Source organism: Streptosporangium canum, assembly GCF_900113865.1.
GTDB classification, from domain to species: Bacteria; Actinomycetota; Actinomycetes; order Streptosporangiales; family Streptosporangiaceae; genus Streptosporangium; species Streptosporangium canum.
Map to the genome: position 1 here is coordinate 227,922 of NZ_FOQY01000003.1, position 230,686 is coordinate 458,607.

At 71.4% G+C, this 230,686-nt stretch carries 203 protein-coding genes and 1 tRNA gene (2 of these 204 only partly in view); 101 read left to right on the plus strand and 103 right to left on the minus strand.

The genetic code is table 11. From position 1 onward, the window contains the following. Positions 1–187 carry the 5' end (the start) of an acetyl-CoA C-acetyltransferase gene (locus tag BM085_RS05700; protein WP_093885962.1) on the minus strand. It extends 1,001 nt beyond the left edge of the window, so the window shows 187 of its 1,188 coding nt (coding positions 1–187); it begins with the start codon at positions 185–187; the stop codon falls past the left edge of the window. 84 nt (positions 188–271) lie between these two features. On the opposite strand from BM085_RS05700, the gene mce reads away from it, so the two are divergent. From mce to BM085_RS05715, 3 genes are all read left to right on the plus strand, one after another. Beyond that, the gene (mce, locus tag BM085_RS05705) at positions 272–694 is read left to right on the plus strand and encodes a methylmalonyl-CoA epimerase (RefSeq protein ID WP_093886154.1); all 423 of its coding nucleotides are present in this window, start codon (positions 272–274) and stop codon (positions 692–694) included. 197 nt (positions 695–891) lie between these two features. Then, positions 892–2,178: a DivIVA domain-containing protein gene (locus BM085_RS05710; protein WP_093885963.1), complete on the plus strand. Its 1,287-nt coding sequence runs from the start codon at positions 892–894 to the stop codon at positions 2,176–2,178. 307 nt (positions 2,179–2,485) lie between these two features. Beyond that, the gene (locus BM085_RS05715) at positions 2,486–3,622 is read left to right on the plus strand and encodes an AI-2E family transporter (protein WP_245789143.1); all 1,137 of its coding nucleotides are present in this window, start codon (positions 2,486–2,488) and stop codon (positions 3,620–3,622) included. Here BM085_RS05715 and BM085_RS05720 read toward each other — a convergent pair. The 4 genes from BM085_RS05720 to BM085_RS05735 form a co-directional block, all read right to left on the minus strand. After that, positions 3,582–4,373 carry an alpha/beta fold hydrolase gene (locus BM085_RS05720; RefSeq protein WP_093886155.1) on the minus strand — a complete coding sequence of 264 codons (792 nt, stop codon included), beginning with the start codon at positions 4,371–4,373 and terminating at the stop codon, positions 3,582–3,584. The genes BM085_RS05715 and BM085_RS05720 overlap by 41 nt on opposite strands. A gap of 177 nt (positions 4,374–4,550) precedes the next feature. Then, on the minus strand, positions 4,551–5,264 hold the full coding sequence (locus BM085_RS05725) for an alpha/beta hydrolase (protein WP_093885965.1): 714 nt from the start codon (positions 5,262–5,264) through the stop codon (positions 4,551–4,553). A gap of 70 nt (positions 5,265–5,334) precedes the next feature. Further along, the gene (locus BM085_RS05730) at positions 5,335–5,634 is read right to left on the minus strand and encodes an ATP/GTP-binding protein (RefSeq protein WP_341351761.1); all 300 of its coding nucleotides are present in this window, start codon (positions 5,632–5,634) and stop codon (positions 5,335–5,337) included. Positions 5,635–5,654: 20 nt separating this feature from the next. Beyond that, on the minus strand, positions 5,655–7,124 hold the full coding sequence (locus BM085_RS05735; RefSeq protein ID WP_093885966.1) for a 3-hydroxyacyl-CoA dehydrogenase family protein: 1,470 nt from the start codon (positions 7,122–7,124) through the stop codon (positions 5,655–5,657). An 87-nt stretch (positions 7,125–7,211) separates the two neighbouring features. Here BM085_RS05735 and nucS point away from each other — a divergent pair, with 87 nt between their 5' ends. From nucS to BM085_RS05770, 7 genes are all read left to right on the plus strand, one after another. Beyond that, on the plus strand, positions 7,212–7,871 hold the full coding sequence (gene nucS, locus BM085_RS05740) for an endonuclease NucS (RefSeq protein WP_093885967.1): 660 nt from the start codon (positions 7,212–7,214) through the stop codon (positions 7,869–7,871). Between the two features lie 292 nt (positions 7,872–8,163). Beyond that, positions 8,164–9,006, plus strand: coding sequence for an ABC transporter ATP-binding protein (locus tag BM085_RS05745; protein ID WP_093885968.1), 843 nt, complete (start codon positions 8,164–8,166; stop codon positions 9,004–9,006). Positions 9,007–9,153: 147 nt separating this feature from the next. Further along, positions 9,154–9,996, plus strand: coding sequence for an ABC transporter permease (locus BM085_RS05750; protein WP_093886156.1), 843 nt, complete (start codon positions 9,154–9,156; stop codon positions 9,994–9,996). A gap of 5 nt (positions 9,997–10,001) precedes the next feature. Then, on the plus strand, positions 10,002–11,186 hold the full coding sequence (locus BM085_RS05755; RefSeq protein ID WP_177244966.1) for a sensor histidine kinase: 1,185 nt from the start codon (positions 10,002–10,004) through the stop codon (positions 11,184–11,186). Between the two features lie 3 nt (positions 11,187–11,189). Continuing rightward, entirely contained in the window at positions 11,190–11,813 is a 624-nt protein-coding gene (locus BM085_RS05760; RefSeq protein WP_086578514.1) for a response regulator, read from the plus strand. Between the two features lie 137 nt (positions 11,814–11,950). Next, positions 11,951–12,751 (plus strand): aldehyde dehydrogenase family protein, encoded by an 801-nt coding sequence (locus tag BM085_RS05765; RefSeq protein WP_093885970.1) that lies wholly within the window; start codon positions 11,951–11,953, stop codon positions 12,749–12,751. Between the two features lie 147 nt (positions 12,752–12,898). Continuing rightward, positions 12,899–13,480 carry a TetR/AcrR family transcriptional regulator gene (locus BM085_RS05770; protein WP_245789144.1) on the plus strand — a complete coding sequence of 194 codons (582 nt, stop codon included), beginning with the start codon at positions 12,899–12,901 and terminating at the stop codon, positions 13,478–13,480. Between the two features lie 123 nt (positions 13,481–13,603). On the opposite strand, the gene BM085_RS05775 is transcribed toward BM085_RS05770, so the two are convergent. The 6 genes from BM085_RS05775 to BM085_RS05800 form a co-directional block, all read right to left on the minus strand. Next, positions 13,604–13,921, minus strand: coding sequence for an STAS domain-containing protein (locus BM085_RS05775; protein WP_093885972.1), 318 nt, complete (start codon positions 13,919–13,921; stop codon positions 13,604–13,606). A gap of 192 nt (positions 13,922–14,113) precedes the next feature. Then, positions 14,114–14,707, minus strand: a complete 594-nt coding sequence (locus BM085_RS05780) for a response regulator transcription factor (protein WP_093885973.1) — start codon at positions 14,705–14,707, stop codon at positions 14,114–14,116. Continuing rightward, positions 14,704–15,930 (minus strand): sensor histidine kinase, encoded by a 1,227-nt coding sequence (locus BM085_RS05785; RefSeq protein ID WP_143120814.1) that lies wholly within the window; start codon positions 15,928–15,930, stop codon positions 14,704–14,706. The genes BM085_RS05780 and BM085_RS05785 overlap by 4 nt, the downstream gene beginning before the upstream one ends. Positions 15,931–16,000: 70 nt before the next feature. Continuing rightward, positions 16,001–16,798, minus strand: a complete 798-nt coding sequence (locus BM085_RS05790; RefSeq protein WP_093885975.1) for an ABC transporter permease — start codon at positions 16,796–16,798, stop codon at positions 16,001–16,003. Positions 16,799–16,879: 81 nt separating this feature from the next. Next, complete coding sequence (locus BM085_RS05795; RefSeq protein WP_093885976.1) at positions 16,880–17,941, minus strand: ABC transporter ATP-binding protein; 1,062 nt, start codon at positions 17,939–17,941, stop codon at positions 16,880–16,882. A gap of 117 nt (positions 17,942–18,058) precedes the next feature. Then, positions 18,059–21,214, minus strand: coding sequence for a S41 family peptidase (locus tag BM085_RS05800; RefSeq protein ID WP_093885977.1), 3,156 nt, complete (start codon positions 21,212–21,214; stop codon positions 18,059–18,061). Between the two features lie 66 nt (positions 21,215–21,280). Between BM085_RS05800 and BM085_RS05805 the strand changes: the two genes are divergently transcribed. Together BM085_RS05805 and BM085_RS05810 are read left to right on the plus strand one after the other, a co-directional pair. Beyond that, a complete protein-coding gene (locus BM085_RS05805) occupies positions 21,281–21,871 on the plus strand; it encodes a cob(I)yrinic acid a,c-diamide adenosyltransferase (protein WP_093885978.1) in 591 nt (196 codons plus the stop codon). A gap of 34 nt (positions 21,872–21,905) precedes the next feature. Next, complete coding sequence (locus tag BM085_RS05810) at positions 21,906–22,460, plus strand: flavoprotein (protein WP_093885979.1); 555 nt, start codon at positions 21,906–21,908, stop codon at positions 22,458–22,460. Between the two features lie 33 nt (positions 22,461–22,493). On the opposite strand, the gene BM085_RS05815 is transcribed toward BM085_RS05810, so the two are convergent. The 16 genes from BM085_RS05815 to BM085_RS05890 form a co-directional block, all read right to left on the minus strand. Continuing rightward, positions 22,494–22,904 (minus strand): DUF2550 domain-containing protein, encoded by a 411-nt coding sequence (locus tag BM085_RS05815; protein ID WP_093885980.1) that lies wholly within the window; start codon positions 22,902–22,904, stop codon positions 22,494–22,496. Positions 22,905–22,945: 41 nt separating this feature from the next. Further along, the gene (locus BM085_RS05820; RefSeq protein ID WP_093885981.1) at positions 22,946–23,353 is read right to left on the minus strand and encodes a F0F1 ATP synthase subunit epsilon; all 408 of its coding nucleotides are present in this window, start codon (positions 23,351–23,353) and stop codon (positions 22,946–22,948) included. A 65-nt stretch (positions 23,354–23,418) separates the two neighbouring features. Beyond that, positions 23,419–24,846, minus strand: coding sequence for a F0F1 ATP synthase subunit beta (gene atpD / locus BM085_RS05825; protein WP_093885982.1), 1,428 nt, complete (start codon positions 24,844–24,846; stop codon positions 23,419–23,421). A 1-nt stretch (position 24,847) separates the two neighbouring features. After that, a complete protein-coding gene (locus BM085_RS05830; RefSeq protein WP_086570273.1) occupies positions 24,848–25,747 on the minus strand; it encodes a F0F1 ATP synthase subunit gamma in 900 nt (299 codons plus the stop codon). Between the two features lie 3 nt (positions 25,748–25,750). After that, complete coding sequence (gene atpA / locus BM085_RS05835) at positions 25,751–27,400, minus strand: F0F1 ATP synthase subunit alpha (RefSeq protein ID WP_086570271.1); 1,650 nt, start codon at positions 27,398–27,400, stop codon at positions 25,751–25,753. A gap of 23 nt (positions 27,401–27,423) precedes the next feature. Further along, on the minus strand, positions 27,424–28,236 hold the full coding sequence (locus tag BM085_RS05840; protein ID WP_218158625.1) for a F0F1 ATP synthase subunit delta: 813 nt from the start codon (positions 28,234–28,236) through the stop codon (positions 27,424–27,426). Next, on the minus strand, positions 28,236–28,784 hold the full coding sequence (locus BM085_RS05845) for a F0F1 ATP synthase subunit B (protein ID WP_093885983.1): 549 nt from the start codon (positions 28,782–28,784) through the stop codon (positions 28,236–28,238). Before BM085_RS05845 ends, BM085_RS05840 begins: the two co-directional genes overlap by 1 nt. Before the next feature lie 31 nt (positions 28,785–28,815). Further along, positions 28,816–29,049 carry an ATP synthase F0 subunit C gene (gene atpE, locus BM085_RS05850; protein WP_012888402.1) on the minus strand — a complete coding sequence of 78 codons (234 nt, stop codon included), beginning with the start codon at positions 29,047–29,049 and terminating at the stop codon, positions 28,816–28,818. Positions 29,050–29,113: 64 nt separating this feature from the next. Next, a complete protein-coding gene (gene atpB / locus BM085_RS05855; protein WP_093885984.1) occupies positions 29,114–29,905 on the minus strand; it encodes a F0F1 ATP synthase subunit A in 792 nt (263 codons plus the stop codon). A gap of 67 nt (positions 29,906–29,972) precedes the next feature. Continuing rightward, positions 29,973–30,188, minus strand: a complete 216-nt coding sequence (locus BM085_RS05860) for an AtpZ/AtpI family protein (protein WP_043655021.1) — start codon at positions 30,186–30,188, stop codon at positions 29,973–29,975. 88 nt (positions 30,189–30,276) lie between these two features. After that, positions 30,277–30,693 (minus strand): Cg1360 family ATP-synthase-associated protein, encoded by a 417-nt coding sequence (locus BM085_RS05865; protein ID WP_012888399.1) that lies wholly within the window; start codon positions 30,691–30,693, stop codon positions 30,277–30,279. Positions 30,694–30,845: 152 nt separating this feature from the next. Continuing rightward, positions 30,846–32,141: a glycosyltransferase family 4 protein gene (locus BM085_RS05870; RefSeq protein ID WP_177244967.1), complete on the minus strand. Its 1,296-nt coding sequence runs from the start codon at positions 32,139–32,141 to the stop codon at positions 30,846–30,848. 57 nt (positions 32,142–32,198) lie between these two features. After that, on the minus strand, positions 32,199–33,464 hold the full coding sequence (locus tag BM085_RS05875) for a serine hydroxymethyltransferase (protein WP_093885986.1): 1,266 nt from the start codon (positions 33,462–33,464) through the stop codon (positions 32,199–32,201). Positions 33,465–33,541: 77 nt separating this feature from the next. Continuing rightward, positions 33,542–33,922: a hypothetical protein gene (locus BM085_RS05880; protein ID WP_093885987.1), complete on the minus strand. Its 381-nt coding sequence runs from the start codon at positions 33,920–33,922 to the stop codon at positions 33,542–33,544. A 16-nt stretch (positions 33,923–33,938) separates the two neighbouring features. Then, a complete protein-coding gene (locus BM085_RS44205; protein WP_093885988.1) occupies positions 33,939–35,561 on the minus strand; it encodes a hypothetical protein in 1,623 nt (540 codons plus the stop codon). Positions 35,562–35,685: 124 nt separating this feature from the next. Next, entirely contained in the window at positions 35,686–36,570 is an 885-nt protein-coding gene (locus BM085_RS05890; RefSeq protein WP_177244968.1) for a glycosyltransferase family 2 protein, read from the minus strand. Positions 36,571–36,627: 57 nt separating this feature from the next. Here BM085_RS05890 and BM085_RS05895 point away from each other — a divergent pair, with 57 nt between their 5' ends. Together BM085_RS05895 and BM085_RS05900 are read left to right on the plus strand one after the other, a co-directional pair. Next, entirely contained in the window at positions 36,628–37,386 is a 759-nt protein-coding gene (locus BM085_RS05895) for a polysaccharide deacetylase family protein (protein ID WP_177244969.1), read from the plus strand. A 10-nt stretch (positions 37,387–37,396) separates the two neighbouring features. Next, positions 37,397–37,960, plus strand: a complete 564-nt coding sequence (locus BM085_RS05900) for an arsenate reductase/protein-tyrosine-phosphatase family protein (protein ID WP_093885990.1) — start codon at positions 37,397–37,399, stop codon at positions 37,958–37,960. On the opposite strand, the gene BM085_RS42720 is transcribed toward BM085_RS05900, so the two are convergent. Genes BM085_RS42720 through BM085_RS05920 form a run of 5 tightly spaced genes read right to left on the minus strand, consistent with a single transcriptional unit; the run spans position 37,923 to position 44,065 of the window. Continuing rightward, on the minus strand, positions 37,923–39,389 hold the full coding sequence (locus BM085_RS42720; protein ID WP_177244970.1) for a tyrosine-protein kinase domain-containing protein: 1,467 nt from the start codon (positions 39,387–39,389) through the stop codon (positions 37,923–37,925). The two genes, BM085_RS05900 and BM085_RS42720, sit on opposite strands and share 38 nt — an antisense overlap. Beyond that, complete coding sequence (locus tag BM085_RS44210) at positions 39,386–40,642, minus strand: MATE family efflux transporter (RefSeq protein WP_177244971.1); 1,257 nt, start codon at positions 40,640–40,642, stop codon at positions 39,386–39,388. The genes BM085_RS42720 and BM085_RS44210 overlap by 4 nt, the downstream gene beginning before the upstream one ends. Continuing rightward, positions 40,639–41,925, minus strand: a complete 1,287-nt coding sequence (locus BM085_RS42725) for an O-antigen polymerase (protein ID WP_143120817.1) — start codon at positions 41,923–41,925, stop codon at positions 40,639–40,641. The genes BM085_RS44210 and BM085_RS42725 overlap by 4 nt, the downstream gene beginning before the upstream one ends. Then, entirely contained in the window at positions 41,922–42,983 is a 1,062-nt protein-coding gene (locus BM085_RS05915; protein ID WP_093885991.1) for a glycosyltransferase family 4 protein, read from the minus strand. Before BM085_RS05915 ends, BM085_RS42725 begins: the two co-directional genes overlap by 4 nt. Further along, on the minus strand, positions 42,980–44,065 hold the full coding sequence (locus BM085_RS05920; protein WP_177244972.1) for a glycosyltransferase: 1,086 nt from the start codon (positions 44,063–44,065) through the stop codon (positions 42,980–42,982). The genes BM085_RS05915 and BM085_RS05920 overlap by 4 nt, the downstream gene beginning before the upstream one ends. Before the next feature lie 119 nt (positions 44,066–44,184). Between BM085_RS05920 and BM085_RS05925 the strand changes: the two genes are divergently transcribed. After that, complete coding sequence (locus BM085_RS05925; protein WP_093885993.1) at positions 44,185–45,195, plus strand: LCP family protein; 1,011 nt, start codon at positions 44,185–44,187, stop codon at positions 45,193–45,195. Positions 45,196–45,219: 24 nt separating this feature from the next. Here BM085_RS05925 and BM085_RS05930 read toward each other — a convergent pair whose 3' ends face one another. The 7 genes from BM085_RS05930 to rpmE all read right to left on the minus strand — a co-directional run bounded on the left by BM085_RS05930 (position 45,220) and on the right by rpmE (position 52,529). Further along, complete coding sequence (locus BM085_RS05930) at positions 45,220–46,578, minus strand: sugar transferase (protein WP_245789145.1); 1,359 nt, start codon at positions 46,576–46,578, stop codon at positions 45,220–45,222. 175 nt (positions 46,579–46,753) lie between these two features. Further along, positions 46,754–48,205: a hypothetical protein gene (locus BM085_RS05935; protein WP_143120818.1), complete on the minus strand. Its 1,452-nt coding sequence runs from the start codon at positions 48,203–48,205 to the stop codon at positions 46,754–46,756. Positions 48,206–48,312: 107 nt separating this feature from the next. Continuing rightward, positions 48,313–49,530: a carboxylate--amine ligase gene (locus BM085_RS05940; protein ID WP_093885996.1), complete on the minus strand. Its 1,218-nt coding sequence runs from the start codon at positions 49,528–49,530 to the stop codon at positions 48,313–48,315. Between the two features lie 2 nt (positions 49,531–49,532). Next, on the minus strand, positions 49,533–50,198 hold the full coding sequence (locus BM085_RS05945) for an L-threonylcarbamoyladenylate synthase (RefSeq protein ID WP_093885997.1): 666 nt from the start codon (positions 50,196–50,198) through the stop codon (positions 49,533–49,535). An 87-nt stretch (positions 50,199–50,285) separates the two neighbouring features. Next, on the minus strand, positions 50,286–51,140 hold the full coding sequence (prmC, locus tag BM085_RS05950) for a peptide chain release factor N(5)-glutamine methyltransferase (protein ID WP_093885998.1): 855 nt from the start codon (positions 51,138–51,140) through the stop codon (positions 50,286–50,288). Between the two features lie 9 nt (positions 51,141–51,149). Next, positions 51,150–52,202 carry a peptide chain release factor 1 gene (prfA, locus tag BM085_RS05955; RefSeq protein ID WP_218158626.1) on the minus strand — a complete coding sequence of 351 codons (1,053 nt, stop codon included), beginning with the start codon at positions 52,200–52,202 and terminating at the stop codon, positions 51,150–51,152. 108 nt (positions 52,203–52,310) lie between these two features. After that, a complete protein-coding gene (rpmE, locus tag BM085_RS05960) occupies positions 52,311–52,529 on the minus strand; it encodes a 50S ribosomal protein L31 (RefSeq protein ID WP_031159150.1) in 219 nt (72 codons plus the stop codon). Positions 52,530–52,813: 284 nt separating this feature from the next. Between rpmE and BM085_RS05965 the strand changes: the two genes are divergently transcribed. After that, complete coding sequence (locus BM085_RS05965) at positions 52,814–53,923, plus strand: hypothetical protein (RefSeq protein ID WP_143120819.1); 1,110 nt, start codon at positions 52,814–52,816, stop codon at positions 53,921–53,923. 134 nt (positions 53,924–54,057) lie between these two features. On the opposite strand, the gene BM085_RS05970 is transcribed toward BM085_RS05965, so the two are convergent. The 5 genes from BM085_RS05970 to thrC form a co-directional block, all read right to left on the minus strand. After that, on the minus strand, positions 54,058–54,702 hold the full coding sequence (locus tag BM085_RS05970; RefSeq protein WP_093886000.1) for a response regulator transcription factor: 645 nt from the start codon (positions 54,700–54,702) through the stop codon (positions 54,058–54,060). 11 nt (positions 54,703–54,713) lie between these two features. Continuing rightward, entirely contained in the window at positions 54,714–56,033 is a 1,320-nt protein-coding gene (locus BM085_RS05975) for a sensor histidine kinase (RefSeq protein ID WP_093886001.1), read from the minus strand. Positions 56,034–56,240: 207 nt separating this feature from the next. Continuing rightward, the gene (gene rho / locus BM085_RS05980) at positions 56,241–58,355 is read right to left on the minus strand and encodes a transcription termination factor Rho (RefSeq protein WP_093886002.1); all 2,115 of its coding nucleotides are present in this window, start codon (positions 58,353–58,355) and stop codon (positions 56,241–56,243) included. A 464-nt stretch (positions 58,356–58,819) separates the two neighbouring features. Further along, positions 58,820–59,821 carry a homoserine kinase gene (locus BM085_RS05985; protein WP_093886003.1) on the minus strand — a complete coding sequence of 334 codons (1,002 nt, stop codon included), beginning with the start codon at positions 59,819–59,821 and terminating at the stop codon, positions 58,820–58,822. A 139-nt stretch (positions 59,822–59,960) separates the two neighbouring features. After that, complete coding sequence (gene thrC / locus BM085_RS05990; protein ID WP_031159160.1) at positions 59,961–61,019, minus strand: threonine synthase; 1,059 nt, start codon at positions 61,017–61,019, stop codon at positions 59,961–59,963. Positions 61,020–61,231: 212 nt separating this feature from the next. On the opposite strand from thrC, the gene BM085_RS05995 reads away from it, so the two are divergent. Beyond that, positions 61,232–62,851 (plus strand): glycosyltransferase family 2 protein, encoded by a 1,620-nt coding sequence (locus BM085_RS05995; RefSeq protein ID WP_093886004.1) that lies wholly within the window; start codon positions 61,232–61,234, stop codon positions 62,849–62,851. A gap of 6 nt (positions 62,852–62,857) precedes the next feature. Here BM085_RS05995 and BM085_RS06000 read toward each other — a convergent pair whose 3' ends face one another. After that, entirely contained in the window at positions 62,858–64,183 is a 1,326-nt protein-coding gene (locus BM085_RS06000; protein ID WP_093886005.1) for an MFS transporter, read from the minus strand. Between the two features lie 94 nt (positions 64,184–64,277). On the opposite strand from BM085_RS06000, the gene BM085_RS06005 reads away from it, so the two are divergent. After that, entirely contained in the window at positions 64,278–65,075 is a 798-nt protein-coding gene (locus tag BM085_RS06005; protein WP_093886006.1) for an SAM-dependent methyltransferase, read from the plus strand. Between the two features lie 60 nt (positions 65,076–65,135). On the opposite strand, the gene BM085_RS06010 is transcribed toward BM085_RS06005, so the two are convergent. Together BM085_RS06010 and BM085_RS06015 are read right to left on the minus strand one after the other, a co-directional pair. After that, positions 65,136–66,857: a glycosyltransferase family 2 protein gene (locus BM085_RS06010; RefSeq protein ID WP_093886007.1), complete on the minus strand. Its 1,722-nt coding sequence runs from the start codon at positions 66,855–66,857 to the stop codon at positions 65,136–65,138. Continuing rightward, complete coding sequence (locus BM085_RS06015) at positions 66,854–67,975, minus strand: glycosyltransferase (protein WP_093886008.1); 1,122 nt, start codon at positions 67,973–67,975, stop codon at positions 66,854–66,856. The genes BM085_RS06010 and BM085_RS06015 overlap by 4 nt, the downstream gene beginning before the upstream one ends. Positions 67,976–68,188: 213 nt before the next feature. On the opposite strand from BM085_RS06015, the gene BM085_RS06020 reads away from it, so the two are divergent. The 4 genes from BM085_RS06020 to BM085_RS42735 are packed head-to-tail and all read left to right on the plus strand — an operon-like array spanning position 68,189 to position 73,975. Further along, the gene (locus tag BM085_RS06020; protein WP_143120820.1) at positions 68,189–68,671 is read left to right on the plus strand and encodes a hypothetical protein; all 483 of its coding nucleotides are present in this window, start codon (positions 68,189–68,191) and stop codon (positions 68,669–68,671) included. Next, positions 68,668–70,353, plus strand: coding sequence for a glycosyltransferase (locus BM085_RS45175; RefSeq protein ID WP_093886010.1), 1,686 nt, complete (start codon positions 68,668–68,670; stop codon positions 70,351–70,353). The genes BM085_RS06020 and BM085_RS45175 overlap by 4 nt, the downstream gene beginning before the upstream one ends. Next, entirely contained in the window at positions 70,353–72,275 is a 1,923-nt protein-coding gene (locus BM085_RS06030; protein WP_093886011.1) for a glycosyltransferase family 2 protein, read from the plus strand. Before BM085_RS45175 ends, BM085_RS06030 begins: the two co-directional genes overlap by 1 nt. Beyond that, a complete protein-coding gene (locus BM085_RS42735) occupies positions 72,272–73,975 on the plus strand; it encodes a glycosyltransferase family 2 protein (protein WP_177244973.1) in 1,704 nt (567 codons plus the stop codon). Before BM085_RS06030 ends, BM085_RS42735 begins: the two co-directional genes overlap by 4 nt. 6 nt (positions 73,976–73,981) lie before the next feature. On the opposite strand, the gene BM085_RS06045 is transcribed toward BM085_RS42735, so the two are convergent. The 5 genes from BM085_RS06045 to BM085_RS06065 form a co-directional block, all read right to left on the minus strand. Beyond that, the gene (locus BM085_RS06045) at positions 73,982–74,791 is read right to left on the minus strand and encodes a polysaccharide deacetylase family protein (protein WP_177244974.1); all 810 of its coding nucleotides are present in this window, start codon (positions 74,789–74,791) and stop codon (positions 73,982–73,984) included. Between the two features lie 168 nt (positions 74,792–74,959). Beyond that, positions 74,960–76,252 carry a homoserine dehydrogenase gene (locus tag BM085_RS06050; RefSeq protein ID WP_086570217.1) on the minus strand — a complete coding sequence of 431 codons (1,293 nt, stop codon included), beginning with the start codon at positions 76,250–76,252 and terminating at the stop codon, positions 74,960–74,962. A gap of 121 nt (positions 76,253–76,373) precedes the next feature. Next, entirely contained in the window at positions 76,374–77,756 is a 1,383-nt protein-coding gene (lysA, locus tag BM085_RS06055) for a diaminopimelate decarboxylase (RefSeq protein WP_093886014.1), read from the minus strand. 191 nt (positions 77,757–77,947) lie between these two features. After that, positions 77,948–78,604 (minus strand): DALR anticodon-binding domain-containing protein, encoded by a 657-nt coding sequence (locus tag BM085_RS06060; protein ID WP_093886015.1) that lies wholly within the window; start codon positions 78,602–78,604, stop codon positions 77,948–77,950. 10 nt (positions 78,605–78,614) lie between these two features. Then, a complete protein-coding gene (locus BM085_RS06065) occupies positions 78,615–80,561 on the minus strand; it encodes a glycosyltransferase (RefSeq protein ID WP_093886016.1) in 1,947 nt (648 codons plus the stop codon). A gap of 71 nt (positions 80,562–80,632) precedes the next feature. Between BM085_RS06065 and BM085_RS06070 the strand changes: the two genes are divergently transcribed. Beyond that, positions 80,633–82,291, plus strand: a complete 1,659-nt coding sequence (locus tag BM085_RS06070; protein WP_093886017.1) for an asparagine synthetase B family protein — start codon at positions 80,633–80,635, stop codon at positions 82,289–82,291. 541 nt (positions 82,292–82,832) lie between these two features. Then, positions 82,833–84,521 carry a maltose alpha-D-glucosyltransferase gene (gene treS, locus BM085_RS06075; protein ID WP_031159185.1) on the plus strand — a complete coding sequence of 563 codons (1,689 nt, stop codon included), beginning with the start codon at positions 82,833–82,835 and terminating at the stop codon, positions 84,519–84,521. 319 nt (positions 84,522–84,840) lie between these two features. On the opposite strand, the gene BM085_RS06080 is transcribed toward treS, so the two are convergent. From BM085_RS06080 to BM085_RS06090, 3 genes are all read right to left on the minus strand, one after another. After that, a complete protein-coding gene (locus tag BM085_RS06080; RefSeq protein WP_093886018.1) occupies positions 84,841–87,120 on the minus strand; it encodes an ABC transporter permease in 2,280 nt (759 codons plus the stop codon). Between the two features lie 71 nt (positions 87,121–87,191). Next, positions 87,192–87,944, minus strand: a complete 753-nt coding sequence (locus tag BM085_RS06085; protein ID WP_031159188.1) for an ABC transporter ATP-binding protein — start codon at positions 87,942–87,944, stop codon at positions 87,192–87,194. Continuing rightward, a complete protein-coding gene (locus tag BM085_RS06090) occupies positions 87,941–88,447 on the minus strand; it encodes a PadR family transcriptional regulator (RefSeq protein ID WP_093886019.1) in 507 nt (168 codons plus the stop codon). Before BM085_RS06090 ends, BM085_RS06085 begins: the two co-directional genes overlap by 4 nt. A 132-nt stretch (positions 88,448–88,579) precedes the next feature. Between BM085_RS06090 and BM085_RS06095 the strand changes: the two genes are divergently transcribed. From BM085_RS06095 to BM085_RS06120, 6 genes are all read left to right on the plus strand, one after another. After that, positions 88,580–89,836 (plus strand): ABC transporter substrate-binding protein, encoded by a 1,257-nt coding sequence (locus tag BM085_RS06095; protein ID WP_093886020.1) that lies wholly within the window; start codon positions 88,580–88,582, stop codon positions 89,834–89,836. 210 nt (positions 89,837–90,046) lie between these two features. Further along, positions 90,047–91,375 (plus strand): ABC transporter substrate-binding protein, encoded by a 1,329-nt coding sequence (locus tag BM085_RS06100; RefSeq protein WP_093886161.1) that lies wholly within the window; start codon positions 90,047–90,049, stop codon positions 91,373–91,375. A 12-nt stretch (positions 91,376–91,387) separates the two neighbouring features. Beyond that, positions 91,388–92,881: an ABC transporter permease subunit gene (locus BM085_RS06105; protein WP_093886021.1), complete on the plus strand. Its 1,494-nt coding sequence runs from the start codon at positions 91,388–91,390 to the stop codon at positions 92,879–92,881. Next, positions 92,878–93,753: a carbohydrate ABC transporter permease gene (locus BM085_RS06110; protein ID WP_093886022.1), complete on the plus strand. Its 876-nt coding sequence runs from the start codon at positions 92,878–92,880 to the stop codon at positions 93,751–93,753. Before BM085_RS06105 ends, BM085_RS06110 begins: the two co-directional genes overlap by 4 nt. 78 nt (positions 93,754–93,831) lie before the next feature. Beyond that, positions 93,832–94,509: a uracil-DNA glycosylase gene (locus tag BM085_RS06115; RefSeq protein ID WP_093886023.1), complete on the plus strand. Its 678-nt coding sequence runs from the start codon at positions 93,832–93,834 to the stop codon at positions 94,507–94,509. Between the two features lie 37 nt (positions 94,510–94,546). Further along, a complete protein-coding gene (locus tag BM085_RS06120) occupies positions 94,547–94,894 on the plus strand; it encodes a hypothetical protein (RefSeq protein ID WP_093886024.1) in 348 nt (115 codons plus the stop codon). A 2-nt stretch (positions 94,895–94,896) separates the two neighbouring features. Here BM085_RS06120 and BM085_RS06125 read toward each other — a convergent pair whose 3' ends face one another. Both BM085_RS06125 and BM085_RS06130 read right to left on the minus strand, forming a co-directional pair. Beyond that, complete coding sequence (locus BM085_RS06125) at positions 94,897–95,298, minus strand: VOC family protein (RefSeq protein WP_177244975.1); 402 nt, start codon at positions 95,296–95,298, stop codon at positions 94,897–94,899. 89 nt (positions 95,299–95,387) lie between these two features. Continuing rightward, the gene (locus BM085_RS06130) at positions 95,388–96,344 is read right to left on the minus strand and encodes a hypothetical protein (protein WP_143120822.1); all 957 of its coding nucleotides are present in this window, start codon (positions 96,342–96,344) and stop codon (positions 95,388–95,390) included. Positions 96,345–96,515: 171 nt separating this feature from the next. Here BM085_RS06130 and BM085_RS06135 point away from each other — a divergent pair, with 171 nt between their 5' ends. Then, entirely contained in the window at positions 96,516–97,400 is an 885-nt protein-coding gene (locus BM085_RS06135) for a DUF2268 domain-containing putative Zn-dependent protease (RefSeq protein ID WP_093886027.1), read from the plus strand. Positions 97,401–97,410: 10 nt separating this feature from the next. Beyond that, a complete protein-coding gene (locus tag BM085_RS06140) occupies positions 97,411–98,169 on the plus strand; it encodes a MerR family transcriptional regulator (protein ID WP_093886028.1) in 759 nt (252 codons plus the stop codon). A 76-nt stretch (positions 98,170–98,245) separates the two neighbouring features. On the opposite strand, the gene BM085_RS06145 is transcribed toward BM085_RS06140, so the two are convergent. Further along, positions 98,246–99,523: a cryptochrome/photolyase family protein gene (locus tag BM085_RS06145; protein WP_093886029.1), complete on the minus strand. Its 1,278-nt coding sequence runs from the start codon at positions 99,521–99,523 to the stop codon at positions 98,246–98,248. A gap of 208 nt (positions 99,524–99,731) precedes the next feature. On the opposite strand from BM085_RS06145, the gene BM085_RS06150 reads away from it, so the two are divergent. From BM085_RS06150 to BM085_RS06160, 3 genes are all read left to right on the plus strand, one after another. Beyond that, positions 99,732–100,769 carry a MerR family transcriptional regulator gene (locus BM085_RS06150; protein ID WP_093886030.1) on the plus strand — a complete coding sequence of 346 codons (1,038 nt, stop codon included), beginning with the start codon at positions 99,732–99,734 and terminating at the stop codon, positions 100,767–100,769. A 172-nt stretch (positions 100,770–100,941) separates the two neighbouring features. Then, entirely contained in the window at positions 100,942–101,466 is a 525-nt protein-coding gene (locus BM085_RS06155; RefSeq protein WP_093886031.1) for an RNA polymerase sigma factor, read from the plus strand. After that, positions 101,463–102,428 (plus strand): YbgA family protein, encoded by a 966-nt coding sequence (locus BM085_RS06160; RefSeq protein WP_093886032.1) that lies wholly within the window; start codon positions 101,463–101,465, stop codon positions 102,426–102,428. The genes BM085_RS06155 and BM085_RS06160 overlap by 4 nt, the downstream gene beginning before the upstream one ends. A gap of 141 nt (positions 102,429–102,569) precedes the next feature. Here BM085_RS06160 and treZ read toward each other — a convergent pair whose 3' ends face one another. Genes treZ through glgX form a run of 3 tightly spaced genes read right to left on the minus strand, consistent with a single transcriptional unit; the run spans position 102,570 to position 108,564 of the window. Then, positions 102,570–104,279 carry a malto-oligosyltrehalose trehalohydrolase gene (gene treZ / locus BM085_RS06165; RefSeq protein ID WP_093886033.1) on the minus strand — a complete coding sequence of 570 codons (1,710 nt, stop codon included), beginning with the start codon at positions 104,277–104,279 and terminating at the stop codon, positions 102,570–102,572. A gap of 3 nt (positions 104,280–104,282) precedes the next feature. Then, positions 104,283–106,466 carry a malto-oligosyltrehalose synthase gene (gene treY, locus BM085_RS06170; RefSeq protein ID WP_093886034.1) on the minus strand — a complete coding sequence of 728 codons (2,184 nt, stop codon included), beginning with the start codon at positions 106,464–106,466 and terminating at the stop codon, positions 104,283–104,285. Beyond that, a complete protein-coding gene (gene glgX, locus BM085_RS06175) occupies positions 106,459–108,564 on the minus strand; it encodes a glycogen debranching protein GlgX (protein ID WP_177244976.1) in 2,106 nt (701 codons plus the stop codon). The genes treY and glgX overlap by 8 nt, the downstream gene beginning before the upstream one ends. Positions 108,565–109,042: 478 nt before the next feature. Here glgX and BM085_RS06180 point away from each other — a divergent pair, with 478 nt between their 5' ends. Together BM085_RS06180 and BM085_RS06185 are read left to right on the plus strand one after the other, a co-directional pair. Then, complete coding sequence (locus BM085_RS06180) at positions 109,043–109,846, plus strand: winged helix-turn-helix domain-containing protein (protein WP_245789147.1); 804 nt, start codon at positions 109,043–109,045, stop codon at positions 109,844–109,846. Between the two features lie 276 nt (positions 109,847–110,122). Beyond that, on the plus strand, positions 110,123–110,689 hold the full coding sequence (locus tag BM085_RS06185) for a peptidase inhibitor family I36 protein (RefSeq protein ID WP_177244977.1): 567 nt from the start codon (positions 110,123–110,125) through the stop codon (positions 110,687–110,689). Between the two features lie 115 nt (positions 110,690–110,804). On the opposite strand, the gene BM085_RS46720 is transcribed toward BM085_RS06185, so the two are convergent. Both BM085_RS46720 and BM085_RS06195 read right to left on the minus strand, forming a co-directional pair. Further along, the gene (locus BM085_RS46720; protein ID WP_093886037.1) at positions 110,805–114,020 is read right to left on the minus strand and encodes an ATP-binding protein; all 3,216 of its coding nucleotides are present in this window, start codon (positions 114,018–114,020) and stop codon (positions 110,805–110,807) included. Positions 114,021–114,140: 120 nt separating this feature from the next. Continuing rightward, positions 114,141–114,446, minus strand: a complete 306-nt coding sequence (locus tag BM085_RS06195; protein WP_093886038.1) for a hypothetical protein — start codon at positions 114,444–114,446, stop codon at positions 114,141–114,143. Between the two features lie 235 nt (positions 114,447–114,681). On the opposite strand from BM085_RS06195, the gene BM085_RS06200 reads away from it, so the two are divergent. The 5 genes from BM085_RS06200 (at position 114,682) to BM085_RS06220 (ending at position 117,531) form a co-directional block, all read left to right on the plus strand. Continuing rightward, positions 114,682–115,533, plus strand: coding sequence for a helix-turn-helix domain-containing protein (locus tag BM085_RS06200; protein WP_093886039.1), 852 nt, complete (start codon positions 114,682–114,684; stop codon positions 115,531–115,533). 58 nt (positions 115,534–115,591) lie between these two features. Next, entirely contained in the window at positions 115,592–115,804 is a 213-nt protein-coding gene (locus tag BM085_RS06205) for a DUF397 domain-containing protein (RefSeq protein ID WP_093886040.1), read from the plus strand. Between the two features lie 235 nt (positions 115,805–116,039). Further along, entirely contained in the window at positions 116,040–116,240 is a 201-nt protein-coding gene (locus BM085_RS06210) for a DUF397 domain-containing protein (protein WP_086570584.1), read from the plus strand. A 52-nt stretch (positions 116,241–116,292) separates the two neighbouring features. Then, positions 116,293–116,721: a large conductance mechanosensitive channel protein MscL gene (gene mscL, locus BM085_RS06215; RefSeq protein ID WP_093886041.1), complete on the plus strand. Its 429-nt coding sequence runs from the start codon at positions 116,293–116,295 to the stop codon at positions 116,719–116,721. Positions 116,722–116,922: 201 nt separating this feature from the next. Then, positions 116,923–117,531, plus strand: a complete 609-nt coding sequence (locus BM085_RS06220) for a hypothetical protein (protein ID WP_093886042.1) — start codon at positions 116,923–116,925, stop codon at positions 117,529–117,531. 138 nt (positions 117,532–117,669) lie between these two features. Here the strand turns inward: BM085_RS06220 and BM085_RS06225 are convergent, their stop codons facing one another. Next, positions 117,670–118,650, minus strand: a complete 981-nt coding sequence (locus BM085_RS06225) for a Gfo/Idh/MocA family protein (protein ID WP_245789148.1) — start codon at positions 118,648–118,650, stop codon at positions 117,670–117,672. Between the two features lie 79 nt (positions 118,651–118,729). Next, positions 118,730–120,313 carry a peptide chain release factor 3 gene (locus tag BM085_RS06230; RefSeq protein WP_031159239.1) on the minus strand — a complete coding sequence of 528 codons (1,584 nt, stop codon included), beginning with the start codon at positions 120,311–120,313 and terminating at the stop codon, positions 118,730–118,732. Positions 120,314–120,539: 226 nt separating this feature from the next. Here BM085_RS06230 and BM085_RS06235 point away from each other — a divergent pair, with 226 nt between their 5' ends. Continuing rightward, a complete protein-coding gene (locus BM085_RS06235; RefSeq protein WP_037933196.1) occupies positions 120,540–121,301 on the plus strand; it encodes a PP2C family protein-serine/threonine phosphatase in 762 nt (253 codons plus the stop codon). A gap of 250 nt (positions 121,302–121,551) precedes the next feature. On the opposite strand, the gene BM085_RS06240 is transcribed toward BM085_RS06235, so the two are convergent. After that, entirely contained in the window at positions 121,552–122,013 is a 462-nt protein-coding gene (locus tag BM085_RS06240; protein WP_093886044.1) for a MarR family winged helix-turn-helix transcriptional regulator, read from the minus strand. 110 nt (positions 122,014–122,123) lie between these two features. Between BM085_RS06240 and BM085_RS06245 the strand changes: the two genes are divergently transcribed. The 6 genes from BM085_RS06245 to BM085_RS06270 all read left to right on the plus strand — a co-directional run bounded on the left by BM085_RS06245 (position 122,124) and on the right by BM085_RS06270 (position 132,513). Continuing rightward, entirely contained in the window at positions 122,124–122,969 is an 846-nt protein-coding gene (locus BM085_RS06245; RefSeq protein WP_093886045.1) for an alpha/beta hydrolase, read from the plus strand. Further along, entirely contained in the window at positions 122,966–123,307 is a 342-nt protein-coding gene (locus BM085_RS06250) for a hypothetical protein (RefSeq protein WP_143120824.1), read from the plus strand. Before BM085_RS06245 ends, BM085_RS06250 begins: the two co-directional genes overlap by 4 nt. A gap of 370 nt (positions 123,308–123,677) precedes the next feature. Beyond that, positions 123,678–124,226: a hypothetical protein gene (locus BM085_RS06255; RefSeq protein ID WP_245789149.1), complete on the plus strand. Its 549-nt coding sequence runs from the start codon at positions 123,678–123,680 to the stop codon at positions 124,224–124,226. A 12-nt stretch (positions 124,227–124,238) separates the two neighbouring features. Beyond that, on the plus strand, positions 124,239–126,413 hold the full coding sequence (locus tag BM085_RS06260) for an SPFH domain-containing protein (RefSeq protein ID WP_093886048.1): 2,175 nt from the start codon (positions 124,239–124,241) through the stop codon (positions 126,411–126,413). An 8-nt stretch (positions 126,414–126,421) separates the two neighbouring features. Further along, positions 126,422–131,575, plus strand: coding sequence for a DNA repair ATPase (locus BM085_RS06265; RefSeq protein ID WP_245789150.1), 5,154 nt, complete (start codon positions 126,422–126,424; stop codon positions 131,573–131,575). Continuing rightward, positions 131,572–132,513 (plus strand): phosphoribosylaminoimidazolesuccinocarboxamide synthase, encoded by a 942-nt coding sequence (locus tag BM085_RS06270; protein WP_281249822.1) that lies wholly within the window; start codon positions 131,572–131,574, stop codon positions 132,511–132,513. The genes BM085_RS06265 and BM085_RS06270 overlap by 4 nt, the downstream gene beginning before the upstream one ends. A gap of 137 nt (positions 132,514–132,650) precedes the next feature. Here the strand turns inward: BM085_RS06270 and BM085_RS06275 are convergent, their stop codons facing one another. Then, a complete protein-coding gene (locus BM085_RS06275) occupies positions 132,651–133,448 on the minus strand; it encodes a PP2C family protein-serine/threonine phosphatase (protein WP_093886050.1) in 798 nt (265 codons plus the stop codon). A gap of 84 nt (positions 133,449–133,532) precedes the next feature. Between BM085_RS06275 and BM085_RS06280 the strand changes: the two genes are divergently transcribed. The 3 genes from BM085_RS06280 (at position 133,533) to BM085_RS06290 (ending at position 137,291) form a co-directional block, all read left to right on the plus strand. After that, positions 133,533–135,443, plus strand: a complete 1,911-nt coding sequence (locus BM085_RS06280; RefSeq protein WP_093886051.1) for an N-6 DNA methylase — start codon at positions 133,533–133,535, stop codon at positions 135,441–135,443. Between the two features lie 27 nt (positions 135,444–135,470). Continuing rightward, positions 135,471–136,364: a serine/threonine-protein kinase gene (locus tag BM085_RS06285; RefSeq protein WP_093886052.1), complete on the plus strand. Its 894-nt coding sequence runs from the start codon at positions 135,471–135,473 to the stop codon at positions 136,362–136,364. A 132-nt stretch (positions 136,365–136,496) separates the two neighbouring features. Then, positions 136,497–137,291: an MBL fold metallo-hydrolase gene (locus BM085_RS06290; RefSeq protein WP_245789151.1), complete on the plus strand. Its 795-nt coding sequence runs from the start codon at positions 136,497–136,499 to the stop codon at positions 137,289–137,291. Positions 137,292–137,336: 45 nt separating this feature from the next. Here the strand turns inward: BM085_RS06290 and BM085_RS06295 are convergent, their stop codons facing one another. Further along, the gene (locus BM085_RS06295) at positions 137,337–138,470 is read right to left on the minus strand and encodes a globin domain-containing protein (protein ID WP_093886054.1); all 1,134 of its coding nucleotides are present in this window, start codon (positions 138,468–138,470) and stop codon (positions 137,337–137,339) included. Between the two features lie 4 nt (positions 138,471–138,474). Further along, complete coding sequence (locus BM085_RS06300) at positions 138,475–139,149, minus strand: pyridoxamine 5'-phosphate oxidase family protein (protein ID WP_093886055.1); 675 nt, start codon at positions 139,147–139,149, stop codon at positions 138,475–138,477. Between the two features lie 350 nt (positions 139,150–139,499). On the opposite strand from BM085_RS06300, the gene BM085_RS06305 reads away from it, so the two are divergent. Beyond that, on the plus strand, positions 139,500–139,757 hold the full coding sequence (locus tag BM085_RS06305) for a cupin domain-containing protein (protein ID WP_245789152.1): 258 nt from the start codon (positions 139,500–139,502) through the stop codon (positions 139,755–139,757). Here the strand turns inward: BM085_RS06305 and BM085_RS06310 are convergent. From BM085_RS06310 to BM085_RS06320, 3 genes are read right to left on the minus strand one after another with little or no spacing between them, the layout of a single operon-like run. Next, a complete protein-coding gene (locus tag BM085_RS06310) occupies positions 139,711–140,505 on the minus strand; it encodes an ABC transporter permease (protein ID WP_093886056.1) in 795 nt (264 codons plus the stop codon). The genes BM085_RS06305 and BM085_RS06310 overlap by 47 nt on opposite strands. Positions 140,506–140,522: 17 nt before the next feature. Further along, positions 140,523–141,446 (minus strand): ABC transporter permease, encoded by a 924-nt coding sequence (locus tag BM085_RS06315; RefSeq protein WP_093886057.1) that lies wholly within the window; start codon positions 141,444–141,446, stop codon positions 140,523–140,525. Then, positions 141,443–143,053 (minus strand): ABC transporter substrate-binding protein, encoded by a 1,611-nt coding sequence (locus BM085_RS06320; protein WP_143120825.1) that lies wholly within the window; start codon positions 143,051–143,053, stop codon positions 141,443–141,445. Before BM085_RS06320 ends, BM085_RS06315 begins: the two co-directional genes overlap by 4 nt. A 480-nt stretch (positions 143,054–143,533) precedes the next feature. On the opposite strand from BM085_RS06320, the gene BM085_RS06325 reads away from it, so the two are divergent. From BM085_RS06325 to BM085_RS06340, 4 genes are all read left to right on the plus strand, one after another. Next, positions 143,534–144,226 (plus strand): HAD family hydrolase, encoded by a 693-nt coding sequence (locus tag BM085_RS06325; RefSeq protein WP_093886059.1) that lies wholly within the window; start codon positions 143,534–143,536, stop codon positions 144,224–144,226. Between the two features lie 89 nt (positions 144,227–144,315). Then, entirely contained in the window at positions 144,316–144,795 is a 480-nt protein-coding gene (locus BM085_RS06330; protein WP_093886060.1) for an NUDIX domain-containing protein, read from the plus strand. Between the two features lie 631 nt (positions 144,796–145,426). Beyond that, positions 145,427–146,533, plus strand: a complete 1,107-nt coding sequence (locus BM085_RS06335) for an ATP-binding cassette domain-containing protein (RefSeq protein ID WP_093886061.1) — start codon at positions 145,427–145,429, stop codon at positions 146,531–146,533. Further along, positions 146,530–147,360: an ABC transporter permease gene (locus BM085_RS06340; RefSeq protein ID WP_093886062.1), complete on the plus strand. Its 831-nt coding sequence runs from the start codon at positions 146,530–146,532 to the stop codon at positions 147,358–147,360. The genes BM085_RS06335 and BM085_RS06340 overlap by 4 nt, the downstream gene beginning before the upstream one ends. 193 nt (positions 147,361–147,553) lie before the next feature. Here the strand turns inward: BM085_RS06340 and BM085_RS06345 are convergent, their stop codons facing one another. The 4 genes from BM085_RS06345 to BM085_RS06360 form a co-directional block, all read right to left on the minus strand. Next, positions 147,554–148,216: a DNA alkylation repair protein gene (locus BM085_RS06345; protein WP_093886163.1), complete on the minus strand. Its 663-nt coding sequence runs from the start codon at positions 148,214–148,216 to the stop codon at positions 147,554–147,556. A gap of 135 nt (positions 148,217–148,351) precedes the next feature. Further along, positions 148,352–149,080: a DUF998 domain-containing protein gene (locus tag BM085_RS06350; protein WP_093886063.1), complete on the minus strand. Its 729-nt coding sequence runs from the start codon at positions 149,078–149,080 to the stop codon at positions 148,352–148,354. Then, positions 149,080–149,343: an SRPBCC family protein gene (locus BM085_RS06355; protein ID WP_218158627.1), complete on the minus strand. Its 264-nt coding sequence runs from the start codon at positions 149,341–149,343 to the stop codon at positions 149,080–149,082. The genes BM085_RS06350 and BM085_RS06355 overlap by 1 nt, the downstream gene beginning before the upstream one ends. Next, positions 149,340–149,747 (minus strand): ArsR/SmtB family transcription factor, encoded by a 408-nt coding sequence (locus BM085_RS06360; RefSeq protein WP_093886064.1) that lies wholly within the window; start codon positions 149,745–149,747, stop codon positions 149,340–149,342. The genes BM085_RS06355 and BM085_RS06360 overlap by 4 nt, the downstream gene beginning before the upstream one ends. 290 nt (positions 149,748–150,037) lie before the next feature. Here BM085_RS06360 and BM085_RS06365 point away from each other — a divergent pair, with 290 nt between their 5' ends. The 3 genes from BM085_RS06365 to BM085_RS06375 all read left to right on the plus strand — a co-directional run bounded on the left by BM085_RS06365 (position 150,038) and on the right by BM085_RS06375 (position 154,144). After that, positions 150,038–150,610: a TetR/AcrR family transcriptional regulator gene (locus BM085_RS06365; RefSeq protein WP_093886065.1), complete on the plus strand. Its 573-nt coding sequence runs from the start codon at positions 150,038–150,040 to the stop codon at positions 150,608–150,610. Continuing rightward, positions 150,594–151,733, plus strand: coding sequence for an alpha/beta hydrolase family protein (locus tag BM085_RS06370; RefSeq protein ID WP_093886066.1), 1,140 nt, complete (start codon positions 150,594–150,596; stop codon positions 151,731–151,733). The genes BM085_RS06365 and BM085_RS06370 overlap by 17 nt, the downstream gene beginning before the upstream one ends. Positions 151,734–152,017: 284 nt before the next feature. Further along, the gene (locus BM085_RS06375; protein ID WP_177244978.1) at positions 152,018–154,144 is read left to right on the plus strand and encodes an NACHT domain-containing protein; all 2,127 of its coding nucleotides are present in this window, start codon (positions 152,018–152,020) and stop codon (positions 154,142–154,144) included. A gap of 149 nt (positions 154,145–154,293) precedes the next feature. Here BM085_RS06375 and BM085_RS06380 read toward each other — a convergent pair. The 3 genes from BM085_RS06380 to BM085_RS06390 form a co-directional block, all read right to left on the minus strand. After that, positions 154,294–154,365, minus strand: a tRNA-Arg gene (locus tag BM085_RS06380). Positions 154,366–154,446: 81 nt separating this feature from the next. After that, on the minus strand, positions 154,447–154,833 hold the full coding sequence (locus BM085_RS45735; RefSeq protein WP_093886068.1) for a C40 family peptidase: 387 nt from the start codon (positions 154,831–154,833) through the stop codon (positions 154,447–154,449). A gap of 966 nt (positions 154,834–155,799) precedes the next feature. Further along, positions 155,800–156,036 (minus strand): hypothetical protein, encoded by a 237-nt coding sequence (locus BM085_RS06390; RefSeq protein ID WP_093886069.1) that lies wholly within the window; start codon positions 156,034–156,036, stop codon positions 155,800–155,802. A 539-nt stretch (positions 156,037–156,575) separates the two neighbouring features. Between BM085_RS06390 and BM085_RS06395 the strand changes: the two genes are divergently transcribed. Beyond that, positions 156,576–156,965 carry a response regulator transcription factor gene (locus BM085_RS06395; RefSeq protein WP_231509385.1) on the plus strand — a complete coding sequence of 130 codons (390 nt, stop codon included), beginning with the start codon at positions 156,576–156,578 and terminating at the stop codon, positions 156,963–156,965. Here the strand turns inward: BM085_RS06395 and BM085_RS46725 are convergent. Beyond that, a complete protein-coding gene (locus BM085_RS46725; protein WP_342742865.1) occupies positions 156,962–159,736 on the minus strand; it encodes a helix-turn-helix transcriptional regulator in 2,775 nt (924 codons plus the stop codon). The genes BM085_RS06395 and BM085_RS46725 overlap by 4 nt on opposite strands. An 81-nt stretch (positions 159,737–159,817) precedes the next feature. Between BM085_RS46725 and BM085_RS06405 the strand changes: the two genes are divergently transcribed. Continuing rightward, positions 159,818–160,438, plus strand: coding sequence for a LysE family translocator (locus BM085_RS06405; RefSeq protein ID WP_093886071.1), 621 nt, complete (start codon positions 159,818–159,820; stop codon positions 160,436–160,438). Here the strand turns inward: BM085_RS06405 and BM085_RS06410 are convergent. After that, on the minus strand, positions 160,390–160,668 hold the full coding sequence (locus BM085_RS06410; RefSeq protein ID WP_177244979.1) for a hypothetical protein: 279 nt from the start codon (positions 160,666–160,668) through the stop codon (positions 160,390–160,392). The two genes, BM085_RS06405 and BM085_RS06410, sit on opposite strands and share 49 nt — an antisense overlap. 8 nt (positions 160,669–160,676) lie before the next feature. On the opposite strand from BM085_RS06410, the gene BM085_RS06415 reads away from it, so the two are divergent. Then, the gene (locus tag BM085_RS06415) at positions 160,677–160,898 is read left to right on the plus strand and encodes a TetR-like C-terminal domain-containing protein (RefSeq protein WP_245789153.1); all 222 of its coding nucleotides are present in this window, start codon (positions 160,677–160,679) and stop codon (positions 160,896–160,898) included. A 55-nt stretch (positions 160,899–160,953) separates the two neighbouring features. Here BM085_RS06415 and BM085_RS06420 read toward each other — a convergent pair whose 3' ends face one another. From BM085_RS06420 to BM085_RS06435, 4 genes are read right to left on the minus strand one after another with little or no spacing between them, the layout of a single operon-like run. Beyond that, a complete protein-coding gene (locus tag BM085_RS06420; RefSeq protein WP_093886072.1) occupies positions 160,954–162,165 on the minus strand; it encodes a hypothetical protein in 1,212 nt (403 codons plus the stop codon). A gap of 31 nt (positions 162,166–162,196) precedes the next feature. Then, entirely contained in the window at positions 162,197–162,583 is a 387-nt protein-coding gene (locus BM085_RS06425; RefSeq protein WP_093886073.1) for a Rid family detoxifying hydrolase, read from the minus strand. 48 nt (positions 162,584–162,631) lie between these two features. Further along, positions 162,632–163,741, minus strand: a complete 1,110-nt coding sequence (locus BM085_RS06430) for an alanine racemase (protein ID WP_093886074.1) — start codon at positions 163,739–163,741, stop codon at positions 162,632–162,634. Between the two features lie 37 nt (positions 163,742–163,778). Further along, positions 163,779–165,302, minus strand: a complete 1,524-nt coding sequence (locus BM085_RS06435) for an N-acyl-D-amino-acid deacylase family protein (RefSeq protein WP_093886075.1) — start codon at positions 165,300–165,302, stop codon at positions 163,779–163,781. A 251-nt stretch (positions 165,303–165,553) separates the two neighbouring features. Here BM085_RS06435 and BM085_RS06440 point away from each other — a divergent pair, with 251 nt between their 5' ends. Beyond that, positions 165,554–167,266 carry a glycosyl hydrolase family 8 gene (locus BM085_RS06440; RefSeq protein ID WP_093886076.1) on the plus strand — a complete coding sequence of 571 codons (1,713 nt, stop codon included), beginning with the start codon at positions 165,554–165,556 and terminating at the stop codon, positions 167,264–167,266. A 48-nt stretch (positions 167,267–167,314) separates the two neighbouring features. On the opposite strand, the gene BM085_RS06445 is transcribed toward BM085_RS06440, so the two are convergent. The 3 genes from BM085_RS06445 to BM085_RS06455 form a co-directional block, all read right to left on the minus strand. Next, complete coding sequence (locus BM085_RS06445; RefSeq protein ID WP_093886077.1) at positions 167,315–170,722, minus strand: DUF4153 domain-containing protein; 3,408 nt, start codon at positions 170,720–170,722, stop codon at positions 167,315–167,317. A gap of 33 nt (positions 170,723–170,755) precedes the next feature. Further along, positions 170,756–171,445 carry a response regulator transcription factor gene (locus tag BM085_RS06450; protein WP_177244980.1) on the minus strand — a complete coding sequence of 230 codons (690 nt, stop codon included), beginning with the start codon at positions 171,443–171,445 and terminating at the stop codon, positions 170,756–170,758. Positions 171,446–171,628: 183 nt separating this feature from the next. Further along, positions 171,629–172,570: a GNAT family N-acetyltransferase gene (locus BM085_RS06455; RefSeq protein WP_093886079.1), complete on the minus strand. Its 942-nt coding sequence runs from the start codon at positions 172,568–172,570 to the stop codon at positions 171,629–171,631. Between the two features lie 177 nt (positions 172,571–172,747). On the opposite strand from BM085_RS06455, the gene BM085_RS06460 reads away from it, so the two are divergent. From BM085_RS06460 to BM085_RS06480, 5 genes are all read left to right on the plus strand, one after another. After that, complete coding sequence (locus BM085_RS06460; protein ID WP_093886080.1) at positions 172,748–173,596, plus strand: arylamine N-acetyltransferase family protein; 849 nt, start codon at positions 172,748–172,750, stop codon at positions 173,594–173,596. Positions 173,597–174,217: 621 nt separating this feature from the next. Continuing rightward, entirely contained in the window at positions 174,218–175,816 is a 1,599-nt protein-coding gene (locus BM085_RS06465) for a serine/threonine-protein kinase (protein WP_143120826.1), read from the plus strand. Next, positions 175,813–177,588 carry a protein kinase family protein gene (locus tag BM085_RS06470; RefSeq protein ID WP_143120827.1) on the plus strand — a complete coding sequence of 592 codons (1,776 nt, stop codon included), beginning with the start codon at positions 175,813–175,815 and terminating at the stop codon, positions 177,586–177,588. Before BM085_RS06465 ends, BM085_RS06470 begins: the two co-directional genes overlap by 4 nt. Further along, the gene (locus BM085_RS06475) at positions 177,581–179,095 is read left to right on the plus strand and encodes a serine/threonine-protein kinase (protein ID WP_093886083.1); all 1,515 of its coding nucleotides are present in this window, start codon (positions 177,581–177,583) and stop codon (positions 179,093–179,095) included. The genes BM085_RS06470 and BM085_RS06475 overlap by 8 nt, the downstream gene beginning before the upstream one ends. 39 nt (positions 179,096–179,134) lie before the next feature. Next, positions 179,135–180,478: a serine/threonine-protein kinase gene (locus tag BM085_RS06480; protein WP_143120828.1), complete on the plus strand. Its 1,344-nt coding sequence runs from the start codon at positions 179,135–179,137 to the stop codon at positions 180,476–180,478. A 16-nt stretch (positions 180,479–180,494) separates the two neighbouring features. Here BM085_RS06480 and BM085_RS06485 read toward each other — a convergent pair whose 3' ends face one another. After that, a complete protein-coding gene (locus BM085_RS06485; protein ID WP_093886085.1) occupies positions 180,495–181,856 on the minus strand; it encodes an MFS transporter in 1,362 nt (453 codons plus the stop codon). Positions 181,857–181,979: 123 nt separating this feature from the next. On the opposite strand from BM085_RS06485, the gene BM085_RS06490 reads away from it, so the two are divergent. Continuing rightward, entirely contained in the window at positions 181,980–182,639 is a 660-nt protein-coding gene (locus tag BM085_RS06490) for a response regulator transcription factor (protein WP_093886164.1), read from the plus strand. 1 nt (position 182,640) lies between these two features. Next, a complete protein-coding gene (locus BM085_RS06495) occupies positions 182,641–184,035 on the plus strand; it encodes a sensor histidine kinase (protein WP_093886086.1) in 1,395 nt (464 codons plus the stop codon). Here the strand turns inward: BM085_RS06495 and BM085_RS06500 are convergent. Both BM085_RS06500 and BM085_RS06505 read right to left on the minus strand, forming a co-directional pair. After that, complete coding sequence (locus tag BM085_RS06500; RefSeq protein WP_093886087.1) at positions 184,014–184,970, minus strand: TAXI family TRAP transporter solute-binding subunit; 957 nt, start codon at positions 184,968–184,970, stop codon at positions 184,014–184,016. The two genes, BM085_RS06495 and BM085_RS06500, sit on opposite strands and share 22 nt — an antisense overlap. Before the next feature lie 39 nt (positions 184,971–185,009). Continuing rightward, a complete protein-coding gene (locus BM085_RS06505) occupies positions 185,010–185,966 on the minus strand; it encodes a winged helix-turn-helix transcriptional regulator (RefSeq protein ID WP_177244981.1) in 957 nt (318 codons plus the stop codon). A gap of 302 nt (positions 185,967–186,268) precedes the next feature. Between BM085_RS06505 and BM085_RS06510 the strand changes: the two genes are divergently transcribed. Continuing rightward, entirely contained in the window at positions 186,269–186,460 is a 192-nt protein-coding gene (locus tag BM085_RS06510) for a hypothetical protein (protein ID WP_012888270.1), read from the plus strand. Between the two features lie 172 nt (positions 186,461–186,632). Here the strand turns inward: BM085_RS06510 and BM085_RS06515 are convergent, their stop codons facing one another. Beyond that, complete coding sequence (locus tag BM085_RS06515; protein WP_245789154.1) at positions 186,633–186,956, minus strand: DUF3817 domain-containing protein; 324 nt, start codon at positions 186,954–186,956, stop codon at positions 186,633–186,635. Positions 186,957–186,999: 43 nt separating this feature from the next. Then, a complete protein-coding gene (locus tag BM085_RS06520; protein ID WP_093886089.1) occupies positions 187,000–187,758 on the minus strand; it encodes an SURF1 family protein in 759 nt (252 codons plus the stop codon). Positions 187,759–187,902: 144 nt separating this feature from the next. Here BM085_RS06520 and BM085_RS44225 point away from each other — a divergent pair, with 144 nt between their 5' ends. The 4 genes from BM085_RS44225 to BM085_RS06535 all read left to right on the plus strand — a co-directional run bounded on the left by BM085_RS44225 (position 187,903) and on the right by BM085_RS06535 (position 192,470). Next, positions 187,903–188,070, plus strand: coding sequence for a hypothetical protein (locus BM085_RS44225; protein WP_177244982.1), 168 nt, complete (start codon positions 187,903–187,905; stop codon positions 188,068–188,070). 266 nt (positions 188,071–188,336) lie between these two features. Then, positions 188,337–189,794, plus strand: coding sequence for a flavin-containing monooxygenase (locus BM085_RS06525; RefSeq protein WP_177244983.1), 1,458 nt, complete (start codon positions 188,337–188,339; stop codon positions 189,792–189,794). A 101-nt stretch (positions 189,795–189,895) separates the two neighbouring features. Beyond that, a complete protein-coding gene (locus BM085_RS06530; protein ID WP_245789155.1) occupies positions 189,896–191,104 on the plus strand; it encodes an inorganic phosphate transporter in 1,209 nt (402 codons plus the stop codon). 124 nt (positions 191,105–191,228) lie between these two features. Beyond that, on the plus strand, positions 191,229–192,470 hold the full coding sequence (locus tag BM085_RS06535) for a phosphotransferase family protein (RefSeq protein WP_093886092.1): 1,242 nt from the start codon (positions 191,229–191,231) through the stop codon (positions 192,468–192,470). 25 nt (positions 192,471–192,495) lie between these two features. Here the strand turns inward: BM085_RS06535 and BM085_RS06540 are convergent, their stop codons facing one another. Continuing rightward, on the minus strand, positions 192,496–194,268 hold the full coding sequence (locus BM085_RS06540) for a gamma-glutamyltransferase family protein (RefSeq protein WP_093886093.1): 1,773 nt from the start codon (positions 194,266–194,268) through the stop codon (positions 192,496–192,498). A 130-nt stretch (positions 194,269–194,398) separates the two neighbouring features. On the opposite strand from BM085_RS06540, the gene BM085_RS06545 reads away from it, so the two are divergent. Next, positions 194,399–195,511, plus strand: coding sequence for a sensor histidine kinase (locus BM085_RS06545; protein WP_093886094.1), 1,113 nt, complete (start codon positions 194,399–194,401; stop codon positions 195,509–195,511). Beyond that, positions 195,508–196,155, plus strand: coding sequence for a response regulator transcription factor (locus BM085_RS06550; protein ID WP_093886095.1), 648 nt, complete (start codon positions 195,508–195,510; stop codon positions 196,153–196,155). Before BM085_RS06545 ends, BM085_RS06550 begins: the two co-directional genes overlap by 4 nt. Before the next feature lie 149 nt (positions 196,156–196,304). Here the strand turns inward: BM085_RS06550 and ald are convergent, their stop codons facing one another. Both ald and BM085_RS06560 read right to left on the minus strand, forming a co-directional pair. Continuing rightward, positions 196,305–197,420 (minus strand): alanine dehydrogenase, encoded by a 1,116-nt coding sequence (ald, locus tag BM085_RS06555; RefSeq protein ID WP_093886096.1) that lies wholly within the window; start codon positions 197,418–197,420, stop codon positions 196,305–196,307. A gap of 91 nt (positions 197,421–197,511) precedes the next feature. Continuing rightward, the gene (locus tag BM085_RS06560; protein WP_031162372.1) at positions 197,512–198,906 is read right to left on the minus strand and encodes an aspartate aminotransferase family protein; all 1,395 of its coding nucleotides are present in this window, start codon (positions 198,904–198,906) and stop codon (positions 197,512–197,514) included. A 281-nt stretch (positions 198,907–199,187) separates the two neighbouring features. Between BM085_RS06560 and BM085_RS06565 the strand changes: the two genes are divergently transcribed. The 10 genes from BM085_RS06565 to BM085_RS06610 all read left to right on the plus strand — a co-directional run bounded on the left by BM085_RS06565 (position 199,188) and on the right by BM085_RS06610 (position 210,824). Next, positions 199,188–200,534, plus strand: a complete 1,347-nt coding sequence (locus BM085_RS06565; RefSeq protein ID WP_093886097.1) for a M20/M25/M40 family metallo-hydrolase — start codon at positions 199,188–199,190, stop codon at positions 200,532–200,534. A gap of 323 nt (positions 200,535–200,857) precedes the next feature. Further along, positions 200,858–201,622: an ABC transporter ATP-binding protein gene (locus BM085_RS06570; RefSeq protein ID WP_177244984.1), complete on the plus strand. Its 765-nt coding sequence runs from the start codon at positions 200,858–200,860 to the stop codon at positions 201,620–201,622. Beyond that, complete coding sequence (locus BM085_RS06575; protein ID WP_093886099.1) at positions 201,619–203,898, plus strand: YhgE/Pip domain-containing protein; 2,280 nt, start codon at positions 201,619–201,621, stop codon at positions 203,896–203,898. The genes BM085_RS06570 and BM085_RS06575 overlap by 4 nt, the downstream gene beginning before the upstream one ends. Positions 203,899–203,912: 14 nt before the next feature. Then, the gene (locus BM085_RS06580) at positions 203,913–204,572 is read left to right on the plus strand and encodes a TetR/AcrR family transcriptional regulator (protein WP_093886100.1); all 660 of its coding nucleotides are present in this window, start codon (positions 203,913–203,915) and stop codon (positions 204,570–204,572) included. Between the two features lie 223 nt (positions 204,573–204,795). After that, on the plus strand, positions 204,796–206,580 hold the full coding sequence (locus BM085_RS06585) for a substrate-binding and VWA domain-containing protein (RefSeq protein ID WP_093886101.1): 1,785 nt from the start codon (positions 204,796–204,798) through the stop codon (positions 206,578–206,580). Between the two features lie 60 nt (positions 206,581–206,640). After that, complete coding sequence (locus BM085_RS06590; protein ID WP_245789156.1) at positions 206,641–208,470, plus strand: substrate-binding and VWA domain-containing protein; 1,830 nt, start codon at positions 206,641–206,643, stop codon at positions 208,468–208,470. After that, positions 208,470–209,204, plus strand: coding sequence for a hypothetical protein (locus BM085_RS06595; RefSeq protein WP_093886103.1), 735 nt, complete (start codon positions 208,470–208,472; stop codon positions 209,202–209,204). Before BM085_RS06590 ends, BM085_RS06595 begins: the two co-directional genes overlap by 1 nt. Before the next feature lie 10 nt (positions 209,205–209,214). Next, on the plus strand, positions 209,215–209,961 hold the full coding sequence (locus BM085_RS06600) for a PspA/IM30 family protein (protein ID WP_093886104.1): 747 nt from the start codon (positions 209,215–209,217) through the stop codon (positions 209,959–209,961). Between the two features lie 189 nt (positions 209,962–210,150). After that, positions 210,151–210,393 carry a ribbon-helix-helix domain-containing protein gene (locus BM085_RS06605; RefSeq protein WP_093886105.1) on the plus strand — a complete coding sequence of 81 codons (243 nt, stop codon included), beginning with the start codon at positions 210,151–210,153 and terminating at the stop codon, positions 210,391–210,393. Beyond that, positions 210,390–210,824 (plus strand): PIN domain-containing protein, encoded by a 435-nt coding sequence (locus BM085_RS06610; RefSeq protein WP_093886106.1) that lies wholly within the window; start codon positions 210,390–210,392, stop codon positions 210,822–210,824. Before BM085_RS06605 ends, BM085_RS06610 begins: the two co-directional genes overlap by 4 nt. A 17-nt stretch (positions 210,825–210,841) precedes the next feature. Here the strand turns inward: BM085_RS06610 and BM085_RS06615 are convergent, their stop codons facing one another. Continuing rightward, positions 210,842–211,366, minus strand: coding sequence for a cysteine dioxygenase family protein (locus tag BM085_RS06615; RefSeq protein ID WP_245789157.1), 525 nt, complete (start codon positions 211,364–211,366; stop codon positions 210,842–210,844). 74 nt (positions 211,367–211,440) lie between these two features. Here BM085_RS06615 and BM085_RS06620 point away from each other — a divergent pair, with 74 nt between their 5' ends. The 4 genes from BM085_RS06620 to BM085_RS06635 all read left to right on the plus strand — a co-directional run bounded on the left by BM085_RS06620 (position 211,441) and on the right by BM085_RS06635 (position 215,444). Next, the gene (locus tag BM085_RS06620) at positions 211,441–212,307 is read left to right on the plus strand and encodes a LysR family transcriptional regulator (protein ID WP_093886107.1); all 867 of its coding nucleotides are present in this window, start codon (positions 211,441–211,443) and stop codon (positions 212,305–212,307) included. 214 nt (positions 212,308–212,521) lie between these two features. Continuing rightward, positions 212,522–213,253: an ABC transporter ATP-binding protein gene (locus tag BM085_RS06625; protein WP_093886108.1), complete on the plus strand. Its 732-nt coding sequence runs from the start codon at positions 212,522–212,524 to the stop codon at positions 213,251–213,253. Continuing rightward, positions 213,250–214,740, plus strand: a complete 1,491-nt coding sequence (locus BM085_RS06630) for a DUF6297 family protein (RefSeq protein ID WP_093886109.1) — start codon at positions 213,250–213,252, stop codon at positions 214,738–214,740. Before BM085_RS06625 ends, BM085_RS06630 begins: the two co-directional genes overlap by 4 nt. Before the next feature lie 56 nt (positions 214,741–214,796). Next, the gene (locus BM085_RS06635) at positions 214,797–215,444 is read left to right on the plus strand and encodes a LysE family translocator (protein WP_093886110.1); all 648 of its coding nucleotides are present in this window, start codon (positions 214,797–214,799) and stop codon (positions 215,442–215,444) included. 101 nt (positions 215,445–215,545) lie between these two features. On the opposite strand, the gene BM085_RS06640 is transcribed toward BM085_RS06635, so the two are convergent. Further along, the gene (locus BM085_RS06640; RefSeq protein ID WP_093886111.1) at positions 215,546–216,499 is read right to left on the minus strand and encodes an aldose epimerase family protein; all 954 of its coding nucleotides are present in this window, start codon (positions 216,497–216,499) and stop codon (positions 215,546–215,548) included. Further along, positions 216,496–217,467 carry a LacI family DNA-binding transcriptional regulator gene (locus tag BM085_RS06645; RefSeq protein ID WP_093886112.1) on the minus strand — a complete coding sequence of 324 codons (972 nt, stop codon included), beginning with the start codon at positions 217,465–217,467 and terminating at the stop codon, positions 216,496–216,498. The genes BM085_RS06640 and BM085_RS06645 overlap by 4 nt, the downstream gene beginning before the upstream one ends. A 261-nt stretch (positions 217,468–217,728) precedes the next feature. Here BM085_RS06645 and BM085_RS06650 point away from each other — a divergent pair, with 261 nt between their 5' ends. From BM085_RS06650 to BM085_RS42745, 8 genes are all read left to right on the plus strand, one after another. Beyond that, a complete protein-coding gene (locus BM085_RS06650; protein ID WP_093886113.1) occupies positions 217,729–218,643 on the plus strand; it encodes a carbohydrate ABC transporter permease in 915 nt (304 codons plus the stop codon). Further along, entirely contained in the window at positions 218,640–219,521 is an 882-nt protein-coding gene (locus tag BM085_RS06655; RefSeq protein WP_093886114.1) for a carbohydrate ABC transporter permease, read from the plus strand. The genes BM085_RS06650 and BM085_RS06655 overlap by 4 nt, the downstream gene beginning before the upstream one ends. A gap of 7 nt (positions 219,522–219,528) precedes the next feature. Beyond that, positions 219,529–220,410 (plus strand): NAD-dependent epimerase/dehydratase family protein, encoded by an 882-nt coding sequence (locus BM085_RS06660; RefSeq protein ID WP_093886115.1) that lies wholly within the window; start codon positions 219,529–219,531, stop codon positions 220,408–220,410. A gap of 4 nt (positions 220,411–220,414) precedes the next feature. After that, positions 220,415–221,290 carry a 5-dehydro-4-deoxyglucarate dehydratase gene (locus BM085_RS06665; RefSeq protein WP_093886116.1) on the plus strand — a complete coding sequence of 292 codons (876 nt, stop codon included), beginning with the start codon at positions 220,415–220,417 and terminating at the stop codon, positions 221,288–221,290. A 32-nt stretch (positions 221,291–221,322) separates the two neighbouring features. Continuing rightward, on the plus strand, positions 221,323–222,378 hold the full coding sequence (locus BM085_RS06670) for a mandelate racemase/muconate lactonizing enzyme family protein (RefSeq protein ID WP_093886117.1): 1,056 nt from the start codon (positions 221,323–221,325) through the stop codon (positions 222,376–222,378). Then, complete coding sequence (locus BM085_RS47155; protein WP_093886118.1) at positions 222,378–224,516, plus strand: DUF6807 family protein; 2,139 nt, start codon at positions 222,378–222,380, stop codon at positions 224,514–224,516. Before BM085_RS06670 ends, BM085_RS47155 begins: the two co-directional genes overlap by 1 nt. Positions 224,517–224,687: 171 nt before the next feature. After that, positions 224,688–226,004, plus strand: a complete 1,317-nt coding sequence (locus tag BM085_RS06685) for an ABC transporter substrate-binding protein (RefSeq protein ID WP_093886120.1) — start codon at positions 224,688–224,690, stop codon at positions 226,002–226,004. A 170-nt stretch (positions 226,005–226,174) separates the two neighbouring features. Beyond that, on the plus strand, positions 226,175–226,759 hold the full coding sequence (locus BM085_RS42745) for a hypothetical protein (RefSeq protein WP_143120829.1): 585 nt from the start codon (positions 226,175–226,177) through the stop codon (positions 226,757–226,759). A gap of 216 nt (positions 226,760–226,975) precedes the next feature. Here BM085_RS42745 and BM085_RS44230 read toward each other — a convergent pair whose 3' ends face one another. Together BM085_RS44230 and BM085_RS06700 are read right to left on the minus strand one after the other, a co-directional pair. Then, complete coding sequence (locus tag BM085_RS44230) at positions 226,976–227,266, minus strand: DUF1622 domain-containing protein (protein WP_177244985.1); 291 nt, start codon at positions 227,264–227,266, stop codon at positions 226,976–226,978. Then, positions 227,259–227,651 (minus strand): DUF1622 domain-containing protein, encoded by a 393-nt coding sequence (locus BM085_RS06700; protein WP_093886123.1) that lies wholly within the window; start codon positions 227,649–227,651, stop codon positions 227,259–227,261. The genes BM085_RS44230 and BM085_RS06700 overlap by 8 nt, the downstream gene beginning before the upstream one ends. Positions 227,652–227,767: 116 nt before the next feature. Between BM085_RS06700 and BM085_RS06705 the strand changes: the two genes are divergently transcribed. Then, positions 227,768–228,232 carry a S41 family peptidase gene (locus tag BM085_RS06705; protein WP_245789158.1) on the plus strand — a complete coding sequence of 155 codons (465 nt, stop codon included), beginning with the start codon at positions 227,768–227,770 and terminating at the stop codon, positions 228,230–228,232. 135 nt (positions 228,233–228,367) lie between these two features. On the opposite strand, the gene BM085_RS06710 is transcribed toward BM085_RS06705, so the two are convergent. Together BM085_RS06710 and BM085_RS06715 are read right to left on the minus strand one after the other, a co-directional pair. Further along, entirely contained in the window at positions 228,368–229,822 is a 1,455-nt protein-coding gene (locus BM085_RS06710; protein ID WP_093886124.1) for an aldehyde dehydrogenase (NADP(+)), read from the minus strand. 451 nt (positions 229,823–230,273) lie between these two features. Next, positions 230,274–230,686 carry the 3' portion of a YdeI/OmpD-associated family protein gene (locus BM085_RS06715; protein ID WP_218158629.1) on the minus strand. It continues 235 nt past the right edge of the window, so only the last 413 of its 648 coding nucleotides appear in the window; the start codon falls outside the window, past its right edge; its stop codon occupies positions 230,274–230,276.

Below are 230,686 nucleotides of genomic sequence, written 5' to 3' on the forward strand. Positions count from 1 at the left end.
GTCCCGCTCCGGCCTGGAGGACCTGGCCCATGATCACGTACTGCACGGCCTCGGGAGCGACGCCGGAGCGCTCCAGCGCGGCCTTGATGGCGATGCCGCCGAGCTCGACGGCCGACAGGCCGGCCAGCGAGCCGAGCAACCGGCCGATGGGGGTGCGAGCTCCGGCGACGATGACGGAACCAGACATAAAAGGGGCCTCCCTGGCGGGACTTGGGACGACTTTGCCACCATACCCATGAGCACCCGAGCAACCGCCATGGAGGCCGACCCTATGTTCATGCGCATCGACCATGTGGGAATCGCCTGCCACGACCTTGAGGAGAAGATCGCGCTCTTCGAGCGGACCTTCGAGCTCACCGTGGTGGCACGTGAGATCAACGAGGAGCAGGGCGTCAAGGAGGCGATGCTGCACATCGCCGACGGCGACGGCGGCGGTTCCTACATCCAGCTCCTCGAACCGCTCGGCCCCGACACGCCGGTCGGTAAGTTCCTCGCCAAGCGCGGGGAGGGGGTCCACCATGTCGCGTTCGGCGTCCCGGATGTGACCGAGGCCATGAGAGAAATTGGGAGCAAGGGCGTCAGACTGCTCGACGAGAAGCCTCGGCACGGCTCGATGGGGTCCTCCATCGCCTTCTTGCATCCCAAGGATGTGGGGGGAATGCTGACCGAGCTCGTTCAAGCCCAAGAGCACTGACCGAGCCTTGTGTCAAATGCAAGAAAGGTTCATACGTAACAAGTCACGCAGAAAGTCGGAGGAGACCTCCAACACGGCAACTCCAGAGTACGCTGGCCTACCACCGGACGTGGATCCCGCCACGGCTCCCGCCTCGGATGTCCGAAATCCCCCGTCCGGCCCGTGTAGCCGTCTCGACAACCCAGGATCGAGCCTCCATGCAGTCCGACATCGACGCACAACTCAACAACTTCTTTGAAGACGCCCCCGCTCGGGAATTCGACGTGGTGCTCCGTGGCTATGACCGGCACCAGGTCCATGACCATCTGAAGCAGGTCGACAACGAGTTGCGCCAGTCTCGCGAACAGGTTCAGGGCCTGCAGCGAGACCTGTCCGACTCCCAGCGTCAGCTGCAGGAGCAGGAGCGTCCGACATACTCCGGCCTTGGTGCGCGGATCGAGCAACTGCTCCGTCTCGCCGAGGAGCAGGCCACCGAGCTGGTCCAGGCCGCCCGGTCCGAGGCGAACGAGATCAAGGCCGCGTCCAAGGTCGACGCCGCCGACCTGCGCGCCGCCGCGGAGAACGAGGCGGCCGAGAAGCGCGCCCTCGCCACCCGCGAGGCCGACGACATGCGCACCACCGCCGAGCGCGAGGCCGAGGAGATCCGTTCGACCGCCCGCCGCGAGGCCGACGAGCTGACCGCCACCACCGAGCGCGAGGTCGCCAAACTGCGGGCCACCGCCGACCACGAGGTGGCCGAGAAGCGCGCGGACGCCGAGCGCGAGATCGCCAAGCTGCGCACCACCACCGAGCGCGAGGTCGCCCAGCTCCGCGCCTCGACCAAGCGCGAGCGCGACGAGGTTCTCACCACCGCCAAGCGTCAGGCGGACGAGATGCGCGCCCAGGCCCAGCGGGTCCTGGAGGAGTCCGAGGCCAAGCGCGCCCAGGACGAGGCCGAGTTCGAGATCCAGCTCGCCGCCCGCCGCGAGGAGGCCGAGCGCCAGGAGGCCGAGCGCCACGCCACCGCGCAGGCCAACACGCAGAAGCTGGTCTCCGAGGCCGAGCAGCGCGCGGCCACCGCCGAGCAGCGCGCCACCAAGGCCACCCAGCAGGCCGAGCAGACCCGGCGCGAGGCTGACACCCACGCCAAGCAGCTGCTCGCCAACGCGCGCAAGAACGCCGACCAGCTCGTCTCCGAGGCGAAGTCGAGCGCCGAGTCGATCGTCAGCGACGCCAAGACCGAGTCCGAGCGGACCCGCTCCGTCGCCCAGCGTCAGGTCGACGAGCTGACCCGCCAGCGCGACAGCATCACCAGCCACCTCGCGCAGCTGCGCCAGCTGCTCGGCGGCGCGCCGCTCCCGGCCTCCGAGCCGGAGCCCGCGATCGCCGCGGCCCCGGCCAAGCCGGCCATTCCCGCCGCCAACGGCAGCGAGAAGCCCGCTCCGGCCCCCGCCCCGGCCAAGGCCGAGACCAAGGACGACGACGCGGAGTGGTGGCAGGAGTAGGCGCCGCTGAATCGGGGCGCTGACGACGGCTACGGGAGAGCCTGGTGACCTTGGCGGTCGCTAGGCTCTCCTCTGTGTTCTCCCCGTTCCGCGGGGCTGTCCGCACCCCCCCGGAGCGCGGCTTCGCGCGCTCTCAGAGCTAGGAGCAACCGTGCCCGAAGCGTCCCAGACAGCCGACGTCTCCACGGCGCCCGCCCCGGGATCCCACCCCGCTCCGGACGCTGACCCCCGGTCCTCCGGGACCGCGGATGGGCCGCCCGGAGCCGTGAACGGACCGTCCGAAACCGTGAACGGGCCGCCGGGAGCCGTGAACGGGCCGTCCGGCGCCGCGGGCGGGCTCCCCGGGGCCGTGGGCGGGCCCCGCGTCTCTCCGGAGGCCCTGGACGAGCATGCGGCGCCGTACGGCAGGCCGGGCAAGCCGCTGGCCAAGAACCCCTTCCTGATCGGCCTGACCGCCGGAATGGGTCTGCTCACCGCGTGGGCGCTGGCCCAGGCCCTGGTCACCTCGCGCAGCGTGATCGTGCTGGTCGTGGTGGCGATGTTCCTCGCCCTGGGACTGAACCCGGCCGTCGAGGCGTTGCAGCGGCGCAGGCTGGCGCGGCGCTGGGCGATCTCGATCGTCTTCGGCGCGGTGATCCTGTTCTTCGTGCTCTTCGGGCTGGCGATCGTCCCGCCGGTGAGCCAGGAAGCGGCCTCGTTCATCAGCGCGGTCCCCGGCTACACCCAGGAACTGCTCTCCAACCCCACCCTCAAGGAGCTGGACAGCGACTACCAGATCCTGACCAGGATCGGCGACTACATCACCAGCGGCGGCCTCGCCCAGACCGTGGCGGGAGGCCTGGTCGGCGCGGGCGCGGTGGTGTTCAACGCGTTCTTCTCCGGGGTCACGCTGCTGGTGCTGACGCTGTACTTCCTCGGCTCGCTGCCCTCGATAAAGGACTATCTCTTCCGGCTCGTGCCGAGCAGCCGCAGGGAGCGGGCCCAGGGGCTCGGCGACGAGATCATCAGCGGCATCGGCGGCTACGTGGCCGGCAACCTGCTGATCTCGGTGATCGCCGGCGTGGTCACCTGGGTGTTCCTGGCCTTCGCGGGCGTCGAGTACGCGCTGGCGCTCGCCCTGGTGGTGGCGGTCACCGACCTGATCCCGCTGGTCGGCGCGACGATCGGCGCGGTGCTGGTGAGCGGGGTGGCACTGCTCCAGTCGGTGACCCTCGGCATCGTCTGCGCGATCTTCTTCCTGGTCTACCAGCAGGTGGAGAACTACCTGGTCTATCCGCGTGTGATGAAGCGCTCGGTGGACGTGGCCCCGGCGGTCACCGTCATCGCCGCGCTGTTCGGCGGTGCGCTGCTCGGCATCGTCGGAGCACTGCTGGCCATCCCGGTGGCCGCGGCGATCGCACTGATCATCCGCGAGGTGGTGATCCCCCGGCAAGCTCGTCTATGAAGCCCGCCACCGCGCGGTTGAACGCCTCGGGCTGTTCGATCGCACTCAGGTGACCCGCCTTCTCGATCACGGCCAGCCGCCCGTCCGGCACGGCCCCGACCATCGTCTCGGCGTCGGCGGGCGGGGTGAGCAGGTCCTCCTCCCCCACGATCACGAGCGCGGGCACCTTGAGCCCGCGCAGGGTGTCGAAGGAGTCGGGGCGGCCCGCCATGGCCCGCTGGGCCCAGGCCACGGCCTTGGGCGGGGCCGACTGGACCAGCCCGCGCACCCGGCCGAACACCATCGCCCTGCGCTGCACGGTGGTCACCCCGATCAGCGACGGAAGCACCTCCTCCACCAGGATCGAGGTGCCGTCGTCGAGGACGGCTGCGGCGATGCGCTCGCGGTTCGTCCTGGCCGCCTCGGGATCGGCGGCCGCCTTGGTGTCGGCGAGGATCACCCCCAGCACCCGGTCGGGGTGCCGGCGGCACAGGGCCATCGTCACGTAGCCGCCCATGGACAGGCCGCCGACGACGGCCCGGTCGACGCCCTCGTGATCGAGCAGGCGGACGACGTCGTCGGCCATCACGTCGAGGGAGGGCTCGTCGTCGCCCAGCACCGAGCCGCCGAAGCCGCGCAGATCGGGGGTGATGACCTTGCAGACGGCGCCCAGGCCCTCGCGCTGGGCCAGCCACATGGCCGATGACAGGGGGAACGCGTGGAGGAGGACGACCGGAAGTCCCTCGCCCGCCGATCGCGTGTACAGGTCCACGCAGTCCACCGTAATCGCGGATTTCCGATCTGGCACCCCTTGATTCACCACAGGTTGTGATGCCGCGCTGACTCCGCCGTCAAGGCTCCCTCCGGCCCCGGCCAGGGTTGCGCGAACGGCCCTGGACAGGGCCCTGTGGGCGGGCCCCGGCCGGGGCTCCGCGGACGCCCCGGGGCTCTACGGGCCGGCGATCTCCGTGGGGAGCGGCGAGGCGGCCGGGTTCACCCGCCGGACGATCTCGTCGAGGACGATCCGCACGTACGGCTCGCCGACCCACAGGTGCTTGGCCCCGTCCACCCCGACGACCTCCGCCTGGGGGACCCGGGCGAAGCGCTCGCGGGCCTTCTCCGGCTGGAGGTAGTCGTCGAACTCGGGGACCAGCGCGGTCAGCGGCCGGCCGAACTCCGCCCACGCGTCGAGGTCGGCGTCGGTGGCCCGGTGCAGCGGCGGGGAGAGGAGGACGGCGCCCTCCACGAGCGGGTCGTGCCCCCACTTGAGCGCGAGCTCGGTGCCGAAGGACCAGCCGATCAGCCAGGCCCGGGGCAGGTCGTGGAACTCGGCGTACTCCAGCGCGGCGGCGACGTCGAAGCGTTCGTCCAGCCCCCCGCCGAAGGCCCCCTGGGAAGTGCCCCGCTCGGAGGTCGTGCCGCGCGTGTTGAAGCGCAGCACGGCGAGGTCCGCCAGCGCGGGCAGCCGGTTGGCGGCCTTCTTGTAGACGTGGCTGTCCATCATGCCGCCGTGCGTGGGCAGCGGGTGCAGGCAGATCAGCGTGGCCACCGGGGGCCTGTCCGCCGGCAGGGCCAGCTCGCCGACGAGCGTCAGCCCGTCGCCGGTCTGCAACTCGATCGGTTCCCTGCGCGCGGGCAGCACCGTAGAGGCCCGGATCTCCATCTTTTCCCCACTCCGTCTCGTGAGCGGGCGCCGGTGGACCGGATCTCCGGGAGGCGCCGCGCGGTCGTTGTCAGTATCGGGTCCGGCCGGGACCGCGCTTGACCCGGTTGCGCCAGCACGCGGTGTGCCAGTGCCTGCGCTCGTTCTCCCCGCCCGTCCAGGCCGGCCAGCTCACCAGGTGCGGCAGGCCGGCCCTGATCTCCTGGTCGCAGCCCGGGCACCGGTAGACCTTGTCCGCTCCGGAACCGGTGACCCGGCGCACGTGCCAGTCGCCGTCGGGCCACTCCTCGACCTGGTCGACCCCGGGCACGGACCCGCCGACCGGGCGGGCGGAGGAACCCCGGTTGCCGCCCCGGTCGAACGGGCTCATCCTGCGGGCTTTACGGGGGCTCATGGCAGGTCGCGGATGCTCCGCACCCCGGCCGTGACGAGCTGGTCGAGCAGCGGCGCGGGGGCGAAGGACGGCTCGCGGTACTCGGCGTAGAGCGCGCGCAGCCCGTCGCGGACGGTCTCCAGCCCCAGCTCGTCGAGCATCTCGAAGGGCCCGGAGGGGTAGCCGCAGCCCAGCTTCATGGCCGAGTCGATGTCCTCGATGGCCGCGTAGCCGGAGTCGTACATCCGCACGGCGTCGTTCAGATACGGGTAGAGGAGCGCGTCCACCACGAACTCGGCCCGGTCCTTGCACCGCACCGGGGTCCGGCCGACGATCCGCACCAGGCCCTCCACGGCGCGTGCGGCCTCGGACGAGGTGAGCGCCGTGGAGGCGACCTCGGCGATCCTGTCTCCGACCAGGTGCAGGCCGACCAGGCGCTCGGGGCGCGGAAGCCCTGCGGCCAGCTCGATCACGGGATTGCGGGACAGCGCGACGACCACGTCGGCGGCCTCGGCGGAGGCGGTCTTGAAACCGGCGTCGGCGAGCTTGGCGGCGAGCTCCTCCGCCCCCTCCCCCAGCACCGCCACCGAGCCCACCGAGGGTTTGGCCGTCGGCGGCGGCCCACCGGGCTCCTCCTCCCGGTGGAAGCCGCCACCGGTCTTGCGGCCGAGCAGACCGGCGGTGACCAGCTCGCGCAGGATCGGCGCGGGAGCGTGGCGGCGGTCGCGGCTCTCCTGGAACAGCACGCACAGCACCTCGTAGGAGGTGTCCAGGCCGATCAGGTCGAGCAGGGTGAAGGGGCCCATCGGCAGCCCGACGCCGAGCTTCATCGCGGCGTCGATGTCGTCACGGGCGGCCAGGCCGTTCTCCAGCAGGACGGCGGCGTGGTTGAGATAGGTCAGCAGCAACCGGTTGACCACGAACCCGGCGCGGTCGCCGACGCTCACCGGGGTCTTGCCGAGCCGGCGCGCGAGGGCGGCCACCTCCTCCGCCAGGCCGTCCTCGGTGGTCACCGTGTGGATCACCTCGACCAGCTTCATGACCGGCGCGGGGTTGAAGAAGTGCATGCCGACGACCTGGCCGGGCCGGGCGGTGGTGGCCGCGATCTCGGTGACGGAGAGCGAGGAGGTGTTGGTCGCGAGGACCGCGGACGGCTTGCAGATCCGGTCCAGGTCGGTGAAGAGGGCCCGTTTGAAATCCATGACCTCGGGGATGGCCTCGATCACCAGGTCGGCGTCGGCGAGGTCCTCCAGGGAGGTGGTGAAGGTCACCCTGCCGAGGATCTCCGCGCGCTCGGCCTCGGTCAGGCGGCCCTTGGCCAGAGCCCTGCCCGTGGAGCCCTCCAGGTGGCCGCGGCCTCGCTCCAGCGCCGCCGGGTCGGCCTCCACGCCGGTCACCCCGAGCCCCGCCCGGGCGAACACCTCGGCGATCCCCGCGCCCATCGTGCCGAGCCCGACCACTCCGACCTTCTCAAAGCTGCGCGTCATGCCGCCCAGTGTCCCAGAGGTGCCTGCCCCATCCCAAAACCGGCTTGGGCCCTCGGCACCCGGACCGCACCGGTAGGGTTGGCGCTCATGCGGCTGGTCATCGCGCGATGCAGCGTGGATTATCTGGGAAAGCTCACTGCGCATCTTCCGATGGCGCCCCGACTCATTCTCATCAAAGCGGACAATTCGGTCTCCATTCACGCGGACGACCGGGCTTTCAAACCGCTCAACTGGATGAACCCGCCGTGCAAGCTCCGCGAGGAGGAGGGCACCTGGACGGTGACCCACGGCAAGACCGGTGAGAAGCTCGTGCTCACCATGGAGGAGATCATCCACGACTCCAGCCACGAGCTGGGCGTGGACCCCGGTCTGATCAAGGACGGCGTCGAGGCTCACCTGCAGGAGCTGCTCGCCGAGCACATCACCACGCTGGGCGCGGGCTGGACGCTGGTCCGCCGCGAATACATGACGGCGATCGGCCCGGTGGACATCCTCTGCCGCGACCACGCGGGGGCGAACGTGGCCGTGGAGCTCAAGCGCCGCGCGGGCATCGACGCGGTGGAGCAGCTCACCCGTTACCTGGAACTGATGAACCGCGATCCCCTGCTCGCCCCCGTCACCGGCATCCTGGCCGCCCAGGCCATCGTGCCGCAGGCCAGGACCCTGGCAGAGGACCGCGGCATCCGCTGCGTGACCCTGGACTACGACGAGCTGCGGGGCATCGAGCGCAACGACACCCTGTTCTGACAGCTCCGGCGCCCCGTACGGCGGGCGTCCGTACGGCGGGCCCACCCGGCCTCCCTCGCCGCAGGCGGCCCGGGTCCGCGGAGAACACGCTCCACCAGCGTGCCCACCCCTCGCCGTCACGCCCCTCACCTGTCCCCCGGCCACGCCCCCGGACGACCCGGCCGCGTTCCCCGGATGCCCCGGCCCCCGGCCGTGTCCACCGGACGACGTGCCCCCTGTCCTCCGAACGGAGGACAGGGGGTTCCACCGGTCGTTGGTGCCCCGGGAGCCGTGGCGGCGCGACGATTGAGCCATGAGAACAGCGGTGACGGTGCGGGGCCTGACCAAACGCTACGGCGACGTGCAGGCGGTCGGGGGCATCGACCTCGACATCCACGCGGGCGAGGTGTTCGCGATCCTCGGCCCGAACGGCGCCGGGAAGTCCACCACGGTGGAGATCATGGAGGGTTACCGGACCCGGGACGCCGGAGAGGTCAGCGTCCTGGGCGCCGACCCGGGCAGGCCGACCCGGGAGTGGCGCTCCCGGATCGGCGTGGTGCTGCAGACGTCCAACGACGTGGCCGAGGTGACGGTGCGGGAGACCGTGCGGCACTTCGCGGGCTACTACCCCAACCCCAAGGACCCGGACGAGGTGATCGAGCAGGTCGGCCTGTCGGACAAGGCCGGCAAGCGGATCCGCCAGCTCTCCGGCGGCCAGCGGCGCCGGGTGGACGTGGCGCTGGGGATGATCGGCGGTCCGGAGCTGCTCTTCCTCGACGAGCCGACCACCGGGTTCGACCCCGAGGCGCGCCGGCAGTTCTGGGACCTGATCCAGGGCCTGGCACACCAGGGGACCACGATCGTGCTGACCACCCACTACCTGGACGAGGCCGAGGCGCTGGCCGACCGGGTGGCCGTGGTGGCGGGGGGCCTCATCGTGGCCGAGGGCGAGCCCAAGACCCTGGGCGGCCGTGCCACCGCCAAGGCCAAGGTGAGCTGGTCCGACGAGGGCGAGCACCACACGCTGGAGACCGACACCCCGACCAGGACCGTGCTTGAGCTGACCCACCGCTTCGACGGCGAGGTGCCCGAACTGACCGTGACCCGTCCTTCCCTGGAGGACGTCTACCTCCAGCTCATCGAGCCTCCCGCCTGACCGCCGCGGATCCGCCCTCCCCGGACGGCGCCCACCCCGGCCCATCGCGCCGCCGCCCGGCCGCCTCCCTCGCCCCGGAGCCGACCGTCCGTCGCCCTCCCGACGGCGCCCGCCAACCCCCATCGATCCCCCGAGGTGATCACCCCCATGACGCAGACCACCGCCCGAACCTCCGCTCCGGCGCCGGCCGCCAAGCAGCCGTCCGCGATACGGCTGGGGCTGTCGCGGGCGGCCTTCGAGACCAAGATGTTCTTCCGGGAGAAGGACGCGGTCATCTTCACCTTCGCCTTCCCGATCGTCCTGCTGGTGATCTTCGGTTCGATCTTCGCGGACGATCTGGAGGGGACCGGGCTGAACGTCTCCCAGCTCTACGTGGCCGGGCTGATCGGCTCGGCGGCGATGACGGGTTTCCAGAACCTCGGCATCGGCATCGCGGTGGACCGTGACGACGGCACGCTCAAGCGGCTGCTGGGCACGCCGCTGCCGCGCACGTCCTACTTCATCGGCAAGGCACTCAACACCCTGGTCGTCTCCTTCTTCCAGGTCGTGATCCTGCTGGCCATCGGGGTCACGCTGTTCGGCCTGAAGTTGCCCTCCGAGGTCTCGGCGTGGCTGACCTTCGTCTGGGTGTTCGTGCTCGGCGTGATCGGCTCGTCTCTGCTCGGCATCGCGGTCAGCAGCCTGCCCCGGTCCGGCAAGAGCGCCAGTGCGGTGATCGCCATGCCGTTCGTGGTGCTGCAGTTCATCTCGGGGGTGTTCATCCCCGTCTCCCAGCTTCCGGCCTGGCTGGCGAACATCGCGTCGTTCTTCCCGCTCAAGTGGATGTGCCAGGGTTTCCGCTCGGTCTTCCTGGGCGACGCCGGTGCCACACTGGAGCTCACGAAATCGTATGAACTCGACCGGGTCGCCCTGATCCTGGGAGCCTGGGTCGTCGGAGGACTGGTGCTGTGCCTGGTGACGTTCCGCTGGAAGAGCCGCCGCGACGGATGAGGGCGGTGATCTGGTCCGGACGGAGCACCGACCCGTCCGGGCCGCACGTCTGGCACTCGCTGCGCGGCTGGGAGGCGCTCCTCGCCGTCGCGACGCTCGTGCCCGTGGCGTTCATCGTGCCAGGCGACCTCCCCGTCACGGAGAAGATCCTCTTCGCCGGGCTCATGGCCGCGATCCTCCCCGTCTACTTCCTGTTCGGCCGGTCGGCGATCCTGACCGAGGACCGGCGGCGGGGCGCGGTCTACCTCGCCGTCCTGGTCGTCCTGTTCACTCCGGCGGCGTTCATCGAGTCCTCGGCGGCGTTCGCCCTCTTCGGCCTCTGCCCGCAGTGCTTCATGGTCTTTCCGGCCAAGCCGGCGGTCGGGGTGGTGATCGCGCTGAACGCCGGTCCGGTCGTCCGCTTCCTGGTCGAGAACCAGGGCGACACGTTCAACTTCCTGAGCGTCAGCACCATCGTGATCTTCTTCTCCGCCGTGTTCGGCATCTGGATGGAGCGGATCATGCGGCAGAGCGAGGAGCGGGCGGTCCTCATCGCGGAGCTGGAGGCCCAGCGGGCCGAGGTGTCCAGGCTCTCGGCCGAGCGCGGGGCCCTGGCCGAGCGCGAACGCCTCGCCGGGGAGATCCACGACACCCTGGCCCAGGGCTTCACCAGCATCATCATGCTGATCCAGGCCGCCGAGGCCCAGTCCGACCCGGCCCGCCACCTGTCGCTGGCCGTACAGACGGCGCGCGAGAACCTGGCCGAGGCCCGCGCGCTGATAGCCGCGCTCAGCCCGGCGCCGCTGGACGGCTCCACCCTGGACGAGGCGCTGGTGCGGCTGGCCGACCGGCTCAGGGAGGAGACGGGGATCGCCACCGCCTTCTCCCTCCACGGGGAGTCGCGCCCGCTGCCGCCGCCCACCGAGGTGGTGCTCCTCCGGGCGGCCCAGGAGGCTCTGGCCAACGTGCGCAAGCACGCGGCCGCCGGCCGGGTGGAGGTCTCGGCGTCCTACGGCCCGGAGACGGTGGCGCTGGAGGTCCGCGACGACGGGCGCGGTTTCGATCCCGCCGCCGCCGAGGGGTACGGCCTGCGCGGCATGCGTGCCCGGGTGGAGCAGGTGGGCGGCACCTTGACGTTGACCAGCTCGCCGGCGGGAGGTACGACCCTTGAGGCCGTCCTCCCCTCCGAGCAGCCCGACCGGGGAGCGTGACACGTGCTGCGTCTGATGATCGTCGATGACCATCCGGTGGTCCGCGAGGGGTTGCGGGGGATGCTGGAGGCCGATCCCGGGATCACGGTGGTGGGCGAGGCGGCGTCGGGGGACGAGGCGGTCGCGCGGGCCGGGGAGCTGCGGCCCGACGTGATCCTGATGGACCTGCGCATGCCGGACGGAGACGGGGTGAGCGCCACCGGGCGCATCCTCTCCGAGCGGCCGGAGAGCCGGGTGATCGTGCTGACCACCTACGAGACCGATCAGGACATCGTGCGGGCGGTCGAGGCGGGGGCCGCCGGATACCTGCTGAAGGACACCTCCAGAGCCGACCTGCTGGCCGCGATCGTCTCCGCGGCGCGGGGCGAGACCGTGCTGTCGCCGTCGGTGGCGACCCGGCTGGTCACCCGGATGCGGGCCCCGGTGACCGAGTCCCTGTCGCCGCGTGAGGCCGAGGTGCTCTCCCTGGTGGCCCGGGGGCTGACCAACGCGCAGATCGGCAAGGCGCTGTTCATCAGCGAGACCACCGTCAAGACCCACCTGCTGCGCGTCTTCGGCAAGCTCGGCGTCTCCGACCGCACCGCCGCCGTGACCACGGCGCTGGACCGGGGACTCCTCACCCGGTAAGTGATGGTTTACCGGACAACGGTCCCGGACTATCGTGGGCGGACCGCGCCCGTTCGGCCCGCCGCCCCCGCGGGAGCCGCCGCGGACGCCATGCCCTCCGCCCTCGGGCATCCGCCACGGCACAGCAGGAGGCCATCATGACCACGGCGACCGGCCGGCTCACCTTCGACTCCCTCGATCCGGCCACGGGCGCCGTCGTCGGCACCCACCCGATCCAGGACGCGGCGGCCGTGCGCGCGGCCGTGACGGAGGCCGGGACCGCCGCCGTCTGGTGGGCCGGACTGGGGTGGGCCGAGCGCAGGCGGCGGCTTCTCGACTACAAGGCCGTCATCACACGGAACCTCGCCAGGATCGCCGCCGCCGTCCACGACGAGACCGGCAAGCCGGAGGCCGCCGCGGACGCCGCCCTGTGGGGCGCGCTGTCCAACGCGGGCCAGACCTGCGTCGGAGTGGAGCGCGTCTACGCGGTGGACGCGGTCTACGACGACTTCATGGGGGAGCTGACCCGGCGGGCCCGGAAGGTCAGGGCCGGGGAGGACTACGGCCCGATCACCATGCCGGCCCAGCTCGACGTCATCCGGCGGCACATCCGGGACGCGGTCGCGGGCGGCAGGGCCGTCCTCGGCGGCCCCGAGTCGGTCCGCGCGCCCTTCGTAGACGTGGAGCTCGCGCGCCGGATGCGCGGCGGGATGACCGCGATCAATTCGATCATCTCCTTCGCCGCGGTCCCCTCGCTGCCGTTCGGCGGGGTGGGCGACTCCGGCTTCGGCCGCATCCACGGCGCGGACGGGCTGCGGGAGTTCTCCCGCCCCAAGGCCGTCTCGCGGCAGCGCTTCACACTGCCCGGAATGAACCTCACCTCATTCACTCGCGGCCAGAAGGAACTTGACCGACTAGTCAGGCTTGTCACCTTCTTGCATGGAAGACGGAAGCGATAGCACACTTACTCTTCCGCAAAAAGGATCTTGCACCCATAATGGTGGATTCTGGGGGCCAGGATCATGAGGTGGAAGTGATAAAGCGAGTATTTGTCAAGTCCGCATTAACGGCGGAGGCTTGACATGAATGGACGATCATACAGAGGAATGTCAGCGGAGGAGCGGCTGGCGGAGCGCCGGGAGCGCTTGATCACTGCGGCGTACACGCTCTACTCCGACCCCGGTTTCCCGGAGACCACGATCGAGAAGCTGTGCGCCGCGGCCCGCATCTCCAATCGTGCCTTCTACGAGTGTTTCTCCGGCCGGAACGAGTTACTGCAGGCGGTGCACGACAGGTGTGTGCAGGAGACGCTGCTGTCGGTGTCGAAGTCCATCGAGCAGGCCCCGGACACGCTGCTCAGCCGGGTCGAGGCGGGCATCGCCGGATACATCGGCTTCGTCACCGAGGACAGGCGCCGTGCCCGGATCATGCACCTGGAGGTGCGCCGGGCGGGCGACTGCCTCACCAGGTCGCGGCAGCAGGCGGTGGCGGCCTTCAGCCAGATCATCGCGGCCAACGTCTTCGACCTGCCGGGGGCGGCCAAGGCCAACCAGCGCCTGCTGGCGCTGGGCATGATCGGCGCCATCCAGGAACTGCTCATCGAGTGGGTGCTGGCCGACGACCCGCCCGCGGTCGATCACCTGATCAGCACCGCCGTGCACATCTTCTACCGGTCTTTCGTCACGTGAGCCCCGCCGGGACTTTCGTGACGTGACCTCCGCCGGGCGAGCCGGGCGGGGAGAGCGCCCGCGATCGCCCTCGGACCCGAGCGGTTCCGCGGCGCGGTGGAGCACTGACGCGCGTGACCGGGGTCAGGCCACCGCGGCCATGGAGAGTTCGACGGTGAGCACCCGGTTGAGCCGGGTCACCGCCAGCACACGCATGACGCGAGGCGGAACCCCGCGCAGGATGAGACGGCGTTGCGCGGCCAGCGCGCGGCGGTGCGTGCCCACCAGCACGCCGAGACCGGTGGCGTCGATCATCTCCAGTCCGGAGAGATCCACGATCAGATCGCCGTGGCCGGAGTCGACCGCGTCATGCAGTCGCGGACGCACTCCGGCGACGGTGCCCACGTCGAGCCGGTTGCCGACACTGACCATCTGGGCTCCGGGGTTTCCAGTGGCGCGCATGCCTCCTCCTCAGACCGGACCGCGGGATGGACGCGACCGGACGTAATCTCCGTGCGGCGCCGCGCCAGGCGGGCACGCAATGCATTTACCGATGACATGACGCGGGGAAAGGCGCGGATCTCACGCACTCCCGGATCCACGTCCGCTGCCACCATGTGTTCCCCTTGCCCCAACGCAGAGAAAAAACTCTGTTTAGAGCCAACCTTTTTCCTGGGCGGCGTGGATGGCGGTGATCCGGTTACTGGCGCCCAGCTTGGTGATGGCGCTGGACAGGTAGTTGCGCACGGTGCCCTCGGTGAGGTGCAGCGACACCGCGATCTCCCCGACCGACGCGCCCCGCGAGGCCAGGGTCAGGGCGGCGCGCTCACGCTCGGTGAGCGGGCTCTCCCCCGCCATCATCGCCGAGGCCGCCATCTCCGGGTCCAGATAGCGTCCGCCGGAGTTTACCTTACGGATCGCCGTCGCCAGTTCGTCGGAGGAGGCGTCCTTGGGGATGAAGCCGCGCACCCCCGCCGCGAGCGCCCTTCGCAGGTATCCGGGACGCCCGAAACTGCTCAGCATCAGCACCGCGTGGCCGGGCAGCGTCTCGGCCACGGTCAGCCCGTCCATCCCGGGCATCTCGATGTCCAGCACGATCACATCGGGCCGGTGATCCCATACGGCCTGCGCCACCAGGTCGCCCCTGGCGACCTGGGCCACCACCTCGATGTCCGGCTCCAGGCCGAGCAGCGTGGCGATCGCCCCGCGGATGAGATGCTCGTCGTCGGCCAGCAGCACCCGGATCATCTGACTCCCTCCAGCGGGACCGTCGCCCGCAACCTGAACTCTCCCGCACCGCCGGCCCCGGCGGCGACGGCGCCGCCCGCGGCGGCCACCCGCTCCGACAGCCCGATGAGGCCGGTGCCGCCGCGCCCGTCCAGCCCGGTCACACCGTCGTTGACCATCTCCAGCGCGGCCACGCCGTCGCGGAGCGCGATCGTGATCCGGCACCGGGTCGCCGAGCTGTGCCGCAGCACGTTGGTGGTGCCCTCGCGGACCACCCAGGCCAGCAGCGTGCCCAGCTCCTCGGGCACCGGCTCCCCGGGGGTCTCCAGCGTGCAGCGGATGCCGTCGGCCTCCAGCACCGCGGTCATGCTGCGCAGTTCGGCGTCGAGGTCGACCGTCCGATAGCCGCGCACCGCCGAGCGGATCTCCTTCAGCGTCTCCCGTGCCAGCCCCCGGACCTCCTCCATCTCCCCGGCGGCCCGCTCGGCGTCCACCTTCGACAGCTTGACGGCCACCTCGCTCTTGACCGCGATCGCGGACAGGCTGTGCCCGACCAGGTCGTGCAGGTCACGCGAGAAGCGGAGCCGCTCCTCGGTGACTGCCAGCCGGGCCTGGGCCTCCTTGCCCTCCTCCGCCAGCCTGACGACCTCCCAGAACCAGAGCTGCAACCGGTTCGCGCAGGGCAGCGCCAGGGTGGCCCCGATGAAGGCGCCGGTGAGGGCTCCGGTGAGGGTGGCCGAATCCTCGCCCGGCTGCGGCGCGGCCAGCGCGCGTCCGATGATCGAACCGGAGCCGTCGTCGGACGGGGCGAGAAGCAGGGCGACCGCGGCGGCGCCAAGGCCGGCGAAGAACGTGCCCGTCCTGCTCAGCAGCAGCGCCGCGCCCGCCGCCCAGGCCGGCGCGATCAGCCCCCAGGTCCACAGCTGGTGCTCCTGGGTCAGCAGCAGGACGACCGCGAGCACGGCCGAGGCCACGATCTCACGGTTGGCCGAGGTCCCCGCGACGGCCGCCTTCACCATCCTCATGTAGAGGACGCTGAAGGCGACCAGCCCCAGCAGCCCGAGGACGAGGACGAGGAGGCCCGCCCCCCTGTCCTCGGCGATCCCGCCGGGGGCGCCGAACCGGTCCTCGCCGAGCCCGCCGACGACGCCGAGCCAGACCAGTAACAGGCCGGTGACCAGCGACCAGACGGTCAACCGGCGGAGCCGCTCGACGGCGGTGCGCTTCCTGCGCCGGGGGAACACGCGGAGGACGGAGCGCCTGAAGCGCCCCGTCCCACTTTCATCAGCTTTTATTGACATTTCGTGATGAACGTTATCCGTGCCGGGGCTCCCACCGGAACAGCCACCTGGCCAGCAGGGCCGCCACCGCGACCCAGGCCAGCAGGATCCCGAGCGAGGGCAGCGCGGCCACCCACTGCCCGGCCATGCCCAGCGCCGCACCGCTCCCGGAGACGTGGTCGGCGCCGAGGAAGGCCGTACGCATGATCTCCACGACCGGCGTCACCGGGAGCAGGTTGGAGACCACCCCCAGCGGGCCGGGCAGCACGTCGGCGGGGTAGGCCACCGGCGCGCCGATCATCATGACCATGATCACCGGCAGGACCGTGATCTGGGCCAGCTCGGCGTTGGGCGTGATCCCGGAGAAGGCGGCGGCCAGCAGGCCGAACAGCGCGACCCCCAGGACGGCCACGACCAGCAGCAGCGGCACGTTGGCCGGCATGACCCCGTCGGTCCGGTGCATCCAGATCGCCAGCAGCACCACCTGGCCGAGGAAGAGCGCGAGCGCGCCGAGAGCGGCGCCGCCGAGGACCGCCGGCCCGGACGGCTGGCCCCCGCGCAGCCGCTTGAGCACCAGCTCCTCACGCCGGGCCGTGAAGGAGTTGACCAGGTTGATGAAGACCGCGAACCCCAGCATCAGGCCGGGCACCCCGGTCAGCACGAAAAGCTCCCCGGACACCCCGGCGATGTCCGCGCCTGTCTGGGTCTGGGTGAACATCCAGGCCATCAGGAGCGGCAGCAGCAGCACGTTGAACATCACTGTGGTGTTCCTGGCCACCAGCGTCAGGTCGAGCCTCGCCAGCCGTACGGCGTGCAGAACGTCGGTCCTCATATCACTCACCACTCCTCATCCACTCCGTCCGCCCCATGACCACGCGCTCCCCGCCGGCGGCCGCGCCGGCACCGCTCCTTCTCATCGCCGCTCTCCCACCACGCGCATGAAGGCGTCCTCCAGGGTCCCCCGGCGTACGGCGAGCCGCTCCAGGACCTCGCCGTGCTCGTCGGCCCAGGCCAGCAGCGGCCGGAGCGCGGCGTGCGCGCGGGTCTCGGGCTGTCCGCCGGCGATGGCGTAGACGACCTCGGTGCCGCCGTCGGCGTAGGTCAGCGTGGGGGTGACGCCGTCCGGGGCGGGCAGGTCGCCGAAGGACCAGGTGGTGCCGGGGAGCCGGAAGGCGATGGTGTCGCCGGAGCCGGCCACCACCTCCTCGACCGTCCCGTAGGTGTGGATGAGGCCCTCATGCATGATGGCCAGCCTGCTGGCGAGGCGCTCGGCCTCCTCCAGGTAGTGCGTGGTGAGCAGCACCGTGGTGCCGCCGGCCCGCAGGTCCTCGATCACCTGCCAGGTGGTACGGCGGGCCTCGGGGTCCATCCCGGTGGTCGGCTCGTCCAGGAAGAGCACCTCCGGCCGCGAGAGCACCGCGAGCGCGAGGTCGAGCCTGCGCTTCTGGCCGCCGGAGAGCTGCCGGACCTTGGTCCTGGCCTTGCTCTCCAGGCCGACCAGCTCCAGCGCCCCCATGGTCGCCCGGCCCACGCCCCGGACCCGGCCGAACAGGGTGAGGCTCCCGGGCAGCTCGGTGCCGCCGGACAGTGTGACCGGACGGCCGGCGTCCTCGCTCAGCCCCCTCCACAGGTCCACGGTCTCGGCCACGGTGAGGTCGCCGAGGAAACCCCCCTCCTGCAGCATGATCCCGACGCGGGGCCGCAGCTCGCGGTGCTGCCTGACCGGATCGAGGCCGAGCACCCGGACCGTGCCGTCGGTGGCGGGGGCGAAGCCCTCCAGGACCTCCATCGTGGTGGTCTTGCCCGCGCCGTTGGTGCCGAGCAGGGCGAACAGCTCGCCCCTCGGGACGGTGAAGGAGATGCCGCGTACGGCCTCGAAGTCGCCGTACTTCTGCCGGAGACCGCCGACCTCGATCACGTTCCCGAGGCCGGCGGTCCCGGTGCCGGTCGCGTCCGCAAGCTGTGGTGTTCTCATGCGGACAATCCTCGCCTTACGGCGTTTTAGCAGGTAGTCGCCGATATCACCGACGTGCTACGGATCTTTCAGGTCAGCGGGATGACGCTTTCAGCTCCATGGGATGACAAATGTCACCTACGGGCGGGGCGGCAGTGCCGGGCGGCGGCGGGAGGGGCGGGTGGCGGGGTCGGGCGGGGACGCCGCGGGCCGCTCGTCGAGTGCGGCCAGCGCGAGCCGTACCGCCTCCTCGATCTGCGGGTCCCGGCCGGCGGCCCAGTCATCGGGGGTGATGTCCACCTCGACGTCCGGATCGACGCCGTAGTTCTCCACGCCCCAGCCGAGCCCCTCGAACCAGAACGAGTACCGGGGCACCGTGATGTGCGACCCGTCGACCAGGCGGTGACCGCCCTCGATGCCGATGACGCCGCCCCAGGTGCGGGTGCCGACCACCGGCCCGAGCTTGTGGATCTTGAATGCGGCGGTGACGATGTCGCCGTCGGATCCGGCGTCCTGGTCGGTGACCGCGACCAGCGGGCCGCGCGGAGCGTCCTCCGGGTAGGTGATCGGCGTCATGCCCCGGGGCAGGTCCCAGGCGATGACCCGGCGGATCAGCTTCTCGATGACGAGCTCGGAGGTGTGGCCGCCCCGGTTGCCCCGGACGTCCACGACGAGCGCCTCGAAGGTCATCTCCCTGCGCAGGTCGCGGTGGAACTGCGCCCAGCCCTCGGCGACCATGTCCGGGATGTGCAGGTAGCCGACCCGGCCGCCGCCGAGCTCGCGGACATGCGCCCGGCGCCCGGCCACCCAGTCCTGGTAACGCAGGCGGCGATCGTCGCGGAGCGGTGTGACGACCACCCTCCGCCCGCCGCCCAGGGTCAGCTCGACCGCCTTGTCCGCCGCGCCGACCAGCAGCGAGGCCGGGCCCTGCGGCGGCACCGGGCGGCCGTCGACCGCCAGCAGCGTCTCCCCCGGCTGGATCCCCGCTCCGGGCACGGCCAGCGGCGAGCGGGCGTGCACGTCGGAGGACTCGCCGGGCAGCACCCGGTCCACCTGCCAGCGGCCGTCGCCGTTCCAGGACAGGTCGGCGCCGAGCAGGCCGACCGAGTCGGACGCGGGGTGCCCCCAGGGGGCGGCGTCGACGTAGGCGTGCGAGCTGCCCAGTTCCCCGAGCACCTCCCAGAGCAGGTCGGCGAAGTCGTCGGCGGTCGCGACGCGCTCCACCAGCGGCCGGTACTCCTCCAGCACGGCGTCCCAATCGACGTCCGCCATGTCCTCGACCCAGAAGTCGGCCCGCATCCGGCGGCCCATCTGGGTGTAGGCGTGCCGCCGCTGGGCCTGCGGGTCGGCGGTGACGCGGATCCGCGACAGGTCGACGGCCGCGTCGTCCCCGCCGTTCTTGCCCGTCACCGGACGGACGGTGAGCGCGCCCTTGTCACGGACGACGAGCTGGGTGCCGTCACCGCTCACCCAGTACCGGTCGAGCTTGTCGACCACTTCCTCGCACTTGCGCTTGACCAGGTCGTAACGGTCCAGCGCGGGCTGGGGAGGCTCGCCCCCCACCTGGTCACGGTCCTCGCCGAGCTCCCCGGCCAGCGGCTCGCGCAGCCAGACGAACCCGCCCTTGACCGCGCGGAGCGCCGAGTAGCGCCCCTCGGGCACCGGCACCTGCACGACCCTGGCGGCGATGCCGTCCAGGTCGACGGTTATCGCGGCGTCGTCCTTGCGCTTCTTCTTGTCGTCGTCGTCGGGTTCGCCGACGGCCCGGCCGTCGGAGCTGGGCGCGAACGGCGACGGGGTCGCCGCGGCCAGCGGTACCAGGTAGGGGCGGTAGCCGAACGGGAAGGACATGTCGAAGGAGTGCGCGTCGTAGACCGGGTCGAAGCCGCGCCGCGACAGGAACGCCAGATAGTCCCCGGCGAAGGCGGGCGAGACGTCCACGAACCGGCCGTCGGTGACGTCGGTGACGACCCGGTCCACCACCCTGGCCAGCCGGATCCGGCGCAGCGGCGTGGCCTCCGGGTGCGACCAGGCCAGCCAGGCGGAGTCGGGTGACCAGGCCAGTCCCTCGATCTCACCGTTGGCGGCGGCGAGCTCGGTGACCTCGCCGGAGGCCACGTCCACCAGGAGCAGCCGCCCGTCCCTGGCGGCCACCGCGATCGCGTTCCCGTCGGGCGCGACGGCCAGGTCACCGACCTCGCCGAGCTTGCCCGCGGCGATCCTGCGGCTCTCCCCGCCACTGGCCGGCCCGATCTCCAGGCCCTGCCGCTCCCCGTCGTCGAAGACCCACACCACCCGGTCCGTACCGAGGATGCGGGGTTTCCCCGCCGACAGGCCGGTGCTGAGCTGCCGCGCCGGGCCGTCCCGGTGGGTGATCCAGTGCACCGAGCCCTGGATCTCCACCGCACTGGCCCGCCCGGTCGCGTCCACGGCCAGATCGTGCAGCCTGCGGCCCGCGTTGACCTGGTACGGCTGCCGCCCCCGCAGCGGGGAGCCGAGCGTGACGTCGAGCTTGCGGGTCTCGGCGTCGAGGTCGTCCAGCAGGTAGAGGTCACCGGCGTTCTGGTAGACGATCCGGGTCCCGTCGGTGGTGGCGTGCCGGGCGTAGAAGACGTCGTGGTCGGTGTGCCGGCGCAGGCCGGTGCCGTCCAGCGCGCAGGAGTAGAGGTTGCCGACCCCCTCGTGGTCGGAGAGGAAGACCAGGCGCCCGCCGACGAGCATCGGGCTGGCGAAGTGGCCGTTCACCTCCGCCAGGAGCCGGGTGAAGTCGCCTCCCGCCCGCTGGACCCACAGGCGCCCCGCCGTACCGCCCCGGTAGCGCTTCCAGGTGCCCGGATCACGGGCGAGGGAGGCCGTGAGCAGCGCCACCGCGTCGCCGGTGACCGACAGATCGGTGACGGGACCGTACGGCAGCCGCTCGACCCGGCCGTCGCCCAGGGCGTAGGCCCAGCTCCGCGAGGCGAACGGCTGGCCGGTCGCGCTGATCGCGAGCACCCTGCCGTCCGGCGTCCAGCCGCGCGTGCGGGTCCGGCGGTCGCCCCAGTAGGTCAGCCGCTCGGCGGAGCCGGATTCCAGGTCGGCCAGGAACACCTCCGGGGCACCGTCGCGGACGCTGGTCCAGGCGACCTTCGTGGCGTCCGGGGACAGGTGGGGGTGGCCGGCGGGCGCCCGGTCCGAGGAGAGGCGCCAGGCCCGTCCTCCGGCCGCGGGAGCCGCCCAGACGTCGTCGTCGGCGACGAACGTCAGCGTCTCGCGGGAGATGTGAGGGAATCGCAGGTAAAAACCAGAAGCCATCGGTAAATCATATTGTCCACTATCGGGGCAATCTTGATGATTTTCCTGACCGATACGCTGGGCCACATGACGAGAGCTGACAGGGACGAGCCGGTGGTGCTCTCCAAGATCTACACGCGGACCGGTGACGACGGCACGACCGCGCTCGGCGACATGAGCCGCACCCGCAAGACCGACTCCCGCCTGGCCGCGTACGCGGACGTGGAGGAGGCCAACGCGGCGATCGGCGTGGCCCTGGCCATGGGTTCCCTCGACGAGGACATCGCCGCGGTCCTCGTCCGGATCCAGAACGAGCTGTTCGACGTGGGCGCCGACCTGTGCACCCCGGTGGTGGAGGCCCCCGAGTTCCCGCCGCTGCGCGTCGAGCCCTCCTACGTCGAGTGGCTGGAGGCGCGGTGCGACGAGTTCAACGGGCGGCTCAAGCCGCTGCGCAGCTTCATCCTGCCGGGCGGCACCCCGGCCGTCGCCCAGCTCCACGTGGCCAGGACGGTGACCCGGCGGGCCGAACGGACCACCTGGTCGGCCCTGGAGGCGCACGACGACGTCAACCCGCTGACCGCGAAGTATCTCAACCGGCTGAGCGACCTGATGTTCATCCTCTGCCGGGTCGCCGCCCACGGCGACGAGATCCTCTGGAAGCCCGGCGGCACCCGCTAGCCCGGGAGACTCCCCCAGAAACGCGAGGCCCCACATGGTCGACGGAAACCCGGTGCTGTACGTGATCGCGTGCGGCGGACGTCCCGCGGGCGAGCTGGCCGGCTTCGTCACGCACGCGCAGGCCGGAGGCTGGACGGTGTGCGTGGTCACGACACCGTCGGGGACGAAGTTCGTCGACGCCGCCCGGCTCGCCGAACTCACCGGCCACCCGGTCAGGAGCGACTACAAGCGGCCGGAGGAACCCGACGTCCTGCCGCCCGCCGACGCCATGGCGGTCGTCCCCGCGACGTTCAACACGACCAACAAGTGGGCGGCGGGCATCAGCGACACCCTGGCGCTCGGCCTGCTCAACGAGGCCCTCGGCCTCGGGCTGCCGATCGTGTCCGCCCCCTGGCCGAACGCGGCCCTGGCGCGCCACCCCGCTTTCGCCGGCAGCGTCGCCACCCTGCGGAAGTGGGGGGTGAAGGTCATCCTCGATCTCGACCGGCTTCCCGCGCCGGACTCCGTCGCTCCGGAGTCCGGCGTGTTCCCCTGGGACGACCTCCGCGAGGAGCTGGGGAACATCCGCCGCTCCCTGGGCCGGCAGTGAGGACGGAGGGGAACGCGTGGTCCGCCGGGAAGGTCAGGAGACGTCGAGATAGGCGCCGGGCGGGGCGGACTCCAGCCAGGCGACGAAACCCGTAAGGGCGCGATATCCCATGGCGAGCTCGAAAGCGCTCTGCCCGTTCCGGCACTCCAGCGCCGTCATGCCCTCGATGAACCCGTAGAACTCGCCGGACCCGATTCTGCGACGTCCGGAAACCACAAGGCCGCGCCTCACGATCACGTGGCGCGGCCTTGGAAGCAGACCTATGAGTGGAATCCAGTTGAGCTGGCCGTCGGCGTAGCGGGCTACCCCCACACGCCAGCCCCGTTCCCTCGACGTCGGGCGCAGGCAACACAGCACCGAGCCCCGGGAACGGGTCAGGATCAGCACGCGGGAGGCAAGGAGGGCGACGAGAAGCGCCACCACGATGAGTACGTCCAGCACCATGCCTGCCGCCCCCAAAAAGCCGTACCGCTCAGAAGCAGAATTTATCCGACTTCCTCGCCGGCCGCGCGCAACCGGGCCCTGGCACGCTTGGCCGCGAGGGCGGCGTCCGCGTCCTCCTGGTTGGCCTCGATCGAGGCCTGCGCGCGCTGAAGCGCGTCCTTCGCCGCGGCGACGTCGACCTCGGAGCCGAGCTCGGCCATTTCGGCCAGGATCGACACCTCGTCATCGGCCACCGAGAGGAACCCTCCGTGGACCGCGGCGATGAGGTCGCTCTCGCCACCTCCACGCTTGACCGTCAGCACGCCGCCCTCGACGAGAACACCGAGCACGGGCGCATGCTTAGGCATGATACCGATCTCGCCGTCGATGGTCTTGGCAATCACCATGTCGGCCTCGCCGGACCAGATCTCACGCTCCGGCGAGACGACGCCTACTCGCAGCTTCGCCACGTTCTCTCCAGTTCCTTTCGAACCAGGCACCGGTACGGCTCATGCCGTACCGGTGCCGAAGGCGACTAGCGGGCGAGGTCCTTGGCCTTGGCGATGGCCTGCTCGATGCCACCGACCATGAAGAACGCCTGCTCGGGCAGGTGGTCGTACTCGCCGGCGCACAGACCCTTGAACGAGGCGATCGTCTCGTCCAGCGGCACGAACTCACCCGGCTGGCCGGTGAACGCCTCGGCGGCGTACATCGGGTGGGAGAGGAAGCGCTCGATACGGCGGGCCCGCTGGACGGTGACCTTGTCCTCTTCGGACAGCTCGTCGATACCGAGGATCGCGATGATGTCCTGCAGTTCCTTGTACTTCTGCAGGATCCGCTTGGTCTCCTGGGCGACGCGGTAGTGCTCCTCGCCCAGGATGAGCGGGTCGAGGATCCGCGAGGTGGAGTCGAGCGGGTCCACCGCGGGGTAGATGCCCTTCTCCGAGATCGGCCGGGACAGCACGGTCTGCGCGTCGAGGTGCGCGAACGCGTTGTGCGGGGCCGGGTCGGTGATGTCGTCCGCGGGGACGTAGATCGCCTGCATCGAGGTGATCGAGTGACCGCGGGTCGAGGTGATGCGCTCCTGGAGGACACCCATCTCGTCGGCCAGGGTCGGCTGGTAACCCACCGCGGACGGCATGCGGCCGAGCAGGGTGGAGACCTCGGAACCGGCCTGGGTGAACCGGAAGATGTTGTCGATGAACAGAAGCACGTCCTGCTTCTGCACGTCACGGAAGTATTCCGCCATGGTGAGGGCGGAGAGCGCGACGCGCAGACGCGTGCCCGGCGGCTCGTCCATCTGGCCGAAGACGAGCGCGGTGTCCTTGAGGACGCCGGCCTCGTCCATCTCCAGCCAGAGGTCGTTGCCCTCACGGGTACGCTCGCCGACGCCCGCGAACACCGAGGTGCCCGAGAACTTCAGCGCGACCCGGCGGATCATCTCCTGGATCAGAACGGTCTTGCCGACACCGGCGCCACCGAACAGACCGATCTTCCCACCCTTGACGTACGGGGTGAGCAGGTCGATGACCTTGATGCCGGTGGGCAGCATCTCGGTGCGCGACTCAAGGGTGTCGAAGGCGGGCGACGGGCGGTGGATGCCCCAGCGCTCCTCGATCTTGAGCGACGCGGTCGGCACGTCCAGCGACTCGCCAAGGGTGCTCCACACGTGGCCCTTGACGACGTCGCCGACCGGGACGGAGATGGCGGCGCCGCTGTCGGCCACCGCCGCACCGCGGGTCAGGCCATCGGTGGGCTGCATGGAGATGGCGCGGACCAGGTTGTCACCCAGGTGCTGGGCGACCTCCAGGGTCAGGGTCTTGGTCTCCTCGCCGAGGGTGACGTCGACCGTCAGCGCGTTGTAGATATCGGGCATCGCCTCGACGGGGAACTCCACGTCGACGACGGGACCGGTGACCCGCGCGACGCGGCCCACGCCGGTCTCAACAGTCTGTGCAGTCATTTCACTCTTTCCCCGCTGCGGCGTCAGCCAGCGCGTTCGCGCCACCGACGATCTCGCTGATTTCCTGGGTGATCTCGGCCTGGCGAGCCTGGTTCATCTGCATGGTGAACACGCGGATCAGCTCGTTGGCGTTGTCGGTCGCCGACTTCATGGCCCGGCGGCGCGAAGCGTGCTCCGAGGCTGCCGACTGGAGCAGCGCGCTGAAGATGCGCGACTCCACATAGCGCGGCAGCAGTGAGTCGAGCACGGCGCCGGCGCTGGGCTCGAACTCGAAGTACGGCAGCGGCGTGTCCGGCTTCTCGGAGGTCTCCTCGACCTCCAGCGGCAGGATGCGCTTCACCGTTACCTCTTGGGTGAGCATGGACACGAACTCGGTGGAGACGATGTGGATCTCGTCCACGCCGTCCTCGGCCGAGAACGTCTGGATCAGCGTGTCCGCGATCTCCTTGGCGTTGGAGTAGGAGGGGCTGTCGGAGAACCCGTCCCACTGCCCGCCCATCTCGCGGCCACGGAAGGTGTGCCAGGTGATGCCCTTACGGCCCACCACGAAGGGGACGGGCTCGATGCCCTTCCCCCGCAGCAGGGAGCCGAGGGCCTCGGCCTCACGCAGGATGTTCGCGTTGAAGCCGCCGCAGAACCCGCGGTCGCTGGTGACGATGAGCACGGCCGCCTTGCTGGGCCGCTCCTTGGCCACGGTCAGCGGATGGTCGACGCTGCTGGTGTTGCTGACGACGCCCGTGACGGCGCGAGTGATCTCGCGCTCGTACGGCACGGCCGCCTGCATCCGCTGCTGCGCCTTCACGATGCGCGACGAAGCGATGAGCTCCTGGGCACGCGTGATCTTCGCCGTGGACCTGACCGACTTGATCCGCCGCCGCAGCAGTCTTAGCTGGGCACCCATCGGCTACTTCTTCTCAGCCGTACGGACGTGCTTGGTGATCTTCTCCTGGCCGACCTCACCGGCGGCGAGCGCCGCGACCGGCTCCTCGTTGACCAGCAGCTCGCCCGAAGAGGTCTCGAAGGACTTCTTGAACTCGGTGATGGCGTCCTTGAGAGCGGTGACCGTGTCGTCCGACAGCTCCTTCGTCTCGCGGATGCTGTCGAAGATGCCCTTGCTCTCGCGCGAGAGGTAGTCGTGGAAGTCCGCCTCGAAGCGGCGGATGTCCTCGACCGGGACGTCGTCGAGCTCACCGGTGGTGCCCGCCCAGACCGACACGACCTGCTTCTCGACCGGGAGCGGGCTGTACTGGGCCTGCTTGAGCAGCTCGACCAGGCGCTGGCCGCGCTCCAGCTGGGCACGGGAGGCCGCGTCCAGGTCGGAGGCGAAGGAGGCGAAGGCCTCCAGGTCACGGAACTGCGACAGCGACAGGCGCAGCGTGCCGGCGACCTTCCGCATCGCCTTGACCTGCGCGGAGCCGCCGACTCGGGAGACGGAGACACCGACGTTGATGGCCGGACGCACACCCGAGTTGAACAGGTCGGTCTCGAGGAAGCACTGGCCGTCGGTGATGGAGATGACGTTGGTCGGGATGAACGCCGAGACGTCGTTGCCCTTCGTCTCGATGATCGGCAGACCGGTCATCGAGCCCGAGCCCATGTCCTTGGAGAGCTTCGCACAGCGCTCCAGGAGACGGGAGTGCAAGTAGAAGACGTCACCGGGGAAGGCCTCACGGCCCGGCGGGCGGCGCAGCAGCAGCGAGACGGCGCGGTAGGCGTCGGCCTGCTTGGTCAGGTCGTCGAAGACGATGAGGACGTGCTTGCCCTGGTACATCCAGTGCTGGCCGATGGCCGAACCGGTATAGGGGGCGAGGTACTTGTAACCGGCCGGGTCGGACGCCGGGGCGGCGACGATGGTGGTGTACTCCATCGCGCCCGCCTCCTCAAGGCGGCCCTTGACCTGGGCGATCGTGGAGCCCTTCTGACCGACCGCGACGTAGACGCAGCGAACCTGCTTGTCGGGGTCGCCGGAGAGCCAGTTCTCCCGCTGGTTGAGGATGGTGTCCACGGCGATGGCGGTCTTGCCGGTGCCACGGTCACCGATGATCAGCTGGCGCTGGCCGCGGCCGATCGGCGTCATGGCGTCGACCGCCTTGAGGCCGGTCTGCAGCGGCTCCTTCACCGGCTGGCGCTGGACCACGGACGGGGCCTGGAGCTCAAGGGCGCGCAGGCCCTCGGACTCGATGGCGCCCTTGCCGTCCATCGGAACGCCCAGCGGGTCGACCACACGGCCGAGGAAGGCGTCGCCGACCGGCACGGACAGGACCTCGCCCGTCCGGCGGACCGACTGGCCCTCTTCGATCTTGCTGAAGTCGCCCAGAACAACGACACCGATCTCCCGGACGTCCAGGTTCAGTGCCAGGCCACGCGTGCCGTCCTCGAACTCAAGCAGCTCGTTCGCCATCGCCGAGGGAAGGCCGGAGACATGGGCGATACCGTCGCCGCAGTCGACGACGGTCCCGATCTCCTCGCGCGCGGCGCCTTCCGGCTCGTACGCCTGGACGAAGCGCTCAAGCGCGTCCCGGATCTCGTCCGGCCGGATCGTAAGCTCCGCCATCTCTCTTCAGTCTCCCTATTCGCCTAGCCGGCCAACCGGCGGCGGACTTCTTCGATTCGTCCCGCGATGGTGGTGTCGATGAGGTCGTCCCCGATGTGAACCGAGAACCCTCCGAGCACTCGCGGATCCACCTCGACGTTCAGATGAACGTCGCGGCCATACGAGGTGCGCAGCCACGTGGCGAGACGCCGCTTCTGCTCCTCGGAGAGCTCGACAGCGCTGCGCACCACCGCGACGAGACGCTGCCGCTGGGCGGCGACCAGGTAGCCGAACTCTTCCAGTCCTCTGTCCAGGCTACGTCCTCGCGGATGCACCACGAGCTGCGAGATCAGACGGAGGGTGGTGGGGGCGACCTTGCCGGCGAGCAGGGAGCCGAGCAGCTCCTGCTTGGCCTGCGCGGGAACGCCGGGGGCGGTCAGGGTCCGGTGCAGCTCCAGGTTCGAGGCGACGATGCGCCCGAACCGGAACAGCTCGTCCTCGACGTCGTCGAGCCTGCTCGCCGCCTCGGCCTCGGCCGCGGCGGCGATCACGCCGAGCCGTTCGAGCGCGTCGGCCAGGTCGCCCGAGCGCGCCCACTTGGCGGAGACGGCCGCGATGACCGTCTCCAGTGCGGCACCGCTGACCTTGCCCTCCAGCAGGACCCGTACGGCTTGCGCCTTCTGGGCCGCCGGGCGGGCGGGGTCGGACAGGTTGCGGCGGAGCCCGTGCTCACGGTCGAACAGGTCGGCGACCGCGAAGAGCTCGTCGGCCAGCGAGCCGAGGTCCGCGCTTCCCGCCACGGCGTTGAAGCGCTCTTCGACCTCGGCCAGCGAAGCCCTGCTCAGACCTCTCAGCATCAGCGGACCGCCGCGCTGCTCGACTCGAGCTCCTCAAGGAACCGGTCGACGGTGCGGCGCTGACGCGCCTCGTCCTCCAGGGACTCACCGACGATGCGGCTGGCCAGATCGGTCGACAGACGGCCGATCTCGGAGCGGAGCTGGGCGAACGCCTGCTGGCGGTCGGCCTCGATCTGGATGTGCGCGGCCTCGACGAGACGACGGGCCTCGGCCTGCGCCTCCTCACGGAGCTCGGCCTTGATCTGAGCGCCCTGCTCACGAGCCTCTTCACGCAGGCGCGAAGCCTCGTGACGAGCCTCGGCGAGCTGGTCCTTGTACTGCTTGAGCAGCGCCTGGGCCTCGGCCTGCGCGTCCTGCGCCTTCTGGATCCCGCCTTCGATGGCCTCGGTCCGCTCGACCAGGGTCTTCTGGATGCGCGGGGTGAGGATCTTACCGACGACGACGAGGACGACGAGGAACGCGAAGACGCCGACGACCAGCTCGTAGGTGTGTGGGATGAGGGGGTTGCCCCCCCCTTCCGCTGCCAGGAGTGAAGCTGCCTGAATCATGTGTGCAGCCTTCCGTCAGGTTTGGTGCGTCTTAGCGGAACATGAACGGCGCGACGAGGCCGATCAGGGCCAGGGCCTCGGTCAGAACGAAGCCGAGCAGCATGTTCTGGCGGATCAGGCCGTAGGCCTCAGGCTGGCGGGCGATCGCCTGCACACCCTGACCGAAGATGATGCCGACGCCGATGCCGGGGCCGATGGCGGCGAGACCGTAGCCGATCGAGCCGAGAGCGTTGAGGGAGCCGGTGACCTCAGCGAGGACGGACATTCCTGTATTCCTTTACGGTCGGCCGGTGGGACGTCCCACCGGTCTGGACTATTCGAGGTTGGTCTTAGTGCTCGGCGTGGAGCGAGTTGCCGATGTACATCGCGGCGAGCATGGAGAAGAGGAACGCCTGCAGGAACTGGATGAACATCTCGAAGCCGGTCATGGCGATCGTCATGAGGACGCCGACCACGCCGAGCGGGGCACCCAGCGGCGTGAGCTTCTCGAAGAGGAACCAGAAGCCGACCATGCTGAAGAACGCGAGGATGATGTGGCCGGCGAACATGTTGGCGAACAGTCGGACCGCGTGGGTGAAGGGCGCGATGATCATGTTCGAGAGGAACTCGATCGGGGCCAGCAGCACGTAGATCGGCTTGGGCAGCCCCGGCGGGAACATCATGTTCTTGAAATAACCGACTGGTCCCTGGTGCTTGACGCCCAGGTAGACCTTGAGGACGTAGATGCTGACCGCCAGCACGATCGGGAAGGCGATGTGCGAGGCCACCGGGAACTGCAGGACGGGGACGACCCCCATCAGGTTCCAGATCCAGACCAGGAAGAAGATGCTGAGCAGCAGGCCCATCCACCGGTCGGCGTCCTTGCCGAGGAACGGCCGGGCGACCTGGTCGCGGACGAACATGTAGCCCATCTCGGCGACGTTCTGCACGCCCCGGGGCACGATCTTCGGATTGGCGAATGCGGACCAGCAGAAGACCACGACGATGAGCGTGCTCAGAAGCGCCAGCAGCACGGGCTTCGTGAACCAGTCGACGCCTGGAATGATCGGGGGGAGGTCGAAGAGTTCGAGGCCCGGAGGCGTGAACTCGTCCCCGGAAGCGAGGAGCGTCAGCGTGCTCACGCGGCGTTCCCTTCAGCGTGGTAGTGGATCGAAATGGCTTCGTCAGCGAAGCGACCGCCGCCGAAGGCTAGCGACCGTACTTCCGGTAGACCAGGTAGACGGCGAGAGAGACTCCGAGGATCAATCCGATCGGGGTGAAAGCGATCACGCCCGTCCATTTGGACAGCAACCATCCGGCACCGCCGTACAGAATCATCCCGGAGAGGAGATAGCTGGGGATCGACCAAGCGGCGCTGGCAAAGTCGCGGCCGTCGTCCTCGGGCCGGATTTTCTTCTCGCTCATCGCGGGCATGACGATAGCAGCCGCGGTGCGGACTAGTCATATCGGGCCCGGTCACACACGCGAGCGAGATACTACGCCTCATCGGGTATCACCCGGACCCGGGGGTCTTGCCATCGGGGTCGACATAGAGCATTTTGAGCTTCATGAACCCGCGCATCTCGCCGATGGTCCAGGCGACGGTGCACACGACGGCACCCCAGCCGAACGCCTTGGGCTCGAACGCGGTGGCGTTCTCGAACGCCTTCAACAGGGCCATGACTATGAGGATTTTCACCGCGTAGGTCACGACCGCGGCGGTCATCATCGCCATCGGCGAGACCCGGCCGGCGTAGGAGATCGCGACGATGCCGAGGGTGAAGAAGACACAGACGACCAGTGCCCCGATCGCCGCGCCCAGCGCCCCCTTGCCTCCGGCCACGAGGGCGGCGACGACGACCACGACAAGCCCCACCAGCAGCGTGGGTATCGCAGCCCCCTTCAGGAGGCGCACGTCGTTGGCCTGCATCGGCACTCCAAGTAACTGTTATCAAGCGAGCGATTGCTACCTTGCAGGGCTCATCCTGTTGAGCGGCTGCTAGTGAAAGCTATCACAAGCTCACGGAAGAGCGCCTTTACCTGCCGTTTCAAGTAAACGATCAAGAGGTTTCCGGCAGGTGTTCAGCGCGGCGTCTCAGGGGCTGAGAAACCCGGAGTCGGAGCGGTAAGTGACAGGTCAGGGAGCACGGAGAGCACCGCCGTGTCGTCGTCGGCCGCCACCGACCGGGGGCCGGGCGTCTCCGGAGGGAGCGGGCGGCTCTGCCCCTGGACCGGCCCGCCGCCGGGGCGGACGTGACGCCCGCCGGCGCCTGCCCCGCCGCCCCCGCTTTTGCGCGCGCGCCAGCTCGGCAGCGCCATCATCACCAGCACGCCCACGGCCAGCAGCACGGTGAGCGGGAACAGCACGAGCGGGACGCCCTCGACGGACATCGCCACGACCGTGAAGGCGAACAGGAACGTCCAGGTGTACATGATCAGCACGCTGCGCCGGTGCGAGTGACCGATGTCCAGCAGCCGGTGGTGCAGATGCCCCCGGTCGGGGGAGAACGGCGACAGGCCGTTGGAGGTGCGCCGGATCACCGCCATGATGAGGTCGAGCAGCGGCAGCACCAGGATGGCGACCGGCACCAGCATCGGCAGGATCACCGGGAAGCGGTTGATGCTGGTCGAGTCGAGGGGCGTGATGGTGATCATCGTGGACGCGAGGACCAGGCCGATCAGCATCGCCCCGGTGTCGCCCATGAAGATCTTCGCCGGGTGGAAGTTGTGCGGCAGGAAGCCCAGGCACATGCCGATGAGCACCGAGGCGATCGCCGCCGTGACGTTGATGCTGGTGTCGCCGTAGTCCTTGGACAGCACGATGGAGTAGGTCCAGGTCGCCATGGCGGCGATGCCGACGATCCCGCCCGCCAGGCCGTCCAGCCCGTCGACGAAGTTCACCGCATTGATCATGACGACCACGACCAGGATCGTGAGCAGTGGACTCAGCGTGGAGTCGAGGATGATCTGCCCGCCCAGCGCGGTGGGGAACGGCAGCCACGGCAGGCTGACGTCGAAGGCGACGAGGACACCCGCGGCGCCGATCTGCCCGGCGAGTTTGATGAGGGCGTCCATCCCCCACCAGTCGTCCAGGAAGCCGGTCAGGGTGATCAGGCCGCCCGCGGCGATCAGCGCGATCACGGTCTTGCCCTCGGCCAGCCTGCCCCCGGCGTACGGTAACTGGCTGGCGATCAGCAGGCCGGCGACGAGCCCGCCGTACATCGCCAGACCGCCGAGTCTGGGCGTCGGGGTGGTGTGCACGTCGCGGTCACGGACCTCTGGCATCGCACCGATGCGGATGGCGAACACGCGGACCAGCGGGACCAGGAGGTAGGTCACCGCTGCCGCCACCAGCGCCATGAGTAGATATTCGCGCACAGACCTAGTTTCGCGGATAGTCCGGCCAGCTGTGACCGGAAAACGACACAGAACAGCTCATAGTTCGCTGGGATAAATCTGATGGATCTCGGTGAGCGCCGTCACCCGCGCCCTGATCTCTCCCACTGCGTCAGGGTTGCGGATGACCTGTGCCACCATCGAGGCCACCTCCTTCATCTGCTCGGTCCCCATTCCCTGTGTCGTGACGCAGGGGGTGCCGACCCGGATGCCGGACGTCACCGTGGGCGGCTCGGGGTCGTAGGGGATGGTGTTGCGGTTCAGGGTGATCCCGGCGGCGACGCACCGCTGCTCGGCCACCGCGCCGGTGACCCCGACATCGCGCAGGTCGATCAGGGCCAGATGGCTGTCGGTGCCCCCGGAGACGGGCCGCATCCCCTCGGCGGCCAGCGCGTCGGCCAGCACCTGAGCGTTGGCCACCACCTGACGCGCGTAGTCGGCGAACTCCGGCTGGAGCGCCTCGCCGAACGCCACCGCCTTGGCCGCCACCGCGTGCATGAGCGGGCCTCCCTGGACGAACGGGAAGACCGCCCGGTCGATCCGGGCCGCCAGCTCCCGCGTGCACATGATGCCGCCGCCTCTCGGACCGCGCAGCGCCTTGTGCGTGGTGAAGGTGACCACGTCGGCGTACGGCACGGCGGACGGCAGGGCGCCTCCGGCCATCAGGCCGACGGTGTGGGCGACGTCGGCCAGCAGCCAGGCGCCGACCTCGTCCGCGATCCCCCGGAAGGCGGCGAAGTCGATCTCACGCGGGTAGGCCGTGGCACCACAGATGATCATCTTGGGCTGGTGCCGCAGCGCCAGCTCCCTGACCTCGTCATAGTCGATCAGCTCGGTGTCCCTGCGCACGCCGTACGCGACGACGTCGAACCACCGGCCGGAGAAGTTGACCTTGGAGCCGTGGGTGAGATGCCCGCCGTGGGACAGCTCCATGGCCAGCACCGTGTCGCCCGGCTGGAGCAGCGCGGCGTAGGCGGCCAGGTTCGCCGAGGCGCCCGAGTACGGCTGGACGTTGACGTGGTCGGCGCCGAACAGCCGCCTGGCCCGGTCGATCGCGAGCCGCTCGGCCCGGTCGACGACCTCGCAGCCGGCGTAGTAGCGCCTGCCGGGATACCCCTCGGCGTACTTGTTGTTGAGCGTCGATCCGAGCGCGGCGAGCACCGCCGGCGAGGCGAAGTTCTCGCTGGCGATGAGCTGGAGGCCACCGCGGAGCCGATCGAGCTCGTCGAGGAGGACCTGCGCGACCTCTGGATCCCGCCTGTGCAGGAGCCCGAAGTCGGGCCCGTAGTACGGCTCTGCGCCCATGGCTCACACCCCAGGGATGACGACTCACCCCACTGTAAGCCCGGCCGCCCCTGTTTTCCGAAGTCAGGGGCGTGCCGTCACGAGAATGCGTGCGGAGCTCCGGCGTTGGCGGGCACCCATCTCGGCGTGTCGGCCGCCTGGTCGCTGATCGAGGTGAGGATCGCCTGGCGGTAGAGGCCGAGACGGGTGCGCCACTCGGCCATCTCCTCCACGTAACGCCCCGAGACCGGGGCGTCCCAGACGTCCCTGCTCCTGGCCAGCTGGTAGGCCTTGTCCAGGGCGGAGGTCAGGGTGTCGAGTGTGGGGAGCACCTGCCGCCACATCGTGACCAGCCGCTGGTAGTCGGGGTTGAACTCCCACGCGATCGCCCCGTCCGGGGACGGCAGGCCGGGGGCCGCCGAGGCGGGCGGGGTCTCCCCCGGCTGCAGCGGCTGCGGTGCGGGTGGATCCACGAACATCACAGGCTCCTCACGCTCACTGCCCGCCCGCCCGTCCGCCGCCGGGCGGCGGGATCGGCTGCAGCGGGTCTCCCGGATCCACATCGCCCGCCGAGCCGTCGGGCCCGACGTCCATGGGCGTCCACGCGCCCTCACCCCACGTCTCGCCGTCGGGCACCTGCACGCCCGGCATGTCCAGCGGCTCGATGTCGCGCACGTTGTCGGCGAGCGTCCCGATCGCGTCGATGCTCGGCGGGTCCACCCGCACCGAGACCACGTCGGTGCCGTCGGCCGCCCACCGCGCGGCCGACTCGCCCACCGCGGTCTCGACGGGCGGCGTCTCCGCGCTTCCGGGCGCGTTCCCCGCCGACTGGGTGCCGCTCTCCCCGCCCGTGCCCGGCGGCTGGATCCGCTGCTCGGGATCGGGCTCCACCGTGTCGGGGACGGAGGTGTCGAAGTCGGTCCACGGCGGCGCCGCATTCGGGTCGACCCGGTCGGGCAGCGTGCCGGTGGTGTCGGAGGCACCGTCGACGCCGGGCATCTCCAGCGGCGGGATGTCCTCGATGTTCTTCAGCAGCTCGGCGACCTCCGCCGCCGTGGGCGAGTCGAGCGGGACCTGGAGCACCTGCACCCCGTCCACCGCCACGACCCTCGGCCGCATGTCGCCCCGCTGGTCGATGTCGTCGGGGTGGTCCTTGCCCGCGGTGTCCGGGATGTCGACGCCGGAGACACCGCCCCCGTCCCTGGGCGAACGCTCGTCGCCCTTGGAACCGGTCTCCTCCTTGGAGCCGGTGTCATCGACGTTCACCACCCGGGAATCAGGATCGTCCCGGGGCGCCTCCGAGACCGAACCCCCATCACGCGGAGACGTCTCGTCGGCCTTCGAACCGGTGTCATCGACGTCCACCACCCGGGAATCAGGATCGTCCCGGGGCGCCTCCGAGACCGAACCCCCATCACGCGGAGACGTCTCGTCGGCCTTGGAACCGGTGTCCGGCTTGGCGTCCGGAGCGGTGTCGCCGACGTTCGCCGTCCGCGGGTCGTAGATGTTCACCTTGCGGGAATCGGGATCGTCCCGGGGTGCCTCGGAGGTGGGAGCCCCCTTGCGGGGAGACGTCTCGTCCCCCTTGGAACCCGTCTCTCCCTTGGAACCGGAATCGGTGTCGTGCTTGGGGGCGGGCTTCGGGTCGTCCTTGGAGGCGGGCTTCGGGTCGTCCTTGGACCCGTTGTCCGGGGACTGGTCCCGTGACGGGGGAGCCTCGTCGCCCTTGGGCACGGCGGGCTTCAGATCCTCGACCTTCGGCCTGTCCGGCTTCGGGTCGGACTTCCCGTCCGCCCCGGAATCGGGCTTCGGCTCTGTTTTGCCGTCCGTCCCGGAGTCGGCGGTCTTCGGCTCTCCGGCCCTCGGCTCGGCCGGGGGCGCCGACCCCTGCTTGATCTTCTTCTCCAGCAGTGACACACGGGCGGAGACGTCGCGGACCATCACCTCGCACGCGTCGGCGATCTGCGACGGCCGGTGGGTGGACTGCGAGGAGAGACCCGCCCCGCTCATCAGCCGGGCTACCTGGCCCTCGACGGCCCGCATCTGCTTGGACGCCTGATTGACCTCGGACAGCAGATCACGGACCAGCTTGGGGTCCATTCCGTCGAACTTACCCATGGACGTCTCCCGGAAGTGTCGGCGGACTTCACGGTACCGGGGAGACAGCCCCGCGTCACGAGGATAATCAGACAGTATGGATCACTGACATAAGCCGTACGGAGCTCGGGCCCGGCCCGCGGGGTCACGCCTTGGAATAGACGTGGCGACGGACCGGGAGCAGGATCCCCGTGATGCCCTCCAGCCGTCCGACCAGCCGCTGCAGGTGCCAGCTCGCCTCTGCCCAGCGCGCCCGGGCAACGCTCAGCAGCGCGCCGCCGAGCGGCCTGGCCAACGTCCTGAGCCGGCCCCGCCAGCCGTAGTGCCTGCGGTAGACCCTGCCTGTCCCCCGCGCCACGTGGCGTGCTCTGACGCGGGACTCCCGGGTGCCCGTCGCGGGGGCGGAGGGATTGTCCTCATAGACGGTGATGCGCGGGTCGTAGGCGATCGACCAGCCGCTCCGCAGTCCGCGTAGGAGCAGGTCAGTCCCCTCTCCCGACTGCCATGGTGTCGTGCTGCCGGCCCCGAGCCCCTCGTCGAAGTCCCCGACCGCACTCATGAAGGCCGCCGTGTAGAAACATGTCGCCTCGATGGCCTGGGACCACACGGTGGTGCTGTCGAGGACCGCGGGATCGGCGCCGAAGGCCAGCTGGGCCGGCCGGCCCGCCGCGTCGAGCAGCATTCCGGAGACCACCCCGTACGCACCGATCGCCGCGCATACCTGGGCGAGGGTTTCGGGGGCGTACCAGGTGTCGTCGTCGGGGAAACCCACGACGTCGTATTCGCTGAGCGCCGCCACACCGGCGTTGCGCCCGGCGGACAGGCCGCGCGGCGTGGTCACCCGCCGGACCGGCAGGCGCTCCCTCCAGCGCTCGACGACCTCCGCCGTCCCCGTCGCGCCGCTCTGGTCGACGACGATCATCTCGGTGACCGGCAGACTCTGCTCGAACACTGAGCGGAGCAGGCGGTCGAGGGACTCGGGTCGGCCGATCGTCGTGACGACCAGGGAGACCCGTATAGAGGGATTCACGCCGATATGGTAGGCCAGCGCAGCGAAATGCGATTGGAGCCTCCCGAAATGGTCCGCATGAACAACGCACCGATGGTGTGGGTCTACCACTCCGTGGCCGAATTCGATCGGGACCCCCTCCGGATCACGGTCTCTCCGGACAGCTTCCACCGCCACATGCGCTGGCTGCGCGACCGCGGCCTGCGCGGGGTCACGATGCGCGAACTGCGAGCCGCCGAAGCGCGGGGCGAGGCCGCCGGGCTGGTCGGGCTCACCTTCGACGACGGCTACGCCGACTTCGCCACGACCGTCGTACCCGCCCTGGCGGAGTACGGTTTCACCGCGACGGTGTTCGTCGTCGCGGGCCACGTGGGCGGGGACAGCTCGTGGGATCCCGGGGTCCCCCGGGACGTGATGACGCCCGAGCAGCTCCGCGAGGTGGTCGCCGTCGGCATGGAGATCGGCTCGCACTCACTCACCCATCCCCGGCTGCCGACGGTGGACGGCGGACGGCGACTGGTCGAGGAGTTCACGACGAGCAAGGCGGTGCTGGAGGATCTCACGGGCGAGGCGGTCAGCGGATTCTGCTATCCGTACGGCCAGCACGGCGCCCGCGAGGTAGAGGCGGTCACCGAGGCCGGATTCGGCTACGCCTGTGCCCTCTGGCACACCGAGCACGCGGGCCTGTTCGCGATGCCGCGCATCGAGCCCTTCGACGAGACCGGCCCCATGGGGCTCCGAGGCCGGATGCTCGCGCATCGGATGAACAAGACCTACCCCAATATCCGAGGCATTCTCAAGGATCGCTTCGGTCTGGATCTCCAGGCTCGCGGCTAAAATACACCAGGTGAGAGAGGACTTCCGGATCCTGATCGTCTGCACGGCGAACATCGTCCGCTCTCCGATGGCGGAAATGATCGCCAAGGCGATGCTGCGGTCCTCCTCCTGTCCGATTCTCGTGACGAGCGCGGGCACCCGCGCCCGGGCGGGCCACCCCATGGCGCCTCACGCACTCACCACTCTGAGGGACCTCGGCCTGGACGGCTCCGCGCACCACGCGCGACCGCTGGACAACGCCCTCGTCAGCGACGCCGACCTCATCCTCACCATGGAGACCGAGCATCGCGGCTCGGCGGTGACGATGGAGCCGGCGGCGATGCACAAGACCTTCACGCTCCTTGAGTTCGCCCATCTCACAGGGGGCCGCAACCGCCGTCACAAGTCCGACACCGTCGGGCGGGCGCACGCCGTGGTCCGCGCCGTCGCGGGGCGCCGTGGCGCCCCGGCCCGCCGCCACCCGGTCGAGATCGCCGATCCGTACGGCGGGCCGCCGGAGGAGTACCACAGGTGCGCCAGGGAGATGGGCGCCTCACTCAGCCACGTGTTGGGGGAACTGCTCGGTCCCCGCTGACCGGAGGGTTGCCCCTTCTCATCGCCCGCCCGTCGGCGGGTAGCGCCCGGTCACCGATGGTGTCCCGCATGGTGGGCTGGGCGACGTCGTGCACGTAGGGACCGTACCGGTCGGCCGTGGGAGCCGCCCCGCAGTTGAAGACCAGTCCGGCGACGCGCCCCCTGGCCGTCTCCATGACGGTCAGCGCCTCGCGCAGTTCGTCGCGCCTGGTCTTCTTCGCCCGCGTCACGAGGATGGCCGCGTCGACCGCGGGTACGAGCACGGCCGCGTCGGTGACGGGCAGCAGGGGCGGGGCGTCCAGGATGATGTAGTCGAAGTTCTGGGCCAGCCGTCTCAGCAGGTCACGCATGCGCTGGGTGCCCAGCAGCTCGCTGGGGTTGGGCGGCAGCGGGCCGCTGGTGAGCACCGTTATCCGGTGCGGCCCGGACGTCGACTGGGCGACCTCGGCCAGTTCGGCCCTTCCGGTGAGAACGCTGGTCAGGCCCGCCTCGCCGACGAGCCCGAGCATCCTGGCGAGCGCCGGACGGCGCAGGTCGACCTCCAGCAAGGCCACCTGGGCGCCTTCGGCCGCCAGCGCCCCGGCCAGGTTGACTGCGGTCGTCGACTTTCCGTCGCCCATGAGCGGGCTGGTGATCAGGAACACCTTCGCGGGCTGGTCGACCCCGATGAAGCGCAGAGCGGTGCGCAGCTTGCGGTATGCCTCGGCACGCGGGCCGAACCGGTCTCCGACGAGGGGGGCCGCCTGCGCGCCGGGGTCCTTGGGCACCATGGCCAGGACGGGCTGGTCGCTCAGCCGCATCAAGTCGGCCGCGCTGTGGATCCGGGTGTCGAGCGCCTCACGCAGGATGCCCGCGCCGACGCCCCCGACGAGGCCGAGCGCGAGTCCCAGCACGATGTCCAGGACGAGTCGGGGGCTGCTCGGCCGCTCCGGCACCGCGGCGTCCCGGACCACCTTCACCCGGATCGCCGAGGCCTGGGTCCTGTCCGGCGTCTCCAGCTCGGCGACTACTCCGACGAGCCGGGTGGTCACCGCGTTTGCGATCTTCGCTACGGTGGCGGCATCGCCGTACCGGGCGGTGATGTTGACCAGGACGGTGTCGACCGGCACGTCCACTTCCAGCCTCTGGGCCAGTTCCTCGGGTTTCAGCGGCAGCCCGAGGGCCTTGATCACCGGTTTGGTCACTGTCGGGGTGGTGACGAGCGCGGCGTAGGAGCGCACTCTCTCCTGCGTGAACAGGGTGCCCTGGTACCTCTGGTCGATGCTGGACTGGCTGCCCTGCGCGACGGAGACGAACAGGGTCGTGGTGGTCTTGTACTCCTCCGCCTGCAGCAGGCCGATCCCGAGGCCGGCCCCCGTACCGAGGACGGCGAGCAGGATCACGAGCAGCAGGTTTCTACGGACTCCGGCGATCAGATCTCTGGCGTTCACAGGTGCTCTCTCGGCTGGTGGGGCGTCACCTGCTGGGTGCGGGACGGCGTGGCGGCGAAGACGACGGTGAGAAGGACCAGGGCACTGAGGAATCCGGCGGCCTCGACCAGCGAGCTCGCTGTGGCCGCACCCGCCGCACCGGCCAGTGCCGCCCCCACGCTGACCGCCAGAACACGTCCTCCGGCCACCGCCACCCGCAGGACGAAGAGCATACGGACCCGCTCCATGGCGCGCAGCACGCCATAGGGCCCCAGACCGAGCCCCTCGATGACGAGCAGGGCGGTGAAGGCGGGGACGAGCGGGCCCACGCCCGCCCAGGAATCGCCCAGCAGGGCCTGGCCGATGGAGCTGGGCAGGAAGGTCGCGACGGTGCCGGCCATGGCTCCCACGGCCCCGCACAGCAGCCCGGCCGTGGCCGCGGACCGGAGCATCCGGCGCGGCTCCCCGGCCTTGAGCCGGGAGAGCTCGCTGACCACCGCGACCCGGCCGGCCGCCATCACCACGTTCGCCGGGCCGAAGAGCGTCAGCGCGGCCCGCCACGCGCCCACAGCCGCAGGGCCGGCGATGTGTCCGAGGACGATCAGCACGGCGTAGCCGGCCAGGGAGAGCGCTCCGGTCTCCACGAAGTACGGCCGGACCAGCTTGCCGTACTCGCGCAACCAGCGGCGCGGCGCCGTGAGCCGGGGCAGCGTCCCCGCCTGGACCACCGCCAGGCCTGCGGCGACCAGGCCGCCGAGCCCCCAGCCCGCCACCAGCCAGCTCAGTCCCGTGCTCACGTGCAGCGCGGCGAATGCCGCTGAGACCTGCACCACCCCGCCCACCATGTCGACCAGCACCGCGCGACGCTGCCACCCGACCGCGATGAACGCCAGCCGGAGCGCGTCCCAGACCAGTAGCGCCGGCAGCAGCAGGGCGAGCACCACAGCGGATCGCCAGTGCGAGCCGATCAGGAAGGGTGACACGGCCAGCAGCAGCGCCCCGGCGAGGGCGCCGAACACTGCCGCTGAACCGGAGCTGTCCGCCAGCGCCCGGCGCACCGCCGCGTCCCCCTCGGGCCGCCGGACCAGGAGGGGCTCGCTGACAGCCGCCCGCGACAGCTCCACGACCACCACGTAGAACCCGTAGAGGAGCGCGAACTCCCCCAGGGTGACGACCGAGACGTTGCCGGCCACGAGGATCATGAGGGCGAAGTTGCTTCCGCTGCAGATCACATGGTCGGCGAGGGTCCACATCCCCCGGCGCGCCGCGGTCATGCCGTCCCTCCGGGAGCCCGCCGCCGGTGCACGAGCAGAGCCAGCAGGACCGCTCCGGCGAGCGTGGGGAAGGCGCGGCCCTCGCCCCAGTAGAAGTACCTGACCAGGTCGACCAGGCCCACGTACAGCACCGGGTAGAGAACCAGGCCCCGCATCTCGCCCGAGCGCATCCAGCGGTAGCAGACGCCGACGGCCAGCCCCACCGCGGCCCAGAAGACCAAGCCGCCCACCAGCCCGTAGTCGGCGAGCGGGGCGAGCACCCCACCTGTGTTGTTGTATTCGGGATTGCCGAGCCGCCGCAGCAGACCGGGCCAGACCTGGGCGGGGTCGAAACCCAGCACGGACTCCGGGGTCAGCACCGCCGACAGGCCGGGGAAGTTCCACAGGAACCCCACGGTGTAGTACGGCCAGGCGAGGCCGGGGCCGACGTGGTCGACCACGATGGCGGAGTTGTTGTATGCCGTGGCGTAGTAGCCGGTCAGCCTGCGCAGCACGAACTCGGAGTAGTCGATCTGCACGATCGAGGAGTAGTGGGACCAGCTGCGCACGTATTCGAACGTGCCAAAGAGCGTGACCAGTGCGAACGGGGCGAGCAGCGGCAGCGCCGCCCACAGCCAGCGGTAGTGGCGCCGCCCGTCCCCCGGACGCAGTGTCGAGACCATGGCGAGGATCGGCAGCGCGAGCTCCATCAGGGCGAGCCGCTCGGAGTTGAGCACGACCCGCGCCAGCGTCAGCCCGATGAGCACCGCGAACATCGCGGTGTGCCGCCCACCGCCCAGCCTCCGGTCCAGGAACAGGCACACCACTGCCAGCGGCCCCAGCTGGGTCAGCGTCGTCACCCCGCCGATGGTGGCGAGGTCGGACTTGACCGCGTCGGCCGAGCCCGGGCTGAGTGAGAAGACCTCCGCGAGGTCGGCGAAGCTCAGCCCGCTCGAAACCGCCGAGGCCATCCAGGCCGCGTATCCCACCAGTGTGAGCGCGGCGGCCGCGCGGCCGGCCAGCAGCAGGATCCGGCGCTGGCGAACGGTGACCGACACGTCCGTGGCCCTCACCGTCCTGGCCAGAGACGGCAGCATGCAGCCCATGACGAAGACGCCGATGAACGCCATGACGATGAGCGCCTTGCCGTCATCGAAGATCTTCGGCGTCCGCCACCACTCGCGGAAGCTGTCGTCTCCGATCAGCCAGACCGCCAGCAGCCCGGGCACGGTGGCGAGCATCGCCGTCCAGGCCGGATGGAGCCACCAGGCGCCCTCGCGCAGCGGCAGCCGCACGGTGCTCATACCCCGGCCCCTCCACCCTCGACCAGGGACGTGAACACCTCGGCATGGCGACGCGCGGACTCCTCCCAGGAGAACAGCGCAGCCCGGGCGACCCCCCGCGCCCGCAGTTCCGCAGCGGCGCGGTCGTCGGACAGGATGCTCTCCAGGGGCGCGGCAAGGCCTCGTGCGTCGAGGTCGGAGACGAGCACAGCTGCGTCGCCCGCGACCTCCGGCAGCGCAGCCCGGTCAGAGGTCACCACCGGGGTTCCGCAGGCCATGGCCTCCAGCACCGGCATCCCGAAGCCCTCGTGCCCGGAGGGGAAGGCGAACACCGTGGCCGCCCGCATCAGGGGCGCCACGAGCTCACGCGGCACCTGGCCGAGGTAGCGGGCGTGCGGCGCCTCGGCCAGCACCCGCTCGACCGGGCCCGAGCCCAGGAATCCCCCTCCGGCGACCACCAGGGGGACCCCCAGAAGCCCGGTCGCCTCGGCCAGGGCCGTGACGTTCTTGCGCGGGTCGAGGTTTCCGAGATAGAGCACGAACCGGTCAGGCAGCGCCAGCGGCCCGAGGAGGGCCCCGTCACCGTCGTCCTGAGGGTGGAAGCGGCCGGCGTCCAGCCCGTGCGGGATCACGTGAAGCCGGGCCGCGGGGACGTCGAAGACCCTGCTGATCTCGCCCGCCGAGTGGTGCGAGACGGTGATCACCGCGTCGGCGACCCGGGTGAGCCTGCCGACCCTGGCCATCCAGGTGTGCTTCCAGAGCGCGCGGGCCACCCCGGGGACGGGTGCGTCCTCGACACCGTGCACCGTGGCCGCGATCGGCGCCCGGGAGCCGATCAGCGCCCCGGTGTCGGCGGGAAAGTGCAGGAGGTCGGCCCGACCTGGACGGGCCGGCCACACCAGGCCGTCGGCGACCGCGTAGGCGAGCTGCCGGGCGGCCCCGCCGAGCCCGTCGCCCGGCGGGACGAGGGCCTCGTACTCGATTCCCAACGGTGCCAGCGAGGTGTAGAGGGTCTGTGTGTAGGAGGTGTTGCCACCCACGTTGCGGCGCAGGACCTTGCCGCTTACCCCGACCCTCACACCGAGCTCAGGGCGAGGGTGTAGGCGTGGGCGAGCCGGGCGGCCTGGTGGTGAGGGGTGTGCCCGGCCAGTGCGTCAGCGAGCCGCCGCCCCGCCTCCTCACGCCGCAGGTCGTCCCGGAGATCCCGTACGGCTCGCGCGCACTCGGCCGGCGTCGCCACGAGGTCGGGGACGCCCAGGCTGCGCAGCGCGGGAATGTCCCTCGCCACCACGGGCAGTCCCGCGCCCACGGCCTCCAGCACGGAGACCGGGGCCCCTTCCCAGCTCGCCGTGTGGACGTAGACGTCGGCGGTGCCGAGGAGGGCCAGCACCTGCTCACGGGCGAGCCAACCCGTCACGACAACCCCCGCGTCCTCCAGGACGCGGCGCAGGGCGGGGTCCCCATCGCCGATCCAGACCCACCTCGTCGACGGATCGCTCGAGCGAGCGGCGGAGGCGAGGAAAGCGGGGTCCTTCTGCGCGCAGATGCGGCCGACCGAGATCGCGACGAACTCGGACCGGCCCCGCGCGGCCGGTGCCGGCGGGACGTCGGGGACGACGTTGGGGACGTAGACCACGCGCTGCCCGCCACGGAGCCGGACCGCGAGCTCGGCCTCTCTCGGGCTCACCGCCGCCACGACGCCGGTACGGGGGGCGAGCAATGCCTCGGCCAGACGGAAGCCGTACCGGATGGGAAGGCCGACATCAGTCCGCTCGAAGGCGTAGCAGTGCGGGGTGTAGATGATCCGCTCCTTCGGGACCGGTGGGCAGGAGCGGACATAGAAGCCCGCGTAGGAGGAGTGGGCGTGCACGATGTCGGGCCGGGTCTCCCGGTAGGCGGCGGCCACGTCGCGGATCCTGGCCAGGTGCCCGTCGGCGAACACCCTCAGTCCCCGGAGCAGGTCCCCCTCGCCCAGGAGGGGATCCGCCGGGTCGTGCGCCATCAGCAGCCAGTGGTCGTGGTCGGGCGTGGCCTTTATGTAGGCGTGGACGGCGCTGGCGACCCCGCTGCCCCAGCATTCGGTCACATGGAGCACTCTCACCGCCCGGCCCTGACGGGCGACGCCGGGCGCGGGCCGCTTCACGGCGTCAAGCCCCACCATGACCTCCGTGACACAAGCAATGAACGAGCTGGCAGTGCCAATTAATGCCAGAGGGACATAAGGTATCGCAGGTTGCATAGCAAATCTTTTGGTATGTCTGACTTGATAGGGGCATCCTGATGCGTCGCGCCCTCCGCCTCCTGATGATCACCGGAGTCGCCGGGACCCTTATGGGCGCCTGTACCGCTGGAACGCTCTATGCCTTCCAGAGCAGCCTCGACAGCGACATCGTCCGCATCCCCGACGCCCTCCCCACTGTCGAGGCCGAGCGGCCCCCACCCGAGGTGGGGGTGGGCGAGAACTGGTTGCTCGTGGGGACCGACAGCCGGTCGGAGCGGACGACCACCGGCAAGGACGCGGGTGCCCGGTTGTGGCGGCCCGGCCAGCAGCGCACTGACACGATCATGTTGATTCACCTCTCCGAGAGCCGGAACCGCGTATGCGTGATCTCGATCCCACGAGACGCGTGGGTCTCCGTCCCCGGAAAGGGCAAGGCCAAGATCAACTCCGCCTTCTCCTGGGGCGGGCCCGCCCTGCTGATCAAGTCGATCGAGAAACTCACCGGCGTCCGGGTCGACCACTACGCGGCGATCGACTTCCAGGGGTTCTCCGCGGTCACCGACGCGATCGGCGGGGTCGACGTCGAGGTGACGCAGACGGTGCGGGACCCGCTGAGCGGCGTCACCTGGAAAGCCGGCCGCCAGCACCTCGACGGCGAGAAAGCCCTGCAGTTCGTCCGCCAGCGGGTCAATCTTCCCGGCGGGGACCTGGACCGAATCAAGCGACAGCAGGCACTGCTGAACTCCATCGCCGACAAGGTGCTCAGCGCCGAGACCCTCGCCAACCCCGTGAAGGTCAACAACCTGCTGCGCTCCCTGACCAAGGCGATCAGCGTCGACTCCGGGGTCACCCCGGGGATTCTCAGGTCGCGGTTGCTCGAACTGACCGGCCTCGACTCGCTCGACTACGTCACCATGCCGGTGAAGGGCACCGGCATGGAGGGTCCGCAGAGCGTCGTGTATCTGGACCTGACGCAGACCCGGGCCCTCAGCGAGGCGATCCAGGACGACCGCGTCGACGACTACGTCAGGGAGAACGACAGTGCCAACGCCGTCGACGAAGTCCGCTGAGCTCCGGCCACGGGCGGAGCAGGATCAGTAGGCCCCCCTGGCCCGCACGACCGCCCCCCAGGTCTTCCAGAGCAGCTGCAGGTCCAGAGCGAGGGACCAGTTCTCGACGTAGCGGAGGTCCATCCGCATCCGCTCCTCCCAGGAGAGGTCCGAGCGGCCGCTGACCTGCCACAGGCCGGTCATCCCCGGCCGGACGACCAGCCTCCGGTCGATGTCGGCGCCGTAGAAGGCGAACTCCGCGGGCACCAGCGGGCGCGGCCCGACGAGTGACATCTCACCGCGCACCACGTTGATGAGCTGCGGGAGCTCGTCGAGGGAGTAGCGTCGCAGGAACGTTCCCACCCTGGTGACGCGCGGATCGTCCCTGACCTTGAGCAGCGCCGCCTCGAAGCCGGTGTCGCCCAGCCGATCCGCGCCGTTCACCATGGTCCGGAACTTGAAGATCTGGAACTCGCGCCCGCCCAGCCCCACGCGGGTCTGCCGGAACATCACCGGCCCCTCACTGGTGGCCCGGACGGCGGCGGAGATCATCAGCATCGGGAGCGCGAGAACGGTCAGGACCGCAGCGGCCATCACCCTGTCGAACACGTTCTTCACGATCTGGTTGATCCCTCCGAAGGAGGGATGGTCCACGTGCAACAGCGTCATCCCGGCGACCGGGCGGACGCTGATGCGCGGCCCGGCGACGTCCATCAGCGAGGGGGCGACGAACAGGTCGGTGTCGGTGACCTCCAGGCTCCAGGCCAGTCTGCGCAGAGCGACACCGTCCAGCTCGGGGCAGGCCAGAACGGCCACCGCGTCGGCCGACGTCCTCGCCACCACTTCGGCCACGTTGTTGAAGTCGCCGAGGATCGGAACCCCGTCGACGTCGGGGACATGCTCGAGCACCGCCCCGCCGGGCAGGCAGGCCGCGACCACGCGCATGCCGTACCGGGGCTGGGAGCGCAACTGCATCACCAGGTCCAGCGCCGACGCCCGGTGCCCGACGACGACGACGGCGTGCGTGGTCTCCCCGGCCGGATCCCTCCTCCGCAGCCAGCGGCGCAGCCAGCGGCGGAAGGCCAGGGTGAGCAGTATGGCCAGGGGCAGCATGGCGATGACGATGCTTCTGGCGATCATGAGCTTGGTGATGTAAGCGCCGATAGCGACGACTGCGGACAGACCCAGGCCGCCGTTGAACACCAGCCGGACCTCTTCGAGGCCACCGGCCTGGACCCGGCCCCTGTACGCGCCCACGGAGGACATCGCCACCGGCCAGGCAAGCACCAGTCCCGCCGAGAACACCATCTCGAACCAGGGAACGTAGCCGCCCCACCACCACCTGGCTCCGAGCACCACCTGGTAGGCGAGCAGGGCGCAACAGAGATCACCGGCGACGAGCACTCGTGTTATCGACCGCTTCCGCCCATTCCCTGGCCCCGAGGGAACGGCCGCGAAGTGCCTCGCTCCACGCTCAGTCGACGTCGTAGTCATACGATCTCACCTTCTTGCCGGACAAGCACAAGAGGGACGCACAATCCGCATCTCCGGTTTACTTGACTATCAAAAATCACAAAAGTCACACCACATGACAAGTTTCCACTCCATCACATGGGGCAACCGGCTCCTCCGGGCGCCGGCCCCGCCCCCAGAGGAGAGCCACGGCCAGCAGCGCCAGCGGGATGGCCGGAAGGGCGTAGCGCCGGTCGAATACCGAGGTCGCCGCAGGTATCAGGAGCAGGGTCACCGCGAGAATCCACGGGAAGGCGACTTCGATCCGTCCCCGCACGGCCACTCCGGCCGCGCCCGCCATGAGCAGCACGCCGAGAAGCAGGCCGGTCGCGTATCCCTCGACCTTCAGAAGGCCCGCCGCCCTGGGCGGCGGCTGCTGCGGCGCGTCGTGGCCGAGGGCCGCGGCGACCAGGAGATCCCCCCTCTCATACGCGCGGACGTCCGCCACGGGATCACCACCCGGCACATAGGTCGCATTGGCCCCCGGGTCGTATCCCAGTTCCTCCGCGAGCGGCGGCATCCGGATCCAGGGCTCGGCGATGAAGGCCCCGGCGTCCCTGGCGACCGTCGCGGCGAAGTCCAAGGGCTGCTCGCGGATCGCCCGCCAGGCGAAGCTCGACGTCAGACGGTTGACCTCCGCGTCGAAGATGTCGACGCCCATGCTCTGCAGAGGGGTGCCCGGGTACCAGATGTAGGTGTCCGACTTCGGCCGGGTGCCCGGTGGCGCCTCGGCGCAGAGGCGCCGCTCGGAGGCCGGGGGAGCCATCTTCCCGCAGTCCGCGAAGTCCATGACCCTCCCGTAGAGGAAGACGCCGTTGCTCCGGGTGAGCGCGACGGTGCCGTGCCACGCCTGGAACCACAGTCCGTAGCCGACCAGCGGGACGGCCGCCGCAACCGCGAAAGCGACCACCGGACGCCATCCCACACGCCGCATGACCAGAAACCCCACGGCCAGCAGGACCAGCGGCAGCCCCGTCGCGCGGACCAACGTGGCACCCGCCAGGAGCAGCCCCGAGCACATGGCGGCCCAGACAGGAGGTCGTTCGCACCAGAGCATAATCACGACGGCACCGACGGTCAGCGAGATGAAGAGCGCCTCGCTCATGATGGCGCTCTCCATCTTGAGCTGCCACGCGCCGAAGATGTCCGGGAGGACGGCCAGCGAGGCCGCCCAGCCGGGGAGCGAGGTGCGCCGCCGGAGCAGCGCGTAGACGCCGACGACCGCCGCGAGCGCCAGCAGGTGCTGGACCGTGACCACCAGCGTGAAACTGTGGAACGGCCTGAGCAGCCAGAGGAACAACGGATAACCGCTGGGCCGCACCACGTGCGGCTGAGGCCGCAGGGCCAGTGCGATGTAGGCGTAGCTGTCGTTCTTGGCCAGCACCGGTGGCTGGGTCAGCGCGATGCCGGCGCGGACCGCCGTCCCGGCCGCGAGCGCCCCGGCGAAGAACGCGTTCCGCCGGACCATGCGGGCGACGCCGCCCAGCCCCTCCGACAGGCCTCCCGGCCAAAGACTCATCACACTCTCGCCTTCTCAAGGTACGGACGGCTAAGAGAGACGGGCGGTGAGTCAGTCGGGTTTACCCCGTTACCAAAAGACACATAAAGGATGAATATTTCCACCCCTCACATGCCTTGAGGTCTCCCTCCGAAGAGCCGGGCGACCACGCGCCGGGCGATCGGACGGGCGCTGCGCGCGGCCGTGACCAGCCCCGGAAGAGGGTCGTCGGCGGCGAGCCAGGCGAACTCCCGCTTCCCTCCCGGGGGGATGTGGTGCTCTCGCGCCGCCCCGTTCCGGTAGGCGATCCGGGCGGGGACGTCAAGGTTCTCCACGATGATCCTGCGTCCCTCGACCTGCCTGCCCGCGGGGACCGCCTGGCCGGTGAACGTGAGGTAGTGGGCCCGGACCACGTCGATCTCGGCGTCGGTTTCGAAGAGCCTGAACTGGGCCCCCACCCGAGGGTTGAAGTCGAGCAGCTTGTATCTGCCGTCACGATGGTCCAACCGCCAGTCCAGGTCGGCGATGCCCGAGTAGCCGCTCTCCTTGCAGAGCCGGGCGGTCAGGGCCGCCAGCTCCGGATTGCTTACCGAATAGGCGTATGTCGTCACCCCGACGTGCGGCGGCCACGACCGCACCTTCACGCCGGTGAAACCGACCACGATGTCCCCTTGCGCGTCGCAGCAGACGTGGGCGATCCAGTCCGTCGACTCCGACCGGGGCAGATACTCCTGGACGAGCACGTACGGCGCGTCGGGCCATCCGGCAGCCAGCTCGTAGAGCTCCTGCGGCGTGCTCACGACGGTGGAGCGGCTGACCGCCGGCGCGGCCAGCCGGACCCACGGCTCGGAATTCTTGAGCACGACGGGGAAGGCGAACTCCCGGACGATCTCGTCGATCTGGTCGCGCGAGGCGACCAGCCGTGACTCCGGCGCCGGTATCCCGTAACGCCGACACAGCTGGAACATGTCGTGCTTGCTGGCCAGCAGGCGCGGCAGATCACGCGGGACCGGCGGCAGCAGCAGGTGCTCCGACAGCGTCTCCGCGTGCTCGGCGAGCAGAATCGCCGCCTCGTCGTCCGTCGCCACGGCCACCGCCCGCCGCGGGAGCGACGAGGCGATCCTCCGCAGCTCCTGCACGAGGTGCTCCGCCGGTTCGGCCCCTGTGGTCGGCCAGACGATCCGGCCGGCCCGATGGCGCGAGACCGCCGCAGAGGTGAAACGGCCCTCGGCGATGACATGGACGGGAACCCCGAGCCGCCCCAGCGTCCGTACGGCGCCGACGGAGCCGTGATGGAGCGGGTAATAGCCGACCTTGACGAGAAGGACCGGAACGCTCGGGTCCATGGTCACTCGTCGGACTCGGGTCCGCCGTCAGTGGCCACGTAGCCGATCACCCCGCGCAGCTTCTCCACCGAGACGGCCCCACGGCGCAGCAGCCGGGGAACCGCCGTGGTCAGATCGAGGATCGTGGACGGGGTGTCGTCGGCGCACGGCCCGCCGTCGAGATAGACGGCGACCGAGTCACCGAGCTGCTTGTCCGCGTCGACCGCCGTGATGGCGGCGGGGGCACCGGAGCGGTTGGCGCTGGAGACGGCCATCGGACCGGTCTCCTTGAGCAGCTCCAGAGCGACCGAGTGCAGAGGCATCCGGATGGCGACGGTGCCCTTGCTGTCGCCCAGGTCCCATGACAGCGACCGGTTGGCGCGGCAGATCAGCGTGAGCGGGCCGGGCCAGAAGGAGTCGACGAGATCTTGGCCGTACGGGCCGAGGTTCTCCACGAGGGCGTTGGCGGCGCGCACGGTGCCGACCAGCACGGGCACCGGCATGTCCCGGCCGCGCCCCTTGGCCTCCAGCAGAGAGGTGACGGCGGACGGCGTGAAAGCGTCGGCCCCGATGCCGTAGACGGTGTCGGTCGGGAGCACCACGAGCTCGCCCCGCCGTACGGCTGACGCCGCGTCGGTCAGACCGGCGGCCCGCTGCTCGGCGTCCGTGCAGTCATAACGTCGGCTCACTTTGCCTCCTCGCCTAGCGGCTCGTCATCAGTGAGCCAAAGCTACTGTGTTCACCGGCTCGCTCGCGCCGCGCCAACTCGTTCCTGCCTACTCCTGGCCGAAGCGGGCGGTGACGAAGCGGTCCCTTCGGGTGAGGTCCTGGCGGCTGCGTACGTCGCGCCAGCCGTTGTCCTCGGAGAAGATCAGATAGACCGGGGTGCCCTGTTCGTCGGCGTGCTCCACAGCGACGAACCCGCCCGGACGCAGCAGCCGCCTGGCGGTCCGTTCCACCGCCCTGACCTCGTCGAGACCGTCGCTGCCGGAGCCGTACAGCGCCCGGTGCGGATCGTAGTCACGCACCTCGGGATCGCGGGGGATCGCCCCCGGCGGGATGTAGGGCGGATTCGAGATGACCAGGTCCACCTGGCCGTTCAGCTCGGACAGAGCGTCGGCCAGGTCCTCCGGGTGCAGGTGGACCCGGCCCTGGCCGTGCTCCAGGATGTTGCGCTTGGCCCAGCGGTAGGCGTCCGGGTCGACCTCGACCGCGTGCACCGTGGCCAGCGCGATCTCCTGGGCGATGGACAGCGCGATGGCGCCGGAGCCGGTGCCGAGGTCCACGACCACCGGGGAGGCGACGTCCATCTCCCGCAGCCGCTCGATGGCCCACCCGGCCACGACCTCGGTCTCCGGGCGCGGCACGAACACGCCGGGCCCGACCTCCAGGGACAGGTAGCGGAAGTAGGCACGCCCGGTGATGTGCTGGAGCGGTTCGCGGGCCTCACGCCGGGCGACCCCCTCCCAGAACAGCGCGTCGAAGTCCGAGTCCGTCACGTTGTGCAGCTCGCTGCGCCGGACACCGTGGACATATGCGGCGATCTCCTCGGCGTCGGTGCGTGGCGACGGCACACCTGCCTCGGCGAGCCGGGCGGTGGCGAGGGCGATCTCGTCCAGCAGAAAGGTCATGGGCGCGTTCTATGAGTGGGCGGCGAGCTTCTCCGCCATCTCGGCGTCAAGCAGGGACTGGATGACGGCCGTGAGGTCACCGTCCAGAACCTGATCAAGGTTGTAGGCCTTGAAGCCGACACGGTGGTCGGAGATGCGGTTCTCGGGAAAGTTGTAGGTGCGGATCCGCTCGGAGCGGTCGACCGTCCGGATCTGGGACTTGCGCTCGGCCATCGCGGCGGCGTTGGCCTCCTCCTCGGCGATGGCCTGCAGGCGGGCCCGCAGGATGCGCATGGCCGACTCCTTGTTCTGGAGCTGGCTCTTCTCGTTCTGGCAGGAGGCGACCACGCCGGTGGGGATGTGCGTGATCCGCACGGCGGAGTCGGTGGTGTTGACGCTCTGGCCGCCGGGACCGCTGGAGCGGTAGACGTCGATGCGCAGGTCGTTCGGGTCGACCTGGACGTCGACCTCCTCGGCCTCCGGATAGACCAGGACGCCCGCGGCACTGGTGTGGATACGGCCCTGCGACTCGGTGACCGGCACCCGCTGGACACGGTGCACGCCGCCCTCGAACTTCAGCCTCGACCAGACGCCTTCGTCGCCCCTGGCCTTCAGCGCGACCGTGACGTCCTTGTAGCCGCCCAGGTCGGAGTGGGTGGCGTCGATGAGCTCGGTCTTCCAGCCGACCCGCTCGGCGTACCGCAGATACATCCGCAGGAGGTCACCGGCGAACAGCGCCGACTCCTCACCGCCCTCGCCCGCCTTGATCTCCATGATGATGTCCTTGTCATCGTTGGGATCACGCGGGATGAGCAGGTGCCTGAGCTTGTCCTCCAGCTCGGGGACGCGTCCTTCGAGCTCCTTGGCCTCCTCGGCGAAGGCCTCGTCCTCGGACGCCAGCTCCCTGGCCGTGTCCAGGTCGTTCTGGACGCCTTCGAGCTCCCGATAGGTGGTGACGATCGGGGTCAGCTCGGCGTAGCGCCTGCCGAAGGTGCGCGCCTGCGTCGGGTTGGCGTGCACGGCGGGGTCGGCGAGCTTGAGTTCCAGCTCGGCGTACTCACTGAGCAGCTCGTCGAGATTCACCGTGCGTCCTTCCTGAAAAACCGTCGAAGCCTGCCTCATCACCACGAACGCCGACCCGGGCACACCCACGGAGAACGGGGGTGGTTCCGGGCCGGCGTCGGGTGTGGGCTACTGGCCCGTGGTCTTCTTGCCGAAGCGCTTCTCGAAGCGCGCCACCCGGCCGCCGGTGTCCAGGATCTTCTGCTTGCCCGTGTAGAACGGGTGGCAGGCGGAGCAGACGTCGGCGTGGATCGCGCCGCTCTTGGCGGTGCTGCGAGTGGTGAAGGTGTTACCACAGGTGCAGGTCACCGAGGTGGTCACATACTCCGGGTGGATGTCGGGCTTCATGGCTTCAGTTCCTCTCCAAAGCGCGGTCGCCGGGTCGCCACTGTCTCTCGCCTGTCAGGCTTGCGCGCGATGTGCACACTGAGGTGCGCGCGGGCGGGAACCGGAACCGCTGCGGTTCGGCTACCAGTGTGCCAGATGCTCCAACCATCCCAGGCCACAAGACATTCCCCGCTGAGGTGACCTGCGTTTGTGGACGAGTAACACTCGTACCACTAGGCTCCGGTGCCCAAACCGTAACTTTACCTATTTTTTTACCTCAGTTAGGGGACCAGATGAGGAAGGGAATGCGGTTGCTTCTTGCGGCCGCAACGGGGGCTGCCGTCTTCGCAACTGGTACGGCGACCGCTTTCGCCACCCAGACCAGCGCCACCGCAGTGGCCTGTGACCTGAACACCGCCGACGTCACCGCCGTCACCGTCGGTGACGCCTACGTCCCGCTCAAGGACGACGCCACCGTCGACTTCGAGGCGACGCTCAAGGACGCCTGGAAGCTGGCCGAGGACAAGAAGTCCGTTCAGCAGAACATCACCGCCGTCACGGCCGAATTCCAGCGCGCCGGCGAGACCACCTGGAACAGCGCCACGATCGAGGCGCTGCCCGCCGTCCCGGCCCCGCCGGCCACCGGCGAGGCGACGCTGCCCACCGCCGACGTCAAGCTCAAGGGCAGCTTCAAGGTCACCAAGGACAACAAGGACGGCAAGTGGCAGGTCCGCCTGCATGTCAGCCGTAGCGCCGCGAGCAGCGACAGCTGCAAGGAAGTCACGGTCAGCCCGCAGGTCAAGTACGTCAGCGCCTCGGTGACGGACCCGGTCGTCGTGAGCGCCGGCCAGGACACCGAGGTGGCCGTCAAGGCGAACATCATCGGCGCCTCCTCGGTCACCGCCCGTCTCTTCAGCAACGACAGTAACGACTCCGTCGACCTGGAGCTGTCGAAGAGCAACACCGCCGACCAGTGGTACCGGGAGACCTGGTTCGACGACGACTACGCCACGGGGGCCTGGACCCTGGAGCTGGTCGCCGCGCGCGGCAAGGAGAGCGTGAAGTTCGAGAAGGCCGACACCTTCTGGGTCCAGAAGGGCTCCTCCAAGTCGAAGAAGGCCAAGTCGAAGGTCTCGTTCGACGTGAGCGCGAACAAGGTCAAGAAGGGCAAGAAGATCCGCCTGTACGGCAAGGCCTACCGGGGCAGCTCCGCCTACTCCGGCAAGATGATCGAGCTCTACACCAAGAAGAAGGGCGGCAGCTGGAAGTTCGCCTACTTCGTGAAGGCGAACGGCAGCGGCAAGTTCAGCAAGACCGTCAAGCCGAAGACCGACGCCTACTGGCGCGCCCAGGTCCCCGGCACCAGCAAGACCTACGGCTCCAAGTCCGGCTACGAGTTCGTGGACGTCCGCTAGCCGGCCCCCTCCGCGCCGCGCTGTACGGCTCGCGTCCCCAACCCCGGGCGCAAGCCGCACAGACGGCGGGCGGGCCACGTGAGACCTGAGGACGGCAAGGGAACGCCCGGCGGTGACAACCGCCGGGCGTTCTCTCATCTGCCCAGGTAGGCCAGGACGGCCAGGACCCGGCGGTGGTCGTCGGAGGCGGGTTCGAGGCCGAGTTTGCCGAAGATGCCGGAGATGTGCTTCTCCACCGCGCCGTCGGTGACGGCCAGGCGCGCGGCGACCGCCGCGTTGGAGCGCCCCTCGGCCATCAGGGCCAGGACCTCCCGTTCCCGGACGGTCAGGGACTCCAGCGGATCGTCCCGGCGGTGGCGGCTCAGCAACTGCGCGATCACCTCGGGGTCGATGACCGTCCCCCCGGACTCCACCCGGCGCACCGCGTCGAGGAACTCCGACACGTCCGCGATCCGCTCCTTGAGCAGGTAACCGACCGCCGACGCCCCCCCGCCGATCAACTCGGCGGCGTACTGCTGCTCGACGTACTGCGACAGCACCAGGATCGGCAGCCCCGGCCGTCGCGACCTGGCCTCCAGGGCGGCGCGCAGCCCCTCGTCGGTGTGGCTCGGCGGCATCCGCACGTCCACGATCGCCAGGTCGGGGCCGTGCTCGGCGACCGCGGCCACCAGCCCCGGGCCGTCCCCCGCCACCCCGACGGTCTCGATTCCGCCGTCGGCCAGCAGCCGGGCCAGCCCCTCACGCAACAGCACCGAGTCTTCGGCGATCACCACCCGCATGATCCGAGTTTTCACCATTGGCAGGGCAGTTCGGCGCGGATCAGCGTAGGACCGCCGAGCGGGCTGTTCACGCTCAGGGTGCCGTCGATGGTCGCGGCCCGGTCCGCCAGCCCCGCGAGGCCCCCTCCGGCACGCGGCACCGCGGCGCCGACCCCGTTGTCGTGCACCTCCACGACCACCCGCTGGCCTTCGCGGCTGACCCGGACGGAGACCTCGGTCGCCTCGGAGTGCTTGACCATGTTGGTCAGGGACTCGGCCACGACGAAGTACGCGATGCTCTCCACCGCGGGCGGCGGGCGGTGGGAGACCTCCACCGACAGGTCCACCCGCACGGGGGCCCGGGCCGCGAGCGAGGAGAGCGCCGCGTCCAGTCCTCGGTCGGTGAGGATCGCCGGGTGGATGCCCCTCGCGAGGTCGCGCAGCTCGGCGATCGCCGCCTTGGCGCCGGCGTGGGCCTGGGCGAGAAACTCCCGGGCGCCCTGGGGGTCGGAGTCCATCTTGGCCTGGGCCCGTCCCAGGTCCATCGCGACGGAGAGCAGCCGCTGCTGGGCGCCGTCGTGCAGGTCGCGCTCGATCCTGCGCCGCTCCGCCTCGGCCGCGTCGACCGCGCGGGCCCGACTGGCCCGCAGCTGGGCCGCCCGGGCGGCCAGCAGGTTCTTCTCCCCCGCCCCCAGCAGCGCGACGGCGAGCAGCGCGTGCAGCCAGCCCATCCCCCGCGTCGCGTAGAGCGCGACGAGGAGGACCCCCACACCGACGGGCACGCACAGCAGCGCCTCCGGCACGCTGTCGACCAGCAGCCCGTCGGTGATCGTCACCGGATTTCCGCCGAACAGCAGGACCGTGGGCACGATGATCATGCCCAGCCCCAGGCACCACAGGGCCACCGAGACGACGAACTCCACGACTCCGATCGGCAGCAGCAGCAGGAGGTAGAGGAGGTCCTTCCAGGTCGCCGGATCGACGAACATGTCCTTCCAGCGCAGGAACAGGTTGTCGCCCTGGGAGGGCCGGTAGGGGTCGCGGATCGTGACGCCGAAGGCCAGCCGGACCAGCCTGCGCTCCAGCATCGCCGCGGCGCGCCAGGCGCACATGGTCAGCGCGAGCAGCGGCAGCCCGGCCCACACGATCACCAGGCTGAGCGCGACCGGGATCGCGGACGCCATGAAGGCGGAACAGACCGCGCCGTAGAAGACACTCACCAGCATGTACGGCACGGCACGCCAGGTCATCGGATCGACGATCATCCCCAGCGGCCCGTTGGGCCCCAGCGGAACGCGCCGGCGCAGCGGCATGCCCACCGCCGGTCCGCCCACCGCCGTCTCAGCCGTCATGCAGCCCCCTCTGGCTCCGCGCCGCGATCAGGGTCCGCGCCCGGAGCTCGTCCCGGGGCGTCGGAACCTCCGGCCCCGGGGCGCGGCGAAACGGAGCGGGCGGGCGTCCTGAAGTATGGATATCCCGAAGAGCGCGCTCGCACAAGGGCGGTGAAACGGCGGACGCCCCGGCCGTGGGGCCGGGGCGTCCGTCGTACAGCCGGTCGATCAGTCGCGGTCGGAGCTGACCGTCGTCTTCTGGACCTGGAGGAGGAACTCCGCGTTGGACTTGGTCTCCCTCATCTTCTCCAGGAGAAGCTCCAGAGCCTGCTGCATGTCCAGGGCGTGCAGCACGCGCCGCAGCTTCCAGGTGATCTGCAGCTCGTCCTTGCCCATGAGGATCTCTTCCTTACGGGTGCCGGACGCGTCGACGTCCACCGCGGGGAAGATCCGCTTGTCGGCGAGCGAACGGTTGAGCTTGAGCTCCAGGTTTCCGGTGCCCTTGAACTCCTCGAAGATGACCTCGTCCATCTTGGAGCCGGTCTCGACCAGCGCCGTGGCGAGGATCGTCAGCGAGCCGCCGTTCTCGATGTTGCGGGCGGCGCCGAAGAAGCGCTTCGGCGGGTAGAGCGCGGTGGAGTCGACACCACCGGACAGGATCCGGCCGGAGGCCGGGGCCGCCAGGTTGTAGGCCCGGCCCAGACGGGTGATCGAGTCGAGCAGCACGACGACGTCGTGGCCCAGCTCCACCAGACGCTTGGCGCGCTCGATGGCGAGTTCGGCGACCGTGGTGTGGTCCTCGGCGGGACGGTCGAAGGTCGAGTGGATGACCTCGCCCTTCACCGACCGCTGCATGTCGGTGACCTCTTCCGGACGCTCGTCGACCAGGACAACCATCAGGTGGCACTCGGGGTTGTTCCGGGTGATCGCGTTGGCGATCGCCTGGAGCACCATGGTCTTTCCCGCCTTGGGCGGGGAGACGATGAGGCCACGCTGGCCCTTGCCGATCGGCGCCACCATGTCGATGATCCGGGTGGTCAGGATGTTCGGCTCGGTCTCCAGGCGCAGCCGCTCCTGCGGGTAGAGCGGGACGAGCTTGTTGAAGTCGGGCCGCTGCCGCGCCTGCTCCGGGTCCATGCCGTTGACCGTGTCGAGGCGGACGAGCGCGTTGAACTTCTCGCGGCGCTCGCCGTCGCGGGGCTGGCGGACGGCGCCGGTGACGACGTCACCCTTGCGCAGGCCGTTACGGCGGATCTGGGCCAGCGAGACGTAGACGTCGTTGGAGCCCGGCAGGTAACCGCTGGTCCGCACGAACGCGTAGTTGTCGAGGATGTCCAGGATGCCGGCGATCGGGATCAGGACGTCGTCGTCGCCGACCACGGGCTCGTTGCTGTCGAAGCGGTCACGGCCGCGACGGTTCCGCTCGCGGAACCGGCCACGGCGGCCACGGCGGTCGTCGTCCTCGCCGACGCCGTGCTGGTCGCCGCGGTCCTGCGGGCCGCGGTTCTGCGGGCCACGGTCACCACGGTCGGTCCGGTCGGCCCGGTCACCACGGTCGGCCCGGTCACCACGGTCGGTCCGGTCGCCCCGGTCACCGCGGTCGTTGACGCGGTCACCACGGTCGTTACGGTCGTTGACGCGCTCACCGCGGTCGGTGCGCTCACCGCGCTCGGTGCGCTCACCGCGCTCGGTGCGCTCGGTGCGCTCACCGCGGTCGGTGCGCTCACCGCGGTTCTGGCCCGCGTCGGCGGCGCGCTGGTCGCCACGGCCGTCGCCGCGCTCGCCACGGCTGTCGCCACGGTCGCGGCGGTCGCCGGTGCGCTCGCCGCGGTCGCTGTTGCGGCTACGGCGGTCGCCACGCTCACGGCGGCTCTCACCGCGCTCGGCGCGGCTGTCGGCCTGGGCGGCGTCGGCCTGCTGCTCCACGACGGGAGCGGCTGCGGCCACGGGCTCGGGCGCGGCGGGCGCCTGCTCGGCCACGGGCTCGGCCGCGACGGCGGGCCGGGAACGTTCCCTGCGGCTGCGGGCAGGGCGCTCGGCGACCGGCTCGGCCGCGACGGCCGGGGCCGGAGCCTCCTTGACGGCGGCGGGAGCGGGAGCAGGGGCGCTCTCAGGTGATACGCCCTGCTTCTCCTGGATGGCCGCGATGAGCTGGCTCTTGCGCATCCGCCCGGTCCCGCTGATGCCAAGCCCGGAGGCCATGGCCTGCAGCTCGGGCAGCACCATGGCGGACAGGCCGGTGCCGGAGCGACGGCGCGGCCTGGCCGCGGCGCGGGTGGGGGTGTCGCCGGCCACCGGCGGTGCGCCGGCGGCGTCGGAGAGGAGTTCGGTGGTGTCGCTCACTAATGGGTCCTTCCCAGGGGTCGGGCGTGGCCACGATCAGCCAATCGTCCCGGTGGTGCGATCAACCCGGTGGGACAGACCGGGTCGGGTTGCACGTTGCGATCCTCGACGGCCCTTGAGGACCGCCGCCACTGTCGGAGAAGGGCACATCCATGCCGTCACCATCGAGATTCGCCGACGGTGGGGCTTGGAGGACACCCCCCGGATTGCTACCGGCAACCAGATGTCGAGGTAATTCGAACGCGCGTGTCCCCTCAAACGCCGCCTCTCGTTGCCCCAACCGAATGTGGAGCATTCGGAGGGGACGGATTCGGGGAGGCCACTGCGGCGCTCACGCCTCACAGAGCGAGACATGATGCAGCGATGTGTGGCTGACAAGCACGCACCCACAAGGGGGCACCTGGTGCGGCTACCAGCCTAACATCACCAGCGCACACAGCTATTCCCTGAAGGTCGAAGAGGCATCAGCGTGTCTCGGGAGAGACAACGCAGGCACCGCGGGTTTCGACATCCAGTGGCTGGATGTGCCAATCAGTACCCACTTCCGGTGCGATCAAATCCTGCGTATCCACTGTCGAAAACGCAAGAATTGTGGGGCCCGCTCCCGAGACGACAGTAGGGACGCCGAGCCCGCGCAGACGTTGTACCAGATCCGCACTCTGCGGCATCGCAGGCGCGCGGTAATTCTGGTGCAGCCGATCTTCGGTGGCGGCCAGCAACAGTTCCCGCTCCGGCCGTTCGGTCAGTGCCGCGACGAGAAGCGCGGCCCGCCCGGCGTTCGCGGACGCGTCGGAGTGCGGCACGTCCTTGGGGAGCAACCCCCGGGCGACCTCTGTGGACAGCCGGTGCCTGGGGATGATGGCCACGGGCCGGATATCGGCGTGTGGGATCAGCTTCACCATATGCGGTGCGTTCGACTGATCTGTCCATGCGATGGTGAGCCCGCCCGCGAGACACGGCGCCACGTTGTCGGGGTGCCCCTCGATCTCGGTGGCCAGCGCGAAGACGTCGTCGTCGGTGAACTCCGGCCGCGCCGCCGGACGGCCGGGGCCTGTCTGGCCGCCCGCGGGGTTCGGGCCGTCCACTGCCGGGTACGGGGCGCCGGCCAGCGCCCGTGCCGCGAGGATCCCCGCGCAGATCGCCGCGGAGGAGGATCCCAGGCCCCGCGCGTGCGGGATGCGGTTGAGGCAGCGCAGCCGGATGCCGCGCGGCTGCGGAAGGCCCATCCGGTCGAAGGTCAGCCGCATCGTCCTCACGATGAGATGGCCCTCGCCGTCGTCGAGCTCGCCCGCGCCCTCCCCCGTGACCTCGATGCCGACGCTACGGGAACGGGGGCCGCCGGGGTCGACCAGACCGACCTCGACCTCGTCGTAGAGGGCGAGGGCCAGTCCCAGGGTGTCGAATCCGGGGCCGAGGTTGGCCGACGTCGCCGGGACCCGGACGGTGACCTTGATGCTGTCGGTCATCGGAATTCTGGGGCGCAGGCCCCTGGCTCAGCCATAGGGAGGGAGCCCCTCCTCCTATCTGCTTCGTTCGGTGCTGTGCACGGCCGGTGCGGGACGTCGCGGTGGGACGCCCCGCCGTACCGGCGTCGTCATGGGGGCGCTAGGCGAGTCCGAGCGCGGTGGCCGCGGCGTGGGCGTCGATGGGGATCGTCACGGGCGTGGGCGCGCCGGAGATGGCCCAGTCGGGGTCCTTGAGGCCGTTGCCGGTCACCGTGCAGACGATGCGCCGGCCGGGCTCGACGAGGCCCTGCCCGTGTGCCTGGAGGAGGCCGGCCACGCTGGCGGCGGAGGCGAGCTCGACGAACACGCCCTCCTCCTGGGCCAGCAGCTTGTACGCGGCGGCGATCTGGCGGTCGGTGACGGCCTGGATGACGCCGCCGGACTCGTCGCGGGCGGCCTCGGCGAGCTTCCAGGAGGCGGGGTTGCCGATGCGGATCGCGGTGGCGATCGTGTGCGGGTGGGTCACCGGCGCGCCGTTGACGATCGGCGCGGAGCCGCTGGCCTGGAAGCCGAACATGCGGGGCGTCCTGGTGGCGAGGCCGTCCGCGGCGTATTCGGTGTAGCCCATCCAGTAGGCCGAGATGTTGCCCGCGTTGCCGACCGGGATGCAGTGGATGTCGGGCGCGTCGCCGAGCGCGTCCACGATCTCGAAGGCCGCGGTCTTCTGACCCTGGAGCCGGAAGGGGTTCACCGAGTTGACCAGCGCGATGGGGTAGTTCTCCGACAGCTTCCTGGTCATCTCCAGGCAGTCGTCGAAGGAGCCCTCGACCTGGAGCAGCGTGGCCCCGTGAACCAGCGCCTGCGCCAGCTTGCCCATCGCGATCTTGCCGCGGGGCACCAGCACGGCGCAGGTCAGGCCCGCGCGGACCGCGTAGGCGGCGGCGGAGGCGCTGGTGTTGCCGGTGGAGGCGCAGATGACGGCCTTCGCGCCGTCCTCGACGGCCTTGCTGATGGCCATGGTCATGCCACGGTCCTTGAAGCTGCCGGTCGGGTTCGCGCCCTCGACCTTGAGGAAGACGTCACAGCCGGTCAGAGCCGAGACCCGGCGCGCCGGGACGAGCGGCGTGCCGCCCTCCAGGAGGGTGACGACGGGCGTCGCCGTGGTCACCGGAAGTCGGTCACGGTACTCCTCGATGAGGCCACGCCACGCCCTGGTCATGATTACTCCTCCCGCGCCCGGGTACACCGTGCGCGTCCTACCTGCGGTGTTAGGCACCGAGTCTACGGGCAACGGCCCACGCGGCGGGATGTGTTGTCCACCCAATGGACAACACGGGCATATTTCACTTTCTCCCACAGGAAACCCTAAGCAACCGGGGATAGGGTTGACAGGACTTGACAAGCGGGGACGCAGACAAGGGGCATCACATCATGACGGATGGAGCGGGGACCGACCTGCCCCTGATCCGGCACAACGACTACTCCCCCCTGACCCCTCCCGCCCTCGGCGAATGGGATCCGGCGCTCTCGGTGAGCGTGGTCATCCCCGCGCACGGCGGCCAGCGCAGGCTCGACCTGACCCTCGCCGCCCTGGCGGCGCAGACCTACCCCGATCACCTCATGGAAGTGATCGTGGTGGACGACGGCAGCGACCCGCCCCTGCGGCTGCCGGAGATCGCTCCGCCGGGCACCAGGATCGCCGCCGCCGACCCCGGACGCTGGGGCATCGCGCACGCGGTGAACACCGGGGCCGCCCTCGCCGAGGGCCGGATCATCCAGCGCCTGGACGCCGACATGGTCGTCTGCCGCGAGCACATCGAGGCGCTGGCCCGCTGGCACCACCTGGCCGGCTACGTGGTCGCCATCGGCGCGAAGAAGTTCGTCGAGGAGCCCGAGCTCTCCCCGGCCCACCTGTACGACGGCGTGCGCACGGGCCCGCTGGAGGCCGTCTTCGACCTGTCGGAGGCGCTGCCCAGCTCCACCGAGCAGACCATCTCCCGGACCGACGGCCTGCGGACCAGCCGCAACCCCTACCACGTGTGCACCGGGCCGACGGTGTCGATGCGCCGGGAGACCTTCCACGCCGTCGGCGGCCTCGATCCCGACGTGCTCAGGGGCGAGGACACCGAGTTCGCCTACCGGCTGGCCGCGCACGGGGTGGTCTTCGTCCCCGACATGGCCGCCCAGGCCGTGCATCTGGGACTTCCCGCGCAGCGCCGCGACCGCGACCGGGCGGTCCGCGCGGTCGGCCCCTACCTCGCCCACCGCGTTCCGCTCCGCCGTGACCTGCGCAAGGACCGGGGCCGGCGGTGGCTGGTGCCGTACGTGGAGGTGGTGCTCCACGTCGACGGCGACGAAAGGCAGGTGCGCGAGGCGGTGAGCGCGGCACTGGAGGGGTCGGTGACCGATGTGCGGGTCACCCTGGTCGCCCCCTGGTCTCGGCTGTCCGCCGGCCGCCGGGCGGTGCTCGGCGACCCCTCCTTCGAGCTGCGGCTGCTGCGCGAGCACTTCGCCCACGACGAGCGGGTACGGCTGGCCGACGAGGTCTCCCTCACCCCCGCGCCGATCCCCTTCCGCTACACCGGGCCGATCTCGGTCCCGCTGGGGCACGGCTCGCTGGAGCGGATGATCGCCGCGGTCCAGGACGACCGGTCCGGCATGCTCGTCGTCGACCTCGGCGACGACGGCACGGCGACGCTGCAGCGGACCGAGGCGCTGGGCCGGGCACGCCTGCTGGGCGCGGACGACGTGCCCACTTCGATCAAGGCCACCCACGGCGTGCGGCACGGCGACCGGGCGGAGTTCTGGCCGGCCCCGGCCGCTCCCGCGGCCTCCGCCCGGAAGCCCGCGCAGGCCGCCGCGGAGAAGTCCACGGAGAAGCCCGCGCAGGCCGCGGCCGGGAGGCCCGCGCAGGCTCCCCCGGAGAGACCGGCGCGGAACCCGCCGGAAAAGCCTGTGGCGGCTCCGGCCCGCGGGGACCGGTCCCCGGAGCCCGCGCGGAAGCCGGAGTCCCGGATCGCCAAGCTCCGCTCGGCGATCCGGAGGGGCTGAGCCGGGTCAGGAGGCCGCGACCACGCGCTCGCGTTCCTCGGACAGGGGCGTGACGCGCCGCCGTACCGCTAGCCCGAAGGCCACGACGAGCAGGCCGGAGATCCCCGATATCACGAACGGCGCGGCGGGCCGCCAGGCGTCGTAGAGGAAGCCGCCGAGGCCGGACACCACCAGGATGCCGACGGCTCCGCACAGCGTCTGCACGCCGTAGGCGGAGCCGCGCACGGCGGCGGGGGCCTGCTGGGCCAGGAGCGGGCCGGCGGTGGTGATCGCGGCGATCTCGCCCAGGCCGACGAGCACGGCCACCATCATCATGCCGGAGCCGAGCGGGTCGCTGATCAGCAGCGTGGACAGGTAGGACACCGCCGCGACGGCCTGGGCGAGGATGAGCACGTCCTGGCGGCGCATCCGGTCCCCCAGCCAGCCGAACAGCGGCGCGGCGACCACGGCCACGGTCTGGGCGATGCCGACCACCGCCCCGCCGCGGGCCAGGGCCTCGGCCGCCGACATGCCGCGCTCGCCGGTGGCGTAGTCGATCACCCACAGGGACATGAAGCCCGCGACGACGGCGAGGTCGGCGCGGGCGACGAACGCCGCGGCGTAGGACAGCGCCACGCCGGGGTCGCGGGCGAGCGCGAGGCCCTCCTTGACCAGGCGGGTCAAGGGCACGCGCTCGGCGGTCGCGCTGACCTTGACCGTGGACAGGGTGGACCACATCAGCGCGGCGACGGCGAGGACGACCGCGGCGATGATCAGGAACGAGACGCGGGCGGCGTCGACCGGGGCCATCCCCCGGTCTTCGAAGATCTTGGGCAGGCGGACCAGGGCGAGCACCGCGACCATCGCGCCGAGGCCGCTGAACAGTCCGACCAGGCCGTAGGACTTGCCCCGGGAGCCGTCCCGGACGTAGTCGACGGCCACCGTGGACAGCATCCCGCTGAGCGCGGCCACGCCGAGGGCGAAGACCACCCGCAGCGCGACGAGCACGGTCGTGTTCCCGGCGAACGGGAACAGCGCGGTGCCCAGCGCGCACAGCGCGAACCCGGCCACCACGACGGGCCGGCGGCCGAACCGGTCGGCCAGCGCGCCGTACCAGACCAGGCTGGCGATCATCGCGATCTCGGCGGCGACGCCGAGCAGGCCGACCGCCTTGCCCTGGTCGGCTTTGGCGACGCCGAGAACGCCGCCCAGGATGTACGGCTGCGCCGCCGGGAGGAAGGAGATGACCATGGTCGCGACGAACGCCATGGACAGGCAGGCCCACATGTTGCCGCGGCCGATGCCGTCGGCGAGCTGCAGTCCCAGGACACGGCGGGGGGAGGAGGCTGCCATGGCGCGATCTTGTCAGCTCCCGGACCGGTTCTCCAGGGCCGCTTCTATATATGATCACGCTAATTCCGGAAATATCGCCACCGGGGAGCGACACGTGACCGACCAGATACCCACGGGTATTCAGACTCATATCCCGAACGTCGCACGTATGTACGACTACTACCTCGGCGGCAAGGACAACTTCCCCGCCGACCGGGAGGCGGCCGAGAAGGTCCTCACCGTCGTCCCCGAGATCCGCCACAGCGCGCGGTCCAACCGCGCCTTCCTGGGCCGCGCCGTCGACTTCGTCGCGCGCTCGGGCATCCGCCAGTTCCTCGACATCGGGGCCGGCCTGCCCACCCAGAACAACGTGCACCAGGTCGCCACGGACGCCCGGGTCGTCTACGTCGACAACGATCCGACCGTCCTGGTCCACGGCAGGGCCATCCTCGGCAAGAACGAGAACGTGACCATCGTCCAGGGGGACGTGCGCCGCCCCGGCGAGATCCTGGACCACCCGGACATCCGCGCGGCGATCGACTTCGACCAGCCGGTGGCGGTCCTCCTTCTGGCGATCATGCATTTCGTCCCCGACGAGGACGACCCGGAGGGCATCATCGCCACGCTCCGCCGCGCCATGGCGCCCGGCAGCCACCTGATCCTCTCCCACGTCGCGATCGACGCCAGGCCGGAGGCGGCCGAAGGGGTCACCAAGGTGTACGACCGGGCGTCCTCGCCCTTCGTCCCCCGGACGGGCAAGGAGATCACCCGCCTGTTCGACGGCTTCGACGTGGTCGAGCCCGGCATCGTCAACCTGCCCGAGTGGCGCCCGGACCCCGGCGCCGTGGTGCCCTACAAGGGCATCGGGTCCTACTTCCTCGGCGGGGTCGGAGCGGTCACCGAGGACAGGTGACCGTCCGCCCGGCGGGCGGGGGCGGGCCGCGCCGGGCGGCCCGCGTCCCGGCCTGAGCCCTCACCGGCGGCGGATGATCGCCCGCTTGACGGACGAGAGCAGGCCGTACTGGACGATCTTCCTGGCGGCGGCCAGCTCCCTGCGCAGGCCGCCGACCTCGCGCCGCAGCTCGACCGCGCTCTTGCGCCAGCGGCCCGCCTCGTCGCGCCACCTGGTCACCTGGGCGCGCAGCCGCTCGTTCTCCTTGGCGAGGCGGGCGATCTCGGCCTGCGCCTCCGTCCTTGCCCGGTACGCGCCACGGCGGCCGGTGATCGGCCCCGCCTCCGGCAGGAACCCGTAGGTCTCGCCGTCCACCCAGAGCACCCCGGAGGTGTCCTCCACCGCGTCGTCGAGGTCCTCGCCCTCCCGCCGGACGATCGCGGCACGGGCGAACGCGGCGGTGCGCTCCAGCCTGGCCGCCACGATCCCCTCGCCGGACCCCTCGGCCAGCAGCGCCGACACCAGCCCGTACCCCCCGTCCCCGGCCAGGTCGAGCAGGCGGGCGAGGCTGTCCTCGCCCGGCACCCAGCCGGCGGGCAGCCTCAGCCGGTACGGCGGGGCCGCCCCGGTCTCCGGCGCCTCGCCGCCCTCCGCCGGGTACGGCGGAGCCATCCGCACCGCCCGGGGGGAGTCGAGGGCGAACCGCACCCGGCTCTCGTGGGCGTAGTGGCCGCGGATCAGCACCAGGTCCAGGTCCGGATTCCGCAACGGCGCGCGGCCCTCGGCCCGGACGCGGTCCCAGGGACCGGTGACGGTGACCACGACATCGGGCACGGTGCCCGCGAGGACGGCGTCCACGGTGGCGCGGACCTCGTCGTAGCCGTAGCCGTGCCCGTCCTCCCCCGCGCGGCCCGGCCCCCCGGCGGGCCCGACGACCACCTCCAGGTAGGGCACCTTCCACTGCCGGGCCGGATGGGAGCGGAGCCAGCGGTAGCTCGGGATCCGGTCGGCGACGAAGGCGTGGCTGACCCGGTCGATCGGCGCCTTGTCGCGCATCCGCATGGTGGGGCCGAGATGGAAGGCGCGGGCCAGCGGCTCGGGCACGAAGACCGCGCCCGCCTGGGCCAGCCGGTAGCCCATCTCCGTGTCCTGGCCGAGGATGAGCTCGGTGTCCATCGGCCCGGCCTGGGCGAACAGCGCGGCGTTGACCGAGGTGGCGCCGCCCACGTGCAGGCTGAACGCGCGGTGCGGGTTGTCGGTGAGGCCGTCGGTCCGCTCGATGAGGTCCACCAGCCAGGCGTGCGGCTCGGCCGGTTCGAAGAGCTCGGCCAGGTCGTCGGCCTCGGCCACCTCCCGGGGGCCGGGCAGCTCGGCCGGGGTGAAGCGCAGGTAGCCGGTCACCACGAGGTAGGGCGCCGCATGGTGCCAGCGCATGTGCGCCTCGACGGACCGGCGGTCCAGGACCACGTCGGAGTCGAGCCAGTGGATCACGTCACCGGTGGCGGCGGCGAGCCCCGCGTTGCGGGCGTGGGCCCGCCCGGGGGTGGGGCAGACGATGAGCCGGGTGCTCGCGGGCCTCAGCTCGGGCAGGCGCAGCGGCGGCTCGCTGCCGTTGTCCACCACGACGACCTCGGTCAGGCCGGCGGGATAGGTCTGCCCGGCCAGCCCCGCGAGCACGAGGTCGAGCTTGTCCTGGCCACCGTAGGCGGGCACGACCACGCTGACCCGCAGTGACGGCGTCCAGGCGCCGAGCTCGGGCGGGGTGAGGCTCCGGTAGTCGTTGCCGGTGATCCGTGCTGTCATGGCCCTTCCAAGATCAGGCTCGGGCGGAAGCCGCGCCACTGGTTCGTCGCGACGCGCAGGAAGTGGGCCAGCGAGAGCCGCCAGGTGTGTTCGGCGCTCACCGAACGCCGCAGCACGTAGCCGAGGCCGTGGGTGCGGTAGATGCGCGCCCCGGCGGCGTGGGCGGCCTTGAGGAAGCCGGCGTCGACGCCGCGGGGCAGCGGGGGGAACCCGCCGAGCTCGGCGTACCGGGCCCGGTCGAGCAGGATCGTGCCGCCGGCCACGTGGTCGGACCAGATCTCGCTGGTGTAGTCGGTGCGGCGGATCGTGGCGTTCAGGGGCTCCAGGTAGAAGAACTCGGCCGCGGCGCCCACGATGTCCGCGCCGGCGTAGGACCTCGCGAGCAGGAGGTCGGCCAGGTGCTCGGGGCCGTACCAGTCGTCGTCGTCCCACTTGGCGACGTACTCGCCGCTCGCGCGGGAGGCGGCCAGGTTGAGCACCTCCCCGAAGGGGGTCTCCGCGTCCGCCTCGATCACCGTGACGGGCAGGCCGCACTCCCGCAACGCCCGCCGTACCGCCTCGTGGCCGGCCGGGACGCCGTGCAGGGCCAGCAGGACCTCGGTCTCGACCCGCCGCTGCCGGGCGATCTGGGTGAGCGCCGAGCCCAGCAGGTGGGGACGCATGCTGGACATCACGACGCTGACCGTGGGCGTGGCCGCCGCGTGCCGGCTCCGCAGACCGTGGCGGCGCAGCCGTACGCTGTGCTCCTCCCTGCGCAGGTCGGTCACCGAGCGGGGCCCGCCGCCGCCCTCCTCGGGCGCCCAGGCGGCGAGCAGGCGGGCCAGGCCGGGCTCCACCCAGGCCGGCGAGGCGGCGGCGTGCAACGGCACCCCGGCGGCGGCCAGGCCGGTGACCGCATCGGCCGGGACCTCGGCGGCGGGCCAGCGGACGGTCAGGGCGCGCAGCCCTCTGAGGCGGGTGACCTCGGCGGCGTCCGGCCGGTCACCGAGCGGCTCACCGGCCGCCAGCCAGCCCTGACCGGTCCATGACAGCTCGGCCGCCGCCTCGGTCGCCGATCTCAGGAAGCCGGCGGGAGTCGCGGGGGGAGCCGGGGATGGGGGTGTCGACTGCGCAGGCACCAGCGAAGGATAGCGAGGCCGGAAGATCCCTTATCACTCCACTTCAGACTTATCACAGATGCTCACTTCCATTGACTCACAGCAGTCACTCAGGTCACGAGAACCTCCAAATTTCCCATTTACTGACATATTTGCACTTGGGCAGCGGCTAGCCTCAAATACCTCCCCCCAGACAACAGGCAACGAAACCAGCGGTAGGGAAGGTGCGCGCGAATGCCCTCGCCCCGAAAACTGATGCTTCTGGCGGCGACCATCGGCTCGCTGGTCCTGCTCGCGCTGGCCCTGCTCGCCGGCGCCGGCGCTCTCTCTGTGACGGCGGCCATCGTGCTCGGCGTGATGGCGGCGGTGCTCGCCGTCCAGCTTCTCGCGGTCGCGACCGTCCGCAGGGTGGACGGCAAAGCCCAGCGCATCGACACCAGGGTCAAGCGCTACGAAGCGGAGATGGCCCAGGTCAAGGCCGCCACCGAGCGGCTGGACCGGCGGCTGGAGGAGATCGTCGGGCTGCTCCGGGAGCACGGGAGCAAACGCGACGAGGACCTCCAGGCGATCCTGGTCTCCCTCGGCGAGGACCGGCTGGCCGCCATGCCCCAGCGCATGGAGATGGAGGAGATGGTCCACGAGCTGCTGCCGCGCCTGGCCGCCGTGGAGGCCAGGACCGGGCAGGCCCGGCCGGACAGACCCGAGGGGAAGGCATGAGCGGTACCGGCGCCCCCCTCGCGCAGGACGCCCCTCCAGCCCGCCGCGACGACGGGCGGACCGCCGTTCCCCGCGCCAGGATCAGGCACAACGACTACGGACCGCTGCTCCCGCCCGGCCTGGGCGACTGGGAGCCGCGCCTGCGGGTGAGCGTGGTGATCCCGGCGCACGACTGCCAGGAGGCCCTGGACCGCACGCTCGCCGGGCTGGCCGCGCAGAGCTACCCCGCGCACCTGATGGAGGTGGTCGTCGCCGACGACGGCAGCGACCCACCGCTGCGGATCCCCGGGATCGCCCCGGCCGGCACCCGGCTCGTCCGGGTGCCCGACGGCCGCTGGGGACGGGGCTGGGCCCGCCAGACCGGCGCGGCGGCGGCGGCCGGCGACATCCTGCACTGGGTCGACTCCGACATGATCCTCGACCGGGAGCACATCGAGGCGCACATGCGCTGGCACCACCTCGCCTCCTACGCCGTCGTGCTCGGCGACGTCCGCTTCACCCCCGACGGAGCCGGGCCGGGCGCGCGGGAGGTCTTCGCGGCGGTGGCGGCCGGGGACGCGGAGAAGCTGTTCGACGGGTCGGCTCCGCACGCGTGGCGGGCGGGCGTGCTCGACGAGACCCGGTGGCTGCGGGACGCGGGCGCCACCGCCTACCGGCTCCACTCGGGGGCCACCACGTCGGTCCCCATGGCGCTGCTGCGCTCGGTCGGCGGGGTCAACACCGCGCTGAACATGGGCGAGGACACCGATCTCGGCTTCCGTCTCGCCCAGGCGGGCGCGGTCTTCATCCCCGACCCCCAGGCGCGCGGCTGGCACCTCGGCCCCTCCACGGTCATGCTCCGGGAGAAGGAGGTGCACCGGCACAACTGGTCGGTCCTGCCCGACTTCATCCCCGACCTGCGCTGGCTGCGCACCCACCCGCGCAGACACTGGCTGGTGCCGTACGTGCACGTCGTCGTCGACGCCCGCGGCGCCTCCTACGAGGACGTCCGGGCGAGCGTGGACGCCGCGCTCGCGGGCACCGTCGTCGACGTCGCCGTCACCGTGGTCGGGCCGTGGACGGCGCTCACCGGCGGACGCCGCTCCTCCCTGGACGAGCCGCTGCTCGACATGCGGCTGGTGCGCAACCTGTACGGCCACGAGCCTCGCGTCTCCTTCACCGAGGAGACGCCGCACAGCTCGGCGCCCGCGCCGTTCCGCCTCACCTGCCCCGCCGGGTGGGCGCTCGGCGCGGACAGCCTGGCCGAGCTGCTGAAACTCGCCGAGAGCGAGGGGTACGGCCTGCTGAGCGCGGTGCTCGACGAGGGAGACGAGTCAGAGACCGGGGTCCGGGCGGTCAGGCTCGAACGCACCGCCGCCTTCGCCAGGGCGGCGCTCGTGGAGGACTCCGGCGACCTCGACGGCGCGGTGCACGAGCTGTTCGGCTCGTTCTGGGTGAGCGCCGACGACTTCGGCGTCAAGGCCGCCGGGGAGGCGGAGCCCGTCGCCGGGGATCCCGCGAAGTGGCGGGCCGGCGCGGCCCGGTGGCAGCGCGAGGCGGAACGCCTGGAGGCCGAGGCCGAGAGCCTCCGGGCCGAGACCGAGCGCCTGCGGGCGGAGGTCAGGGAGCTGGAGGACGGCCGGCAGCGCGGCCCCCTGCGAGAGATCATCGCGACGGCCATGCGGCAGGGGAAGGCCGGCTGATGTCCCTTCTGACCGATCTCGTCAGCGCCGCCGGGAAGCGGAACGGCGGGCGGCGCGTCCTCGTCTACTGCGTGGGCTTCGAGACCCTCGACGGGCAGGCGCCGCACGAGGCGATCGACCTCGACGGCGACCTCGACGGCATCCCCAGGGCCGAGGAGGGCGCCGCCGAGATCCTGGTGCTCGCCCGGACGCCGACCGATCTACGCCGGGCCGCGACCCTGCACTCCCTGCTGCCCATGGCCACGCGGGTCGTCGTCGCCGTGGAGGAGACACCGCACTGGTACACCGCGCCGGTGCTGTCGCCCACGCCCGCCCACCGCTGGCGGTCGCTGACCGAGCTCCGCGTGCACCAGCCCCGGCGGCCCGCGTGGGTGGTGGAGGCGGGGTTCTCCAAGCCCACGCCCGCCGGCCGCACGCTCGCCGCGACCGCCAGGGCGTTCGCCGGGCACCGGATGGACGCCGTCGCGGCGCCCGTGGCCGGTCTGGCGGGCCCGGGGGCGGCGCACTGGCGGCCCGGCGACCCCAACGCGGCCCCGGCCGGCGTGACCGGCCCGGTCCCCGGCCGGTTCGGCGCCCGCGGCGGCGACCTGGTCCTGCGCACCACCGGTCAGGATCCGCCGCCCTGGTCCGGTGACGAGACCCCCGTGGACCGCCCGGTCGCCGAGCTGATGAGCTGGGAGCGGATCGGCCGTCCCGGCGGGGCCCGGGTCCTGGAGAACAGCCTCGGGGACCTGTCCGAGCCCCGGACCATCCCCCCGGTCGACGACCGCTCGGTCAACCCGATGGGCTTCATCACGGTGCCCTCGCTCGGCACGGCCGAGCTGTCGGTCGAGTCCGGCCGCTGGGCGATCATCTGTGCGGGGCGCACGCTCACCGTCTTCGGCGCCTCCGGCTGCGTCACCGACGTGGACGTGAGCCGGATCAGGCAGGTCAGAGGGGTTCGCGTGGACTGGCGTCGCAGCCACAGCGGCCCCGTGGCCGCGCTGCGGGTCCTCACCGGGCTGGCCGCGGCCGGGGTGCCGCTGTTCTCCGACGTCGTGCCCCGGTGGGCGGGCGCCCTCGGCCCCGAGCTGACCGGGTTGATCACCTCGGTCGGCGAGACCGGCCTCAAGGACGACCTGGAGCGGGAGGAGCACAGCATCCGGCTCCGCCGCGAGGCCCTGCGCACCCACGGCGTCCGCACCCGCTGGGAGCAGCTCGGCGCCCCCGCCGCGGCCAGGCCGCTGACCTCGGTACTGCTCGCCACCCGCCGCCCCGAGATGGTCCGCTTCGCGCTGGAGCAGATGGCCGGTCAGCGCGGCGCCGAGTTCGAGGTGATCCTCGCCCTGCACGGGATCCCCGCCGGGCATCCCGACGTGGCCGGGGCGGTGGCGTCCTACGACCGGCCGATCACCGTGTTCGAGGCGTCCGGGGAGACCGTTTTCGGGGCCGTGCTGAACGAGGCCGCGGCCAGGGCGTCGGGGTCGTTCCTGCTGAAGATGGACGACGACGACTGGTACGGGCCCGACTTCGTCTCCGACCTGCTGCTGGCGCACTCCTACTCGGGGGCCGACGTCGTGGGGATGGTCCCGGAGTTCGTCTACCTCGCCTCGATCGGGGTGACCGTCCACCGGGACCAGGTGACCGAGCAGATCACCAACTTCATCGCCGGAGGGACCATCTTCGCCGAACGCTCCGCCTTCGAGGCCGTGGGCGGCTTCCGCACGCTGCCGGGCACGATCGACGCCCAGTTCCAGCACGCCGTACAGGCCGCGGGCGGGCAGATCTACCGCACCCAGGGCCTGGGCTACATCCTGCGGCGCGGCAACGTCGCCAACCACACCTGGCGCGAGCCGATCGGCACGTTCCTGCGGCGCAACAAGCGCCAGTGGCGCGGCTTCCGGCCCAGCGCGCTCATGGAGCTCCCCGCGGAGGCGGTGTGAGCGCGCCGCGGATCCCGGGCAACGACTACGGGGTGCTCAGCCCGCCCGCCCCCGGGGCCTGGGAGCCGCGCCTGCCGGTGAGCGTGGTGATCCCCGCCAGGGCCCAGCAGGAGAAACTCGACCTCACGCTGGCCGCCCTCGCCGCCCAGACCTACCCCTCGCACCTCCTGGAGGTGATCGTGGTGGACGACGGGAGCGCGCCCCCGCTCCGGCTCCCCGAGATCATCCCGGACAACACCCGGCTCCTGCGGGTGCCCGACGGCCGCTGGGGCATCGCCTGGGCCCTGGAGACCGGTACGGCGGCCGCCGGCGGCGAGGTGATCCACCGGATGGACGCCGACATCGTCGCCTACCGCGACCACGTGGAGGCGCACATGCGCTGGCACCACCTGGCCGACTACCTGGTGGTGCTGGGGACGCTGCGTTTCACCGCCATGGCGGGCACGCCGCCCACCGCGTCCGAGGTCCAGATCGCCGTCGCCAAGGACAGGACCGACTCCCTCTTCGACCCGGACCCCGACCACGGGCACGACTGGATCGCCGAGCTCGTCGCGGCCCATCGCGACTTCCGCGACGCGCCCAGCCCGCTGCTGCACCGCGTCCACGTGGGCGCGACGGTCTCGCTGCCCGCGGCCCTGCTGAAGGCCGCGGGAGGGATGGACACCTCCCTGAGGCTCGGCGAGGACACCGAGCTGGGCTACCGGCTCACCCAGACGGGCGCGGTGTTCGTCCCGGACGCCGAGGCGCTCAGCTGGCACCTGGGCACGACGACGGCGATGCGGAGGCCCGGGGAGGTCAGGCGGCACAACGACCCCTTCATCGCCGACCGCGTGCCCTACCGGCGCAACCTCCGCTCGGAGGGGGGCCGCCAGTGGCTGGTCCCCTATGTCGACGTCGTGGTGGACGCCCGGGACGCCTCCTTCGAGGACGTCCGGGCGAGCGTGGACGGGGCGCTGGCGAGCACCCTGCCCGACGTGCACGTCACCCTGACCGGCCCGTGGGCGTCGCTGACCGGCGGGCGCCGCGCGCCGCTGGACGACCCGCTGCTCGACCTGCGGCTGGTCCACGGGCAGTACGCCCACGACGGCCGCGTCTCCTTCGCCGAGCGGGTCCCCCCGACCTCGCTCCCCGCGCCGTTCCGCCTCACCTGCCCGGCCGGCTGGGTGCCCGGGGCGGAGTCGCTGGCCATGCTGATCCGGCAGGCCGACGAGGACGACGAGGGCCTGCTGCTCGTGGCGCTGGAGGAGAACGGGTCGGGTGTGGTGGCCGCCCGCCTGGAACGGACCGCCGCCGTCGCACGGGCCCTGCGCGTCGCCCGCGACGGCGAGTCCCTGGACGACGTGATCGCCGACCTGTACGGCGCGACCTGGCTGGACGCCGAGTCGTGGCGGTTTCGGCCGACGGCGGCGGCCTACCCGGTCTGGGCCACGGACCGCAACCGTGAGGCCGTGCGCTGGCGCGCGGAGGCCGAGTCGCGCAGGCGGGCGGCCGAGCGCGCCCAGCGGCAGGTCACGGCGCTCAAGTCCGAACTCAAGGAACTGCGCGCCGCTGCGGCGAAGGGCAGCCGCGACACCGTCAGGTGGAAGGAGAAGGCCGAGCAGCGCCGCCTGGAGGCCGTCGCCCTGCGCCAGGCGCAGGAACGCTCGCTCCTGCGCCGCGCCGCCCGCCGCCTCCGCGGTCTCACCGAGGGCCCCCGGTAGGGCGGTCTACTCGGCGGGTACCGGCCGGTAGCGGGCGCCGACCGCGTCGTGCAGGGTCTTGACGACCGTGCCGTGGCTCTTGCGGGTCGCCAGCCAGCCGAGGAACTCGTCCAGGGTCTCGGGGGACACCGAGTAGAGGCCGCAGCCGTCGCAGACCCGGTGGAAGACCAGGGGGACGAGCCCGCCGCCGCTCTTCTCGGCGTTGATGACCTGCTGCCTCATCTGCCGCGGCAGCGTGTCGTCGCGGATCGAGCCCGGGGTGCGGATCTCGTAGCGGTCCCGGGGCCGCGGATCCTCACCGGCCTGGCAGCCGCGGCATCCCCAGTCCTTGAGCCCGCCGACCCTGCGGGCCGCGTCGTAGCCGCACTGCCGCGCCACCGCCTTGGCGTCGGCGTCCACCGAGCCGAACGGGTAGGCCAGGGTGGTGGGCCGGTAGCCCCACGCCACCAGCGCCCTGCGGTCGTCGCAGATCTGCGTGCGCTGCTCGCTCCGGGTCAGCTCGGTGAGGCGGATGTGGGTCAGCGTGTGGCCGCCGATCTCGTGCCCCGCCTTGGCGATCGCGGCGAGCTCGCGGCGGGTCAGCTTGGCGTCACGCCCGATGGTGTCGGTGTTGACGTAGAACGTTCCACGCATGCCCCGCTTCTCCAGCATGCGGGCCGTCGCCGCGTGGGTGACGTCCCCGTCGTCGAAGGTGAGCGAGACGACCGTCGTGACCTTCTTCGGAGGCTTGGCGCTCTCCGCGTGGGAGACCGGCTGCAGGACCGCCAGGGCGACCAGCGCCGCCGGCAGAGCCGCCGCCCAACGAACGATCTTCACGGTGGGCCGTCCTCTCAGGCAACGGATCAAGGGCACAGGAAAGCACCATATAAGCCCACACGCCCGGTCAGCGGCTCCGTTACCAAACGGTCAGGAACGCGCCTCCGTACGGGATCCCGGCAGGGCGCCCTCCGTGGCGGAGGGCGCCCTCACCCGGCGAGCGGAGCGCTACGGGGTGTCCTCGCCCTCGACCCGCATGACGCTCACCACGTCGCGGACGATGTCCATCTCGCGCAGGCTCTCGATGGTGGCCGACAGCGCGGCGTCGCTGGCCCGGTGCGTGACCAGGACGAGCTGGGCGTCGTCGCCGTGGCCCTCCTGGCGGACGGTCTGGATGGACACGTCCTGCTTGGCGAACATGTCGGCGACCCGGGCGAGCACGCCCGGCTTGTCGGCGACGTCCAGCGAGACGTGGTAGCGCGTGACGGTCTCGCCCATCGGATGGACCGTCAGCTCGGCGTAGGTGGACTCCTCCGGGCCCCGCGTGCCGGCCAGCAGGTTGCGGGCCACGGCCACGATGTCGCCCAGCACCGCGCTCGCCGTCGGGGCGCCGCCGGCGCCCGCGCCGTAGAACATGAGCTGCCCGGCGGACCGGGCCTCCACGAAGACCGCGTTGTATGCCTCACGGACCCCGGCCAGCGGGTGCGTCCTGGGGATCATGGCCGGGTGCACCCGGACGCCGAAGGAACGGCCGTCCTCCGAGCGGGCGCAGATCGCCAGCAGCTTGATGACGTAACCCATCGCCTTGGCGCTGGCCACGTCGGTGGCGGTGATCTCGGTGATGCCCTCGCGGTGCACGTCGGCGGCCGTCACGCGGCTGTGGAAGGCGATCCCGGCGAGGATCGCGGCCTTGGCGGCGGCGTCGAAGCCCTCCACGTCGGCCGTGGGGTCGGCCTCGGCGTATCCCAGGGCCTGGGCCTCCTCCAGCGCGTCGGAGAACGACGCGCCGCCGGAGTCCATCTTGTCGAGGATGTAGTTGGTGGTGCCGTTGACGATGCCGAGCACGCGGTGCACGTGGTCACCGGCCAGGGACTCGCGCAGCGGCCGGATCAGCGGGATCGCGCCCGCGACCGCCGCCTCGAAGTACAGGTCCGCGTTGTTGGCCCTGGCCGCGCCGTGCACGGTCGCGCCGTCCTCGGCGAGCAGCGCCTTGTTGGCGGTGACGACCGACTTGCCGCTGTTCATCGCGGCCAGGATGAGCGACCTGGCGGGCTCGATGCCGCCGATCACCTCGACGACGATGTCCACGTCGTCGCGGGTGACCAGGGCCTCGGCGTCGGTGGTGAGCAGGGCGGGGTCCACGTCGGTGTCGCGTTTGCGGCCCATCCGCCGTACGGCGACGCCGGCCAGCTCCAACGGGGCCCCGATGCGGGCGGCGAGGTCGTCGGCCTGCTCACGCATCAGCCGGATCACCTGGGAGCCGACGACGCCACACCCGAGAAGAGCGACTTTCAGTGCCATCCGGTCGCACTCCCCTTCTCGTCCGCTCCGCTCACTCGGCGGCTCACCGCTCGGCGCCCGACGGTCGCGTTCACCTTCTCATCCGCTCCGCTCACTCGGCGGCTCACCGCTCCGGGTCGTTTCACAGCTGGCCTCTCAGCAGGTCGTCCTCGGTCTCCCGACGGACGATCACGCGGGACACCCCGTCCTTGACCGCGACCACGGCGGGCTTGGGAAGGTAGTTGTAGTTGTTGGCGAGCGAGCGGCAGTAGGCCCCGGTGCCCGCGACGGCGATCAGGTCGCCGGTGGCCAGGTCCTGCGGCAGCCACAGGTCGCGGACCACCATGTCACCGCTCTCGCAGTGCTTGCCGACCAGGCGCGAGAGCATCGGTCCCGAGGCACTCTCGCGGGAGGCCAGGCGGGCGGTGTACTCCGCGCCGTACAGCGCGGTGCGGATGTTGTCGCTCATGCCGCCGTCGATGCTGACGTAGGTCCGCAGCCCCTCGACGTCCTTGATCGTGCCGACCTCGTAGAGCGTCACGCCCGCGAGCCCGGCGATGGCGCGGCCCGGCTCGACGGTGAGCTTGGGCACCGGCAGCCCGGCGGACCGGGCCACGTTGGCGACGATCCCCCGCAGGCCGTCGGCGATCTCCTTGACGTCGAGCGCGGTGTCGCCCTCGACGTAGGGGATGCCGTAGCCGCCGCCGAGGTCGAGCTCGGGCAGGACGACGCCGTGCTCCTCCTTGATCTGCACCAGCAGCGTGGCCAGGCGGCGCGCGGCCACCTCGAACCCGGCGGTGTCGGTGATCTGGGAGCCGATGTGGGAGTGCAGTCCGACGAGTTCGAGCTGCGGCAGCGCCAGGATGCGCCGGGCGGCCTCGGCCGCGGCGCCGCTGCTCAGCGAGAAGCCGAACTTCTGGTCGTCGTGGGCGGTGGCGATGAACTCGTGGGTGTGCGCCTCCACGCCCACGGTCACCCTGATCATGACCTGGGGACGCCTGCCGTGCTTGTCGGCGAGGAAGCCCAGCCGGGCGATCTCCTCGAAGGAGTCGGCCACGATGTGCCCGACCCCGGTCTCGACGGCCTTCTCCAGCTCGGCGAGGGACTTGTTGTTGCCGTGCAGCGTGATCCGCTCGGGCGGGAACCCGACGCTCAGCGCGACGGCGAGCTCGCCCGCGCTGCACACGTCGAGGCCGAGGCCCTCCTGCATGATCCAGCGGGCGACCTCGCGGCAGAGGAAGGCCTTGCCGGCGTAGTGGACCTCGCCGCCGGCGAACGCCTCCCGGTAGTCGCGGCACCGGGACCGGAAGTCTTCCTCGTCCACCACGTAGAGCGGGCTGCCGTGCTCTCTGACCAGGTCCCTGACATCCGCGCCGCCGATCGTGACCGATCCGCCGACGCGGTTCGACGTTCGCGGCCAGATCGTGGGATCGAGCGTGTTCAGGTCGGCAGGTGCGTGCGGAGGGCGCTCCTCGGGCAGCACTTCGGCGTGCCGGTCACCGGCGGGGTGGGCGAATCGACTCACCCGATCGAGGCTATCGGACCCGGTGATCCCCGTGGGACGAGTGCCCACCTGGCGAGACACGATCGACCGGAAATACACAAATTTTTCATGTCATTAATAACTTAAGCCGCATATTTTTACGTTTTGTGGTGATCTGAACCCAGGACCCCCGGCGCGCCCTTCCACCCGGGATCCGCTTTCCGGAGGGCTTGTCACAGCCTGTCGGGCGCCGTCTCGCCCAGCGCCGCCAGCCCCTCGACCAGCACGTCCCGCACCGCCCGGGCCAGCCGTACCCGGGCGGCGTGCAGGGCCGACGGCTCCTCCTCCCCCGACGGCAGCGCGGGAGCCCGCTCGAACGCGTCGTGGTAGACCCGGGCGAGCTGCTCGGTGTAGGCCGCCCATCCGGGGGCCCGGCTCACCCGTCTGCCGTGCACCTCGGCCAGCGACCTGAGCACCGCCCGGTCCCACCGGCCCGCCAGCAGCTCCGGCCGGAAGTCTCCGCCGACGCCCAGCTCCGCCGCCCAGCGCTGTACGGCGACCGCCCGCACATGGGCCAATCGCACGACGAATCCGGGGTTGTCCCACGTCCTCGGCAGGTCGGCCCACGGCGGCGCTCCCCCGGCGACCGCCGGGACGGGGCCGATCTCCGTGACGAGCCCCCCCGGCACGGCCACCACGATCTCCAGGAACCCGTCGCCCCGCACCCGGACGTCCGCGATCCCCGGCAGCACGCGCAGCCGCGCCGCCATCTCCCCGGGCGCCTCCCCGCGGCGCAACGCGGCCGGGGAGACGTAGAGGGCCTCCTCGGCCCACGTCCCCGAGGGGATCGGCGGCAGGCCGAGGACCTCACCGAGCTGACCGGGCGTCACTCCAGGCAGCCTAGATCAGGGCATGCGGCGCGGGCGGGCCGTAGTCGACGAGCCGGGCCGAGCCGAGGAGCCGGCTGTCGTGGTCGCGGAGGCAGACGTAGCCGAAGCGGTCGGCGGAGAAGACCTTGACCCCGTCCGTGCGGCACTGACGCATCAGCACCTCGTCCCAGCCCTCGGAGACGTCGGCGAACCCGAGACCGCGCAGGACGGCACGGCGGGCCAGCAGGGTGGCGCCGGCGACCTCGGGCAGGTAGGAGTACTCGGCGGCCGGCTGGCGCAGCACCGTGGCGGCGACGTCGCGCAGGTGGGCGTAGAAGGCCGCCTTCCCGACGATGTCGGCGGTGGTGAACAGGAAGGCGCGGGCGAGGTCGGTCAGGTAGTGCTCGCCGTACGCGTCCCTGGCGTCCATGACCGCCACCAGGTCGCCCTGGCACAGGTCGAGGGCGCGATCGAGCTGCCCGCCGGTGGTGAGCCCCGGATCGGCGGGACGGACCACGACGTCCACCCTGTCGGGCATCGCGGCGCGGGCCCGCTCCGCGGCGTCCGGGGCGTCCGACAGCAGCACCAGCTGGACGACGCCCTTCTGCGGCGCGACCTGGGCCAGGGTGTGGCCCAGGTCGCCCCGGTCGATCATGATCACCGAGATGTTCAGGGTGGCGCGGGCGCTGGGCAGCCCGACGGCGTCGAGCAGGTCGTCCACCTTCTGGGTCATCGTGCCCGAGCCGTAGGCCTGGCGGAGCGCCACATGGGCCCGGCGGGCGTCGGCGTCGGCGTCGGCCGCGGATTCCGGCGCGGGATCGGACGGGCGCGACGACGCGATCGGCGTGCCGCAGGCGGCCAGCTCGGCCAGCCGCCAGGCCTCGGTGCCCGGCGGGCAGTCGACGGCCCTGGGCCAGCGGTAGGAGGTGAGCACGTCCGGATACGACAGGTGCTCGGGGAGCAGCTCGTCCAGCGTGAGAACCCGGTCGAACCGGTCCCCGGCCAGCGGCAGCGGATTGTGCACGCGCGGCTGGACGGCGAAGGGCAGCAGTCCCAGCGAGGGCGCCCGGCGGCCGGACTCCGGCTCCCACGACGCCAGGGCGGCGCCCCACGCCGCCACGGACCTGGGCAGCGCGGTGACGATGTGCTCGAACAACCGCGCGGCGGGCACGGAGCGCTCGACGTCTCCCCCGGTGTGCCAGAAGACCGTGCGGATGCCCCGCTCCGCGCACCAGGACAGCAGCGCGTTCAGGCCCTCGCCCGGCTCGCGCAGCTCCTCGGCCCACGGCCCCTCGGTGACCGACTCGACCACCAGCAGGTGCGGGACCTCCGCGGCCAGGACCCGGGCGAAGTCCTTGGGGGTGAAGCCGGCGCTCTGCCGCCACTCGTAGCGCAGCAGCGCCTCGGCGTGCGGCTCCGCGACGACGGCCACGGTCAGGTGCGGGCGGGTGTTCGGGCCGGTCGGGACGCGGAAGGGCTTGAGCTTGACCGACGTGCCGCCGACGGTCCTGGTGGAGGTGGTGGCCTGGAAGGACGCGGCGGCGGCCGACCTGTCGGCGCCCTTCTGGGAGACGGGCTGCCGCTTGGGCGCCACGGGGCGCTTGGCGGGTCTGGCGGCTCCGCGCAGGCCGCGCGCCAGCCGTACCGGGTTGCTCTTGCCCGTCTTGAGCGCGTCACCGATCCGGGACCAGCGGGCCACCTGGACCGACGACAGCTTCCACTTCGCCACCTCGGCCTGGTAGCGCTGCTCGGCCAGGTCCCTGCGGAGCCTCTCCTCGGCCGTGTGCGCGGCTTCGAGCAGTTTCTCGGTCTCGCTCAGGCGCTCCTGGACTCCTCGCAGTTCGGCGGTGGCGCGCTCCGCTTCAGCGATCTTCGTCTGCGCCGCGTCGAGCAGCCGGGCCAGTTCGGCGGCCCGTTCCGCCTCGGCCACGGCCTCCCGCAACGCCAACCGTGTGCTTTCGAGTTGCTCGCCCGCCACGTCGTCCTCCGATTCCTGAGCCGGGCGAAAGGATACCCTTTGGTCAATCGCGACACAGAGGAGTCAGCACGGTGCAGTGGCCGACGTTCAATGTGAGACCGTACGTCTGCGGCGGCATCGGCCACCTCGACGAGTCCGCCCTGGAGACGCTCCGGGAGGCCGGACCACGGGTGAAGCCCGCGCTGCGGACCCCCGAGGCGGCGCTCTACAGCTCCTCGCCGCTGCCGCCCTACCAGCGCGGCACCCGCGGCTGGGCGTTCGCCTGGGGAGAGCGCAGACCGGCCGAGCCGGCGCCGTGGATCAGCGTGGCGGAGGAGTTCGAGACCCCCGGCCTGATCGACGACGGGGACCGGATCGCGCTGCACGCCGGCGGCCTCGGCCTGGTGGACGTCTACTACCTGACGCGGGACGGGGCGGTCTACTTCTCCTCGCTGCTGGAGCCGCTGCTGGCCCTCGCGCGCACGCCGTACGAGATCAACTGGGACGCCTGGGCGTCGATCATCCAGTTGACCTTCCCGCTCCGTGACGACACCCCGTATGTCCAGGTCAAGCGGCTGGCCGGAGCCAGTGCGCTGGTCTTCGACCGGGCGTCGGGCCGGATCTCGACCGAGCGGCGGCTGCCCCGGTGGCTGCGCGAGGAGCCGTTCGAGGCGGGACGGACTGCCGGGGAGATCCTGGAGATCCTGCACGAGGTCTACAAGGAGTTCGACGACCGGCCGCTGCTCGTGCCGGTCAGCGGCGGCTACGACTCGCGGCTGCTGTGCTCGGTCGCGGTGACGCGGGGCGCCGACGTCGAGTCGTGGACGACGAGCCCGGACGACGGCACCGACACCGACATCGCCTTCGCCCGCGCGATAACCCGCGAGCTGGGCGTACGGCACCGCGTGATCACCCAGGACGCCTCGGCCTATCCCGACGACGCGCTGGCCGTCGCCCGGCGGCTGGAGTTCCTCACCCCGCACCACGCCTGGTACACCCCGTTCGCCCGTGAGGTGCACCGGGCCGGCCGGACCCTGGTGGACGGGCTGGCCGGGGGGCCGCTGCTGAAGAACTTCATGGTCAGCGGGGCCGCCCTGGAGGCGTCCTCGCAGGCGGAGCGGAAGGCGGCGCTGCTCGGCTCCCTGGCGCTGGGCACCCCGTCGGTGCCGTTCCTGTCCGAGGAGGCGGCGGCCTGGATCACCTCCTCGGTCGAGACGGCCTTCAACCAGTCGACCTCGATGCTCAACGGGCACCGGGCCGAGCTGCCGCTGTCGGTCCTGCACACCCGGACGGCCCGGGGCATCGCCCGCTCGCCGGTCAACCTGGTCGGCCCCGAGGTGTCGTTCGCCGCGCCGTTCACGCACCCCGACTTCTTCGACGCCGCGCTCTCGGTGGGCGTGGCCCGCAAGGACAGGGGACGCTTCTACCGGGAGGTCCTGTACGCGGCCAACCCGCGCGTCGCCGCGCTGCCCTCCACCAACGTGGTCAAGCAGCCGCTCCAGCGGGTCCCGCTGCGCTCGGCCGCCGCGCCGGCCCGGGAGTACGGCCACCGGATGCTGACCCGCGTCGCGGACACCGTGCCCTCCCTGCTGTCGGAGCCGCTGCACGCCGTGGTCGCCGAGGGCCCGGACGCCCTGGCGCGGTTCAACGGCTGGAACGACCGGTTCTGGGTGCGGAGCCTGGTCCTGTTCGGGGCCTGGCTGGGCGACTACGAGGACCGCCTGCCCACCCTCACCCCGCCCTGGGCCTGACCTTCCCCCTCTCTCCCCGGCCGGCCTCTCCCCGCCTCTTCCCGGCCTGCGGAGGAACGGCGGGCCCATGCCATATGACCAGGTATGGTCGAAATGTGGGCTCGTAACCTCGGGACAACCCGGGCGCCCCCACACCGCGGACGGCCGGGCAGCGATCCGGGCGCCTGCGGGGGCCGGATCCGGAGGCCTCGCCCGCGGCCCGCGCGCCGCACATACGCCCAGGTCACCACCATCGCGTGTGACGCGTTTCACGGAAATGAACAGTATGCGACAGCCCGATTACGGGTGGACGGCGCGATGCTCGCGAAGATTCCGTGGCGTGAGGACGTGAGGAGATGTTTAGGGGCTCCGACGCGCTCGAACGGCTGGTAGTGTTCGGCCCAGAAAGCGCCACAACGGACAGGACCGAATCACAAATTCGGTCTGTCCGAGGGCATGGAGCACGTGGGGATGACGGCTCCCGCCAGCGCGGTCACCAACATCATCAGCCGGACTATCCGGTGACTTCGTCCTGCCCTTTCTCACCGTGAGCGAGAACACGATGAACCCATCCCCCTACCTGGAGCCTGTTTCCGAAGACTTCGTCTCGGCGGATCCCCAGTGGTACAAGCGGGCGGTTTTCTATGAGGTGCTGGTCCGGGGGTTCAAGGACTCCAACGGAGACGGCACGGGAGACCTGCGCGGCCTGATCGAGAAACTCGACTACGTCAAGTGGCTCGGGGTGGACTGCCTCTGGCTGCTCCCCCTCTACGAGTCGCCGCTCCGCGACGGCGGCTATGACATCTCCGACTACATGAAGATCCTCCCCGACTTCGGTGACCTCGGCGACTTCATCCAGCTCATCGAGTCGGCCCACGAGCGGGGCCTGCGCATCATCACCGACCTGGTGATGAACCACACCAGCGACAAGCACCCGTGGTTCCAGGCCTCGCGGCACGACCCCGAAGGCCCCTACGGCGACTTCTACGTCTGGTCCGACGAGCCCACCGGCTACCCCGACGCGCCGATCATCTTCATCGGCGCCGAGGAGTCGAACTGGACCTACGACCCGGTCCGCAAGCAGTACTACTGGCACCGGTTCTTCCACCACCAGCCGGACCTGAACTACGACAACCCGGCGGTCCAGGAGGCCATGCTGGAGGTCCTGCGGTTCTGGCTGGACCTGGGCATCGACGGTTTCCGCCTGGACGCCGTGCCGTACCTCTTCGAGCGCGAGGGCACCAACTGCTCCGGCCTGCCCGAGACCCACGCGTACCTGAAGAAGGTCCGCGCCGAGGTCGACCGCCTCTACCCCGACCGGGTGCTGCTGGCCGAGGCCAACGGCTGGCCCGAGGACGTGGTGGAGTACTTCGGCGACCCGTCGGTGGGCGGCGACGAGTGCCACATGGCCTTCCACTTCCCCCTCATGCCGCGCATCTTCATGGCCGTGCGCCGGGGCAGCCGCGAACCGATCTCCGAGATCATGTCGCGGACGCCGAAGCTCCCGGACAGCGCCCAGTGGGGCATCTTCCTGCGCAACCACGACGAGCTGACCCTGGAGACGGTCACCGAAGAGGAGCGCGACTACATGCACGCCGAGTACGCCAAGGACCCGCGCATGCGGGCCTACCTGGGCATCCGGCGTCGCCTGGCCCCGCTGCTGGAGAACGACCGGGACCAGATCGAGCTGTTCACCGCGCTGCTGCTGTCCCTGCCCGGCTCGCCGGTCATGTACTACGGCGACGAGATCGGCATGGGCGACAACATCTGGCTGGAGGACCGTGACGCGGTCCGCACCCCGATGCAGTGGAGCCCCGACCGCAACGCCGGCTTCTCCCAGGCCGACCCGGGCCGCCTCTACCTCCCGGCCGTCATGGACCCGATCTACGGCTTCCAGGCGGTCAACGTGGAGGCCCAGCAGAAGAACCCCGCGTCGCTGCTGCACTTCACCCGGAAGATGCTGGAGATCCGGCGCAACCACCCGGTCTTCGGCACCGGCGTCTACAGCGAGCTGTGGTCCGGCAACCCGGCGGTGCTGTCCTTCATCCGTGAGGACGGCGACGACGTGATGCTGTGCGTCAACAACCTTTCGAAGTATCCGCAGCCGGTGGAGCTGGACCTGCGCCGCTTCGAGGGTATGACGCCGGTCGAGGCCCGGGGCGGGGTGCCGTTCCCGCAGATCGGAACCCTGCCCTACCTGCTGACCCTGCCGGGTCACGGCTTCTACTGGTTCTCCATCAACACCCGCTGAGACATCCCCTCAGCCGCCCGGCCCCTTGACGGACGGTGCGGCACGGCCCAGCCGTGCCGCACCGTCCGTCGTCGCTCTGGAGGCGTCTCATCGCTCGGGGGTCGTCGTGACTCCAGAGCCGTCGTCACCCGGAGCCGTGCTCTGGAGCCGTCGTCCCAGAGTTGTCGTCGTCCCTGAAGCCGTCGCCGCTCCGGGCCGCCGGGCGGGGATCGATCCCCGGCCGGCGGCCACCGGGTGCGGACGCCACGGCCCGCATCTGTCCCGGTGGCCGAATCGGCCCCTACCTGACGGCCACCGGGATCCGGACCCGAATCGGCCCCTACCTGACGGCCACCGGGATCTGGGCCCGTACGGCCCGGCGGGCCGGTATCAACGTCACCAGCAGGGCCGCCCCCACCGCGATCAGCACCGCGAACAGCAGCGTCAGCGCCGAGGGGGTGCGGCCGATGCCCGCGCCGACGCCGCTGGTGTGCCCCTGCAGGTCGATCAGGCCGCCGACCAGTGACGCCCCGGCCGCGGTGCCCGCGGACACGCCCAGCACGACGAGCAGCCCGGTGCCGGTGACCAGGGTGGCGGCCACCTGCCCCGGGGTGAGTCCCATGGCCTTGAGCACCGCCAGGTCCAGCGCGTGGTCACGCAGCCCCAGGGCGCTGGCGGTCAGCAGGTTGGCCAGGCCGAGCAGGGCGAGCACGGCGATCAGCGCCACGATCAGCACGCGGATGACCTCAAGCCGTTCGGCCGGGTTGACCACCCGGTGCACCTCCAGCCCCTCGTCCGAGGCGGCCAGCAGCCGGGCCCGGACCGCGGCCGGGTCGGCCCCCGGCCTGAGCACCAGGCTGTAGAACTGCGGTGGCACCGCGTCCTTGGCGGCCAGGCTGTCCAGCCCGAGGGAGAGCACCTCGCCGTCCTGGTCGGGCTCCACCACCCGGCCCACGATGTGCACGATCAGCGGCGTGCCGCCGACCGTCATCCGGACCCGGTCGCCGATCTTCACCCCCAGCAGGTCGAGCAGTCCCTGACCGGCGACGGCCTCGCCCCGGCCGGTGAACATCCGCCCCTCCACCACCGAGAAGGGGTAGGGCTGGGCGGAGGTGCCCACGGCACGGGCCAGCACGCTCCTGGTCTGCTCCGGCTCCAGCGCGGACACCTCGCTGCCCGGGTAGGCGGCCTGCACCTCCGGGTCGGCCCTGACGATCCGCGCGGCGTCCTCGGGGGTGAGCTTGTCCGGGCGGACGGTCAGCGCCGCCGCCTGCCCGACCTGTTCGGGGTGGTGCAGGAAGTCGTCCAGGGTGGCCCAGACGCCCAGGCCGATCGTGATCATCATCATCGGGACGGCGAGGCCGAAGATGCTCAGGAACGCGGGGACACGCCTGGTGAAGGCGTCACGGGTGCCCAGCACGAGGGCCGGCGGCAGCCGTACGAGAAGGGCGAGCCTGGCGACCCGCGACAGGCGGCCCTTCGGCGGCGCGGCGGGCGCCGCGGGGATCGGCGGGGTGCGTCCGCCCCGCCAGGCCGGCAGGGCCACCGCGACGAGGACCACCGCGGCGGTGCCGCCGATGATCGACAGCAGCGGGACCGACGACAGCGGCAGGATCGGCATGCCGTCCAGCGCGAACGAGGAGGCGATCTGGCCGCAGACCAGCCCGAGGGCGATGCCGAGCAGGCCGAGCGCGCCGTGCTCCGCCATGAGCAGGCCGAAGATCTGGCTCCGGGTGTAGCCCAGGGATTTCAGGGTGGCGATGTCGCGCGTCTGGGTGAGCACGCGGCCGCCCACCACGTTGACGATGGCCAGCGCCGCGGCGACCAGCCCGGTGACGCCGAACAGCGCCAGCAGCAGGCCGAGCAGCCGGTTGTCCAGCTCCATGGAGGCGCGGACCTCGCGCCAGGTGGACATGCGCTGGATCTTCTCGTCCAGCAGGGTCACCGCGCCGTGCACGACCGGCAGCGTGTCCTCGCCGTCGGCCAGCCGGAGGCCGGTGACCGACTCGCTGCGGCCCAGCGCGGGCTCGACCCTGGCGAGGGTGGTGGTCAGGGTCCAGGCCAGGCCGGGGGTCCACTCGGGGTAGAAGCCCTGGTCGGCGGTTTCGGCCAGGCCGACCACGACCAGCGGGTGGGAGGCGCCGCTGAGCGCGGTGACGGTGAAGGGGCCGCCCACCCGCAGGTCGAGCGCCGCGGCGAAGGACCGTTCGACGACGACGCCGTCGACGTCGCCGGAGCGCAGCCAGCGCCCTTCACGGATCAGCGGCGCGGCCACGGAGGGCGGCCTCACCTGCATCCCCCGCAGCGCCACGGGTGACTTCCTGCCGTCCATCGCGAGCATCACCGGCGCCGTGCGGTACGGCCCCGCCACCTGGGTCACCCCGTGGAGCCGCGACAGCGCGGTCACGTCCGGGGCGTCCTTGGTGTGGATCCACACGTGCGCGCCCCGGGACTCGGCGAACAGTCCCCGCCACGGGTTGGTGCCGTCCTCCAGCAGCGTCGCCGAGGTGATCAGCGCCGTGACGATCCCCGCCACCGCGAGCACCGTGAGCAGCGCCTGTCCCCGCCGGACCCTCAGGTCGGCCCGGATCCATCTGATCGAGGCCCTGGTGGTGCTCACGTCCTGGATCCCGGCCCCTGGTCCGGGCCCGCCGGGTGCGGGCGGGCGGCGGTGGGAGCGGTGCTCATCGGCTACCCCCTCAGCTCGACGACGTCGCCCGCGGTGGCCCTGGGGCGCCGGCGGGCCGGGCCGACGGCCCCGTCGTCGACGATCTCGCCGTCGAGCAGGGAGACCACGCGGTCGGCCAGGCTGGCCACCCGGGCGTCGTGGGTGACCATGATGATGGTCTGGCCGTCTCGGTGGACCTCACTGAGGAGGCGGAGCACGTCACGGGTGTTGCGGCTGTCGAGGTTGCCGGTGGGCTCGTCGGCGAGCAGCAGGCTCGGCCGGTTGGCCAGCGCACGGGCCAGGGCCACCCGCTGCTGCTCGCCGCCCGCGAGCTGGGCGGGGGCGGCGTCGGCGCGGTCGGCCAGCCCGAGCTCCCCGAGGAGATACTCCCGCCGCTCGCGGGCCTCGCGCGGGGAGGCCCCGGCCAGCAGCGCGGGCAGCTCGACGTTGTCGGCCACGGTCATGTTGGCGACCAGGTTGAAGAACTGGAAGACGAAGCCGATCTTCTGCCGGCGCAGCAGCGCCCAGGCGCTCTCGCTCAGCGTGTCGGCCCGCCTGCCGTCCAGCCAGATCTCGCCGCTGGTCCGGGCGTCCAGGCCCCCGATCATGTGCACCAGGGTGGACTTGCCCGACCCCGACGGCCCCATGACGGCGACGAACTGCCCCGCCTCGACCTGAAGATCCACCCCCCGCACGGCGGGCACCGGGACACCGCCGTTCTGGTAGATCTTCACGAGATTGACCGTGTTGACGATGGGGGGTGGGGGTGGGCTCACGACAGGTCCTCCTGACAGCGTTCGAGCCAGTCGAGGTCGGCCTGCAGGTGCATCATGGCCCCCTCGATCAGCAGGAGCGCGACACGATTCCCCTGGTCGGTCCGCTCAGCGAGTTCGTTGAGGTCGCGCATGAGCGCGAGGTAGTGGCGGCGCTGGCGGCTGATCAGCGCCATTCGGTCCGCGATGCCGGTCATCGGGGCCAGCACGAGCTTCATGAAGAACTCGTCCCGGACCCGCGGCCCCTCGGTGGGCTCGTCCACCCACACGTCGAGGGCCTCCCGGCCTGCGGCGGTCAGATAGTACACCTTCTTGTTCGGCCGGTTGGACTGCTCCACGTCCACGACGCGCACCAGCCCGTCCTTCTCCAACCGGCTGAGTGTGACGTAGATCTGCCCGATGTTCGGCGACGGGTAGGCGCTGCCGAAGATCTGTTCCAGCGCCTGTTTCAGCTCATATCCGTGGGCAGGTTCCTTCGCGAGGAGCGCCAGCAGCGACTGCCTCACGCCCCACCTCCTCGGAGTGCTCGTTACGTGAGCGTTATGTGGCTATCCGTTGACGTCCACATTAGCGCTGTGCATAACATGCATGCATCTACCTAACACGTATGTAACCGCTCTGAAACCTGGAGGCAACCGATGCGCCGTCTGCTCCCCGTCGCGCTCGCCGTGCTGGTCACGGCGGGATGCTCGACGGCGGTGGCACAGAAGACGGAGCGATTCGGCGGAAGTGGTCCGTTCACTCTAGTGACCGGACGCGACACGACCGGCTATCTGCAACCGCTGCTCGACCGGTGGAACGAGACCCACCCCGGGGAACGCGTGACCCTGCTCGAACTCCCCGAGGCGGCCGACGAGCAGCGCGCGCAGATGGTCGCCAACCTTCAGGCCAAAAGCGACCGCTACGACGTGCTCGGTCTCGACGTGGTCTGGACGGCGGAGTTCGCCGACGCCGGCTGGATCCTGCCGCTCGAGCGCGGCGCGTTCCCGCTGGACCGGTTCCTTCCGCCGGTCGTGGACACGGCGGTCTACCGGGACAAGCTCTGGGCGGTGCCTTACACCAGCAACGCCGGACTGCTCTACTACCGCAAGGACCTGCTCGCCAAGCAGGGCTTCAAGCCGCCCAGGACCTGGGCGGAGCTGCGCGAGCAGGCCCGGACGCTGCATGACAAGCATGACATCGGCGGCTACGCCGGCCAGTTCCTCGCCTACGAGGGGCTGACCGTCAACTTCGCCGAGGCCGTGCAGTCGGCGGGCGGCCAGATCCTCAGCCGGGACGGCACGCAGGTGACCATGGACGTGGCCAAGGCGAAGACCGGCCTGGACTTCCTGGCCGGCGGATTCCGGGAGGGATGGATCCCCCAGGAGTCGCTCTCCTTCAAGGAGGAGGAGTCACGGCTGGCCTTCCAGGAGGGCCGGCTGGCCTTCGCCCGCAACTGGCCGCACGCCTACGGCCCGGCCACCACCTCGGCGGTCGGTGACAAGTTCGGGGTGACCCGCCTGCCCGGGTTGAACGGCCCGGGTTCCAGCTCGCTGGGCGGGGTCAACCTCGCGCTCAGCGCATATTCCAAGCGGCAGAAGTCGGCGGTGGAGTTCATCCGCTACTTCACCGGCCTGGAGAACCAGCGACGGGTGCTCGCCGACGGCTCGTTCCCGCCCGTGTGGGCCGAGCTGTACGACGACCCCGCCCTGATCAAGCGTTTCCCCTATCTGCCGGTCCTCAAGCAGAGCATCCTCTCCGCGCGGCCGAGACCGGCGAGCGCCAACTACAACCAGGTGAGCCTGGTGATCGCCAGTGCGGTCTCCAACGCGCTCACCCCACCCTTCACGGAGGCGGGCGACGACGTCGTCACCTCCATGAAGGGCCAGCTCAACGAGATCATCCGGGCTCAGTGACCCGGGGGCGATCCCCCCGGGTGAGACCGTCATCCCCATTGCCGATACAGAGCGAGGGTCATCCCCACCCCCGGCTCACCGATCTGGATCGAGGGTCATCCCCACCCTCGATCCAGGTCAAATGTCCCCCCATCCTCAGTCCGTATTGAGCTGTCGCCCCCGTCCCCCAGACATATCGGGGAACCCGACAGCACAGGAGGTTTGTTCAGCATGCGTAAATCCATCGCGACAGTGACGACGGCGGGACTGGCACTCGCCCTCGCCGCGTGCGGCCAGTCCGCCGAGACCGGCGCCTCCCCCGCCGCGAACAGCAGCTCCTCGGCCGCGGCCCCGGCCGCCAAGACCCTTGAGGGCGTGACCATCGAGGTCGCCGCCAAGTGGACCGGCGCCGAGCAGACCAACTTCCAGGAAGTGCTCAAGGCGTTCGAGGCCAAGACCGGCGCCAAGGTCACCTACGCCTCCACCGGCGAGGACACCGGCGCCTACCTCGGCCCGCGCATCCAGGGCGGCAACCCGCCGGACATCGCGATCCTCCCCCAGCCCGGCCTGGTCCAGCAGTACGCCGACCAGAAGGCGCTCAAGCCCCTCGCCCCCGAGGTGCTCAAGCAGATCGACGACAACTACACCCCGTACTGGAAGGAGCTGGGCTCCGCCGACGGCCAGGCCTACGGCGTGCTGGTGAAGGCGGCCCACAAGTCGCTCATCTGGTACCGCGACCAGGCCTTCCAGGACGCCGGGGCGCAGCCGCCGACCACCTGGGACGAGCTCGTCAAGACCGCCCAGGCCGTCGCCGACTCCGGCACCCCGCCCTTCTCCCTCTGCGGCGCGTCCGGCTGGACCCTGACCGACCTGTTCGAGAACGTCTACCTGTCCAGCGCGGGCCCGGAGAACTACACCAAGCTCTCCAAGCACGAGATCCCGTGGACCGACGCCAGCGTGACCACCGCGCTGGAGAAGATCGGGCAGCTCGTCGGCAAGAAGGAGTTCCTGCTCGGCGGCTCCTCCGGCGCCCTGCAGACCGACTTCCCGACCTGTGTGACCCAGGTCTACGGCCAGGACAAGTCGGCGATGGTCATCGAGGCGGACTTCGTGGCCACCACCGCCGAGGAGTCCGGCGCGAAGCTCGGCGAGGAGGCCAAGTACTTCGCGTTCCCGAAGGCCGGCGACACCGAGCCGGTCGTGCTGGGCGGCGACATCGCGGTGGTGCTGAAGGACTCCAAGGGCGCGATGGCGCTGCTGGAGTTCCTCGCCTCCAAGGAGGGCGGCGAGATCTGGGCGAAGCTCCCCGGCTACCTCTCCCCCAACCGCAACGTCTCGCCTGACAACTACCCGGCCGAGCTGACCAAGAAGCTCGCGCAGACGATCATCTCCGCCGGCGACGCCGTCCGCTACGACATGTCCGACCTGGCGCCCAGCGCCTTCGGCGGCACCGACGGCAAGGGCGAGTGGAAGCTCCTGCAGGACTTCGTCCGCGACCCGTCCAAGATCAAGGACATCCAGTCCAAGCTTGAGGACGAGGCCAAGAAGGCCTGGAAGTAAAGGGGAGAGGCCGTGACCAACCGGTTAGACGGCCCGCAGGATCCGCGTGGCGGCGACGACGCCGCCCGCGGCTCCTCCTCCGGACCGAACCAAGCCCATGGGGCCTCCCTCGACCTGAGCGACGGCCCCCCACCCCCGGCTGACGCGGAAGCGGCGCCGGGGACGACCTCCCCCGCGAAGAGCGACGCCGGCCCCGCGCCGGCGGCGTCGGCCGGCCCCTCCAAGCTGGGGCCGCCGCCCACGATGGCGATCTGGTTCCTGCTGCCGGGAGCCCTGCTGCTCGGCGCGATGGTGATCTACCCGATCATCTACTCGATCTTCCGCAGCCTCTACGACGGCACCGGCGACACCTTCGTCGGTGTGGACAACTACGCGGCGATCTTCAGTGACTCCTCCACCCTGACCACGATCAGGAACAACCTGATCTGGGTCGTGGTGGCTCCCGCCCTGGTCACCGCGGTCGGTCTGATCTTCGCGGTGCTGACCGAGCGGATCCGCTGGGCCACCGCGTTCAAGCTGATCGTGTTCATGCCGATGGCCGTCTCCCTGATGGCCTCCGGCGTCATCTTCCGCCTGGTCTACGAGCAGGCACCGGACCGGGGCGTGGCCAACGCCGTGATCAGCTCGGTGGACGGCCTCTTCGGCTCCCACCAGGGCTACCCGGACGCCCGCCCCAGGGAGAACGACCAGGCGCCGGTGGCCGCCCAGCAGGGCGCGGTGGTGACCAAGCAGACCGCCAAGCCCGGACAGGCCGTGCTCATCCCGCTGGTGGGCGTCAAGCCCGACACCCTGGCCTCGGCCGCGGCGGCGAAGGCCGTCCAGCCGGGTCCGGGGGAACTCGCCGGAACCGTGTGGGTGGACTTCACCCAGGGCGGCGGCGGCGCGCTCAACCAGGTGGACGGCACCGAGAAGGCCCTGGCCGGAGTGACGGTCGAGGCGGTGCAGAACGGCGCCGTCAAGGCCACCGCCAGCACCGAGGCCGACGGGACCTTCCGCTTCGCCGGGCTCGCTCCGGGCGACTACACCGTACGGCTGCCGCAGTCGAACTTCGAGGCGGGCTTCACCGGCGTCTCCTGGCTGGGCCCGACGCTGATCACCCCGGCGATCATCGGCGCGTTCATCTGGGTGTGGGCCGGGTTCTCCATGGTCCTGATCGCGGCGGGGCTCGCGGCCATCCCGCGGGACGCGCTGGAGGCGGCCCGCATCGACGGCGCCACGGAGTGGCAGGTGTTCCGCAAGATCACCATCCCGCTGCTCTCCCCGGTGCTGCTCGTCGTGTTCGTCACAATGATCATCAATACCCTGAAGGTCTTCGACCTGGTCTTCGTCATCGCACCGGGATCGGTGCAGCCGCAGGCCAACGTGATCGCGCTGGAGATGTGGCGGGTCTCCTTCGGCGGCGGCGGCAACCAGGGGCTGGGCAGCGCGCTGGCCATCTTCCTGCTGATCCTCGTCCTGCCCTTCATGATCATCAACATTCGCCGGTTCAGGAGGGACAACCAGTGACAACCTCCACTCTCGGCGCCCCGCCCCGCAGTGCCCTCGGCCGGATCGTGGACCGGGTCGGCGGCGGCCTGGTCCAGGCGGCGCTGGTGCTGATCGGCGTGTTCTGGCTGGTCCCCACCCTCGGCCTGTTCGTGGTCTCGGTCCGCGAGGAGACGGCCAACAACTCCACCGGCTGGTGGACGGCGTTCACCAAACCGGCCGAGCTGACCCTCAAGAACTACGGCGACCTGCTGGCCACCGGGTTCACCTCGTCGTTCTGGAACACCGTGTTCATCACGGTGCCCACGACCCTCCTGGTGATCGGCATCGCGGCCATGGCGGCCTACGCGTTCGCCTGGATGGAGTTCCCCGGCAGGGACGGGCTGTTCCTGGTGGTGGTCGGCCTGCTGGTCGTGCCGATCCAGATCGCGCTGATCCCGATCGCCAAGCTCTACGGCACCCTCGGGATCTTCGGCTCCATCGCCGGCGTGGTGCTCTTCCACGTCGCCTTCGGCCTCCCCTTCGCCATCTTCCTGCTGCGCAACTTCTTCGCGGGCATCCCACGCTCGCTGCTGGAGGCGGCGCGGATGGACGGCGCGGGTGAGTGGAAGATCTTCTCGACCGTGGTGTTCCCGCTGGCCAAGCCCGCGGTCGCCTCGCTCGGCATCTTCCAGTTCCTCTGGGTCTGGAACGACCTGCTCGTCGCCCTGGTCTTCGCCGACTCCGGAAACCAGCCGATGACCAAGGCCCTGCAGTCCCAGATGCGGCAGTTCGGGACCAACGTCGACATCCTGGCCCCCGGCGCCTTCCTGTCGCTGATCATCCCGCTGGTGCTGTTCTTCGCCTTCCAGCGGTACTTCGTGCAGGGCATGATGGCCGGCTCGGTGAAATAAAGGGGCAGGTCCGGTACGGCTTGCCCGGATTTCGAGTGCAAGCCGTACCGGACCTCAAACATCGATAGGGTTTTCGGCATGTCCGCACGTCCTTTGAACGAAGTCGTGGAAGCCGGGTGGGCCACGGCCCTGGAACCCGTCGCCGAGCAGATCGCCGCCATGGGCGACTTCCTCCGGGAGGAGGTCGCCGCAGGCCGGCAGTACCTCCCTTCGGGGCCGAATGTGCTCCGCGCCTTCCAACAGCCCTTTGACCAGGTCAAGGTGCTGATCGTCGGCCAGGATCCCTACCCCACGCCGGGCCACCCGATCGGCCTGAGCTTCTCGGTGGCCGCCGACGTGCGACCCATCCCGGGGAGCCTGCGCAACATCTACAAGGAGCTCACCGAGGACCTCGGGCTGCCCATGCCGAGCAACGGCGACCTGACCCCCTGGGCCGAGCACGGTGTGCTGCTGCTCAACAGGGTGCTCACCGTCATGCCGGGCAAGCCCGCCTCACACCGGGGCAAGGGCTGGGAAGAGGTCACCGAGCAGGCCATCAAGGCGCTCGCCGCGCGCGACAAGCCGATGGTCGCGATCCTCTGGGGCCGCGACGCCCGCAACCTGCGTCCGATGCTCGGCGACGTCCCGGCCATCGAGTCGGCCCACCCGAGTCCCCTGTCGGCCCGGAGCGGGTTCTTCGGCTCACGGCCGTTCAGCCGGGCCAACGAGCTCCTTGAGCAGCAGGGCACGACGCCGGTGGAGTGGAAGCTCCCCTAGGCCGATCTCACCTCCCAAGGGCACTAGGATTTCCACCATGAGTGATGAATCGGGCACTGAACGCTATCTGCGTCTGACGGTTGAGCTGACTGTGGAGGTGCAGGACATCGGCGCACTCCAGGCCGCCGCACTGAAGGAGATCAACCACCCGGACGCCGACCTGGACGACGACGAGCGCAGGGAGCAGGCGGAGATGGTCTCCGCCGACGACAGCGGTGCCACGGCGCTGCAGTGGCTCATCGAGCCGGACCACGTCCTGGGGCTGATCGAGCACGTCGAGCAGATCGAGCCCCGCGAGGCCGTGCTGGGCGTGGAACCCTCCGAGGGCCCCTCGGACGAGGAAGACGAGCACGACCACGAGCACGGTCACGACCACAAGCACTGAGGTCAGCCGTCGACGACGAAGCCGTCCCCGAAGGCCCAGAGTTGACCTTCCAGGTCGAAAGCCAGGTAGACCCTGGTGCCCTCGGGGGTGGCCTCGATGTCCAGCACGATCTCCGCGCCCATGGCGCCGGCCCGCTCGTAGTGGGCCTCCAGGTCCTCCACCACGACGAACACCCCCTGGCTGACCGCCGGTAGATCCAGGGCGCTGCGCAGGTACGGCTCGCTGTCGCGGACCGAGGCCAGCATGACCACGGCGTCGCCCAGCGCGAGCCGGGCATATCCGACGCCGCCTTTCCCGCCGGGGAGCGTGAGCACCGGCCGGAAGCCGAAGACCTTGCCCAGCCACTCGATGGCGGCCGGGGCATCCTGGTATCGAAGGAACGGAACCACAAGGGGCGTGGACATGCTGCCCTCCATCGAGACGGTGCGATGCCTGCAGCCCCGAGCTTCCCACCGTTGGCCGATCTCGTCAGCCCACCCGGCGGATCTTCTCGTCAACCGGTGAGAACGTCCTCGCGGCGGGTGACGAGAGAGTCACGGTGGCGCGTCAGCTCACCGCGCCGGGCGGCCAGGTCGTCGACCGTGCCGCTCACCCAGCGGGCGACCTCGGCGACGGCCTCGCCGGTGCGGGCGATCCGCTGGTGCTTGATCGCGTCGGTGATGATGTTGTCGAAGAACATGTCGGCGAACCAGCGGGTGTCCACCTCGGGCAGCTGGGGGTTGACGTGCACCCCGACGTCGGCGAGCTCGCGGGAGAAGGCGTCCAGAGCGCGCTGGGCGTGCCAGGCCGCCTCGTCCGCGTCGCGCATGTGGCCGTGCTCCACCATGTCCGCGAAACCGCCGCCGCCCAGCATGTCCCAGGTGGACGCGCCACGGGCGCTGCCGAGGCAGCGCAGGACCTGGCCGATCGCCTGGCCCGCGGCGACCCCTGCCAGCTGGGCCTCCTCGTGCTCGCGGAGGTCGGCGTGGGTGTCGGCGAGCCGCTGGCCGATCTCGGTGAGCTCGCGCCCCCGGGGGTCGGCCGACTCGACCAGCGACCGCTCCTTGCGTTCGAGCAGCGCGGCGAACTCCTCACGGGCCGTGGCGACCTCGGCCAGGCCGTGCTCCACGGCCGCCCGGTCGGCCTGGAGCCATCCGAGACGGGTCCGCTGCCCGTCCAGGCGCTGCCGCAGGGCCTGCGCCTCGGCCCGCTCCCTGGCGAGCTTCTCCTCCTTGGAACCGGCGAGGCCGGACAGGAACGCCGCGAAGCCGCCGCCCTCCAGCCTGGAGACGTCGCGCTCCTCCTTGGCGAGCCCGGTCTCCAGGTCACCGATGAGCCGCCCGACCTCGTCGAGCTGCACGGCCACCGCCTGACGCTGCCTGGTCAGTTGTTCCAGCCGTCGCACCCGGTCACGGGCGGCACGCAGGTCGTCATCCACGCTGTCGAAGGAGATCACACATTTGCGACGCACGAAGAGGGCAAATCGTTCCGTCCGATATATGCCGCACCATGGGCGGGAGGGGGCATCGCAGCGGCGAACCGCCGGTCATGGCGGGGCCGGGTGACGGCATGCCGGCCGTACCTCGACGGAGAGCGCCGCTGGTTTGACCTTGACGCTGCGTCAACTTCTAGCATCGGGGGCATGTCGATCACTGTTCTTGACACCTACTCCGCCATGAGGCAGATCCTGCTGGCCCCGGTCGCGGACCGCGTCGACCTGCTGCGTTCGATGCTGGAGGCCAACAGGGGCATGTACCGCTACCACCCCGGCGAGCTCGACCTGGTCGCCGTGCACCTCCAATCGTCCGGGTTCCCCATCGACCGCGACGAGGAGCGCTGCCTCGACGCGCTCGAAACCCTGGCGGCGGCCGGGGCCTGGGAGCGGATGCAACGCGCCCTCGACGACGCCCTCGCCGTACTGCTGGAGGCGACGCCGGGGCTGGAAGCCCCGGACATCACCGTGCTGTTCGTCCTCGGTGATCCGGCTGACAAGCACTTCATGGGTCCCTGCCTGGGATTGACCGGGTTCGGCGGCATCTCGGGCAACATCGCCATCACGTTCTGGCCCTTCCCCGAGAACATGGAGCGGCTGGAGGCCACCGTCGTGCACGAACTCAACCACAACCTGCGATGGAGTCCGGGCGGAGTCGTGTGGGACCCGATGACCGTCACCGTCGGCGAGCACATCGTCGGCGAGGGCCTGGCCGACGCCTTCGCCCGCCAGCTCTACGGAGACGAGCTCGGCCCCGCCCGCATCGGCGTGCCGCACCTGCACGACGACGAGGTCTTCGCCAAGGTGCTCACCGGGCTCGACGTGACAGGCATGGAGAACTTCACCGCCTGGGTGCACGGCGACCCCGGCGCCGAGCACCTCGGTGTCACCCCGGTGGGACTGCCGATGGGCGCCGGGTACGCCGCGGGCAACCGGCTGGTCGACGCCTACCTGGCGGCGACCGGGCAGACGGCGGCGCAGGCCCTGCACGCCGACAGCTCGGAGATCATCGCGGCCACGCTCCGCCGCGGGTAATACTGGACCGATGGAGTGGACGATCCAGGAGCTCGCGGCGAGGGCCGGCATCACCAGCCGCACCCTGCGGCACTACGACCGCTTCGGGCTCTTGGCCCCGTCCCGGGTCGGCGCGAACGGCTACCGCTACTACGGCCTCGGCGCGGTCGCCCGGCTGCAGCGGATCCTGCTCATGCGCCGGCTCGGCATGGGCTTGCCGGCCATCGCCGAGGTCCTGGCCGAGGAGGTGGACGAGCATGACGGACTCCGGGCGCACATCGCCGCGCTGGAGGAGGAACGGGACCGCATCGAACAGCAGATCCGGTCCGTGCGTCACACGCTCGAGGCCCTGCAGGCGGGGGTGGAACCGCGGATGGACGTCATGTTGGCGGGGTTCAACGACCGCTACAAGGACGAGGTGATCTCACGCTGGGGCGAGCGCGCGTTCCAGGTGAGCAACGACTGGTGGCACGGCAAGACCCTTGAGCAGCAGCGGGCCTGGAAGCAGGCCAGCGAGGACCTCGTGGCCGCCTGGGTCGCCGCGGCGAGGGCCGGGATCTCTCCGACCTCGGCGCGTGCCCAGACGCTGGCCGCCCGGCACGTCCGGTGGCTGAGCGAGATCCCCGGCACGCCGACGGCGGACGGCGACCGGGAACGCTCGATCGCGATGGTGAAGGGCGTGGGGGACATGTTCGTCGACGACCCCCGCTTCGCCGCCATGTACGAGGACGCCGCGGGGGCGGTGTTCGTCCGCGACGCACTGCACGCGTACGCGCGGACCCGGATGTAGCTCGTGCCGCAAGAGCTCTTGTCCTCCCCGGAGGTGCGCGCGAGCTCACGACCGCTCGGCTGCGAGGAAGGACCCGTCAGTCCATCGAGACCAGCGGGGCCGGATAACCCCTGATCCCCGTGGACATGCGCCACGGCTCGTAGATCATCTTTACCGGGACGGCGTCCAGCTCGGGCAGGTAGCGCCGGATGTACTCGCCCTCCGGGTCGAACCGCCGCGCCTGCCGTACGGGATTGACGATCCGGTTGGGCCGGGTGTCGTTGCCGGTCCCGGCCACCCACTGCCAGTTGCCGTAGTTGTTGGACACGTCGCCGTCGAGCAGCAGGTCGGAGAAGTGCCCGGCTCCCACCCGCCAGTCCACCCGCAACCGCCTGACCAGGAACGACGACGTCACCATGCGGGCCCGGTTGTGCATCCACCCCTCGGCGAGCAGCTGCCGCATGCCCGCGTCCACGATCGGCACCCCGGTCCTGCCCTCCTTCCAGGCCTGCGCCGCGTCCTCGTCGTCACGCCACTCCTGCCCCCGCGAGCGGTAGTCGTCGCGGTTGATGCGCGGGAAGGCCCGCGTCACCTGGTGGAAGAAGTCACGCCAGCAGAGCTGCCGGACGAAGTCGTCGCCGTTCTCCGACATCGACTCCAGCTCCAGCGGCGACAGGCAGCCGAAGCGCAGGTAGGGGCTGAGCTTGGAGGTGCGGTTCCCGGCGAGGTCGTCGTGGCCGTCGGCGTAGTCCTCGACGCAGTATTTCAGCCACTGCCTCATGCGCTCGCGCGCCACCGTCTCGCCGCCTTTGAACAGCCCGTGGGGCTCGTGCCCGGCCACCGGCAGCGGGCCGGCCTCCAATCCCTCGGGAATACGCACTTTTCCGGGGGCCCTGAGCACCTTCCGGCGCGGCTGCCCGCTCCAGACCCGCCAGTAGGGCGTGAAGACCCGGTAGTGGTCGCCGCCGCCGGAGGGCCTGAGCGCGTCCGGCGGCACGATCGTCACGCCGGGGAAAGCTCGGAACTCCATCCGGTGCCGCGCGCACTCCTCGGCGAGCCGCCGCTCCCTGCGCCGCGCGAGCGCGCTGACGTCGGCGCTGACGTAGACGGCCTGGGCCGGGAGCTCGCGGGCGAGCCGGAGCGTCTCGGCCACCGGGTCGCCCTGGCGGACCACCAGGTCGCCGCCCCGCTCCCGGAGCGAGCCGCGCAGGTCGGCGAGGGACTCGGCCAGGAAGCCGGCCCGGTGCCCCGCGGGCACGCGGGGGTCGATCACGAACAGGGGCACCACCCGCCACGCGTTCGCGCACGCGGCTGCCAGCGCCGGGTGGTCGTGCACCCGGAGATCGCGATTGAACAGCACAATGACGGTATCCATCACCGGGTGGTTCGAGATCGCGGCGCCGGCGGATGCATCCGCCGGCGCCGCGAACTCGAAAGAGCGGTTGCATCCGCCGGTACCGCGAACTCGAAAGAGCGGTTGCATCCGCCGTCGCCCGCCGCCCGAAAGAAGGGTTCAGGGGGATGAACCACCCGTACTGCCTGGCAGGCTGGTAAGGCGATCGTGGGCATGGGGTGAGTCGAGGATGGACGAGCAGGGTCAGGTGACCGCAGGGGAGGAGCCGGGTTACGGCATAGGGGCCGTCGCCCGGCGGCTCGGCGTGCCCGCTCCCACCCTGCGCACCTGGAACCTGCGCTACGGGATCGGGCCGAGCCACCGCAGCCCGGGCGGGCACCGCCGCTACGACGCGGGCGACCTGCGGCGGCTTGAGGAGATGAACCGGCTGATCAGGGCCGGGGTGCCGGCCGCCGACGCGGCGCGGGAGGTTCTGCGGGCCGCGGCCGTCCCCGTGAAGGGACGCGCCGGCGGCGGACCGGCGTCCGTCCCGCCCGGCGGCACGGACCGGCACACGCTCCCGCCCGTCCCAGAGGATCGCGGCCGGGAGACGTTCCCGTCCGTCCCGCGGGATCCGGACCGGGAGGCATTCCCTCCCGCCCGTCCCGAGGCGCGTACGGAGATCCCGACCGCGGCGATGCTGGCGCGGGCGGCGGTCGCGCTGGACAGCCAGGCCGTGGCCGACTGGATCGGCGCGGCGCTGGACAGGCACGGGGTCATGTGGACCTGGGAAAATCTGGTGCGCCCGGTTTTCGGGACGATCTGCCGGCGCCAGGCCGAGACCGGCGCGAGCGTCGAGGTCGAGCACCTGTTCTCCGACCGGGTGCTGGCCGCCCTGGCCCGGCTCGTCGAGCGCCCGGCCCGTCCGGTCAACGAGCGGCCGGTGCTGCTGGCCTGCGCCGAGGACGAGCAGCACAGCCTGCCGATCTACGCCCTCGCCGCCGCGCTGACCGTCGACCACCACGTGGAGACGCGGGTGCTCGGCGCGCGGACCCCCTATCCGGCCCTGGCCGACGCGATGCGCCGCCTCGGCCCGGCGGCGGTCTTCGTCTGGTCCCAGCTCCCCGCGACCGGTGACCCCGCGCCGCTGGCCTCGCTGCCCCTGCTGCGCCCTGCGAGCCACGTCATCGCCGGCGGCGGGGGCTGGCGGGAGGGGCTCCCGCCATTGGTTCCGCACGTCACCTCGTTCCGCGAGGCCCTCACCCGGATCAGCGCCGCGCTGCGCTGACCCCTCCCCTCACGGCCGCACCGCCGGATCTCGCAGGCACGCCCGCCCCGGCTCCGAGCCGCCCGCCCCTGCCCTCTCGGGCGACCCCAGCCCCGTACCCGCAGTTGCGATCAGAGAGGCTGAGCGAGTATGAATAAGTTTTGAATAGGTTTTCTCGGCAAGGGGAGCCCTCATGACAGACAACCTGAACGTCCGGCTCGCCGGAGGCGACGACGCGGCGCTGGCCGAGTGTTTCCACACCCATGGGTCTCTGATCCGCTCCTACCTGCGGCGATTCGTCCCCCCGCAGGAGATCGAAGACCTGCAGCAGGTCGTGTTCGCCGAGGTGTGGCGTTCCCGGCACCGCTTCGACCCGGCTCGCAGCCTCCCGGCGTGGCTGATCGGTATCGCGCACAACCGGGCGGTGGACCACCTGAGGGCGCGCACGCCGCAGACGGTGCCGTTGGACGTGGTGGCCGACCCGGCCGGCGCGGACGGCCGGACCCACGGCGACGGCCTGGCCGAGCGCGACCAGGTCCAGCGAGCGCTGGCGGAGCTCCCCGCCCCGCAGCGCCAGGCCATCGAGCTGGCCTACTACGGCGAGCTGACCCAGCGGGAGATCGCCGAGAAGCTGAGCGTGCCGCTGGGCACCGTCAAGGCCCGTACGGCCCGCGGCCTGCGCCGCCTGTCGGACATCCTCCCCCCGGTCGCGGCATGAGCGGCCAGACCGGCGGCCACGTCCGCCCCAGGGTCGCCGTGTCGAGCTGCCTGATGGGCGAGCTGGTGCGCTTCAACGGCGGCCACAGCCGCGACAGGTTCCTCAGCGGGGAACTGGACCCCTACGTCGACTGGGTGCGCGTCTGCCCGGAGATGGAGATCGGCCTCGGCACCCCACGCGAGACCCTCCGCCTCGAACGCTCTCCGGAAGGGCCGCGGCTGGTCACCAGGAAGACCGGGGTGGACCTCACCGGCGAGATGACGTCCCTGGCCGTCGAGCGGGCCCGCACCCTCGACGTGGACGGTTACGTCTTCAAGTCCAGGAGTCCCAGCTGCGGGATCCACGGCATCCCGGTCCACGCGGGCGACATGGCCGTGGACCGCAAGGGCAGGGGCGTGTTCGCGGCCCGGATCCTCGACGCCCGCCCGCTGCTGCCGGTGGAGGACGAGGGACGGCTGAACGACGCGCTGCTCCGCGAGACCTTCGTGGAGCGGATCTTCGCGCACGCCCGGCTGCGCGCGCTGTTGGAGAGCGACTGGCGCGCACGCGACCTGGTCGCCTTCCACTCCCGGCACAAGATGCAGATGCTGGCCCACGACCCCGCCCTCTACCGCGAGGCCGGCCGGGTGGTGGCCCGGGCGGGCCTGCGCGCCCGGGAGGAACTGGCCGCCGACTACGCCCGCGTGTTCGGCGGGGCCTTCGCCAGGAAGGCCGGCATCGGCCGCCACGTCAACGTGCTCCAGCACTGCATGGGCATGGTGAGCGAGTCGCTGGACCGGACCCGGCGGGCCGATCTGGCCGAGGTCATCGCCTCCTACCAGGCCGGCCAGGTGGCGCTCAGCGTCCCGGCCACCCTGCTCCGGCACCACGCGCGGGGCGAGTGCGCGGACTACCTCCGGGACCAGACGTACTTCTCGCCGTATCCGGAGGAACTCCGCCTCCGCAACCACGTCCCCGTTTAGGCCCCCGGCCGACGCCCCGCCCGCCGCCCCTCTTCCTTGCCTCCCCCCGTTCAGCTGGACGCCAGGCGGGAGGCCGCGATCCGGGCCGAGCCCGGCGCGATCGACGCCGAGCACGGTTCCGGGCCGGCCGGTCAGGACTGGTCAGGTCCCGGCGAGGCGGAGCACCGCCAGGGAACGGGCCGGGAGGGTGAGGCCGGAGTCCAGGTGGACGCCGGGGTCGGAGGCGAGCACGACCTGGGCCGGGGCCGTGAGGTCGAGGGAGACCGGCGTGGCGCCCAAGTTGACGGCCACCCGGAACGCCCCCCGGTGGACCACCAGCCAGGAGCCGTCGTGCTCGATCCGGACCCGGTCGAGCCTCGGGTCCGACAGGTCCGGATGCGCGCGGCGCAGCGCGATCAGAGCCCGGTACCAGTCGAGATGGACCCGGTGGGCGTCGTCGTCGAGCTCGCTCCAGTCGAGCTTGGAGCGCAGGAACGTCAGCTCCTCCCCCGGATCGGGCGCCTTCTCCGCCCAGTCGTCGTAGCCGAAGCCGACGAACTCCCGCCGCCGCCGGTCCGCCTCGCCCTCGCGGAGCTGCGGCTCGACGTGGTCGGTGAAGAACAGGAACGGCGTGCGCGCCCCCCACTCCTCCCCCATGAACAGCATGGGGGTGAACGGCGAGGTGAGCAGCAGCCCGGCGGCCAGCCGCAGCGCCTCCGGCGCCATCCGGTCGCCCTCGGCGCGGTTGCCGATCTGGTCGTGGTTCTGCGCGGCGCAGACGAACCGGTAGCCGGGCACGTGGCGGGCCGGACGGCCGTGGGAGCGCCCCCGGAAGGCCGAGTAGGTCCCGTCGTGGTAGTAGGCCGAGGCGAGGACCTTGGGCAGCGCTCCGGCGAAGTCGTCGTAGTAGCCGTGCCGCTCCCCGGTCACCGCCACGTGCAGGGCGTGGTGGACGTCGTCGTTCCAGACCGCGGCCAGGCCGTACCCGCCGGCCTCGCGCGGGGTCACCAGGCGGGGGTCGTTGAGGTCGGACTCGGCGATGAGCGTCAGCGGCCTGCCCACGGCCGCCGACAGCGCCTCCGCCTCCGCGGCCATCTCCTCCAGCAGGTGCACGGCCCGCCGATCGTGCAGCGCGTGCACGGCGTCCAGCCGCAGGCCGTCGATGTGGTAGTCACGCAGCCACTGCAGCGCGTTGCCGACGAAGTAGCGGCGCACCTCGTCGGAGCCGGGGCCGTCCAGGTTGACCGCCTGCCCCCAGAAGGAGGAGGCGCTGGAGTGGAAGTAGGGGCCGAACGGGGCCAGGAAGTTCCCGGACGGGCCGAGATGGTTGTAGACGACGTCGAGGATGACGCCGATGCCCTGCCGGTGGCAGGCGTCCACGAAGCGCTTGAGACCGTCGGGGCCGCCGTAGTTCTCGGTGACGGCCCACAGGTCCACCCCGTCGTAGCCCCAGTTGCGCTCCCCCGGTACCGGCGGCACCGGCATGAGCTCGACGAAGTCGACGCCGAGCCCGGTGAGGTGCTCAAGCTTGCCGATCGCCGCCTCGAAGGTCCCGGCGGGGGTGAAGGTGCCGACGTGCAGCTCGTAGATCACCGACCCCGGCAGGTCGCGCCCGCGCCACAGCCCGTCACCCCAGACGTACCGGTCGTGGTCGTAGACCCGGCTCGGCCCGAAGATCCCCTCGGGCTGCCACCGGGTCCGGGGGTCGGGCAGCGGCTCGCCGCCGTCCAACCGGAACCGGTAGTCGGTCCCGTGACCGGCCCCCGGCACCTCCGCCGACCACCAGCCGCCCGCCCCGGCGGCCATCGGGTAGCGGATCTCCCCGATCTCCACATCGACCGCCGTCGCCTGCGGCGCCCAGACCTCGAACATGGGCTACTCCCTTTCCAGAAGCGCGACGGGGTAGGTCGACAGCAGGTGGGCCAGTGGGATCCGCCCGGTGTGCTCGGCACCGGTCAGCAGGTCGCGCCAGGCGCCGTGCGGCAGCGTGATCGCCTCGCTCCCCCAGCCGCCGCGCCGCGCCAACCCGGCCGGCAGCCGGGTGGCCACCGTCACGGCCCGCTCCCCGCGGGCGAAGGCGACCACGTGCTCGCCCGCCTCCAGCGGGACGTACGGCGCGGCCGGATCGAGCCGCCGCCGCAGGTTCAGCGCCTGGACGGTGACCAGCAGCTTGGCCTCGTCCCACGGGGAGCCTCCCTCCCCGGCGAGCATCCGGCGGCGGAGCGGGAAGTCGACCGGGCGGCGGTTGTCCGGGTCCACCAGGGAGAAGTCGGTGATCTCGTTGCCCCAGTAGAGGTCGGGCACCCCCGGCAGCATGAGCTGGACGAGCTTCTGCCCCAGCGAGTTGGACCGGGCGTACGGCTCGATCCCGGCGGCGAATTCCGCGACCGAGGTCCCGCACTCCTCGATCGCCCGGCTGACGAAGTCGCGGATGCCGGCCTCGTAGGCGGGGTCGGGGGCGGCCCAGGAGATCGAGGTCTTGGCCTCGCGCGCCGCCTTGAACAGGTAGTCGAAGAACCTGTCCGGGCCGATGGGCCAGGCGGCCATCAGGTTCTGCCAGGCGAGGTAGTCGAGCGCCGGGTCGAAGGAGACCTTCGAGGACCACTCCCCCACCGCCGCCGCCCACTCCCCGGGCAGCTCCGACAGCACGGCCAGCCGGGCGCGGACGTCCTCGGAGCGCTTGGTGTCGTGGGTGGACAGCGTCGTCATCGCGGTCGGCGACATCTCCCGGGCGAACGTGTGGAACTCGCCCGGCGCCCCCGCGAAGTGGTCCGGCTCCCCGCCCACCTCGTTCAGGCACGCCAGCGGATACCACCGGTAGAGCGCGGTGTCCTCCACCCCCTTGGCCATCACCGGCCCGCAGGTCTGCTGGAACCGGGTGACGGCCTCGGCCGGTCCGCGCAGCACCCTGTCGACGACCTCCGCGACCGGGGCGCCCTCGGGCAGCCGGGCCGCGGCGACCCGTCCGGCCGCCTCGACGGTCGAGGCCGCGATCTCGGGCACCGGCTCTCCCGGCACCACGTAGGCCCGGTAGACCGGCATCGCGGCGAGCAGCTCCACCAGCGTCTCGCGGTCGGAGCCGACGACGGCGTGCAGCCGGTCGATCTCGGCGGCGAAGAACAGGTCGAGGACCTCACGCTTGGACCGGCGCACCACCGTGGCGTAGTCGGACGGCATGCCGGTCTGTGCGACGAACAGCTCCAGCAGCGGCTCGCGGCCGGCGGGGTCCACGAACAGCCGGGTGATCCGGTTGAGCACCTCATAGCCGGTGGTGCCGTCGCAGTCCCAGTCGGCGGGCAGTTGCTCGGAGCCGATCAGGATCTTCTCCGCCACGGTCCACACGCCCGAGGCCTCGCGGAGCCGGGACAGGTAGCCGCGCGGCTCGGCCAGCCCGTCGGGGTGGTCCACCCGCAGGCCCTGGATGACGCCCTCCTCGACCAGCCCCAGGATCACCTCGTGGGTGGCGTCGAACACCTCCGGGTCCTCCACCCGCAGCCCGATCAGGGAGGACACGTCGAAGAAACGCCGGTAGCCGGGCCCCTCGCGCCAGTCGACCAGCCGGTAGCAGGTGTCGGGGAAGGGGAACTCGTGGTCGTGGTAGCGCAGCACGTCGCCGTCCACCACCGGCTCGGTGTCGTCGCCGATCACCGGCATGCTCACCTTGCCGCCGGTCCAGTCGATGTCGAACCACGGCGCGTACGGCGACGCCTGCCCCTCCTTGAGCACCGACCACAGCGGCGCGTTGCCGGACTCGGGCACCGGGACCGTCATGTGGTTGGGCACGATGTCCACGACGATCCCCAGCCCGTGCTCGGCCAGCGTCGCCGACAGCGCCCGCAGGCCCTCGACGCCGCCGAACTCCGCGCGGATCCGGGAGTGGTCGGTCACGTCGTAGCCGTGCCGCGACTCCGGCGCCGCCTGCAGGATCGGCGACAGGTAGACGTGGCTGATCCCCAGGTCCTTCAGGTAGGGAGCGAGCGCGGCCACCTCGGCGAAGCCGAAGTCGGGGGTCAGCTGGATCCGGTAGGTCGAGATCGGATCCATGAATCGCTCAGACACGCCGCAGCACCCTTACCGATCTGCCGACCACCGGCACGTCCTCAGCCGCCCGGCAGATCCGGGTGTCCACTGTGATCGGCATCGCCGTGTCGATCTCCGTCAGCCACATCTCGCCGTAGTCCTTGGGAATCGTGAATTTGATGACATCGTGGTGGGCGTTGAACAGCAGCAGGAACGAGTCGTCGGTGATCTGCCGTCCCCGGCGGTCCGGCTCGGTGATGGCGTCGCCGTTCAGGAAGACGGCCAGCGACTTGGCGTAACCCACGTTCCAGTCCGCGTCGGTCATCTTCTCCCCCTGCGGGGTGAACCAGGCGATGTCGCTGAGGTTGTCCTCCGAGCCCCGCACCGGCCGGCCGTAGAAGAACCGGCGCCGCCGGAAGACCGGGTGGTCGGAACGGAGCTTGGCCAGCCGCCGGGTGAACTCCAGCAGCAGCCAGTTCTCCCGGACGTCGGACCAGTCCACCCAGCTCAGCTCGTTGTCCTGGCAGTAGACGTTGTTGTTGCCCTGCTGGGTGCGTCCCAGCTCGTCGCCGTGGGAGATCATCGGCACGCCCTGGGACAGGAACAGGGTGGTCAGGAAGTTGCGTTTCTGCTGCTCGCGCAGCGACTCGATCGCCAGCGAGGCGGGCCCCTCCGCCCCGCAGTTCCAGGAGCGGTTGTCGTCGGTGCCGTCCCGGTTGTGCTCGCCGTTGGCCTCGTTGTGCTTGCCGTTGTAGGAGACGAGGTCCTGGAGGGTGAAGCCGTCGTGGCAGGTGACGAAGTTGATCGAGGCGGCCGGGCGGCGGCTGTCGTCCTGGTAGAGGTCGCTGGAGCCGGTCAGCCGGGAGGCGAACTCGGGGAGCGAGGCCGGCTCGCCCCGCCACAGGTCGCGGATCGTGTCGCGGTACATGCCGTTCCACTCGGTCCACCGGGCGGGGAAGTTGCCCACCTGGTAGCCGCCGGGGCCGACGTCCCACGGCTCGGCGATCAGCTTGACCTGCGACAGCACCGGGTCCTGCTGGACCAGGTCGAAGAAGGCGCTCAGCCGGTCCACCTCGTGCAGCTCCCGCGCCAGCGTCGCCGCCAGGTCGAACCGGAAGCCGTCCACGTGCATCTCGATGACCCAGTAGCGGAGCGAGTCCATGATCATCTGGAGCACGTGCGGGGAGCGCATGAACAGGCTGTTACCGGTCCCGGTGGTGTCCATGTAGTAGCGCTTGTCGTTCTCGACCAGCCGGTAGTAGTTGGCGTTGTCGATCCCCCGCATGCTCAGCGTGGGGCCCAGGTGGTTGCCCTCGGCGGTGTGGTTGTAGACCACGTCGAGGATGACCTCGATGTTCGCCTCGTGCAGCGCCTTGACCATGGCCTTGAACTCCAGCACCTGCCCGCCGCGCTGACCGGTGCTCGAATAGGCGTTGTGCGGGGCGAAGAACCCGATGCTGTTGTAGCCCCAGTAGTTCGTCAGCCCCCGCTCACTGAGGACGTGGTCGGTGACGAACTGGTGCACCGGCATGAGCTCGATCGCCGTCACGCCGAGCCCGGTCAGGTGATCGATGATCTCCGGGTGGCCGATGGCCGCGTAGGTGCCGCGGATCCGATCGGGGATCTTCGGATGGTTGATCGTCAGGCCCTTGACGTGGGCCTCGTAGATCACCGTGTCGTGGTACGGCGTCGCGGGAGGACGGTCGTGCCCCCATCCGAAGAACGGATTGATCACGATGGAGCGGGGGACGAACGGGGCCGAGTCGGTGTCGTTACGGCTGTCCGGCTGCCCGAAGCGGTAGCCGTAGGCCGCCTCGTCCCAGTTCACATCCCCCTCCACCGCCTTGGCGTAGGGGTCGAGCAGGAGCTTGGCGGGGTTGCACCGGAGCCCGCTCGCCGGATCGTACGGGCCGTGCACGCGATAGCCGTACCGCTGCCCGGGGCCGACGCCCGGCAGGTAACCGTGCCAGACGTACCCCTCACACTCGGTGAACGGGACTCGGGTCTCCCGGTTGTCGTCGTCGAACAGGCACAGCTCGACACGCTCCGCGGCCTCGGTAAAGAGCGCGAAGTTGGTCCCCGCACCGTCATAGGTGGCCCCGAGGGGATAGGGGTCACCCGGCCAGATCTCGATCATTACACCGCCCTTCAGCGGTGAGAAGACATGCCCAATGCTGCCCTAGCCATGCGTGCTTTCCCACCCTCAACACGGCGACCTTCATCCCCTTTATCCCAAAGGAGAGCTAAGAGTCGCCTGCCGGGCCCGCAGGTCCCGGAGCGCGGGTCCGTACACCTCCGCCCCGGAGCGGCGGACGAACGCCTCCGCGGCCCGCAGGCGGGCCTCGGCCCGTTCCCGTCAAGCCGGCCGATCCACCCGCCCCACCGGTGCGGAGCAAAGGAATCTCTGAAAGTCTGATCACATGACCGGTGGAATTCTGAGAATAACTTTCAGTTCCGACGATCTGGTGCGGATCCGCCTTACCCCACAGGCCGACCCGATGTGGGAAATAGTGGGGAGCCTCCATCGGATACAGGCTCGGGACGGAGGTCCGGCCCTCGCCCAGTGGCGCAGAAAGGTCCGGGACAATCTCTCCGAGGTCGCCCTGCTCTCATCGGTGCGGACCCTCCTCAACCCTCTGCTTCCCAGGGCCCGCTACTTTCCCGACTTCCTCACTCCGACGGCCTCCGGGGACGGACTTGACAGCGGAATCGAGGCGATACTTGACACCCCGCCGTCCCGGGTCCGCACCGAACTGGAGATCCTTCGCCGGCACACCGGGTCTGCGGCCGGCCTGGACGGCCTCGCCCGGGGCGACCTCCGCTCGCTGCGGCACCTCGGCCGTGTCGTCGCCGGCTACCACCACGCCGCGCTCGCCGACGACTGGCCCACGGTGGAGAGCACCGTACAGAACGAGCGCGCGGTCCTGACCCACCACCTGGCCGCGGGCGGCGTGGAGGCCATGTTCGCCGCTCTGCCGTCCGGCATGCGCTGGCGGCCTCCGGTCCTGGAGGTCGCCTACGCGGCCGGTGACCAGGAGCTTCACCTCCGAGGCCGCGGGCTGACGCTGATCCCCTCCCACTTCTGCCGGGGGACGCCCATCACCCTGGCCGATCCGGACCTTCCCCCGGTGCTCGTCTATCCCGCCCGCCGCCCACCGCGGCGGGCCCCGGACCCCGCCGACCCGCTCACCGGCCTGCTGGGCAGGACACGTGCCCACCTGCTGCGCCTGATCGCCGCCGCACCGGGCTGCACGACGGGACAGCTCGCCACCCGTACCGGGGTGTCCGCCTCCACCGTCAGCGAGCACACCACGATCCTGCGCCGCTCCGGGCTGATCGACAGCGTCCGGCACACCAATTTGGTAATGCACCGCCTGACACACAACGGCGAACTCATTTTACAGAAAAGAATCGACTGATTCCACTGAGTGATTAACCGGCCGCAGGCGGCCTCCGTCTCGGCGGATCGCCCCCGACGGATATATCAATCCGTCTCGAAAGGTCATCACGTGAGCTGGCCTGCGTATTTCGGTTACAGCCATAAGACGATGACACACCGGCCGTCTGGCGTATGTACTGAGGCGGCACCAAAGACCCGCCGGCCGTTCCGGACAGCGGCGGAGAGACGGGGCTCATCGTGCCGGGCCGGCTGCCAGGCAGGCCCGGAATGGCTCATCGAAGGAGAAGACTTCCTGATGCTGAAAGCATTCAAGGCGGCGATCCTCGCGCTGCTCGTAGGAGCGGCGATGCTCGTGACCGGCTCATCGGCCGCCCAGGCGGAGGCACCCGCCCTGTCCCCCGACCCCGACGCCTCCCTCCTGCAGCGGCAGGCGACCTCCCCCGAGCAGCTGCAGGAGCAGGTCGACCTGCAGCTGCGGCTCTACCCCGGCGGCAAGCAGATCAACGACCACGAGGTCGCCTACGACGACGGGAAGTTCGTCATCACCTTCGCACAGCCCGGACGGCAGCTGCTCGCCTCCCCCGACTGCCCCTCGGGCTGGTTCTGCTTCTACGACTACGCCAACTACGGCTACCCGCGCGGCAAGCTCAGCGACTGCGGCTGGCAGGACCTGGGCGCCTACGGCTGGCACGACCGCACCTCCTCCGTCCACAACCGCACCAGCACCACCGTCGACTACGACAACCACACGGTCGGCGGTCACGAGAACGACCAGTACATGTTCAGCAACTACTCCGGAGGGGCCCTGAACCTCTCCTCCACTCAGACCAACAAGGCCGATCACGTCTACCGCTACTGCTGATCCCCGAGAGCTGCCCGGCCGGTTCCCGACCGGCCGGGGAGCCGCCTTTCCCCGGCCGGGCAGCGGGGTCCCGAGCTCACCGGGGGCACGTCCTGGCGGGGGCCGTGCCCCGAGCTCACCGGGGAGCCGCCCCCGGGGCGGGGAGCCGGGCCCGCAGGTCCCGGAGCGCGGGTCCGTACACCTCCGCCCCGGAGCGGCGGACGAACGCCTCCGCGGCCCGCAGGTGGGCCTCGGCCCGTTCCCGGTCGCCGTCCAGCAGCGCGAGCCGTCCCAGGCACAGGTCGGTCACCGACCAGCCCAGCAGCCGGCCCTCGCCCGGGGCGAGCCGGCCGTACAGGGCCCGCCCGGCGGCCACGTCGCCGAGCGCCAGGCAGATCTCGCTGAGGGCGTCCGCCACGAACCGGTAGGCCAGGTCCGGGCCGACGGGCGCGGAGACGTCGCGGGCGAGCCCGGCGAAGACCGCGCGCGCCTCGTCGGTCCCGCCCAGGTCGATCAGGGCCAGGCAGCGCAGGATCCGCCAGGACCACTGGCCGGGGAGCCGGTCGAGCGTCTCGTCGGCCAGCGCGAGCGCCTCGCCGGCCGCGCCCCGGGCCCGCAGGGCGAAGAAGCGCAGCACGCCGCTGCGCAGGTGGGCCTCGCTCCGGCCCAGGGCCCCCTCCGGGTGGGCCGCGCCGGACTCCTCGGCCGCGGCGAGGGCGTCGGCGAGACGCCCGCCCAGGTAGGCGAGGATCGCGCGCTGCCAGGCGGCCAGGCTGACCATCGAGGGGAGCCGGAGCCGGTCCGCCGTCTCCCCGAGCCAGGCCAGCAGCTCGGCCGCCCGGCCGGTCCGGCCCTGGGCGACCAGCTCGACGTACTCGCACTCGCGGCCGACCCACTCGGTGGCCAGGTCGCCGGTACGGCGGCCGATCTCCACGATCTCGTCGACGACCGCCCGCGCGCCGTCGCGGTCGTGGTCGTGCCTGAGCAGCATCTCCAGGGCGATCAGCGCGGCGGCCAGGGTCCGGTCGTCGCCGGTACGGCGGGCCAGCCGTACCGCCTCGTACGCCATCGCCACGCTGCGCTCGACGGGCCGGACCGTGAAGCCGGTCATCGCGGCGGCGGCGAGCAGCCGGGCCCGCCACGGCGAGTCCTCGGCCAGCTCGGAGGCGAGGACCCGGTCAATGCGCTCGGCGAGCCGGTCGATGCCGGTCATCTCCTCGTACATGGCCAGGTAGATGGGGTCGGAGAAACCCAGTGCCGCGCGGGCCAGCCGGTTGACGTCGCCGAGCCCCTCGGCGATCTCCGCGGCGGCCTCCAGGGAGGCGTGGGCCGCGATGTTCATGCCCGCCGCCGCCTGGGCCTCGGCCAGGTCGAGCAGGAGGTCGCAGCGGAGCGCGTCGTCGGTCCTGGGGAGCCGGTCGATCATCTCGATCGCCTGCTCCAGGTTCTCCACCGCGTCCTCGTGGGCGAACTGCGCCATCGCCTGGACCGCCGCGCGCCGGGTGTAACCGATGGCCTTGCCCGTCATCCGGGGGGTCAGCAGGCCCTCGCGGTAGTGATGGGCGATCTCGGTGAGGCGGGTCCCGCTCCGTTCCTCCAGCACCTCGGCGATCCGTGCGTGCAGCCGCCGGCGGCGCAGCGGCGGCAGCGCCCCGCGCAGCACGTCACGGACGATGTCATGGACGAAATGGCAGGTCAGGCCGTCGCCCTCGACCAGCAGCCGGGCCCGGACCGCGGCGTCGACGATGTCGAGCACCCGGTCCTCGGGCAGCTCCAGCACCCGGAGCAGGATGTCGGTCGCCGCGTCCCGGCCGAGCAGGGCCGCGACGGTCAGCACCTCCTCGGTGTCCGGCGGCAGGCCGGCCATCCGGCCGCGCACGACGTCGGACAGGGCCTGCGGGGTCTCCCCCAGCTGCAGGACCTCCCCCAGGAAGAACGGGTTTCCCGCGGTCAGCCTGCCCATCTCCGCCGCCCGGTCGGGGTCGGCGCCGGCCCGGCCGAGGTATTCGCGGACCTCCTCCTCGCCGAGCCCCCGCAGCAGGAGCCGCCGCACGTGCGGCAGCCGTACCAGCGCGCCGAGGACGCGTTCCAGCGTCCCCCCGGCCTGGACGTCGGTGTCGCGGTAGGTCGCCACCACGGCCAGCTCCGGGCAGAGCCGGGTGGAGGCGAGGAACTCCAGCAGCCGGAGCGACGACGCGTCCGCCCACTGGAGATCGTCGAGGACGACCAGGACCCGGCCGTGCTCGTTCAGCAGCCGGGCGAACGCCTCGTAGAGCTGGAACTGCCCGGTGGCGGCGGGCCGGCCCGGCCCGCCGTCCCCGCCGACCAGTTCCTGTACGGCCTGCGTCCACGGCCAGAAGGGCGGCGTGCCGGCGCCGTCCCAGCAGCGGCCCCACACCACCCGGCGTCCCCCGGAGCGGGCTGCCTCGGCGGCCTGCTCGGCCAGGCTGGTCTTGCCGATCCCCGGCTCCCCGGCCAGCAGCACCACCCGGTGGCCCTCCCCCGCGACCGCCAGGTCCAGCACCTGGGCCTCGGCCTCCCGGCCGACCAGACGCGTGCTCTGCCGCACCGTCGCGCGGGCCCGGGGCGTGAGGGCGGGATCCTGGGCGAGGATGCGCCGCTCCATCTCCCTGGAGCGGGGGTCGGGGTCCAGCCCCAGGCCCTCCACCAGCAGCCTGCGCCCCTCGGCGAGCACGGCCAGCGCTTCGGCCTGCCGTCCGGCCTGGTAGAGCGCGTGGGCGCCGAGCACGCGGAGCCGCTCCCTGAACGGGTGGGCGGCGACGAGCTGGGCCAGCCCGCCGGTCAGCGTGGACCCCCGGCCGAGGGCGAGGTCCGCCTCGGCCGCGTCCTCCTCCAGCGTCAGCCGGAACTCGCCCAGATGGGCGATCTCCTCCGCGGCCCAGGAGACGCCCGCGAAGTCCGTGAGCGGCTCCCCGCGCCATTCCGCCAGAGCCTGCCGGAGCCGCCCGCCCGCGGCCGCGTGCTCGCCCGCGGCGCTCATGCGCCCGCCCTCGGCCGCGTGCTCCCGGGCCCTGGCCAGGTCGAGCGCGCTGCCGGAGATGTCGAGGGCGTAGCCGCCGGGCCTGCTGACCAGGACCGTGGGGGGCACGTCCCGCCGCCTGCCGGGCTCGAAGACGCGGCGGAGCTTGGAGACGTAGGCCTGGACGGTGTTGACCGCGCCGGGCGGCGGCCCCTCCTCCCAGAGCGCGTCGATCATCCGGCTCAGCCCGACCGGGCGCGGGACGGCGAGCATGCACAGGGCCAGAACCATCCGCTGCTGGTAGGGCCCGATGTCCAGCTTCGTCCCGTCGTCGGCGATCACACCGACCGGTCCCAGCACACGAAAGTCCATCCGGCCACCTCGCTCACGAACTCGGCCGATCGTACCTTTCACTCCGTACCGGTATCTCTCCTACCTCTCGCTGATCCGCGCCGGCTCACCGTTCCTCCCGCACCTCCGGCCCGCGCCGGCTCACCGTTCCTCCCGCACCTCCGGCCTGAGCCGGTCGATCCGACCGGTGCCGTCACAGAGCGAGCACGGCTTCCGCCCGCCGGTCGTGTCCTCGCCGCGGCACAGACCGCACTCCAGCAGGGTGCCGAACCGGGGATCGCGGTAGGCGTGCCGGAACAGCCGGCCGCGGTCGGTCTCCCATCCCTGCACCCACGCGAACGCGTCCAGCTCGGCGAAGATCCCGGCGTCCAGTGCCCGCAGGCCAATGATCAGTAGGCTGCCCGCGCCGATCCAGTGATCGTTGCGGAGGTCGATTTCATACTTCAAGGACCATCGCCCCCTTGAAGATTCGCCCCGACAGGGGCCTCACTCACTTTTTACCCGGGTCTGTGCCATCGACGACTGCCATTGGCAATTGCCACATGAATATACCCTTGGCGGTTACCTTCGGAGATTGCCGGACGATACTGCCATTTGACTGTTACCATCGCCACGACCTGGGAAGACTTCCAAGAGTGAGGCGGCAGCCGCCCGCACCACCGGGAGGAAGAGGTGAGCGCCGATGGCCGGTACCAACCCCACGCTGCGCCGCCGGCAACTTGCCAGCCGTCTGCGGGAGCTCCGCGAGCAGGCCGGCAAGAGCATCAAGGAAGCCGCCGAACAGCTCGAATGCTCGCCGGCGAAGATCAGCAGGATCGAGACAGCCCAGCGGGGCGCCCTCCCCCGGGACGTGCGCGACCTGTGCCTCTTCTACGGGATGACCGAGCAGACGCAGATCGACGTCCTGATGTCCCTGGCGCGGGAGGCCAAACAGCAGGTGTGGTGGCAGGAGACGGAAGACGTCGACTTCCGCCCGTTCCTCGGCCTGGAGATCGACGCCACGTCGATCTCCGAATACGAGACGACGACCGTCCCGGGACTCCTCCAGACCGAGGAATACGCCCGCGCGATCATCAAGGGATATCTGCCGGGGATGGACCCGGACGTTCTGGAAGAACGGGTGGCCTACCGGCTGAGGCGCCAGGAACGCCTGCACGGGCCCAATCCACCGAAATACTGGGTGCTGCTCGACGAATCCGTGCTGCATCGCCATGTGGGCGGGGTCGATGTCATGAGAAAGCAGCTGGAGCATATCGAGGAGACCTCCGAGCTCCCCCATGTGACCATCCAGGTGATCCCTTTCACCGTTGGCGCGCACATGGGGTTCGACAGCGCTTTCGTCCTGTTGGAGTTCTCCGACCCCACCATCGGCGACACGGTCTACCTGGACACTCTCATGGGCAGCTTCTACCTGGAGAAAGCCAAAGAACTTGAGCGTTTCAGAGAAACGCTCAACCATCTTCGCGCAGTGGCCCTGAGCCCACAAGAATCAGCGGCCCACATCGCGAGGGCATACGACAGATTCGCTGCCTGACCGGCACATTCCGTCATCAGACAACACCCTAATCCCGACGAATTTTCATGGAGAGACGATGACGTCTTCCAAACCCGCCGAACTCCCTTCCCTGGAGTGGCAGGTATCGAGCCGGTGCAACAACGGCTCCTGCGTGGAAATCACCAGGCTTCCCAACGGAGACGTGGGCATGCGGGACAGCAAGGATCAGAGCGGACCGATCCTGGAATTCACCGTAGCAGAATTCCAGTCTTTCATACACAGCGTCAAGGACGGCAGGTTCGACCTGTAGGAGCCGTCTTCCCATAAAGGAACACGAGGTCACGGGACGGTGCCGGCGGAGGATCCCGCCGGCACCGTTTCTCGTACCGCCGGCGGACACGGATTCATTTCCGACGACCCATCAGGCACTCGCCTCCCGGCAACCACAGCAAACGATCACAGGCCGGTGACGTGAAAATGGACTATAATTCTCACGGCGCGGCGCTCTTCCGCAGAAGAGTTGTCAATCTTTCGGGAGGAAACGCATGGACAGCGACTCGCAGTTCCATGGGGCGGTCTGGCGGTCCAGGTGCAACAACGGCACCTGCGTCGAGATCGCATCACAGGGCGGCTGGGTCGGCGTACGGGACGGCAAAGCCGGTGGCACCGGGCCCGTTCTGTCGTTCACCCACGAGGAGTGGACCACCTTCGTCATGGCCGTGAAAAACGGGGATTTCGACGTTTGACCCTGTTTGCCGGGGTAGTCCGAGCGTTCTCACGAGTGGAGGACGCTGAGGAATGGGCGGATTCAAGAAGTTCCTGATGAGGGGAAACCTCGTCGAGCTCGCCGTGGCGGTGGTGGTCGGAGCGACCTTCAGCGGCCTGGTGCAGGCACTGGTCAAGGACCTGATCACGCCGTTGATCGCGGCGATCACCGGGGGCGGCGGGCCGGACTTCTCGCAGTACGTGTTCACGGTCAACGGCGCCAAGTTCATGTACGGCGACTTCATCAACCACCTGCTGAGCTTCCTGATCATCGCCGCGGTCATCTACTGGCTGGTCGTGATGCCGATGACCCGGGTCATCGCCTTCTTCGACAGGGACAAGAAGGCCACCGAGAAGCAGTGCCCGGAATGTCGCAGCGACATCCCGGTCGACGCCAGCCGCTGCGCGTTCTGCACGGTGGAGCTGTCCCAGGTCCGCGCCGCGGACCGGCCCCCCGCGTAAACGCCGCCCCTGCCGGACGGGCCCGGACGCGGCGCCTCCTCCGGGCAGCCTCGGGTGACCGGAGCACGACGCCCCCCGGGCAGCCCCGGGTGACCGGAGCACGCCGGCCCCCGGGCACCGGCGGCCACCCGGCCGTCCGAGGACGGCGACGCCGGAAGGGGGCCGTTCGGCCCGGGGAACCTTCTGTAGGACGATGAGACGGTGAGCGTAGAACTGGCCGTCTGGCACGAGCCCGAGCCGATCACCAAGGAGCACGCGGAGACCGTCTTCCAGGCGTTCCGCCGCGGAGAGCCCGACGCCGCCGCGCCGCATCCCGGGGTGGCGGCGTTCGCCGCGCGGCTGGCCGAGGCCGAGCGGGTCTCCCCGGCCTGCGCCGTGGTCACCGTGGACCCGGACAGGGCCGACGAGGTGTCGGGCGAGGCCTTCGCCCTGGCCCGCGAGTGCGGGCTGGTCTGCTACGACCCGCAGCGCGGGCTGGTGCACAACCTGGCGCCGCTGGGCGTCTACTCCGGCATGCAGATGCACACGGGCGACGGGATGATCGTGGTCGATCCCGACCTGCGGCTGGTCACCGACGCGCTGGCCACCATGGCGCCGCAGAACCCGTTCACGGCGCTGGTCGTCTTCGGCGAGCACTTCATCCAGACGTCCCCCGAGATCACGGGCTACGAGCTGGAGTACAAGGACAGCGTCCAGGACCTGATGTTCCGCACGCACGTCCCCGACCTCGAAACGGTCCAGGACGCCTTCACCGAGTACGCCACCGGCGGGCGCGCCTTCCTGGACGGCCACGACTGGCGTCGCGTCTGAGGCCCGCCCCCGGGCCTTCCGGCCCCGCGCGAGCCACTGCCGGGAGACCCCGCAGGCCACCCGCGGCCCTCGCGGTCCGCCGTACCACGCGGGCTGTCCCCCGGAGGCCCTGCGGGCCGCGCCGCCGGGGAACGCGGGTCACTCGCCGGGGAAGCGGACCCCCGCCTGCCTGCGGACCTCGTCCATGACGCCCATCACGTCGAGGGTGGCCTGCCAGGGCACGAGCGGGCTCTCCAGCAGGCCCTCGCGCAGGCAGCGCATGGCCTCGACCGCCTCGTGCAGCATGCCGGTCCCCTCGTAGGGGACGTGGAAGGTCTCCGGCTCGGCGCCGGCTCGGTGCAGGACGAAGGCGCCGGGGCGGAAGAACGGGTGCGGCAGCTCGATCCGGCCGAGCGGGCCGGAGACCGACGCGGTGACCGGGCCGTCGGTGGTGATGCCGCAGGAGAGCAGTGCGACCGCGCCGCTGTCGTAGCCGAACAGCATGCCGGTGTTCTCGTCCACGCCCTCGGGGGTCAGCCGCGTCCAGGACTGCACCGTGGCGGGGTCGCCGAGCATGAGGTGGGCGAAGGAGATCGGATAGACGCCCAGGTCGAGCAGGGCGCCACCACCCAGCTCGGGGTCGCGGAGCCGGTGGCCCGGCTCGACGGAGACGGAGATCCCGAAGTCGGCGTGGACGGCCTCGACCGGGCCGATCGCGCCTCCCTCGACCAGCTCCACGATCGTGCGGATGGCCGGGACGCAGCGCATCCACATGGCCTCCATGAGGAACAGCCTCCGCTCCCGCGCGAGGTCCACCAGCTTGGCCGCCTGGGCCCGGTTGAGCGTGAAGGCCTTCTCGCACAGTACGGCCTTGCCCGCGCTCAGGCAGGTCAGCACGGCGTCGTAGTGGGCGTTCTGCGTGTTGGCGACGTAGACGATGTCCACGTCGGGATCGGCGGCCAGCTCGGCCCAGCTCCCGTGGGCGTGGGGGATGCCGTGCCGGTCGGCGAACACCCGGGCGGGCTCGACGGACCTGGACCCGACCGCGACCACCTCGGCGTCCGGCAGGAGCTTCAGGTCCTCGGTGAACGTGGTGGCGATCCCGCCGGTTGCCAGAATTCCCCACTTAATCGTGCTCATGGGGCCATATCTCATCATGTACGGCTTTACACCGGTGTACGGCTCGCACCGGGCCCCCGGTGCGAGCCGTACCGGACGGTCAGCCGCGGGTGTCGGCGAGCAGGGCCTTGAGCACCAGACCGGGATGGTCGCGCAGCACGCCGCGCATCCGCCACTCGTCGGTGAACAGCGCCAGCAGCTCTCCGTCGATCGCGCGGGTGAAGACCTCCACGCCGCGCTGGCGGGCCAGGACCGGCGCGGACTCGGCGTCGGTGATCCTGGCCAGGCTGAAGTCGAGCCGGTCCATCGCGATCTCGGTGTTGAACTCCCCGGCCAGCCGGTGCTTGACCACGTCGAACTGCATCGGGCCGACCGCCGCGAGCACCGGCGACTGGTCACCCCGGATCTCGGAGCGGAGGACCTGCACGACGCCCTCGGCCTCCATCTGCTCGATGCCCTTGCGGAACTGCTTGGCCCGGCTGGAGTCGCGGCAGCGGGCCGTCCAGAAGTGCTCGGGCGCGAAGCTCGGGATCCTGGGGAACTCGACCGCGGAGCCGTCGTAGAGGGTGTCGCCGGGGCGCAGGGCCGTGGCGTTCACCAGGCCGACCACGTCGCCGGGGAAGGCCTCGTCGATCGTGGCGCGCTCCTGGCCGAAGACCGACTGGGCGTACTTGGTGGCGAAGGGACGCCCGGTCGCGGCGTGGGTCAGCACCATGCCCCGCTCGAACCGGCCCGAGCAGACCCGGACGAAGGCGATCCGGTCGCGGTGCGAGGGGTCCATGTTGGCCTGCACTTTGAAGACCAGGCCGGAGAACGGCCGGTCCAGCGGGCGCGGGTCGTCCTTGACGTCGGGACGGGGCGCGGGGGCCGGGGCGATGTCGACCATGGCGTCCAGCAGGCGGCCGACGCCGAAGTTGTTCAGGGCGGCGCCGAACAGCACGGGCGTGGACTCGTGCGCCTCGAACGCCTTCTGGTCGTGGTCGGAGCCGATGGCGGAGAGCAGGTCGACCTCGTCCTTGGCCCGCTCCCAGTCCTCCCCGATCTCGGTGAGGGCCTGCTCGGGTGTGAGCTCGGTCTCAATGGCCTTGGTGGCCCCGCCGGGGGTGCGGGTGTAGCGGACCGCCTGGTCGACGACGCGGTCCACCACGCCGTGGAAGAAACCACCGGTGCCGATCGGCCAGGTGATCGGGGTGGGCCGCAGGCCGGTCTTCTCCTGGATCTCGTCCAGCAGCTCCAGCGCCTCGCGGCCGGGACGGTCCCACTTGTTGACGAACGTGATGACCGGGATCCGGCGGTGCCGGCAGACCTCGAACAACTTCAGGGTCTGCGGCTCCATGCCCTTGGCCGCGTCGAGTAGCATGACCGCGCAGTCGACGGCGGCCAGCACCCGGTAGGTGTCCTCGGAGAAGTCGGCGTGACCGGGGGTGTCGACCAGGTTGAACATGTGCCCCCGGTATTCGAACCGGAGAGCGGCGGAGGTGATGGAGATGCCTCGGGCCTTCTCCATGTCCATCCAGTCGGAGGTCACACCGCGGCGGCCGGCCTTGCCGTGCACCGCACCGGCCTCGGTGATCGCGGAGGCGTGCAGCGCCAGCGCCTCAGTCATGGTCGACTTACCGGCGTCGGGGTGGCTGATCACCGCGAACGTGCGACGCCGGGCCGCCTCCTGGATGATCGCGGTCATTTCCTGGTCTCCTAGCCGTGCGTAAAGTGGGGAGCCCCGCACAGTGCGGGCCGCCGAAACAGCTTACGCGCCGCCGCGGCCGTCAACAGATGTGGCAACACTTCCCCAGGCCGCTTGCGTCACCATGGTGTTCAGTGGATTGTGGAACAACTCGGTTCGCCCCATGCCCGTCCCAACTGCCCGAAAGCGACCTGCTCGTGCAACTCGACGTTCCAGTGGTGTGCAGATGATCACGCTTCGCTATGCGGCAGGCTCCGATATCGGCCGGGTCCGCCAGGGCAACGAGGACGCGGCCTACGCCGGCGCCCGGCTGCTCGCCGTCGCCGACGGCATGGGCGGCCACGTGGGCGGGGAGGTGGCCAGCTCGGCGGCTATCGCCGCGGTCTCCACCCTGGACCACGAGGTCCCGGAGGACCTGACCGCCGCGGCCGAGGCCGGGGTCCGCAAGGCCAACCAGCGCCTGCGCGAGCTGGTCGAGCAGGACCCGAGCCTCACCGGCATGGGCACCACTCTGACCCTGATGCTCTGGGACGGACCCCGGGTCGCCCTCGCCCACATCGGCGACTCCCGCGCCTACCTGCTACGCAACGGCGATCTCTACCAGATCACCTACGACCACACCCTGGTCCAGACGCTGATGGACGACGGGCGGATCACCGCCGAGGAGGCCGCCCGGCATCCGCACAGGTCGATCCTGCTCCAGGTCCTGGACGGCGGCGACACCGTCGACCCCGACCTCTCCCTGCGCGACGCCGAGGTCGGCGACCGCTACCTGCTCTGCTCCGACGGCCTGTCCGGGGTGGTGGAGGCCGACCGGCTCCGCCACGTGCTCGCCGACATCGACGACCTCGAGGCGGTGACCCGGCGGCTCATCGAGCTCGCCTGTGACGCCGGCGGCCCGGACAACATCACCTGCGTGGTCGCGGACGTGGTCGAGGGACCCGGCTCGGACACCCCCGTGGTGGTCGGCTCGGCCTCCCCCTCCTAGGTCCTTGTCGACGAGGACCTGGAAGACGCTGCCGGCCGCGAACTCCCGCGCACCCCGGAGCCCCGCGGCCGGCAGGCCCTTCGCCGTCACCGAGCCCAGCCGCACCGTCCGCCGCGGTGTGCCGTTGTCTCCGCGCTGCTGCCGCCGGCCACGATCCGTTGACACGGTTCCTGATTGCCGCGACCGAGGCCGACGCAGAAGACACTGAACCCGAGGCCGTCAGTCGTGCTCGGGGTGCGCGGTCGCAGTGCTAACCGCTTTCGAGGGCGATGACCTCTTCCAAAGCGCGCCGCAGCAGGGCGACCTGGTCCCCGCCGAGATGCCGCGACCACCGCTGCTCGATGTCCGTGAGGATCCGGGCCGCTGCGACCTGGGCCATCCTGCCCTGGTCGGTGAGCCGGATGATCTTCGCGCGGCGGTCGCCCGCGTCGGCCGCCCGCTCGACGTAACCGTGATCCTCCAGTTCGCCGACCAGTTCGCCGATCGCCTGCTTGGTGAGCCCGGAGCGTTCGGCGAGCATGGTCAGCCGCGAGCCTTCGGCGTCGATGAACCGGAAGACGGAGCCGTGCACGTACCGGATCCCCTCGAACCCTTCGTCGGCCAGCCGCTGGTGAAGGCGCTCGATCGCGATGTCCTTGGCCTGCGTGAGCAGGGTGGGGAGCGGCACGTTGGGCTCGTCTTTCCGCTCACGCGTTCCGGATCGGGTCGTCATCCCCGTGCGGCCTTCCTTCCGTGCGGTTTCGTCAGGAAGCTTGACGATATCAGCAGATACGGTAAAGTCACCTGACTATCAGGCGGCTTGACTAATTTCTGGAGGACGGAATGCGAAACCTCACCGAAGGGCGCGAGCAGTTCGCGGCCCTGCTCACCAGGCCCTTGCCCACGGATGTCTCCTCGTCGGCGACGACACTCGGCGGGCGGCCGGCGCTGGAGCTGCGGATCGAGGCGCCCGGCACGGCAGGCGAGGACGTGCTGCTGTATCTCCACGGCGGCGGCTTCGTGGTCGGGTCGGCGCGTGTCACCGCCCACCTCACGGTCGCGCTGCTGCGGCACCTCGACGGCCGGGCGGTCTCGCTCGACTACCGGCTGGCGCCGGAGCATCCGTTCCCGGCCGCGCCCGATGACTGCCTGGCGGCCTACCGCGAACTGCTGGACTCCGGCGCCGACCCCCGGCGGCTGGTGATCGCGGGTGACTCGGCCGGGGCAGCCCTGGCCGTCGTCACCATGATGCGCGCCCGGGACGCGGGCCTGCCGATGCCGGCGGCGGCGGTCCTGTTCTCGCCGGCGGTCGATCTCACCCTCAGCGGCGCGAGCATGCGGTCCAAGGACGGGGTCGACCCGATCTTCACTCCGGCTGATCTCGAGTGGTACTTCGATCAGTACATCGCCGGCGGTGACAGGTCGACGCCCGAGGCGAGCCCGGTCTTCGCCGACCTCACCGGGCTGCCGCCCCTGCTGATCCAGGTCGGCTCGAGCGAGCTCCTGCTGGACGACGCCGTACGGCTGGCCGGGCGCGCCGGGATCGACGAGGTCACGGTGACGTTGGAGGTGGCTCCGCGCCAACCGCACGTGTTCCACCATGGCGAATCGGCCGAGGCGGCAGCGGCACTGGAGCGGGCCGGCCGGTTCCTGGCCCTCCGGCTTCGCGGCAGGAAGGAGGGATCGTGAATCGACCGGCCGAGCAGGCGATGGGGCTGGTGCTCGCGCCCCGGGACGAGAAGTACGACGAGGAACGCGCCGGTTGCCAGACCGCCCGCCGGCACCGTCCCGACCTGGTGGTGGGCGCCGCCGGACCCGCCGATGTGCAGGCGGCGGTGACGTACGCGGGCCGCCGCGGGCTCCCGCCGAGCCCGGCGACGGCCGGTTCGGTCACTACGACCGCATTGAAGACGTCACGCCGGCGGCTGAGATCGGGGGCGGAGGCCGACGGCGCGGCCCGCCCGGCGGGCCGGGGTCGCCGGATCCTGGTCGCGGCACGCGACAGCGGCTATCGTCGGATTCCCTGAACTCCTCGCCGATCACCGCCCCGGAGGGATGTCATGTACAAGGAATTCGCCATCGAGGCGATCGTGTGGCTCATCCCCGTCGTGATCCTCGTCGGCCTGGCCTACATGATCACCCGTCCCGCCTGACCTCTCCCTCAAGCCGAGGACGTGGAGTTCCGCGTCCTCGGCTTTCTCATGCCCCCGGCAAGTTCCCCGACATTCCTTGAATTTCGGGAACTATTCCCTTTACTCAATCTTTATGTGTATATAGTCAGGCACATGCGCTCGGGGGAGCGCCGTTGAACACGCCACAGGGGGATCTCGCTCGCCGATGGGCCATTTCGTCGATGCCGCATTAGCCTTTCCCACCGTTCTCTTCACATTCCTGCTCGTGGTGATCGTCGGTTACTGGCTGCTCGCCGTGTTCGGCGGCATCGGGTTCGACGGCGACGCCGGCGGGACGGAGACGGCGGGGGTCACCGGCTTCCTCGGCGGCCTGGGGCTGGGCGGAGTGCCGGCCGCCGTGACCGTGTCGCTGCTGGTCGTCATCGCCTGGTTCGTCAGCCTGGTCGGCGGCGTGCTGTTCAGCGGCGTCCCCGCGCTGACCGGTGTGCTGGCCGCCGCGCTCGCCTGCGCCTGGGCCGGCACCCGCCTGATCGTGCTGCCGCTGCGCCGCGCCGCGCGCGGGGATCGCGCGCCCTCCCGCGCCGATTTCGTGGGCCGGACGTGCGTCGTCCGCACCGGCCGGGTGGGCGGGGACTTCGGCCAGGCCGAGGTCACCGCCGCGGACGGCTCCTCCGCCCTCGTCCAAGTCCGTCAGACCGGCGACGACGTTTTCGACGCCGGCAGCACCGCCCTGATATTCGCCTACGACTCCGCGGGCGAGTTCTTCTGGGTGATGCCCTACGACGCCGAACTCGACCCCGACCGTCCTCTTTAGCCGAAGGACCACATGGACGTCATCTCCACCGGATTCGGCATCCTCCTCGCCGTCATCCTTCTCGTCGTCATCGGTTTGCTGTTCACGGCCAGCCGCCTTTTCAACAAGGTCGAACAGGGCAAGGCGCTGATCGTCTCCAAGGTGAACAAGGTGGACGTCACCTTCACCGGGGCGATCGTGCTGCCCGTCTTCCACCGGTCCGAGGTCATGGACATCTCGGTGAAGACCATCGAGATCGAGCGGACCGGCCGCGAGGGCCTGATCTGCCGGGACAACATCAGGGCCGACATCCGGATCACCTTCTTCGTCCGGGTCAACAAGACCGCCGAGGACGTCGTCAAGGTCGCCCAGGCCATCGGCACCGCCCGGGCCAGCGACCAGGAGACGCTGCAGGAGCTGTTCAGCGCCAAGTTCTCCGAGGCGCTCAAGACCGTCGGCAAGCAGCTCGACTTCGTGGACCTCTACACCCAGCGCGACCAGTTCCGCGACCAGATCATCCAGGTCATCGGCACCGACCTGAACGGCTACAGCCTTGAGGACGCCGCCATCGACTACCTGGAGCAGACCTCGCTGACCTCCCTCGACAAGGACAACATCCTCGACGCGCAGGGCATCAGGAAGATCACCGAGCTGACCGCGATCGAGCACGTGCGGACCAACGAGTTCCAGCGGCGCGAGGAGAAGGAGATCACCCGCCAGAACGTGGACGCTCGGGAGGCCATCCTCGAACTGGAGCGCCGCCAGGCCGACGCGGAGATCAAGCAGAAGCGCGAGGTCGAGACCATGCGGGCCCGTGAGGAGGCGGAGATCCTCAAGGTCCGGGCCGAGGAGCGGCTCAAGGCCCAGGCCGCCGGCCTGCGCACCGACGAGCAACTCGGCATCCAGCAGGAGAACCAGGCCCGTGAGATCGCCGTGGCGGCGAAGAACCGCGAGCGGGTCATCGCCATCGAGTCCGAGCGGATCGAGAAGGACCGCATGCTGGAGGTCATCTCCCGCGAGCGTGAGACCGAGCTGTCCCGCATCTCCAAGGACAAGGAGGTCGAGGGCGAGAAGCGGTCCATCGCCGAGGTGATCCGGGAGCGGATCGCGGTGGAGAAGACGGTCGCCGAGCAGGAGGAGAACATCAAACGGCTGCGGGTGGTCGAGGAGGCCGAGCGGACCCGCCAGGCCGTGATCATCCAGGCCGAGGCCGAGGCACAGGAGAGCCTGGTCAAGGACATCAAGGCGGCCGAGGCGGCCGAGGCGGCGTCCAGGCACCGGGCACGCGAGGCGCTGGTGCTGGCCGAGTCGCGGCAGCAGGCCGCCGAGCTCGACGCCCGCGCCAAGATCCGGCTGGCCGAGGGCGTCCAGGCCGAGGCGGCCGCGGCCGGCCTCGCCGAGGTGCAGGTCCGCGAGCGGGACGCCGCGGCGATCGAGAAGGTGGGCCGCGCCGAGGCCGCGGTCGAGCGGGAGAAGGCGCTGGCGGTCGCCGAGGGCGACCAGGCCAAGGCGCTCGCCTCGGCCATGGGGGTGCGGGAGCGGCTCAAGGCGGAGGCCGAGGGCGAGCAGGCCATGGCGCTCGCGACCGCCTCGGCCGTCGGCGAGAAGCTCAAGGCCGAGGCCGAGGGCCTGACCCAGAAGGCGGCTGCGATGGCCGCGCTGGACGACGCGACCCGCGCCCACGAGGAGTACCGCCTGCGGCTGGAGGCGGACAAGGAGATCCGCCTCGCCGGGGTGAACGTCCAGCTCAAGGTCGCCGAGGCGCAGGCCGCCGTACTGTCGGCGGGCCTGTCCAAGGCCAACATCGACATCGTCGGCGGCGACAGCGTGTTCCTCGACCGGCTGATGGGCTCGATCAGCGTGGGCAAGAGCGTGGACGGCTTCGTGCGGCACTCCGACGTCGCCCAGACGCTGGCCGGGCCGTACCTGGACGGCTCGCAGAGCCTGCCCGCCGACCTGACCAGGATGCTCGGCTCGCTCGACAGCGCCGACGTGCGGAACCTGTCGCTGTCGGCGCTGCTGGTGAAGCTGGCCGCCTCGGGCGGAGCCGACGCCGACAGGCTGCGTGAGCTGCTGGGCGGCGCGCAGAGGCCCGGCGCCGACGCCCGGACCGTCACCGACGTCCCGGTCGCCGGAGGCGTCCCGATCGTCACCGACGTGCCGGTCGCCGAGACGCCGGTCGCCGCCCTCAACTCCGGCGAGCAGTGACGCCGCCCATGACAGAGGTCGTCACCGAGACGCCGGACGGCCACGCCGGGCTGGACGCGGGCACCTACGAGGTGCTCCGCGCCCGGCTCGCCGAGCAGGCGGCCGAACTCGCCCGGCAGGCCGGCGCCCTCAACACCCGGCGCCTTGAGGTCTTCGGCGGAGCCGAACTCCGCCTGATCGGCACCGAGCGGATCCGCACCGAGAACAACTGCGTCCCCCGCGACATCGTGGCGCTCGGCGGGGTGGCGGGCCCGCCCGGAGGAGCGGACGGCGGGCCGGGGAGGCGGCAGGGGCTCATCCTGTTCGGCTACAACGTGTTCATGGGGCTGAAGCCCGAGACGACCGTCGAGGACGTCTTCTCCATGCACACCTTCGTGCGGGGGGCCACGGGCGCCCAGGGCGGCCCGGACGGCGACGCGTTCCGGTTCGACCCCGCGCCGCTGTTGCGCCACCCGCAGTTCGAGCGGGACTTCGCCGAGCTCTACCGCTACTACCGGGAGACCCGGCTGCTCCGGCTGCGCCGGACCGAGGGCAAGATGCTGGCCGTCTTCCAGACGGGGCCGCAGGACACCCGCGTGCTGCGCTGGCAGGTCGGCGCGGACGGCGCGCTCACCTACATCGACGACCGGGGCGAGCGCGACCACACGTTCCCGCCGTCGCACGACTTCGAGTGGACCCCCGCCACCCGCGACGACCACGTGCTCGGCCGCCACCCGCACATCTCGATCCAGGGCGAGGTGTTCGTCGAGACCGTCGGCGGCGACCTCACCATCAAGATCGAGAACAACACCGAGAGCGGCGAGGGCGTCTACCGCGAGCCGGTCGCCGAGCCGTTGCAGAGCCTCGCCGACGCCGACGTGCAGCACGCCAGGGTCGGCCCGCTGATCCTGCTGCGCGTGCGGCCCTACAACGAGACCGAGTGGCGGCACCTGGTCTTCAACACCAGGACCAAGGGCGTGGTCCGCCTCGACGGCATCGGCCAGGCGTGCCGCCGCCTGCCCGAGGACCAGGGCATCATCTTCCCCGGCGGCTACCACCTGTCCACCGGAGCCGGCAAGACCTTCGACACCGACGTCTCCGGCCTGGAGTTCGAGCGGGTCATCCGCTCGGCCAACGGCGAGGACGTGCTCTACGTCTTCCACGCCCGCACCGGGGGCCGGTCGCTGCTGCTGCCGTACAACGTGATCCGCAAGCAGGTGTCCACGCCCCTGTCCTGCCACGGCTACTCGCTGTTCGACGACGGCACGCTGATCGTCTTCAGGGCGACCTCCGACGAGCCCTCCCGGGTCCACCCGATGCAGGTCTGGCAGACGCCGTACATGTCGGACCTCTACGCCGCCGCCCAGCCGGTGGGCACCGGGCCGCTGGAGCGGATCGGCAACGCGGAGCTGGTGCGCGGGATCTCCGACTGCCTGTCGGTGGCGCGGATGGTCGAGGAGATGGCGCCGTCGGCCCCGGTCTTCGAGGCGCTGATCGCGGCCTGCGCCCGGGCCTTCGACCACTACCACTGGCTGGGCGAGCACGGGCTGCGGGGACCGCTCGCCGACGTGCGGGCGACCGCCGGGCAGGTGCTGGAGGAGTTCGAGAACGTCCAGTCGCTCACCGAGCAGGCCGCGACCGCGCTGGAGGCCGCCGCCGGCGAGATCGCCTCCCTGGTACGGCGGGCGCGCGCGCAGGCGCCCCGCTCCGCCCAGGGGTGGATCACCCACCTCGCCGAGCTGCGGCGGGCCCAGGGGCGTCTGGTGACCCTGCGCGAGCTGCGCCACGTGGACACCGGCCGGATCGACGGGCTGGCCGCCGAGCTTGAGGCCGAGCTCGGCGCCACCGCACAGCGCGCGGCCGGATTCCTGCGGGGCGAGGACGCCTTCGCCGGATACCACGCGGAGGTCGAGCGGCTGGTGTCCGACGCCGGGGCCATCGCCACCGTGGCCGAGGCCGGGCCGGTCGGCGACCGGCTGACCGGCCAGGCCCAGGGCCTGGAGGTCGTGATCGAGGTGGTCGGCACGCTCGACATCGCCGACGCGACCGTGCGGACCGCGATCCTGGAGCGGATCGGCGAGGTGCTCGGCGGGGTCAACCGCGCCCGCGCCACGCTGGAGGCCCGGCGCGGCGAGCTGCTGGCGAGCGAGGGGCGGGCGGCGTTCGCGGCCGAGTTCGCGCTGCTGGGGCAGGCGATCACCGGGGCGCTGGCGATGTCCGGCACCCCCGAGCGCTGCGACGAGCAGCTCGGCCGGCTGATGCTCCAGATGGAGGGCCTGGAGTCGCGCTTCGCCGAGTTCGACGACTTCCTGGCCCGGCTGGCCGCCAAACGGGAGGACGTCTACGAGGCGTTCTCCTCGCGGCGGCAGGCCCTGCTGGACGAGCGCGCCCGCAGGGCCGACCGGCTGGCCGGCTCCGCGGACCGGATCCTGGCCGGCGTGCGCCGCCGGGTGGCCGGGCTCGGCTCGCTCGACGAGGTCAACACCTACTTCGGCTCCGACCCGATGGTCGTCAAGCTGCGCGGCGTGGCCGGGGAACTGCGCGAGCTGGGCGACCAGGTCCGGGCCGAGGAGCTCGAAGGCCGGATCAAGTCCGCCCGCCAGGAGGCGGGCCGCGCCCTGCTGGACCGGCTCGACCTGTACGCCGACGGCGGCGAGACGATCCGCCTGGGCCGGCACCGGTTCGCGGTCAACACCCAGGCCCCCGACCTCACGCTGGTGCCGCACGGCGGGCGGATGGCGTTCGCCGTCACCGGGACCGACTACCGCTCGCCGGTCCGTGACGAGACGTTCGCCGAGACCCGGCCGTTCTGGGACCAGCTGCTGGTCTCGGAGACGGCCGAGGTCTACCGGGGCGAGCACCTGGCCGCCTCGATCCTGGCCGGCGCGGAGGCCGGCACGCTGCGCGCGGGCGATTCGGCCGTCTCCCTCGACGCGCTGCACGAGGCGGCGGTGGCCGAGGGCGGGCTGCTGCGGATCGTCCGCCAGGTGGCGGAGGCCCGTTACGACGAGGGCTACGAGCGGGGCGTCCACGACCACGACGCCGCCGCGATCCTCGACGCCCTGCTCCGCCTGCACGCGGGCGCGGGACTGCTGCGCTATCCCCCGGCGGCGAGGGCCGCGGCCCAGCTCTTCTGGGCCTTCGGCGTGGACGAGGCCGCCCGCCGGACGTGGACCACCCGGGCGGTCTCCCTCGCGCGGGCGCGGGCCCTGTTCGGCCGGGTCGACGCGGTGGCCGAGACCCGCGCCGCCCTCGGCTCCGCGATCGCGGCCTTCATGCGCGGCCTGGAGGGCGGGGCGCCGGGCACGGCCCCCGGGAACGGCTGGCCGGACCGCGCGCCCGCCTCCGCGGAGACCGCGGAGGCGGGCAGGCGGCACGACGGGGCCGGGCAGGACGACGAGGACGTCTCCGGGCTCGCCGGGGAGTATCTCTTCGAGGAGCTGGCGGGCAGGCCGTCCGGGTTCGTGACGAGCGCGGGGGCGCGGTCGCTGCTGGAGCGGTTCGACCGGGCGCTGGGGGCCTCGCGTGGGAAGCTCGACGACGACCTGCGGGCGCTCGGGGACGACCTCCCCGAGCGGTACCGGCTGGCCGAGGCGTGGCTGGGGGCGTTCGAGCCGTCGGCCGAGCTGCCGGAGGCGGTGGCCGTACGGCTGTGCGAGGTGCCCCGGCACGACTCCTCCGCCGCCCTGACCGCCACGGTCGAGGGCCTGCTCGGCACGCACCCGCGGATCGTCGAGCGCGGGCTCGCCCTGCGCCTGGACGAGTTCCTCGGCCGGACCCGGCGCTTCCGCGAGCACCGCGTCCCCGCCTACCGGGCCTACCAGCGGCGGCGCAACGAGCTGGTCGCCGCGGAGCGCGAACGCCTGCGCCTGGAGGAGTACCGGCCGAAGGTGATGAGCGCCTTCGTCCGCAACCAGCTCCTCGACGAGGTCTACCTCCCGCTCATCGGCGACAACCTGGCCAAGCAGATCGGCGCGGCCGGCGACGCCAGGCGGACCGACCAGATGGGCATGCTGCTGCTCATCTCGCCGCCCGGCTACGGCAAGACCACCCTCATGGAGTACGTGGCCAGCCGGCTCGGCCTGATCTTCGTGAAGGTCGACGGCCCCGCCCTGGGGCACCTGGTCACCTCGCTGGACCCGGCGCAGGCGCCCGACGCGACGTCGCGCCAGGAGGTCGAGAAGATCTCCTTCGCCCTGGAGATGGGCAACAACGTGCTGCTCTATCTCGACGACATCCAGCACACCTCTCCCGAGCTGCTGCAGAGGTTCATCTCGCTGTGCGACGGCCAGCGGCGGATGCAGGGCGTCTGGGAGGGCGAGACCCGGACCTACGACCTGCGCGGCAAGCGCTTCGCGGTCTGCATGGCGGGCAACCCGTACACCGAGTCCGGTGGGCGGTTCCGCATCCCCGACATGCTCGCCAACCGCGCCGACGTGTGGAACCTCGGCGAGGTGCTGTCCGGCAGGGAGGAGCTGTTCGCGCTGAGCTACATCGACAACGCGCTCACCTCCAACCCCGTCCTGGCCCCCCTGTCCACCCGCGACCGGGGCGACATCCGCCTCCTGGTACGGCTGGCGCAGGGCGACCCGGCCGTCCGCGCCGACCAGCTCTCCCACCCCTACTCCTCGGTGGAGCTCGGCCAGGTCCTCACGGTCCTGCGCGGGCTGCTCCGCCTCCAGCGGGTGGTGCTGGCCGGCAACCGGGCCTACATCGCCTCGGCGGCCCAGGCCGACGCGTCCAGGACCGAGCCGCCGTTCCAGCTCCAGGGGTCCTACCGGAACATGAACAAGCTCGCCGCCAGGGTCGTCCCGGTCATGAACGACGCCGAGCTGGAGGCCGTGATCGACGACCACTACCTCGGCGAGGCCCAGACCCTCACCTCCGGCGCCGAGGCCAACCTGCTCAAGCTGGCCGAGCTGCGGGGCACCATGACGGCCGCGCAGGCCGCGCGGTGGGCCGAGGTGAAGGCCGCCTACCTGCGCGAACGGGCTCTCGGTGGCGCCGGGGACGACCCGGTGACCAGGGCGGTCGGCGCGGTCGGCCTGCTGGCCGACCGGGTGAGCACGGCCATCGAGCAGGCCGCCGACCGCCTGTCCCCCGAGCACGACCCCGGCGGCGCCGACCGCTGTCCCCCGGGCCGTGACCCCGGCGGCGCCGACCGCCTGCCGCCCGAGCCGTGACCCCGGCGGCGCGGACCGGCCCTTGTTTCGAGAAGCCCGAGGCCTCCGACTACTCTGTTGCCGCCCGGTGTACCAGTACGAGATCGCGCGAGAGCAGGGAAAACACAGTGAAGCTTCTCCACTCCGGGAAGGTCCGTGACGTATACGAGGACCGGGGGGACATCATCCTCGTGGCCTCCGACCGCGTGTCGGTCTACGACGTGATCCTGCCCACGCCCATCCCCGACAAGGGGAAGATCCTCACCCAGCTCTCCCTGTGGTGGTTCGAGCAGCTCGCCGACATCGTGCCCAACCACGTCATCTCCGCCACCGACGTGCCGGCCGAGTTCGAGGGCCGCGCCGTACGGTGCCGGAAGCTGAAGATGGTGCAGGTGGAGTGCGTCGCACGCGGCTACCTGACCGGCAGCGGGCTGAAGGACTACCAGGCGCGGGGGGCGGTCTCGGGCGTCCCGCTGCCGCCCGGCCTGGTGGACGGCTCCAGGCTCCCCGAGCCGATCTTCACTCCGAGCACCAAGGCTCCGCTCGGGCAGCACGACGAACCCATCACCTTCGACGACGTGGTCGCCCAGGAGGGCGCGGAGGTCGCCGAGGAACTGCGCCGGATCACGCTCGCGGTCTACGGGCACGGCGCGGAGCTGGCGCGCGAGCGGGGCGTCATCATCGCCGACACGAAGATCGAGCTGGGCTGGGCCGCCGACGGCACGCTCGTGCTCGGTGACGAGGTGCTGACCTCGGACTCCTCGCGGTTCTGGCCCGCCGACCAGTGGGAGCCCGGCCACGCGCAGTTCTCGTTCGACAAGCAGTTCGTCCGCGACTGGGCGACCGGCACCGGCTGGGACAAGAAGGAGCCCGCGCCGGAGGTGCCCGCCGAGATCGTGGAGATCACCCGGGCCCGCTACATCGAGGCGTACGAGCGCGTCACCGGCAAGTCCTGGTGAGCCGGTGCCCGCGGTCCGCGGGCACCGGCCCCGCGCGGCGGTGACGGGCGCCGGGCGCCGGCTTCCTCTCGACCGCGGCGGTGACGGGCGCCGGGCGCCGGCTTCCTCTCGACCGCGGCGGTGACGGGCGCCGGGCGTCAGGGCGTCAGCTTCCTCTCGACCGCGGCGCCCACGACGTAGCGATCGGCGGAGACGGCGTGGGCCCCGAAGTCGGCCACGATGCAGGTGATGTTGTCGGGGCCGCCGCCCCGGTTGGCCAGGTCGATGAGCCACCGGGCGGCCTCGTCGGGGTCGGCGATCTCGGTCAGCGTGTTGAACAGCGTCTCCGGGCCCACCACGCCGGTCAGGCCGTCGGAGCAGAGGAGGTAGCGGTCGTCCGGCTGGGCCTCGCGCAGGGACAGGTCGAGCTCGCCGTCCCCGGTGCCCTCCAGGACCCGCAGCACCATGGAACGGCGCGGGTGCTCGGCGGCCTGCTCCAGGGTGATCCGGCCCTCGTCCACCAGCGACTGGACCAGGGTGTGGTCGTGGGTGATCTGGTAGAGGGCGCCGTCGCGCAGCATGTAGGCGCGGGAGTCGCCGACGTGGGCGAGGGCGAAGGTGGCGCCGTCCCAGAGCATCGCGGTCAGGGTGGTGCCCATCCCACGCAGCGTGGGATCGTGCTCGCTCATGTCGTGCAGCGTGTGGTTGACGTCCCTCGCCGCGTTCTTCAGGGTGGCAACCAGGTCGACACCGCTCTCCGGAAGACTCTCGTCCAGCCTCACCATGGCTGTCACGGCGAGTGAGCTGGCGACCTCTCCACCCGCGTGACCGCCCATGCCGTCGGCTACGGCGAGCAGCCGCGCGCTCGCGTAGCCCGAGTCCTCGTTCGCCTCACGGCGGACGCCTACGTCGGAGCGGGCCGCGTAGCGCAGTGCCAATCCTTCGTTCAGTGCCATGAAGGCAGTAAAGCATTGGTTGAAGCACTTCACAAGCAAACATGTTGTAGACCGTTAAGGCACAGTCAACTACTGTGGCCCAGTATGGAGGAGAGCCAGGACATCACGGTGAACGCCGGCGACATCGCCCGGCTCGCCTCCGTCGGCCGGGCCGCGGTGAGCAACTGGCGCCGCCGCCACGACGACTTCCCCCAGCCGGTGGGCGGTACGGCCTCCAGCCCTCTGTTCTCCCTGCCCGAGATCGCCGCGTGGTTGCGCCGCAACGGCAAGTCTTTTGAGGTCTCGCTCGGCGACCTGGTCTGGCAGCGGCTGCGGACCTCGGTCGACGACCTGCGACTGGGTGATCTCGTGGCCAGGGTCGGCGCGTTCCTGCTGTTCCTGAGCCGGGAGCCGGAGGCGTGGCGGGAGCACGGCACGCGCTCCCTCGACGGCCTGGCCGCCGCGACGGACGACCTTCCGGGCTCCCCCGACCTGCGGCTGGACGACCTCGCGCTCGTCGGGCTGGTGGCCGAGCTGGCCGCCGAGCGCGGGCCGCTGGACACCTTCGAGTTCCTCTGCGAGCGCTACGTCGAGGCCCACTCCCGCCAGCTGTCTGTCACCCGCGACGACGTGGCCGCGCTCATGGCCCGCCTGACCGGCCCGGACCGGGGGCGCGGCAAGGGCATCGTCCTCGACCCGGCCTGCGGCGTCGGGACCCTCCTCCTGCACGCCGGCGCCTCGCTCGGCCAGGAAATCAACGAGACGAACGCGCTGCTCACCGCCGTGCGGGTGCTGTTACGCGGGGCCACGGCGCGGATCGTCGCCGGTGACTCGCTGCGCGAGGACGGCCTGGCCGGGGAGCTCGCCGACGCCGTGGTCTGCGATCCGCCGTTCAACGAGCGCGCCTGGGGCTACGAGGAGCTGACCGGCGACCCCCGCTGGGAGTACGGCCTGCCGCCCCGCGGGGAGTCCGAGCTCGCCTGGGTGCAGCACTGCCTGGCCCACGTGCGGCCGGGCGGCCTGGTGGCGATCCTGATGCCGGCCGCGGCGGCCGGCCGCCGCCCCGGCAAGCGGATCCGGGGCAACCTGCTGCGCACCGGGGCGCTGCGGGCCGTGGTGACGCTCGGACCGGGCGGCCCCGACCTGTGGATGCTGCGCCGTCCCGACGGCGGGCGGCCGCCGTCCCAGCTCCTGATGGTGGACGCGACCGAGGACCTGTCGATCGTGGAGCCGGCCTGGCGCACCTACATGGGAAACCCGGAGGCCGAGCTGTCCGGCGACAGCCGTACCGTGCGGATCATCGACCTGCTCGACGACGAGGTGGACCTCAGCCCGGCCCGGCACCGCCCGCAGCAGGGCGGCCCCGACTTCCTGCGCGACTTCACCGACGCGCTGGACCGCTTCCGCGACACCTCCGCCACGCTGTCGGAGGCGCCCCCCGCCCTCGAGCTGCTCGCCGAACGGCAGGACCTGCCGACCACCACCGTCGGCGAGCTGGCCAAGGCGGGCCTGATCACCATCCTGCAGGCCCCGTCCAAGATGGCGGCCGAGGAGGGCCCGCTCCCGGTCCTGACCGCCGACGACACCGCCATGGGCACACCCCCTTCCGGAAGGACCACCCTCGACCCCGCGCTGGTCATGGTCAGGCCCGGTGACATCGTGACCACCGCCCTGGGCGTGGTCCGGGTGCTCACCCGGGGCGGCGCGGCGCTCGGCCCGCAGCTCACCCTCTACCGCGTGGACCCGCAGCGGCTCGATCCCGGCTTCCTGGCCGGGTTCCTCCGCTCCGCCGACGCGGCCCGCGTCCATCCCAGCTCCAGCCGCCTCGACGTGCGGCGGGCGCGGGTGCCGATGCTGCCCCTGTCCGACCAGCAGCGGTACGGCACGGCCTTCCGCGAGCTGTTCACGCTGGAAGACCGGGTGCGTGAGACGACCGCGCTGGGGGAAACCCTGATCCGGCTAGGCTTTGACGGACTGGTCGACGGCCACCTCCGGCCGTGCGACCAAGGGGTGTGACCCCCGCAACGTCCATGGGAGGGCCGGATGGTCATCGGCGACCGGTACGTACTCGACGACCTCCCTCTCGCCCAGGGCGGCATGGGCGCCGTCTACAGCGGCCATGACAAGCACCTCGACCGCAAGGTGGCCGTCAAGTTCCTGCGCTTCCTCACCGGCCCCGACGAGGAGCTGAACCGGCGTTTCCTCCGCGAGGCGCGCATCCTGGCGAAGCTGGAGCACCCCGGCGCGCCGGTCCTCTACGATTTCGGCACCTTCGACCAGCGCCTCTTCCAGGTGATGCAGTTCATCGAGGGCGTCACCGTGGCCGACCTGGTCAGCGAGCACGGCCCGCTCCCGGTCCCCTGGGCCGCCGCGATCGCCGCCCAGGCCTGTGCCGTGCTGTCGGCCGCCCACGCGCTGTCCATCTACCACCGCGATCTCAAGCCGACCAACCTGATGCTCTGCCCCGACGGCAGCGTCAAGGTCCTGGACTTCGGCCTCGCCGTGCTCAGCGAGGCCGACTCCACCCGTTTCACCCGGGTCGGCCAGATCCTCGGCACCCCCGCCTACATGGCGCCCGAACAGATCCAGCGCGGCCTCGCCGGCCCCCGCAGCGACCTCTACGCCCTCGGCTGCGTGATCCACGAGATGCTGACGGGCAGGCAGCTCTTCACCGGTCCCACCGAATACGCCGTGTACGAACGCCAGGTGAAGGAACGGCCGCCCGCCGTCCCCGGCGTCCCCGGGGAGCTGAACCGGCTGATCGAGGACCTGCTGGAGAAGGACCCCGACCGGCGTCCCGGCGGGGCCGACGCCCTCTACGAACGCCTGCAGCCCTTCGCCGTGGACCTGCCGATGCTCCCCGGCTTCCTCAACCCGCCGTCGGACCCCAGCCCCGGCCGGATGTACGCCCGGATGGTCGGCCGCGTCCTCGCCTGAGGGCCGCCCTCGCCCACCACCCACGTAGGCGCGGCCGCCGCCGGCGCCGCGGCCGTTCATGATCTCAGGACCTTCCCCGGCTCCCCGCGCCGCGGCGGGCCGGGGAGAATGCGATGCATGGAAGGTCGATGGATGGAAGTGGCCGATCGGGTGCTGGTCCGGCGGTATGCCGAGCTGGACCTGTCGGTGGGGCTGGTCATGGGTGACGGCGGCTGCCTGGTGGTGGACACGCGGGGGGACGAGCGGCAGGGAGCCGAGCTCGCCGCGGAGGTGCGGCGGATCACCCGGGACCCCTGGACAGTGGTGATCACCCACTCGCACTTCGACCACAGCTTCGGCACGCGGCCGTTCCTGGAGTGTCCCGTCTGGGCGCAGGAGGGCTGCCGGACCGACCTGGCCGAGGACGGGGCGAGGACGAGGGACGCCTGGGCGCGGCGCTACCGGGAGGAGGGCCGCGCGGGCATCGCCGACGACATCGCCGGGACGGAGATCGTCCTGCCGGACCACCTGGTGACCGACAGGGCGGAGCTGGCCGTCGGCGGGCGCGGCGTCGTCATGTCCTACTTCGGCCGCGGCCACTCCGGCAACGACCTCGTCGTCCACGTGCCGGACGCCGGCGTGGTGTTCGCCGGTGACCTGGTGGAGAACGGCGCGCCGCCGGCCTACGGCGACGCCTATCCGCTCGAATGGCCCGACGCCGTCGGCGGTCTGCTCGGGCTGGCCGGCGACGGCGTCGTGGTGGTGCCCGGCCACGGGGATCCGGTGGACCGCGGGTTCGTTGTCGCCCAGCGCGCCGAGATCGCCGCCGTCGCCGGGCTCTGCCGGGAGGTGGCCGCGGGCCGGATGAGCGTCCAGGAGGCCGTACGGCTGTCGCCCTATCCCGAGGACACCACCAGGACCGCCCTCCGGCGCCCGGCGGGAGACTGACCGCGTCCCCGTCCCACCGGGTCCGGGCGGAGCGGGGCGCGGCCTTCACAGCACCGCGAGGCTGGGGGCGCCTCCGGGGGCGAACTCGGTGTGGATGCGGTCGAAGGGCACTCCCAGGCCGAGCAGCCGGTTGGCCGTCACGCGCACCATCTCGGACGACCCGCACACGAAGACGTCCCCGTCGGGGACGATCCGGTGGTATTCCAGGGCGTCCACGGCACTGTGCCTGCGCCAATCCTCCGGGTCGTCGGAGACCGCGCGGACGATCCGCAGGCGCCTGTGCTGTGACCGCAGGCGTTGCAGGTCCTCGTTGTCGTAGGCGTCGCCGCTGCGCCGGACGCCGTGGAAGAGGTCGATGGCGGGGCGGTCGGGCACCCACACCGACTCCTCGATGAGCGCCTTGAGCGGGGCCAGGCCCGTGCCGCCCGCGATGAAGATCAGGTGCGAGGTGCTCGCCCGGTCGAGCACGAGGGATCCGCGGGGCGGCCCCAGCAGGAGGCTGTCCCCCGGACGCGTGTGGTGCATCAGCGCCGTGCTGACCCATCCGCCGGGCACCATCCGCACGTGGAAGGTGAGCAGGTTGTCCTGGCGGGGCGCGTTCGCGATCGAGTACGGCCGCCACACCCGGGGCCAGTGCGCGCTCTGCAGGGTGGCGTACTGGCCGGCCCGGTACGGGTAGGGGTGGTCGGGCTCGACGGTGATCACGGCGATCTCGGGGGTGCGCACCTCGTGCGCGACCACGGTGCCGATCCAGGCCGGGGGCGTATGGACGGCGTCCTGCTCGGCGGCCTGGATCATCACCTCGGCGATGTAGTTGTAGGCGGTCATCCACGCCTCGTCGTAGGCGGGCAGCCAGGCGCCGCCCGCGGTGAACCGCATCGCGGCGACCAGGCAGCTGCCGACCGCCGGATAGTGCTCGGCCTGGACCCCGTACTTGCGGTGGTCCCGGGCGAGCTGGCCGAGGTAGTCGCTCAGGCCCGCGCCGTCCTCCAGGTTGAGCACCACCTGGGTGAGCGCGTGGAACAGGCGGTCGCGCTGGAGGTCCATCGCGGGCGGGAACATCTCGCGGATGTGCGGGTAGTTGGCGAAAAGCCTGCCGTAGAAGTGCTGGGTGACCTGGTCGGCCACCGGTTCGACAAGCGACCAGCTGCGGCGGATGAGCCCGATGTCGATGATCATGTTGTCACCCGGTCGACTTTCCCGCCTCTTCCGGCTCCCGAGCGACGGACCTCACCCGCCCGACACCGAAGTAGTCGTCTCCCGCCGGCCTGCGGGCCTGCGGCCCTCGCTCCCTGCGGTCCTGTCTGGTCAGCAGGGGGATGTGCTTGGAGCAGTGGATGTATGCCTCCTCGACCTCGACCATGACCCATCGCTCGGCCCGGCGGCCGGGCGCGGTGCGGTCCTCGTCGGCCAGCCCGTAACGGCGGGCCGCGTCGTAGGCGGTCGTGATGGTCGCCGGACCGTTGACGTGCAGTCCCACGAGGTCTTCGAAGAAGTCGACGAACAGCAGGCTGATGTGCGCGTTCTCCATGATGTTGCCCAAGCTGGCGAGGACGCCGTTGCCCCGGAACTCCGGATACATCAGCCTCCCGTCGTCCACCACGTGGACGAAGCCGGGCGGCCCCGCCCGGAACGAGGTGTCGCAGTTGCCGGCGGCGTCGGCGGTCCCCACGAAGACCATTTCCTGCCGGGCGATGAAATCCCGCATGTGCGGCGTCAGGCGGTCGACCACCTGACGCTCGTAGAACCGCTCCGCCCGCTCCCTGGTGGCGAAAAGTCTCTGGAGGATGTGCTCTCCTCTTGACCCCGGCAGTCCCTCGCCGTCGTCCAGAGCCGCATACGGCGTGTGCTGCTCCATCACATCGCTCCCATTGATCCCCGATCACGTGCCTGGCGACATGGGCGGACACCGGTATCACACCCGATGGCCCCGGCGGCGGAACGCCGAACCGGGCGGTTCCGCCCACATAAGCGATGGAGCCTAGACCATAGCCACCCTTGTCCGAAATAGTGGTGAAACTTTTCTCCGCTAGTCATGAGGGGTGCTCAATTATGCGCACTCTCCTTGGAACGGTCCCGTGATCTTCCGCGACTCCACCCGCCACAACCGGTCATAAATCGCTGTTATCGCAGGTCAAAACAGTGATCAATCTTGGTTGGCGGCATTGGTGGTGTAAGGCTCGAATGCGAGGGTAAGGGGGCACGATCATGATCAAGGTGAAGGGCACCGACAAACCAGATGAGCGTCGCGACTTCCCGATGGGGCACATCGGCGTGTTCGACCTGCCGGGGCTGTGCTTCGGCGTGGCCACGTTCGGACCCGGATGGCGATGGCCGGAATCGGTGAAGCCGATCGCCGGCACCGACTCGTGCGAGGCGCCCCACAACGGCTACGTCGTCAGGGGCAGGACGCACCCGCTCACCCCGTGGGGTGAGCGGCGCGGAGCGCGTCGGTCACGAGCGTGACCCCCAGGCTCGCCAGAGCCAGGGCGACCGCCGGCACGACCGCGAGCCGCGGTGTGACCACGAGCAGGGCCGTCGCCTCGTTGACCATCCCGCCCCAGTCGACGTGCGGCGGGGGCGGGCCGATGCCGAGGAAGCTCAGCGAGGTGGCGGCGACGAGGGTCTTGGCCAGGTCGCCGGTGGCGACGGTGAGGGCGGGCCCGATCGTGTGCGGGACGATGGTGCGGCGCAGCAGATGGAGCGGCGAGGCGCCCATGGCCCGGCTCGCCAGCACATGGTCGGACGCCGCCGTCCGCAGGACCGTGGCACGGACGACGAGCGCGCAGCTCACCCACCCCAGCGGCACGAGGGCGATGAGGACGGCGCCCGGACCGGGCGGCAGCACGCCGGCCAGGGCCAGCGCGAGCGTGAGACCGGGCAGCGCGAGCGCCACCGTGGCCGCCAGCCGGAGCAGCCGGTCGGGCCGGCCGCCCACCAGCCCGGCCACGGCGCCGGCGACCGTGCCGACCGAGGTGGTGACGGCGGTGACGGCGAACGCGAGCAGGAGCGAGGCGCGGCCCGCCTCGGCCGTCCTGGTGAGCAGGTCGCGGCCGAGCTGGTCGGTCCCGAGCCAGTGCTCCCCGCTCACCGGGAGCAGGGCCCGCGCCAGGTCCGGCCGGTGCGGGTCGTAGGGCGACAGCACGGGCGCCGCGCAGCAGAACAGGACGATCGCGCCGAACAGCAGGGCGCCGGCGACGCCGCCTGCGGGCATCCGCGGACGGCGGCCCGTCACCGTCGCACCCGGGGGTCGGCCACCGACACGCACAGGTCGGCCAGGGTCAGGACCAGCACGGTCGCGAGCGCGGTGAGCAGGACGTACGCCTGGACGATCGGGATGTCCCGCTGCCGGATCGCCGTCACCGCGAGCTGCCCCACACCGGGCCAGGCGAACAGGGTCTCGACGATCACCGCGCCGGCCAGCAGCTCGGCGAGCACGACGCCGGCCGCGGTGATCGCACCGGGCGCGGCCGCGCGCAGCGCGTGCACCATGACGGTACGGCGCGCGCTCAGGCCCTTGGCCACCGCGAGCTTGACGAAGGGCAGCCGCGCCACGGCCGCCAGGTCGGCCCGTAACAGCCGCAGCAGCGTGGCCGTTCCGGCCAGGCCGAGGGTGACCGCGGGCAGGATCACGGCTCCCGGGGAGCCGTCCCCACCGGTCGGCAGCGCCCGCATGCCGACGGCGACCACGCTGATCAGCAGGATGCCGACGATGTACGGCGGGACGGCGGCGACCGCCACCGTCACCACCCGCGCGATCCGGCTGTCGAGGGCACGCGGCCGGAGCGCGGCGCGGACCGACACGAGCACCGCGAGCCCGACCGCGATGAGTGAGGCCGTCCCGGCCAGCCGCAGCGTCGCCGGGACCCGGGACAGGATCTCGGCGGCCACCGGCGCGCGGTCGGCGTAGGAGCGCCCGAAGTCGCCCCGCAGCACGCCGAGCAGCCACCGGAGGTAGCGGGAGAAGAGCGGCCGGTCGAGGCCGAGCTCGCCCCGCAGGACGGCCACGCTCTCCGCGGTGGGCTGGACGCCGCCCCGGCGGAGGATCTCCTCCGCCGGGTCCCCGGGCGCCAGCGACGTCAAAAGAAAGGTCAGCACCGACAGCACCAGCAGGACCAGGAGCGTCTCCGCCACCCGCCGCAGGGCGCGGGTCACCGCGACGGCGCCAGCTTGGCGAGGTCGACCAGATAGGCCGGGCTCTGCACCAGACCCGTCACCGCGGTGCTCGTCACCACCGGGTTGTCCTGGTAGGCGAGCGGGATCATCGGCCGGTCGTCGGCGAGCAGCCGCTGGACCCCGTGGTAGAGCTCGCGACGCTCGTCCGCGCCGCCGGCGGCCGCGGCCCGGTCGATCAGCCGGTCGAACACGTCACTGCGGTAGCCCAGATTGCGGTCGCGGTTCCAGGCCGCGTCGGAGCGCAGGAATCGGCGGAACAGGTAGTCGGGGTCGCCGTTGGGCACGCTGTAGGCGCTCAGGAAGAGGTCGTAGTCTCCGGCCTCCATCACCGCCCTGGTCGCCTCGGCCACGTTCACGCGGGCGGGCAGGCCCGCGTCCTCGAGATCGGCGCGCAACACCTCGGCGATGTCGGTGTAGGGGAACTGGCCGGTCTCGGACGACGAGATCAGGATGGAGACCGGCCGGGCCGGGCGGCCCGCCGCGTCGACGAGCCGGCGGGCCCCGGCGGGATCGTACGCCGAGCGGACGCCGGGGTCGGAGAGGGCGCCGAAGACCGGCGACAGGAACGGCGAGCCCGGCGCCGCCGTACCCGCCAGCAGCTTGCCGGCGATGGCCTTCCGGTCGATCGCCAGGTCCACCGCCTCGCGCAGCCTCGGGTCCGCGAACGGCTTCCGGGAGGCGTTGAAGGTCAGGTAGTGGGTGAGCACGGAGGGGGTCCGGGTGACCCGGAACCTGCCGTCGGCGGCGACCGCCGCCACCTGCCCGGGGAGCAGCGCGCCCTTGTCGATCAGCCCGGCGACCTCGCCGGCCCGCAGCGCCGCCACCCGCGCGTTGGCATCCGGGATCGTCCGCACCACGATCCTGTCGAAGGCCGGCTTGCCGCCCCAGTAGCCCGGGTTGGCGGCCAGCTCCACCTGCTGCCCCTTCGACCAGGAGGCCAGCGTGTACGGCCCCGTGCCCACCGGCTTGCCGGTGAAGTCCCCGCCGGGCCCGAACGCCGACGGCGCCTGGATCATGCTGTAGAAGTCGGCCAGCCGGGCAGGCAGGTCGGCGACCGGCTCGGCCAGGGTGAACACGACCTTCCCCGCCTCGGCGCGCACGCCGGCGAGCTTGCCGTAGGCCGCCTCCATGCCCGCGTCGAGGCTGAAGAAGGCGGACGGCCTGGGCGCGATCCGCCGGAACCGCTCGATGTTGGCGACGACCGCCTCGGCGGTCAGCGGCGTCCCGTCGCTGAACCTCACGCCGCCGCGCAGGGTGAACGTCCATCTCCGCCCCCTGTCGGCACGCTCCCATCCCGTCGCCAGCGCCGGCGCCGGACGCATCTCGTCGTCCAACGTCACCAGTGGCTCCCACACCCGCAGCGTCCGATGGGTGAAGTACGGATCCTCCGGACCGGCCGCGAGATCGCGCGGAGCCGCGAGGACGAGCCGTCCCTCCGCCTGCCCCGCGCTCCCCTGGCCACCGCAGGCCGCCAGGGCGGCCAGCACGGCCACGCCCAGCACGGCGACGGCCCTTGCCCCCGGCCGGACGCCTCCGCGCGTCCCCGCCGAGATCGGAAAGCGCGTCCCGCGCCGGCTCCTGTCCACGTGATCATCCTTTGCGGTACGGCGCGGCGGCCCCGCGCGTTGCCGAGCCGCCCGGAGGCGGCCCTCGACATGACACCGAGAGAACGATAACCATTTTTATGCGATTGGCACCCTTTCGGGCTGTCACAAGATCGCATCACAGCTCGGATGCGACCGCCAGCCCCCGGTGTCAGCCGTACCGGCCACATGAGGGCCGGACGGCGGGCCCCTCCGCCACGCCCGGACCGGGGGGCGCCGGCTCCACACCTGGACCGGGGGCACCGGCTCCCGGAACGGCACACCCGGCGGTCCGCCGGCCCCTCCTGGGGCGGCAGATATATGGATATGAGGCTCGTGGTACTAGTTGGTACTGTTCGCTGGCCGGCAAGAAGACGGGGGAGGCATGGACCTGACAGCTCTCGCCGAGGTCGCGCCGCACGGTCCCCTGGGCCACGGAGCCACGTGTCAGCGCGCCACGGAGCCCATCGAGGAGGAGTCGGCTTGAGACTCACAGGTCAGGTGCTCGTCTTCGACGCCGACGACACGTTGTGGGAGAACAACGTCCTGTTCGAGCGCGTCATCGACGACTTCACGCACTGGCTGGAGCATCCGACGCTCGACAGGACCGAGATCCGCGCCATTCTCGACGACATCCAGGCGGCGAACGCGGTCACCCACGGGTACGGCAGCAAGATGTTCCTGCGCAGTCTCGGCGAGTGCCTGGAACGGCTGCGCGAACGGCCGGCGACCGCCGCGGAGCGCCGCCACCTCGACGAGCTGGTGGCGGCCCTCGTCGAGCACCGGGTGGAGCTCGTCCCCGGCGTCGCCGAGACGCTCGCCGATCTCGGCAGCCGGCACGACCTGCTCCTGCTCACCAAGGGCGACATGGACGAGCAGCAGCGCAAGCTGGACGTCTCGGGACTCGCGCCCCACTTCCGCGACATCCACATCGTGGCGGAGAAGAACCTCGACACCTATCGGTGGCTCACACGGGAGCACGGGCTGACTCCCACGACGAGCTGGATGATCGGCAACTCCCCGAAGTCCGACATCCTCCCCGCCCGGCAGGCGGGCATGAACGCGGTCTTCATCCCCAACGACAACACCTGGGCGCTGGAGCAGAGCGAGCTCGACCCGGCCGACGGAGGAGTGCTGCTGCTGCAGAGGTTCTCCCAGCTGCCCGACCACTTCTGACAGCCGAACGCCTCTGACGACCAGCCGCCTCTGACAACCGGCCGTTTCTCTGACACCCGGCCATTTCTGGCAACGGAGGGAGCACCGACATGAGCGCCACCCCGTCTCCGGACGGTCCCGTACGGCCGTCCGAGCCCGTCGCCGGGCCGACCCGGAAGACGCCCGCCGTCTCGTGCGTGTTCATCTGCCACGATGGCCACGGCCGGGTGCTGCTGGCCCGGCGCGGGGCCGGCGCGCGGGACGAGCCCGGCACCTGGGACTGCGGCGCCGGAGCGCTCGAATACGGCGAATCGTTCGAGACGGCCGTCGCACGGGAGGTCCGCGAGGAGTACTCGACCGACGCGCTGAAGATCGAGACGATCGGCGTGCGCAACGTCCTCCGGCAGGAGCCCGCCTCCCACTGGGTCGCCGTGATCTTCGCGGTCGAGGTGGACCCCGCCGGAGTCGCCATCGGCGAACCTCACAAGTTCGACGAGCTGGACTGGTTCGCGCCGGACACGCTGCCGCACCCGCTGCACTCCCAGCTCACGGAGAGCCTCCGGCTGTTCCACGCCTGGCAGGGGTCATAGCCTGGCAGGGGTCGCAGACAGAGCAGAGGCCATGGACACAGGGGCCATGGACAGATAGCCGGTCGGCTCCGGGACCCCGCCCATCGCGGCGGCCGGGTCCCCACGGAGCGGCGCGGCCGGGTCCCCACGGAGCGGCGCGGCCGGGGCCCCACGGAGCGGCGCCCCCTCTCCCGGACAACCGCCTCCCCAGCCGACGCCCCACCACGCCGGGGCCGTACTCCGCGCAGACGCCTCGCAGGCCGTACGCACCAGGCGAGTCCTTCGCGGACCGCACTCCACGAAAGACCGTCACAGGCCGTACGGCCGGGCAAATACCTCGCGGGTGGTCCGACCACACAAGACCCTCACAGGCCGTACGGCCGGGCAAGTACCTCGTAGACCACACTCCACGCACGTTCTTGGCGGGCCGTACGGCCGGGCGGGGGCCTGAATCCGGCGTGCCCGCCGTCACGCAGCCGGCGCGGGCGGCATGAGGCCCGCACCTTTTTCCCTGTCGCGGGAACAACCCTCGGATCTCCGTCGTTAACCCCCTCGCATCTGAACCGTACGCCATACGGTACAGGCTACGATATGTCGGCGAAGCACCGCCGGAAGGCCGGAGGATCCCGGCCGGGACAGGGAAAAGGTGACTGTGAGAGCGACTGAATCTGCGATCACCGCGGAGGGCGTGCGCAAGAGCTATGCGGGAGGCGTGGACGGAGCGGGGCTCAACGGATTCGACCTGCGCGTGCCGGCCGGCACGGTCTGCGGCCTGCTGGGCCCCAACGGCGCGGGGAAGACCACGGCCGTCCGGATCCTGTCCACGCTTCTCGACCTGGACTCGGGACACGCGAGCGTGGCCGGGTTCGACGTGCGGACGCAGCCACGGCGCGTACGCGAGCACATCGGACTGGTCGGCCAGTACGCGGCCGTCGACGAGATCCTGACCGGACGGCAGAACCTGGTGATGTTCGGCCGGCTGAACCACCTCTCCTCCACGGCGGCGGGCAGGCGCGCGGACGAGCTGCTGGAGCGCTTCTCCCTGACGGAGACCGGCAGAAAGCCGGTGGGGAAGTATTCCGGCGGCATGCGCAGGCGACTCGACCTCGCGACGAGTCTGATCGTCACGCCACTGGTGCTCTTCGTGGACGAGCCGACGACCGGGCTGGACCCGGCCGCCCGCCGGGAGGTGTGGACCGCGATCCGCGATCTGGTCGACTCCGGCACGACGGTGCTGCTCACCACCCAGTACCTGGAGGAGGCCGACCGGCTCGCCGACCGGATCTCGATGCTCCGAGCGGGCCGGGTCGTCACCGAGGGCACCCCCGAGGAGCTGAAGTCCGCCATCGGTGGCGACTGGCTGGACATCGTGCTCGCCGAACCCGCGGACGTGGCCGCGACGGCGGCCATCGCCGCGCGGGTCGCGTCCGGCGAGATCCACCTCGACGGCGGAGCCCGCCGGGTCAGCGTCCCGGTCGACCGGCGCACCAGGGCTCTCGTCGAGGTGGCCACCGCACTCGGTGACGCCGGGATCGAGCCGGCCGACATCACGTTGCGCCGCCCCACCCTCGACGAGGTCTTCCTCCAGCTGACGGGCGACCCGCCGGCCACCCCGGCAGGCGGCGCGACCCCCGCCGCACACCGGTCCACGACCACCGGCTCCGCTACCGCCACGGAGGCATCTCGCGCCGCGGGTGGCGACGCTCGCCGCGCAGCCACGACCACCGGCCCCACTACCGCCACGGAGGCATCGGCTTGAGCACCACCACCTCCCCCCTCCCCGGCCGCTCCCCGCTGTCCCGAGCCGGCTGGGCGCTGACGGACGCCTGGACCATCACCCGCCGCGACCTGAACCACTGGGCACTCCGGCCCGGCGCGGTCATCGTCGGCTGGGCCTTCCCCGTCATGATCGTTCTGATGTTCGGCGGCCTCTTCGGCGGCGCCATCAGCGTCCCCGGCGGTGGCGGCTACTTCGAGTTCCTGATGCCGGGCATGTTCACCATGACCATGCTCTTCGGCCTGGAGACCACGATGACGGCGGTCGCCACCGACGCGTCCAGAGGGGTGACCGACCGGTTCCGTTCGATGCCCATGAGCGCCTCCGCGGTCGTCCTGGGCCGGTGTGCCGCGGACATGCTCAACTCGATCGTCGGGCTGTCCATCATGATCGGGGCCGGGCTGCTGCTGGGCTGGCGCTGGCACGGCGGGCCCGCCGCCGCGCTGGCCGCCGTCGGGCTGCTCCTGCTGCTGCGCGCCGCCCTGCTCTGGGCCGGCATCCTCATCGGGCTCGTCGCCGGAGGACCCGAATCGCTGGCCTCCGTCCAGATCCTGGTCTGGCCCGTCGGCTTCCTGTCCAACGTGTTCGTCGATCCGGCCACCATGCCGGCCTGGCTCGGCGCGATCGCCGCGTGGAACCCGCTCTCCGCGACGGCCTCGGCGACCCGTGAACTCTTCGGCAACCCCGGTTGGGGAGGTGAGTCCTGGATCGCGCAAAATGCGATGCCCATGGCGGTTGTGTGGCCACTGCTGTTGACCGCGATCTTCCTCCCTCTGTCGGTGCGCAGGTTCCGCAGGCTCGGCAGCTGAGAAGCCGTCCGCCGGGCACACCGGAGCACGACAACGGCAGCTGAGGCACAGGCCAGAACGGTCATGGACCGACTCGCGTGATGAGAAACGGGCACCCACGTGACGTGGGTGCCCGTAGAGACGTGCCGTGTGCCCCCCGCAAGTTTCGAACTTGCGCTCCCGGCTCCGGAGAGCGTCGCAGACGGTGTCCTTGTCATCCAACCGCGGTCGAGGCCGAGGTGGACGCTCGGCGCACCATCTCGGTGATCCAGATGGGCGCGAACGGAGACGTGCAGTTCGGGGGGGTCGGGTAGTCCTTGAGCACCTCCAGCCGCTCACCGATGTCGATGGCACGGGCACGGTGCTCGGCGTGCTCGATCCCGATCTGCGCCAGACAGTGGTTCATCGCCCACTGCAGGCGATCCGGGGCGTCTTTCATCTCCGCCTCGATGACGTCGAGCAGTCCTGCGAGGTCGAGGCCCTCAGGCTTCCTGGCCACGCGTTCGGTGGTCAGCGCCCAGCCGGCACTCGCGACCACCGGATCCGGATCGGCGGACCAGGCCAGGCGCAGCTCTTCTACGTGCGGGTTCTTCTTGACCACGTAGTTCACGAGCCAGTCGTGCACCTTGGGTGTACGCGCCTCGCGCACCATGACGTCCAACTCGTCTCGCTCGAACGCCTTCGGGCGGCAGATCAGGATCGCCAGCAGCCTCGCCGCGGTGTCAGCCGTCTCCCAGAGCCGGCGCGCGAGTTCCTGCTGCGTCTTCAGCCGCTTCGCGAGCGCGCGCAGCTTGCCGAGGTTCACACCGTGATCGTCACCGTGTCTCCTGTTGACCTCGCGCGCCTTCGGGTCATCGAGCGCGGCCAGCTCGGCCATCACCTCGGCCACGGTCGTCTCCGTCACCTCAGCCTCCCGCCATCGTCCGGGTCGCTCGCGCGGCGGATGCCATCCGGTGTTCGCCCGCGTCGGTCCGCCGTTCGCCGGTGGGTCGAACGTACCGCGTCGGCGCACTTACCGGCGCTGCGCGCCGGTGGTTTCGTCCGGTTTCACTCCGTCGCCGATCGGCGGCCGATGATGCGCGGCGAGGAGCGACGCCCATGCCAGGGCGAGGCCGATCGCGACGGCGAAGGCGACGTTGGCCGGGCGGGATCCCTGCAGGGCGAAGATCAAGCTCCAGGAGGCGAGGAAAGCCGCGCCGGTCACGCCGCTGAAGGCCGCCCAACCGGTACGGCGGGCCGCGACGAACCGCCGGGCGAAGACGAAGCACGCGGCGACGAGCGCGAGGAAGGCGAGTCCGGCGACCAGCAAGTGCACCGCTGCGTGCCAGCTCATCGTGGTCGGAATGCCCAGCGGAGTGCCCGGCGGGAAGCCGTCGGCGGGGTCGGCGGAGAAAGCGGCCGCGCCGAGCATCCCGGCACCGAAGACACCGATCAGCCGTGGTCCCCACGTACCTCCCGGACTCGCCCCCGGGCCGAGGACCCGGCGCAACCCGATGGCACACGCCACGAACAGCAGGCCACTGACCACGAAGTTGGCGATCTGGATCCATCCTTGGTCGCCGTTGCTCAGCATGCTGGCCGGGTGCCGGCTGATGTCGAATCCGTCCCTGGTGAGCATCTGCAGAACGACCACGACGATGTAGAGCGGTCCGGCGACAATGCCGCAGGCCAGCAGCGTCCTCGTCGACCGGGAGACTGCCCTGGGCGCCCTGCCGGCGGCGGAGGTGACGTCGTGGGTCATCAGCGGTCACCGCTGGTCTCGGGGGCGAGGTGCCGCCCGCCGACGCGCAGGTCGCCCTCGACCGGGCCCCGCCATCGGCCGAACCGCTCCGGGTCGGTGCGGGCGCTCCAGCCCTCCTCGGTCGGAGCGTCGTAGCTCCAGCCCTCCTCGGTCGGAGCGTCGTAGACCCGGCGCGGCAGCACCGACCGCCCTTCACCGGCGGCAACCGCCTGATTGCCCACCTCACGCCGGGTGGCGTTGATCTGGTCGACGATGTCGATCACTTGTCCTCCTCGCTGACGGACTTGGGTTCCTGATGACGATCCGGTGTCCCGGCAGTGTTCGCACCGTTGTCGCGCTGTTCACGGTGTTCGCGCTTGCCGCGGACGAGTTCGGTGGCCAACGCGTCCAGGCGCCGGCTCCAGAACTGCCGGAACTGCTCCAGCCAGATGTCGACCTCCTGCAGAGGTGCTGCTTGCACCGCGTAGAGGCGCCGCCTACCGTCCGGACGGACAGTGACGACACCCGACTCCCTCAGTACACGCAGGTGCTGCGACACCGCGGATGGCGAGATGCCGAACTCTGCCCGGATGACCTCGCTGACGGTGCCGGCGGCCTGCTCTCCGTCGGCGAGGAGCTCCAGTATTCGGCGTCGCGCCGGATCGCCGAGGACGTCGAACGCGTGCACTCATGCACTATTTCAGTCTCTACTTATTTAAGTCAAGACTAAATTAGGCGCCGCCGCTCCGCCGTCCACATGCGGACGGACCGGCGAGACGGCTACCGCGCGGCCCCCTGCCGGCAGGCCCGGACACCGGCACACCGACGCCGCGCCGTGGACCGGGTCGAACTCGGCGTGCGCGCCCCAGGGCGCCCGGAGGCGGGACGTCCGGGGAGCGTCGGCACGGCGATACATGATCCGGAGATTCCCGACCCCAATCGGTATACACCGTTAACCATATTGTATACGGTGTATACATGAGTACCACGGAGAAGATCGCCGAGGTGGCGCGGGACATCCTCATCCACGAAGGCGCGGAGGCCGTGAGTATGCGCCGCGTCGCCGGCATCGTGGGGATCACCCCGATGGCCATTTACCGGCACTATCCGAATCGGCAGGCGCTGCTGCAGGCCGTGGCCGATGCGACCTTGCGCGAACTCGCAGAGAACTGGGGTGCGCGAGCCGAGGCAGGCGACTGGCAGGCCAGGCTGATCGGCCTCATGCATGATTTCCTCGACTTCGCCCTGGGCAGCCCGCACCTGTACAGGTTCGTGATGACCGACCAGCACGAGCAGGCCAGGCATTTTCCCGACGACTTCAAGAGTGGCGGCTCGCCCGCCTTCGAACGGATCGTGTCGATCATCGAGGACGGAATGGCGGCCGGAATCCTGCGGACAGACGTTCCGCTGGAAGCCGCCTTGGCGTTGACCTCGGCTACCCAGGGCCTGGTCCAGCTTTACCTCGGAGGGCGCATCGGGCTGGACGAAATCGCATTCAGGGAATTGTGCGAGCGGAACGTACGGAGGATTCTCAATGGCCTCAGTGTTTAAGAAGGCCCTGGTCATCGCGCTGGTTCTGGTGCTGGGCGGAGTCGCGTTCGGCGCCTGGTCCGGCAGCGAAGCCGGCGTGAAGGTCGTTCACTACGGCGAGAGCAACACCAACGTACTCGCCGTGGGGGATAGAACGGTCACACTGACCGAGACCCACGAGACAACCAAACCCGGCACCTATTGGTTGGAGTGGACGGGCTCGTACACCATGCTGGGCAGCATCGTGGCGCGATCGCCGGGGAAGGTCACGCGCCAGGTACTGCGCGGCACCATGCCTTCCCTGGGGACACCGGGACACTTCGGCAATGTCCCGCCAGGCGATCCCAAAGTGGCCTGGGGAGTCGACTTCTCCGAGATCATGATTCCGACCGAGTTGGGACCCGCCCCCGCCTGGTATGTGCCTGGCAGAGGGACCACGTGGTTCGTGGCTGTGCACGGGCAGAACGGGCGGCGCAAGGCCGAACTGAAGGTCCTTCCCGTGGTGCGCGACCTTGAACTGCCTTTCCTGGACATCAGCTACCGCAACGATGAAGGCGCGCCGGATTCCCCCGACAGGCTGCTCCATCTGGGTGACTCGGAGTGGCGTGATCTGGAGGCCGCGCTGCGCAGAGCACAGCAGTTGGGGGCCAAGCGGTTCGTGCTGTACGGAACGTCGATGGGCGGACAGATCGTCGGGCAGTTCCTGGCCAGGTCGGAATTGGCGGGGCTGGTCAACAGGGTGATCATGGATGCACCGATGATCGACGTACGGATGACGGCCGAGCAGGGCGCGCGGAACTACCACCTGCCTGCCTTCGTCGCCCCGCTGTCGAACCAGGTCGTCCAGTGGAGGACCGGTGTGGATGTGGACCGCCTCAGCCTTATCCGCTACCCGCCCAAGGTCAGGCCACCGCTGCTGTTGATCCACACCACTCCGGATACCGATCATCCGATCGAAGAAGCCCGCGGCCTGGTGGCCACGGGCCGGCGATTGAACTGGGACATCACCTTCGAAGAGTTCGCGCAGGGTGAGCACACCGAGGCGTGGAACGTCGACCGGGCCCGCTACGACCACGCGGTACGCGCCTACCTGATGGCAGAGCGACCCGGCACGGATGAACAGTCCGGCGCCGAAGGCGCGTAGCCCGTGCTGTCACCGGAAACGATCGCCGGGTCGGGTTGATTTTCAGACTGCGGGCACGAGGGATCGGCCGCCCCATCGGCGGCCTTTCTCGCTGCGGACCGGGCGCGTTCCCGGCCTTGCGCGGCAAGCACGTCCCAGAACCTCGAGCTGAGCGGTCCGAGCAGGAGCCCGTCGGCCGCCCAGGCCAGTGGCGCGATGGTCCCTGGATACTTCATCCTCTTAAACGCGACTTTAACGCGACGGAAGGCCGCCCGCCGCAGGGCACGATCACTACGATGGCCGCCATGGTGGGCGAACGGAAGTGGCGGGCCTGGCTGTTATGGCTGTCCATGGTGCTCGCGCCGGTCGTGGTGTCGGTAGCCGCCAACCAGGTGCTCAACGACGGCGTGTGGAGCGGCTCTTGGCTCGCCGGCACCATCGTGGCGGCGGTGGTGGCCGGTCTGGTCGTCGAACGGACGGGGCGCGTGCTCGCCCCCGCCGCCGGAACCGTCACCGAGACCATGCGGGAGCTCGCCCAGCTGGTCCACGACCGGTGGAGCGATGAGGTGGTGACGCGTTCTCTGGGCGATCCGCCCATCCCGGTCTCCTGGCACATGACCCGCCGAACCAAGCTCATGGATCACCCGCACCTGATCGCCGACCGTGAGCCGGCGGTGTCGGGCCGATCGGACGACATCGCCGCGCTCGCCGTCGCCTTCCGCGCGCTGCGCCGTCGCCGCCTGGTCATCACCGGAGGCCGGGGTACAGGCAAGACCACGCTGGCCATCCAATTGATGCTGGAACTGATCCGCACGCGTGCTGACGACGACCCGGTCCCGGTGCTCCTGCCCGTCGCCGACTGGGACATCGAAGCCCGTCCTCGGTTCCAGGACTGGGTGGCCGAGCGGGTGCGCACCGACTACGCCGCCCTGCGCACGCCGGGCAACCGGCAGGACGGCGCCGACGTCCTGGCGGCCCGTGGCTCGATTCTGGCCATTCTCGACGGCCTCGACGAGCTGCCGGAGCCCGCCCGCGCCAAGGTGATCGAGAAATTGTCCGACACGCTCATGGAACGCGATCAGGTGATCATCACGTCGCGTACCACCGAGTACGGCAACGCGGTCACCGCCGCGCGGCGCCCGCTCAAAGCCGCCGCCGTCATCGCGCCCAAGGCGCTGCACCCCGACATCGTGGCGAACTACCTGAGCGCCGCTTTGCCCGCGCTCTCCTCGTCCTCGGCGTGGACCAAGGTCTTGCGCGCCCTCAGGGAGGGCGCCGCGCCGGCCCTGGCCGATGTCACCTCCACCGCCTTGGGCCTATGGCTGGTCCGGGCCGTCTACATCGACCAGCCGGACGCCGACCCGGCTCCGCTCGCGACCGAGTACGCCGACGACGCGCGGGCCCTACGAGCTCACCTGCTCGACAATGTCCTTGGTGCGCTGCTGAACGCACGCACCACGATCCGGCCCACAGTATGGGATCCGGCCGGCATCACCGAATGGACGAACCGGCTGGCACGCCTACAGGCCGAATCCGGCGGTCATGACCTGGCCTGGTGGCGGCTGACCGACCAGGCGCTGCCCGCCTCCCGGACGCAGCGCGCGCTCGCCCGCACCTGGATCAGTGCCTTGAGCGGTCTGGTGTTCGCACTCCCCGCCGCGTTGACCGCCATGCTGACCTACGGGCCGGTCTTCGGCTCGATCTTCGGCATCTTCTTCGGTCTGTCCGCGATGCAGGCCGCCCGCACCCCCGACTTCGCTCCACTGCGCGTACGGCAACGGCTGCAGGACTTCACCCGCGGTCTGTTGTCCGACATGCGAATGATCTTCCTCATCCTGCCGGTCGGCCTCGGCCTGCCGGCGGTGGGCTACAACGCCTGGGTGCACGGCTGGAAGATGGGCCTGGCCGGCCTGTTCTCAGCGCTCGGCATCGGCTGGGTGACCCTGCGGGTCTCGCGGCTGCAGGACAAGAAGCCCGCCGAAGCGGACGAGAATCGGCTCCCCCCGTTCACCGCCGCCGTCACCCCGCAATCCACCTGGCGGGTCAACCGAGGCCTCGTGGGTCTGCAATTGATGAACGCACTGCTCCTGGGGGCGATCGTCGGCTTCGCCGTCGATTTCATGAATGAGGCGTCCATCGTGCCGCCTCACCCGTCCGCGGCCGTGGACGCGGGGATGGGCATCATCTGCGGCATAGCGTTCGGCCTGGTGAACAAACGCCAGCACATGTGGCTGATGTCCACCATCGCCCTGGTACACCTCGGGCCATCAGGCCGGCTGCCGTTCCGCTTGATGCGCTTCCTGCACGATCTGCACCACCTGGGCGTCCTGCGGACCGTGGGCCCCTTCTACCAGTTCCGCCACGCCGAACTACAAGATCATCTCAGCGCCACCAAGGCGACCGTCACCCCCGCCGGCAGGCCCCGCCTCTGAGGCCAAAGGGATGCTTCATCCTGGCTCAGGACTGGCCCACAACCAGCGAGCGCCAATGAGAACGGGCGGGACTCCGTGAGACTGGAGTCCCGCCCGTTTCGGCGTTCTGTCCGCAGGTCAGGCCCGTGTTCGGGCTGGCCTGGCTTGTGTGCCCCCTGCAAGATTCGAACTTGCGCTCCCGGCTCCGGAGGCCGGTGCTCTATCCCCTGAGCTAAGGGGGCCAACGAGTGATTAGATTACCAGCATCTTGAGGGGAACCGACACTCGTAGCGCGAAGTAGACGACCTCAGGGGCACCGGCCCTCAACTGATAGCTGTCCGAGGGGCCGGACGGACCGCTCCCCGGTAGCGCGATCGGTAGTAGGTGGAGGCGGCAAAGTCCGTCGTCCTGACGACGTCGCCGGTCTTGGGAGCGTGCACCATGACCCCGTTCTTCACGTAGACGCCGACGTGGGTGGGGTCTCCGGTGCCGCCTCCGAAGAAGACCAGATCTCCGGGACGGAGCTGGGAGAACGGCACGCGGCGCCCCTGCCGGAACTGGCTGCCGGTGTAGTGGGTGAGCGCGGCTCCCGCCCTGGACCAGGCGTGCAGCGCGAGGCCGGAGCAGTCGAAGCCACCACCGGTCGGGCCCGCGCTGGAACCGCCGCCCCAGACATACGGCCTGCCGACCTGGCGGAGCGCCGCGGCCACCGCCGTCTGCCCCGGCGAGAGGAGACCTGACCGCCGGGTGGAGGCCGACGGGGCACGGGATGGGCCTGATGGGGCACGGGAGACCTCCGGCCTGGCGGAGGAGACGACGGCCGGTTGACGGACCCGCGTGGGCGATCCAGGTCCGGAGGAACCGGCCCCGCCGGAGGATCCGGAACCGGAGGAAGATCCGGAACCGGAGGAAGATCCGGGGCCGGAGACGGTGGCGTCCGGGGACCGGGGGACGCGACTGCCGGAGAGAATGTCCTCAGCGTCGCCCCGGACGGCCCGAGGCGGGAACTCCGGGCTCGTGCGGCCGGCCCCGCAGGCAGTGGCGAGCACGAGACGGACTCTTGCTCCGAACCATCTCCGGACACCGTCCGGCAACTCGGCCTCGGACAGCAGGCGCCTCCAGCCGTCGGCGGCCTGCGGGCAGGGACGGGCAGGAGAGGCCTGAGGGCCCCCTGCGAGGGCCACCGCGAGGACGGTGGCGGTGAAGACTGTCGTGATCATGCGTGCCCTCCCTGGGCTCGATGAACGATCGAGGCCTCAGGATGCGCGGGAGGGGGTGTTCCCCGAGGAGCCGAACCGAGTTCTGTGGATAACGCTCGGACGCCCGTACACAGGGAGTTGATCTAGAGCTGCACAGGGAGGTGGGCTGGGGTTTTTACAGCCGTCGAGCTACCGGGAGCGCGAGCTCGGCAGGGCGCGGAGCGGCTTCACCGGCACGTCGCCACCCGGCCCGGTAAGCCCTCGGGTAAGCGGCGCCTGTTCCGGCCCACAGAACAGTCGCCCATCAGCGGCGAGGAGACAGGCGAGCCGGTTTTCAGCCATACGGCCGGACGAGCACGTCCGGCCGTATCCGGAAGCATCGGCCCCGATATCCGCTGCCGCTCATCGGTCAGATCCCGCACACGCCGCGATCACCGCGGCGGGAAGTGACGCAACGATCAAATGGCGGAACAGCTTCTAGGCGTGAGCCAGGGCCCAGTACTTGGTGCCGGCAATCGTGGTCGTGGTGCAGTAGTAACCGGGGCCGGCCGCGTTGGCGGCGCTGTGGCACTGGTTCGCGCCCTTCGTGGTGTACGAGTAAATCCGGCTGATCACCTGGGCGGAGGCCACGCCCGGCAGCAGGGTGACGGCCACGGCGGTGGCGGCGACAGCGGTGGCCATCCCGGCGGACAGGCGCTTCATGGTGGTCTTCATAGTTTGGTCCCCTTTAAGCGGTAGCTGTATCAAGATTCCTTGATGTGGGCGTTGGTCACCCACGAGGACAATCTTCGCGAAGCGCTTATAGCGCCGCAAGATCGACATCGGGGAGCCTACAGGCTTGGCACCTCCATGTCAGTGGGGCTCCGCGCACGAATTCGGCCGTACGCGGATGCCGTCACACGCTGGTTACTGCACGCGATCTCGCTCCGCCCGACGGGGGGCGGAACGCGCTCGGACCGGAAGCCGGGACGGACCGCCGCCGGTAGCTTCCACCGGGCCGATCGGCCATGACGGCCTCCACGCAGCCGCCTCGTCTCAGCCATGACGGACTCCACACAGCCGCCCCGTCGAGCCCCTGCCGTACGCCGGCGGCGATGGGCGCGGCCCATGAGAAAGGCGGCGGGACAGGCCGTATGACAGGCGGCGCGAGGACCTCGCCGCTTTCCGGGAAACCTTCCGTGAACGGATAGCTGTCCGTACGCATCCACCGAAAACCGCGCGTGGCACGCCTTGGAGGAGTTAGCCTCACGGCCGTGGGCGAGGTTCTGGGCAAGATATTGGTGGTGGATGACGACGAGGTCATCCGACAGCTCATCGCGGTCAACCTGACCCTGGAGGGGTTCCAGGTGGAGACCGCCTACGACGGGCAGAACTGCCTGGATCGGGTGCTCGACGTGATGCCCGACGTGATCACGCTGGACGTCATGATGCCCCGGCTGGACGGCTGGATGACCGCCACCAGGCTGCGGGGTGACGAGGAGACCCGCCACATCAAGGTGGTCCTGATCACCGCGCGGGCTCAGGAGGACGACAAGCGCCGGGGGCTCGGCATCGGGGTCGACGCCTACCTCACCAAGCCGTTCGATCCGGCCGAGCTCATCCAGGTCGTCCGCGACCTGGCTCTCGCCACCCGCAGCGGCTAGAGCAGGCCGTCCTTGCGGGCCACGGCGGCGGCCTGGGTGCGGGAGGAGACGCCGAGCTTGCCCAGGATGTTGGAGACGTGCACGCTCACCGTCTTCTGCGCGATGAACAGCCGCTCGCCGATCTCACGGTTGGGCAGGCCCTCGGCCACCAGGGCGAGCACCTCCCGCTCCCGGCCGGTGAGCAGTCCCGCCTGCGCCGGGGCGAACCGGGCCCGGCGGCCCAGCTCCGCCAGGGCCTCGCTCAGCGGCCGGGCGCCCAGTGACTCGGCGTCCTCGACGGCGCGCTCCCACTCCTTCAGCGCCGCGACGCGCTCCCCCGAGGCGAGCAGCGCCTCGGCCAGCCGCCACCGGGAGCGCGCGGCCTCGTAGACGAACCCGACGTCGAACGCCTCGACCACCGCACGCCACGCCTCGACGTCGGCGCGGCCGTGCGCGCGGTGCCATTCGGCCTCCGCCCGTGCCAGCCAGGCCCGCCCCTCGAACCCCATCCCGGGCCTGGCCGCCCGCCGCGCGCGGGCGAGCAGCTCGTCGGCGCCGTCGGTGCGGCCGAGGTCGGCCAGCGCCCACAGCGCGATCGCGCTGATGCGGATGCCGCCCACGTCGATGCAGTCCATGGTGTCGAGGACCGCGGTCGCGTGTCGCAGGGCGAGCTCGGGCTCCTGCCGCCAGAGGGCGTGCTCGGCGGCCAGGCCCCGGGACATGTAGGCGACCAGGGAGTCCGACCAGAACGGCCGGAGCCAGGTGAGCCGTTCCTCGACCGCGGGCATCCCCATGGCGACCTCGATGAACAGCGCGAAGGAGGAGAGGATGGCCTCGGGGACCTTGCCGACGCGCGTGCCGAACCCGGCGGCCGTCTCCTGGGCCTGTGTCCACTCCCCCGCCATGTAGCGGATCAGGAACTGCAGGAACCGCAGGTCGGTGCCGAAGGTGCTCCAGGTGAGGCCGGCGTCTCTCGCCAGCCGCACGCCTCGGTCGGCGGTCACGGCGGCGGTGGCCATGGAGCCGCGCTCGAACTGGATCCGGGCGTAGTGGAAGATCGCGCGCAGGTCCATGGCGAGGTCGCCGGAGTCACGGGCGGCGGCGGAGCCGAACAGCTCCTCCGCCCGGGTGAGGTCGCCCTCGAACTCCGCGCAGGAGGCCAGCATGATCGTCGCGCTCTTCTCCGCGTCGCTCGCCCCCGTGGCCCTGGCGACCTCCAGCGCGCGGTCGGCGAGGGGTCTGACCTCCGCGTGCCGCGCGCCCCAGCTGAGCGTGCGGGAGAGCGTGGCCAGCGCCCTGGCAAGGACGGGGGTCCCGGCAGGGGCCGCGGCCACGGCCGCCTCGGCGGCCGTGATCGCCCCCGGCACGTCGTCGGAGTCGTAGAGGTAGTAGGCGAGCCGCTCCGAGGCCTCGGCCGACGGGGGGATCCGCCGGGCGTAGGCGATGGCCCGGTGGTTGTCTCCCATGTCGGCCGCCGCGGCGGCGGTGCGCAGCGCGAGCCGGACGTGGTCCATCCCGGCGAGGCGCTCGGCCTCGGGGACCCGGTCCCAGAGGCCGAGCGCCTGCTCGAAGTGGCGGTGCGCCTCGGCGGGGGCGCCGAGGCGCTCGGCCCGCCGCCCGGCCTCCACCGAGGCGGACAGGGCTTCGGCGAGGTCGTGGCCGGCCAGGTAGTGGTAGGCGAGCTCGGCGGCGGCGCCCTTGCGGACGGTGAGCAGGCGGGCGAACTCGGAGTGCATCCGGGTCCGCTCGCCCGGCAGCAGATCGGTGTAGACGGCCTCCTGGAGCAGGGCGTGCCGGAAGGCGTAGCCGTACTCCCCGTTGGTGCGGAGCAGGCCGCGCGAGACGATCTCCCGCATGGCCTCCTCGAAGGCCAGCTCGTCCAGGCCGGAGGCATCCCGGAGCAGGTCGTGGTCGACCCGCCGGCCCGCGACGGCCGCGCCGCGGAGCACCCGCTGGGCCGCGTCGGAGAGCAGCTCCGCCCGGGAGAGCAGCAGGCTGGCCAGGCCGTCGGTCATCAGGGAGCCGTCGATCGCCGCCTCCAGGAGCTCCTCGGCGTAGAACGGGTTGCCCTCCGCCCGGTCGACGACCTCGCGGATCATCTGGACGTCGTCGCCGCCGAGTGCGGCCAGGTAGTCGGCCATCTCACCGCGGTCGAGCGGGCTCAGCTCGACGGCCGTCACCGAGGGAAGGCGCTTGAGCTCTGCGAGGACCCGGCGCAGCGGGTGGCGCCGGTGGAGGTCGTCGGTCCGGTAGGTGCCGACCAGGCAGACGCGCTCGGTCTGCAGCATCCGGCTGAGGAAGACCAGCAGGTCACGGGTGGACTGATCGGCCCAGTGCAGGTCCTCCAGGACCAGCAGCACGGGCTGCGCGGCCAGGAACCCGAGCATCGAGCCGAACAGCTGCTGCTGGGTGAGGCCGGAGGTGGTCTCCGGGCCGAGGTCGGTGCCGCCGGGCAGCAGCCTGCCGAGGACGGGCCGGGCGTCGATCGCCGCGCGCAGCTCGCCCCGCGCGCTGCGCAGGGCGTCCGCCAGCGGGAGGTACGGCAGCGCGTCGCCGAGCTCGGCGCACTGCCCGACCAGTACGGCGAAGCCGGCGGCCTTGGCCCGCTCGCCCAGCTCCGTCACCAGCCGGGTCTTGCCGATGCCCGCGTCGCCGCCGACGAGGGCCACCCCGGCCAGGCCGGCGGCGGCCGAGTCGAGCACAACGGTCAGGCGGTCGAGCTCCACCAATCGCCCGATAAGAACACTGTGCTCGTTTTGCCACCCCACGTCGGCGAGTATGTCACGACACACCGACAGCAGGCCGAATGGTCCACGGACGGCACCGGCGAATGGTCCTCACCCCGGGATCGGAGCGGCCGTAGGGTCGGAACCATGGTCTCTCCGTCCACATTCCTGCTCTTCGCGGTGGCGTCCCTGGCACTGGTCCTGGTGCCCGGCCCCAACCACCTCTACATCGCCGCCCGGGGCATCGCCCAGGGACGGGCGGCCGGACTGGCGAGCGCGTTCGGCGTGGAGACCGGCACTCTGGTGCACATCGCGGCGGCGGCGGCCGGGCTCTCCTACGTGGTCGCCCGGTCCGCCACGCTCTTCAACGTGATCAAGTGGGCCGGAGTGGCCTATCTGATCTATCTGGGCGTCCGGACGCTGATCGGCGGGCAGGAGCTCACCGCCCAGCGGGCCACGCCGCAGCCGCTGCGCGCGATCTTCCTCGAAGGCGTGATCGTCAACGTGCTCAACCCCAAGGTGATCCTGTTCTTCCTGGCGTTCCTGCCGCAGTTCGTGGATCCGGCCGCGGGTTCGGTGCCGCTGCAGATCGCCCTCCTGGGCGGCACTCTCCTGTTCCTCGGCCTGATCTCCGACATGATCTACGCCGCGGGCGCCGGCGCGCTCGGCAGGCGGTTGCGCGACCGTTCGAACGTGCTGCGCTACTTCAGCGGGATCGTCTACCTGGGGCTCGGCGTCGCCACCGCCCTCTCCGGCCGGTCGACCTGATCGCACAGGTCGCCCACCAGCCGGGCCAGCGGGCCGGGGTCCGCCATCACGCCCAGGTGCCCCCGGCGGGGGATCAGGATCAGGCGTCCGTTCCGGCAGGCGCGGAGGAAGTCGCGCTCGCCGCTCCGGAACGGGTCGCGGGCGCCGTTGACCAGCCACACCCGCCCGGGATAGGCGGCCAGCGCGGCGAGCTGGTCGTGCCCGGTGACGGCCTCGACGACCTGCGGCATCACCTCGCATGACAGCCCTCCCGCCACCATCGCCGCACCGGTTCGCCCGGGAGGAGGCCGTCTTCGACCGCGCGAGGCGGCGCGGCGAGCTGCCGGCCACGGCCGACCCAATGTTGATCATGGACCTGCTCGCCGGCGCGGTGTGGTTGCGCACGGTCTTCAGAGGGCTCCCCCTCGACGACGACTTCGCCGCGAAAGCGGTGAGCGCGGTCCTCGACGGGCCGTCCTGAGAACGCCGCCGCGGGTCGCCCGTACGCCCCGGGGCCGGCGGGGAGCCGCCGCGGGTCAGCCGGAGAGCGCGCCCGGGATGCGGTCGAGGATGGGGTACGGCATGAGCCCGTAGGCGTAGAAGTCGACCGCGTCGGCTCCCGCGGACCGGGCGGCCCGGACCTTGGCGGTGAGCCGGTCGGCCGAGTCGGTGTCGGGCAGGCCGGGCCGGAGCACGACCCGCAGCTCCCTGTCCTTGCCCGTCGAACGGCGGTAGGCGCCCACGTCGTCGGCGACCCTGGCGGCGTCACGGGCGTAGGCGAGAACGCTCAGCGAGGGCACCAGGTCGCCGAGGGCGACCAGGTCCACGCCGAGCTGCCAGGAGTCGTGCGCGGCGAGCCCGGACGGGGGCAGGCCGTGGACGTAGCCCTTGGCCGAGCCGGTCGCGTCGAGGAAGACCAGCTTGGAACCCTCGTCGGTGACGGCCGTGGAGACCTCCGAGACCAGCGAGGTCACCGCCTCCGAGCGGGCCCGCGCGTAGGCGACCACCTCGGGTCCGGCGTAGGCGGTCAGCGCCGCCCGGGTCACCTCGCCCTGCGCGGGCGGGTCGCCGTCGAGCACGCCGCCCACGATCCTGGCGCACTCCTCGCGCGCCACCTCGGCGTTGACGCCCAGGTCGGCGGCGCGGCGCATGCAGAAGTCGCAGAAGCACAGGCCGAGCAGGAAGACGTCCATCGGCCCGAGCGGGACGAAGCTGCGCTCGTTGTGGTTGCCGCAGTTGAAGTCGCCGAAGTGCAGCGCCTCGGCGACCACGCTGTCCACCCCCTGCCTGGCCACCGCCCGGCCCAGCGCCACCGCGTAGAGACGGACGTCCGGATGGGAGGGGCACAGGTCGGCGGGCGAGCCCCGGTCGCCGAAGCAGTTGCGCACGGTCACGTCGAGATTGGCCAGGCCGAGCGTGGTGTTCTGCAGGAAGACGGTCCAGCCGTGCAGCTTGAGACCGCGCTCGGCGGTGGCCAGGCGCAGGGCCGCCAGCGGCTCCTCTTCGGCGCCCTCCTGGACGGGCGGGACCAGGCGGAGGCCGCCGAACAGGTCCTCGGGCGGCGCGAAGTGCGCGCCGTCCCGGCGGACCGTCACCCGGGACCGGCCGTGCGGGGTGACGTCGCGGGCGCGGCGGTAGGCGGCGGCCACGGTCAGACCCGCCACGCCGTATCCGGTGATCCGGTCAAGGACCGTGTCCAGGCCCTCCCCGCGCACGTCCTCCACATAGACGTATAGCGAGCTGTCCAAGCCGCCGCCCTCCCACGCAGTCGGTCAGACTCTAACGCGGCTTGTAGGCCACGAAGTCGATCTCGACCAGGATGTCCATCAAGTCGGAGCCGACGGTCGTGCGGACCGGGTACGGCTGGGTGAAGTAGGACTTGTAGACCTCGTTGTAGGCGGCGAAGTCCCGCTTGAGGTGCTGCAGGTGGACGGTCGACTTCACCACGTCGTCGAAGCCGAGGCCGTGGGCCGCGAGGATCGCGCCCAGGTTGCGCATCACCTGGTGGGTCTGCTCGGCCACGTCCGTGCCGACGACCTCGCCGGTCCTGGAGTCCAGGGGGCCCGCACCCGAGGTGTAGACGAAGTCCCCGACCACGAGGCCCTGCGAATACGCGCCGACCGGCGCCGCGCCCTCATCGGTCCGCAGCTCCTGCTTGCCACTCATGTCACCACTCCTCAACTGAACCAACGGGAACCAACAACGGGAAACAGATCAGAAACAGGTATGGATCAGGTCGACGACGACGTAATCGTCGTCCACCACCGGCATGACCCGCCACTTGTCGAAGGCGGTGCACGGATGGGAGATGCCGAACGACACCAGGTCTCCCGGCTTCACCCGCGTGTCCGGCCCGAGCCGCAGGACCGTGTGCTGGTCCTGGACCTTGAGCACCGTCGCGTCCGCGACGGCCCCGCGCGGCACCGGCAGCCCCTCGTCGAAGGGGGCGTCGCGCTTGCCGAACCCGACGACGGCCAGGCCCGGCTCGGGGACGGTCAGCACGTGCGCCCAGATCTCCAGCGCGGCCCGCAGCTCACCCTCGATCCGGGTGTACGGCGTGCGCTCGCGGTAGTAGCCGTCGTCGTGGCTGACGTACGCGCCGCTGCGCAGCATGATCCTGGCCTGGCAGGCGGCGAGTTCCCGGCCGATCAGGTCGAACCACTGGCTGCCGCCCACCGACAGGATCGGGTCGCGCACCCGCAGGTGCTCCAGCGCCTCCAGCAGCCGGTGCAGGTAGGCCCGGACCTCCCCGGCCGACGGCAGTGATCCTTCGTAGCCGGCGACGCCCGCGAGCTCCACGCCGTCCGCCGCCTGCGCCGCCGAGGCGACCTCCAGGAGATGCGCGAGCGTGCGGCTGCCGCCCCGGCCGCCCTCGTGCCCGAGCTCGGCCAGCACCCGGAACGGCCTGGCCCCCGCGTGCTCGGACAGCGCCTCCACCCCGGCCACCGAGTCCACGAAGCAGAGGAACTCGAATGACGGGTCCTCCTCGAGCGAGGCCGCGATGGCGGCGAGGCCCGCCGGGTCGAAGACCTGGTTGGCGAGGATGATCCGGGAGACGCCGAACTCTCGCAGGGTGAGCACCTGGCTGGGAGTGGCGGCCGTCAGCCCCCACGCGCCGGCGTCGAGCTGGGCCCGGACCAGCTCGGGCGACATGGTCGTCTTGGCGTGCGGGACCAGGGTCAGCCCGTGCTGCCCGGCGAAGGCCGCGAGCGTCGCGATGTTGTGCTCCAGCGCGCTGCGGTGCGCCACCATCACGGGGAAGCTGAACGCCCCGCCGAACAGCGACGACCCCACTGCCCTCCCGGGATCCACGATCCCCTTCACGCGATGCCCCCTTCGGTTGCCTGGGTGGACCCTATCCTCAAGGGCGCAGCGCCCGGCCGGGGGTGGCCCCGGTGAGCTCTCCCCCCGCCAGGACGGGGACTCCGGAGACCAGGACGTCGTCGACGCCGGTGGCCAGGGTGCGCGGGGCGGCGTAGGTGGCCCGGTCGGAGACCGTCTCGGAGTCGAGGACGAGGATGTCGGCGGCGTGCCCGGGGCGGATCAGGCCCCGGCCGGCGAGGCCGAAGCGGCGGGCGGGGTGGGAGGCGAGGTGGACGGCGGCCTGCTCCAGGGTCCAGTCGCCGGTCTCGCGGACGTGGCGGCCCAGCATGCGGGCGAACGCGCCGTAGCCCCGGGGGTGGGGGTGCCCGCCGACGTAGATGCCGTCGGAGCCGCCCGTGTGCCCGGGGTGGCGCAGGATCGCGCGCACCGACTCCTCGCCCTCGGGGCCCTCGTCGGGCCGGGCCGTCACGCAGCCGGCCTCAAGCCGGGTGTCGATCAGGACGCGGCGGCAGAACTCCCCCGGCTCGACCCCGGCCTTGGCCGCGGCGTCCGGGAGCGACAGCCCCTCGGCCCACTCGGCGCCGGGCACGTGGGAGAAGGTGATCCTCGGCCAGAGCTCCGGATCCCAGTCGACCGGCTCGGACTCCAGCAGTTCCAGCGCCCGGTCGGTGTCGGCGGCGGGAATCCACGACGGCAGCGCGACCATCGCCAGGATCGTGCTGCCCCGCAGGTAGGGGTAGGTGTCGAAGGTGACGTCCAGCCCGTCGAGACGGGCCTGGTCGACCAGCGGCAGCAGGGTGGCCGCCGGACCGTGGTAGTGCGAGACGTGCACGGCGGCGCCCGACCGCCGGGCGATGTCGGCCACCTCGGCCATGCCCGTCCCGGCCAGCGCGCCGTACCCGCGCATGTGCGTCACGTACGGCAGGCCGCCCAGCGGCGCGCAGAGCGCGGCGATCTCCTCGGCGTCGGCGTAGCGCCCCGGGGCGTACTCCAGGCCGGTGGACAGCCCCACCGCGCCCTCCGACAGGCCGCGCTCGACGTGGGCGAGCATCTCGGCCCGCTCGCCGGGGGTGGCGGCCCGCTCGGCGGCGCCCATCACGTCGTAGCGGATCGTGCCGTGCGGCAGCAGGTAGGCGGTGTTCAGCGCGGTCGCGCGGTCGTAGCCGGCCAGCAGCTCCCGCACGCTGAGCGGCCCGTCGGCCGACGGGTGGGTGCCGTTGACGGCCGCGAAGTAGCGGGTGGCGTAGGCGAAGGTCTCCGGGGTGGAGGCGGGCGCGAAGGACAGGCCGTCCTGGCCGAGGACGAACGTGGTCACGCCCTGCCGGAGCGCGGCGAGCTGCACCTCCGGGTCGAACACCAGGGCGTCCCCGTGGGCGTGGCAGTCGATCAGGCCTGGCATGACGTGCCGGCCGGGTGCGTCGATCACCGTCGCGGCCTCCGCGCCGGTCAGCCGCCCCACCGCGGCGATCCGGTCTCCGGTGATGCCGACATCCGCCCGGAAGGCCGGGGCACCCGTGCCGTCCAGCACCCAGCCGCCCTTGATCAACACATCGAATGACATGTTGGGATTCAATCATTCACCGGGAATTCGGTGCACCCGGAGGCATCCGCCGGGTCCGGGACATCGCGACCACCCGCACCGCGCGGCCGCCGTTCATTCCCGAGGGCGCCACGGCCCGTCACCGGGAGGCCGTACCGGCCCGTGGTAATTTGGGCCCCCCTTCCCCCTTGACCTGACATGTCGGAAATGATGCCATCTTTCCTTAGTTAGGAATCTTTCCTAACTAGTTGATCGCAGAGAGGGAAGACCCTGTGCATGCGAGACCACGTCTCCGTCACCCCTCGACCATCCTCGTCCCCGCACTGGCGTCGGCACTGATCGCGTCGGTGTTCGTCCTGGCGCCGCCCGGCTTCGCCGCCGACTCCCTCCTGTCCCAGGGCCGTCCGGCCACCGCCTCCTCCAGTGAGGACTCCACGCTGGTCCCGGCCAAGGCCTTCGACGGAAGCGGCTCGACCCGCTGGGCCTCCGTGGAGGGCAACGACCCCGAGTGGCTCCGCGTCGACCTCGGCCAGTCCGCCACGATCTCCCGGGTCAAGCTGACCTGGGAGGCGGCGTACGGCAAGGCGTACCGGATCCAGACCTCGGCCGACGGCTCGGCCTGGACCGACGTCTACTCGACCACCGTCGGCGACGGCGCCGTGGACGACCTGACCCTGTCCGGAACCGGCCGCTATGTGCGGCTGTACGGCACGGCCCGCGGCACCGCCTACGGCTACTCGCTGTACGAGATGGAGGTCTACGGCAGCGCCGGCGGGAACCCCAGCCCCACCCCGACGGTCACACCGACCCCCACCCCGACGCCGACCGCGGGCGGACCGGCGGTGCCCTTCGGCGGGCACACGATCCCCTACGCCTCCGGGATGCTGCGCCCCAGCGGCGGCCAGGCCGCGCTCGACCAGAAGGTGGTCGACTACTACAAGCGCTGGAAGGCCGCCTTCGTCAAGCAGAACTGCGGCAACGGCTGGTACCAGATCATCTCCCCCGACGCCGACCACCCCTACGTGGCCGAGGCGCAGGGCTACGGCATGGTCATCGCCGCCACCATGGCGGGCGCCGACCCCGACGCCAAGAAGATCTTCGACGGCCTGCTGAAGTACGTCCTGGCCCACCCCTCGTCGATCACCCCCGGCCTGCTCGCCGCCGAGCAGGACACCTCCTGCAAGAGCGTCAACGGCGGGGACTCCGCCACCGACGGCGACCTGGACGTCGCCTACGGCCTGCTCCTGGCCGACCGGCAGTGGGGCAGCGCGGGCGCCTACGACTACAGGCAGCTCGCGATCAAGACCATCAACGCCATCAAGTCCGGCGAGGTCAACCCGACCACCAAGCTGATGAAGCTCGGCGACTGGACGAGCTCCGGCGACCAGTACTACTGGATCAGCCGCTCCTCGGACTGGATGATCGACCACTTCCGGGCGTTCCGTAAGGCCACCGGCGACGCGACCTGGGACACCGTCCGCACCAACCACCAGAACCTCATCGCCTCCCAGCAGGCGAACTACGCCGCGGGCACCGGCCTGCTGGCCGACTTCGTGGTCAACACCAACACCACCCCGAAGCCCGCCTCGGGCCAGGTCCTGGAGGACCCCAACGACGGCAAGTACTGGTGGAACGCCTGCCGTGACCCGTGGCGGATCGGCGCCGACGCGGTGACCAGCGGCGACGCCAAGTCACTGGCCGCCGCGCGCAAGCTGAACACCTGGATCAAGGGCAAGACCGGCGGCGACCCGAGCAAGATCGCCGTCGGCTACGCCCTCAACGGCACGCAGATCTCCAGTGGCAGCGAGCCGGCCTACTTCGCCCCGTTCGCGGTGGCGGCGATGACCGACTCCGGCAGCCAGGCCTGGCTGGACGCCCTCTGGAACAAGATGCTGAACACCTCGTTCACGCCCACCGACTACTTCTCCACCAGCATCCAGCTCCAGGTCATGATCACGGTGACCGGCAACCACTGGGTGCCCTGACCCTCCCGCCCGGTACGGCTCCCGCCCGCGGGCGGGAGCCGTACCGCGTCAGTCCTGGTAGGGGATGTCCAGCCGGGAGACCGTCCGGGGACACGTGACGTCCTTGAGCACCGGCCGCCGGCCGAGCAGCTCCCGCGCCTGCTGCCGGGCGAGATTCCAGCCGTTCCAGGGGTCGGGCGAGTGCAGCCCGTTGGCCTGGACCACGTCCCGCAGCACGCAGCTCCGGGCCGGCTCGGGCAGCCGGTCCAGTGCCGATACGGCCTCCGCCCCGAGGCTGCCCAGGTAGTCCTGGTCGATCTGCGCCAGGGTCCGGACGGCGAGCTGGGTCTCCGCGACCCGCAGGTCCGGGTTCCACACCGCGAACGCCAGCAGCGCGGCGCCCGTCGTCGCGACGAGGGCCCTGGGGAACCACCCGGCGTTCCCGCGCCGCGTCAGCCGTACCGCACCGGCGACCAGGACCAGCGCGAAGATCCCGCCCAGCCACCAGATGGCCGCCTCCACCGAGGCTCGCAGCCGGGAGAACCCGTAGGCGTCGACGTACAGGTCCAGCCGGTGCAGCGCGGAGACCAGGATCACCATGGTCAGCGCGCACAGCAGGCCGAGCAGCCCGGCCATCAGCCACCGGTCCCGCCCCGCGAGTTCGAGCGCCCCCGAGGCGACCGCCACGATCGCCAGCACGAACACGCTGACCACGACGAGCTGGAAGAACCCCGAGCGGGCGTACTCGGCGTAGGTCAGCCCGGTGGCCGACACCAGCCACCGGGTGCTGCCGAACAGCACCGTCACCTGCATCGCCACGAACACCCCGAACAGCAGGTTGAGCGCGATGAGCGGGGTCATCCAGAGGCCGCGGCTCACTCTGATCCGCAGGTCCGGAGCCTTCGGTTCGGCCACGGGCCGCAGGCCCACCAGCACGGCGGAGGCGGCCACAACGGCGAAGACCACGAACAGCAGGATCCTCAGCGGCACCGACTCCGCCCAGTCCTGCGAGCTGAACACCCGCTCGACGGCTTCGGCGAAGACCGCGTCCGCCGAGGCGAACAGCGCCCCGAACACCGCCACCAGCACGACGGTCAGGCCGCCCCCGAGCAGCACGGGCACCATCCGCCTGTGCAGCGGCGCCCCCTTCACCCGCACCGCCGCCGCCAGGAACCACGGCACCGGCAGCAGTCCCAGCACCACCGACGCCCCGCCCCTGGCCACGCCGAGCCAGCCCCGCCCGGCCCCCGACAGGGCGAGCGCGGCCAGCAGGGACCCGGCCAGCAGGAGCAGGCCGACGAGCCAGTCCGCGTCCCTGAACACCGCCACCGCGACCAGCCCGTACGCGATCGCCCCCAGCGTCGCCGACCACGGAGTGATCCTCTTGCGCACGGCCGGCAGCGCCACCGCCCCCATCGCGACCGCGACCAGCACGAACCCCAGTCCCATGGCGCTGTCCGGCAGCGCGAGCGCCGCGAGGAGCCCCGCGGCGGCACACGCCGGCAGCACCCAGCGGGCGGTGGGCGGCAGCTCCGGCCGGGGGAACAGCGGCGGCGCCACGTACTCCCCGGGCGGCAGGCCGCCCCCCTGAGGACCCGGCACGTTCCCCGGCTTCGGTACGGCGGGACGCCCCGGGGGGAGTCCCTGGGGCACGGACGGATGCGCGGGCGGCCCATGGCCGATCCAGGCGTCGCTGGAGCCCGAAGTGCCGGTGGCCCCGATGACCGTGCCGACGAACGCGCCGGCCGCCGTGATGAGGACCCCGGCCAGCGCGCCCAGCAGAGGGGACACGACCCCGATGACGATGCCCGGCAGCACGGCGCACACGAGGCCGACGATGCCGCCGAGGATGACCCCGAGGAACGCCGCGCCCCAGTTGCGGACCGGCGCGGGCCGGGGAGCCGGGACCGGACGGGCGGACGCGGCGGCCCAGCCCTCCGGCGCGGACCACGCCGGTTGGGTCACGGCGTGGAACTCCCGGGGCACGGAGGCAGGCCCCGGACCGGCAGAACCGGGAAAGGCCGGGCCGGGAGAAGAGGGGGCGGCCCCAGAGGCGAGAGGCCCCGGACCGGGAGCCGGGAGCCCTGGACCCGGAGCAGGGGCCGGCGCGGGCCCGGCCGCCTCGGACATGACCGGCATCTCCGGTGACTCCGGTGACTCCGGGGTGACCGGCACCGGAACGCCCCGGCGGTCGGGAAGGGACTCCCCACCGGGAGGGGGCACCGGCCCGGCCGCCTCGGGGGCGGCGGACGTGGCGGCCACCGGGACGGGAGAGGGGCCGGGGATGCCGGAGTGGGCAGCCGGCGGCGCCTCGGGCGCGGGAGGAGCGGGGCGTTCCGGCGCGGAAGGCGGGCGGAGTCCCGAAGGCTCCGGCGCGGAAGGCGGGCGGAGTCCCGAAGGCTCCGGCGCGGAAGGCGGGCGGAGTCCCGAAGGCGGGGACGGGCTGGAGAGGTCGGAGTCGGGTGGGTCGTCCATCGTGATCCTTCCTGGAAGGCCGACCGCGACGCGGCAGCCGGTGCCCTCTTCGACATGTATGGAGCCGCCGTGAAGTTCGACGATCTCCTTGGTGATGGCCAGGCCGAGACCGGCGCCCCCGTCGTCGGCGGCCCGGCCCGCGTCGAGGCGGGAGAAGCGTTCGAACGCCCGCGCCCGATCCTCCGGCGGGATGCCCGGCCCCTCGTCGGTGACGCGGAGCCGGATCCCGTCCCCCTCGGCGTCCGCCGCCAGCACCACGACCCCGCCGTCGGGGCTGTGCCGTACCGCGTTGTCCAGCAGGTTCGCGAGCACCTGGGCCAGCAGGTCGGGGTCGGCGCGGACGCTCAGCCCGGCGGGCACCTGGCAGCGGGCCGTGATCCCGTCCCTGACCAGCACCGCCTCGCGCAGCGCCTGGTCGCACAGCGGCCCGAGCCCGACGTCCTCAAGCTCGATCAGCCGGGCCCCGGACTCCAGGCGGGACAGGTCGAGGAGCTGGGCGACCAGCCGGCCGAGCCGCTCCGTCTGGGCCAGTGCCGTCTCCAGCGTCGCCTGGTCGGGCGCCGAGACGCCGTCCACCACGTTCTCCAGCACCGCGCGGAGGGCGGTGATCGGAGTGCGGAGCTCGTGGCTGACGTTGGCCACCAGCTCGCGCCGCTGCCGGTCCACCTCGCCCAGGTCGGCCGCCATCGCGTTGAAGGCGCGGGCGAGCTCGCCGACCTCGTCGCGCGAGGTCGCGGTGACCCGCAGGCCGTAGCGTCCCTTGGCGATGGTCTGCGCGGCGGCGGCCATCTCGCGCAGCGGCTTGGTCATCCCCCGCGCGAGGAGCTGAACCATGATCAGGGCCAGCACCACGGCCACGGCGACGCGCACGTTGGGCGAGTAGCCGGCGTTGATGCCGACCTCGTTGACGACGAACGCCGCCGCCACGGCCAGCAGGATCACCATGCCGAGCTTGACCTTGATCCGGCCGAGGAAGTCGAGGGGTCTCAATGTCTGACGCATCCCAGTGTTCGAGTGCCGGGGACCGCGATCGGTTCACCGGCGGACGAGGGCGTATCCGACGCCGTGGACGGTCCGGACGACACCGGGGCCGAGCTTGCGGCGCAGGGCCCGCACGTGGCTGTCGACCGTGCGGGTGGCGGCGGCCTCGGAGAAGCCCCAGATGTCGGCCAGCAGCCGTTCCCGTTCGAACACCTGACCCGGCCGTTCGGCGAGACGGCAGAGCAGGTCGAACTCCGTCCGGGTGAGCTGGGCCTCCGCTCCCCGCACGTAGACCCGGCGCTCGGCGGTGTCGATCTCGACGTCACCGGCGCGGATGACCGTGTCCGCCACGGCGAGCTGGGAGGCCCGCTCCACCCGCCGCAGCAGCGCGTGCACCCGGGCGACCAGCTCGCGCATGCTGAACGGCTTGGTCATGTAGTCGTCGGCCCCGACCCCGAGCCCCACGAGCAGGTCGGTCTCCTCGCCCAGCGCGGTGAGCATGAGCACCGGCACCGGCCGGGCCGCCTGCATCCGCCGGCACACCTCCAGCCCGTCGAGTCCGGGCAGCAGCCGGTCGAGCACCACCACGTCGGGCCCGGACCTCGCGTAGGCCGCGAGCGCGCCCTCGCCGTCCCCGACGACCTGGACGTCGAAGCCCTCGGCGGTCAGCCGGTGCCGTACGGCCCGCGCGATCGTCTCGTCGTCCTCCACCACGAGGACACGTCGTTGCTGAGGGGTTGCCATGTCCGGGAGCGTAGACCGGACCTGTGCAGATGACATGCGGGGAATTGTGAAGGTTCTGCGCATCCGGTCCTGCGCTCCCGCCGAGGCAGAGCCTCCGCTTCCGCGCGCCCCGGCGAGGTACGGCCCCGCTTCCGCGCACCCGGTGCGGCGGGGCCTCCGCGTGGACGGAGGCCCCGCCGGGGGTCAGATCATGATCAGTCGGCGGCCGATGATCCGGTAGCCGATCCGGGCGAACGAGGCCGCCATGGGCGTGTTGCCCAGGTCGGTGGAGTCCCGCACCTCGGGTTCGCCCTCGGCGGTGAAGATGTGCAGCGTCTCGGCGACCAGGTCGTCGGCGTAGCCGTGGCCCCGGTGGGCGGGATCCACCCCGATGTAGCCGATCGTCGCGAACTTGGAGTTGCGGGTGGGCATCACGATGCCCACCCGGTCACCGGAGGCGTCGTGGGCCAGCCGCCACCGGCCGCGCCCGCCGGGGAACCCCGCGATGTCGGCCAGGGTCTCCTTCGCGGTCTCCCTCGCCCCCTTCTCCGCGAGGGTCCGCCGGTCCCAGGCGTCCAGGCTGCCCTCGGTGATCCTGGCCAGCAGGTCCACCACGGTCCCGTCGTCGTCGGCGGGGGTGAAGGTGAGCCGGGTGGACCTGGGCGGCAGGCCGTACTCGGGGGTCCAGCGCAGGTTGAGCCGCTCGACGGAGTGGCGCAGCCCGGCCTTCTCCGCCGCCTCGATCCGGTCGGTGGCGTCGGCGAGGGCATCCGGCCGCTCGCGCCAGTCACCCGGCAGGAACAGGTGGAAGTCGGGCCGCGCGCCGGAGGGGGCGGAGTATTCGGGGGTGACCAGCGCGGCGTAGGCGGCCCGCAGCAGGGCCGCGCCCACCTCGATCCGGTCGGGACCGGTGCCCGGGTCGAACCAGTCGAGGCTGAAGGGGTGCCCGGAGCCTGGCGGGCCCCAGAACGCGGCCCGGGCCACCGCCTCGTCGCCGCGCAGCGCGACCCAGACCCAGTCGGCCCGGTAGCCGAGCTCGTCGAAGGGGAGGTCGCGGGCGCCGACACCGGAGGCCGGAAGCGGGCCGTAGCTGTGGAACAGGTCGAACTCGCCCGCTTCGAGCGGACGGAAGATCAGATCAGACAAGACAAACTCCAGAAAGCGTGCGCTTCCCGGGTCTCAGGCGAGCTGTCGCCCGAGGCGGGAGCGCGTGACCATGGTGGCGAACATCTGCTCCTCACCTCCTCTTGCTCGAAGGGACGGCTAGGTTATCGATGGATTCATCCAGACATCAACCGGATAACCGGGCGTTATCGTGACGATGTGATCGACGTCAGCGCGTACCTCCGCCGGATCAAGGTCAAGATCGCCGGCCCGCCGAGCGTGGAGTCCCTGCGTCTGCTGCACCGGGCCCACGTGGAGCGCGTGCCGTACGAATGCCTGGAGATCTGGCTGGGCCGTCCGACGACCGTGGACCCCGTGGAGTCGGCCACCCGGATCATCAGCGGTCGCGGCGGCTACTGCTTCCATCTGAACGGTGCGTTCTCCCTGTTGCTGGAGACGCTCGGCTACCAGGTGACCCGCCACCTCGGCGGGCCGCAGCACGGCTCCGGAGATCCGGCCGGGGCCGACGGCGGCCACCTCTCCCTCACGGTCTCCGGCCTGCCCTCCGAGGACAACCCCGGTGGCGCCTGGATGGTGGACCAGGGCCTCGGCGACGGGTTCCACGAGCCGCTCCCGCTCGTCGAGGGTGTCTACCGGCAGGGCCCGTTCAGCTACGGCCTGCGGCCCTCACCGGCCGAACCCGGCGGATGGCGGTTCGACCACGACCCGCGCGGCACCTTCCTCGGCCTGGACTTCCGGGCCGAGCGCGCCGAGATGTCGGCGTTCACCGCGATGCACGAGCATCTGTCCACCTCACCCGAGTCCGGCTTCGTGCGCGTGGCCACCGTCCAGCGGCGCGACGCGGGCGGCGTCGACATCCTGCGGGGCCTGGTCCTCACCCGTCTCGGCGACCGCGAGCACTCCCTGACCGTGGAGACCGAACGCGACTACTTCGAGATGCTGGCCGACGTCTTCGCCCTGCCGCTGGACGACGTCGGCCCCGCCGAGCGCGCCAAGCTCTGGCAGCGCCTGTGGACCACCCACGAGCACTGGTCCGGCCTACGCTGACCAGCGGAGTCCGGACCACCTGCCGAGGCGGCTCCCACTGGGCTTCTACGCCGGCCCGCCCTGGACCGGGTCGGAGAGGCACGCTTCAGCGGCGGCGCCCCACTCTGAACGGCCCCGCAGAGATCGCTTCAGCGTCAGCGAGCCCGCCGGGCGGCCGGAAAGTGAGCCGCTACGGCCCGCACCCCATACGGCGGAGCAGAAGAGCGCGGAGGCGGGTGGGTGTTCCGGCCGGCGTAGAAAGAGCCCGCAACCACCGCGCCCGTCAGGCCGGAGGCCTGAACCACCGGAGCGCGACCAAGACGGCCGGCCGGAATTCCCACCCGCCGCAGCGCACACAGTGACAAACCACCACGACAAGCTCCCAACCAGCAGCGCATACCCAAACAAGCCACAGCGCCAGACCCAGCCCAGCCGGAGCCGTACTCTTCCTCGGCCCACCAGCCTTCGGCGGTGCAGCGGGCGATCCGCTCTTCCGTGATCGCGGCTCCAGGTGCCAGAGAGGACGCCCGCGACACTACGAAAACAGAAGCCAGGGGTCAATGGGGGAACGATGATCCCTCTTCATTGGTCCATAGGCCGGTAAGTGGCTATGTTTCTGTCCGCGATGGGACATCGAACGGGGTGAGCAGGATCGACACTCGAGTGCTAGCGGGCCGCTACAGGCTGCTCAATCCCCTCGCCGAGGGCGGGATGGGCACGGTCTGGCTCGCCGCCGACGAGACGCTCGGCCGGGACGTGGCGGTCAAGGAGGTACGGCTCCCGCCGGGCCTCGACCCCGCCAGACGGCAGGAGATCTGTGCCGCGGCGCTCCGCGAGGCGAATCTGGCCGCCCGGCTCAAACATCCGTCGATCGTGACCGTCCACGACGTGATCGTCGAGCAGGAGCGGCCCTGGCTCGTCATGGAGCTGCTGTCGGGCGCCTCCCTGGAGCAGACGGTCCGCGAGCGGCAGCCGCTACCGGTGCGCCAGGCGGCCCGGGTCGGCGTGGGCATCCTCAGCGCGCTCGTCGCCGCGCACGCCGCCGGGGTGGTGCACCGGGACGTCAAACCGGGCAACGTCTTCCTCACCCGGAGCGGCCGGGCCGTCCTCACCGACTTCGGCATCGCCGTGGTCGAGGACGAGACGGTGGACGGGCCCACCAGCCGCCTGGTCGGCTCGCCCAACTACATCGCCCCGGAGCGCCTGCGCGGCGAGCGCGGCGGCCCCGCCTCCGACCTGTGGTCGCTGGGCGCCACCCTCTACTTCGCCGTCGAGGGCCTGCCACCGCACCCGGCGGAGACGCCCATCGCGGCGATCAGCCGGGTGCTCACCGAACCGGCCAGAGCGCCCGAGCGGGCGGGGCCGCTGGGCCCGCTGCTGATGCTCATGCTCGCCCCCTGGCCCGGCGCCCGGCCCTCCTTCGACGCCGTCGCCCAGACCCTGCACGAGCTCGCCCTCGGCCGCCCTGCCGTCCCGCTCCCGCTCCCCTCCCAACCGGCCGCGGCCCTCCCGCCCCCGTCCCACCCGCAGCCGATCCTCCTGCGCCCGGCGGCGCCCGCACCCGCCCCGCGCGGGGGACGACGCACGGCCCTGTGGGCGGCCGCAGAGGTGGCGGCGGTCGCGGCGGTCATCGGGGCCGCCATGGGCGTGACCCACCTGGTCGCGGGCCGTACGGCGCCGGACGAGCCGGCGCGGCTCAGCGAGAGGCCCGGTGTCTTCGCCACCCCGGTGAACCTGTGCGAGCTGGTCCCCTCGGCCACGTTCAAGGAGCTCCTGCCCGCCCTGAAGGCGGAGGGGCAGCCGACCAACGACGGCGGCTGCCAGTGGACGACCTCCGGGGCCGGCCTGGAGGTCTACCCGGCGGGAACGGGCAAGCAGTGGGGCAAGAGCCCACGCCAGGCCCACGAACTCTTCGTGAACCAGCGCAACGGCACCCTGCCCAACGGGGAGACCGCCTGGAGCTGGTCGGGCATCGAGGCCGGGAACCGTTCGGCCCGGGCCACCGGCCCGATGACGGTCAAACCGGTCGGGGACGAGGCGTTCGGCTACGACCTCTACGAGAACCGGAAGACCGGCAGGCTCGAAAAGAGCCATGTGGTGCTCCGCGTCGACAATCTCGTCGTCGACGTCAGCTACACCGTGGTGGACGGCAGCAAGGACGGCCCCGCGATCCAGACCGGCACTCATACCGCCGCCACCTGGATCGCGAACGCACTGAACAAGCAGAAAGCGAACGGATGAACCGCCCAGACGTCCCTCGATCGCAGGGCAGGCACGCCGGCGGGCCCGCCTCCCCCGGGGCGCCGAGCCCGGCTGTACTGGAACAGGCCTCGTTGGAGCAGGTGATCGGGCGGCTCGGGCCGATGGCGCCGCAGCAGGCCGCCACCGTCGGCCTCGCCGTACTGGACCAGCTCGTGGTCGTGCACGGCCAGGGGATGCTCCACGGTGACGTACGGCCCGGCTCGGTACTGCTCGGCCCCTACGACCAGATCATCCTCAGCGCGCCGACCTTCCGGTCCCCGACCTTCACCGCCCCCGAGGGCGTGACGGGCCCGGCGGCCGACCTGTGGTCACTCGGCGCCACCCTCTACACCGCCGTCGAGGGTCGCGCGCCTTCACCCGGCGGATCCCTCGACAACGCGGGCCCGATCGCGCCGATCCTGTTCCAGCTGCTCTCCGGCGACCCCGCCCAACGGCCCTCCCCCGGCGCCCTGCGCAACATCCTGCTCGGCATCTCCCAGAACCGCGGCGAGGCCCCGGCCCCACCGCCTCCCGCCCCCGCGGACCTGCTCTCCCCTCCGGCGCCGCTACCCCCCGCCCCGGTGGACCTGCTCTCCCCTCCGGCGCCACTGCCCCCCTCCCCCGCAGACCTGCTCTCCCCTCCGGACCCGCTGTCCGGGCCGCCCCCCGCGGACGCGCCGCCGGGCTCCCCGGACGCGCCGCCGGGCTCCCCCTCCTCCCACGCGCCGCCCCCCTCGGATGCGCTGCCCGGCGTCCCGCCTCCCTCGGCGCCCTTCGAGACGCAGTCCATCGTCCCGGTGCTGACCGCGACGGCGCCGCCCTTCACCCCGGAGGCGGCCTCGCCGCCCCAGCCCGTCTTCGACTCCGCGGACACCATGCCGCCCCGGGCCGCCTCCGATCCGGCGGCCATCACGCCGATCCCCGCGGAGCCGCGCGGGCCGGGAGCTCCCCCGCAGGCCCCGCCCTCTTCCGGCGCCCCCGCCTCGCAGGAACTCGTCCCCGTCACCGGCAGGCCACGCGAGGTTCTCCCCGCCTCCGCGGCGCAGGACGGACCGACGGGCCCGACCAGTCCCGCCGGACCCGCCGGACCTGCGGGACGCCCCGACCGGCGGGCCGGGGTGCTGGTGCCCCGCCCGGTCGTGGCGCTGACCGGTGTCCTGCTCCTCGGCATGGCGGTTACCGTCGGCGTCCTGCTCGCCTCGCCGGGCAGCGGCTCCGGCGAGGGAGAGGCCGCGGCCGCACCCGCCGCCGGGGCCAAGGGCCTGTTCGCCACCGCGCCCCGCGCCTGCAGCCTGCTCGACGACAAGCAGGTGAACGAGCTCGTGCCGGGCTTCAGGAGCTCGGAGGTCGAGCCTGCGGCGTGCGACTGGCTCAACCAGCATGACTGGCGCAAGCCCAGCCCGGAGAAGTTCGACCTCCGCGTACGGCTGGTCGCCCAGCCCCCGGACGCCTCCGGGGTCGAGCGGGCCAAGGAGTATCTGTCCGGCAAGCGGACGGACCTCGTGGGGCGCGGCAAGTTCGCGACCCCGAAGCCCACGCCGCCCCAGAACCTGAAGGGGATAGGCGAGGAGGCCTTCAGCACGGGCGGCTACAGCTCGATCAACCTCTACGGCGGCTCCTACAAGGCGACCGTGCTCTTCCGGGTCGGCAACCTGATCGCCCAGGTCGAGTACGAGCGGGGCGGCGTCAGGAACGACCGCGACGGCAGGATCGCGGCGGGCGCCCAGAAGGCAGCCCGCTGGCTCGCCCAGTCGTTGAAGACCGATGGCTGATCAGCCGCTGCCCGTGCTCGCGGGCCGCTACCGGGCGCTGGGGCGGCTCGGCGCGGGCGGCATGGGCGTGGTCTGGCGGGCTCAGGACGAGCTGCTCCACCGCGAGGTGGCGATCAAGGAGGTCAAGCTCGACCCGAGTCTCCCCGAGGCGCAGCGTACCGAGATGCGGGAGCGCACCCTCCGTGAGGCCCGCGCCGCCGCCCGGCTGGGCCACCCGTCCATCGTGGCCGTGCACGACGTCGTCGCCCAGGACGGCCGCCCCTGGATCGTGATGGACCTGATCCGGGGCCGCTCCCTGTCCCAGGCGATCCGCCAGGACGGGCCGCTCCCGGCGGAGCGGGCGGCCGCCATCGGCCTGGCCGTGCTCGACGCGCTGACCCTCGCGCACAGCCGGGGCATCATGCACCGCGACGTGAAACCGGCCAACATCATGCTCGCCCACGACGGCGGGGTGCTGCTGACCGACTTCGGCATCGCCACGCTGGAGGGGGACGTCCAGCTCACCTCCCCGGACGCGCTGGTCGGCTCCCCCGGCTACATGGCCCCGGAACGGCTGCGCGGCACCGGCGACGGCCCGGCAGCCGACCTGTGGTCCCTGGGCGCGACCCTCTACACCGCCGTCGAGGGGCAGAGCCCGTTCCAGCGCGGCGTGCCGGTCGCCACTCTGGGCGCGGTGCTCACCGAGGAGACCCCGACCCCCTCACGGGCGGGCGCCCTGGCCCCCGTCCTGCTCGCCATGCTGGTCAAGGATCCCCGGGACCGTCCCGGAGCGGCCGTTCTCCGTACGGCCCTGCACCGGGTCGCCCAGGGGCTGCCCGCCGGCCCGCTCTCCCCGCAGTCCCCGCGGGCTCCGGCGCGGGAGAAACCGGCTCCCCCCGGGCCCCGCCGTACCGGATGGCTCGTCGGGGCGGGGCTGGCGGTGGTGGCGGCGGGCGTGACCGCGGCGGTCCTGCTGACCGCAGGCGGATCACAGACACCCTCGGCCTCGCCCACCGGCCCCGATCCTCGCATCGGCCGATTCGCCACCGCTCCCGACCCATGCGGCCTGCTGAGCGGCGCACAGAGCCGGGCTGTAGTGCCGAGCGGCTCTCCCTCCGGGAGGGAAGCGAAGGGGGACGCGGAGGCCTACTGCAGCTGGGATGGCCCGGTGGGGGCACGCTGGCTCCGTGTGGCCCTCGGTCACCAGACGCCGACTCCCGGCAAGAGCGGCCCGGACACGGCACACGCGTTCTTCGCCGCCGAACGCATCAAGATCAAAGCTGATGAGGGGACACATCTCGTCGGCTCTGTCGGCCCGCTCAGGACCGTGGACCGGATAGGAGCGGAGGCGTTCGCCTACGACGTGAGGGCCCTTGACCGGATCCACTCTGTGATCCGCTTCCGGGTGAGTAACCTGCTGATCGAGGTCAACCTGTCAGAGAAGGGCAAGCGCGCCACCACTGAACTGCGCCAGCACACCCTGCGCACCGCTCGGCTGATCGCCGAGGAGCTGAATCGCCGTGACTGAGACGTCCCTGAGCCGGGAACTGCGCGTGAAGTGGTCGGCATGAGCGACCCGAACCTGCTCGCCGGGCGTTACCGGCTGCTGGAGCGCCGCGACCGCACGGGCACCGCCTGGCGGGCCCGCGACGAGCTGCTCAACCGCGACGTCACGATCACCGAGGTACGGCTCCCGCCTCCGGGACCGCACCGCGACTGGCTCCTCGGCCAGATCCGCGCGGCGGCGGACCTCCGGCACCCCGGCGTCGCCACCCTTCACGACGTGATCTCCGCACCCGACCGGATGTGGCTGGTCCTGGAGTCGGTCGAGGGCCGTTCGCTGATCCAGACCGTCCGCTCCGACGGGCCGCTCTCCTCCGAGCGCGCGGCCGAGATCGGCCTGCGCGTGCTGGACGCACTGACCGCCGCCCACGAGCGGGGCTTCCAGCTCGCGGCCACGCCCGAGACCGTGCTGCTCACCTCTGACGGCCGGGTCGTGCTGACCGGCGTGGCGGACCCCGTACCCGCCGGTGACCTGCGCGACCTGGGCGCCACCCTGTTCACCGCCATCGAGGGCCGGGCACCGGACACCGGTTCCCAGGCCGTACCCCGGATGGCGGACGGGACCCCGCTGGCCGCCCCCGCCGCCGGTCCGACCGGTTCCGGGCCGCTGGCCCCGCTCGTGGAAGGCCTGCTGTCGGCCGACCCCGCCCACCGGCCCGACGCCACCTCGGTCCGCCTTTCCCTTGAGCGGGTCGCCCCCCACTCCACCGCTCCCCACTCCGCCGCCTCCCGCTCCCGGCGCGGCCCCCTCGTCATCGCCGCGGCCGCCGCGGCCGTCGCCGCCGTCGCCGCGGGCGCCTTCTGGCTCTGGCCCCGCCCGGCCGCCCCGGCGCCCACCGTCCCCGTGCCGCTCCCCGCCTCCTTCGCCAAGGCTCCCGACCCCTGCGCCCTCATCTCCAGGGAGCAGGCGGCCGAGCTGTCACTGAACCCCCTCCCGTCGAAGGAGGGGCCCGGCCGGTGCGCCTGGAAGAGCGACGACACCGGCCAGCCGACGAACATGCGCTACCAGCTCTGGATCCAGACCGTCCGGTTCTCCTCCGGCGAGAAGGCGCACGCCGGCTACACGCGCTTCCTCAAGGGGGACGGCGGCCGGACGAAGACCTCGACGGGCCTGCCGCTCATCCTGACCCGGCCCCCGAAAGCCCTGCCCGGGATCGCCGCGGAGGCCTACGCCATGGAGGCCACCAACCAGCTCACCTACTACACGGGGGTGGTCTTCCGGGCGGCCAACCTCGTGGTCGCCGTCCAGTACCAGCGCGGCGGCGAGACCGACCCCCGCGGCGGTACCCGCGAGGCCGCGCTCCGGACCGGCCGGTGGGTCCTCGAAAGCCTCAGCCGGGCGCGCTGAAGCGGGGGCCGGCCGTTCACGACGCGGTGGCCGCCTCCGGCTGCGGACCATCGATGTGGGATCTGCGGGAGGTCTCCCACATCCGGACGTACACGACGAGGGAGACCAGTGCGCACCCGGCGACGTACCAGAAGAACAGGGATTCGTTGCCGGCCTGCTTGAACCAGAGGGCCACGTACTCCGCGGTGCCGCCGAAGAGCGCCACCGTGACCGCGTACGGCAGGCCGACCCCGAGCGCCCGGATGTGGGTCGGGAACATCTCCGCCTTCACCACCGCGTTGATCGAGGTGTATCCGGTCACGAAGCACAGAGCCGACAGCATCAGGAAGAACGCGCCCACCGGGCTGTCGGTGCCGGACAGCAGGGTGAGGATCGGCACGGTGAGCAGCGTCCCGCCGACGCCGAAGAACATCAGCAGCGCGCGGCGGCCGATCCGGTCGGACAGCGCTCCGGCGATCGGCTGCAGGCAGATGAAGACGAGCAGGGCCAGGAAGTTGATCCAGGAGACCGTCTCCTTCTCGATGCCCACCGTGTTCACCATGAACTTCTGCATGTACGTGGTGTAGGTGTAGAAGGCGACGGTCCCGCCGAGGGTCAGCCCGACGACGGTGAAGACCTCTTTCGGATACCCCATCAGGGTGCGGAGCGTGCCCTGCCCGTGCACCGGACCGGCGGCCCGGGACTGGCTGGTGAAACTCTCCGACTCCTCCATGCCGCGGCGCAGCCACATGACCGCCAGCGCCCCGAGCGTGCCGATGCCGAAGGCGATGCGCCAGCCCCAGTCCTGCATCTGGCCGGCGGTGAGCAGCTGCTGCAGGATGATCTGCACGGTGAGCGCGACCAGCTGCCCCGCGACGAGCGTGACGTACTGGAAGCTCGAGTAGAAGCCGCGTTTCCCCGGGGTGGCGACCTCGGAGAGGTAGGTGGCGGAGGTGGAGTACTCCCCTCCGACCGAGAGGCCCTGCAGCAACCGGGCCGCCACGAGGAGCACCGGGGCCATGACGCCGATGGAGGAGTGGCCGGGAGCCACCGTGATGATCAGGGATCCGGCCGCCATCATGAGGACCGACAGCGTCAGGCCGTTGCGGCGGCCGTAGCGGTCGGCGTACCTGCCGAGCAGCCAGCCGCCCAGCGGCCGCATGAGGAAGCCGACCGCGAAGACGGCGGCGGTGTTCAGCAGCTGTGCCGTCGAGTCCCCCTTGGGGAAGAAAACGGGCGCGAAGTAGATCGCGAAGGCGGCGTAGGTGTACCAGTCGTACCACTCGATGAGATTGCCGACGGATCCCCTGAGGATGTTGGCGACGACCCGCCGCTCGCCCGCCGGACGCTCCGGCGGTCCGTCCTGGCCGAGGTGAGGACCTGTTTCGGTGCTGCTCACAGCGCGTCTCCTTCGTTGTGATCGGGGGTTGCCGTGACCTTACGGACGGCGCCGCGGCACGGCGAGGGGTACGCGCCCAGATCTGAGCTACCGTTGAGCCTTCGACTCCCTGGAGATATGGACATGCGCATCCTCCTCGTCGAGGACGACGACAGGTTCGCCGACGCGCTGACGACGGCTCTGCGGCGCCACGGCCACCAGGTCGAACGGGCCCGGTCGGGGGGTGAGGCGCTGGCCGCGGCCCCGGCGGAGCTGGTGCTGCTGGATCTCGGCCTGCCCGACGTCGACGGCGTCGACGTGCTGCGCCAGGTCCGCGCGGACTCCCAGATCGGGATCATCGTGGTGACGGCACGGGGCGAGGAGGCGCAGCGCGTCCGGGGCCTGCGGGCGGGCGCGGACGACTACATCGTCAAACCGTTCGGGATCGCCGAGCTGGAGGCGCGCATCGAAGCGGTCATGCGGCGGGTCAGGAGCCATCGCCACGCGACGGCCGGATCCGCCCGCGTCGGCCCCGTCGAGGTGGACCAGGTCCGCCGGTCGGTCCGCCGGGACGGTGTGGAGGTCCCGCTGACGCGCAAGGAGTTCGACCTGCTGGCGGCCCTGGTCCGGGCGGAGGGAGCGGTGGTCACCCGGGAGGGCCTCCTCGCCGAGGTGTGGCAGACCACCTGGGGCGGCGCCACGCGCTCCCTGGAGGTGCACGTGGCCAGTCTCCGCGCGAAGCTGAGCGAGCCGGGGCTGATCGAGACCGTGCGCGGGATCGGCTACCGCGTACGGAAACCCTGACATGCGCCGCCGCCTGCTGATCATTTACATGTCGTTGCTGGCCCTGTCGCTGGTCGCGCTCACGGTGCCGCTCGCGGCCAACGTGGCCGCGAGCGGCACCCAGACCGCCTTCATCGAGCAGCAGGGCGACACCCTGCGGTTCGCCTCGCTGGCCGAGCCCGCGCTGAGCACCGGGCAGAGCGAACGGCTACGCGCCGAGCTCGCCCGCTACCACGAGCTGTTCGGCATCGGCGCCGCGGTGGTCGACCGGGACGGGCGGGCCGTCGCGGCCTGGCCGCCCGCCCTGTCGCTCACCGGCGCGCGGACACGGAAGCTGATCGAGCGGGGGCTCTCCGCGGACCGGCCCGAGCTCGGGACCATCTGGCCGTGGCGGGGCGAGGAGTTGGTGATCGTCGAGCCGGTGATCCGGGAGGGGGAGGTGGTGGGGGCGGCGGTCACCGCCGGACCCACCGACCGGTTACGCGGCCGGATCGCCAGGGTGTGGGCGATGATCGTTGTTGGCTGCCTGGCCGCGCTCGGCCTGACCTGGGCCGCGGCCAGACGCCTGGCCCGCTGGACGCTCCGTCCCGTGCACGAGCTCGACGCGGTCACCCACGACATCACGCAGGGGCGGCTGGACGCCCGGGCCGCCCGCACCACCGGGCCGCCGGAGCTGCGGCGCCTGGCGGCCTCCTTCAACGTGATGGCGGACACCGTGACCGACATGCTCGACCGGCAGCGCGCCTTCGTCTCCCAGGCCGGCCACCAGCTGCGCACCCCTCTCGGCGTGCTGCGGCTGCGGGTGGAGAACCTCGCGGATCACCTGCGCGCCAGTGGCCTGCGCGAGCACGAGCTCACCCTCGACGAGACCGACCGCCTGGCCCGCACGCTGGAGGGGCTGCTCGCGCTCGCCCGCGCGCAGCGGCACGAGGACGAGACGGCCGGAGCCGGCCTGGTCGCGGTCGACGCCGACGACGTCGCCGACCGGCGGGTGGACGCCTGGCGCCCCCGGGCGGCGGAGCTCGGGGTGACGCTCCGCCGTACCGGCGGCGTCGGCAGGCCTGTCATGACCGTGCCCGAGGCACTGGACCAGCTGCTGGACGCTCTGATCGACAACTCGCTGAAGTTCGGGGCAAAGGAGGTGACGGTGCACGGCGAACCGGTGGGCGACCTCGCGGAGGTCCACGTCGTCGACGACGGGCCGGGGCTTTCCGGGGAGGCCCTCACGCGGGCGCTGGAGCGGTTCTGGCGGTCCCCCGCCCACCAGAACGTGGGCGGCTCGGGGCTCGGCCTGTCGATCGTGGCGGTTCTGGTGACGGCGTCCGGCGGCTCCGTCGACCTGCTCGCGCGGGAGCCGCGCGGCCTGGACGTCAGGGTCCGGCTCCGCCTGGAGCCTCAGAACCGGGTGCCGCGGTAGTAGCGGACCGCGCCGGGATGCAGGGCGACCGGGTCCGTCGAGAACGCGGCGCGCACGTTGAGCCTGCGGGCCTCCGGATGCGCCTCCTCCAGGGCCTCGCGATGGGTGAACAGCAGCTCGGTCAGGGCGTAGGCCAGCGTGTCGTCCATGTCCTCCCGCACGATCAGGTAGTCGGGTACGCCGATCGTGCCGCTCTCCGGCAGACCGTAGGCGGAGGCGGGGATGGTGCGCTCGCTGTAGAACTCGCCGTGGCGTCTCCTCATCGGGCCCGCGTACGACCGCAGATCGACGAGGCGGATGATCCGCCGGGCCGCGAGCTCGCTGATCGTCTTGGTGGGCAGCCCCCCGGAGAAGAAGAACGCGTCGATCGTCCCGGCGCGCAGCGCCTCCGCCGAGGCCTCCAGGTCCATGCTGCGGACTGTCAGATCCCGGTCCGGATCGAGGTCCGCGACGCGCAGCAGCCGTTCCACGATGACCTCCGTCCCCGATCCGGCCGCGCCGCCGGCGATCGCCTTGCCGCGCAGCCCGGCCAGCGACGTGATGCCCGAATCGGCCTGGACGACCAGATGGACGTAGTTGTCGTACAGCCGGGCGAGCGCCCGCACCGGTTGCGGGCGGTCGAAGGGCGGGGCGCCCTGTACGGCGAGCGCCGCCGAGTCGGCCAGGGCGAACGCGACGTCGGCCCGCCGGGCCGTGATCAACCTCAGGTTGTCCACCGAGGCGCCGGTGGTCAGCACCTGCGGGCGGATCCCGGGAAGGGCGCTGGAGACGGCCTTGGCGAGCCCGGTGCCGTAGTCGAGGTAGACGCCCCCGTGCTGGCCGGTGGCGATCAGCAGCGCCGACGGCCGGGGCCCGCCGGCGCCGCACGCGACCACGACGGTCAGCAGCACGGACAGGACCGCCAGAGCCCTGGCCGCGGCCATGTGACAGCGCATGCGTGCGGACTCCCGTGCCGTGGCCGGTGATGGGGCAGCCTATCGAGGGGGGCCGGTGGAGTCGACCGCGGTGCGGAAGTCGTCGAGGACGAAGTGCACCTCCCGGCGGCGCAGGGGCTGGGCGCAGGCCGCGCAGAGCAGGACCGGATCGAGGGAGGCGCCGCAGGGGCGGTGGGTGACGGCCAGGGCGGAGCCTTCGGGGGCGGGGAGCTCGTGCTGGGCCCAGTCGACCAGGAAGGCGAAGACCTCGAAGAAGGCCAGGCCCTTGCCGGTGAGGCGGTAGGAGCCGTCGGGGCGCGGGTCGAACACTCCGAGCTCGACGAAGCGGCGCAGGCGGTCGGTGAGGACCGAGGGGGCGATGCCGAGGCCCGCCTGGAAGTCGACGAAGCGGCGGGTGCCCAGGAAGGCGCCGACCAGGATGCCGGTGCTCCAGCGGTCGCCGAGGATCTCCATCGAGTCCGGGCAGTAGCCGATCAGGTCGGGGACGGCGTCGGGGCGGACCGTGCGCCGGTGCCGGCGGGGCGGGCCGATCCGGGAGAAGGCGGCCGGCGGGCCGGGCTCGGTGCGGGTGTCGCGGGCGCTCATCGGTTCCCGGCACGCGCCGCACCCGAGGTACGGCTCCGCGGCGTGGCCGCACAGGTGGTGCAGGAGCGGCGGGAGCCGCCCCCGGTCCGCCCAGTCCCGCTCCCATGAGTGGATGGCCACCAGCAGCGTCCACAGGCGCAGTCCCCGCTCCGTCAGCCGGTATTCGTAGCGCGTCCGCCCGTCGCGGTAGGCGGCCAGCTCGAAGATCCCGTGATCGACCAGCTCCTTGAGCCTGGCCGCGAGCACCGACTCGGAGATCCCCAGCGCGTCCCGCCACCCGGCGAAGGTCCGGATCCGCAGCAGGAAGGCCCGCTGCAGGATGAGCAGGACCCACCGGTCCCCCAGGATCGCCAGCGCCTGCCCGATCGCACTGAGCTCAGCCCGCGCCGTTCGCCGCTCGGTGCCGCTCACGATCCGTCCTCCGGTGCCGCCTCGAATCCGCTGACGAAGTGCCAAGCCAACCAACTCGATCTTGCCATGGATAGTTCGGCCCATTCCTTGACGGGACGATCGGGACCATACGGCCGTGGACGGGGTGGCCCTGGCGCCCGCCGCGACGGACGCCGGCCCCCGCGGCGGCGCGACGCTCAGGGCACCGGCCGGATAATCACGATATATCTCGGATGGAACGCGGCGACGGACCCACACGTTGGACGGAAGACGCAGAATGAACAGAGGCGGGGCGTCGGCTCCGCGTTCGGAGGATGTTGAGGATGTCGCCCGTCCAGAAATACGCGATCGGCGCCGGGGTAGCTGTGGTCCTGGCGTGGCTGCTCCTGCCCGGCTGGCTGACCCTGCTGGTCGTCCTTGGCGTCGTCGCCGCCCCGGTCGTCGGCTACCTGATGCTCGATCCGTCCCAGCGCGAGCGGCTCAAGCGCGCCCGCAGGCGCGGCCTGGGCCGCTGACGCGGCGCCGGAAGGCTCGCTTCCCACCGGGGAGCGGGCCCCGGCCCGCCGGCCGTGAGCCGGTGGACGTCGGGCGGCCGTAGCCGGTGGCGGGCGGCCGTAGCCGGTGGCCGTCGGGGCGGCCCGGCGTCGGGGCCGCCGCGCGCCGGCGGGTCAGGCGGGCGTCGGCGGGTCAGGCGGGCGTCGGGGCCGCCGCGAGCTCGGCCGCCACGCGCCGGGTGACCTTGCGCTCGAACACGAACGACAGCAGCGGCACGGTGCCCGCCAGCATCACGCCCACGATGTACGGCCACGACCAGCGGGCCTTCATGCCCAGGTTCATCGCGGCCACCAGGTAGAGCATGTAGAGGAAGCCGTGGATCGGAGAGACGATCTTCGACGGGCCCTCGATGTCGAACCCGTACCTGAGCACGATGCACGTGACCAGGACGAGCAGCATCACGCCGACGACGTACGCCAGGATGCGGAAGGGCTTGAGGGCGGAGTCCACGGTCATCTACCTCGGTCTTGGGGTTCGGACACTGAAACGATATGCGGCCTCAGGCGGCGGCCGGTTCGGGGCCGGGCTTCCGCTCCGGCTCCGCCGTACGGCCGCGCAGGATGTCGCGCACGAAGTGCCACCACATGAAGACCGCGAACAGGCCGAAGATCCACCACTGGGCGGCGTAGGCGAGGTTGCGCCAGGTGATGGCGCCGGACACGGTCGGCGGGGACACGCTCACCGGCTTGGCCGCGACGGCCGGGGCCGGTGACTGCGCACCGGCCACCACGAACCCGTCGCGCAGTTTCGCGCCCCGCCACAGGTTGACCAGCTCGGCCGACGACACGGTCAGCACCTGGCCCTGCGGCAGTTGCCGGATACGGCGCTGCACGCTGTCGGTGGCCTCCGAGGGCTGCAGCCGTCCGGTGACGGTCACCTTGCCCGCCGGTACGGCGACGGCCGGGTCGCCGGGCTGGGGCACCCAGCCGCGCACGACGGGGATCGAGGTGCCGTCGCCGAGGTCGAGCGGGGTGAGCAGCCACAGGCCGCCGTCCCGTTCGGCCACCAGGAGCTGCTTGGACCCGTCGAAGGTCCCCTCCGCCGTCACCTGGCGGCTGACCGCGTCACTCGTCAGGTGCCTGCCGGGCTGGGTGAGGGTGCCGACCGCCACCGGGGCGGGGTCCCGGGTCGCCTGGGGCTTGCCGGAGTCCTCGAAGACGCCGAGCTGCCAGCGGCCGAGCAGTCCGCACACGACAAGCGCTCCGATCGCGAGCAGGTGGAGCACCAGCACGCGAGGAGAGAACAGGATCCGGAGCATGACACCACGCTATCCGCCCCGGTCGGCGGTCCTGTCCCCAGTACCGCACCTCATGGGTGTCGCAGGTCCCACGCGTCACCGGCGCTCCGCGAAAGTGGCACAAATCGGTGTCGCAGGGCATCCCGTATCGCTAAAGTCGACCCCATGTCCGATCCTCAGATTGACCCGGCCGGCAACACCCAGCAGTTCCGCGCCTTCGCTCAGCGGAAGGAGCCGGAGGCCGCCCCCCAGAAGCGGTCGCCGGCCGTGCCGATCGCCGTGGCGGTCGCGGTGCTGGTCGTCGCCGCCATAGCCGCCTATCTGATCCTCTAGGGATCGGACGACCGACAGCGCCGACGGCATCGCCCTCGGCGCTTTTCGCGTTCCCCGGGAGACTTTCCACGCCGCTCGGGGAAGGATGCATACCGACCGGTCGGTGTGAGGCGACTCACCGGCTCCGAGTATGGACGACGCGGGGATCCGCCGATTACATTGGACGAGTCGTCCAATAGTGCGGAGCGCCCTCGTCACCGGGACCGCGCCGTACGCCAGGAGGCTCCAGACCCATGCGCCGCCAGGAGAGCCAGCAGGGAGACCGTATGAGCACGCGTCCCGGGATAACGATCATCGGCTCCGGCTTCGCCGGGCTGGGCATGGCGATCAAGCTGAAGGAAGCCGGCTACCACGACTTCGTGATCCTGGAGAAGGCGGCCGACATCGGCGGCACCTGGCGGGACAACACCTACCCGGGCTGCGCCTGCGACGTCCCCTCGCACATGTACTCCTTCTCCTTCGAGCTCAACCCCGGCTGGTCGCGCATGTTCTCCCCGCAGAGCGAGATCCGGGACTACATGCGGGCATGCGTCGCCAAGTACGGCCTGGCACCGCACTTCCGGTTCGGCAAGGAGGTCGTCGGCCTGGAGTACGACGACGCCGCCGGCCACTGGCGGGTGAGCACCGGCGACGGCGGGACGTTCACCACCAACGCGGTGGTCTCGGGGATCGGCGCGCTGCACGTGCCGTCACTCCCGGAGATCCCGGGCCGCGAGAGCTTCCGGGGCCCCTCCTTCCACTCGGCCGAGTGGGACCACTCGGTGGACCTGACCGGCAAGCGGGTCGCGGTGATCGGCACCGGCGCCTCGGCCGTCCAGTTCGTGCCGCGGATCGCCCGGCAGGTCTCCCGGCTCCACCTGTTCCAGCGGACGCCCCCGTGGATCCAGTCCAAGCCCGACTTCCCCATCTCGCCCCGGATGAAGAAGGCCCTCGCCCTGCCCGGCGCCGCGCGGGCGCTGCGCAACTCGATCTACTGGGCGCTGGAGACCCGCGCGCTCGGCTTCACCATCGACCCGCGCCTGATGAAGCCGCACCAGACGATGGCCCTGCGCCACCTGGCCAAGCAGGTCCCCGACCCGGAACTGCGCGCCAAGCTGACCCCCGACTACACGATCGGCTGCAAGCGCATCCTCATCTCCAACGACTACTATCCCGCTCTGAACAGGGACAACGTCGAAGTGATCACCGACGGGGCGGCCGAGATCCGGGAGAACTCGATCATCGACTCCACCGGCCGGGAGATCGAGGTGGATGTGATCGTCTACGGCACCGGGTTCAAGGTCACCGACGCGTTGAACGAGCAGCGGATCGTCGGCAGGCACGGGCGGAAGATCCAGGAGGCCTGGCAGGACGGCATCGAGGCCTACTACGGGATCACCACCGCCGGGTTCCCGAACCTGTTCTTCCTGCTCGGCCCCAACACCGGCCTGGGTCACAACTCGGTCGTCTTCATGATCGAGTCTCAGGTCCGCTACGTGATCGACTGCCTGCGCCTGCTGTCGAGGACCGGGGCCAGAGCCCTGGACGTCCGGCCCGAGGTCCAGCGCGAGTTCAACGACCGCCTCCAGAGCCGCCTGCACGACCTGGTCTGGAACGAGGGCGGCTGCAGGAGCTGGTATCTGGACGAGCACGGCGTGAACCGGACGGTCTGGCCGGGCTTCACCTTCGAGTACTGGGCGCGCACCCGGAAGATGCGGCCCGAGGCCTACGAGCTCATCCACTGATTCTCGGCGCCCCTCCGGGCACGGCCGCGCAGGCGGAGCCGGGTCCCCGCCCTGAATTTTACGGGAATTGTGGATTATCCATCGCCGAAGCAGATCAGGGCATGGGTATGGACGTAGGCCCGCTGCTGCTGTTCGTCGTGGTCGCGACGGCGCTGGCCTTCGCCTTCAGCAACGGCTTCCATGACACCGCCAACGCGATGGCGACGTCCATCGTGACCGGGGCGCTGCGGCCGCACATGGCCGTCGCGCTGGCGGCAGCCCTGAACTTCGTCGGAGCCTTCCTGTCACTGAAGGTGGCGGCCACGATCGCCGAGAGGATCGTCGACGGTGACGCGATCACGCTGACGGTCGTCTTCGCCGGCCTGCTGGGCGGGCTGGTGTGGAACCTGGTGACCTGGTACTTCGGCCTTCCGTCAAGCTCGTCCCACGCCCTCATCGGCGGCGTGGTGGGGGCGACCCTCGTCTCGGCGGGCACCTCCGCGGTCCATGGTCAGAGGATCGTGTCGGACGTCCTCGTCCCGGCGGTCTTCTCGCCGCTGGCGGCCGTTCTCGTGGCGGCCACCGGCACCTACCTCGTCTACCGGATCACCAGGAAGGTGTCCGGCCGCCTGCGCGACCGGGGGTTCCGGATCGGGCAGATCGGCTCGGCCTCACTGGTGTCGCTGGCCCACGGCAGCAACGACGCCCAGAACACCATGGGCGTCATCACGCTGGCACTGATCGCCGGCGGCGCGATCGGCGACGGCGCCACCGTGCCGACGTGGGTGATCGTGAGCAGCGCGGCCGCGCTGGCCCTGGGGACCTATGTCGGCGGATGGCGGATCATCCGGACCGTCGGCAAGGGGCTGATGCACATCGCGAGCCCGCAGGGGTTCGCCGCGGAGGCGTCCTCGGCCGCGATGATCCTCGCCGCGTCGAACGCCGGCTTCCCGCTGGCGACCACCCACGTGTGCTGTGGCTCGATCCTGGGCTCGGGACTGGGAAGGCGCAGGATCCGGTGGGCTCTGGCGTCCCGGATGGCGGCGGTGTGGCTGATCACCCTGCCGGCGTCCGCCCTGGTGGGGGCGGCCGCCTGGAAGGGCACCCAGGCCATCGGGGGGTTCCCCGGCGTCGCCGTGATGTTCGTGGTGGCGATGGCCTTCGCCCTGGAGATCTACGTGGCCGCGGACATGAGGCCGGTCAACGCCTCCAACGTCAACGCCGAGTGGACGGAGCACGGGACGCCCCCGGCCTACGTCCAGGAGCCCGAGCCGGGGGACGGGACGGCGCAGACCGGGGAGCCGTCGCAGGGAAAGGAGCCGGCGTCGTAGGCGACCGACCCACCGTCCGGGGCTCCCTGCCCCACCACTCCCCACCTCACAGCCGACCTCCGGGCGGCCTCCCGGCGCGGAAAACCGTTCGCCCGCCCGCCGTGCCGGCGAGCAGACTGGCCGGATGGATCGAGGATCAGGCCGGACGGTCAGCGCGCTGGTGACCGTCGGCGACCGGCGGCTCGGGGTCGTCGGCCCGTTTCCGGTGGACAGCCCCTGGTGGGCCGATGTCGAGCCGGTCGTCGCACATCTGGAACCGGCGCTCGGCGTGCCCGTGACGGTGCTCCGCCTGCTCGACGCCGACGGCGGCGAGGGCGCGCGGGACGGGCACGTGACCTACCACGTCGAAGCGCCGGGACCTCCCCGCCACGACCTGCCGTCGCCCTGGCCCGACGGTTCCGGCGACCTGACGGGCCCGTCCTCGCGGCGGGCCGCCTGGGCCACGGCCTCGGGCGTGCGTGAGGCGCTGGACTGGGCGGATTCCGCGCTCCGCGCCTCGGGCCGGCCGCCGACCGGACCGGCCGGGCAGGTGAGGACGTGGAACCTGTCCGGGCTGTTCCGGCTGCCGACCTCGCGGGGCCCTGCCTGGCTCAAGATCACCCCTGGGTTCGCGGCCTGCGAGGCGCGCGTGATCGAGACGTTCGCCCAGGTGGACCCCGACTCCGTGCCCGCCGTGCTGGCCGCCGACCCGGCACACCGGCGGGTGCTGCTGGAGCACGTGCCCGGAGCGGACTGCTGGGACGCGTCCGAGGACGTCATCGGCGGTGCGGTCCGCCGGCTGGTCGCGGCGCAGGCCGCGCTCGCGGAACGGAGGGAGGGGATCCCCGACGGGCTGCTCGACCGCCGGCCGCAGGTGCTCGCCGGCATGGTCGACGAGCTGCTCGACGGCGAGGTGGCCGGAGAGCTGAGCGCCGGCGAGCTGTCGTCGGCCCGCCGGCTGGCCGGACGGCTGCCGGCGCTCGTCTCCTCGCTGGAGGCGTGCGGCCTGCCGTACACCGTGGTGCACGGCGACTTCCATCCCGGCAACGTGAGGTCGGACGGGCGGCGCACGGTCATGGTGGACTTCGCCGACAGCCATTTCGGGCACCCCGTGCTGGACGGCCTGCGGATGCGCGACTTCGTGCACGGCGGCGAGCGGTCGGCGCGGGCGGCCGGCGCCTGGGCCGAGGCGTGGTCGGCCCGCGTTCCCGGCTCCGACCCGGCCCGCGCGCTGGCCCTCGCCGAACCGCTCGCCCACCTGGCGTACGCCGTGAGATACCAGGAGTTCCTGGACAACATCGAGCCGAGCGAGCGGCGCTACCACGCGGGCGACCCCGCCTCGGAGGTCCGCGCCGCCCTGGAGTGCGTCCGGCCGTCCGCCCCCTGACGGAGCGCCGGGTGGGAGAAGGGTCCTACCGGCGCTCGCTCACCACCAGGGCGCTGCCGCCGCCCCTCCGGGTGGGCTCGGCGACGGCCTGGAGCCTGCCGTGGCGGAGGAACTCCACGGCGGTGGCCGCACCGATCTCCGGGTTCAGCACGAGGCTGTGCCCCTTGGCCGTGAGCCCGGTGCCGTAGCGGTCGATGAAGCCCTGCTCGGCCTGGGTCTGGGCGGTGTTGCGCTGGGTGGCGCGGGGGGCGGCCAGCGCGTCCGGCAGCGACATGCCGAGGTCCCAGCGGTTGACCAGGATCTGCAGAACCGTGGTGATGATCGTGGAGCCGCCCGGCGAGCCGAGCGCGAGCAGCGGCCTGCCGTCGGCCAGGACGATCGTCGGAGCCATCGAGGAGCGGGGACGCTTGCCGGGCGCGGGCAGGTTGGGGTCACCCGGGGCGGGCCCGAAGGTGAAGTCGGTCAGCTCGTTGTTGAGCAGGAAGCCCCGGCCGGGAACGACGATGCCGTTGCCGCCGGTGGACTCGATGGTGATGTTGTAGGCGACCACGTTGCCCCAGCGGTCCGTCACGACCAGGTGGGTGGTCTCCGGCCCTTCGGCGGGCGTCGGGGTGGCCTGCGCCGGGGACGCCGCCCGGCACGGCCCGTAGGCGCCGTCGGGGTCTCCCGCCGGGGCCGGGTGCGGCAGCGCCCGGTCTCCGACCAGGCAGGCGCGCTCCTTGGCGAACCCGTCGGACAGCAACTCCTTCAGCGGCACGCCCGGGATGTCGCCGACATACTTGCCCCGGTCGGCGAACGAGAGCCGGGAGGCCTCCAGATACTCGTGCACGCCGACCTCGGGAAGGGCCTCCAGGATGTTGAGCGCCTCACCGACCGTCGAGCCGCCCGAGGACGGGGGCGCCATGCCGTACACGTCCATGCCCTTGTAGGTCACCTTCGTGGGTGGCCGCTCGATCGCCCGGTAGGCCCGCAGGTCGGACAGTTCCATCAGGCCGGGCCGTACGTTACGGGTGGAGCCGGGCGTGACCGGCGGGCTCTTCACCGTGGCCACGACCTCCGAGCCGAGCCGCCCCCCGTACAGCCAGCCGCCGCCCTCCCTGCCGAGCCGGCGGTAGGTGTCGGCGAGCTCGGGGTTGCGGAAGGTGGAGCCGACCGGTGGCGGGGCGCCGCCGGGGAGGTACAGCTTGGCGGTGGAGGTGAAGTCCTTGAACCGGGCCGCGTTGGCGGCGGTCTGGTCGTAGAAGGTCTGGTCGACGGTGAACCCCTCGGAGGCCACCTTGATCGCGGGTTTGAGCGCCTGTCCGAGCGGGAGCGTGCCGAACCGGCGCAGGGCCAGCTCCCACTGCGCCACGCTGCCCGGCACCCCCGCCGACAGCCCGCTGGTGACCGCCTCGTCGAACGCGATGCCTTCCAGGGACGTCGCGGTCATCGCCCGGGGCGCCGTCTCCCTGCCGTCGATCGTGTGGACCTTCCGGTGCCGGGCGTCGTAGTAGACGAGGAACCCGCCCCCGGCCAGCCCGGCCGAGTAGGGCTCGGTCACCCCCAGCGTGGCCGCCGCCGCGACGGCCGCGTCGACCGCGTTGCCGCCCCGGCGCAGCACCCCCAGCGCGGCCTCGCTCGCGTCCAGGTCGACGGTCGCGACCGCCCCGCCGTACCCCTCGGCGACGGGTCTCTTCTCCGCCTGGCCCGGCGGCGACACCTGGCCCGGCGGCGACGCCGCCACGGCGGGTTGCACCAGCAGGACGGAGCCACCGGCCAGGATCCCGGCGAGCGGCACGGCTAAGCGACGAGCGATCATGATGGCCTCCTGCAGACAGCTTGTCTCAGCTCGCCTGCCCTGTCAGCCCCTCGGCTACCACGAGTGTTGTAGTGCCTCCTGCCCCGGAGGGCGGACGCGCTGGTCAGCGGGTGGACATAAGGTTCCGGACGTGCGCGCCAAACCCCGATGGATCGACCCGCTGCTCCCGCTTCTCGTGGCGGTCCTCCAGGTCACGATGACCTGGGCCGCCCAGTGGAACCAGCCCGACCGCGCCGAGGCTGACGTGATCGGCGTCGCGCTGCTGGTGGCCGGGCCGCTCGCGCTGGTCGCACGGCGCCGCCACCCGGTGTTCACCCTGCTCGCCACCCTGGCCGTGACCTGCGTTTTCATCGCCCGAGGCCACGCCTACGGCCCGATCTTCTTCAGCCCGGTCATCGCGCTCCACACCGTCGTCGTCCTCGGCCGCCGGCGCATCGCCTGGGCGGTCTCGGCCGTGGCCTACGTGTTCTTCGTCGTCTACACGACCTGGCTGGCCCCGGTCCCCAGCCCCGGGCTGTGGCACATGTTCGCGGTGGCGACGGCCATCGGGGTCGTCCTGGCGCTGGGCGAGTTCGTCCGGGCCAGAAGGGAACGGCTGGCCGAGCACGAGCTGGTGGTGCGGGAGGAGACCCGGCGGCAGGCCAGCGAGGAACGGCTGACCATGGCCCAGGAGCTGCACGACGTGCTCGCGCACAACATCTCCCTCATCCACGTCCAGGCCTCCACCGCGCTGCACCTGATCGACGACCAGCCCGAGCAGGCCCGCACCGCGCTCACCACCATCAAGCAGGCCTCCAAGGACGTGCTGACCGAGATGCGCTCGGTGCTCAGCGTGCTCCGCGACGGTGCGCCCCGCTCCCCCACGGCCGGGCTGGAACGGCTGGAGGAGCTCGTCGAACGCGGCGGGCTGCCTGTCACCAGGAAGGTCACCGGCCAGGTCAGGGCACTGCCGCCGGAAGTGGACCGGGCCGGGTACCGCATCGTCCAGGAGGCGCTGACCAACGTCACCCGGCACGCGCCGGGCGCGGCGGTCACCGTCCTGCTGGAGTACGGCCCCCGCGAGCTGCTGATCCAGATCACCGACACCGGCGGCGGAGCGCCGGGGGAGAGCCTGGGCGGCGGGAACGGCATCCCCGGCATGCGGGAGCGGGCGGCCGCCCTCGGCGGCGCGCTGACCGCCGGGCACCATGGACAGGGCTTCCGCGTCGAGGCGCGGCTGCCGATCCCGGAGGGACCCGAATGATCAAAATTGTCATCGCCGACGACCAGGCCCTGGTCAGAGCCGGATTCCGGGCCCTGCTCGACGCGCAGCCGGGGATGACCGTGGTGGCCGAGGCCTCCGACGGCGCTCAGGCCGTACGGCTGGCCGCCGAGCACGAGCCCGACGTGGTGCTGATGGACATCCGGATGCCGGGCATGGACGGCCTGACCGCCACCCGGCGGATGCCCCCGGGACCGAGGATCATCATCCTGACGACCTTCGAGCTCGACGAATACGTCTTCGAGGCGCTCCGCAACGGCGCCAGCGGATTCCTGGTCAAGGACACCGAGCCGGCCGAGCTGATCCAGGCCGTCCGTGTCGTCGCCGGCGGCGACGCCCTGCTCTCCCCCGGCGTCACACGCCGCCTGATCGCCGAGTACGCCAGCCGCGCCAAGCCGCCCCACCCCTCCCAGAACCTCGGCCTGCTCACCGACCGCGAGCGCGAGGTCCTGTCCCTGGTCGGCACCGGCATGACCAACGACGAGATCGCCGGAAAGCTCTTCATGAGCCCGGCCACCGCCAAGACCCACGTCAGCCGCACCATGATGAAGCTGCACGCCCGCGACCGCGCCCAGCTCGTCGTCATCGCCTACGAGTCCGGCCTGGTCCGTCCCGGCTGGGTGTAGGCCCTCCGCGTCTTTGCCGTTCTCAGCGACCCGAAGGACGGCGTCTACCTGACCTCCACCCGCGTCGCGGTGGGCAGTCCGGTGCACATCCCCGAGCCGGTCGGCTTCACGCTGGACACCTCCGTCTTCGAGAAGGCACTGGGCAGGCCCTAGTCGGCGAGGACCTGCGATACCGGCACGTACGGCAGGTCGAGGGCGAGCGCGACCTGGTCGTTGGTGAGCCGGCCCGCGTGGGTGTTGAGGCCCGGCGCGAGGCCGGCGTCCTGCTGGAGCGCGGACTTCCAGCCCAGACCGGCGAGCTTGACCGCGTAGGGCAGCGTCGCGTTGGTCAGCGCGTAGGTGGAGGTGTTGGCCACCGAACCCGGCATGTTGGCCACGCAGTAGAAGATCGAGTCGTGGACCTGGTAGGTCGGCTCGGCGTGCGTGGTCGGGCGGGAGTCCTCGAAGCAGCCGCCCTGGTCGATGGCGATGTCGACGAGGACGGAGCCCGGCCTCATACGGGAGACCAGCTCGTTGGAGACGAGGGTCGGGGCCTTGGCGCCCGGGATCAGCACCGCGCCGATGACCAGGTCGGCCTCCAGGACCTCCTTCTCGATGGCGTAGGAGGTCGAGACGAGGGTCTTCAGACGGCCCTGGTAGATGGCGTCGATGGAGCGCAGGCGGTCGATGTTGAGGTCGAGGACCGTGACGTCCGCGCCCATGCCGACCGCGATCTGCGCCGCGTTGAGACCGGAGACGCCGGCGCCGATGACGACGACCTTGGCCGGGGCCACGCCGGGCACGCCGCCGGGCAGCACGCCGCGGCCGCCGTTGAAGCGCATCAGGTTGTAGGCGCCGACCTGCGGGGCCAGGCGGCCCGCGACCTCGGACATCGGGGCCAGCAGCGGCAGGGTGCCGCCGACCTGGACCGTCTCGTACGCGATACCGGTGACCTGCCGCTTGAGCAGGGCGTCGGCGCACTCGCGGCCCGCCGCCAGGTGCAGGTAGGTGAAGAGCACCTGCCCGGCGCGCATGCGGTCGTACTCCTCGGCGATCGGCTCCTTCACCTTGAGGACCATGTCGGCCTCGCCCCACACCTCGTCGGCGGTGTCGAGGATCTTGGCGCCGGCGAAGAGGTAGTCCTCGTCGGGAAGGTGTGAGCCGAGGCCCGCGCCGCGCTGGACGTAGACGTCATGACCGTGACGGACCAGTTCGTGCACGCCCGCCGGGGTGGCGGCGACGCGGTACTCATGGTTCTTCACCTCGGCGGGCACGCCGATCTTCATTGCGGTTCCTCTCGGAGTTTCGGCTGGGGGGTCAGAGCACGGGTCGAACGGGGGGCGGGTGTGTCTGGGCGAGCCGGGTGCGGCGGCTAACTCACAGCCGGCTCCATGCCTCCGTGAGCACGGAGCGGAGAATCGACTCGATCTCGTCGAACTCCTTGGGGCCGCAGATGAGCGGCGGGGCGAGCTGGACCACGGGGTCGCCGCGGTCGTCGGCGCGGCAGTACAGGCCCGCGTCGTAGAGGGCCTTGGACAGGAAGCCGCGGAGCAGGCGCTCGGACTCGTCGGCGTTGAAGGTCTCCTTGGTGTCCTTGTCCTTGACCAGCTCGATGCCCCAGAAGTAGCCGGAGCCGCGCACGTCGCCGACGATGGGCAGGTCGCGGAGACGCTCCAGGGTGGAACGGAAGACCGGCTCGTTGCGGGTCACGTGACCGAGCAGGTCCTCGCGCTCGAACAGGTCGAGGTTGGCCAGGGCGACCGCGGCGGAGACGGGGTGGCCGCCGAAGGTGTAGCCGTGGGCGAACATCTCGGTGCCGTTGCTGAACGGCTCGAACAGCCGGTCCGAGGCGATCATGGCGCCGATCGGCGAGTAGCCGCTGGTCATGCCCTTGGCGCAGGTGATGATGTCGGGGACGTAGTCGAACTTCTGCCCGCCGAACATGGTGCCGAGGCGGCCGAAGGCGCAGATGACCTCGTCGGAGACGAGCAGGACGTCGTACTCGTCGCAGATCTCGCGCAGGCGCTGGAAGTATCCGGGCGGCGGCGGGAAGCAGCCGCCGGCGTTCTGCACCGGCTCGACGAAGACGGCGGCCACGGTGTCGGGGCCCTCCATCTCGATGGCGCGGGCGACGCGCTCGGCGGCCCAGTAGCCGTACTGCTCCGGGGTCATGCCGGGGACGCCGGTGATCTCGTCGGCCCGGTAGTGGTTGGTGTTCGGCACCCGGACCGAGCCCGGGACCAGCGGCTCGAACATCTGCTTGAAGGCCGGGATGCCGGTGATCGACAGGGCGCCCTGCGGGGTGCCGTGGTAGGCGATCTGGCGGCTGATGACCTTGTGCTTGAGCGGCTTGCCGGTCAGCTTGAAGTACTGCTTGGCGAGCTTCCACGCGCTCTCGACGGCCTCGCCGCCGCCGGTGGTGAAGAAGACGCGGTTGAGGTCGCCGGGGGTCTCGGCCGCCAGCCGCTGGGCCAGCTCGACGGCTTTGGGGTGCGCGTAGGACCAGAGCGGGAAGAACGCCAGCTCCTGCGCCTGCTTGGCGGCGGCCTCGGCCAGCTCGCTGCGACCGTGCCCCGCCTGGACCACGAACAGGCCGGCGAGTCCGTCAAGGTAGCGCTTGCCGTGCACGTCGTAGACGTATGCGCCCTCACCGCGCACGATCATCGGGACTTCGGCGCCCCTGTCGGAGCTGTGCCGGCTGAAGTGCATCCACAGGTGGTCCTGCGCGGCCTGCATGAGCGAGGCCACGTCGGTGTTTTCAGGGTGGGTCATAGCTATCTTCCCTCGAAGGTCTGAGCTCTCCGACAGTCTGCATGCCAGCAGAACGTCTTGCCAAGTGAAAACGTGGCAATAGAGTGCAAGAACTTCGGAATTCGCAAAACGGGCATGCAACAACAACGAAATCCGCGTACAGAATTCGGGAGTGTCCGGACCACGCGCAACCCGCGGTTCCGTTTGACGGAATCCCGGTGTGCTGGAATCGGGGTGAACCACAGCCACATGCCGGCTGTGATCAAATAGGACGACCAGATATTGAGATGCGAGGGAACGTCGTGACTCCTGACGAGATCGAAGGCGCCGTCGCCGCGGGCCTGCCCCAGGCGGTCGAAGACCTCAAGCGGCTCGTCGCCATCCCCTCGGTGGCCTTCCCGGGCTACCCGGAGGAGCCGGTGCGCGCCGCCGCCGCGGCGACCGAGGAGCTGCTGCGCAGCACCGGACTGCCGCACGTCCGGCAGATTCCGGTCGAGGGAAGCTTCCCCGCCGTCTACGCCGAGGCCCCGGCCCCGCCCGGCGCGCCGACCGTGCTGCTCTACGCGCACTATGACGTACAGCCCGCGGGCGACCCCGCGCTGTGGCGCACCCCGGCCTTCGAGCCGACGGAGATCGACGGGGCCATCCACGGCCGCGGCGCCGCCGACGACAAGTCCGGCGTCATCTCCCACGTCGCCGCGCTCCGCGCCTTCCAGGGGCGCTTCCCGGTGGGCATCAAGGTGATCATCGAGGGCCAGGAGGAGTACGCCGGGGAGCGCCTTGAGACCTTCGTCGAGCAGAATCCCGAGCTGCTCCGCGCCGACGCGATCATCGTCGCCGACTGCGGCAACCCGAGCGTGGGCGACCCGGCGGTGACCACCTCGCTGCGCGGCATGGGCGCCTTCACCGTCGAGGTGCGCACCCTGAAGGAGTCGCTGCACAGCGGCTCCTTCGGCGGCGCCGCCCCGGACGCGCTCGCGGCGCTGATCCGGATGCTGTCCGCCCTGCACGACGACCACGGCGACATCCGCGTCCCCGGCCTGCCGCGCGGCAGCTTCCTCGGCTCCGGCCCCTCGGAGGAGGAGTTCCGGGCCACGGCGGGCGTGCTCGACGGCGTCTCGCTGGTCGGCTCGGGTTCGCTGGCCGACCGCCTGTGGGCCTCCTACGCCATCACGGTCACCGGCCTGGACGTGCCGACCGTCTCCGGCGCCATCAACGCGGTCCAGGCGGTCGCGCGCGCCCGGGTGACCGTGCGCGTGCCTCCGGCGGGCGACCCGAAGACGACCGTGGACGCCGTGGTCGACTTCCTGCGGCAGGTCGCCCCCTGGGGTGTGGAGGTGCACGTCGGCGACCAGGTGCTGGGCTCCGGCTACCTCGCCGACTCCGGCGGGGCCGCCCGCGCCGCGCTGAACCGGGCGATGGAGCGCGCCTTCGGCCGCCCGCCGCGCGACGTCGGCGCCGGCGGCTCGATCCCGCTGGTCTCCACGCTCGTCAAGCAGTTCCCCGCCGCCTCGATCCTGCTGTTCGGCGCCGAGGACGACGACGCCTCGATCCACGCGCCCAACGAGCGGGTCAACGTCGAGGAGCTGCGCCGCACGGCCCTCGCGGAGGCGCTCTTCCTCCAGGAGTACGGCTCCGCGACGGTCTAGCGCGACCACCCGAGAGGACCCGTCCCACCCGGCACGACCGGGAGGGGCGGGTCCTTCCGCGTTGTCGCGGGCCGGCTGTCCCATCGGGAGCTCTCCAGGAGGCCGGGCTTCAGCCCCCTGAGGGAACCCGGGGGGCGCGACCCGCCCAGGAGGCGTCCATCCCTACGGCGCCGCACGCGGACCGAGCCGGCCGCTCACCTGACCACGTCAGATGAATGACCGGTTTCGTGAGAATCGACACCTTTGCCCGGCCGGTCACCTGCGGGAATCTTTCGGGTGATATTTTTGAACTGACTGGTCAGTTCAAAGATTCGGAGGGCGCGGTGTTCCACGGGGTCGCGGTGCACGCGGTCGGTCTGTCCCTCGCAGGCGAGCATGGATGGGTCTACCGCGACGTCGGCGTGATGGCCGAGCCGGGCAGCCTCACCGTCGTCACCGGTCAGGCGGGCAGCGGGCGCACGAGCCTGCTCCTGACCCTGGCGGGACGGATGAGACCCTCCGAGGGCACGCTCACCGTCGGGCGGTACGGCAGGCCGAGGGCGATCCGGCGGGTCGCCGCGCTCGGCCTGGTCGACGGGGTCAACGACCTGGAGAAGGCGCTGACGGTCCGCGAGCACCTGCACGAGCGGTCGCCGGGCATGTTCTGGGGCAGGCGGCAGGAGTCGCGGGCCGGGACCGCGCTGACCCTGGCCGGTCTGGAGCTGTCCCCCGGCGACCGCACCCTCATCCGCGACCTGAGCCGGGAGGAGCGGGTGCGGCTCGGGATCGCGCTCGCGCTGCTCGACGCCCCTGGGCTGCTGGTCCTCGACAACGTGGACACCGGCCTCTCCCAGGACCGCCGGGAGGCGCTCTGGGCGACGCTGGGAGAGCTGGGCGAGCGAGGGCTGACCGTCTTCGCCGCCTGCACGGAGAGCGAGCGGGCGGCGGCGGTTCACCTGCCCTCCGACAACCCTGGGAACCCCGAGAACCCCGCCGGCTCCGAGAGCTCCTCGGAGACCGCGCGACCGGTGGAGCCGGAGACCACGGCGGACGGACCGGACGGCAAGACCGGCGCGCGGGCCGTACGGACCGAGGAGAGGGACCGATGAGATCGTTGCGGCTGGGACGGCTGGAGCTGCGGCGGTTCACCCGGTCGCGGCTGACCCGGGCGGCGCTGGCGGGCGTGGTGATGCTGCCGCTGCTGTACGCCGGGCTGTACCTGTGGTCGTTCTGGGACCCGCAGGGCAACCTCGCGAACATCCCCGTGGCGCTGGTCGTGGAGGACAGGCCCGCGACCGTCGACGGCAAGACGGTCGACGCGGGCCGCGAGCTGGCCGACGAGCTGCGTGACCGCAAGGTCCTGGGCTGGCACACGGTCGACGCCCGGCAGGCCGCCGACGGCGTGAACGACGGCAGCTTCTACCTGTCCCTGACCATCCCCGCCGACTTCAGCGCCCGGCTCGCCTCACCCTCCGGCGACGGCACGCCGACCCCCGCCGAGCTCGGCGTGCGGGTCGACACCGGCCGCAGCTACATCATGGGAACGATCTCCGACGCGGTGTTCACCGAGGTCAAGGACGCGGCGGGCCGTACCGCGCTGAAGGACTACTGGGACAACGTCTTCGTGTCCTTCGGCGAGCTGCACGACGCCACCGCCAAGGCCGCGGACGGTGCGGACGATCTGCACGACGGTACGGCGAAGGCCGGGAAGGGCGCGTCCACCCTGAACACGGGCCTCGGCCAGGCCAAGACCGGCACCCACCAGCTCACCGTGGGCCTGGGCAGCGCCAACACCGCCACCGGCCGGCTGTCGGCCGGGGCGGACAAGCTGGCCAGGGGCCTGGGCCAGGCGGAGAGCGGCTCGCGCGAGCTGGGCCGGGGACTGGCGAAGCTGGAGAAGGGCGCCAAGCAGGTCGCCGACGGCAACGCACAGGTCTACGAGCAGGTCCACGCCCAGGTGCCGAAGATCAACAAGGTGGCCGACGAGGTCGTCCCGGTGCTGGAGGAGAACGGCGCGCGGCTGCGGTCGCTGGCGGAGGCCGTCGAGCGGGGCGCCGGCCTGGTCGCCGACGGCGCGGGAGCGCTGCCCGGCGGGATCAAGCAGGGGGCCGAGCAGTCCCGGCAGCAGGCGCAGCAGCTGCAGAACTGGCTGGACGGCAATCCGGACGCCGATCCGCGGCTGCGGGCCATCGCCGAACGCCTCACCCAGTCCACCCGGGAGGTGGCCACCGGACTGGAGAACACCGCCGGCGACAGCGGCGGCGCCGCGGCCCAGCTCCAGCGGGACGCCCGCAGGATCGCGGAGGTCGCGGGCCGGACGGCGGAGGTCGCGCCGACCGCGGGCCGGCAACTCGACCAGGCCAGAGACAAGATCAACCAGTTGGACGAGGGGCTCGGCAAGCTGGCCGACGGCTCGGCGAAACTCCACTCGGGCCTCGGTGACGCGGCGGGCGCCAACGGAAAGATCACCTCTGGGATCTCCCGGCTCGGCGACGGCTCCGCCCAGCTCAGCAAGGGGCTGACCCAGCTCGGTGGCGGCATCGTCAAGCTGAGCGACGGCGCGGCCAGGGTGGACAGCGGGGTGGGCCGCCTGCACGAGGGCGCCGGGGAGCTCACCACCGGCATCGGCAAGCTGGCCGACGGGTCCAGGGAGCTGAGCGACAAGCTCGGCGACGGCGCCGAACAGATCCCCGACTACGGCAGGGACGAGCGCGCGGACCGGAGCGACATGATGAGCGAGCCGGTCAAGCTGGCCGGCCAGGTCCTCAACGAGGTGCCCAACTACGGCACCGGGTTCGCGCCGTTCTTCGTCCCGCTGGCCCTCTGGGTCGGCGCGATGGTGAGCTACATGGTGCTGCGCCCGCTCAACCCCCGCCTCCTGGCCGGTACGGCCACCGCCTGGCGGATCGCGGTGGCCGGCTGGCTGCCGGGACTGGTCCTGGGCGCCGCGCAGGTGGGCGTGCTGATGGCGGTGATCAGGTTCGGGCTCGGCATGGAGGCCGCGCACTGGACCGGGATCGCCGGGATCCTGCTGCTCACCGTGGCGGCCTTCCTGGCGATCGTGCAGGCGGTCAACGCCCTGCTCGGCGCGCCGGGGCGGGTCGTGGTGCTGGCGCTGCTGATGCTCCAGCTGACCTCGGCCGCCGGGACGTACCCGATCGAGACCTCGCCGGGCTTCTTCCAGACGATCTCGCCCTGGCTCCCGATGAGCTGGGTGGTCAGCGCGCTGCGACGGCTGATCAGCGGCGGCGACCTCACGGTGGTCTGGCAGGCCTGCGGGGTGCTGACCCTGACCGTGGCGCTGGGCCTGAGCCTGACCGTCTACGCCGTGCACAAGGGACGCACCTGGTCGATGCGGCGCCTCCACCCCGAGCTCGCGCTCTGACTACGGTTTCCGTCATGACGCAGCAGCGGGCCGGGACCAGAGACGCCGACACGGGGCGGGACCGCCGGGAATCCGGGACGGGTGCGACCGTGAGGAAGAGGGACGGCCGCCGGGCCGAGACGAGGCTCAGGCTGTTCACGGCGGCGGTGGAGGTGATCGCGGAGCAGGGGTACACCGCCGCCACGGTGGACGCGATCGCCGAGCGGGCCGGAGTGGCCAAGGGCACCGTGTTCTACAACTTCGGCAGCAAGGAGGCGCTCTTCGCCGCGCTGCTCGAACACGGCATCCAGCGGCTGGCCGACGCGATGGGCGAGGCGGACACCGGGCAGACGGCGCTCGACGCCCTCGACTCGGTGGTCATGGCGCAGCTGCGGTTCTTCGAGGAGTACGGCGCGTTCGCCCGGGTGCTGCTCGCCGAGATGTGGCGTACGGCCTGGCAGGACGCGGTCGCCAGGCTGCGCGAGCAGGCGCTGGGGGTCTACGCGGGCGCGCTGCGCCGGGCGGTGGCCGAGGGCGCGATCCGGGAGGACCTGGACGTGGAGACCGCGGCGACCGCCGTGTTCGGCATGGTGCTGACCGTCTCGATCGAGCGCCGGGCGCTGCACCCGGACCGCCCGATCGAGCAGGTGCACGCCACCCTCGTCGATCTCCTGCACGGCCGGGTCTCCGGCTAGACCGTCTCCCTCCGGCGGGAGCGGCGACCCGGTCCGCGGAGGGCGGTGTCCCGGTCCGGAGGGAGGCGGTGTCCCGGTCCGGCGAAAGGCAACTTTCCGGCCCCGCGGGAGGCGACCACCCGGCCCCACGGATGGTGACGGCCCGGCCTCGTGGGAGGCGGCCGGTCCAAGGGAAATGCCGGAAACCTTGTCCAGGTAAATCGGTTCTTCCTACGATCATCGGGTGGCCTACTCCCCCGCACGACCCCGCCGGCGGATCCTGCCCTACCTCTTGGCCGTCGTGCTGGCCATCGGGCTGATCGCGGGACTGCGCTGGTTCTTCGGCAGGAGCGGGGAGAGCGCGCCGAGCGCCTGCTCGGGCGAGTCGGCGAAGATCCGGGTGGCGTCCTCCCAGGACAAGATCTGGATCCTGCGGGAGGTCGCCAAGGAGTACAGCGGGCGGACCGTGGCCGGGCGCTGCGCCGAGGTGGTCATCGACGAGGCGAATTCGGGCACCGCGATGCGGGCGCTGGCCCGGGGGTGGAAGGAGCAGACCGACGGCGAGCGGCCGGACGTGTGGTCCCCCGCCGCCTCCGCGTGGGTGACGCTGCTGCGCCAGCAGGCCGCGGGCGCCGACGGCGCCGTGCCGGTCGCCGACGGGAAGCCGGTCCCGATCGTGACCGCGCCGCTGGTCTTCGCGATGCCCAAGCCGATGGCCGAGGCCCTGGGCTGGCCGGGCAAGGCGATCGGCTGGGCGGAGCTGGCCGGACTGGCGGCCGACCCCAAGGGCTGGGCGAAGTACGGTCACCCCGAGTGGGGCCAGTTCAAGCTGGGCAAGACCAACCCCAACTACTCGACCAGCGGCCTGAACGCCACCATCGGCGCCTACTTCGCCGCGACCGGCACCACCTCGGACCTGACCGCCGGCGACATCACCGACGCCAGGACCCGCGACTTCGTCAAGGGCGTCGAGCAGTCGATCGTGCACTACGGTGACATCTCGATGACCTTCCTGGGCAACCTGCTCCGCGCGGACGACCGGGGCGAATCCATGGCCTACATCTCCGCGATCACCGTCGAGGAGAACTCGGTCACCGACTACAACCGGGGCAACCCGTCGGGCAACCCGGCCACGCTGGGCGAGCACGCCCCGCCGCGCACCCCGCTGGTGGCCGTCAGCCCCAAGGAGGGCACGCTCTTCTCCGACCACCCCTACGTCCCGCTGACCTGGATGGACCCGGCCAGGAAGGCCGTCGCCGACGACTTCCTGACCTACCTGCACAGCGCCCCGGTGCAGGCGAAATTCCAGTCGTACGGCTACCGCGGCTTCGACGGCAAGCTCGGCCCCCAGGCCACCAGGGAGAACGGCGTCATCCCCGACGCCACGATCACCACCCTCAACCTGCCCACCCCGACCGTCCTGGACAAAGTCCTGCGGAGCTGGTCGGAGCTGCGCAAGCGGGCCAACGTGCTGATCGTGGTGGACAAGTCGGGCTCGATGGAGGAGGAGGCGACGGGCACCGGCGAGAGCCGCCTGGAGCTGGCCAAGAAGGCCGCGATCAACGCGCTGCCGCAGTTCCGCGGGGACGACAAGGTCGGCCTGTGGGCCTTCTCCACCAGGCAGGACGGCGAAAAGGACTACCGGGAGCTGGTCCCGATCGACGCGATGTCGAAGATCGGCCCGGCGCTCCGCGACGAGCTCGGCGGGCTGACCGCCGGGGGCGGGACCGGGCTCTACGACACCACGCTCGCGGCCGTCGAGCGGATGCGCGGGGCCAGGGACGCCGGGGCGATCAACGCGGTGGTCTTCCTCACCGACGGCAAGAACGAGAAGAACGGCGGCAGCGACCTGGCCAACCTGCTCGGCAGGCTCAACCCCGACGTGCGCCTGTTCACCATCGGATACGGCGAGGGCGCCGACCAAGGCGTGCTCAAGCGGATCGCCGAGGCCACCGACGGAGCCGCCTACGACTCCTCCCGGGCGGACACCATCGACCAGGTCTTCACCAGCGTGATCTCCAACTTCTGACCGCGTTCTCGTCACGGCGAACTATGGCAAGGGCTCATTCGTCGGATAAGTACTGACACCATGGAGGCCGGGTTGTACCAGCAGCCGCAGCGACCACGCAGGAACTTCGCTCCCTTCGTCATCGCGATCATTCTCGCCGGGGCGTTGATCGTCGGTCTGCGGCTGTACGTCGGGAGCACCGAGCCGGACCGGCCGCGGAACGCCGAGCAGACCACGTCCTGCGGCGACGGCGGGGTCACCCTGACCGTGGCGGCGTCGTCGGAGAAGGCCGAACTGCTGCGGACGATCGCGGCCGGCTACAACGGCAGGAAGGTTGGCGAGCGCTGCGCCGACGTCGTCGTCGTGACCAAGGCCAGCGGCGGCGCGATGCAGGCGCTGGCCCGCGGCTGGGACGAGCGCCAGGACGGCCCTCGGCCGGACGTCTGGTCCCCGGCGAGCAGCGGCTGGGTCACCCTGCTCCAGCAGCGCGTCCAGGGAAACGACACCGGATCCCTGGTCGCCGCGGAGAACCCGTCGATCGCCAAGACGCCCCTGGTCGTCGCGATGCCCAAGCCGATGGCCGAGGCCCTGGGCTGGCCGGGCAAGAAGCTCGGCTGGTCCGACCTGCTCGACCTGTCGGCCGGCTCCTGGGCCAAGTACGGGCACCCGGAGTGGGGCGACTTCCGCCTGGGGAAGACCAACCCCAATTTCTCGACCAGCGGCCTGAACGCCACCGTCGGCGCCTACTTCGCGGCCACCGGCCTGTCGGGCGACCTGTCGGAGAAGAACGTGGCCGACCCCGAGGCGCGGGACTTCGTCCAGGGCGTGGAGCGCTCGATCGTGCACTACGGCGACACGACGCTGACGTTCCTGTCGAACCTGCAGCGGGCCGACAACGCGGGGGCGGGCCTGAGCTACATCTCCGCCGTGGCCGTGGAGGAGAAGTCGGTCTGGGACTACAACCAGGGCAACCCGACGGGCGATCCGAAGACGCTGGGCAAGCACGGCAAGCCCAGGGTGCCGCTGGCGGCGATCTACCCCAAGGAGGGCACGCTCTACTCCGACAACCCCTACGCCGTGCTGACCGCGCCGTGGGTGGACGACGCCAAGCGGCAGGTGGCCGCCGACTTCCTGGCCCACCTGCAGGCCCCGGAGCAGCAGCGGCGGTTCGCCGAGTCCGCCTTCCGGTCGCACGAGGGGAAGGCGGGCAAGCTGATCACCGAGGCGAACGGCCTGCTGCCCGCCGAGCCGAGGACCACGCTCAGCCCGCCCGCCCCCAACGTGCTGGACAAGGTGCTCTCCAGCTGGGCCGACCTGCGCAAGCCCGCCAACGTGCTCATGGTGATCGACGTCTCCGGCTCGATGGGCGCCGGCGTGCCCGGCACCGGCAAGAGCAAGCTGGACCTGGCCAAGCAGGCCGCGATCAACGCGCTGCCCCAGTTCGGCCCGCACGACAAGGTCGGCCTGTGGATGTTCTCCACCAAGCGGGACGGCGAGAAGGACCATCTGGAGCTGGCCCCGCTGGAGACCGTGGACGCCGCCCAGCGCAAGACCCTGCGTGCCCGGCTCGACGGCCTGACCCCCGACGGCGGGACCGGCCTCTACGACACCGCGCTCGCCGCCTACCGGCACGTGCGCGACCGGCACAGCGTCGAGGCGATCAACGCGGTGGTCTTCCTGACCGACGGCAAGAACGAGGACAACGACAGCGTCTCGCTGGAGAACCTCCTGCCCGACCTGCGCGCCGAGTCCGCCGAGGAGACGGTGCGGATGTTCACGATCGCCTACGGCCAGGACGCCGACCTCGGCGTGCTCAAGCAGATCTCCGAGACGACCAGCGCGGCCGCCTACGACTCCCGCGAATCCGGAAGTATCGACCAGGTGTTCACCGCGGTGGTATCCAACTTCTGATGTCCCGTTTCCTCGACGAACTACGAGATCCGTGGGGTCTGCTGCTCGGCGCGACCGCCGGGGGCGCCGCGTGGGCCGTCAGCGTGCACCCGGCCGCCGCCGGGGCCGTCGCGGTCGCCGTCTGGCTGGCCAAGACGGCCATCGCCACCGTCCAGGGGCGGGGCGGCGGCCGTACCGCGCCGGCCGTCACCGCAGGCAGCGAGGAGGCCTACTGGCTGGAGCGGGCCGGCTCGGCCGCGCGCGGCTTCGGCGAGCTGAGCGCCTCCATGGGAGCCGGCCCGCCGGCCGAGCGGATCGCGCTGATGCGGCCCCAGGTCGACGATTCCACGGCCACGCTGGAACGCCTGGCCGAGCAGGCCTCGCTGACCGGCGCCGCGCTCGCCAGGTTCGACCTCGACCGGCTCCGGCAGGAGCGCACGAGGCTCACCCGCGCCCGGAAGGGCGCCCGCGAGGAGCTGGTGCACGACCTCGACCGCGCGCTCGCCTCGCTGGCCTCCCAGCAGGCCGTGGTCGAACGGCTCGCCCAGACCCGCAGCCAGGTGCTCGCCCGGATGGAGTCGAGCACGATCAGCATCGAAGGACTTCTCGCCCGGCTGGTGGAGCTGTCGGCGATGACGGCGACCGGGGCCCTGGAGCCGACCCGGGTGCTCGACGAGCTCGCCGACAACCTCGAAGGGGTCCGCCAGGGCCTGCACGAAACCGAACAGATCACCCGCGACGCGTTGGATCGCTGAGGAGCCCCCCATGTTCAAGGTCATCCGCCGGGCCTGGCGCTACCTGGTCTTCGCCCTGTCCGGCCGGTTGGACGAGCTGTCCGATCCGCGGATCCAGATCGAGCAGGCCATCCAGGAGGCCAAGGAGCAGCACCAGCGGCTGTCCCAGCAGGCGGCCGCGGTCATCGGCAACGAGCGCGAGCTGGAGATGAAGCTCGCCCGCTCGCTGGAGGAGACCGAGAAGCTCCAGGCCAACGCCCGCCAGGCGGTCCTGCTGGCCGAGCAGGCACGGGCCGCGGGCGACGAGCGCAAGGCGCTGTCCTACGAGGACTCCGCCCGCGCCTTCGCCTCCCGGCTGATGGCGGCCGAGACCGCGATGGGCGACGTCCAGCTCATGCACGAGCGGGCCAGGCAGTCCTCCGCCCAGGCCCGCGCCGCGGTCGAGAACAACGCCATGGCCCTGCAGAAGAAGATCGCCGAGCGGATGCGCCTGCTCTCCCAGCTCGACCAGGCCAAGATGCAGGAGCAGCTCAACAAGGCCATGGGCGACCTGTCCGGCCTCACCCCCGCCGGCGACACCCCGACCATGGACCAGGTCCGCGAGAAGATCGAGAAGCGCTACGCCCGCGCCCTCGGCGAGGCCGAGCTGACCTCCAACTCCGTCGAGGCCCGGATGATCGAGGTCGAGCGCGCCGCCATCGACGTCGAGGGCGCCGCCCGCCTGGAGGCCATCAAGGAGAGCCTCGCCCGGGACAGGAAGCCCGAGGTCGAGGGCTGATCCGGTGGTTCCGGGCCCGCCCGGGACACGGGTTCCAGGCATACGGCGGGCGCCGCGTGGTCGTGGTCGGGGCCCTGCCGTACGGGAGCAACCTGCCGTGCCGCCGCCGCCGTCGCGCACCACGCGATGTGATCATGGACCACGGTCTCCTATCGCCGTGCACGTATGGCAGGTGGCACCCTACAAGTCATGCTGAAGACAACCGTCTACCTTCCCGAGGAGCTCGAGGTGCGGCTGGACGCCGAGGCCGCGGCTACAGGCGTCAGCAAAGCCGAACTCATCCGGCGGGGCATCACGATGCTGCTCGACAGCTCGCCGCGCCCCAGGACGGCCCGGACACTGCCCGTCTTCGACAGCGGACGCCCCCTGACCGCCGAAGCCATGGACGACGTCCTGTACGAACACATCAAAGAGCGGGCGGCGCGGCGTTGATAATCGTCGTCGGCGCCTCCGCCCTTTACGCCGCGTTCGACAGAGCACAACCCGAGCACCGCAGCGCTGCGGAGATCGTCGAGCACGAAGTCCTCGCCATCTCCCCCCTTGTGATCACGGAGCTGGACCATCTCATCCATCGAGATCTCGGGTTCCCGGCCGCGATGCAGGTCATGGACGCGTTGAATGCCCGCATGGAAAACGGCCAATACCGGCTGGCCGAGTTGAAACCCGCCGACCTCATCACGGCCCACGGGGTCCGCATGAAGTACGAAGGACTGCGACTGGACCTGGCGGACGCGGTGGGCGTGGTCCTTGCGGACCGGTACAGGACCAACCGCATCTTCACTCTCGACCAGCGCGACTTCCGGGCCATCGAGCCCCTGACCCACGGGCTCACCGCATTTCACATCCTGCCGGCTGACCGCTGACCGGCCGGGCCCGAAGCTCAGCGGACGGGCAGGTCGTAGACCCGGCGGATACTGCTCGGAGCGGCGCGGAGGTCGGCGCCGTAGATGTGGAGGGAGATCGCCGTGTCGTCGCCGGTGTTGCGGACCCGGTGGATGTCTCCGGGCGGGGCGAAGCCGCTGACCTCCCCCGTCTGGTTGGCCGTCCGGCCGATCTCCGCCAGGTGGTCGCCGTCGAGGCGGTAGAGCGTCTCGTATTCGACTCCCTGCAGGACCCCGAACACACACCACGCGATGTGGTCGTGGATCACGGTCTCCTGGCCGGGCCGCCAGACGACCGCCAGGATCGAGAAGGCCGCCTCGGTATGGAGGGTGTGGCCGATGTAGTGGCCTGGATCTCCCAGGCGTTCCTCCTCGGTGAGGATCTCGGGAGAGGGCAGCCGTTCACGCAGCATGTCGGCCACGGCGAAAGCCGTCGTCCGGGGGGCGGTGGACCTGTCGACCAGTTCTCGGACTCCCGCGACCAGCTCCGCCAAGCCGGGACGGGCGAGCGTCATGATTTCCATATCTCAAGAGTGCGCCGGGCGATACATGACGTCTAATGTCTATCTTGCTCTTTATTCATAGATAATGTTGATACATGCTCGACGTCGTACGGCTCCGCGTGCTGGCCGCCGTGGCCAAGCACGGATCGGTCACCGCCGCGGCCAGGGAGCTGCACTACTCCCAGCCCTCGGTCAGCCACCACCTGGCCAGGCTCGAGGCCGAGACCGGGGCCAAGCTGATCCAGCGGGCCGGTCGGGGCATCCGGCTCACCGAGACGGGCCGCCTGCTGGCGGAGCGGGCCACCGAGATCGTCGGCCGCATCGACTCCGCGTCCGCCGAGCTCTCCGCCCACGTGGGCCTGCGCGCGGGCCGGGCCAGGCTGGCCGCCTTCCCCTCGGCCCTGGGCACGTTCGTGCCGGAGGCCGCCGCCCTGCTCGCCCGGGAGCATCCCGGTCTGGAGCTGCGCCTGACCGAGACCGAGCCGCCCGAGGCCCTGCGCATGCTCCGCGCGGGCTACGTGGATGTGGCGGTCATCTTCCGCTACGACGACACCGCCCCGGAGGACGACGGCATCCAGCTGGTCCACCTGCTGGACGACCCCAGTTACCTGGTCACCTCCGGCCGGACCGGAGACCTGTTCTCGCACCGCGACAGCCGCTGGATCGGCGGCTGCGACCGGTGCCGCAGCCACCTGCTCGACCTGTGCGCCAGGGCGGGCTTCGAGCCGGAGATCGCTTTCACGACCGACGACATCGTCGCCGTCCAGGCCCTGGTGGCGGCCGGGATCGGGGTGACGGCCCTGCCCGCCCTCGCGCTTCAGGCGCACCGCCACCCGAAGGTCAACGCGATCGAGCTGCCCGGCTCGACCCGGCATGTCTATGCCGCCACCTACGGCGAGCCCCCCGCCCCTCCAGCGACCACCGCCCTGCTGACCGCCCTGGTCTCCGCGATCCGCCCGTAACAGGCCGCCCATGGAAGACCACCCATGGAAGACCACCCATGGAAGACCGCTCATGAAAGAGCTGTCGTGGCAGACCGCCGGTGGAAGATCACCCGTACCCGGCCCGCCCATGGCAGGCCACCCCATCGCAGGCCACCCATGGCCGTTCCCTCCATGGCCGTTCCACCCGTAGCGGGGCCGCGCGGGTGGGACCGGCACTGGCTACGCTCAAACGGTGCCTACATCGATCATCACCGCCCGCGACATCGAGGTGGATCTCGGCGGCAACCCTGTTCTGCGAGACGTCGGCCTGACGGCCGTACCCGGCGAGATCGTCGCCGTGATCGGCGCGAACGGCGCGGGGAAGTCGACGCTGCTGCGCTGCCTGGCCGGGCTGCAACTCCCCGCCTCGGGAGAGCTCGACGTGCTCGGGGGCCCGCCAAGGGACGACTCCGCCTTCTGGCGTGACGTCGTCCTCGTGGGCGACGAACCCGCGTGGTACCCGGGACTGACGGTCCGCGAGCACCTGGAGCTGATGCGCGCCGTCCACACGCCGCCCCGCCTGGAGGTCGACGCGGCGCTGGGACTGTTCGATCTGGAGCGGCGGGCGGACGCCTCGCCGCTGACCCTCTCCACCGGCCAGCGGCAGCGGCTCTCGCTCGCGAACGCCCTGCTCCGGCCGAGCCGGCTGCTCCTGCTCGACGAGCCCGAACGCGGGCTCGACTCCACCTTCCGGCAGCACCTGGCGACGATCCTGAAGGAGTACGCGACCGCCGGCGGCACAGTGATCATGGCCACCCACGACCTCCGGCTCGCCGAGGCCACCCTGGCCCGCCAGGTCGTGCTGGCGGACGGGCAGGTGGCGGACGGCCCCTCCGGGAACGGGCGCGCGGCGGACGGGCGCCCGAGGAGCGGGCACCCGGGAGACGGGCGCCCGGGGAACGCGCGTCCGGGGGGCAGGGCGTGAGCGGCGTCTCGGAGGTCCGCGCGTTCATCCGGTCGCGCCGCCGTGCCCCCGCGAGCTGGCTGGACCGCTACACCGCCCTGTTCGGGCTGGCGATGGGGGCCGCGGTGCTGGCCCAGCCCGCCTCCTCCGCGCTGGCTGCCGTCGCCCGGCAGGCCGATCCGTCGCGGATGGGGGCCGGCGTGGCCCTCGTCGCGCTGGTCTACGCGGGCCTGCTCGCCGTCGCCCGCGCGGTGGGCCCGGTCGCGGTGCCGGCCGCCGACGCCGCCTGGCTGGTGCTGTCCCCGCTGGACCGCCGCGGCGTGCTGGGACGGACCGCGAGGCTTCTCCTCGTGATCTCCGTGCTGGCCGGGACCGCGCTCGGGGTGGGCCTGCTCGCCGTGCTGGGCGCGCCCGACCAGCTGGCGGTGCGACTGGTCGCCGCCGTGGTCCTGGGCGTGTCGGCGGCGGCCGGCGGCATGGCGCTGGCCGTACTCTCGCAGTCGTCGCAGACCTGGGACTCATGGCTGCACGTCGCCCTCGTCGCGATCACGGTGCTCGCGGGGGTCGCGGCGCTGTCGGCGTCGGGGCCCGCGCGCCGGATCCTCCCCTCCGTCGCGTCCGCGCCCGCGACGCTCGGCGCGGCCCTGGCGGGTGTGGCCGCGGTGGCGGCCGCCCTGCTCGTACGGCGGGCGTGGTCGTCCCTGGCCCGGATCCCGGCGCGGAGCCTGCTGGCCGCCTCCACCCGCGTCGGTCACGTGGCCGGCGCGGCCGTCAGCATGGACCCCGGCGCCCTGACCTGGATCGCCGAGGACAACCACTGGCGGGGGCGTACCCTGCGCTCGCGGCCGTGGCCGCCGCTGCCCGCCCCGCTGGCCCTGGCCTGGCAGGACTGGCGCCGCCTGGGCCGGCGTCCTGGACGGCCGGCCGTCCTGCTCGGAGCCGCCGCGCTCCCCTCGCTGGCCGCCCAGGCCGCCGGGGGCGTCACCGCGATCGCGGTGGGCGCCCTGCTCGCCGGCGCACTGGCCGCCGCGGTGGCGGGCACCTCGGGCGCGCGCCGCGACGGGGACAATCCGACTCTCGCGCGCCTGCTCGGCGTCGACGCCCGCGCCGCCCTCGCCGCGCGGGCGCTGCTGCCGGCGCTGCTGAGCGCCGTCTGGCTCTCCCTGGCCCTGACCGGTCTGGTGCTGGCCGGCACGCTCACGGCGGGCCCGTGGTGGCTGTTCGGGCCGTCGGCCGCTCCCGTCCTGGCCGCCGCTGGCCTGCGGATGGCGCGGCGGAACCCCGTCGACCACTCGATGCCGATCATCGAGACGCCGGCCGGAACGGTGCCCACCGGCCCGGTGGTGTGGGGGTTGACCGGCGTCGACCTGGCGGTGCTGGGCTGCCTTCCGCTGGCGCTGGCGCTGGCCGCCCAGCCGTCCGCGCTCGGCGGCTTCCTGGCCGCCCAGGCACTGGCCGGAGCCGTGGTCCTCTCGGCGTACCTGCTCCGCGCGGTGAAGGGCCGCTGAGGAGGCCCGTGGAAAAGCCCAGGCGATCAGAGAGTCCGCGAGCCTAAGATCCGGATATGCCAGATCTGACAACCCTTGCCCTTTTCGCCGCCGCGACCCTGGCCCTGCTGCTCGTGCCGGGTCCCGCGGTGCTCTACATCGTGACCCGCAGCGTCGCCCAGGGCCGCGGCGCGGGGATGGTGTCGGTGCTGGGCATCCACCTCGGTTCCGTGGTCCACGTGGCCGCCGCCGCCCTCGGCGTCAGCGCCCTGCTGGCCGCCTCGGCGACCGCGTTCGCCCTGGTCAAGTATCTGGGCGCGGCCTACCTGGTCTGGCTGGGCGTCCGCAAGCTGATGTCCCGCCCTGACGGCGCCGAGGCGGCCGAGCCGCCGGTCGCGAGCCGGTCCCGGATGTTCTGGGAGGGCTTCGTGGTCAACGTGCTCAACCCGAAGACCGCGATCTTCTTCCTGGCCTTCCTGCCCCAGTTCACCGACCCCTCCCGGGGGCCGATCGCCCCGCAGATCCTGCTGCTCGGCGTGATCTGGATCGCGCTCGGCATGGCCAGCGACGGCGCCTTCGCCCTGCTCGCCTCGGCCATGGCGGGCCGCCTGCGCCGCTCCGCCCGCGCCCGCCGCCGCCTGGACGTCACCAGCGGCGTGGTCTACATCGGCCTGGGCGCCGTGGCCGCGTTCACCGGCGAGAGCGCCGCGGCCGCCAGAGCCTAGGCCCCCGTCTCCCCGAGGGGACTCCACCCGGATCTCCACCGTGGGGAGGCCCGTCGGGGCTGGGCGAGTCTCGCCCGGCCCAGGTCCGGACGCCCCCGGCGTCAGGGGAACCGGTAGACGGTCGTGGAGGCGAACTCCTCGCCGGGGCGCAGCACCGTGGACGGGAAGTGCTCCTGGTTGGGCGAGTCGGGGAAGTGCTGGGTCTCCAGGCAGAGCCCGGCGTGCCTGCCGTACGCGGTGGCGACGCCGTCCAGGAGGTTGCCCGAGTAGAACTGGACGCCCGGCTCGGTGGTGGAGACCTCCATGACGCGGCCGCCGGCCGGTTCGACGACCTCGATGCCGCCGCGCAGGACGTAGCAGTGGTCGTAGCCGCCGCCCAGCCGCGGATCCGCGATCCGCGCGCCGATCTCGTAGGGCGTCGTGAAGTCGAACGGGGTGCCCGCCACCGGAGCGAGCTCGCCGGTCGGAATCTGCGAGGAGTCCACCGGCAGGTAGCGGTCGGCGTCGATGCGGACCACGTGCTTGAGGACGTCGCCGCCCCCGGCGAGGTTGAAGTAGGAGTGGTTGGTCAGGTTGAGCACGGTCGGCGCGTCGGTGGTCGCGCGGTAGTCCAGCCGGAGCGCGTCCTCGGTCAGCGTGTAGGTGAGCGAGACGGTCAGGGTGCCCGGATAGCCCTCCTCCCCGTCGGCGCTGACGTACTCCAGCGTCACCGCCGTGCCGGAGACCTCCGCCACCCGCCACACCCGGCCGGAGAACCCGCCCGGCCCGCCGTGCAGGCTGTTGGGCCCGTTGTTCACCGGCAGCCTGTGGGTGACGCCGTCGAGGGTGAACCGCCCGCCCGCGATGCGGTTGCCGTACCGGCCGACGACCGCGCCGAAGTAGCGGCTGCGCGTCAGGTAGTCCTCCAGGGTGTCGCAGCCGAGCACCACGTTGACCCCGGAGACCTCCAGGGACTGCAGGATCGCGCCGTAACCGAGCACCGAGGCGCGCATCCGCCCGGCGGCCAGCACGTGCCGCTCGACCTTCTCCCCCGACGGGGTGGTTCCGAAGTTCATACGCGTCTCTCCGCCGTGGATTCCCGGACGACCAGGCCGGTCTCCAGGGTGATCAGGGTGGGGGTGGCGCCGTCGTCGACGGACTGCAGCAGCAGGTCCACGGCCATCCGGCCGGCGGCGGCCGTGGGCATGGCCACGGTGGTCAGCTTCGGCCGGTTCAGCCGGCCCGACACGATGTCGTCGACGCCGACCACGCTGACGTCGCCGGGGACCCGCACGCCGCGCTCGTAGAGCCCTTCGATGAGCCCGATCGCGACCAGGTCGTTGTAGGCCAGCACACCGGTGGCGCCGGAGGCGATCACCTCGGCGGCGACGGCGAGGCCGCCCTGCTCGGTGGGGGCGTTGGGGCCGAGGATGACCAGGTCGACGCCGTCCATCGCGGCGGCGGCCTCGCGCATCTCCCCGCTGGTCCACGAGCCGCCCGGCCCGGAGAGCAGGGCGATCCTGCGGTGGCCCAGCCGGGTCAGGTGCTCGATCGCGAGCCGGGCGCCCTGGCCGACGTCCATCAGTATGGTCGGCATGCCCTTCACCCGCCGGTTCACCACGACGAACGGCACGTCGGCGCGGAGCCGTTCGATGGCCCGGTTGGACAGCCGCGGGCTGCACAGCAGCACGCCGTCGACCTGCTTGGTGAGGGTCTGGATCAGCTCCTCCTCCACCTGCGGGTCCTCGTCGGTGTCGGCCACGAAGACGTGGTAGTCGCGCGCCCTGGCGTGCGCCTGGGCGGCCTTGATGAGCGGCGGGAAGAAGGGGTTGGAGATGTCGGCGACGATCAGGCCGAGATTGTGGGTCCGGCCCGTGGTGAGCGCGCGGGCGGCGCGGTTGGGCCGGTAGCCGAGGTTCTCGGCGACGGCGAGGACGCGGGTGCGCGTCTCGGCGTTCACCAGGTGAGGCGCCGAGAAGGTGCGGGACACGGTGGAGACATGCACTCCCGATGCCTGCGCCACGTCTCTGATCGTCGCCGTCACTGTGCTCCTTTGTCGCGCCCTGCTGCACATTAGTGCAAACGGTTGCACCCCTGTCAACGCCGCCCGGTCCGGTCCTCCGGGGCACCGTAGGACCGGTTGCGGTGCGATGAACCCTGCAAACGCTGACAAATCCGCCGATAAGCGGTGGTTTACCAAATTGAGCCCTTGACGTTGCATTCAGATGTCCGCAATGTTTCATGCAACCGGTTGCAGCCTCTGGCGCCGAAAGTCCCTCACGCCGAATCGGAAGGAGTGCCGGCCATGGCAATCACCACGGCGGATCCCCGGATACGCCGCCGACCAGGCCGCGCGGCCCGAACGCCCTACCTGCTGATCGCCCCCGCCGTGATCGGGATGCTCGGCTTCCTCGTCTACCCGATGGCCAGCGTCGTCTACTACAGCCTGCGGCACTACAACGTCACCAAGCCCTGGGACAACGGCTTCGCCGGGCTGGACAACTTCCGCAGGCTGCTGCTGGAGGACCCGCTGTTCTGGCAGAGCCTCGGCTTCAGCCTCAAGTGGGTCGGCGTCGAGGTGGTCCTGCAGCTGCTGTTCGGCCTGGCCCTGGCCCTGATCGTGAACGAGAGCTTCGTCGGCCGCGGGCTTTCCCGGGCGCTGGTGTTCTCTCCCTGGGCGGTCTCCGGGGTGCTGACCACCGGCATCTGGGTGCTGCTGTACAACCCGACGACCGGCGTCTCACGCTACCTCGCCGATCTGGGGATCATGCAGTACGGCGCCGCCCCGCTGGCCAACCCCGGCACCGTCTTCTGGGCGGCCGTGCTCGCCGAGCTCTGGCGCGGGGTGCCGTTCTTCGCCATCCTGCTCCTGGCCGACCTGCAGAGCATCCCCGGGGAGCTCTACGAGGCGGCCTCGGTGGACGGCGCCTCGCGCCGGCGGCGGTTCTTCCACATCACCCTCCCCCACCTCAAGGACGCGATCATCCTGTCCACGCTGCTGCGCTGCGTGTGGGAGTTCAACAACGTCGACCTGCTCTACACGCTGACCGGCGGCGGCCCGGCCCACGCGACGACCACGCTGCCGCTGTACGTGGCGGGCAAGGCCGTGCAGTCCCACGACTTCGGGTACGGCTCGGCGCTGACGACCGCCGCCTTCCTGATCCTCACCTTCTTCTCCATCGCCTATCTGCGGCTGAGCAAGTTCGGAGCGAAGACATGACAGTCCAGACGGTCCGACGGCCGCGCCTGGCCGCGTCCGCACCGCCGCCCCAGCTCAGACGCCGGGAGAGGAACAAGGTCAGCCGCTGGCAGATCTGGGTCCCGCTCGGGCTCTACCTGCTGTTCACGCTCGTCCCCTTCTACTGGATGCTGGTGTTCGCGTTCCGGCCCCGGGGTTCGAGCTCGCTGCTGCCCTGGCCGATCACGTTCGACAACTTCGCGACGGTCTGGAACGAGCTCGGCTTCGCGATGTTCTTCAAGAACAGCCTGATGGTGGGCGCCGCCTCCCTGATCATGACCACGGTCATCGCGCTGGCCGGCGGCTACGCCCTGGCCCGCTACGAGTTCCGCGGCAAGAGGCTGTTCATGCTCGGCATGCTCTGCACCCAGTTCATCCCCGGCGCCATGATGCTGATCCCGCTGTTCGAGATCTTCCGGACCCTCGGCCTGGTCAACTCGCTGTGGAGCCTGGTGATCGCCGAGACGGTCTTCCAGCTCCCGCTCTCCCTCATCCTGATCAGCGGTTTCATCAAGAACGTGCCGGTGGAGCTGGAGCAGGCCGCCTGGGTGGACGGCTGCGGCCGGCTGCGCGCCTTCTTCGCCGTGGTGCTGCCGCTGCTGCGCCCGGCGCTGGTCGCGGTCGGCTCGTTCGCCTTCATCCACAGCTGGAACAACTTCCTGTTCGCGCTGATGTTCGTCAACGAGCAGGAGAAGTTCACGGTGCCCGTCGGCCTCGCCTACACGCTGGGCGAGTTCAGCGTCGACTTCGGCGCGCTGGCCGCGGGCGGCGTCGTCGCCGCCGTGCCCGTCGTGCTGGTCTTCGCCGTCATCCAGCGCTACCTGGTGCAGGGCATGTCGGCCGGCGCGGTGAAGGGGTGAGCCCGCGATGACACGCACTCTGGTCACCGGGAGCGCCGGACGGTTCGGCCGCAGCGTGGTCACCGCGCTGGCCGAGGCCGGGCACGAGGTGATCGGCGTGGACACCGCGCCGGGCACCCCCGCCGTGGCCGCCGCCGTGCTTCCCGCCGACCTGACCGACCTGGGCGAGGCCTTCGGGGTGATGTCGCGCTTCCGCCCCGACGCCGTGGTGCACCTGGCCGCGATCGCCACCCCGTTCAGCCGGACCGACTCCCTCACCTTCCGGGTCAACACCCAGCTCGCGTTCAACGTGTGCGAGACGGCCACCGGGGTCGGGGTCGAGCGGATCGTGATCGCCAGCAGCCCGACGGTCATCGGGTACGGCACCGCGGGCTGGACCCCCTCCTACCTGCCGATCGACGAGGACCACCCGGTCGCCCCCTGGAACGCCTACAGCCTGTCCAAGCTGGTCGCCGAGCAGGTGATGGGCACGTTCGCGCGCGGCTCGAAGGCGATGCTGGCGGCGGTGCGGCCGTGCTTCGTCGTCGCGCCCGAGGAGTGGGCCGGCGCGCCCACCCAGTCCGGGCACACGATCGTCGAACGGCTGGACCGGCCGGAGATCGCCGGGGTGTCGCTGTTCAACTACATCGACGCCCGGGACGCCTCCGATCTGGTGCTGACCCTGCTGGACAAGCTGCCCGAGCTGCCCAACGGCGAGGTGTTCTTCGCGAGCGCGGCCGACGCGCTGGCCCGCGAACCCCTGGCCGGGCTGCTCCCCCGGATCAACCCCGCCACCGCGGGACTCGCCGCCGGACTGACCGGCTCGGCCCCCGCTTTCTCCTCCGCCAAAGCCGGCCGGCTGCTCGGCTGGCAGGCCAAGCGGAGCTGGCGCACAGAGATTGGAGCCTGAGTAGATGGACCTCAGCGGAGTGCTGTTCTTCCCGGTCACCCCGTTCGACGCCGACGGCGCCCTGGCCGGGGACGTGCTGGCGGAGCACCTGCGGCGCGGGCTGGAACACCGGCCGGGCGGCGTCTTCGTGGCCTGCGGCACCGGCGAGTTCTCCGCGCTGTCGGAGGCCGAGCACGCCCAAGCCGTGCGGGTCGCGACCGAGACGGTGGGCGGCCGGGTGCCGGTCCTGGCGGGAGCCGGCGGCCCGATCGGCGCCGCGCTCGCCCAGGCCCGCGCGGCCAGGGACGCCGGCGCCGACGGCCTGCTGCTCATGCCGCCCTACCTGGCGAGCGGACCGCGTGAGGGCTACGCGGCCTACGTCGCGGCGGTCGCCGGGGTGCTGCCGACGATCGTCTACCAGCGCGGCCCGGTCGTGCTGGACCCCGAGCAGGCCGTCGAGCTGGCCCGGCTCCCCGGCGTGGTGGGGATCAAGGACGGCCTCGGCGACATCGACCGGATGCAGCGGACCGTGCTGGCCGTACGGGAGGAGCGGCCGGACTTCCTGTTCTTCAACGGGCTGCCGACGGCCGAGCTGACCATGCCCGCCTACCGCGGCATCGGCGTGGAGCTCTACTCCAGCGCGGTGTTCTGCTTCGCCCCGGAGATCGCCACCGCCTACCTGAACGGCGACGAACGGCTGATCAAGGAGTTCTACGCCCCGCTGGTACGGCTGCGCGGCAAGGTGCCCGGCTACGCGGTGTCCCTGGTCAAGGCCGGGGTGCGGCATCGCGGGCTGGACGTGGGCGGGGTCCGCCCGCCGCTGGTCGAGCCCTCCGCCGAGCACCTGGACGAGCTCGTGCGACTGATCAAGTCGGGTCTGGCCCTGGTGGGCGCCCAGTGACCGCCGAGCGGGCCGGGAGCGGTGGGCGACCGGTGATCACAGCACTGAGGACGACGCTGCGGACCGTGCCGCTGCCCCGCCCGTGGGGAGCCGGCGTGCCCGCCAACCACGTGATCACCGTCGAGCTGACGCTGGCGGACGGGCGGGCCGGGACCGGGTTCTCGTGGACCCCGCAGATCGGGGCCCGAGCCGTACAGGCGCTGCTGGACAACGAGATCCGTGAGGCCGTCATCGGCCTCGAACCGCACCCGGAGGTCGTCTGGGACCGGCTCTGGCGGCACCTGCGGGAGGCGGGCGGCGGCGGGCTGACCACGATCGCGCTGGCCGGGGTGGACCTGGCGCTGTGGGACCTGCGCTGCGGCGACGCCGGTCTGGTCGAGACCCTCGGGCGGCGACGCGACAGCGTCCCGGTGTACGGCAGCGGCGTGAACCTGCACTACTCGCCGGAGGAGCTGGTCGCGCAGGCCGGGCGGTGGCGCGCGGCGGGGTATCCGGCGGTGAAGGTCAAGGTGGGCCGCGACTCGCTGCGGGAGGACGTGGCGCGGGTCGCCGCGGTGCGCGAGGTGATCGGGCCCGACACCCTGCTCATGGTCGACGCCAACCAGCGCTGGGACCTGCCGAGGGCCCGGCGTGCCATCGCGGCGCTGGCGGAGTACGGCCTGCACTGGGTCGAGGAGCCGCTGCCCGCCGACGACGTGACCGGGCAGGCCCGGCTCCGGGCCTGCGTCGACGTGCCGATCGCCGTCGGGGAAAGCGCTTACTCGATCTACGGCTTCCGGGACCTGCTGACCGCCGGGGCCTGCGACGTCCTGCAGCCGAACGTGGTGCGGGTCGGCGGGATCACCCCGCTGCTCCGGATCGCCGAGCTGGCCAGGGCCTTCGACGTGCCGGTCTACCCGCACCTGCTGCCGGAGATCTCCGGCCAGCTCGCGCTGGCCCTGCCGCTGCCGTGCATGACCGAGGAGGTCGAGGACGCCTCCTTCGCCGCCCTCGGCCTGATCGCGGAGCCGTACCCCGTCTCGGTCGAGAAGGGCGAGCTGCGGGCCGGCGGCCACCGCGGTCTGGGACTGCGCTGGAAGGTGACGTGATGGGGCGGATCCCGGCGGCGGGCGGCGCCGCGGCCGCGGGGCGAGGCGGCACGGCGCCGGTCCGGGTGGTGCTGGCCGGGGCGCACGGGCACGGCTGGTGGCACCTCGCGAACCTGCGCCGGCTCCACTCGGCGGGCACGGTCGAGTTCGCCGGGGTGTGCGACCTGCGGCCGGTCGAAGGGCTGCCGGAGGGGGTGGAGTTCTCCGGTGACCTGGTCGAGCTGATCGGGCGGACCGGCGCCGAGGTGACGATCCTCTGCACGCCGATACAGACCCACGCCGACCTGGCGGTCAAGGCGCTGCGCGCCGGGTCGCACCTGCTGCTGGAGAAGCCGCCCGCCGCCACCTTCGCCGGCTACGAGCGGATCGCCGCGGTCGCCGGGGAGACCGGCCTGGCCTGCCAGGTGGGATTCCAGAGTCTCGGCTCGGAGGCGGTCCCGGCGGTCCGGAAGATGATCGCGGACGGGGTGGTCGGGCGGGTCACCGGGATCGGCGCGGCGGGCGCGTGGGAGCGCTCCTACCCCTACTACTCGCGGGTGCCGTGGGCCGGCAGACGCCTGCTGGACGGCGTGCCCGTGGTGGACGGCGCGCTCACCAACCCGCTGGCGCACGCGGTGGCGACCGCGCTCGCCGTCTCCGGGGCCGGGATCGACGGCGTGGAGGTCGAGCTCTACCGGGCCAACGCGATCGAGGCGGACGACACCTCCTGCGTACGGCTGCGCATGGACGACGGGACCGCGGTGACGGTGGCGGTCTCGCTGTGCGCGGACCGGCGGCACGAGCCGTACCTGATCGTGCACGGCGAGACCGGGCGGATCAGGCTGACCTACACCGAGGACCGCGTCGAGATCGGCGGGACCTCCGTGACGTATCTCCGGACCGACCTGCTGGAGAACCTGGTCGCGCACGTCCGCCACGGGACGGACCTGCTGGTCCCGCTGGAGCGGACCGCCGGGTTCATGCGGGTCCTGGAGGCCGTACGGCTGGCGCCCGATCCCCTGCCGATCCCCGACCGGTTCCAGGAGGTCGGCGAGGAACGCCGGGTCCTGCCCGGGATCGCCCAGGTCACGGCGGCGAGCGCGGAGCGCCTGGCGCTCTACTCGGAGCTGGGACAGCCCTGGGCCCCCGGCGTCCCCGCGGCCGGAACGGGCGCGGGCCGTACCTCGGAGGAACGGCATGCCACCGTGACCGGAGCGGCGGAGCGGAAGGCCCCGGCCGGACCGCCGGGTCTCGCCGGGGCCGGGAACCGTCCCCCGGTGGAACGGCGCGCCGCCGTGACCGGGACGGCGGAGCGGGAGGCCCCGGCCGGACCGCCGGGCTCGGCCGCCGAAACGGTGGCGCTCGACGTCTCGGGGGTGCGGGTGGCCGAGTACGTCGTGCGGGCCGAGGTGCCGGTGACGTCGTCGCCGCGACCGTACCTGCATCCGGTGCGGACGCTGGGCGGGACGGCCGTGACGGAGGTCGCCCCCGCCGACCACGTGCACCACCTGGGGGTGAGCGTGGCGGTCTCCGACGTGGGCGGGACCAACTTCTGGGGCGGGCGCACCTACGTCCGCGACCGGGGGCCGGCCTGGCTGGGCGACCACGGCACGCAGCGGCACCTCGGTTTCTCCTGGCGGGATCCCGCCGGGTTCGGGGAGTCGCTGGCCTGGGCGGCGCCGGACGGGACCGAGCTCGCCCGTGAGGCGCGCGAGGTCCGCGCCACGGAGCTGGACGGGTGCTGGGCGCTCGACTTCTCCTTCACGCTGACGAACCTCACCGGCGATCCGCTGCCGGTGCGGAGCTCGGCCACCAAGGGACGCGCCGGGGCGGGCTACGGCGGGTTCTTCTGGCGGGCCCCCGGATCCGCCCGGGACCGCCGGGTCTTCACCGAGGACGCCGAAGGGGAGGACGCCGTCCACGGGTCCCGGGCCCCCTGGCTCGCCATGTCGTCGGCCGGGTGGACCCTGGTCTTCGTCCAGCGGGCGGACCCCTGGTTCGTCCGGGCCGTGGACTACCCGGGCGCGGGCCCCGCGCTCGCCTGGGACACGCCGCTGCTCGTCGAGGACACCCTCACCCGCAGGGTCGTCACCGTCGTCGCGGACGGACCGCTGAGCCGCACCGCCGCCGCGGCGCTCGCCTCGGAGGTCGCGCCGTGACGCGCAGGCCGTGGACCGCCGACAACGGGCCGCACCGGGGCGCGTGGGTCGTCACCGGCCCGGAGGATCCACGGCTGCGCGCGGACGTGCTGACCCAGCGTCTGCCCGCGGAGTTCGGCGATTTCACGGTCACAGCGATGTCGGGGGACATGACACAGAGAGGTAGGAGCAATGACAGCACGCTCTAAGCACCTGGCGGTCCTGGCCACGGCGCTCATGCTCGGCACCGGACTGGCCGCGTGCGGGTCGGACGGCGCGGGATCCTCCGACGGCAAGACCACGATCACCTTCTGGGACGACAACGGCGGCCCCGCCCGCACCCCGGTGTGGCAGCACATCATCGCCGAGTTCCAGAAGGCGAACCCGACGATCACCGTCAAGTACGTCGGCATCCCGATCGCCCAGGTGCAGCAGAAGTACGACACCGCCATCGCCGGCGGCGGCCTGCCCGACGTGGGCGGCGTCTCCACCGCGATGCTGTCCAGCCTGGTGGCGCAGAAGGCGCTGGAGCCGCTGGACGGCCGGATCTCCGGCGGGGCGCTGAACGGCGCCCTGAACGACCAGGTCGTCACGTCCGTCAAGGCCACCGTGCCCGACGGCAAGACCTACATGGTGCCGATGTCCACCAACATGGGGGTGTTCTGGTACCGGACGGACTGGTTCAAGGAGGCCGGGCTTGAGCCGCCCCGGAACTGGGGTGATTTCTTCGCCGCGACCGAGAAGCTGACCGACACCGCCAAGAACCGCTACGGCTTCACCATCCGCGGCGGCGCGGGCTCGATCGCGCAGATGATGGAGGTGGTGTACGGCCAGTCCGGCATCACCGAGATCTTCGACGCCTCCGGCAAGGCGACGATCAACGATCCGAGGAACACGGCGGCACTGGAGAAGCTGGCCGGGCTCTACAAGAAGGTCACCCCCGAGGCGGACGTCAGCAACGACTACGTGAAGATGGTCGCCCAGTTCGACGGCGGCAACATCGCGATCATGCAGCACAACCTGGGGTCGTTCAACGACCACGTCAAGACGCTGGGCAAGGACAAGGTGGCGGCCATGGCCGTGCCCAAGTCCGACGACGGCGTCCAGGCGATCCTGTCGAACCCCGTCGCGGGGATCGGCCTGTTCGCCAGCGGCGAGAAGAAGGACGCCGCCTACAAGTTCGCCGAGTTCGCCGCCTCCAAGGCGATGAACAGCTACTGGGCGGAGAAGACCGGCGTGCTCCCGGCCAACACCGGGGTGAACGGCGAGGCCTGGATCCAAGGGCTGCCGCACATCGCCGAGGCGGTCAAGGTGCTCAACGACCCGGCGACCAAGGTCGTGCAGATGCCGTACTACCTGCCGGAGTTCAACGCGATCACCAAGACCGACATGGAGCCGGAGTTCCAGAAGGTCCTGCAGGGCACGCTGCCCGCCCAGGACTTCCTGAACGCGTTCGCGGCCAAGCTGACCGAGGCGCAGGCCTCCTACAAGGAGCGCAACGGCGGCTGAGCCGCACCCCCGCCGCGGGCGCCCCCGTCCCCTGACTACGGGGGCGCCCGACGACACCCGGAAGGCTCTCGGGGGCCGTACACCCGGAAGGCTCTCGGGGGCCGTACACCCGGAAGGCTCTCGGGGGCCGTACGGAGCCTCCCTCCCACCTGACCTGCGGAGGAATCCCCATGAAACGAACCGTCACGGAACGGGCCGTCGCGCTCACCGCCGCCCTGTCCCTGGCAGTCCTCGCCGCGCCACCCGCCTCGGCGGCCCCGGCGACCTCGACCGCGCGGGCCGTGTCGGCCCACGGCCTCGACCTCGGCCGCCAGACCCTGCCCGCCGGCGACGGCTGGGCCGCCGAGGGCCCCGGCACCACCGGCGGCGCGTCCGCTCCGGCCGCGAACACGCACACCGTCTCCACCCGGGCCGGGCTGGCCGCCGCGCTGGCCGCCCCCTCCCCGAAGATCATCTATGTCCGGGGGACCATCGCCCCCGACCGGACCTGCGCCGACTACGCGGCGGGCGGCTACACCCTGGCCGGCTACCTCTGGAACTCCCTCTCCGGGGGAACGTGCTGCGCGTCGGCGGCAGGGTCACCCCGGTCGACCTGGTCGCCGCCCATAACGCGGCCAACGACCCCGACCTCGGCGCGGACGCGGGCTGGACCCCCACCCTGCACACCGGGATCGACCCGGCGGAGTCGGTCCGCCTGTCGGTGTCGCGGCACGCGGGAGCCGGTCACGCGCGCTAGCCCCGCATTCCGCACGTGACCCTCATCGACCTGGGGTGATTACCCGCCGCGCTGGCTCAGATATAGCTACTGACCTGCAACGATGCGGCACGTGCGGAAAACGGGGTGAGCCGTACCCGGATCCGCGGGCCTGACCGCGCCCTGGAAACCGGACCACAGCTGGAATCGGGTCCGCGGGCCTGACCGGGCGTCCCGCAGGCATGGCCGGCCGATGGGCGGCCGGCCGGAGGGCCGGTCAGGCCTCGGGGGCCCGGCGGGTCAGGCAGGTCAGGCGAGGTGCCGGCGGCGGCGTCCGGAGGGAGAGTGCGGCGACGACGACCTTGCGGATCACTATCGTGAGCGCCGCCACGGCGATCGCCGTCCATGTCTGCGCGAGGGAGAGGCGCAGAAGCCCCGCCGCGACGAGGAAGTCCAGCAACACCGCCATCGCGCCGCCGGGACCGCCGCCGCGCAGCAGGGCGGCGAGCGCCGCGACCAGTCCCATGACGACGGCCAGCACGGCGGCCGTCCGGACGGCCTCATCCACCGCCGGCACCGGGCACGGGACGCGGAGCGGCCTCGGCCACCGTGCGCCCCTCCCGCTCGATCTCCCTGCTCAGGAAGAAGTTCAGGGCGGTCCTGATGGCGGCGATCGCCGCGAGTTGCCCGATCTGCGTGAAGCTCGGCGAGATGGCCGTGCGCAGCACGTCACCGGCAAGCTGGAACTCCAGCCCCAGCGCGAGGAACCGCCCCAGGAACAGCCGCACGGCGATGAACCCGTTGGCCCCGCTCCGGCGCGCGGCGACCAGGAGAAACCGCACGAAAGCCGCAGCCGCCCCGACGAAGATGACGGTCGCGCCGGCCGCCTCCACGAGGCGGACGAGCAGGTCGACGACCTCCCGGAGCGTCTCCTCGGGCAGAAGATCAAGCATGTGCTGCTGTTACCCGGTGGCCGCGTGCCTAAGCGGGAGCGCCAGGGCTGTCGGCCGGGCGGTCCGTACCACCTCAGCAGGGAAGATCCGGAAATGTCGCCGGAACACTAGAGGCCATGGCCATGGACTGGACACCACAGGTCGAGACGCTCTGCGCACAACTGACCGAGCACTATGTTTTCCCCGAGGTCGGGGTGGAGATCGCGGAGATCCTGCGGAAGCGGCTGGCCGCGGGCGCCTACGCCGGGATCTCGGGAGACGAGGAACTCGCCTACGACCTGCAGACCCGCGACCGCGCCACGATCGTCGGCGAGCGCACCAAGGGCGGCGCCAATCCCGGCGGCCGCTACTACGTCGGCCCGCACCTGAAGTCGGCCGTCCCCTCGGGGCGCGCCGTCAACCCGGTCAGGAACGACAACTGGGAGGGCGTCGGCGTGGCGCCGGACATCGAGGCGACGGCCGAGGAGGCGTTCGGCCGGGCCTACGGCCTGGCGCTGTGGCACGTCCTCACGCTGGGCGAGGACGGTGCCCGCCGCGCGGTGGCCGCCGAAGCCCGCGAGGCCCTCGCCGCCCTTCAGTGATCCGGCGGCGTTCCCGGACCTTTCCGGTGGGACCGCCGCGCCGGAGACCGGCCGGGAGGCGTCCCCACCGGATCGCGCCGACGCGGCCACGTCGACGCGGGGCTCTCGGCCCAGGACGCCGCCGGCCCGAGGCCCTCAGGCCAGGACGCCGTCGACGCGGCGGGGGATGCCCAACGGGTTGTCCTCGCGCAGTTCGAGCGGGAGCAGCTCGGCGGGCCAGTCCTGGTAGGCGGTGGGGACCAGCCAGCGGCGGATCGCGGCGGCGCCGACCGAGGTGTGGGCGGCTGCCGTACTGGCGGGCCAGGGGCCGCCGTGGTGCATCGCCCAGCGGACGGCGACCCCGGTCGGCCAGCCGTTCCAGATCAGCCGACCCGCCTTCCTGAGCAGCGCCCCGGCGATCTCCCGCGCCTCCTCCGGGTCCGTCGCGTGAACCGTCGCGGTGAGCGAGCCCTCAAGGCGGTCCAGTACGGCGGGCAGCTCCGCCGGGTCGGCGTAGGTCACCACGACCGCGGCCGGTCCGAAGCACTCCTCGGCCAGGGCGGGAAGGTCCGCGGCGAACGTCGCGAGGTCGGTGGTGAACACCTGGGGCGTCACCGCGAACGCGCCCTCGCCGGCCCGCCCCTCGGCCAGCGGGGTGAGCTTGCCGAGCCGGGCCAGCCCGTGCAGGAACCCGTCCCGGATCCGCTCGGTCAGCATCGCGCCGCCCGTGGTCGCGGCGACCGCCTCGGCGAGGGAGGTCAGCAGCTCGACGTCGTCGGGCACGAACAGCAGGCCGGGATTGGTGCAGAACTGGCCGGTGCCGAGGGTCAGCGAGGCGGCGAACCCCTGGGCGAGACCCTCGCGACGGGCCGAGGGCAGCACGACCACGGGGTTGACGCTGCCCAGCTCGCCGTAGAACGGGATGGGGTCGGGACGCTCGTCGATCAGTGCCTGGACGGCCTTGCCGCCGGGGATGGATCCGGTGAACCCGACGGCCGCCACGGCCGGATGCCCGGCCAGCCGCCTGCCCGCGTCGAACCCCCGGACCAGGCCGAGGAGCGCGGGGTCGGGCAGGGCGCTCTGAATGACCTTCTGGGACAGCTCCGACGTGCGGGGGTGCCCGTCGTGGGCCTTCACCACCACCGGGCAGCCGGCGGCCAGGGCGGAGGCGGTGTCGCCGCCCGCCACCGAGAAGGCGAACGGGAAGTTGCTCGCCGCGAAGACGCCGACGACGCCGGGCAGCGGGTGGTTCATCCGGCGCAGGTCGGGGACCGGCGGCTCGGCGGTCGCATGGTCGATCACCGCCTCGACATGGCCGCCGTCCCGCAGCACCCCGGCGAAGAGCCGGAACTGCCCGGCGGCCCGGCCGACCTCGCCGCGCAGCCGTACCTCGCCGAGCGCCGTCTCGGCGTCGGCCGTCCGCCACAGGTCCTCGGCGTTCTCCTCCAGCGCCGCGGCGACCGCGTCGAGCACGGCGGCCCGGTCGGCGGAGCGCCAGGCCGGGCCGGCGGCGTGCGCGGCCAGGACGACGGCGTCCACCTCCCCGTCCGAGGTGGGGGCGACGGGATCGCCGACGGACTCGCCGGTCCGGGGGTCATATGAATGGATCAACGGAAAGCCTTTCGTCACCTGGGGCGGCCCACTGGGAGCCGCGGAAGCCACTCTCCTACGGTAAGCGCTTTCCAAAACAGGGGCCATCCCAGGATCCAGTAGTGGCAGCGACCGGCGCGCCCTGTCGGCTCTGTTCTGGTCCCATCTGAACCTGTACGGCAAGTTCGAGCTCGACATGAGCAAACAGCTCGCCCTCGGGCCGAGGCCGGGCACTGAGGGTCAACAGTCAGCTGGTCCGCTCTGAGCGACAAACGATCTCAGGGGGTGGCCCGCGCCGGGCGCGGGCCACCCCCTGGTGCTTACGGGCCGGTCTGGGTGAGCGCGACAATGACGTGGCGCATGCCGATGACGGGTTCTTGGGGGGCTGGGTAAGGTTCCGGGTCTGGCCGAACGCCGAGCCGCCATGTGCGTGGGCTTGGAGGAGCGAGGCGGGAGAGGAGTGGTCCGGCGTTCAACTGCCGAGGGCGCGCTTTTGTGGGTGGATCGTCTCGCCGCGGGCGAGCATGTCAACGAACTGGGCGATATGGCGGGCTCGGGTCTCGGCGCGTTTGGCGTTCGTGATCCGATAGAGAACGGCGTAGCGGTTTTGGGAGGTGAGGATGTCGAACATCGCTTGTGCCCGGGGTTTCGCGGCCAATGCGGCGGCCAGGTCGGCTGGTACCTCGATGCCGGCTTGTCCCGCGTAGGCCGCGTCCCAGCGGCCGTCGGCCTTGGCGCGTTCGACCTCGGTCATTCCGGCCGGATGCATCCGGCCCTCGTTGATCAGACGGGTGACAATGGAAACGTTCCGCGCTGACCAGGGACTTTGCCTTCCGCGAGGGGTGAAGCGCCGGCAGAAGGTGATCTCATCCCGCCGTCGTAGCC

Excerpts from the sequence above, each read along its gene's own strand:
- mce (WP_093886154.1), top strand. The coding sequence starts at position 272 with ATGTTCATGCGCATCGACCATGTGGGAATCGCCTGCCACGACCTTGAG.
- BM085_RS05710 (WP_093885963.1), top strand. The coding sequence starts at position 892 with ATGCAGTCCGACATCGACGCACAACTCAACAACTTCTTTGAAGACGCC.
- BM085_RS05725 (WP_093885965.1), bottom strand. The coding sequence starts at position 5,264 with ATGGAGATCCGGGCCTCTACGGTGCTGCCCGCGCGCAGGGAACCGATC.
- BM085_RS05730 (WP_341351761.1), bottom strand. The coding sequence starts at position 5,634 with ATGAGCCCGTTCGACCGGGGCGGCAACCGGGGTTCCTCCGCCCGCCCG.
- BM085_RS05735 (WP_093885966.1), bottom strand. The coding sequence starts at position 7,124 with ATGACGCGCAGCTTTGAGAAGGTCGGAGTGGTCGGGCTCGGCACGATG.
- nucS (WP_093885967.1), top strand. The coding sequence starts at position 7,212 with ATGCGGCTGGTCATCGCGCGATGCAGCGTGGATTATCTGGGAAAGCTC.
- BM085_RS05745 (WP_093885968.1), top strand. The coding sequence starts at position 8,164 with ATGAGAACAGCGGTGACGGTGCGGGGCCTGACCAAACGCTACGGCGAC.
- BM085_RS05750 (WP_093886156.1), top strand. The coding sequence starts at position 9,154 with ATGACGCAGACCACCGCCCGAACCTCCGCTCCGGCGCCGGCCGCCAAG.
- BM085_RS05765 (WP_093885970.1), top strand. The coding sequence starts at position 11,951 with ATGACCACGGCGACCGGCCGGCTCACCTTCGACTCCCTCGATCCGGCC.
- BM085_RS05770 (WP_245789144.1), top strand. The coding sequence starts at position 12,899 with ATGTCAGCGGAGGAGCGGCTGGCGGAGCGCCGGGAGCGCTTGATCACT.
- BM085_RS05775 (WP_093885972.1), bottom strand. The coding sequence starts at position 13,921 with ATGCGCGCCACTGGAAACCCCGGAGCCCAGATGGTCAGTGTCGGCAAC.
- BM085_RS05780 (WP_093885973.1), bottom strand. The coding sequence starts at position 14,707 with ATGATCCGGGTGCTGCTGGCCGACGACGAGCATCTCATCCGCGGGGCG.
- BM085_RS05790 (WP_093885975.1), bottom strand. The coding sequence starts at position 16,798 with ATGAGGACCGACGTTCTGCACGCCGTACGGCTGGCGAGGCTCGACCTG.
- BM085_RS05795 (WP_093885976.1), bottom strand. The coding sequence starts at position 17,941 with ATGAGAACACCACAGCTTGCGGACGCGACCGGCACCGGGACCGCCGGC.
- BM085_RS05800 (WP_093885977.1), bottom strand. The coding sequence starts at position 21,214 with ATGGCTTCTGGTTTTTACCTGCGATTCCCTCACATCTCCCGCGAGACG.
- BM085_RS05805 (WP_093885978.1), top strand. The coding sequence starts at position 21,281 with ATGACGAGAGCTGACAGGGACGAGCCGGTGGTGCTCTCCAAGATCTAC.
- BM085_RS05810 (WP_093885979.1), top strand. The coding sequence starts at position 21,906 with ATGGTCGACGGAAACCCGGTGCTGTACGTGATCGCGTGCGGCGGACGT.
- BM085_RS05815 (WP_093885980.1), bottom strand. The coding sequence starts at position 22,904 with ATGGTGCTGGACGTACTCATCGTGGTGGCGCTTCTCGTCGCCCTCCTT.
- atpD (WP_093885982.1), bottom strand. The coding sequence starts at position 24,846 with ATGACTGCACAGACTGTTGAGACCGGCGTGGGCCGCGTCGCGCGGGTC.
- BM085_RS05830 (WP_086570273.1), bottom strand. The coding sequence starts at position 25,747 with ATGGGTGCCCAGCTAAGACTGCTGCGGCGGCGGATCAAGTCGGTCAGG.
- atpA (WP_086570271.1), bottom strand. The coding sequence starts at position 27,400 with ATGGCGGAGCTTACGATCCGGCCGGACGAGATCCGGGACGCGCTTGAG.
- BM085_RS05840 (WP_218158625.1), bottom strand. The coding sequence starts at position 28,236 with ATGCTGAGAGGTCTGAGCAGGGCTTCGCTGGCCGAGGTCGAAGAGCGC.
- BM085_RS05845 (WP_093885983.1), bottom strand. The coding sequence starts at position 28,784 with ATGATTCAGGCAGCTTCACTCCTGGCAGCGGAAGGGGGGGGCAACCCC.
- atpE (WP_012888402.1), bottom strand. The coding sequence starts at position 29,049 with ATGTCCGTCCTCGCTGAGGTCACCGGCTCCCTCAACGCTCTCGGCTCG.
- BM085_RS05860 (WP_043655021.1), bottom strand. The coding sequence starts at position 30,188 with ATGAGCGAGAAGAAAATCCGGCCCGAGGACGACGGCCGCGACTTTGCC.
- BM085_RS05865 (WP_012888399.1), bottom strand. The coding sequence starts at position 30,693 with ATGCAGGCCAACGACGTGCGCCTCCTGAAGGGGGCTGCGATACCCACG.
- BM085_RS05875 (WP_093885986.1), bottom strand. The coding sequence starts at position 33,464 with ATGGGCGCAGAGCCGTACTACGGGCCCGACTTCGGGCTCCTGCACAGG.
- BM085_RS05880 (WP_093885987.1), bottom strand. The coding sequence starts at position 33,922 with ATGTTCGTGGATCCACCCGCACCGCAGCCGCTGCAGCCGGGGGAGACC.
- BM085_RS44205 (WP_093885988.1), bottom strand. The coding sequence starts at position 35,561 with ATGGGTAAGTTCGACGGAATGGACCCCAAGCTGGTCCGTGATCTGCTG.
- BM085_RS05895 (WP_177244969.1), top strand. The coding sequence starts at position 36,628 with ATGAACAACGCACCGATGGTGTGGGTCTACCACTCCGTGGCCGAATTC.
- BM085_RS44210 (WP_177244971.1), bottom strand. The coding sequence starts at position 40,642 with ATGACCGCGGCGCGCCGGGGGATGTGGACCCTCGCCGACCATGTGATC.
- BM085_RS42725 (WP_143120817.1), bottom strand. The coding sequence starts at position 41,925 with ATGAGCACCGTGCGGCTGCCGCTGCGCGAGGGCGCCTGGTGGCTCCAT.
- BM085_RS05920 (WP_177244972.1), bottom strand. The coding sequence starts at position 44,065 with ATGGTGGGGCTTGACGCCGTGAAGCGGCCCGCGCCCGGCGTCGCCCGT.
- BM085_RS05925 (WP_093885993.1), top strand. The coding sequence starts at position 44,185 with ATGCGTCGCGCCCTCCGCCTCCTGATGATCACCGGAGTCGCCGGGACC.
- BM085_RS05935 (WP_143120818.1), bottom strand. The coding sequence starts at position 48,205 with ATGAGTCTTTGGCCGGGAGGCCTGTCGGAGGGGCTGGGCGGCGTCGCC.
- BM085_RS05940 (WP_093885996.1), bottom strand. The coding sequence starts at position 49,530 with ATGGACCCGAGCGTTCCGGTCCTTCTCGTCAAGGTCGGCTATTACCCG.
- prmC (WP_093885998.1), bottom strand. The coding sequence starts at position 51,140 with ATGACCTTTCTGCTGGACGAGATCGCCCTCGCCACCGCCCGGCTCGCC.
- rpmE (WP_031159150.1), bottom strand. The coding sequence starts at position 52,529 with ATGAAGCCCGACATCCACCCGGAGTATGTGACCACCTCGGTGACCTGC.
- BM085_RS05965 (WP_143120819.1), top strand. The coding sequence starts at position 52,814 with ATGCGGTTGCTTCTTGCGGCCGCAACGGGGGCTGCCGTCTTCGCAACT.
- BM085_RS05970 (WP_093886000.1), bottom strand. The coding sequence starts at position 54,702 with ATGCGGGTGGTGATCGCCGAAGACTCGGTGCTGTTGCGTGAGGGGCTG.
- BM085_RS05975 (WP_093886001.1), bottom strand. The coding sequence starts at position 56,033 with ATGACGGCTGAGACGGCGGTGGGCGGACCGGCGGTGGGCATGCCGCTG.
- BM085_RS05985 (WP_093886003.1), bottom strand. The coding sequence starts at position 59,821 with ATGACCGACAGCATCAAGGTCACCGTCCGGGTCCCGGCGACGTCGGCC.
- thrC (WP_031159160.1), bottom strand. The coding sequence starts at position 61,019 with ATGACCAGGGCGTGGCGTGGCCTCATCGAGGAGTACCGTGACCGACTT.
- BM085_RS05995 (WP_093886004.1), top strand. The coding sequence starts at position 61,232 with ATGACGGATGGAGCGGGGACCGACCTGCCCCTGATCCGGCACAACGAC.
- BM085_RS06000 (WP_093886005.1), bottom strand. The coding sequence starts at position 64,183 with ATGGCAGCCTCCTCCCCCCGCCGTGTCCTGGGACTGCAGCTCGCCGAC.
- BM085_RS06010 (WP_093886007.1), bottom strand. The coding sequence starts at position 66,857 with ATGACAGCACGGATCACCGGCAACGACTACCGGAGCCTCACCCCGCCC.
- BM085_RS06020 (WP_143120820.1), top strand. The coding sequence starts at position 68,189 with ATGCCCTCGCCCCGAAAACTGATGCTTCTGGCGGCGACCATCGGCTCG.
- BM085_RS45175 (WP_093886010.1), top strand. The coding sequence starts at position 68,668 with ATGAGCGGTACCGGCGCCCCCCTCGCGCAGGACGCCCCTCCAGCCCGC.
- BM085_RS06030 (WP_093886011.1), top strand. The coding sequence starts at position 70,353 with ATGTCCCTTCTGACCGATCTCGTCAGCGCCGCCGGGAAGCGGAACGGC.
- BM085_RS06050 (WP_086570217.1), bottom strand. The coding sequence starts at position 76,252 with ATGGCACTGAAAGTCGCTCTTCTCGGGTGTGGCGTCGTCGGCTCCCAG.
- treS (WP_031159185.1), top strand. The coding sequence starts at position 82,833 with ATGAACCCATCCCCCTACCTGGAGCCTGTTTCCGAAGACTTCGTCTCG.
- BM085_RS06095 (WP_093886020.1), top strand. The coding sequence starts at position 88,580 with ATGCGCCGTCTGCTCCCCGTCGCGCTCGCCGTGCTGGTCACGGCGGGA.
- BM085_RS06100 (WP_093886161.1), top strand. The coding sequence starts at position 90,047 with ATGCGTAAATCCATCGCGACAGTGACGACGGCGGGACTGGCACTCGCC.
- BM085_RS06115 (WP_093886023.1), top strand. The coding sequence starts at position 93,832 with ATGTCCGCACGTCCTTTGAACGAAGTCGTGGAAGCCGGGTGGGCCACG.
- BM085_RS06120 (WP_093886024.1), top strand. The coding sequence starts at position 94,547 with ATGAGTGATGAATCGGGCACTGAACGCTATCTGCGTCTGACGGTTGAG.
- BM085_RS06125 (WP_177244975.1), bottom strand. The coding sequence starts at position 95,298 with ATGTCCACGCCCCTTGTGGTTCCGTTCCTTCGATACCAGGATGCCCCG.
- BM085_RS06135 (WP_093886027.1), top strand. The coding sequence starts at position 96,516 with ATGTCGATCACTGTTCTTGACACCTACTCCGCCATGAGGCAGATCCTG.
- BM085_RS06140 (WP_093886028.1), top strand. The coding sequence starts at position 97,411 with ATGGAGTGGACGATCCAGGAGCTCGCGGCGAGGGCCGGCATCACCAGC.
- BM085_RS06145 (WP_093886029.1), bottom strand. The coding sequence starts at position 99,523 with ATGGATACCGTCATTGTGCTGTTCAATCGCGATCTCCGGGTGCACGAC.
- BM085_RS06150 (WP_093886030.1), top strand. The coding sequence starts at position 99,732 with ATGGACGAGCAGGGTCAGGTGACCGCAGGGGAGGAGCCGGGTTACGGC.
- BM085_RS06155 (WP_093886031.1), top strand. The coding sequence starts at position 100,942 with ATGACAGACAACCTGAACGTCCGGCTCGCCGGAGGCGACGACGCGGCG.
- BM085_RS06160 (WP_093886032.1), top strand. The coding sequence starts at position 101,463 with ATGAGCGGCCAGACCGGCGGCCACGTCCGCCCCAGGGTCGCCGTGTCG.
- treZ (WP_093886033.1), bottom strand. The coding sequence starts at position 104,279 with ATGTTCGAGGTCTGGGCGCCGCAGGCGACGGCGGTCGATGTGGAGATC.
- glgX (WP_177244976.1), bottom strand. The coding sequence starts at position 108,564 with ATGATCGAGATCTGGCCGGGTGACCCCTATCCCCTCGGGGCCACCTAT.
- BM085_RS06185 (WP_177244977.1), top strand. The coding sequence starts at position 110,123 with ATGCTGAAAGCATTCAAGGCGGCGATCCTCGCGCTGCTCGTAGGAGCG.
- BM085_RS46720 (WP_093886037.1), bottom strand. The coding sequence starts at position 114,020 with ATGGACTTTCGTGTGCTGGGACCGGTCGGTGTGATCGCCGACGACGGG.
- BM085_RS06200 (WP_093886039.1), top strand. The coding sequence starts at position 114,682 with ATGGCCGGTACCAACCCCACGCTGCGCCGCCGGCAACTTGCCAGCCGT.
- BM085_RS06205 (WP_093886040.1), top strand. The coding sequence starts at position 115,592 with ATGACGTCTTCCAAACCCGCCGAACTCCCTTCCCTGGAGTGGCAGGTA.
- BM085_RS06210 (WP_086570584.1), top strand. The coding sequence starts at position 116,040 with ATGGACAGCGACTCGCAGTTCCATGGGGCGGTCTGGCGGTCCAGGTGC.
- mscL (WP_093886041.1), top strand. The coding sequence starts at position 116,293 with ATGGGCGGATTCAAGAAGTTCCTGATGAGGGGAAACCTCGTCGAGCTC.
- BM085_RS06225 (WP_245789148.1), bottom strand. The coding sequence starts at position 118,650 with ATGAGCACGATTAAGTGGGGAATTCTGGCAACCGGCGGGATCGCCACC.
- BM085_RS06230 (WP_031159239.1), bottom strand. The coding sequence starts at position 120,313 with ATGACCGCGATCATCCAGGAGGCGGCCCGGCGTCGCACGTTCGCGGTG.
- BM085_RS06235 (WP_037933196.1), top strand. The coding sequence starts at position 120,540 with ATGATCACGCTTCGCTATGCGGCAGGCTCCGATATCGGCCGGGTCCGC.
- BM085_RS06240 (WP_093886044.1), bottom strand. The coding sequence starts at position 122,013 with ATGACGACCCGATCCGGAACGCGTGAGCGGAAAGACGAGCCCAACGTG.
- BM085_RS06245 (WP_093886045.1), top strand. The coding sequence starts at position 122,124 with ATGCGAAACCTCACCGAAGGGCGCGAGCAGTTCGCGGCCCTGCTCACC.
- BM085_RS06260 (WP_093886048.1), top strand. The coding sequence starts at position 124,239 with ATGGACGTCATCTCCACCGGATTCGGCATCCTCCTCGCCGTCATCCTT.
- BM085_RS06265 (WP_245789150.1), top strand. The coding sequence starts at position 126,422 with ATGACAGAGGTCGTCACCGAGACGCCGGACGGCCACGCCGGGCTGGAC.
- BM085_RS06275 (WP_093886050.1), bottom strand. The coding sequence starts at position 133,448 with ATGGCACTGAACGAAGGATTGGCACTGCGCTACGCGGCCCGCTCCGAC.
- BM085_RS06280 (WP_093886051.1), top strand. The coding sequence starts at position 133,533 with ATGGAGGAGAGCCAGGACATCACGGTGAACGCCGGCGACATCGCCCGG.
- BM085_RS06285 (WP_093886052.1), top strand. The coding sequence starts at position 135,471 with ATGGTCATCGGCGACCGGTACGTACTCGACGACCTCCCTCTCGCCCAG.
- BM085_RS06290 (WP_245789151.1), top strand. The coding sequence starts at position 136,497 with ATGGAAGTGGCCGATCGGGTGCTGGTCCGGCGGTATGCCGAGCTGGAC.
- BM085_RS06295 (WP_093886054.1), bottom strand. The coding sequence starts at position 138,470 with ATGATCATCGACATCGGGCTCATCCGCCGCAGCTGGTCGCTTGTCGAA.
- BM085_RS06300 (WP_093886055.1), bottom strand. The coding sequence starts at position 139,149 with ATGGAGCAGCACACGCCGTATGCGGCTCTGGACGACGGCGAGGGACTG.
- BM085_RS06305 (WP_245789152.1), top strand. The coding sequence starts at position 139,500 with ATGATCAAGGTGAAGGGCACCGACAAACCAGATGAGCGTCGCGACTTC.
- BM085_RS06310 (WP_093886056.1), bottom strand. The coding sequence starts at position 140,505 with ATGCCCGCAGGCGGCGTCGCCGGCGCCCTGCTGTTCGGCGCGATCGTC.
- BM085_RS06330 (WP_093886060.1), top strand. The coding sequence starts at position 144,316 with ATGAGCGCCACCCCGTCTCCGGACGGTCCCGTACGGCCGTCCGAGCCC.
- BM085_RS06345 (WP_093886163.1), bottom strand. The coding sequence starts at position 148,216 with ATGGCCGAGCTGGCCGCGCTCGATGACCCGAAGGCGCGCGAGGTCAAC.
- BM085_RS06350 (WP_093886063.1), bottom strand. The coding sequence starts at position 149,080 with ATGACCCACGACGTCACCTCCGCCGCCGGCAGGGCGCCCAGGGCAGTC.
- BM085_RS06365 (WP_093886065.1), top strand. The coding sequence starts at position 150,038 with ATGAGTACCACGGAGAAGATCGCCGAGGTGGCGCGGGACATCCTCATC.
- BM085_RS06370 (WP_093886066.1), top strand. The coding sequence starts at position 150,594 with ATGGCCTCAGTGTTTAAGAAGGCCCTGGTCATCGCGCTGGTTCTGGTG.
- BM085_RS06375 (WP_177244978.1), top strand. The coding sequence starts at position 152,018 with ATGGTGGGCGAACGGAAGTGGCGGGCCTGGCTGTTATGGCTGTCCATG.
- BM085_RS06390 (WP_093886069.1), bottom strand. The coding sequence starts at position 156,036 with ATGAAGACCACCATGAAGCGCCTGTCCGCCGGGATGGCCACCGCTGTC.
- BM085_RS06405 (WP_093886071.1), top strand. The coding sequence starts at position 159,818 with ATGGTCTCTCCGTCCACATTCCTGCTCTTCGCGGTGGCGTCCCTGGCA.
- BM085_RS06410 (WP_177244979.1), bottom strand. The coding sequence starts at position 160,668 with ATGCCGCAGGTCGTCGAGGCCGTCACCGGGCACGACCAGCTCGCCGCG.
- BM085_RS06415 (WP_245789153.1), top strand. The coding sequence starts at position 160,677 with ATGACAGCCCTCCCGCCACCATCGCCGCACCGGTTCGCCCGGGAGGAG.
- BM085_RS06425 (WP_093886073.1), bottom strand. The coding sequence starts at position 162,583 with ATGAGTGGCAAGCAGGAGCTGCGGACCGATGAGGGCGCGGCGCCGGTC.
- BM085_RS06435 (WP_093886075.1), bottom strand. The coding sequence starts at position 165,302 with ATGTCATTCGATGTGTTGATCAAGGGCGGCTGGGTGCTGGACGGCACG.
- BM085_RS06445 (WP_093886077.1), bottom strand. The coding sequence starts at position 170,722 with ATGCGTCAGACATTGAGACCCCTCGACTTCCTCGGCCGGATCAAGGTC.
- BM085_RS06450 (WP_177244980.1), bottom strand. The coding sequence starts at position 171,445 with ATGGCAACCCCTCAGCAACGACGTGTCCTCGTGGTGGAGGACGACGAG.
- BM085_RS06470 (WP_143120827.1), top strand. The coding sequence starts at position 175,813 with ATGAACCGCCCAGACGTCCCTCGATCGCAGGGCAGGCACGCCGGCGGG.
- BM085_RS06475 (WP_093886083.1), top strand. The coding sequence starts at position 177,581 with ATGGCTGATCAGCCGCTGCCCGTGCTCGCGGGCCGCTACCGGGCGCTG.
- BM085_RS06480 (WP_143120828.1), top strand. The coding sequence starts at position 179,135 with ATGAGCGACCCGAACCTGCTCGCCGGGCGTTACCGGCTGCTGGAGCGC.
- BM085_RS06490 (WP_093886164.1), top strand. The coding sequence starts at position 181,980 with ATGCGCATCCTCCTCGTCGAGGACGACGACAGGTTCGCCGACGCGCTG.
- BM085_RS06495 (WP_093886086.1), top strand. The coding sequence starts at position 182,641 with ATGCGCCGCCGCCTGCTGATCATTTACATGTCGTTGCTGGCCCTGTCG.
- BM085_RS06500 (WP_093886087.1), bottom strand. The coding sequence starts at position 184,970 with ATGCGCTGTCACATGGCCGCGGCCAGGGCTCTGGCGGTCCTGTCCGTG.
- BM085_RS06510 (WP_012888270.1), top strand. The coding sequence starts at position 186,269 with ATGTCGCCCGTCCAGAAATACGCGATCGGCGCCGGGGTAGCTGTGGTC.
- BM085_RS06515 (WP_245789154.1), bottom strand. The coding sequence starts at position 186,956 with ATGACCGTGGACTCCGCCCTCAAGCCCTTCCGCATCCTGGCGTACGTC.
- BM085_RS06520 (WP_093886089.1), bottom strand. The coding sequence starts at position 187,758 with ATGCTCCGGATCCTGTTCTCTCCTCGCGTGCTGGTGCTCCACCTGCTC.
- BM085_RS44225 (WP_177244982.1), top strand. The coding sequence starts at position 187,903 with ATGTCCGATCCTCAGATTGACCCGGCCGGCAACACCCAGCAGTTCCGC.
- BM085_RS06525 (WP_177244983.1), top strand. The coding sequence starts at position 188,337 with ATGAGCACGCGTCCCGGGATAACGATCATCGGCTCCGGCTTCGCCGGG.
- BM085_RS06530 (WP_245789155.1), top strand. The coding sequence starts at position 189,896 with ATGGGTATGGACGTAGGCCCGCTGCTGCTGTTCGTCGTGGTCGCGACG.
- BM085_RS06535 (WP_093886092.1), top strand. The coding sequence starts at position 191,229 with ATGGATCGAGGATCAGGCCGGACGGTCAGCGCGCTGGTGACCGTCGGC.
- BM085_RS06540 (WP_093886093.1), bottom strand. The coding sequence starts at position 194,268 with ATGATCGCTCGTCGCTTAGCCGTGCCGCTCGCCGGGATCCTGGCCGGT.
- BM085_RS06550 (WP_093886095.1), top strand. The coding sequence starts at position 195,508 with ATGATCAAAATTGTCATCGCCGACGACCAGGCCCTGGTCAGAGCCGGA.
- ald (WP_093886096.1), bottom strand. The coding sequence starts at position 197,420 with ATGAAGATCGGCGTGCCCGCCGAGGTGAAGAACCATGAGTACCGCGTC.
- BM085_RS06560 (WP_031162372.1), bottom strand. The coding sequence starts at position 198,906 with ATGACCCACCCTGAAAACACCGACGTGGCCTCGCTCATGCAGGCCGCG.
- BM085_RS06575 (WP_093886099.1), top strand. The coding sequence starts at position 201,619 with ATGAGATCGTTGCGGCTGGGACGGCTGGAGCTGCGGCGGTTCACCCGG.
- BM085_RS06580 (WP_093886100.1), top strand. The coding sequence starts at position 203,913 with ATGACGCAGCAGCGGGCCGGGACCAGAGACGCCGACACGGGGCGGGAC.
- BM085_RS06590 (WP_245789156.1), top strand. The coding sequence starts at position 206,641 with ATGGAGGCCGGGTTGTACCAGCAGCCGCAGCGACCACGCAGGAACTTC.
- BM085_RS06595 (WP_093886103.1), top strand. The coding sequence starts at position 208,470 with ATGTCCCGTTTCCTCGACGAACTACGAGATCCGTGGGGTCTGCTGCTC.
- BM085_RS06600 (WP_093886104.1), top strand. The coding sequence starts at position 209,215 with ATGTTCAAGGTCATCCGCCGGGCCTGGCGCTACCTGGTCTTCGCCCTG.
- BM085_RS06605 (WP_093886105.1), top strand. The coding sequence starts at position 210,151 with ATGCTGAAGACAACCGTCTACCTTCCCGAGGAGCTCGAGGTGCGGCTG.
- BM085_RS06615 (WP_245789157.1), bottom strand. The coding sequence starts at position 211,366 with ATGGAAATCATGACGCTCGCCCGTCCCGGCTTGGCGGAGCTGGTCGCG.
- BM085_RS06620 (WP_093886107.1), top strand. The coding sequence starts at position 211,441 with ATGCTCGACGTCGTACGGCTCCGCGTGCTGGCCGCCGTGGCCAAGCAC.
- BM085_RS06635 (WP_093886110.1), top strand. The coding sequence starts at position 214,797 with ATGCCAGATCTGACAACCCTTGCCCTTTTCGCCGCCGCGACCCTGGCC.
- BM085_RS06640 (WP_093886111.1), bottom strand. The coding sequence starts at position 216,499 with ATGAACTTCGGAACCACCCCGTCGGGGGAGAAGGTCGAGCGGCACGTG.
- BM085_RS06650 (WP_093886113.1), top strand. The coding sequence starts at position 217,729 with ATGGCAATCACCACGGCGGATCCCCGGATACGCCGCCGACCAGGCCGC.
- BM085_RS06655 (WP_093886114.1), top strand. The coding sequence starts at position 218,640 with ATGACAGTCCAGACGGTCCGACGGCCGCGCCTGGCCGCGTCCGCACCG.
- BM085_RS06660 (WP_093886115.1), top strand. The coding sequence starts at position 219,529 with ATGACACGCACTCTGGTCACCGGGAGCGCCGGACGGTTCGGCCGCAGC.
- BM085_RS06665 (WP_093886116.1), top strand. The coding sequence starts at position 220,415 with ATGGACCTCAGCGGAGTGCTGTTCTTCCCGGTCACCCCGTTCGACGCC.
- BM085_RS47155 (WP_093886118.1), top strand. The coding sequence starts at position 222,378 with ATGGGGCGGATCCCGGCGGCGGGCGGCGCCGCGGCCGCGGGGCGAGGC.
- BM085_RS06685 (WP_093886120.1), top strand. The coding sequence starts at position 224,688 with ATGACAGCACGCTCTAAGCACCTGGCGGTCCTGGCCACGGCGCTCATG.
- BM085_RS42745 (WP_143120829.1), top strand. The coding sequence starts at position 226,175 with ATGAAACGAACCGTCACGGAACGGGCCGTCGCGCTCACCGCCGCCCTG.
- BM085_RS06700 (WP_093886123.1), bottom strand. The coding sequence starts at position 227,651 with ATGCTTGATCTTCTGCCCGAGGAGACGCTCCGGGAGGTCGTCGACCTG.
- BM085_RS06705 (WP_245789158.1), top strand. The coding sequence starts at position 227,768 with ATGGCCATGGACTGGACACCACAGGTCGAGACGCTCTGCGCACAACTG.